The sequence below is a fragment of the Undibacterium sp. genome (genome assembly GCF_030683615.1).
GTDB lineage: Bacteria > Pseudomonadota > Gammaproteobacteria > Burkholderiales > Burkholderiaceae_D > Undibacterium > Undibacterium umbellatum.
This window is the reverse complement of the sequence record NZ_JAUXQE010000030.1, coordinates 115,344-324,525: the sequence shown is the minus strand read 5'-3', so window position 1 is coordinate 324,525 and position 209,182 is coordinate 115,344. Positions and strand designations below refer to the sequence as shown.

Annotated in this window: 197 protein-coding genes, 4 tRNA genes and 1 pseudogene (1 of these 202 running past the window's edge); 97 read left to right on the top strand and 105 right to left on the bottom strand. The window is 51.8% G+C overall.

Features of this window, described 5'->3' with window-relative positions:
* On the bottom strand, nucleotides 1-986 hold a 986-nt coding region (locus Q8K39_RS16025; RefSeq protein ID WP_305261717.1), incomplete at its 3' end, for a phage major capsid protein, P2 family.
* Between the two features lie 62 nt (nucleotides 987-1,048).
* A complete protein-coding gene (locus Q8K39_RS16020; protein ID WP_305261715.1) occupies nucleotides 1,049-1,882 on the bottom strand; it encodes a GPO family capsid scaffolding protein in 834 nt (277 codons plus the stop codon).
* Between the two features lie 161 nt (nucleotides 1,883-2,043).
* On the opposite strand from Q8K39_RS16020, the gene Q8K39_RS16015 reads away from it, so the two are divergent.
* From Q8K39_RS16015 to Q8K39_RS15995, 5 genes are all read left to right on the top strand, one after another.
* Nucleotides 2,044-3,873 carry a terminase ATPase subunit family protein gene (locus tag Q8K39_RS16015; protein ID WP_305261713.1) on the top strand — a complete coding sequence of 610 codons (1,830 nt, stop codon included), beginning with the start codon at nucleotides 2,044-2,046 and terminating at the stop codon, nucleotides 3,871-3,873.
* Complete coding sequence (locus Q8K39_RS16010) at nucleotides 3,870-4,937, top strand: phage portal protein (RefSeq protein ID WP_305261711.1); 1,068 nt, start codon at nucleotides 3,870-3,872, stop codon at nucleotides 4,935-4,937. The genes Q8K39_RS16015 and Q8K39_RS16010 overlap by 4 nt, the downstream gene beginning before the upstream one ends.
* On the top strand, nucleotides 4,934-5,155 hold the full coding sequence (locus Q8K39_RS16005; RefSeq protein WP_305261709.1) for a hypothetical protein: 222 nt from the start codon (nucleotides 4,934-4,936) through the stop codon (nucleotides 5,153-5,155). Before Q8K39_RS16010 ends, Q8K39_RS16005 begins: the two co-directional genes overlap by 4 nt.
* Nucleotides 5,156-5,255: 100 nt before the next feature.
* Nucleotides 5,256-5,819: a hypothetical protein gene (locus Q8K39_RS16000; protein WP_305261708.1), complete on the top strand. Its 564-nt coding sequence runs from the start codon at nucleotides 5,256-5,258 to the stop codon at nucleotides 5,817-5,819.
* A gap of 36 nt (nucleotides 5,820-5,855) precedes the next feature.
* Entirely contained in the window at nucleotides 5,856-6,125 is a 270-nt protein-coding gene (locus tag Q8K39_RS15995) for a hypothetical protein (protein WP_305261706.1), read from the top strand.
* Nucleotides 6,126-6,154: 29 nt separating this feature from the next.
* On the opposite strand, the gene Q8K39_RS15990 is transcribed toward Q8K39_RS15995, so the two are convergent.
* Nucleotides 6,155-6,481 carry a hypothetical protein gene (locus tag Q8K39_RS15990; RefSeq protein WP_305261704.1) on the bottom strand — a complete coding sequence of 109 codons (327 nt, stop codon included), beginning with the start codon at nucleotides 6,479-6,481 and terminating at the stop codon, nucleotides 6,155-6,157.
* 1,027 nt (nucleotides 6,482-7,508) lie between these two features.
* Here Q8K39_RS15990 and dfrB point away from each other — a divergent pair.
* The 5 genes from dfrB to nhaR all read left to right on the top strand — a co-directional run bounded on the left by dfrB (nucleotide 7,509) and on the right by nhaR (nucleotide 10,821).
* On the top strand, nucleotides 7,509-7,745 hold the full coding sequence (gene dfrB, locus Q8K39_RS15985; protein ID WP_305261703.1) for a trimethoprim-resistant dihydrofolate reductase DfrB: 237 nt from the start codon (nucleotides 7,509-7,511) through the stop codon (nucleotides 7,743-7,745).
* A gap of 582 nt (nucleotides 7,746-8,327) precedes the next feature.
* The gene (locus Q8K39_RS15980) at nucleotides 8,328-8,702 is read left to right on the top strand and encodes an HPF/RaiA family ribosome-associated protein (protein WP_305261701.1); all 375 of its coding nucleotides are present in this window, start codon (nucleotides 8,328-8,330) and stop codon (nucleotides 8,700-8,702) included.
* 41 nt (nucleotides 8,703-8,743) lie between these two features.
* A complete protein-coding gene (locus Q8K39_RS15975) occupies nucleotides 8,744-9,271 on the top strand; it encodes a TerB family tellurite resistance protein (RefSeq protein WP_305261699.1) in 528 nt (175 codons plus the stop codon).
* Nucleotides 9,272-9,288: 17 nt separating this feature from the next.
* Nucleotides 9,289-9,879, top strand: a complete 591-nt coding sequence (locus tag Q8K39_RS15970) for a DUF2062 domain-containing protein (protein WP_186953412.1) — start codon at nucleotides 9,289-9,291, stop codon at nucleotides 9,877-9,879.
* 36 nt (nucleotides 9,880-9,915) lie between these two features.
* Nucleotides 9,916-10,821, top strand: a complete 906-nt coding sequence (gene nhaR / locus Q8K39_RS15965; RefSeq protein WP_305261697.1) for a transcriptional activator NhaR — start codon at nucleotides 9,916-9,918, stop codon at nucleotides 10,819-10,821.
* Between the two features lie 206 nt (nucleotides 10,822-11,027).
* Here nhaR and Q8K39_RS15960 read toward each other — a convergent pair whose 3' ends face one another.
* The gene (locus Q8K39_RS15960; protein WP_186953410.1) at nucleotides 11,028-11,432 is read right to left on the bottom strand and encodes a RidA family protein; all 405 of its coding nucleotides are present in this window, start codon (nucleotides 11,430-11,432) and stop codon (nucleotides 11,028-11,030) included.
* 95 nt (nucleotides 11,433-11,527) lie between these two features.
* A complete protein-coding gene (locus Q8K39_RS15955) occupies nucleotides 11,528-12,421 on the bottom strand; it encodes a LysR family transcriptional regulator (RefSeq protein ID WP_305261694.1) in 894 nt (297 codons plus the stop codon).
* A gap of 362 nt (nucleotides 12,422-12,783) precedes the next feature.
* On the opposite strand from Q8K39_RS15955, the gene Q8K39_RS15950 reads away from it, so the two are divergent.
* The 3 genes from Q8K39_RS15950 (at nucleotide 12,784) to Q8K39_RS15940 (ending at nucleotide 15,742) form a co-directional block, all read left to right on the top strand.
* Nucleotides 12,784-14,781 carry a sulfatase-like hydrolase/transferase gene (locus tag Q8K39_RS15950; RefSeq protein WP_305261692.1) on the top strand — a complete coding sequence of 666 codons (1,998 nt, stop codon included), beginning with the start codon at nucleotides 12,784-12,786 and terminating at the stop codon, nucleotides 14,779-14,781.
* A 218-nt stretch (nucleotides 14,782-14,999) separates the two neighbouring features.
* Nucleotides 15,000-15,251 carry a hypothetical protein gene (locus Q8K39_RS15945; protein ID WP_305261690.1) on the top strand — a complete coding sequence of 84 codons (252 nt, stop codon included), beginning with the start codon at nucleotides 15,000-15,002 and terminating at the stop codon, nucleotides 15,249-15,251.
* Between the two features lie 209 nt (nucleotides 15,252-15,460).
* Complete coding sequence (locus tag Q8K39_RS15940) at nucleotides 15,461-15,742, top strand: hypothetical protein (protein WP_305261688.1); 282 nt, start codon at nucleotides 15,461-15,463, stop codon at nucleotides 15,740-15,742.
* A 17-nt stretch (nucleotides 15,743-15,759) separates the two neighbouring features.
* Here the strand turns inward: Q8K39_RS15940 and Q8K39_RS15935 are convergent, their stop codons facing one another.
* Nucleotides 15,760-16,797: an alpha/beta hydrolase gene (locus Q8K39_RS15935; RefSeq protein WP_305261686.1), complete on the bottom strand. Its 1,038-nt coding sequence runs from the start codon at nucleotides 16,795-16,797 to the stop codon at nucleotides 15,760-15,762.
* 131 nt (nucleotides 16,798-16,928) lie between these two features.
* Between Q8K39_RS15935 and Q8K39_RS15930 the strand changes: the two are divergent.
* Both Q8K39_RS15930 and Q8K39_RS15920 read left to right on the top strand, forming a co-directional pair.
* Nucleotides 16,929-17,096 (top strand): annotated as a pseudogene (locus tag Q8K39_RS15930) (VOC family protein); the annotation flags it as partial.
* 439 nt (nucleotides 17,097-17,535) lie between these two features.
* Nucleotides 17,536-18,246 carry a hypothetical protein gene (locus Q8K39_RS15920; protein WP_305261684.1) on the top strand — a complete coding sequence of 237 codons (711 nt, stop codon included), beginning with the start codon at nucleotides 17,536-17,538 and terminating at the stop codon, nucleotides 18,244-18,246.
* 31 nt (nucleotides 18,247-18,277) lie between these two features.
* On the opposite strand, the gene Q8K39_RS15915 is transcribed toward Q8K39_RS15920, so the two are convergent.
* Nucleotides 18,278-19,399 carry a WD40 repeat domain-containing protein gene (locus tag Q8K39_RS15915; RefSeq protein WP_305261682.1) on the bottom strand — a complete coding sequence of 374 codons (1,122 nt, stop codon included), beginning with the start codon at nucleotides 19,397-19,399 and terminating at the stop codon, nucleotides 18,278-18,280.
* Between the two features lie 207 nt (nucleotides 19,400-19,606).
* Between Q8K39_RS15915 and Q8K39_RS15910 the strand changes: the two genes are divergently transcribed.
* Nucleotides 19,607-20,023: a DUF1801 domain-containing protein gene (locus Q8K39_RS15910; protein ID WP_305261680.1), complete on the top strand. Its 417-nt coding sequence runs from the start codon at nucleotides 19,607-19,609 to the stop codon at nucleotides 20,021-20,023.
* Between the two features lie 40 nt (nucleotides 20,024-20,063).
* Here Q8K39_RS15910 and Q8K39_RS15905 read toward each other — a convergent pair whose 3' ends face one another.
* Nucleotides 20,064-20,528, bottom strand: coding sequence for a VOC family protein (locus Q8K39_RS15905; protein WP_305261677.1), 465 nt, complete (start codon nucleotides 20,526-20,528; stop codon nucleotides 20,064-20,066).
* A gap of 93 nt (nucleotides 20,529-20,621) precedes the next feature.
* Here Q8K39_RS15905 and Q8K39_RS15900 point away from each other — a divergent pair, with 93 nt between their 5' ends.
* Together Q8K39_RS15900 and Q8K39_RS15895 are read left to right on the top strand one after the other, a co-directional pair.
* A complete protein-coding gene (locus Q8K39_RS15900; protein WP_305261675.1) occupies nucleotides 20,622-21,257 on the top strand; it encodes a TetR/AcrR family transcriptional regulator in 636 nt (211 codons plus the stop codon).
* 137 nt (nucleotides 21,258-21,394) lie between these two features.
* Nucleotides 21,395-22,051 (top strand): glutathione S-transferase family protein, encoded by a 657-nt coding sequence (locus Q8K39_RS15895; protein ID WP_305261673.1) that lies wholly within the window; start codon nucleotides 21,395-21,397, stop codon nucleotides 22,049-22,051.
* A 75-nt stretch (nucleotides 22,052-22,126) separates the two neighbouring features.
* Here Q8K39_RS15895 and Q8K39_RS15890 read toward each other — a convergent pair whose 3' ends face one another.
* The 8 genes from Q8K39_RS15890 to Q8K39_RS15855 form a co-directional block, all read right to left on the bottom strand.
* Nucleotides 22,127-22,615, bottom strand: coding sequence for a rod shape-determining protein (locus Q8K39_RS15890; protein ID WP_305261671.1), 489 nt, complete (start codon nucleotides 22,613-22,615; stop codon nucleotides 22,127-22,129).
* Nucleotides 22,616-22,735: 120 nt separating this feature from the next.
* Complete coding sequence (locus Q8K39_RS15885; RefSeq protein ID WP_305261669.1) at nucleotides 22,736-23,452, bottom strand: hypothetical protein; 717 nt, start codon at nucleotides 23,450-23,452, stop codon at nucleotides 22,736-22,738.
* A 46-nt stretch (nucleotides 23,453-23,498) separates the two neighbouring features.
* Complete coding sequence (locus tag Q8K39_RS15880; protein WP_305261667.1) at nucleotides 23,499-24,662, bottom strand: hypothetical protein; 1,164 nt, start codon at nucleotides 24,660-24,662, stop codon at nucleotides 23,499-23,501.
* Nucleotides 24,663-24,705: 43 nt separating this feature from the next.
* Nucleotides 24,706-26,019, bottom strand: coding sequence for an SDR family NAD(P)-dependent oxidoreductase (locus tag Q8K39_RS15875; RefSeq protein WP_305261665.1), 1,314 nt, complete (start codon nucleotides 26,017-26,019; stop codon nucleotides 24,706-24,708).
* 53 nt (nucleotides 26,020-26,072) lie between these two features.
* A tRNA-OTHER gene (locus Q8K39_RS15870) sits at nucleotides 26,073-26,144 on the bottom strand.
* 92 nt (nucleotides 26,145-26,236) lie between these two features.
* Nucleotides 26,237-26,307 (bottom strand) — tRNA-Ala (locus Q8K39_RS15865).
* An 85-nt stretch (nucleotides 26,308-26,392) separates the two neighbouring features.
* Nucleotides 26,393-26,464: transfer RNA gene (locus Q8K39_RS15860), tRNA-Ala, on the bottom strand.
* Nucleotides 26,465-26,577: 113 nt separating this feature from the next.
* Nucleotides 26,578-26,648: transfer RNA gene (locus tag Q8K39_RS15855), tRNA-Leu, on the bottom strand.
* Nucleotides 26,649-26,819: 171 nt separating this feature from the next.
* On the opposite strand from Q8K39_RS15855, the gene Q8K39_RS15850 reads away from it, so the two are divergent.
* Nucleotides 26,820-27,464 (top strand): hypothetical protein, encoded by a 645-nt coding sequence (locus Q8K39_RS15850; RefSeq protein ID WP_305261663.1) that lies wholly within the window; start codon nucleotides 26,820-26,822, stop codon nucleotides 27,462-27,464.
* Between the two features lie 263 nt (nucleotides 27,465-27,727).
* On the opposite strand, the gene Q8K39_RS15845 is transcribed toward Q8K39_RS15850, so the two are convergent.
* Nucleotides 27,728-27,961, bottom strand: a complete 234-nt coding sequence (locus Q8K39_RS15845; RefSeq protein WP_305261662.1) for an SHOCT domain-containing protein — start codon at nucleotides 27,959-27,961, stop codon at nucleotides 27,728-27,730.
* Between the two features lie 46 nt (nucleotides 27,962-28,007).
* Here Q8K39_RS15845 and Q8K39_RS15840 point away from each other — a divergent pair, with 46 nt between their 5' ends.
* Nucleotides 28,008-28,145, top strand: a complete 138-nt coding sequence (locus Q8K39_RS15840; protein WP_305261660.1) for a hypothetical protein — start codon at nucleotides 28,008-28,010, stop codon at nucleotides 28,143-28,145.
* A gap of 78 nt (nucleotides 28,146-28,223) precedes the next feature.
* On the opposite strand, the gene Q8K39_RS15835 is transcribed toward Q8K39_RS15840, so the two are convergent.
* Entirely contained in the window at nucleotides 28,224-29,192 is a 969-nt protein-coding gene (locus tag Q8K39_RS15835; RefSeq protein ID WP_370868618.1) for a LysR family transcriptional regulator, read from the bottom strand.
* A 106-nt stretch (nucleotides 29,193-29,298) separates the two neighbouring features.
* On the opposite strand from Q8K39_RS15835, the gene Q8K39_RS15830 reads away from it, so the two are divergent.
* The 6 genes from Q8K39_RS15830 (at nucleotide 29,299) to Q8K39_RS15805 (ending at nucleotide 33,806) form a co-directional block, all read left to right on the top strand.
* A complete protein-coding gene (locus tag Q8K39_RS15830; protein WP_305261658.1) occupies nucleotides 29,299-30,558 on the top strand; it encodes an MFS transporter in 1,260 nt (419 codons plus the stop codon).
* A 178-nt stretch (nucleotides 30,559-30,736) separates the two neighbouring features.
* On the top strand, nucleotides 30,737-31,078 hold the full coding sequence (locus Q8K39_RS15825) for a PadR family transcriptional regulator (protein WP_186953394.1): 342 nt from the start codon (nucleotides 30,737-30,739) through the stop codon (nucleotides 31,076-31,078).
* Nucleotides 31,075-31,668, top strand: a complete 594-nt coding sequence (locus tag Q8K39_RS15820) for a DUF2812 domain-containing protein (protein WP_305261655.1) — start codon at nucleotides 31,075-31,077, stop codon at nucleotides 31,666-31,668. The genes Q8K39_RS15825 and Q8K39_RS15820 overlap by 4 nt, the downstream gene beginning before the upstream one ends.
* Nucleotides 31,669-31,814: 146 nt before the next feature.
* The gene (locus tag Q8K39_RS15815) at nucleotides 31,815-32,327 is read left to right on the top strand and encodes a ClbS/DfsB family four-helix bundle protein (protein ID WP_305261653.1); all 513 of its coding nucleotides are present in this window, start codon (nucleotides 31,815-31,817) and stop codon (nucleotides 32,325-32,327) included.
* Between the two features lie 178 nt (nucleotides 32,328-32,505).
* Complete coding sequence (aroQ, locus tag Q8K39_RS15810; RefSeq protein WP_305261652.1) at nucleotides 32,506-33,138, top strand: gamma subclass chorismate mutase AroQ; 633 nt, start codon at nucleotides 32,506-32,508, stop codon at nucleotides 33,136-33,138.
* 98 nt (nucleotides 33,139-33,236) lie between these two features.
* Nucleotides 33,237-33,806 carry a DUF5071 domain-containing protein gene (locus Q8K39_RS15805; RefSeq protein WP_305261650.1) on the top strand — a complete coding sequence of 190 codons (570 nt, stop codon included), beginning with the start codon at nucleotides 33,237-33,239 and terminating at the stop codon, nucleotides 33,804-33,806.
* A 264-nt stretch (nucleotides 33,807-34,070) separates the two neighbouring features.
* Here the strand turns inward: Q8K39_RS15805 and Q8K39_RS15800 are convergent, their stop codons facing one another.
* A complete protein-coding gene (locus Q8K39_RS15800; protein ID WP_305261736.1) occupies nucleotides 34,071-34,997 on the bottom strand; it encodes a LysR family transcriptional regulator in 927 nt (308 codons plus the stop codon).
* A 90-nt stretch (nucleotides 34,998-35,087) separates the two neighbouring features.
* Between Q8K39_RS15800 and Q8K39_RS15795 the strand changes: the two genes are divergently transcribed.
* The gene (locus Q8K39_RS15795) at nucleotides 35,088-35,585 is read left to right on the top strand and encodes a GNAT family N-acetyltransferase (RefSeq protein ID WP_305261648.1); all 498 of its coding nucleotides are present in this window, start codon (nucleotides 35,088-35,090) and stop codon (nucleotides 35,583-35,585) included.
* A gap of 84 nt (nucleotides 35,586-35,669) precedes the next feature.
* Here Q8K39_RS15795 and Q8K39_RS15790 read toward each other — a convergent pair whose 3' ends face one another.
* The 6 genes from Q8K39_RS15790 to Q8K39_RS15765 all read right to left on the bottom strand — a co-directional run bounded on the left by Q8K39_RS15790 (nucleotide 35,670) and on the right by Q8K39_RS15765 (nucleotide 41,406).
* On the bottom strand, nucleotides 35,670-36,920 hold the full coding sequence (locus Q8K39_RS15790) for an ectonucleotide pyrophosphatase/phosphodiesterase (protein ID WP_305261646.1): 1,251 nt from the start codon (nucleotides 36,918-36,920) through the stop codon (nucleotides 35,670-35,672).
* An 88-nt stretch (nucleotides 36,921-37,008) separates the two neighbouring features.
* Nucleotides 37,009-37,308 carry a putative quinol monooxygenase gene (locus Q8K39_RS15785; protein WP_305261644.1) on the bottom strand — a complete coding sequence of 100 codons (300 nt, stop codon included), beginning with the start codon at nucleotides 37,306-37,308 and terminating at the stop codon, nucleotides 37,009-37,011.
* Between the two features lie 95 nt (nucleotides 37,309-37,403).
* Nucleotides 37,404-38,801: a class II fumarate hydratase gene (fumC, locus tag Q8K39_RS15780; RefSeq protein ID WP_305261643.1), complete on the bottom strand. Its 1,398-nt coding sequence runs from the start codon at nucleotides 38,799-38,801 to the stop codon at nucleotides 37,404-37,406.
* 251 nt (nucleotides 38,802-39,052) lie between these two features.
* Nucleotides 39,053-39,955: an ADP-ribosylglycohydrolase family protein gene (locus tag Q8K39_RS15775; RefSeq protein WP_305261641.1), complete on the bottom strand. Its 903-nt coding sequence runs from the start codon at nucleotides 39,953-39,955 to the stop codon at nucleotides 39,053-39,055.
* A 64-nt stretch (nucleotides 39,956-40,019) separates the two neighbouring features.
* Nucleotides 40,020-40,475, bottom strand: coding sequence for a macro domain-containing protein (locus Q8K39_RS15770; RefSeq protein WP_186953384.1), 456 nt, complete (start codon nucleotides 40,473-40,475; stop codon nucleotides 40,020-40,022).
* Between the two features lie 4 nt (nucleotides 40,476-40,479).
* Nucleotides 40,480-41,406 (bottom strand): ADP-ribosylglycohydrolase family protein, encoded by a 927-nt coding sequence (locus Q8K39_RS15765; protein WP_305261637.1) that lies wholly within the window; start codon nucleotides 41,404-41,406, stop codon nucleotides 40,480-40,482.
* A 225-nt stretch (nucleotides 41,407-41,631) separates the two neighbouring features.
* On the opposite strand from Q8K39_RS15765, the gene Q8K39_RS15760 reads away from it, so the two are divergent.
* Entirely contained in the window at nucleotides 41,632-42,297 is a 666-nt protein-coding gene (locus Q8K39_RS15760) for a hypothetical protein (RefSeq protein ID WP_305261636.1), read from the top strand.
* A gap of 101 nt (nucleotides 42,298-42,398) precedes the next feature.
* Here Q8K39_RS15760 and Q8K39_RS15755 read toward each other — a convergent pair whose 3' ends face one another.
* On the bottom strand, nucleotides 42,399-43,004 hold the full coding sequence (locus Q8K39_RS15755) for a DUF938 domain-containing protein (protein ID WP_305261634.1): 606 nt from the start codon (nucleotides 43,002-43,004) through the stop codon (nucleotides 42,399-42,401).
* Nucleotides 43,001-43,318: a hypothetical protein gene (locus Q8K39_RS15750; RefSeq protein ID WP_305261632.1), complete on the bottom strand. Its 318-nt coding sequence runs from the start codon at nucleotides 43,316-43,318 to the stop codon at nucleotides 43,001-43,003. The genes Q8K39_RS15755 and Q8K39_RS15750 overlap by 4 nt, the downstream gene beginning before the upstream one ends.
* Here Q8K39_RS15750 and Q8K39_RS15745 point away from each other — a divergent pair.
* Nucleotides 43,282-44,091, top strand: a complete 810-nt coding sequence (locus tag Q8K39_RS15745; RefSeq protein WP_305261629.1) for an ABC transporter substrate-binding protein — start codon at nucleotides 43,282-43,284, stop codon at nucleotides 44,089-44,091. The genes Q8K39_RS15750 and Q8K39_RS15745 overlap by 37 nt on opposite strands.
* A 161-nt stretch (nucleotides 44,092-44,252) precedes the next feature.
* Here Q8K39_RS15745 and Q8K39_RS15740 read toward each other — a convergent pair whose 3' ends face one another.
* Both Q8K39_RS15740 and Q8K39_RS15735 read right to left on the bottom strand, forming a co-directional pair.
* Entirely contained in the window at nucleotides 44,253-45,527 is a 1,275-nt protein-coding gene (locus Q8K39_RS15740) for a S41 family peptidase (RefSeq protein WP_305261628.1), read from the bottom strand.
* Nucleotides 45,528-45,594: 67 nt separating this feature from the next.
* Complete coding sequence (locus Q8K39_RS15735; protein ID WP_305261627.1) at nucleotides 45,595-46,209, bottom strand: LysE family translocator; 615 nt, start codon at nucleotides 46,207-46,209, stop codon at nucleotides 45,595-45,597.
* Nucleotides 46,210-46,340: 131 nt separating this feature from the next.
* Between Q8K39_RS15735 and Q8K39_RS15730 the strand changes: the two genes are divergently transcribed.
* Nucleotides 46,341-46,790 (top strand): Lrp/AsnC family transcriptional regulator, encoded by a 450-nt coding sequence (locus Q8K39_RS15730; protein WP_305261626.1) that lies wholly within the window; start codon nucleotides 46,341-46,343, stop codon nucleotides 46,788-46,790.
* A 685-nt stretch (nucleotides 46,791-47,475) separates the two neighbouring features.
* Complete coding sequence (locus Q8K39_RS15725; RefSeq protein WP_305261734.1) at nucleotides 47,476-48,162, top strand: flavin reductase family protein; 687 nt, start codon at nucleotides 47,476-47,478, stop codon at nucleotides 48,160-48,162.
* On the opposite strand, the gene Q8K39_RS15720 is transcribed toward Q8K39_RS15725, so the two are convergent.
* Nucleotides 48,159-49,370: a hypothetical protein gene (locus tag Q8K39_RS15720; protein WP_305261625.1), complete on the bottom strand. Its 1,212-nt coding sequence runs from the start codon at nucleotides 49,368-49,370 to the stop codon at nucleotides 48,159-48,161. The genes Q8K39_RS15725 and Q8K39_RS15720 overlap by 4 nt on opposite strands.
* A gap of 317 nt (nucleotides 49,371-49,687) precedes the next feature.
* Here Q8K39_RS15720 and Q8K39_RS15715 point away from each other — a divergent pair, with 317 nt between their 5' ends.
* Nucleotides 49,688-51,676: an OPT family oligopeptide transporter gene (locus Q8K39_RS15715; protein WP_305261624.1), complete on the top strand. Its 1,989-nt coding sequence runs from the start codon at nucleotides 49,688-49,690 to the stop codon at nucleotides 51,674-51,676.
* Between the two features lie 78 nt (nucleotides 51,677-51,754).
* Here the strand turns inward: Q8K39_RS15715 and Q8K39_RS15710 are convergent, their stop codons facing one another.
* Nucleotides 51,755-52,378 carry a TetR/AcrR family transcriptional regulator gene (locus tag Q8K39_RS15710; RefSeq protein WP_305261622.1) on the bottom strand — a complete coding sequence of 208 codons (624 nt, stop codon included), beginning with the start codon at nucleotides 52,376-52,378 and terminating at the stop codon, nucleotides 51,755-51,757.
* An 82-nt stretch (nucleotides 52,379-52,460) separates the two neighbouring features.
* Between Q8K39_RS15710 and Q8K39_RS15705 the strand changes: the two genes are divergently transcribed.
* A complete protein-coding gene (locus Q8K39_RS15705; protein WP_305261620.1) occupies nucleotides 52,461-53,432 on the top strand; it encodes an alpha/beta fold hydrolase in 972 nt (323 codons plus the stop codon).
* Between the two features lie 18 nt (nucleotides 53,433-53,450).
* Here Q8K39_RS15705 and Q8K39_RS15700 read toward each other — a convergent pair whose 3' ends face one another.
* Together Q8K39_RS15700 and Q8K39_RS15695 are read right to left on the bottom strand one after the other, a co-directional pair.
* Nucleotides 53,451-53,831, bottom strand: a complete 381-nt coding sequence (locus Q8K39_RS15700; RefSeq protein ID WP_305261618.1) for a VOC family protein — start codon at nucleotides 53,829-53,831, stop codon at nucleotides 53,451-53,453.
* A complete protein-coding gene (locus Q8K39_RS15695) occupies nucleotides 53,828-54,418 on the bottom strand; it encodes a hypothetical protein (RefSeq protein ID WP_305261616.1) in 591 nt (196 codons plus the stop codon). The genes Q8K39_RS15700 and Q8K39_RS15695 overlap by 4 nt, the downstream gene beginning before the upstream one ends.
* Before the next feature lie 109 nt (nucleotides 54,419-54,527).
* Here Q8K39_RS15695 and Q8K39_RS15690 point away from each other — a divergent pair, with 109 nt between their 5' ends.
* The 4 genes from Q8K39_RS15690 to Q8K39_RS15675 all read left to right on the top strand — a co-directional run bounded on the left by Q8K39_RS15690 (nucleotide 54,528) and on the right by Q8K39_RS15675 (nucleotide 60,838).
* On the top strand, nucleotides 54,528-55,529 hold the full coding sequence (locus tag Q8K39_RS15690; protein ID WP_305261614.1) for a LysR substrate-binding domain-containing protein: 1,002 nt from the start codon (nucleotides 54,528-54,530) through the stop codon (nucleotides 55,527-55,529).
* A gap of 128 nt (nucleotides 55,530-55,657) precedes the next feature.
* A complete protein-coding gene (locus Q8K39_RS15685; protein ID WP_305261612.1) occupies nucleotides 55,658-58,102 on the top strand; it encodes a DUF6600 domain-containing protein in 2,445 nt (814 codons plus the stop codon).
* Between the two features lie 299 nt (nucleotides 58,103-58,401).
* Nucleotides 58,402-59,811, top strand: a complete 1,410-nt coding sequence (locus Q8K39_RS15680) for an MBL fold metallo-hydrolase (RefSeq protein WP_305261609.1) — start codon at nucleotides 58,402-58,404, stop codon at nucleotides 59,809-59,811.
* Between the two features lie 274 nt (nucleotides 59,812-60,085).
* A complete protein-coding gene (locus tag Q8K39_RS15675) occupies nucleotides 60,086-60,838 on the top strand; it encodes an ABC transporter substrate-binding protein (RefSeq protein WP_305261608.1) in 753 nt (250 codons plus the stop codon).
* Between the two features lie 8 nt (nucleotides 60,839-60,846).
* Here the strand turns inward: Q8K39_RS15675 and Q8K39_RS15670 are convergent, their stop codons facing one another.
* The 4 genes from Q8K39_RS15670 to Q8K39_RS15655 form a co-directional block, all read right to left on the bottom strand.
* On the bottom strand, nucleotides 60,847-61,464 hold the full coding sequence (locus Q8K39_RS15670; RefSeq protein ID WP_186953363.1) for a hypothetical protein: 618 nt from the start codon (nucleotides 61,462-61,464) through the stop codon (nucleotides 60,847-60,849).
* 76 nt (nucleotides 61,465-61,540) lie between these two features.
* Nucleotides 61,541-62,158 (bottom strand): hypothetical protein, encoded by a 618-nt coding sequence (locus Q8K39_RS15665; protein ID WP_305261606.1) that lies wholly within the window; start codon nucleotides 62,156-62,158, stop codon nucleotides 61,541-61,543.
* A gap of 159 nt (nucleotides 62,159-62,317) precedes the next feature.
* On the bottom strand, nucleotides 62,318-63,292 hold the full coding sequence (locus tag Q8K39_RS15660) for a hypothetical protein (RefSeq protein WP_305261604.1): 975 nt from the start codon (nucleotides 63,290-63,292) through the stop codon (nucleotides 62,318-62,320).
* A complete protein-coding gene (locus tag Q8K39_RS15655) occupies nucleotides 63,289-63,624 on the bottom strand; it encodes a PadR family transcriptional regulator (protein ID WP_305261602.1) in 336 nt (111 codons plus the stop codon). The genes Q8K39_RS15660 and Q8K39_RS15655 overlap by 4 nt, the downstream gene beginning before the upstream one ends.
* 226 nt (nucleotides 63,625-63,850) lie before the next feature.
* Here Q8K39_RS15655 and Q8K39_RS15650 point away from each other — a divergent pair, with 226 nt between their 5' ends.
* From Q8K39_RS15650 to Q8K39_RS15630, 5 genes are all read left to right on the top strand, one after another.
* On the top strand, nucleotides 63,851-65,104 hold the full coding sequence (locus Q8K39_RS15650) for a sensor histidine kinase (RefSeq protein ID WP_305261600.1): 1,254 nt from the start codon (nucleotides 63,851-63,853) through the stop codon (nucleotides 65,102-65,104).
* Complete coding sequence (locus Q8K39_RS15645; RefSeq protein ID WP_305261598.1) at nucleotides 65,097-65,867, top strand: LytTR family DNA-binding domain-containing protein; 771 nt, start codon at nucleotides 65,097-65,099, stop codon at nucleotides 65,865-65,867. Before Q8K39_RS15650 ends, Q8K39_RS15645 begins: the two co-directional genes overlap by 8 nt.
* A gap of 3 nt (nucleotides 65,868-65,870) precedes the next feature.
* Nucleotides 65,871-67,289 (top strand): DUF4407 domain-containing protein, encoded by a 1,419-nt coding sequence (locus tag Q8K39_RS15640; RefSeq protein ID WP_305261596.1) that lies wholly within the window; start codon nucleotides 65,871-65,873, stop codon nucleotides 67,287-67,289.
* Nucleotides 67,290-67,331: 42 nt separating this feature from the next.
* Nucleotides 67,332-68,366 (top strand): hypothetical protein, encoded by a 1,035-nt coding sequence (locus Q8K39_RS15635; RefSeq protein ID WP_305261594.1) that lies wholly within the window; start codon nucleotides 67,332-67,334, stop codon nucleotides 68,364-68,366.
* 232 nt (nucleotides 68,367-68,598) lie between these two features.
* Nucleotides 68,599-68,928: a hypothetical protein gene (locus Q8K39_RS15630; RefSeq protein ID WP_186953355.1), complete on the top strand. Its 330-nt coding sequence runs from the start codon at nucleotides 68,599-68,601 to the stop codon at nucleotides 68,926-68,928.
* Nucleotides 68,929-68,961: 33 nt separating this feature from the next.
* On the opposite strand, the gene pcp is transcribed toward Q8K39_RS15630, so the two are convergent.
* The 9 genes from pcp to Q8K39_RS15585 form a co-directional block, all read right to left on the bottom strand.
* Nucleotides 68,962-69,612 carry a pyroglutamyl-peptidase I gene (pcp, locus tag Q8K39_RS15625; protein ID WP_305261589.1) on the bottom strand — a complete coding sequence of 217 codons (651 nt, stop codon included), beginning with the start codon at nucleotides 69,610-69,612 and terminating at the stop codon, nucleotides 68,962-68,964.
* A gap of 135 nt (nucleotides 69,613-69,747) precedes the next feature.
* Nucleotides 69,748-71,097, bottom strand: a complete 1,350-nt coding sequence (gene pssA / locus Q8K39_RS15620) for a CDP-diacylglycerol--serine O-phosphatidyltransferase (protein ID WP_305261587.1) — start codon at nucleotides 71,095-71,097, stop codon at nucleotides 69,748-69,750.
* Nucleotides 71,098-71,156: 59 nt separating this feature from the next.
* On the bottom strand, nucleotides 71,157-72,179 hold the full coding sequence (locus Q8K39_RS15615) for a patatin-like phospholipase family protein (protein WP_305261586.1): 1,023 nt from the start codon (nucleotides 72,177-72,179) through the stop codon (nucleotides 71,157-71,159).
* Nucleotides 72,180-72,337: 158 nt separating this feature from the next.
* Complete coding sequence (locus tag Q8K39_RS15610) at nucleotides 72,338-72,946, bottom strand: methyltransferase domain-containing protein (protein WP_305261584.1); 609 nt, start codon at nucleotides 72,944-72,946, stop codon at nucleotides 72,338-72,340.
* Between the two features lie 7 nt (nucleotides 72,947-72,953).
* The gene (gene ubiB, locus Q8K39_RS15605) at nucleotides 72,954-74,522 is read right to left on the bottom strand and encodes a ubiquinone biosynthesis regulatory protein kinase UbiB (RefSeq protein WP_305261582.1); all 1,569 of its coding nucleotides are present in this window, start codon (nucleotides 74,520-74,522) and stop codon (nucleotides 72,954-72,956) included.
* Complete coding sequence (locus Q8K39_RS15600) at nucleotides 74,519-75,091, bottom strand: SCP2 domain-containing protein (protein WP_305261579.1); 573 nt, start codon at nucleotides 75,089-75,091, stop codon at nucleotides 74,519-74,521. Before Q8K39_RS15600 ends, ubiB begins: the two co-directional genes overlap by 4 nt.
* Before the next feature lie 273 nt (nucleotides 75,092-75,364).
* A complete protein-coding gene (locus Q8K39_RS15595) occupies nucleotides 75,365-76,282 on the bottom strand; it encodes a Tim44 domain-containing protein (protein ID WP_370868617.1) in 918 nt (305 codons plus the stop codon).
* Nucleotides 76,283-76,339: 57 nt separating this feature from the next.
* Nucleotides 76,340-77,074, bottom strand: coding sequence for a bifunctional demethylmenaquinone methyltransferase/2-methoxy-6-polyprenyl-1,4-benzoquinol methylase UbiE (ubiE, locus tag Q8K39_RS15590; protein ID WP_305261577.1), 735 nt, complete (start codon nucleotides 77,072-77,074; stop codon nucleotides 76,340-76,342).
* A gap of 89 nt (nucleotides 77,075-77,163) precedes the next feature.
* Nucleotides 77,164-78,087: a LysR family transcriptional regulator gene (locus Q8K39_RS15585; RefSeq protein WP_305261575.1), complete on the bottom strand. Its 924-nt coding sequence runs from the start codon at nucleotides 78,085-78,087 to the stop codon at nucleotides 77,164-77,166.
* 84 nt (nucleotides 78,088-78,171) lie between these two features.
* On the opposite strand from Q8K39_RS15585, the gene Q8K39_RS15580 reads away from it, so the two are divergent.
* On the top strand, nucleotides 78,172-79,239 hold the full coding sequence (locus Q8K39_RS15580) for an NADP-dependent oxidoreductase (RefSeq protein ID WP_305261573.1): 1,068 nt from the start codon (nucleotides 78,172-78,174) through the stop codon (nucleotides 79,237-79,239).
* 4 nt (nucleotides 79,240-79,243) lie between these two features.
* Nucleotides 79,244-79,939: a hypothetical protein gene (locus tag Q8K39_RS15575; protein ID WP_305261570.1), complete on the top strand. Its 696-nt coding sequence runs from the start codon at nucleotides 79,244-79,246 to the stop codon at nucleotides 79,937-79,939.
* 554 nt (nucleotides 79,940-80,493) lie between these two features.
* Here the strand turns inward: Q8K39_RS15575 and Q8K39_RS15570 are convergent.
* The 7 genes from Q8K39_RS15570 to Q8K39_RS15540 all read right to left on the bottom strand — a co-directional run bounded on the left by Q8K39_RS15570 (nucleotide 80,494) and on the right by Q8K39_RS15540 (nucleotide 89,549).
* Nucleotides 80,494-81,210, bottom strand: a complete 717-nt coding sequence (locus Q8K39_RS15570; protein WP_305261568.1) for a hypothetical protein — start codon at nucleotides 81,208-81,210, stop codon at nucleotides 80,494-80,496.
* A 183-nt stretch (nucleotides 81,211-81,393) separates the two neighbouring features.
* Nucleotides 81,394-81,813 (bottom strand): DUF971 domain-containing protein, encoded by a 420-nt coding sequence (locus Q8K39_RS15565; protein ID WP_305261566.1) that lies wholly within the window; start codon nucleotides 81,811-81,813, stop codon nucleotides 81,394-81,396.
* Nucleotides 81,810-82,238 carry an HIT family protein gene (locus Q8K39_RS15560; RefSeq protein WP_305261564.1) on the bottom strand — a complete coding sequence of 143 codons (429 nt, stop codon included), beginning with the start codon at nucleotides 82,236-82,238 and terminating at the stop codon, nucleotides 81,810-81,812. The genes Q8K39_RS15565 and Q8K39_RS15560 overlap by 4 nt, the downstream gene beginning before the upstream one ends.
* Nucleotides 82,238-86,209, bottom strand: coding sequence for an FAD/FMN-binding oxidoreductase (locus Q8K39_RS15555; protein WP_305261562.1), 3,972 nt, complete (start codon nucleotides 86,207-86,209; stop codon nucleotides 82,238-82,240). Before Q8K39_RS15555 ends, Q8K39_RS15560 begins: the two co-directional genes overlap by 1 nt.
* Nucleotides 86,210-86,612: 403 nt before the next feature.
* Nucleotides 86,613-87,914 carry an HAD family hydrolase gene (locus Q8K39_RS15550; protein WP_305261560.1) on the bottom strand — a complete coding sequence of 434 codons (1,302 nt, stop codon included), beginning with the start codon at nucleotides 87,912-87,914 and terminating at the stop codon, nucleotides 86,613-86,615.
* Nucleotides 87,915-88,154: 240 nt separating this feature from the next.
* Nucleotides 88,155-89,054, bottom strand: coding sequence for a metallophosphoesterase (locus Q8K39_RS15545; RefSeq protein ID WP_305261558.1), 900 nt, complete (start codon nucleotides 89,052-89,054; stop codon nucleotides 88,155-88,157).
* 3 nt (nucleotides 89,055-89,057) lie between these two features.
* Nucleotides 89,058-89,549 carry a YqaA family protein gene (locus Q8K39_RS15540; RefSeq protein ID WP_305261556.1) on the bottom strand — a complete coding sequence of 164 codons (492 nt, stop codon included), beginning with the start codon at nucleotides 89,547-89,549 and terminating at the stop codon, nucleotides 89,058-89,060.
* Between the two features lie 81 nt (nucleotides 89,550-89,630).
* On the opposite strand from Q8K39_RS15540, the gene ilvA reads away from it, so the two are divergent.
* From ilvA to Q8K39_RS15500, 8 genes are all read left to right on the top strand, one after another.
* Nucleotides 89,631-91,220 carry a threonine ammonia-lyase, biosynthetic gene (gene ilvA, locus Q8K39_RS15535; protein ID WP_305261729.1) on the top strand — a complete coding sequence of 530 codons (1,590 nt, stop codon included), beginning with the start codon at nucleotides 89,631-89,633 and terminating at the stop codon, nucleotides 91,218-91,220.
* Between the two features lie 48 nt (nucleotides 91,221-91,268).
* Nucleotides 91,269-92,114 (top strand): NADPH-dependent 7-cyano-7-deazaguanine reductase QueF, encoded by an 846-nt coding sequence (queF, locus tag Q8K39_RS15530; RefSeq protein WP_305261553.1) that lies wholly within the window; start codon nucleotides 91,269-91,271, stop codon nucleotides 92,112-92,114.
* 54 nt (nucleotides 92,115-92,168) lie between these two features.
* Nucleotides 92,169-92,759 (top strand): hypothetical protein, encoded by a 591-nt coding sequence (locus Q8K39_RS15525; RefSeq protein ID WP_305261551.1) that lies wholly within the window; start codon nucleotides 92,169-92,171, stop codon nucleotides 92,757-92,759.
* Nucleotides 92,760-92,938: 179 nt separating this feature from the next.
* Nucleotides 92,939-95,617 (top strand): EAL domain-containing protein, encoded by a 2,679-nt coding sequence (locus Q8K39_RS15520; RefSeq protein WP_305261549.1) that lies wholly within the window; start codon nucleotides 92,939-92,941, stop codon nucleotides 95,615-95,617.
* 102 nt (nucleotides 95,618-95,719) lie between these two features.
* Nucleotides 95,720-96,193 carry a PTS sugar transporter subunit IIA gene (locus Q8K39_RS15515; RefSeq protein WP_186953333.1) on the top strand — a complete coding sequence of 158 codons (474 nt, stop codon included), beginning with the start codon at nucleotides 95,720-95,722 and terminating at the stop codon, nucleotides 96,191-96,193.
* 102 nt (nucleotides 96,194-96,295) lie between these two features.
* Nucleotides 96,296-97,237, top strand: a complete 942-nt coding sequence (gene hprK, locus Q8K39_RS15510) for an HPr(Ser) kinase/phosphatase (RefSeq protein ID WP_110256126.1) — start codon at nucleotides 96,296-96,298, stop codon at nucleotides 97,235-97,237.
* Between the two features lie 17 nt (nucleotides 97,238-97,254).
* A complete protein-coding gene (gene rapZ / locus Q8K39_RS15505) occupies nucleotides 97,255-98,118 on the top strand; it encodes an RNase adapter RapZ (protein WP_305261543.1) in 864 nt (287 codons plus the stop codon).
* A gap of 227 nt (nucleotides 98,119-98,345) precedes the next feature.
* Nucleotides 98,346-99,488, top strand: coding sequence for a hypothetical protein (locus tag Q8K39_RS15500; RefSeq protein WP_305261541.1), 1,143 nt, complete (start codon nucleotides 98,346-98,348; stop codon nucleotides 99,486-99,488).
* Between the two features lie 77 nt (nucleotides 99,489-99,565).
* Here the strand turns inward: Q8K39_RS15500 and Q8K39_RS15495 are convergent, their stop codons facing one another.
* Nucleotides 99,566-100,072 carry a hypothetical protein gene (locus Q8K39_RS15495; protein ID WP_305261539.1) on the bottom strand — a complete coding sequence of 169 codons (507 nt, stop codon included), beginning with the start codon at nucleotides 100,070-100,072 and terminating at the stop codon, nucleotides 99,566-99,568.
* A 185-nt stretch (nucleotides 100,073-100,257) separates the two neighbouring features.
* Here Q8K39_RS15495 and Q8K39_RS15490 point away from each other — a divergent pair, with 185 nt between their 5' ends.
* Nucleotides 100,258-101,226 (top strand): phosphotransferase family protein, encoded by a 969-nt coding sequence (locus Q8K39_RS15490; protein WP_305261537.1) that lies wholly within the window; start codon nucleotides 100,258-100,260, stop codon nucleotides 101,224-101,226.
* 21 nt (nucleotides 101,227-101,247) lie between these two features.
* On the opposite strand, the gene Q8K39_RS15485 is transcribed toward Q8K39_RS15490, so the two are convergent.
* Nucleotides 101,248-101,586, bottom strand: coding sequence for a tetratricopeptide repeat protein (locus Q8K39_RS15485; RefSeq protein ID WP_305261727.1), 339 nt, complete (start codon nucleotides 101,584-101,586; stop codon nucleotides 101,248-101,250).
* Entirely contained in the window at nucleotides 101,520-101,771 is a 252-nt protein-coding gene (locus Q8K39_RS15480) for a hypothetical protein (RefSeq protein WP_305261536.1), read from the bottom strand. Before Q8K39_RS15480 ends, Q8K39_RS15485 begins: the two co-directional genes overlap by 67 nt.
* A gap of 746 nt (nucleotides 101,772-102,517) precedes the next feature.
* Here Q8K39_RS15480 and Q8K39_RS15475 point away from each other — a divergent pair.
* The gene (locus Q8K39_RS15475; RefSeq protein WP_305261534.1) at nucleotides 102,518-104,053 is read left to right on the top strand and encodes a slipin family protein; all 1,536 of its coding nucleotides are present in this window, start codon (nucleotides 102,518-102,520) and stop codon (nucleotides 104,051-104,053) included.
* A gap of 137 nt (nucleotides 104,054-104,190) precedes the next feature.
* Here Q8K39_RS15475 and Q8K39_RS15470 read toward each other — a convergent pair whose 3' ends face one another.
* The 3 genes from Q8K39_RS15470 to purM all read right to left on the bottom strand — a co-directional run bounded on the left by Q8K39_RS15470 (nucleotide 104,191) and on the right by purM (nucleotide 107,309).
* Nucleotides 104,191-104,601 carry a lysozyme inhibitor LprI family protein gene (locus tag Q8K39_RS15470; protein WP_305261533.1) on the bottom strand — a complete coding sequence of 137 codons (411 nt, stop codon included), beginning with the start codon at nucleotides 104,599-104,601 and terminating at the stop codon, nucleotides 104,191-104,193.
* Nucleotides 104,602-104,755: 154 nt separating this feature from the next.
* A complete protein-coding gene (locus Q8K39_RS15465) occupies nucleotides 104,756-105,868 on the bottom strand; it encodes an HAF repeat-containing protein (RefSeq protein WP_305261531.1) in 1,113 nt (370 codons plus the stop codon).
* A 397-nt stretch (nucleotides 105,869-106,265) separates the two neighbouring features.
* The gene (gene purM / locus Q8K39_RS15460) at nucleotides 106,266-107,309 is read right to left on the bottom strand and encodes a phosphoribosylformylglycinamidine cyclo-ligase (protein WP_305261529.1); all 1,044 of its coding nucleotides are present in this window, start codon (nucleotides 107,307-107,309) and stop codon (nucleotides 106,266-106,268) included.
* A gap of 153 nt (nucleotides 107,310-107,462) precedes the next feature.
* Here purM and Q8K39_RS15455 point away from each other — a divergent pair, with 153 nt between their 5' ends.
* From Q8K39_RS15455 to panB, 7 genes are all read left to right on the top strand, one after another.
* A complete protein-coding gene (locus Q8K39_RS15455) occupies nucleotides 107,463-108,548 on the top strand; it encodes an AI-2E family transporter (protein WP_186953321.1) in 1,086 nt (361 codons plus the stop codon).
* Nucleotides 108,545-109,240: a DnaA regulatory inactivator Hda gene (gene hda, locus Q8K39_RS15450; protein ID WP_186953320.1), complete on the top strand. Its 696-nt coding sequence runs from the start codon at nucleotides 108,545-108,547 to the stop codon at nucleotides 109,238-109,240. The genes Q8K39_RS15455 and hda overlap by 4 nt, the downstream gene beginning before the upstream one ends.
* Nucleotides 109,241-109,250: 10 nt before the next feature.
* Nucleotides 109,251-109,940: an HAD family phosphatase gene (locus Q8K39_RS15445; protein ID WP_305261524.1), complete on the top strand. Its 690-nt coding sequence runs from the start codon at nucleotides 109,251-109,253 to the stop codon at nucleotides 109,938-109,940.
* Nucleotides 109,937-111,292, top strand: coding sequence for a polynucleotide adenylyltransferase PcnB (gene pcnB, locus Q8K39_RS15440; RefSeq protein ID WP_305261522.1), 1,356 nt, complete (start codon nucleotides 109,937-109,939; stop codon nucleotides 111,290-111,292). Before Q8K39_RS15445 ends, pcnB begins: the two co-directional genes overlap by 4 nt.
* Before the next feature lie 2 nt (nucleotides 111,293-111,294).
* Nucleotides 111,295-111,777, top strand: coding sequence for a 2-amino-4-hydroxy-6-hydroxymethyldihydropteridine diphosphokinase (gene folK / locus Q8K39_RS15435; protein ID WP_305261520.1), 483 nt, complete (start codon nucleotides 111,295-111,297; stop codon nucleotides 111,775-111,777).
* A gap of 26 nt (nucleotides 111,778-111,803) precedes the next feature.
* Nucleotides 111,804-112,151 (top strand): DMT family protein, encoded by a 348-nt coding sequence (locus Q8K39_RS15430; protein ID WP_305261518.1) that lies wholly within the window; start codon nucleotides 111,804-111,806, stop codon nucleotides 112,149-112,151.
* 535 nt (nucleotides 112,152-112,686) lie between these two features.
* Complete coding sequence (gene panB, locus Q8K39_RS15425) at nucleotides 112,687-113,499, top strand: 3-methyl-2-oxobutanoate hydroxymethyltransferase (protein WP_305261516.1); 813 nt, start codon at nucleotides 112,687-112,689, stop codon at nucleotides 113,497-113,499.
* Between the two features lie 100 nt (nucleotides 113,500-113,599).
* Here panB and Q8K39_RS15420 read toward each other — a convergent pair whose 3' ends face one another.
* Both Q8K39_RS15420 and Q8K39_RS15415 read right to left on the bottom strand, forming a co-directional pair.
* Nucleotides 113,600-114,118, bottom strand: a complete 519-nt coding sequence (locus tag Q8K39_RS15420) for a hypothetical protein (RefSeq protein ID WP_305261514.1) — start codon at nucleotides 114,116-114,118, stop codon at nucleotides 113,600-113,602.
* 9 nt (nucleotides 114,119-114,127) lie between these two features.
* Nucleotides 114,128-115,201: an MBL fold metallo-hydrolase gene (locus tag Q8K39_RS15415; protein WP_305261512.1), complete on the bottom strand. Its 1,074-nt coding sequence runs from the start codon at nucleotides 115,199-115,201 to the stop codon at nucleotides 114,128-114,130.
* A gap of 209 nt (nucleotides 115,202-115,410) precedes the next feature.
* On the opposite strand from Q8K39_RS15415, the gene Q8K39_RS15410 reads away from it, so the two are divergent.
* Together Q8K39_RS15410 and Q8K39_RS15405 are read left to right on the top strand one after the other, a co-directional pair.
* On the top strand, nucleotides 115,411-116,022 hold the full coding sequence (locus Q8K39_RS15410; RefSeq protein WP_305261511.1) for a TetR/AcrR family transcriptional regulator: 612 nt from the start codon (nucleotides 115,411-115,413) through the stop codon (nucleotides 116,020-116,022).
* Between the two features lie 298 nt (nucleotides 116,023-116,320).
* On the top strand, nucleotides 116,321-116,959 hold the full coding sequence (locus Q8K39_RS15405) for a hypothetical protein (RefSeq protein WP_305261509.1): 639 nt from the start codon (nucleotides 116,321-116,323) through the stop codon (nucleotides 116,957-116,959).
* Nucleotides 116,960-117,196: 237 nt separating this feature from the next.
* Here Q8K39_RS15405 and Q8K39_RS15400 read toward each other — a convergent pair whose 3' ends face one another.
* From Q8K39_RS15400 to Q8K39_RS15390, 3 genes are all read right to left on the bottom strand, one after another.
* Nucleotides 117,197-117,622 (bottom strand): hypothetical protein, encoded by a 426-nt coding sequence (locus tag Q8K39_RS15400; protein WP_305261507.1) that lies wholly within the window; start codon nucleotides 117,620-117,622, stop codon nucleotides 117,197-117,199.
* Between the two features lie 131 nt (nucleotides 117,623-117,753).
* Nucleotides 117,754-118,506 carry a hypothetical protein gene (locus Q8K39_RS15395; protein WP_305261505.1) on the bottom strand — a complete coding sequence of 251 codons (753 nt, stop codon included), beginning with the start codon at nucleotides 118,504-118,506 and terminating at the stop codon, nucleotides 117,754-117,756.
* 99 nt (nucleotides 118,507-118,605) lie between these two features.
* A complete protein-coding gene (locus tag Q8K39_RS15390; RefSeq protein WP_305261503.1) occupies nucleotides 118,606-119,097 on the bottom strand; it encodes a MarR family winged helix-turn-helix transcriptional regulator in 492 nt (163 codons plus the stop codon).
* A gap of 200 nt (nucleotides 119,098-119,297) precedes the next feature.
* Here Q8K39_RS15390 and Q8K39_RS15385 point away from each other — a divergent pair, with 200 nt between their 5' ends.
* Nucleotides 119,298-120,188: an EamA family transporter gene (locus Q8K39_RS15385; protein ID WP_305261501.1), complete on the top strand. Its 891-nt coding sequence runs from the start codon at nucleotides 119,298-119,300 to the stop codon at nucleotides 120,186-120,188.
* A gap of 47 nt (nucleotides 120,189-120,235) precedes the next feature.
* On the top strand, nucleotides 120,236-120,853 hold the full coding sequence (locus Q8K39_RS15380) for a nitroreductase family protein (RefSeq protein WP_305261499.1): 618 nt from the start codon (nucleotides 120,236-120,238) through the stop codon (nucleotides 120,851-120,853).
* A gap of 4 nt (nucleotides 120,854-120,857) precedes the next feature.
* Here the strand turns inward: Q8K39_RS15380 and Q8K39_RS15375 are convergent, their stop codons facing one another.
* The 5 genes from Q8K39_RS15375 to can all read right to left on the bottom strand — a co-directional run bounded on the left by Q8K39_RS15375 (nucleotide 120,858) and on the right by can (nucleotide 124,372).
* A complete protein-coding gene (locus Q8K39_RS15375) occupies nucleotides 120,858-121,571 on the bottom strand; it encodes an SDR family NAD(P)-dependent oxidoreductase (protein ID WP_305261497.1) in 714 nt (237 codons plus the stop codon).
* Nucleotides 121,568-121,807 (bottom strand): TIGR02450 family Trp-rich protein, encoded by a 240-nt coding sequence (locus Q8K39_RS15370; RefSeq protein ID WP_305261495.1) that lies wholly within the window; start codon nucleotides 121,805-121,807, stop codon nucleotides 121,568-121,570. The genes Q8K39_RS15375 and Q8K39_RS15370 overlap by 4 nt, the downstream gene beginning before the upstream one ends.
* A gap of 39 nt (nucleotides 121,808-121,846) precedes the next feature.
* Nucleotides 121,847-123,394, bottom strand: a complete 1,548-nt coding sequence (locus tag Q8K39_RS15365; protein WP_305261493.1) for a cryptochrome/photolyase family protein — start codon at nucleotides 123,392-123,394, stop codon at nucleotides 121,847-121,849.
* 26 nt (nucleotides 123,395-123,420) lie between these two features.
* On the bottom strand, nucleotides 123,421-123,588 hold the full coding sequence (locus Q8K39_RS15360; RefSeq protein ID WP_305261491.1) for a DUF2256 domain-containing protein: 168 nt from the start codon (nucleotides 123,586-123,588) through the stop codon (nucleotides 123,421-123,423).
* Between the two features lie 106 nt (nucleotides 123,589-123,694).
* Entirely contained in the window at nucleotides 123,695-124,372 is a 678-nt protein-coding gene (gene can / locus Q8K39_RS15355) for a carbonate dehydratase (RefSeq protein ID WP_186953305.1), read from the bottom strand.
* Nucleotides 124,373-124,568: 196 nt separating this feature from the next.
* On the opposite strand from can, the gene Q8K39_RS15350 reads away from it, so the two are divergent.
* Nucleotides 124,569-124,730, top strand: a complete 162-nt coding sequence (locus tag Q8K39_RS15350; protein WP_305261488.1) for a hypothetical protein — start codon at nucleotides 124,569-124,571, stop codon at nucleotides 124,728-124,730.
* Between the two features lie 23 nt (nucleotides 124,731-124,753).
* Nucleotides 124,754-125,263, top strand: a complete 510-nt coding sequence (locus Q8K39_RS15345; RefSeq protein WP_305261487.1) for a hypothetical protein — start codon at nucleotides 124,754-124,756, stop codon at nucleotides 125,261-125,263.
* Here the strand turns inward: Q8K39_RS15345 and Q8K39_RS15340 are convergent.
* From Q8K39_RS15340 to Q8K39_RS15320, 5 genes are all read right to left on the bottom strand, one after another.
* Complete coding sequence (locus Q8K39_RS15340; RefSeq protein ID WP_305261485.1) at nucleotides 125,260-126,510, bottom strand: RNA polymerase sigma factor; 1,251 nt, start codon at nucleotides 126,508-126,510, stop codon at nucleotides 125,260-125,262. The genes Q8K39_RS15345 and Q8K39_RS15340 overlap by 4 nt on opposite strands.
* Nucleotides 126,492-126,875, bottom strand: a complete 384-nt coding sequence (locus Q8K39_RS15335; protein ID WP_186953302.1) for a YciI family protein — start codon at nucleotides 126,873-126,875, stop codon at nucleotides 126,492-126,494. The genes Q8K39_RS15340 and Q8K39_RS15335 overlap by 19 nt, the downstream gene beginning before the upstream one ends.
* A gap of 168 nt (nucleotides 126,876-127,043) precedes the next feature.
* Nucleotides 127,044-127,616, bottom strand: a complete 573-nt coding sequence (locus Q8K39_RS15330) for a hypothetical protein (protein WP_305261482.1) — start codon at nucleotides 127,614-127,616, stop codon at nucleotides 127,044-127,046.
* Between the two features lie 37 nt (nucleotides 127,617-127,653).
* Nucleotides 127,654-128,781: a hypothetical protein gene (locus tag Q8K39_RS15325; RefSeq protein WP_305261480.1), complete on the bottom strand. Its 1,128-nt coding sequence runs from the start codon at nucleotides 128,779-128,781 to the stop codon at nucleotides 127,654-127,656.
* Between the two features lie 4 nt (nucleotides 128,782-128,785).
* Nucleotides 128,786-129,493: a glutathione S-transferase N-terminal domain-containing protein gene (locus tag Q8K39_RS15320; protein ID WP_305261479.1), complete on the bottom strand. Its 708-nt coding sequence runs from the start codon at nucleotides 129,491-129,493 to the stop codon at nucleotides 128,786-128,788.
* A gap of 143 nt (nucleotides 129,494-129,636) precedes the next feature.
* Here Q8K39_RS15320 and Q8K39_RS15315 point away from each other — a divergent pair, with 143 nt between their 5' ends.
* Together Q8K39_RS15315 and Q8K39_RS15310 are read left to right on the top strand one after the other, a co-directional pair.
* Entirely contained in the window at nucleotides 129,637-131,799 is a 2,163-nt protein-coding gene (locus Q8K39_RS15315) for a gluconolaconase (RefSeq protein ID WP_305261477.1), read from the top strand.
* 74 nt (nucleotides 131,800-131,873) lie between these two features.
* Nucleotides 131,874-132,590 carry a hypothetical protein gene (locus Q8K39_RS15310; RefSeq protein ID WP_305261475.1) on the top strand — a complete coding sequence of 239 codons (717 nt, stop codon included), beginning with the start codon at nucleotides 131,874-131,876 and terminating at the stop codon, nucleotides 132,588-132,590.
* A 36-nt stretch (nucleotides 132,591-132,626) separates the two neighbouring features.
* Here the strand turns inward: Q8K39_RS15310 and Q8K39_RS15305 are convergent, their stop codons facing one another.
* From Q8K39_RS15305 to grpE, 9 genes are all read right to left on the bottom strand, one after another.
* Entirely contained in the window at nucleotides 132,627-133,439 is an 813-nt protein-coding gene (locus Q8K39_RS15305) for a TOBE domain-containing protein (RefSeq protein ID WP_186953297.1), read from the bottom strand.
* 23 nt (nucleotides 133,440-133,462) lie between these two features.
* Entirely contained in the window at nucleotides 133,463-134,146 is a 684-nt protein-coding gene (locus tag Q8K39_RS15300; protein ID WP_305261474.1) for an ABC transporter ATP-binding protein, read from the bottom strand.
* 9 nt (nucleotides 134,147-134,155) lie between these two features.
* Entirely contained in the window at nucleotides 134,156-134,830 is a 675-nt protein-coding gene (gene modB / locus Q8K39_RS15295; protein WP_305261473.1) for a molybdate ABC transporter permease subunit, read from the bottom strand.
* 17 nt (nucleotides 134,831-134,847) lie between these two features.
* The gene (gene modA / locus Q8K39_RS15290) at nucleotides 134,848-135,606 is read right to left on the bottom strand and encodes a molybdate ABC transporter substrate-binding protein (RefSeq protein ID WP_305261472.1); all 759 of its coding nucleotides are present in this window, start codon (nucleotides 135,604-135,606) and stop codon (nucleotides 134,848-134,850) included.
* Between the two features lie 220 nt (nucleotides 135,607-135,826).
* Nucleotides 135,827-136,429, bottom strand: a complete 603-nt coding sequence (locus Q8K39_RS15285) for a chalcone isomerase family protein (RefSeq protein WP_305261470.1) — start codon at nucleotides 136,427-136,429, stop codon at nucleotides 135,827-135,829.
* A 64-nt stretch (nucleotides 136,430-136,493) separates the two neighbouring features.
* On the bottom strand, nucleotides 136,494-139,472 hold the full coding sequence (locus tag Q8K39_RS15280) for an EAL domain-containing protein (protein ID WP_305261468.1): 2,979 nt from the start codon (nucleotides 139,470-139,472) through the stop codon (nucleotides 136,494-136,496).
* 258 nt (nucleotides 139,473-139,730) lie between these two features.
* Nucleotides 139,731-140,855 carry a molecular chaperone DnaJ gene (gene dnaJ / locus Q8K39_RS15275; protein WP_186953291.1) on the bottom strand — a complete coding sequence of 375 codons (1,125 nt, stop codon included), beginning with the start codon at nucleotides 140,853-140,855 and terminating at the stop codon, nucleotides 139,731-139,733.
* Nucleotides 140,856-140,988: 133 nt separating this feature from the next.
* Complete coding sequence (dnaK, locus tag Q8K39_RS15270; protein WP_186953290.1) at nucleotides 140,989-142,932, bottom strand: molecular chaperone DnaK; 1,944 nt, start codon at nucleotides 142,930-142,932, stop codon at nucleotides 140,989-140,991.
* A 156-nt stretch (nucleotides 142,933-143,088) separates the two neighbouring features.
* Nucleotides 143,089-143,691: a nucleotide exchange factor GrpE gene (gene grpE / locus Q8K39_RS15265; protein ID WP_305261465.1), complete on the bottom strand. Its 603-nt coding sequence runs from the start codon at nucleotides 143,689-143,691 to the stop codon at nucleotides 143,089-143,091.
* 556 nt (nucleotides 143,692-144,247) lie between these two features.
* On the opposite strand from grpE, the gene rfbB reads away from it, so the two are divergent.
* From rfbB to Q8K39_RS15190, 15 genes are all read left to right on the top strand, one after another.
* Nucleotides 144,248-145,315, top strand: a complete 1,068-nt coding sequence (gene rfbB / locus Q8K39_RS15260; RefSeq protein ID WP_305261463.1) for a dTDP-glucose 4,6-dehydratase — start codon at nucleotides 144,248-144,250, stop codon at nucleotides 145,313-145,315.
* A complete protein-coding gene (gene rfbA, locus Q8K39_RS15255; RefSeq protein ID WP_305261461.1) occupies nucleotides 145,312-146,217 on the top strand; it encodes a glucose-1-phosphate thymidylyltransferase RfbA in 906 nt (301 codons plus the stop codon). Before rfbB ends, rfbA begins: the two co-directional genes overlap by 4 nt.
* 3 nt (nucleotides 146,218-146,220) lie before the next feature.
* Complete coding sequence (rfbC, locus tag Q8K39_RS15250) at nucleotides 146,221-146,766, top strand: dTDP-4-dehydrorhamnose 3,5-epimerase (RefSeq protein WP_305261459.1); 546 nt, start codon at nucleotides 146,221-146,223, stop codon at nucleotides 146,764-146,766.
* Nucleotides 146,763-147,740, top strand: a complete 978-nt coding sequence (rfbD, locus tag Q8K39_RS15245; RefSeq protein WP_305261457.1) for a dTDP-4-dehydrorhamnose reductase — start codon at nucleotides 146,763-146,765, stop codon at nucleotides 147,738-147,740. The genes rfbC and rfbD overlap by 4 nt, the downstream gene beginning before the upstream one ends.
* Complete coding sequence (locus tag Q8K39_RS15240; protein WP_186953284.1) at nucleotides 147,737-148,138, top strand: FdtA/QdtA family cupin domain-containing protein; 402 nt, start codon at nucleotides 147,737-147,739, stop codon at nucleotides 148,136-148,138. Before rfbD ends, Q8K39_RS15240 begins: the two co-directional genes overlap by 4 nt.
* Before the next feature lie 186 nt (nucleotides 148,139-148,324).
* Nucleotides 148,325-149,458, top strand: a complete 1,134-nt coding sequence (locus Q8K39_RS15235; RefSeq protein WP_370868615.1) for a DegT/DnrJ/EryC1/StrS family aminotransferase — start codon at nucleotides 148,325-148,327, stop codon at nucleotides 149,456-149,458.
* Nucleotides 149,459-149,460: 2 nt separating this feature from the next.
* Nucleotides 149,461-150,708, top strand: coding sequence for an O-antigen translocase (locus Q8K39_RS15230; protein WP_305261453.1), 1,248 nt, complete (start codon nucleotides 149,461-149,463; stop codon nucleotides 150,706-150,708).
* Nucleotides 150,695-152,116, top strand: coding sequence for a hypothetical protein (locus tag Q8K39_RS15225; protein ID WP_305261451.1), 1,422 nt, complete (start codon nucleotides 150,695-150,697; stop codon nucleotides 152,114-152,116). Before Q8K39_RS15230 ends, Q8K39_RS15225 begins: the two co-directional genes overlap by 14 nt.
* Before the next feature lie 57 nt (nucleotides 152,117-152,173).
* The gene (locus Q8K39_RS15220) at nucleotides 152,174-152,965 is read left to right on the top strand and encodes a hypothetical protein (protein WP_305261449.1); all 792 of its coding nucleotides are present in this window, start codon (nucleotides 152,174-152,176) and stop codon (nucleotides 152,963-152,965) included.
* Nucleotides 152,966-152,968: 3 nt separating this feature from the next.
* Nucleotides 152,969-153,925 carry an SDR family oxidoreductase gene (locus tag Q8K39_RS15215; RefSeq protein WP_305261447.1) on the top strand — a complete coding sequence of 319 codons (957 nt, stop codon included), beginning with the start codon at nucleotides 152,969-152,971 and terminating at the stop codon, nucleotides 153,923-153,925.
* A 10-nt stretch (nucleotides 153,926-153,935) separates the two neighbouring features.
* A complete protein-coding gene (locus tag Q8K39_RS15210; RefSeq protein WP_305261445.1) occupies nucleotides 153,936-154,499 on the top strand; it encodes a sugar transferase in 564 nt (187 codons plus the stop codon).
* An 18-nt stretch (nucleotides 154,500-154,517) separates the two neighbouring features.
* On the top strand, nucleotides 154,518-156,455 hold the full coding sequence (locus tag Q8K39_RS15205) for a nucleoside-diphosphate sugar epimerase/dehydratase (protein WP_305261726.1): 1,938 nt from the start codon (nucleotides 154,518-154,520) through the stop codon (nucleotides 156,453-156,455).
* Nucleotides 156,456-156,480: 25 nt separating this feature from the next.
* Entirely contained in the window at nucleotides 156,481-157,857 is a 1,377-nt protein-coding gene (locus tag Q8K39_RS15200) for a phosphomannomutase/phosphoglucomutase (protein WP_305261443.1), read from the top strand.
* A gap of 180 nt (nucleotides 157,858-158,037) precedes the next feature.
* Nucleotides 158,038-159,033: a lipopolysaccharide heptosyltransferase I gene (gene waaC, locus Q8K39_RS15195; protein ID WP_305261441.1), complete on the top strand. Its 996-nt coding sequence runs from the start codon at nucleotides 158,038-158,040 to the stop codon at nucleotides 159,031-159,033.
* Nucleotides 159,034-159,570: 537 nt separating this feature from the next.
* Complete coding sequence (locus Q8K39_RS15190; RefSeq protein ID WP_305261439.1) at nucleotides 159,571-159,936, top strand: DUF6717 family protein; 366 nt, start codon at nucleotides 159,571-159,573, stop codon at nucleotides 159,934-159,936.
* Here the strand turns inward: Q8K39_RS15190 and Q8K39_RS15185 are convergent.
* The 4 genes from Q8K39_RS15185 to Q8K39_RS15170 are packed head-to-tail and all read right to left on the bottom strand — an operon-like array spanning nucleotide 159,933 to nucleotide 163,085.
* Nucleotides 159,933-160,382: a hypothetical protein gene (locus tag Q8K39_RS15185; protein ID WP_305261437.1), complete on the bottom strand. Its 450-nt coding sequence runs from the start codon at nucleotides 160,380-160,382 to the stop codon at nucleotides 159,933-159,935. The two genes, Q8K39_RS15190 and Q8K39_RS15185, sit on opposite strands and share 4 nt — an antisense overlap.
* A 49-nt stretch (nucleotides 160,383-160,431) precedes the next feature.
* Nucleotides 160,432-161,130 carry an energy transducer TonB gene (locus Q8K39_RS15180; RefSeq protein WP_305261435.1) on the bottom strand — a complete coding sequence of 233 codons (699 nt, stop codon included), beginning with the start codon at nucleotides 161,128-161,130 and terminating at the stop codon, nucleotides 160,432-160,434.
* Nucleotides 161,131-161,185: 55 nt separating this feature from the next.
* Complete coding sequence (gene kdsA / locus Q8K39_RS15175) at nucleotides 161,186-162,031, bottom strand: 3-deoxy-8-phosphooctulonate synthase (protein WP_305261433.1); 846 nt, start codon at nucleotides 162,029-162,031, stop codon at nucleotides 161,186-161,188.
* 55 nt (nucleotides 162,032-162,086) lie between these two features.
* Nucleotides 162,087-163,085, bottom strand: coding sequence for a hypothetical protein (locus tag Q8K39_RS15170; protein WP_305261431.1), 999 nt, complete (start codon nucleotides 163,083-163,085; stop codon nucleotides 162,087-162,089).
* Between the two features lie 407 nt (nucleotides 163,086-163,492).
* Between Q8K39_RS15170 and Q8K39_RS15165 the strand changes: the two genes are divergently transcribed.
* Nucleotides 163,493-164,395 carry a DMT family transporter gene (locus Q8K39_RS15165; protein ID WP_305261429.1) on the top strand — a complete coding sequence of 301 codons (903 nt, stop codon included), beginning with the start codon at nucleotides 163,493-163,495 and terminating at the stop codon, nucleotides 164,393-164,395.
* A 3-nt stretch (nucleotides 164,396-164,398) separates the two neighbouring features.
* Nucleotides 164,399-165,685, top strand: coding sequence for a lipid IV(A) 3-deoxy-D-manno-octulosonic acid transferase (waaA, locus tag Q8K39_RS15160; RefSeq protein WP_305261427.1), 1,287 nt, complete (start codon nucleotides 164,399-164,401; stop codon nucleotides 165,683-165,685).
* Here waaA and Q8K39_RS15155 read toward each other — a convergent pair.
* Nucleotides 165,680-170,860: a two-component regulator propeller domain-containing protein gene (locus Q8K39_RS15155; RefSeq protein WP_305261426.1), complete on the bottom strand. Its 5,181-nt coding sequence runs from the start codon at nucleotides 170,858-170,860 to the stop codon at nucleotides 165,680-165,682. The genes waaA and Q8K39_RS15155 overlap by 6 nt on opposite strands.
* A gap of 890 nt (nucleotides 170,861-171,750) precedes the next feature.
* Between Q8K39_RS15155 and Q8K39_RS15150 the strand changes: the two genes are divergently transcribed.
* Nucleotides 171,751-174,240, top strand: coding sequence for an adenosylcobalamin-dependent ribonucleoside-diphosphate reductase (locus Q8K39_RS15150; protein ID WP_305261424.1), 2,490 nt, complete (start codon nucleotides 171,751-171,753; stop codon nucleotides 174,238-174,240).
* Between the two features lie 112 nt (nucleotides 174,241-174,352).
* On the opposite strand, the gene Q8K39_RS15145 is transcribed toward Q8K39_RS15150, so the two are convergent.
* Entirely contained in the window at nucleotides 174,353-175,246 is an 894-nt protein-coding gene (locus tag Q8K39_RS15145) for a LysR family transcriptional regulator (protein WP_305261422.1), read from the bottom strand.
* Nucleotides 175,247-175,335: 89 nt separating this feature from the next.
* Between Q8K39_RS15145 and Q8K39_RS15140 the strand changes: the two genes are divergently transcribed.
* Nucleotides 175,336-176,322, top strand: coding sequence for an aldo/keto reductase (locus Q8K39_RS15140; RefSeq protein ID WP_305261420.1), 987 nt, complete (start codon nucleotides 175,336-175,338; stop codon nucleotides 176,320-176,322).
* A gap of 443 nt (nucleotides 176,323-176,765) precedes the next feature.
* Here Q8K39_RS15140 and Q8K39_RS15135 read toward each other — a convergent pair whose 3' ends face one another.
* The 11 genes from Q8K39_RS15135 to Q8K39_RS15085 all read right to left on the bottom strand — a co-directional run bounded on the left by Q8K39_RS15135 (nucleotide 176,766) and on the right by Q8K39_RS15085 (nucleotide 192,742).
* Complete coding sequence (locus Q8K39_RS15135) at nucleotides 176,766-177,323, bottom strand: lysozyme (RefSeq protein ID WP_305261418.1); 558 nt, start codon at nucleotides 177,321-177,323, stop codon at nucleotides 176,766-176,768.
* 731 nt (nucleotides 177,324-178,054) lie between these two features.
* Nucleotides 178,055-179,359: a hypothetical protein gene (locus Q8K39_RS15130; protein WP_305261416.1), complete on the bottom strand. Its 1,305-nt coding sequence runs from the start codon at nucleotides 179,357-179,359 to the stop codon at nucleotides 178,055-178,057.
* Between the two features lie 77 nt (nucleotides 179,360-179,436).
* The gene (locus Q8K39_RS15125; RefSeq protein WP_305261414.1) at nucleotides 179,437-179,739 is read right to left on the bottom strand and encodes a hypothetical protein; all 303 of its coding nucleotides are present in this window, start codon (nucleotides 179,737-179,739) and stop codon (nucleotides 179,437-179,439) included.
* A 355-nt stretch (nucleotides 179,740-180,094) separates the two neighbouring features.
* Nucleotides 180,095-181,813: a patatin-like phospholipase family protein gene (locus Q8K39_RS15120; protein WP_305261412.1), complete on the bottom strand. Its 1,719-nt coding sequence runs from the start codon at nucleotides 181,811-181,813 to the stop codon at nucleotides 180,095-180,097.
* Between the two features lie 712 nt (nucleotides 181,814-182,525).
* Complete coding sequence (locus tag Q8K39_RS15115) at nucleotides 182,526-183,878, bottom strand: phospholipase effector Tle1 domain-containing protein (protein WP_305261410.1); 1,353 nt, start codon at nucleotides 183,876-183,878, stop codon at nucleotides 182,526-182,528.
* 21 nt (nucleotides 183,879-183,899) lie between these two features.
* Complete coding sequence (locus Q8K39_RS15110) at nucleotides 183,900-184,475, bottom strand: hypothetical protein (RefSeq protein ID WP_305261408.1); 576 nt, start codon at nucleotides 184,473-184,475, stop codon at nucleotides 183,900-183,902.
* Nucleotides 184,476-184,988: 513 nt separating this feature from the next.
* On the bottom strand, nucleotides 184,989-185,570 hold the full coding sequence (locus tag Q8K39_RS15105; RefSeq protein ID WP_305261407.1) for a hypothetical protein: 582 nt from the start codon (nucleotides 185,568-185,570) through the stop codon (nucleotides 184,989-184,991).
* Nucleotides 185,571-185,805: 235 nt separating this feature from the next.
* Nucleotides 185,806-187,287, bottom strand: coding sequence for an efflux transporter outer membrane subunit (locus tag Q8K39_RS15100; RefSeq protein ID WP_370868620.1), 1,482 nt, complete (start codon nucleotides 187,285-187,287; stop codon nucleotides 185,806-185,808).
* Nucleotides 187,288-187,299: 12 nt separating this feature from the next.
* Nucleotides 187,300-190,503: an efflux RND transporter permease subunit gene (locus tag Q8K39_RS15095; protein WP_305261406.1), complete on the bottom strand. Its 3,204-nt coding sequence runs from the start codon at nucleotides 190,501-190,503 to the stop codon at nucleotides 187,300-187,302.
* Nucleotides 190,504-190,533: 30 nt separating this feature from the next.
* Complete coding sequence (locus Q8K39_RS15090) at nucleotides 190,534-191,763, bottom strand: efflux RND transporter periplasmic adaptor subunit (RefSeq protein WP_305261404.1); 1,230 nt, start codon at nucleotides 191,761-191,763, stop codon at nucleotides 190,534-190,536.
* A 67-nt stretch (nucleotides 191,764-191,830) separates the two neighbouring features.
* Complete coding sequence (locus Q8K39_RS15085; RefSeq protein WP_305261402.1) at nucleotides 191,831-192,742, bottom strand: alpha/beta hydrolase; 912 nt, start codon at nucleotides 192,740-192,742, stop codon at nucleotides 191,831-191,833.
* A 187-nt stretch (nucleotides 192,743-192,929) separates the two neighbouring features.
* Between Q8K39_RS15085 and Q8K39_RS15080 the strand changes: the two genes are divergently transcribed.
* Nucleotides 192,930-193,961 carry a LysR family transcriptional regulator gene (locus tag Q8K39_RS15080; RefSeq protein WP_305261400.1) on the top strand — a complete coding sequence of 344 codons (1,032 nt, stop codon included), beginning with the start codon at nucleotides 192,930-192,932 and terminating at the stop codon, nucleotides 193,959-193,961.
* 213 nt (nucleotides 193,962-194,174) lie between these two features.
* On the opposite strand, the gene Q8K39_RS15075 is transcribed toward Q8K39_RS15080, so the two are convergent.
* Nucleotides 194,175-195,122: a polysaccharide deacetylase family protein gene (locus Q8K39_RS15075; RefSeq protein ID WP_305261398.1), complete on the bottom strand. Its 948-nt coding sequence runs from the start codon at nucleotides 195,120-195,122 to the stop codon at nucleotides 194,175-194,177.
* Here Q8K39_RS15075 and Q8K39_RS15070 point away from each other — a divergent pair.
* From Q8K39_RS15070 to Q8K39_RS15045, 6 genes are all read left to right on the top strand, one after another.
* Nucleotides 195,121-195,303 carry a hypothetical protein gene (locus Q8K39_RS15070; protein WP_186953660.1) on the top strand — a complete coding sequence of 61 codons (183 nt, stop codon included), beginning with the start codon at nucleotides 195,121-195,123 and terminating at the stop codon, nucleotides 195,301-195,303. The genes Q8K39_RS15075 and Q8K39_RS15070 overlap by 2 nt on opposite strands.
* A gap of 238 nt (nucleotides 195,304-195,541) precedes the next feature.
* Complete coding sequence (locus Q8K39_RS15065) at nucleotides 195,542-195,757, top strand: TetR/AcrR family transcriptional regulator (protein ID WP_186953659.1); 216 nt, start codon at nucleotides 195,542-195,544, stop codon at nucleotides 195,755-195,757.
* A gap of 3 nt (nucleotides 195,758-195,760) precedes the next feature.
* Nucleotides 195,761-196,099 (top strand): hypothetical protein, encoded by a 339-nt coding sequence (locus Q8K39_RS15060; protein WP_305261394.1) that lies wholly within the window; start codon nucleotides 195,761-195,763, stop codon nucleotides 196,097-196,099.
* Between the two features lie 167 nt (nucleotides 196,100-196,266).
* A complete protein-coding gene (locus tag Q8K39_RS15055; protein WP_305261391.1) occupies nucleotides 196,267-197,016 on the top strand; it encodes a hypothetical protein in 750 nt (249 codons plus the stop codon).
* A 506-nt stretch (nucleotides 197,017-197,522) separates the two neighbouring features.
* Nucleotides 197,523-199,067, top strand: a complete 1,545-nt coding sequence (locus Q8K39_RS15050) for a hypothetical protein (protein ID WP_305261389.1) — start codon at nucleotides 197,523-197,525, stop codon at nucleotides 199,065-199,067.
* A gap of 176 nt (nucleotides 199,068-199,243) precedes the next feature.
* Nucleotides 199,244-200,695, top strand: a complete 1,452-nt coding sequence (locus Q8K39_RS15045; protein WP_305261387.1) for a DUF1254 domain-containing protein — start codon at nucleotides 199,244-199,246, stop codon at nucleotides 200,693-200,695.
* A 485-nt stretch (nucleotides 200,696-201,180) separates the two neighbouring features.
* Here the strand turns inward: Q8K39_RS15045 and Q8K39_RS24980 are convergent, their stop codons facing one another.
* A complete protein-coding gene (locus Q8K39_RS24980; RefSeq protein WP_370868619.1) occupies nucleotides 201,181-201,321 on the bottom strand; it encodes a di-heme oxidoredictase family protein in 141 nt (46 codons plus the stop codon).
* A 268-nt stretch (nucleotides 201,322-201,589) separates the two neighbouring features.
* On the opposite strand from Q8K39_RS24980, the gene Q8K39_RS15040 reads away from it, so the two are divergent.
* Nucleotides 201,590-202,819 carry a hypothetical protein gene (locus Q8K39_RS15040; RefSeq protein WP_305261386.1) on the top strand — a complete coding sequence of 410 codons (1,230 nt, stop codon included), beginning with the start codon at nucleotides 201,590-201,592 and terminating at the stop codon, nucleotides 202,817-202,819.
* Between the two features lie 53 nt (nucleotides 202,820-202,872).
* Here the strand turns inward: Q8K39_RS15040 and Q8K39_RS15035 are convergent, their stop codons facing one another.
* The 3 genes from Q8K39_RS15035 to Q8K39_RS15025 form a co-directional block, all read right to left on the bottom strand.
* Nucleotides 202,873-205,956: a di-heme oxidoredictase family protein gene (locus tag Q8K39_RS15035; RefSeq protein WP_305261721.1), complete on the bottom strand. Its 3,084-nt coding sequence runs from the start codon at nucleotides 205,954-205,956 to the stop codon at nucleotides 202,873-202,875.
* A gap of 869 nt (nucleotides 205,957-206,825) precedes the next feature.
* A complete protein-coding gene (locus Q8K39_RS15030; RefSeq protein WP_305261385.1) occupies nucleotides 206,826-207,437 on the bottom strand; it encodes a hypothetical protein in 612 nt (203 codons plus the stop codon).
* A gap of 54 nt (nucleotides 207,438-207,491) precedes the next feature.
* Nucleotides 207,492-208,697: an MFS transporter gene (locus Q8K39_RS15025; protein WP_305261384.1), complete on the bottom strand. Its 1,206-nt coding sequence runs from the start codon at nucleotides 208,695-208,697 to the stop codon at nucleotides 207,492-207,494.
* A gap of 104 nt (nucleotides 208,698-208,801) precedes the next feature.
* On the opposite strand from Q8K39_RS15025, the gene Q8K39_RS15020 reads away from it, so the two are divergent.
* Nucleotides 208,802-209,182: the start of a LysR family transcriptional regulator gene (locus Q8K39_RS15020; RefSeq protein ID WP_305261383.1), read on the top strand. The gene runs 522 nt beyond the window's last position; the window shows 381 of its 903 coding nt (coding positions 1-381); it begins with the start codon at nucleotides 208,802-208,804; its stop codon lies beyond the right edge, outside the window.

Sequence of the window (209,182 nt, the reverse complement as noted above, 5' to 3'; positions counted from 1 at the left end):
TGTTCAATGGCTGCAGCAATGCCGTAATCTTCGACGACATAGGCATCATTGGAGGATTCATAGTTTTCTATGCGGTCACGCTTTGGGTTTTCCATGACCTGGCGACGGCGCGCACCTTCTTGGAAGTAGATAGACAAATTGTCATAGCGCGTAATCAGGATGCTGTTTGCCGGGAAGTAAGGCACCGTTGCCGCTTGCAGGCCACCGATACGCTTTTGGCTGATGATGATGTCAGAGGCCAGGGTTTCGGTTGCGGCCTGATTCTTGTTCACCAGGGGGAAATACTTGTCATGCATGAGCTGGCGGCCGACGATGCAGACAAGACCGGCATCTTCGCGGAACCATGGGTCCAGCAGGTTGATGGCGTCATACACAGCGGCGTCAAGATTGGCGAAGTCGCCGCCAACACCGATTTTGATTTTGTTGGCAGTGGCACCAGATGCCAGCACGCGTTCAGGGGCATTTTCACGCATTTGCTGCAGCCAGCCTTTATTTACGTCTTGCAGCAGTGGGTAAGTGGCGATATTGGTGTTTGGTGCCACGGCTGTGCCGTTAAAGCCGATAACCATGCGGTCCAGCGCCTGGCGTTTGACGATGACGTCACGGATACGGGTCTGGAAGTCGGCAAACTTGGCCCAGGCATCGAGCTTTGCATAAGGGATATGCGTATCAAAATCGGTCTTGGCACAGCGGTAGCGGTCATTGGACAGGCTGGTCAAATCGCGTGTCTGTCTTTCTGTCTGCGTGGTATCGGTGCGGCTGGCGACCGGGCTGGTGATACCGAGGTGCAGCTTTTCGCCTTCCATCTCGGTCACGCCGATGATATTTATTTTGCTTAAGAACTCGCTGGATTCTTGTATCTTCGTTTCCAGCTTTTGTTGCACTGTGGGTGCGATGCTAAAGGTCTTGGTAGCGTCATCGACGCCGTTGATTTCGCTCAGGCGGGCCAGTAAGGAATTGAAGGCCAGGCGGGTATTGTTTCTCATGCGTGCTTACTCCGTTGTTTTGTGTGTGTTGGTGTCGTGGTGTGTTGCTGTCGCTTATAGGTTTAACAGTCGGTTTGTTCTGTGCCGTTGCCGCCTGTGGCAGTGGGCCTGGTGGTCTGGTTGCCGGGTTCTTTGTCGAGCTGGGTTTTCAGTCTGTTGAAATTGTCTGTGACGGTTTTGAGATTCTTTTCCAGCTCGGAAATGCGTTTGGTTGATTCGTTGAAGCGCGTTTCTTGCTGGCCGGTGTGTTCGAGAATGCTTTCTACTGCTTCGCCAATATCTGAAAAGCGGGCATCGTCGCCCGTTTTTTTGCTGCTGAAACTGTTGAGCAAGCCTTTGACTTTGGCGGCCAGGCTGGTGGTATCGGTGTTGATTTCTTCAAATTCAAGATCGGCTTCAATAGCAGCAGAAAACAGGTGTTCAGGGTTGGTTTTGCGGCCTGCAAATGGGTTGGCGGTGGGGTTATTGGCGGCAAAGCTCAAAACTTCGGTACCCAGGCTGGCCGGGCTGTCGGTTACGCCCAGGCCGACAAGATAGGCTTCGCCAGTGTCGGCAAACTTGTCATTGATTTCTATGCTGGTGTAAATCTTTTGCTTGGCCTTGGTCATTGCGATCAAGTCGTCAGTCGGTTCAATCTGGGCAAACAGCGCCAGTTTTTTATTGCCGTCGATGGTGACTTCTTCGGCCTTGACGGCGGTCACGTCGCCATAAGCACGGAATGGGCTATCGGCCAGCGTGCCGCGTATATGTTCCATCCAGATGCGTGCGCCATATTTTTGAGGGTCGAAGTTTTTAGCCATTTGTTGAATCCAACTGCGTTCAATCTTGCGGCCGTCAGTGGTTGCGCCTTCGACTGCCACGCGGAAGAATTTTGATTTAAATTTTTTTGTGCTCATGGTTTGATGGTGTAGGTTGTCGGTTTCAAGAATTGATTTCTGGCTGTGCAGTTGGCATAGTCTGCTTTGCTGGAATTCGCTTCAATGGTCAGCGGGTTGATAAGATTTATAACAACTTGTTGCCTGTGCCTTCGCGCCCGCGATGCCCGTAATCTGACGGCATGATTGATATTGCCGACGAAAATACGTCTGAAACCCTCCGCGAAAACGACACAGAAGCGCCTACTGACGGCGCTGTGGTCGCGCCTACCTATGACCTTAAAAAGCATGCCCAGGCCTTGTACTGGCAGGGCTGGCGTATTTCATCCATTGCCAAGCATCTGGATATCAAACGCAGCACTGTGCAGAGCTGGTGCGACCGTGAAAAATGGGACGAAACCCCATTCATTGAAAAAATCGAAGCCAGCCTTGAAACACGCCTAGTTCAACTGATTGCTAAGGAAGTCAAGACCGGCGGCGACTTTAAAGAGATTGATTTGCTGATGCGCCAGGCGGTGCAGACGGCGCGAGTGCGGCGCTATGAGGCACCGGGCGGCAATGAGGTGGATTTGAATCCTAAGCTGGCTAACCGCAATGCCGGGCCAAAGAAGAAACCCACGCGCAACGATTTTAGCGATGACCAACGCGACCAATTGTTGGAGGCCTTTCGCGATTCGCTGTTTGATTATCAGAAGGTGTGGCTGCGCAATGGGCATGAGCGCACGCGGGTGATTTTGAAGTCGCGGCAGATTGGTGCTACCTGGTACTTTGCGCGGGAGGCCTTGGCCGATGCCATGGAAACCGGGCGCAATCAGATTTTTCTATCGGCTTCCAAAGCCCAGGCGCACGTATTCAAGCAATACATTATCCAGTTTGCCAAAGAGGCGGCGGGCATCGAGCTGGCCGGTGATCCGATTGTCTTGCCGAATGGCGCACATCTTTACTTCTTGGGTACTAATGCCAGGACGGCACAGGGCTATCACGGCAATTTTTATTTTGATGAATTTTTCTGGACGCATAAGTTTCAGGAATTGAACAAGGTGGCGTCAGGGATGGCGCTGCACAAGCAATGGCGGAAGACTTACTTTTCTACGCCTTCGAGCATTACGCATGAGGCGTACCCGTTCTGGACGGGGGAGCTGTTCAATAAGCGGCGGCCTAAAAAAGACCAGGTGAACATTGATATCAGCCACAAGCGGCTTGCGTCTGGCTTTACGGGCGAAGACAAGATGTGGCGGCAGATTGTGACCATCATGGACGCCCAGGCGGGTGGCTGTGATTTGTTTGATATTGATGAGCTGCGCCTGTATGAATACAGCCCGGACCAGTTTGAAAACCTGTTGATGTGTCAGTTCATTGACGACACGGCGTCTGTCTTCCCCCTGCAGGAGCTGCAAAAGTGCATGGTGGATGCCTGGGTAGATTGGACAGACTTTAAGCCCTTTACCACGCGGCCTTATGGGGATAACCCGGTCTGGATAGGGTATGACCCGGCTTTTACGGGTGACAGTGCGGGGCTGGTGATTCTTGCGCCGCCGCGCACGCCTGGCGGCAAGTTCCGGGTGTTGGAGCGCATGCAGTTCAGGGGTATGGACTTTGCGGCCCAGGCTGAACAGATACGGCAATCCACGATTCGCTATCACGTTGCCTTTATTGGCATTGATGCCACTGGCATGGGTGAGGGTGTGCACCAGCTGGTGAAGAACTTCTATCCCAATGTGACCAAGATCAATTATGACCCGGCTGTGAAGAGCCGCATGGTCATCAAGGCCCGCGATGTGATCAGCAAGGGCCGTCTGGAATTTGACGCCGGGGCCACGGATCTGGCGCAGGCATTCATGACGATTAAAAAGACGCTGACGGCCAGCGGCCAGCATGTGACTTATGTGGCAGACCGTAGCGAGGAAACCGGACATGCAGACCTTGCCTGGGCGTGTATGCATGCTCTGGACCATGAGCCATTGGACGGCGGCATCAGCAGCAATCAATCATTTATGGAGGTGTATTCATGACGAGAAAGAAGAGGCGCGGCAGTTTCAATGCAGGGCCAAGTAGTCAGGCAGAAGCGGTACCGGCTTTGCCAGTGTCGCCCGGTGCGGAGGTGTTCAGCTTTGGCGACCCCACGCCGGTATTAGACCGGGCTGAAATTCTGGACTATATCGAGTGCTGGACGAATGGGCGCTATTACGAGCCGCCTATCAGTTGGGACGGCCTGGCTAAGTCTTTCAGGGCCAGTGTGCACCATTCAACTGCTATCTATGTAAAGCGCAACCTGTTGGCGGCCACCTTTGTGCCGCATGCCTTGCTCTCACGCGAGGCGTTTAGCCGCTTTGCGCTGGATTTTCTGGTGTTTGGTAATGCCTATCTGGAAAACCGCAAAAGCCGCACTGGCAAGTCTTTACAGCTTGAGCCGGCGCTTGCCAAATATATGCGCCGGTGCAGTGATGACTTGAACCAATACGCCTTTGTGCGTGGCTGGCAGGAAGACCATGTGTTTGAGTCTGGGGCGATTTTCCATTTGATGGAGCCAGATATTAATCAGGAGGTGTACGGCCTGCCTGAGTATTTGAGTGCCTTGCATTCTGCCTGGCTCAATGAGGCGGCGACGCTTTTCAGGCGCAAGTATTACAAGAACGGCTCACACGCCGGTTTCATCTTGTACATGACTGACCCTGCCCAGAATCAAAGTGACGTCGACAACATGCGCCAGGCGTTGCGAGACAGTAAGGGGCCGGGCAATTTCCGCAATGTGTTCATGTATGCGCCTAACGGCAAGAAAGACGGCATCCAGATATTGCCGGTGTCTGAGGTGGCGGCCAAGGATGAATTCTTCAGCATCAAGAACGTGACCCGCGACGACATGCTGGCCGCGCACCGGGTACCGCCCCAACTGCTTGGCCTGGTGCCGAACAATACGGGCGGTTTCGGGGCCGTTGAACCGGCGGCAAAGGTGTTTGCCATGAATGAGCTGGAACCGCTGCAGGCGCGTTTCAGAGAGTGCAACGAGTGGATAGGCGAGGAGGTGATTCGCTTCACGCCTTATTCATTAGGTAATGAGGGAGGTAATACGAAATGAGTGATGTTGCGGATATGTCAGATAAAAATGTCGAGACGTTTATTGCTTCGGCGATTGCGCATGTACGTCGTCAGCAAGGAATGAAAGCCACCGGTCAATGTCGATTCTGCGAGGAAATTATTACACCACGCACACTATTTTGTGATTCTGATTGCCGAGATGACTATGAAAAGCTTAAAGCAGCAGTGGCGAGGCACGGACGGCATTCATGTAGTTAATGTGTAATAGCAGCAACGCGAAACGTTATAGTTTTTAATATGAAATTTCACAATTGGAGTAGACTTTCTTATGCGATTTTTGAAGAACTCATAACAATCTATGCACTCAACACCAAAACGAGAAGAAATTCGACAGATTTATCGAGAGCTTAATCAAAATGCCCGGAGTTTATTAGTAGAGCGAATTGATTTGGCAACACTGACTCTTAAAGATATTGGCCCAGACGCAATAAGATGCGCAATGGCGTGGCGACTTGCGTATTCGGCTACAAATGCCCACAAAATGCCTGGTTGGGACTGGCATCTTGAATGGAAAAAGGCTCGTGGAAGACCCCGCCTCGTGCAACTTGCGATTTGGGATGAGCAAAAATTATATGCACTGGCCATTGGCCGTGTTAGCAAAGGCAGGATAAATGCCACATTGCATTTCATTGAAGCAGACCCTTGGAAAGATAGTAATTTGCCAAAAGCAGGGAAAATTTTTGCTCGATATCTGGAAGCTGTGGGCTATCTTGCCCGCTGTCGCGAAATTATTTTAGACCGCCCGAATAAAAATTTAATCGAGTATTATAAAGAACTAGGATTTACTGAGTTGCACAAAGCAAAGGGAGAAAAAGGCCGAGAGTATTTGAAGTGGGTCTTGAACGACAATTATGCAGCTTAATTTACATGCTATAGTTATGAAAGAAAGGGGAAGATCATGACAACTATAAATACTGCTCAACGAAAATCTAGATTAGCGAAATCAGGAAAATTTACGTTAAAAAGCATGTCTTCAGCCGAAAACGTCGATAGAGTGCGTAGAATATTGGACAACACCAGTGCAGACTTTAATCAACGGGCGGAAAGAGCTGCTACGTTGGTTAAGAATGATTTTTTCGGTGTTTGGGCTGGCCCACTACTTGAAGTTAATAAACCGGCTAGATTTGGTATATTGAATCATAGAAGAAGTAAAACTCAAAAAAAATAAAACTGAACCCGCTTATCAAGCGGGTTTTTTTATCTCCCCTCTGGCATGTCCGGTACTTGTTCTGTCAAACATAACCATGACTGTGCATATTCTACGATACCGCCCTCTGTCTTACGCCTTTGAAATCCGGTAAGCATGAACCGGCCTTCATTCATCCATAGCAGGCGTGGTTCAAATAATGTCTCTTCATAGGTGCCTCGGGTGAATCGGGCCAGATGTACAAGACGGTGCAGACCCTGGTCTGTGGACTCCGAAATCGTCAGCTCACCCAGGTTGCCATGATTGAACCTGTCGAATACCTGCTTGCGGTGCAGGGCTATACCAGCCCGTCGCATTTCTAGTAGATGTACTTTCATGATGCATGCACTGTATAAATAATCAGTATTATGCGCCATCCGCATGCACATGCAAGCCTGTCGATATGTCAATGCATTGATGGCAACGCATCCGCACGCTTGCATCCAAGCAATTTTTAGCAATCAAAACCCGTTTCATCCCCTGGCGCGCAGACATCCCCCCACCACGCCTGCCCGCTAAATAGGTCGCTTTTGACTCAAATGTGCGTCACCAGTTAGGAGCAAGCCCGGCTTACGTTTGCGGCCGCATGGATGCCCCAAAAAGATGACGCAATTTGACGCAAAATTTCATGAATTGCAGGGGCCAGGTGTCGCATCTATCGGCACATATTCACATGGGATTTTTGGGGGCAGCTAGGGAAAAAGGTAACCAAAGGAAGGCGGGACGGAACAGCAGGGCTAAGTATCTGATTTATATAGATATACTCAGTTACTTTCTAAAGTGATTTAAGGTAATTCAAAAGGTAATGAAAATCTAAGTCTTTGATAGTAAAGGATATTTTGAAAAGTGAAAAATACTATACATACAGGTAATCAGATTCCTTTTCAAATACTTTATTCTTACCTTTTGCTATTCGCTTGAAAGCCTTATGTATCAACGGTTTCCATGCTTTCTAAAAATTCCATCACCTCGGTTACCATTTTCCCGAGGGGTACTTAATTTTAGACAAACCGCATTTTAAGCCCGGTTTTATCCTCATATTCTATGCTGACGAATTTATCTACTACTGCAGCACTCAAGTAAACCGGTGCTCTGTAAAGCTGTCATTCAAGATATTATTCAAAATTGTAATCTTATTGGTAGAATGAAAATATATAACAGTGACGCTTTTCTTGATTTATTTTATGCTCTGAAAAAGTAGGACATTTTCTTGAAAGCAATGCTGTAATCGGGTTTTGAGAGGTTGCTTTCAAAGCGTTTTGCGATCCCAGTCCAGATAGGCGACGTGCCAGTTCGGACATCTAGTTAGGCCACGCTTGGAAGCATCTTGATGCGCCAGCTGAGTCTTTTCACAAAAGGTTGAATATGAAACAGAGTAGCGTTGCAGTCGAAACTTCACACGATCATCAGATTCAAACGCCATGGCCAGCGACGTTTGGATTGGGAGAACACGTTCGCAAAAAGTCGGGCGCAGCGTGGCAAGGCATTATCGTCGGCTGGTACAGCACGAAACTGACGCCAGAGGGCTACGCCGTCGAGTCCGAAGCACATCCAGGCTCGGTGCAGATTTACCCAGTCGCAGCGCTTGAGCGCGTGGCCTAACCCTTCAATCGAGAGGAAGTCACTCGGCAAGCCTGGGGCACTTCTCATCTCAAGCGTTAGGTTTTTTAGCGCGAGAGAACCTGGTCGGCCGGGAGTGTTTTCGTGAATTTCAATGGCTATAATTACGGCTCAAAATTGAAAAATAAAATCACACAAACATATTGTTTTTTGGCGGGAAATTTTTCCCGCAATTCTGTAACTAACAACGTTTCTCAGACGGGGAATTTTTAGAAAATTTCTTCTTTTGCGGGAATGAAATCCCGCTGAGAGCATTGAATTTGCTGGATTCTTCTTAAAGCTTGGGAAGCTGCCGTTCTACCATTAAACTACACCCGCGATCTGTTTATTCTACGCGGGTTTCATGGGTATTTGCAATCTGCACAAATGTCGACTGTGATCGTCGCCACTTCTTACGCGTCATCCTATACAAAGCAGATTCTCAGCTATCAGTCTTTCCGTCAGAAAAATTTCTTCAGACAATAGATCGACTTCTACGATCTATTGGTCTGATATATTCGATTTGAAAGAGCAATTGGTCGTCCCTATACTAAGTCTATCAATAACTGACAAGGGAGAATTGATATGCACATCGACATTCAGGCACGGGGTTTTGAACTCACCGACAGCTTACGTGAGCACACCAGGCGACGCCTGGGCTTTGCCACTGACTGGGCGCGCGATGAGGTGAGACGCATCAACGTCCGCTTATCAGACGTTAATGGACCACGCGGCGGTAAAGACAAGCGCTGCTTGATTCAGATCCCACTGAGCGGCAGACCGGACATTGTGATTGATGAACTGGAATCGGATCTGTATGTCTCCATCGACAAGGCAATTGGACGAGCAGAACGCGTGCTGGCCAAGCAGATAGAACGTGCACGTGAACATCCACACGATACTTTCAAAAATCTCCCTGCGGCTGACGCGCAAGAGACTGAAACCAGCAGCACACATTGAACAATATTTTAAGCAATCATTGAATACGAAGGAGTCATCTTATGAGACAGTATGCAACCAATAGTCCGGAAGCCATGGCAAGAATACTAGCACTATCAATGCTCGTTGACGGATGTCTGGATAAATCGGAATTAAATGTGATGATGCGCTTTGGCGTACTCGAACGTCTGGGTATGTCAGAGGCAGACTTTGATGATATTGTTCACCTGCTTTGCGAGGATATGTTGCAATGCGTTCCGGGGATTGCGCATGGACAAATTGAACTTGATGAAGCGAGCATTGACAGTATTTTGCTCGAAATCCAGGATACGCGACTGCGCAAGATCTTGTTGAAAATCATGCTTGCAGTGGTCTACGCGGATCAACAATTAAGTGTAGGTGAAGCGGTATTGGTATCGAGGGCAATGCAAGTGTGGGAACTGGATCTGGCTGAAATTGGCGGCCTGGTTTATTCCTTTGCGTCAGATTTGCCAGATTCGGGCGATAACTCTTACGGCTCGCGCGACAGAAAAACATTGCCATCGAATGTAAGGTCGACTATGCCATCGATTCTGCAAACACATTTCTAAAAAGTGTTTCGATATTTATGCCAAAGAAATTTCTGCGACGTGTCTTGCCAAATCAGGATAGCATCCAAAAATATTCGGTCAGCCGACGATTCGCAGGTCGGCTTGATATTCCTGACATCTGGCAAGTAGAGTGTGAAAAAATAGCTGCGGGCCTGGCTGTGGGTGTGTTTTGTGGGATGGTACCAGGACCATTGCAAATGATTTCAGCCGTCGCCTTGACGCTTTTGCTGAGAGTGAATTTGCCGATGGCGCTGATTGGTACTTTCCTGACCAATCCCCTGACCATAGTACCGATCTATATGCTTGCCTATGCGATAGGTCAGAGCATGTTAGGAAGTACAGATTGGCGCGAGCTCCCTGCCTTGCCGGTAGCAGACTGGACAGCACCAACCCAGGCGATTGAAAATTGGGTAGTATGGGTCAGTGATCTAGGCACACCATGGCTACTGGGTATGCTGGTATTGGCATCCGCTCTGGCGGCACTGTCATACTGTGCGATGCAGGTGATCTGGCGTAGCTACCAATACCTGATGATGAGACGTAGATTGCATCAGCGACAACAACGACTTAAAATCTCGGAACAAAAGTTCCCCCCTTCAGTTTTATAAAAAGCAACAGTAGTCAACAGCAAGAAAGGCGAGCAAGTGGCAGCACTGAATTTCAAGCATCTGCGTTACTACTGGATGGTCGCGAAGACGGGCAGTATCGCCAAGGCAGCTGAGCAATTGCATTTAACCCCACATGCAGTCAGTGGTCAGATCAATGAGTTCGAAGAAACCCTGGGTGTTGAGCTGTTTCGCAAAGCTGGCAGAAACATTGAACTGACAGACGCTGGACGTCGCATCCTGACTTACGCCGATACCATCTTTAACACCAGTGATCTCTTGCTCGATGAACTTCGCGAGCAAATGTCGAACCGCAGACGCATCTTGCGCATAGGCGTAGCCGACGCCGTTACCAAAGTTATTGCCTATCGACTCATACAACCGGCATTAGCACTCGACGAAGCAATCCGTATCAATTGTCGTGAAGGTCGCCTCGACTTGCTCCTGGGCGAATTGGCCCTCCACAAGCTCGATGTGATTATTGCCGATCGTCCCATGTCTCCGGGCTTGAATGTTCGCGCCTACAATCACTTGCTGGGAGAATGTGGACTGACCGTCTTTGCGACTTCTGCACTGGCTCAGCAGTTTAAGGGAAAATTTCCACAATTACTGAATCAAGCACCGTTTTTGATTCCTGGTGAGGATGTTGCCATACAAGCGAGATTGCTACTTTGGTTCGAAGAGCATCAGCTAAGACCTAGCATCGTTGGGGAATTTGATGATAGTGCATTGATGAAAGCTTTTGGCAGTGCGGGCGCTGGCTTCTTTGTTGCTCCCAGCGCTATGAAAAAAGAAATCTGCCAGCAGCATCATGTAGTTGCCATCGGCGACATTCCAACAGTTGTCGAGCAAATTTACGTGATTACCACTGAACGGCGCCTGTCTGATCCTGCAATCCTCGCCATTAGTAACACTGCGAAGAATGACATTTTTGGACGTGGATGATGACCACAAGCCTCCCATATCGCTGCAGACGACGCATGCGTTGAATCAAATGACGAATGTACTGTCAAAGTCGAAGTAGTAGCGAAAGACAGGATGTCTATGAATCGAGCAAGACACAAAGTGCAGTGTTGATGGTGCCATCACTTGCAATGCAGTCCGATCTAAAAGCACCTGACAAGTGCTCTACTTCGAATTGTTGCTGCTCGCTAAGACGTGCGTCGTTTTGCGACTGCTTCGATTTCTATCAGTGTATCAGGTGTCGCCAGTGAGGCGACGCCTATTCCGGTCAGAGCCGGACGGGATGTGCCTAGGTAGCTGAGTAGTATTGGTACGATAGTTTCCATGTGCTCTGCCAGTTCACCTCTGATATAGACGCGCAGGTGCAACAGGTTTTGAACTGAAGAATTTGCTGCTTCCAGTACGGTCAGCAGGTTTTTTATTGCGCCCTCTGCCTGTGCTGGCATGCTCTGGTTTTTTACCTGATAGTTGCTGTCCCAGTCTACCTGGCCGGATATAAATATCAGGCCACTATCTGCATCTGCCGCTGCCTGCGACATGCCGAATGGTGCGCCGTCATACAGCGTGGCGGGATTGATTTTGTTGATGCTCATGAAAACCTCTCTATGTAATAAGGAACACAGAGAAAGTGTAGTGACCGCAGCCGTGCTTGGCCATCAAGGTGGGCTTGTAGCGGATACAAGCGCGACTACGCTATTGCAGGAAATTTTTGACGTATCCTGTCGAGGAGCCAGAGCATGAAGGCATCGTCTTTTGCACTGGGGTGATAGGCGGCGACGACTTCATAGCCAGGTGGATATTTTTTAAGCGGTATTTCAAACAGGCCTGCACATGGCATCAGGCGTGATGGCAGAAAACCGACCATATCAGTTTGCTTCAGATATTCTTGCGCAATGAAAAATGAGGGTACAGAAACATGTACTTTACGCGGCAGGTTTTGCTGCTCAAACCAGCTGTCTGCTGATCCTTTAAAGCTGGCAATGCCGGGTGAGACCACGACGAAATCATGTTCGACCAGGCGCTCAAGCGGCAGATGGTCATCAAAAACAATATTCTTGTTGGCGGTCACGCAGAGATATTTTTCAGTGAACAGGGCTTCAGAAACCAGGCCCTCTGGCACATAGCCGCTGGAAGTCAGGGTAAGATCAATGTCACCCTGACGCATTTTCTGTATCAGGCTCGCACTCTCGATATTGATGACGATGACTTTGACCCCGGGTGCAGAGATTCTCAGGTCTTTCATCAACTCGCCGACGATGATTTTTTGCGTATAGTCGGTGGCGGACATGACCAGAGTTCTCGCTGTATTTTCTGGTGTGATGGTATGCGGCAGCGGTATGTCATTGAGGTGCATTAACACCTGGCGGATATGCGGCTGTATCAATTTTGCGTAAGGGGTAGCCACGACACCATGCCCGGTGCGGACAAACAACTGGTCGCTGAGTATCTCCCTGATTTTTTTCAGTTGCAGGCTGATGGCTTGCTGTGACACCGCAAGATATTCCGCTGCCGCTGACAAGTTTTCAAACTTGTATAAAGCATCCAGGGTTCTCAGATGATTGATTTCCAGCTTTTCTATCATGCGGTTTCTTATGATATTGCGGTGTTGTGATATGACGCCTGGCGGCTCAAGACCGGATTGTCTAACAATTCCCAGAATCGCCCGGATCAACAAGCATCTACAAAAAAGCACAGCCTACTGGAATATAGCCACAACGTCCAGTTGCCGGCAGGCCATGCTGTATGTGTATGCATCAGCTTTTTAAGACGACCACATTCTATTGCCTCTCTCCAATTGAAAAAAATTGTGGCCTGTACATATACGTCTTTGTATTTTCGATAAGTTGCATTAAAATTAATAGATAGCTACCCTATGCGAGGCAAAACTTAACGCCTTTGCCGGATTTCTCTCGATGCTCTACCCCTTACTGCCAAAGGATGATCATGAGTACAACAAGCCCCAACTCCAGCAACGCTGGCAACCCCACAGGCGACACCAGCACAGCACCTGCCAGACCCAATATCCTGTTCATTATGGTCGACCAGATGCGTTATCCGCCCAGGTATCCTGATGATCCTCTGGAGCCGCTGTACCAGATCTTGCGGTTTGAAGAAGGCAGCTTGCTGGATAACCCGTATGCCGAATTATTCCCCGGCTTTGTCAAACTGCGTGAGCATGGTGTGTCGCTGCAAAATCATACCTGCTCCAGCATTGCCTGCGTGCCTGGCCGTGCCACTATCATGACCGGGCAATACAGCGCTCATAGCGGGGTAACGCAGACCGAGGGCATGTTCAAGGTGGATACTGATCCTGCCTTCCCGTGGCTGCCGCAAGATGGCGTGCCGACCATGGGTGACTGGTTTCGCGCGGCGGGTTATGAAACGCATTATTTCGGGCGCTGGGATTTGTCGGACTCCCCCACGGGCAGTCTGGAAAACTGGGGCTTTAGTGACTGGGAATATTCCATTCCCTCTGACCAGCGTTTTGGCACGCCTAACCTGGGTGTGTATCGCGACAAAAGCTATACTGACCTTGTCACCACTTTCCTGCGACGCAAGGGCCTGGGGGTGCAGGCGAATATCATCAACAGCAATAATCCAACCAATGCCAGCTTCAAATTGCGGCCATGGCTGGCGGTGGCATCGTTTGTCAATCCTCATGATATTGGCGCCTACCCTTTCCCCTGGCAACCAGCAGTAGAAACACCAGCCAATCCGCCAACGCTGGGCGATATCATTGCCCCCTTTGGTGCACCAGTAAAAGGTACGATGAGCCAGCCGCCGGTATATGGCAAGGCCCCCAATCAATTCAATGCTACTTATCGCGTGCCGCTGAACCCCGGTGGTTTCAAGCTGGGTGAAGTCAAGCTGCCAGCCAACTGGCGCGGCGATTTATCAAGCAAGCCGGATTGCCAGTACGATTATTCGTACAAGTTCCAACTGGCGCTGACGACACTGCGCGGCCAGCATGCCGTGGTGCCCTCGCCCTACCCGTTCAAGATGCAGAGCAATGCCGAGGACTGGTATCGCAACTACCTGGCGTTTTACCTGTACCTGCAATATCTGGTGAATGTCGAAGTCAGTACCATACTTGAGCGCGTGTATGAAAGCGGCCTCGATCAAAACACTATCGTCGTGTTCACCTCTGACCATGGCGAGCTGGCAGGTGCCCATGGTGGCCAGATAGAAAAATGGTGTGGCGCTTATCAGGAAGCCATCCATATCCCTGCCATCATTTCTTCACCGCTGGTGAATGGCGACAAAACCATGCGCACTGTGCAATGCCATACCACACACGTAGACTGGGTGCCCACCCTGCTGGGCCTGGCTGGCTATGACAAGGACGACAGACAGGCGCTGACAAAATTCATCCAGGGCCACGATGCCAAACCCCTTGCTGGCGAAGACCTGGCACCGGTCATACGTGGCGATGCACAGGCAAGTGAACGCAAGGGCGTGCTGTTTGTCTCTGACGACAATATCACCGCGCCACTCGATACCAACTACCTGCCTGACAAATACCAGTGGTATGTCAACATCACAGAGCGTCTGACCAGCCCCACTGGCAAGCCAACAGAAAAACAACCACTGACCGCATCTGGCCCGGTGGTGCAGCCCAACCACATACAATCCTACTTTGAAAAACCCTGGAAGCTGGTGCGCTACTGGGAACCGCAAAACCCTGCCAACACGCAATGGGAATTGTATAACCTGGATGCTGATCCAAATGAAAATCACAACCTGCTGCACTGGGATAAAACGACTGGTGAACCGCTGCTGCGTTCAGGACAAATTGTAGAAATGGGCCTGAACCTGGCCCGCACCGAGTTTGACCTGCAATATCTGCGCAAGGCCCTGAACCAGGCTTTGATCAAAGCAGGTTATACACCACAGAATATGCAGCAGATGGGTATCGTGGTGGATGGGCAGATGCCGACCTAGATACATTTGCGGGTGGCGCATTCTACGAGCCCTGCCTATTTTTCATCAGCAGAAATGGCGCGCGCGGCGCACCCTGCTGTGGATGGCCTCGTTTTTTGACCAGGCATATTTCCAAGGCTGCCCGCAATGAACATCCCCCCTGATTACTTCTCAACGATTAAAATACGCATCGTAGCCAGATCAAATTTCTGGCATTCAACATTGCAATCACGAAGTAAATGAGTCCTTTCAAATTCTCTGTATCAAACAATGGAACCAACGAGCTCGTCGTCTGGGTAGAGCCATGGGCACATGATTTCACACTGGAGCCTGGTGAAAATCTGGTGCTGATTTCCAGTGACCCGGAGTCAATGGTAGATCTGCACAGAGAGAATGATTCATTACAAATTTATCTGAATTCTTCCAGCGGCTTCTTTGTTCAGCAAGCTGGCGAAACTATTCATTGCGGCCATAAGCGTAGACCGGTATGAGCATGAAAACCATCTTTGTTTATTGCAAACCCCTGCTACTGTCCTGCACATTGACAGCCCTAGGAAATGCAGTTGCAGAAATCTGTATCGCCATCTTCCTCAGGAAATTTTATCCTGAGTATGGGACCAGGGATTGATCGTTTTTGGATGCGATCCCAAAATTTGGAAGTGAATTGGCAGGTACACCTTCTGCCTTGATATTACTGACGATGGCTGGCTTCATACCGCTTGCCTTTGCATACAGAAAACACTTCAGCAAGATTTATTTTTCCTCTGCAGCCTGGGGATTTTTTATTGGCTTTTATGGGGCGAATTTGCGCTTTATTTGCACGACTAATGCTCTTGAAAGCACGCTCAGTTTTTTCTTGCCCCCACGCTGGGATTTTTCTGATGTGAATTTCTTCTTTTTTTGTCTCGCTGTTCCTCTGATGATACTGGCGATGATCATCATCTTTTTCCGCAGGAAAGCTTCGGCGAATCGAGTGCCCTGATCCTGTACATCATTGCATCAATGCTTCACCGCAAAAATCTCTTCCAAAAACTCGCTGACCGCATCGACGGTCGGCTCCAGCCAGGGATCAAATAACCAAAAGCTATGCGGCGTATCGGGTAGTTGCACGTGCTTTGTTGCAATGCCCAGAGCCTTCATTTTCCCCATCATTTCTTCCCGGCCCAGGCTAAAGCGTTTTTGTGCACTGCTGATGAACAAAAAGGGTGGTGTGTCTTTGCTGACGTGGGTGAGTGGGGACGCTTCTTTCCACACTGCAGTTTTTTCTGCATAGCTGCCGCCCAGCCAGGCACCCGCGGCTGTAGTTTTTTTGCTGGGATCGTCTTCATATCTGCGTACTTCTTCTGAAGTAAAATCCGACAAGCCGTCGATATTGATGACGGCCTGCACAGCGCTGGACACTGTGCTGCCTCCGGCGTCCATATCAAATCTTCCCATGCCATTTGTCACGCCAATCAGGGCAGCAATTTGCCCACCTGCCGAGCCGCCAGCCACGGCAATTTGATGGGGATTGATATGGTATAAGCTGGCATGGCTGCGCATCCAGCGCACTGCCGCCTTGACATCGTGTATGGCAGCCGGGTAGCGAGCCTCTGTCGATAAGCGGTAGCTGATGGCGGCACAAACATATCCACGCTCTGCCAGACGTATCGCCATTGCGCCCAGGTTGTCACGTGAGCCTGAACGCCAGCCACCGCCATGCACCAGCACAATCGCTGGCCGGACAGGGATTACTTTCAAGCCTGCCCACTTACCTTGTACAGGCAGGTATAAATCCAGTTGCAAGTCTCTATCCTCATGACGAATATAAGGCAAATCTGGTAGCAGCCTGACACTGGCTGGCAAGGTTTGGCTAGCGATCTGGATGAATGGATAGTTGCCCCTCAGTTTTTGATAAGTAGACTCTGCCGTGTAGGCAGTTTCTACAGGCACAGCCTTAGTCTTGACTGCGCAAGCGGTGAGCAAGAGGGCAGCCACCATACTGGTCATGCTGGCGACAAGAAATTTGGCAATTGAACTGCTGATACAGGCTTTCAAACTGCGCTCCTGGATTATGGGGAATTGCCCCTGTTTGTATTAACTGATCTCTGCGAGAATACAGCAGCAGAAGGGATTTGCAATACGCGCTTGCAAATCGATTTTATTCCATCACATGATAGGATATACATATGCAGCCGCGCATCACCGTCATTACTCTGGGCGTCGACAATCTGGAAACCTCCCTGCATTTTTACCGTGATGGTTTAGGGTTTTCTACCGAAGGCATCATAGGAACAGAATTTGAATATGGTGCTGTCGTCTTCATCTCGCTGCAAGCCGGGCTGCGTCTGGCCCTTTAGCCACGCAAGAGCATTGCACATGATCTTGAGGGTCTTGGCTCGCCAGGTTTTGCGATCGGCACCGTCAGCGATGCCATGCTGGTAAGGTGTTTAGCGGTCGGTGACTTCTGCAGCAGCCACGGTAACGCTCTGAGCACCCCATGTATCCACTGCAGCATTACGCTTGATGTCTGAACTCCTTTTGCCCGCGTCATGCCTCTTGTCACCAGCAGTGTCTATGTTCTTCACAATCTGCGCGCCCACCATGAGTATCGTCGCCTGTGCCTGTCGTACCAGTTTCCCATGGAGTTAGCCCAGGTTATATTTATGCTCCTGATGCCTCATCGAAATTCTCGAACACGAATGCGCTTGCAGGCCCAGTAGATGAATTGAAACTCTAGCTCACCTTATATAACTATAATAGTCCGTTGAAAGCTAACTCAGGGTCTAATGAAAAATGAAACGACGAGATATTAGTATCTATATTGGAATGGCTTTAACGGGCTCTTTGGGAGTTATGCGTAATTCAAATGCTCAATCCTGGGTGATTGATGACGCTGAAACTGAGATCATGCCTGTTTATGTAATGACGCATACGGATGGGCAAGATTTTACGTTTGTTCGGGCGGATTTTTGGTTTCCTCAGACAAAAAAATCTGTCAAGTTGTCGTCAGTGGGAGTAATTACTGTAAATGGTATTGAATTGAAAGGGGAGCGAGATTCAATGGGGACTTACTCTTACGTTGGAAACATCCCTGTAACAGAGGGAATATTGACGTTCAAGCTAGTTCGGAACCAAAATAAGACTATGGAGCATAGTTTTAAATTGCCAGCATTGGATATTTTAGATTATCCAAAAAGTTATACTCCTCATGAAACAATTAAGGTTCCATTAAAATATGCTGTACCAGCAGTTGATACAATTATTTTCAACATGCGAATACAAACACCCCAAAACGTTTTAAATCTTAATAGCAAGATTAGAAGTGATTATCTGGAATTTTCACCCATCATTAAAGTCCCTTTGCCAGTTGGTACATTTGAAGCGAGAATATATAAACAGGAGCGTACGCCGCTTAAAGACATTTCAGATGCAAGCAAAATCGGATGGGGGGTGGCGTCTAACGGACGAAATTTCAAGATAGAAATTTTGGATACAAAGCCGTAAAGGTGGACTGCAATTTACCGACTTGATGCCATTAGCCCAGCGCATACAAACTCGCACAACCATAATCTGTTTGCGCGCCCAGATATTGGCCTACCCATCCTATACTACAACGCTTGACGACATGTTCTATCCTGAAGCTTAATATGCATTCCAGGGTGGCGAAGTCGTAGATCTGCATCTTGCTGCGATTGGCAATGGCACATAGTTTGCCATCTGGCGACAGGGCTATCGAGGTTCTGCCGTCAAAGCTGGAAGCTGGCCAGCCTGCACGCAAGGACATGCTTTGCATGTCGAAGCACAAGTGGCTGACGTTACCGTAAGCAGTCTCGGCGATCAGGTAGCGGCCATCTGGTGTGTATTTGAGCAGCGTGATCATCTTGAAGTCACCAGCGATATTGGCACGCACCGTGCCTGTCGCGATATCCAGCAAGACTATCTCTCCTGCACGTGCGCAATAAGCGACGGTATCACCGTCAGGTGACAAGGCTGCCTCCATTTGCGAGGAATGGCCACCGTACAGTTCATAAGGCAAAGGGAGATTCAAAAGCTGCTGGCCAGAATTCAGATCAGTCACCATCAGATTGGGTTCAGCATACCAGACAGCAAGACTAGCTTGCGCGTCAAGGCAGCTTACCGGATGGGGATTGGGCGTACTCAAGATGGTGTAGGCAGCATCGCCTTTCGCCCAAGACAAGACCTGATGGTCAGCCTTGATCAGCAGACGCTGCATGGCTGGCAGATAAATCGTCTTCCACACCATGCGATTCAGGGGCAGGTCTGGTAACGCGGTTTTCTTGCCTGAGGCATCAAGTAGATACAAACGGTCACCAGGTCGCGCATCGTCAAAACTGTTGCATAGTAGTTGCCCTTCTACATCGGCAATCGACAGTGCCCCTGTGTATGCCTTGCTGCGCAGACAATGCATGCGCGGTTCGCCAGCTTGCGCCCCGGTTTGGTCCAGAATGAAGCCTTTCTTGATCCTGGACCATTCTTCTTTCTCTGCCCATGCCAGGGCAGCGTCGGGATTATCCTGCGGCTTGTCGCTCTCCTTCTCCTTGCCAGGAACACCAGTGCGGACACGCACTGTCGCGCCGTCACAAAAACTGCTCCAGTTTTTACCGCTTTCAGGGTCGGTTAAATGACGAATGCGCATGATATTTGAAAGTGTCAAAAAAGTTTGGAGTGGGATGGATTCAAGTCTCCTCCCCTTTGAATGAATTCTAACGCCGCCAGGAAAGAGGCATTAAATTCTGTTGTACATTGTATAGACACTTTTGTTTCCCGCCGTTACACTAAAATCTGCCGCTTCGAAAAATTGACACAGCTGGCATACTCAAGAAAAATTTTCGTGAGATCAAACATGGCTGAAAACAAAACCAAAGCAACGGACAATAGCGTAGACGACTACATCGCTGCCATCGCCGATGAGACACGGCGACAAGACTGTGAAGTCTTGATACAACTCATGTCCAAGGCCACTAAGCAGCCTGCCGTCATGTGGGGTGACAGCATCGTCGGCTTTGGCAACTTTCACTACCGCTATGAAAGCGGGCGCGAGGGTGACATCTGCCTGATCGGTTTTTCTTCACGCAAGGGAGATATCAGCCTCTACGGCTTGTTCGCAGCACCCAGGCACTTGGAACTGGTGGCAAGTCTGGGCAAGTCAAAATCTGGCAAGGGCTGCCTTTATATACGCAAGCTCAGTGAGATTGACTTGATGGTGCTGGAGACACTCATCAATGAGGCAGCCGACAGTAAAGATAGATTGGGTTGTTAAGACCTGAGATGCATGCCTGCCTTCCGCCAGCCAATTGCATTCACTCATTGCCGTCCCTGCCGCCCATATAGGCATCCCAAAAGCCCGCTGCCGGTTCAGCTTGCTCCACGACGTCGAGCACCAGGCCGGATGGGTCGCGTACCTGGAAGCGAACCTGACCCCATGCTTCGTGTTTGACCGGGTAGACAATTTCCACACCTGCGGCCCGCATCAGGGCTTCTTCCTTGCGGGCATCGTCTACCTGCAGCGTCAGCAGCAAGCCCTGGCCATTGAATGCCTCCGGGCCTGGCGGACGGGAAGGATGGTCTGGTGTCATGAAGGCAATCGCCGTCATGCCAGCTTCGGCCGTGCCGCGCGACAACCATACAAACCAGGATGCCTCAAACCCCACTTCAAAGCCCAGGTGCTGCACAAAAAAATCACGTGAAGCCTGAATGTTGGGTGTGGTGACCAGAGGATAAGCAGAGGTCAGTTGTGATAGTGTGGCGGGCGAGAGAGTCGGCATGATTGCTCCTGTTGCGTTGAAGATGAAGTTTAGTACATACTGTCTGTATGTATAATTAATTATGGATACATACAGTCTGTATGTCAACAAGAAATGGCAAAAAATAATCTCGTCCCCGAAACGCCAATTGCAAACCGCCGGCTGGCGCAAGGTGCACAGTCCCGCGCGCGGCTGATCGCTGCTGCGCGCGCCCTGTTCGAAAAAAATGGTTACGCCAACACCTCGACCGAAGCACTGTTACTAGCCACTGGACTGACCCGCGGTGCGCTCTACCATCACTTTCGTGACAAGAAAGACTTGTTCGTGGCAGTTTGCGAAGCCGTGCACAGCGACCTGAGCGCGGCCATCGAACAGGCAGCCAACACCCAGGAAACGCCCGCAGAGCAATTACTGGCAGGTGCCATGGCCTGGGTTGATGCCATCTCGCAAGCTGGCCCGCGCCAGGTATTGCTGACAGATGGCCCCTCGGTGCTGGGTGCTGAAACCTGGGTAGTACTGGATGAGCGCCATGGTTATCAGCAATTGCGCGCCGTGCTGGGCGAGATTCTCAGCCCCAGGGGTGAAATGAGTGCGCTGGAAATCGATGCCTGCGCCTCTGCCATCAATGGTGCCATCAACGAACTGGCCCAGTGGCTGGCACGCCATCCCACCGAGGCTTACCCGGATGCCCGGGGGGCGGCTATGGCGGCGCTCAGGCGAGTGTGCGGCAATGTGTTGGCGGCAATATGAAGACATAGTGGGTGCTTGGCTGGCAAACGCGTTACCTCTGATTTGTGAAACAGGGCGGTCAAACTATTGGCTACTTATCAATAAAAATCGGTGCTAGAATCATTAGATCTTATTGATTTGCAAATACGGAGTTCGCGATGATCACACTCTATGGATTTGGACGTGTCTTTCCACCAGTGATAGGCGAAACCCGCGATCTGCGGATTGAGTGGGCACTGGAAGAAATCGGCCTGCCTTATCGCGTCCACGGTCTTGATCATACTGGTGGTGAGCATCAGGGTGAGGTCTACAGCAAGATCAGCCCTTTCAAACTGGTGCCTGCGATTGATGATGACGGCTTCATCATTGCAGAATCAGGGGCCATCCTGCTTTACCTGGCTGAAAAAACTGGCAAGCTGATACCTACGGATTTTGAAGGACGCATGCGTGTCGTTCAATGGTGTTTTGCGACACTCAACACGGTCGAACGCCCCATGCTGGAAATCCTGCTGATCGACAAGTTTGGTGGTGAACATACAGAAGGCCGCAGGGCCGAGATGGTCAAGCAGGCTCAGCGCTGGCTGGCAGGGCTTGAGCATCAACTGGAAGACCGGGTATGGATCGCCGGCACAGATTTTAGCGTGGCCGATATTCTCCTCACCTCGGTGTTGCGGGATATACGCAAGACTGATCTTATTGCTGCCTATCCCAGGCTCAAGGACTACCTTGAACGTGCGCAGGCACGTCCTGCCTGGCAGCGTACGCTCAGCTCCTATGCCCAACGCTTAGGCGTGACGGTGGCCGACATCCGGTAAGAATTTTGTAGCTTGCGAAGGCAGCGACAGGTGCGATTGGCGCGGCGTAATCGCACCACACTGTCAGTCTAAGCTTCAATCACAGACCCTGCCACGCGACGAAAACTGGCCTGACTGTATCTCTTGATCTGTCAGGTCATCACCTTGCCAGAGTATGACTTTTGCTGCCCCGGCACCCAGGCCCAGTTCGCGGAATGCGCGGTTCTCGACCTGGGTAAAACCTCCATCCGGGCTGCCCTGGGGATGGATGACGATCTCTGGTGACATCTTAAAAATTGATCCGCCCATCAGACGCGACAAGAATGCTTTGATAAGCTGTTCTGCCACGGTAAAGTCAGAAACCAGAGAACGCGGATGAGCGAAAGGGTTGACAACGATGGCACCACTTTGACTCGCTGCCGCAGAACGCGCCTCTGCACCTGTGCCTAGTATTTTCTGGTTTGGTGACGCACTGATCGCCAGTTCAGGTACTTCTGAAATGGACTGACCGGATTTCACATCCCGCATGCTCAAGCGATCAGGAGAAATCTGGACATAGATAGTTGACTGGAAAAAACTGAGCATAAAAGTCTTATTTTTTTGGATGATGATGGTTCATTTTAAGGATACATTCATTCTTTAGCGCATGGGCAAAGTGCGATCGCATCTGTGCATACTAATCCTGCTCGCTCGTTGACGGATAACTCAAATGCGCTTATCCATCCAAGGTGCTCTGACATACACGGTTTTCGATTCGTAGTCCAAATCCTTTACCCAATAACGATCTCTGCAACCCAGCTTCCACAGTTTGGCACCTGCATCCATGCAGGAATCCGGGAGTGTCAACTTATGTTTTAAGCAGGGCCATAAAAGATAGCAGGCGACTTCGTCACACTTGGTCAAATAAATTGCCCAATTTCGCAATACTGCATAATGAGGTATATCGTAAGGATAATGTTCAATCAGATAATCGCTTATCGCTTCATACAGAACACCAAATAGTTCATTGTCCGAAACATCAGGAATTTCAACTGACGGTGGCGCTATTTCTATCGAAAATCCGCGGTCTATGAAAGAAGTAATTTCATCATTGTAGTCTTCCTCCAAAAGCAATGGCCTGAGCATGGAAATGTGTGAGGAAACTAAGGCCAGGAGTTCATCTTCGCTGCACCCCACCTGATCAAGCTGCGGAACGAGATAGCCCCAACCCGGAATTTCCCTGGTATTGCTTTCCAGGTTCAGCAGTCTGCTACGAATTTCTTTATGCTCATCAAAGAGTGCCCACGCCGCCTCCAGGTCATCTGTGTTTGAAATCGACTGAAAGAAAAAATAGTGATCAACTTCATTTTCCATATCGATAGAATCTGGATCATCACTATTTCTCTTGAGAATTTCAGCCAGCATGTTGAGTTTATGATCCATAAAAATTCCAGGAAATATAGATGTGTGCGAAACCTGACGCGGCGAACTAACGATAAACACTCCTGATCATGGCCTGATCCAGTGAAACAACTTCCTCGCACAGAGATAGATTCCGCTGCAAATGCTGGCTCAGTTCATCAGGCAAGCGACTATCGGTACTCAAGTGTGTCAATTGCCCGCTGCGCAGCGCGGCATCAAACAATACCGCGTGACCGTGCTTGCTGATGTTACTGCGGGTGACGTTGAGTTTGCGCAATGTGGGTGATGCGCAGATCAAGTGTGCGGCCTGCGCGGCAGCTTCATCGTCCATGCAATTGGCTTGTGCACCCAGGACTCTGGTAGAGGGCGCATAGCCGAGATTGAGGCTTTGCAAAGAAGAATACGTGGCTGCGTCCAACAGCGCACTGGCTCCTTGCTGGCTGATGCCATTGCTTGCCAGTTCCAGGGTGTGCAATGTGCGGTTGTGGCGCAAGGCTTCTGCCAGCACCAAAGCCCCTTCATCCCCCAGGCGATTGACGCTCAGGTACAGTGCCTTGATATGCGGTGCTTGGCGCAGCAGGCGTGCCAGGTCGGTGGCGCTGGCTGCTTCCAGGCCGTTACCGCTCAGGTAAAGGCTTTGCAGGCTATGGTTGTCGCTGCACAGGGCATCAACGATGGCTTGTACTCCTGATGCACGCAAATCCGTATTGACCAGGTCCAGCACGCGCAACTGCTGATTGCTGCGCAACATGTGGGCGATATTCGCTGCACCTTCAGGGCCTAAGGGATTCCGCTTCAGCCACAGGCCGGTGATGTTTTGCGCACTGCCCGCCAGAGTGTTGTCTAGCGCCAGCGCACCTGCTGGCCCGATGTTGTTGCAGCCGAGAAAAAGCACCTCAAGGTGAGGATTGGCACTGGCCAGCCCGGCCACCGCCGCCGCTCCGGCGTCACCTATCGCGTCTGTCCCCAGCATGAGGCTGCGCACCTGGGTATTGTGCTCCAGCGCTTTGGTGACGCTCAGGCAGTGATCCGTACCCAGGCTTTGCTTGCATAAATCCAGGCGGCCATCGTCGGTCAAAGTCCCACGCGGAAATTGCTGATTGCCTTGCGCACTGAGGTCGACACCGAGGTTGGCCCTGAGATGATTGAGCAAGGGGTCGAGCTCTGCCGCATCGCATGGGGTGATGCTGACGCGATGCACCGGGCATTGCACATTGCTGTGTTCTTTCATGGCATCGTCGCCAGGGGTAAGCATGGCTATAAATTGTGATGGGTCACCAGGCATAAGGCTCGTAGTCTTTGAGGAAGTGGCCGGACAGGGGTGTCTCCGTTTCATTGACACCGCGCACGATCGGGTCTATCAGGCGCGCCATACCATCAATGATATCCAGTGGCGTATAAAAATCCTGCGTTTGCCGCACATGCATGGCTTGCAGATAAGGTTTTTCATCCGTGATCCAGCCGGTATCCACCGCATTCATATAAATACCATCGCGCGCCCATTCCTGGGCGCTGGTGCGTACCATCATATTCAGCGCAGCCTTGGCCATATTGGTGTGCGGATGAAATTCAGTTTTACCGCTGCGATTGAATTGCCCTTCCATGGCAGAAGCCTGGATCACAAAGCGGCGCAGATGGGGTGAGCGCAGCAGTGCCGGTTTGAGGCGGGCCGTCAGCAAGAATGGGGCGACGGCATTCACCAGTTGCACTTCCAGCAGCTCCAGCGTGGACACTTCATGCAGTTGCTGCGACCATGAATTGCTGGGGCGCTTGTCCAGCGCCTGGCCGTAGATATCGATCTCCTGTTGCGGGAAATAATCCGCATAACTGGGTAATTGCCCCAGGTATTGCGTCTTCGCTTCCAGCAACCACGGTGTTGGTTCGGCAGCCATCAGGGCAGCATAAAACTCGCGTGGGCGCTTGATGGTTTGTGCTGCATTATTGATGAGCATGTCGAGGTGAGGTAATTCCTGGCCCAGCTTGTCGGCAAACTCTTCTACATCGGGAATGCAGCGCAGGTCCAGGGCCTTGATCTTCAGGCGTTCGGCCCACTCGCCAGAATCTGGCATTTCCAGAAAGCGCCGTTCTGCATCTTGCGGGAACCGGGTCGTCACGATGACGCAGGCACCATCACGCAACAAGCGCAAGGCAGTCTCAAAACCTATCTTGATGCGCCCACCAGTGACCAATGCATAACGCCCGTGCAAATCGGCGCGCTGATGACGCTTGTTCCAGTTTTTTTCAGCACATAGAGGGCACAGGGAATGGTAGAAATGATGGAGTTGCTGGAAACCCTGTTTGCAGACATAGCAGCGTTGTGACCATAGAGCACTGCCATGTGCCTCATTTGACAGCACTGGCAAGGCTGCAGTTTGTTGCGAGCGTACCAGTCCGGTTTGCAAGCGTGCATTGCGCAATCGTTCTTTTGCTGCATCGGCACGCGTCTGCCGGTGTCCGCGCTTGGCGCCTTTTTGTATCTTGGCAATCAGGGTCTTGAAACGCGGATGATCATCCATCTGCGAAGGTTCATCGGCAATCAACTGCAGCACCTTCAAGGCGGTGTTCAGTTCTTCATCGGTAAATGCCACAGCGGATATCCTCGTCTGTCCATTAGTACACGCAGGTGTGTGCGCTGAGTGGTGGGAACGGGTTGGGCTTGAACCAACACCTCCCTCATGCATATGTTGACGCGCTTCCATTACGCTACCGTTCCCGGCGACGATTATAGCGGAGCAGGTTTGCAAAGGTCAAAATTTCTCGACTACATCCTCATTACGGCATGAGGCGTTCACCTTATAAATTGAAGGGAAAGAATTGGGTTTGAACCAACGCCTTCTGCATGCAATGCAGATGTGCTTCCATTACACCATCTTTCCCGGCGCGGATTATAGCGGAGTAATTTGGAAAGCTAAAAAATATTTCGAATATCATTTCGAGGATATACAAGCTATCGAATTGGCTGGGAACGAGTTGGGTTTGAACCAACGCCTTCTCCCTTGCTGTGGAGCTATGCTTCCATTACATCATCGTTCCCGATACGGATTATAGCCGGGCGCGGATGACATGATGTACATTCAGCGATGTGGGTTGTGACGCAAGGCACTCTGGTCTAAGAGAATATCCGTGCTGTATAGCTCGAATAGATTGGGAACGAGTCGGGTTTGAACCGACACCATCTCCTCTTGGTTGAGGTGTGCTTCCATTACACCATCGTTCCCGCTATGGATTATAACCGAGCGTCTTTGGCGTGAGCGAAAGCTGACCAATATGCAAGGTGCATGATGTGCTTACTCAATCTGATTTGCATCACTTCAGTTGAAGCGATACCATCACTTTTTTAACGCTGTGTACACATACCCCGTATGCAGCATATATTCGGGAGAGAAAAATGGGTTTGGGTATCAGTGTTGGCATACTGTCAGGAGCGGACAATAATGATGCAGATCGTGATGAAGGGCTGGACCCTGGCTGGACCGCCATCAACTACGTACTCAATGCATCTGGCTTGCCTGCGCATGCAGAGCCACGCTCGCTTCCGCAACTGGATTCACGCTCTGAACTTGATAGCTGCCCCTATTCCTTTATACACTATTTGCGCCGTGCTTATGCCCACCGCAGGGCAGACCCGACATGGCTTGCAACGCCCTTGCCAGAAGGAGAGGACCCAAGCCAGGATGAAGTACTGCAGGCGGAATATGACTACCTGAGCAGTCATTTGATCTGCCATTCAGACGCCGAAGGTTATTATGTGCCAGTGGACTTTGAAGAAGTCTTGTTCGCCAAAAACGAGGATATTGGCCTGCCAGGCGGCATGCTGGGTTCTTCCTATCGCCTGATGGAAGAATTGATACTGGTGGCACCTGCACTCGGCATCCAGCTCAACAATGGACAATTATCAGATGCCGAAGCCACACGCATCTGCGAAGAGGCAGCGCAGAAAGCCAGTTGTTATCGAGAACTGGACTCATGGATAATCTTATTTGAAAGCGCCCGTCTGAGCCTGACACACAAGACAGCCATAGTGTTTTGCTGAAAGCTCCCCCCTGCGCGCCCTGCATGTCAAAACTGCTGACAGGATGAGCGAATTGTCGGTAAGTTCACTGTGCAAGATGCGCACAACACAGCTTGCACAAAAGCGCCAAGCCTAAAACGAACTAGGCGAATTCTGGTAGGCCTGCCACTGCGCACCTCCCTCTGATGGGCGGTAGCCGGATACCTGAAAAAACAGATGACGAAGCGTGCCCTCCTCTAAATCTGCCTGTACAGAGACAGTAAAGGCACCCTGTCGTATTCTACTTACATGGACTTGAGAATTTCCTGTCTCTTTGCCTCATGTTCAGGCTTGCTGATCAAGCCGTCTTTGAGAAGAGCGTCGAGTTCTTTCAGCCTGTCAGCTGCGGCCCCTTGCGCTGGCTTGGCTTTTACAAGACTTGCTGCTTCGGACTGGCTTGGACATGACTGCGCACAAGTTTCCATTGCTGTCTTGCATGCTGACTCATTCGCCAGAGTAAACAATTTAAAACCACTCATGCAACTGGTATGGTTAGCTGACCATTGCTGAGCACAGGCACTGTCTATGTTGGCAAAATCAACTTTGGGTGCACCAGCACAGCCGGACAGCAAGAAAGCCAGTGCAGAAATAAGTGGAGTGATTTTTTTTATAGGTATTCGTATCTTCAATCAGGGTAAAAAATGGGCAGCGCAAGCGGGATAAAATTGAGCTCTTCAATGATGAAATTGTATTGCATTTTTTTAAGTTCCCGAAACCTTTATCTCTCACAATGACTAGCCATCAACCCTGCAAAGTTGTCGGCACCGCAGCCCTGATCACTTCGATGAACTTGCGCAACCTGGCCGGATAAAAACGCGCATATGGATATACCAGATGCACAGGCAAGGGGGTGGCCTGCCATTGCGGTACCAGTTGTACCAGACGTCCGGTGGCGATGTCGTCTTTCAGTATCCAGCCTGAACCTATGGCTACGCCCAGGCCTTCCAGCGTGGCAGTGCGCAGGGCGTAGAGGTTGTCGGTACTGATGCGCGGGGTAAAGGCCAGGCGCTGGATTTCGCCGGTGTGCATCTGGCGCAGGAATACTTCGTTGCGGTAAAAAGTGCGCAGCGACAGCCAGGGGAAGCCTGCCAGGTCTATGGCTTGCTGCGGCATGGGCCTGCCCGCCAGTATCGATGGTGCGGCAACGACGATGCGCGGCACTTCGGCCAGTTTGATGGCAACCAGGTTGGTGTCGGTCAGCTCACCTATCTGTATCGCGCAGTCTATGCCGGCAGAAATAAAATCCTGCAGCGTGGTTTCATCATGCAGCAGCCACTCTACATTCACGCGCGGATATAGCCTGAGATAGTCGGCCAGTGGCTTGACCAGTCTTTGCTGGCCAAACGCATGGGGAGCGACGACACGCAGCAAGCCTTCCGGCTCTTCTGTCACGCCGCGCAAGTCGGACTCAAAGGCAGCCCAGTTGACCAGCAAGTTCCTGGCATGTTCATAACAGCGCTCGCCATCGGCAGTCAGGCGCATGCTGTGGGTGGAGCGGTTCAATAGCCTTACACCCAGGAACTGTTCCAGCGATTGTAGACGACGGCTGACTGTCGGCTGGGTCGTCCCCAGTTGCACTGCTGCGGCTGACAAATTACCCGCCTCGACGATGCGCACAAAGGTTTGCATGAGCTCTATACGGTCACCTGCGCCCGCCATCAGGGATGCGGTGGCAGTCTGGTCAGGATGCATGGGTTTTGACTTGATCATACGTCTAATGTATAACAAATCTGCGTTGACTGCTGCTACCACTTAACTGTGCTGCCCACTACACTGTGCAGCACAGCATAAGATGCGTCAAAAGAGGAAATCAAGCATGACCCCCATTCACCAATCGCATGACCAAAGTGCTGCAGTGCAGCCTGACCTGGCTGCCATCAATCTCGCGCCCGTCCATCAACTACCCTCACCACCACTGGTATTATTGCTGGCCACTGGGGCTGGCTTGTCGGTGGCTTCTCTGTATTATAGCCAGCCCATGCTCGGGATACTGGCCGCCGATATAGGAGTCAGCAATCTGGACGCAGGCTTTATCCCTACGCTGACGCAACTTGGCTATGCCCTGGGTATCTTGTTGCTGGCCCCGCTGGGCGACAGGCATGACCGCCGCAATATCATCCTCATCAAGGCTGGCTTGCTGGTCGCTGCCCTGATTGCTGCAGGTCTGGCAAACAGCCTGAGCGTTTTATTGATTGCCAGCCTGGCGATAGGCTTGACGGCCACCATGGCCCAAGACATCGTCCCTGCTGCTGCCACGCTGGCGCATGAATCACGCCGTGGCAAAGTGGTGGGCACGGTCATGACGGGCTTGTTGATGGGCATCTTGCTGTCACGCGTGGTCAGTGGCTTTGTGGCAGAGCACTTTGGCTGGCGCAGCATGTTCATGCTGGCAGCGGTAGGGGTATCGCTGATTGCCGTTGCCATCTGGCGTGGCCTGCCCCATTTTGTGCCGACGACCACCCTGAGTTACCGCGCCTTACTGGCGTCGTTGCTGGATCTCATGCGCCGCCACGGCACGCTGCGCCGTGCAGCACTGGCCCAGGGTTTGCTGGCGATGGGCTTTAGCGGCTTTTGGTCTACGCTGGCAGTGATGTTGCATGCCGAGCCTTTTCATATGGGCAGCGCCGTGGCCGGTGCCTTTGGTCTTGCCGGGGCAGCAGGCGCACTGGCGGCACCACTGGCGGGCCACCTGGCCGATAAACGCGGGCCAGAGCTGGTCACCAAACTGGGCGCCGGACTGACAGCTGCTTCGTTTGCCATCATGAACCTCAGCCCCCTGCTCCCGCCAACAGCACAATTGTGGTTACTGGGCATAGGCACGCTAGGTTTTGACCTGGGTGTACAAAGCACGCTGATCGCCCACCAGACTATCGTCTATGGCATAGACAATGGCGCCCGTAGCCGCCTCAATGCCGTGCTGTTTGTCGGCATGTTCATCGGCATGGCAGCCGGTGCCACCCTGGGTAGCGCCCTGCTGGCGCAATGGGGCTGGACAGGCGTGACCGGCATGGCCACAGTCACGGCGCTGGCAGCGCTGGCGGTAAGATACTGGAAAGTGCCGGCAGACGAGGCTTGATAAAACAAAAAGCCGGGCTCGCCAGAGCCAAACTTGTCAGAGCAAGGCCGATTGAGGATACATCTCAATCGGCCTTTTTTAATCTGAGATGTTGCATTGTCATCATAAGTTCTTTGATACTATATCGACAACAGATATATCATCTCTCGATATAAGCACCAACAAACCCAGGGCATCAATGAGCGACATCAACTATTCAAAGTATCTGCCTCTTTCAGAAGCCACTTTCTATGTGCTGGTGGTGCTGACCGAGCCTTTGCATGGTTATGCCATCATGCAAAAAGTGGAAGACATCAGCGAAGGCAATGTCGTCATCGGCCCTGGCACTCTGTATGGCGCATTTGCCACGCTGGAAAAACAGGGCTTGATCGCCAAGGTCAAGGAAGAAGAGCGGCGCAAATACTATGAACTCAGCGACAAAGGCAGACTTGTGCTCGCCGAACATATACGGCGCATGGAAATCATGTTTCGTAACGCTAAATTGGCATTACCAAAATTAAAAATGGAGGAGGCCAAGTGAGTGCAAATCCAGGTACAAAAGTCAGTGAGATATTGGTCAAGAAATTCAAATGTTTCCACTCGTGGGAGGATGAGCAAGAACAGCTTTGGTTGCAGCAAATGGCAAGCCAGGGTTTGCATTTAAAGACACGCAATGTCCTCGGTGTCTATACCTTCGCTCAAGGCACACCTGCACAAATTGCCTATCGCCTCGACTACGTGCCGAACGCAAAATGGAATGTCGCCAATGTCATCGAACCAGATGACAGCTATCAGCAGTTGCTGATAGATACGGGCTGGGAGCATGTACTCAAGGGAAATGGCTGGCACTACTGGCGCATGCCAGTGACGAATACCCGCCACGCAGGAAAAGCAGAAATTTATTCTGACGACGCATCGAAACAAATGAAATACAAGAGACGCCTGCCGGGTTTACTATTTTGGTTTTGCATTTTGACAGTTCATCTCAGTCTCCCCCAATCCAGCTTGCATACTTTGGGTGATGGCAAGCTGGCATATATGATCGTTTATGGGATAGCCATGCCCATCACCATCTACCTGGGGTATTCCATGATACGTATTTACTTGCGTATCAGGGAGTTGCGTCAATAGCTGGACGCAGCACTTTCGTTATCAGTATCCTCCTTGGTAGCGAAGCTGGCAGGCACATTCCAGGACTAGCTCCCTCAAGATGCCAAGGACAAGGATAATGCACGATTTAGGCTGCCAATTGGCAGCAACTTGGGAATAACTCGACTATGGCCGTACCGAAAAACCGACGGGAATTACTGGACGCTATCAGCACCACCTATGAAAAGCTCGCTGCCGACCTTGCCAGCGTGCCGGCAGAGCGTGCCAACGAAATGACGCTGGAAGGCCATGCACAAGGTACGCATATGAGCGTTGCCAATCTGCTGGCTTACCTGATAGGCTGGAACCTGCTTGTGCTGAAGTGGTCCGAAGCCAGGCCATGCGGCATGCCAGTGGACTTTCCGGAAACTGGATTTAAATGGAACGAACTGGGACGCCTGGCGCAAAAATTCTATGCCGACCATGCCGGAGTGGACTACGCCGAACTGCTGCGGCTGTTTGCCAAGGTGCACGATCAGATCCTGGCCCTGGTCGAAAGTGAAAGCGATGCATCCCTTTACGGTTTGCCGTGGTACGAACAATACACCCACGGCAGGATGATACAGTTCAATACCTCGTCTCCCTATGCAAATGCCCGAGTGCGCTTGCGCAAATGGAAGAAGGCTAACGGCGTCTTGTGATTGCCAGGTTCCAGCAGGCTGACACGGCGATGGGCGATACGGGCGTGGAGCAACTTTTTTAGTTGAACCAATAAGGCGCGGCTGCGCAAAACCCATCAGAAATTTGCCTATTCGCCTCAAAAACGTATGGCACAATACAATGCCGACATGTCCCTTCACTCATAGAGCCACTACACAGATGCCCCCCAATTCATGTAATCCGGCACCTCTGCACCTAGCCCGCAAAACCTTACCGCCATGGCTGATCTATTTTGTTTGTCTGTGTGCTGCCTTGATGCTGGCATCTCCGGCAAAAGCACAAAATGCCAGTGATTCAAGACTCTTGCGCCTGCTTGGACTGATGCAGCAACGCCTGGATGTGGCACAAGATGTGGCCATGTACAAGTGGAATGCCAAAGCCGCCATTGATGATCCTGTGCGCGAGCAACAGATACTGGATGCCCTTGTGAAACAGGCTCCACAATATGGTCTTGAGCCCAAACTGGCTCAGGATTTTTTTGCTGCGCAGATTATCGCTGGCAAGATGATACAGACGGCCTTGTTCAAGGAATGGACGAGCAAGACGCAAGCGCCGTTTAGTGATCCGCCTGATCTCAAAACGCAAATACGCCCAGCGCTGGATAGACTTACGATAGAGCTGCTGACGGCACTGGCTGCTGCCCAGCCTGTGTTGCAGAATAAAGATAGTCAGCAGGAACTTGAGTTGGCCGCAACGAATTCCAGTGTGCGAGCTGAAGTGTCGCAAACAGTACCAGGGTACGCGACGGCCTGGCAACATGCTTTTGGGGTGTTGGTTAGGCGAGAAAAGTGAAGCTTGGCGACCAACTTTGCGTAGTCGCCCGCTAGTTTGAAGATATAGGAATGCCAAACCGAGCTCCAGACATTGCAAGTTTCAAGAAAGCCGTTACCATGACTACTGAAAATCTATGCCCGAGAAACAGACACGACCATGAACGATTACAGGCTGTAATTGTTGCCGGCCCAGTGGCAGCAGAACCCGTACTCGAAGGCCTGTTTATTTGGCTGCAGGATATGAATTATCCCATCGCCATTCCAGTTGCGGACTTCCTGATCACGGTTGGAGACCCACTCATCCCGCATCTCAAGAAAATATTGTGCTCGAACGATTACATATGGATAGGTGGAGTCCTTGACTATGTCGTGGCAAGACTGGCACCAGAACAAATACATATGCTTAAGCCTGAATTGGATCAACTGGTGAAGGTGCCTGGGATTGCGATAGACGTGATATCTATTGGAACCTCTGCCGGAATTTGGGATCAAAAAACATTAAGCCTCATACTTAATACCAGTATTCAAACATGTGAAGATCGTTTGCCTGAACTCAATGAATTGAAAGCAAAGACACCTCCAGACTGGATGCTCAATCGTAGCATCGCCGGAACTGAAGAAAATTTACCTGGGCTGAAAGCAATGAGAACCAAGTTCTTTCCTGAAAGTGAACATAGTAAGGATTAGCTGCTGATAGGTGCAAAGCCTACTTGCCAGCATATCTATCATGCGCCAGCAATCTGGTTTGTAAAATGGCGAAACGGCATTGATTGAATTTCTCCCGAAAAATACCTCCGCCCTGGTAAAACTGCACGTCCATGTATAGCGATGGGATTGAGATTTTTCTCTTTTAAAAGCATGGCACACTCGCGACTATGCTGGGCTAGACTCAGCCATGTCTGTCTGAATGGTGCGTTGTAACGCACCCTACACACGGCCAATCCAGAGGCACTAAGCACTCGCATCTTCTGCCACCTCCATCATCAATCTACGCAACCACAAATGCGCATCGCTACGCGCATACTTGCTATGGCTATACACTTTCAGGGTGTAGGGTGGTATGGCAAAAGGTGCAGGATAAATTGCTATACCTGCCGCCTGTGCCAGCGTCGTAGCAGCATGGCGTGGCAGAGTCATGATGAGTTCGCTGCTGGCGATGATGAAGGGTGCTACCAGCACATTGGGTAATTGTACGGCCACCTGTCTTTGCAGGGACATGCCATCAAGCACATAGTCGATGACGCCACGGCTCTCGTTCCAGGGGGTGACGACGACATGGCGGGCTTGCAGATAAGTCTTGAGTGTCAGCTTGCGCTTGATCTGTGGATGGTGCTGGCAGGCGATGGCGACATAGTCATCTTGCAGCCAGTCAAATTCTTCCATGCCTGCAGGCAGTGGCGTGCGTTCTTCATCGTAGCCCAGGGCAAAGTCGATATGACCCGCCGCCAGTTCATCGAGTGCCAGTTTTTGGCTGGTGTTGATAATGCGCAGGGTGATTTGTGGTGAGACTTGTTGCAGCCTGCTGATGAGGCGCGGCAGAATGGCAAAGGCGGTATAGTCACTGGCTGAGATGACAAAATTGCGCTTACTGCTTGCGGGATCGAAACGCTGGTTCAGACTCAACCCAGCAGACAATTGCGCCAGTGCCGTGCTGACTGTGCTGGCAATTTGCTCTGCCCGCAAGGTTGGCTGCATCTGGTTGTCCAAGCGCACGAACAATTCATCGCCCAGTGCCTGGCGCAGTCTTGCCAGTGCGTGGCTAAGGGCAGACGGGCTTAGCGCCAGTTCATGTGCAGCAGCAGTGACTGAACGCTGGTGATACAGGGCATTGAATACCAACAAGAGATTGAGATCAAGCCTGCGCAGATCAAGATGCATATGCTGCATGATAGTGTGAAGTAATTGCACTTGCCGCATTGTAGGCAGGCTTGTTAGGATGTGGCAAGTAAAGTGTTTTTAAGGAATTCCATGACTATCGACATCCGCCCCGCCCTGCCAGATGATGCAGCGCTGATTCACGCCTATATCACAGAGCTGGCAATCTATGAACGAGCCGAGCATGAAGTCATTGCCAGCGTCGATGATGTCAGGCAAAGCCTGTTCACCGCCGACAGCCCGGCGCGCGGCCTGATCTGCGCCATCGATGGCCAGCCAGTTGGCTATGCGATTTACTTCCTCAGTTATTCAACCTGGCTGGGTCGCAAGGGGATGTACCTGGAAGACTTGTATATCTCACCCAGCCACCGTGGCAGCGGCGCGGGCAAAGCCTTGTTAAGGCATCTGGCGCAGGTCGCCGTCAAAAGTGGCTGTGGCAGGCTGGAATGGAGTGTGCTGGACTGGAATGAACCGGCGATACAGTTTTATCTATCCATCGGTGCCAGGCCGCAGGATGAATGGGTACGCTACCGCCTGGCAGGTGAAGGTTTGCAGGCGTTTGCTGCGGGCTCAGTGACTGAGGCGGTTTGATATCTGGCTCAGTTGGCAGGGTGCGCGTGGCGCACCCTGCCTGTACCGAGAATGCCTGATCTTTAATAGGTCAGACATCAAGAATCACTGCACCAAAGCCGGTTGAATAGCGTCAATCTTGCCGTCCGATGGCAGGGCTGGTACACCTATCAATTTCATCAATAGCGGATACACATCAACATTATCAAAGGCTGGCAAGACCGAGGCTTTCTTGAAGGCCGGGCCATTAGCAATGAACAGGGCCTGCATTTCTTTGGAGAGATTATCGTAACCATGCGAACCCTTGTTCGCCTTGCTGACAGCCTTGGAATCTGGCATCACCAGCCAGCCTACATCAGCCGAGCATATGATGCTTGGCACTCGTGGATTTTTTCCAAACTGCAAACGTGCTGGTATGTTTTCTTTTTTCCAGCATTGCATATGTTCATGGGATTTCAGCAGCGCGGTGGCTACTAGTTTTTCTTGTCCGGCTTTAGGTTCTATGCCTGCATAGCTGCCATACGTCACAACTTCGTACGTGGCAGGATTGGCGATCTGGTCCAGTTGTATGCTGCGTTCAGAGCTGGTCGCAGCCATGCCATGATCAGAGACAATGACAACATTGGCCTTGATCTGACGTACTCGCAAGCCATCCATCAGGCGGGCGATGGCAACGTCAGCACTGGCCACGGCTTCGGTCACCTCTGCGGTATCCGGGCCAAAATCATGGCCTGCATGATCGACCTGATCAAAATACACAGTCAGGAATTGTGGACGCTCGCCAGCGGGCTTGTCCAGCCAACTAAGCATGGTGTCAACCCGCACTGCGGGTGCCAGCTTGCCATCGAAGGTGCGATATTCTGAGGGGCGCACGCCATGGATGGCGGCTTCGGATCCCGGCCAGAACATGATAGCTGTGTTGACCTTATGTTTTTCTGCGGTCACCCAGACCGGCTCGGCCTGATCCCACCAACGCCTGTCCAACACGGCTTCCTTGTTACCGAGCCTGAACCGCACACCTGGAATTTGCTGATCTTCCATGGTGTTACCAACAATTCCATGCCGGTCTGGCCGCAGACCCGTTACCAGGGTGTAGTGATTGGGAAAAGTAATCGATGGATAGGAGGGACGCATGGCCTCGGCACGCACACCATCAGTTGCCAAGGCGTTGAGCGTAGGAGTCACGCCACGCTGCAGGTATTCTGGTTTGAAGCCATCAATGGAAACCAGGATGGTGGGCTGGTAATTGCCACTCGCTTTGGGAACAACCGTTGGCTGTTCAGGTAGACCGGCGCAACCAGCCATGCCCAGGACTAGCAGGCTATACGCAAACGCTTTCAGGTAAAATTTTTTCATGGTGTGCTGTGTTTGAATCGTGGTTGGTACGTTAATCGCAGTTTACAACACAGCCTACCGCAAACATATTACAAGGCTGTGTATGCCATTACGCGATCACTGGCCCCAAAAACAGTACCGTGGCAGGCCCCGTGCGAAAGCTGGGGCTGAGTGCATCTGCCTCTACCATATATGGCATGGCATCGTGTGCAGCTAGGGCAGCTTTGGATGTCCATTTTTCTACCAGTACAAATTTATCTTCATCATCGTCAACGGCATGCATATCGTATTGCAGGCAGCCTGCTTCAGCTCGCACCAGCGGCGCCAGCCTGGTGTATACAGCGATTTGCTCCTTGCTTTGGCCAGGTTTGGTCTGTATCAGGATGACCATCATGAATGCTTCTGACATAAAAATAAATCCAGGTGATATTGAGATGCAAGCTTGCGCAAGCGATTCGCAGAGTGCGCGAAGCGCACTCTGCCTGTGCTATGGAGTACAACAAATCAAACCATATCTTCAGGCCTGACCCAGCCATCAAACTCTTCTGCGGTGACATAACCCAGGGCCAACGCTGCTTCACGCAGGGTCGTGCCCTTGCTGTGCGCTTGCTTGGCAATCGCGGCGGCGCGGTCATAACCGATATAGGGGTTGAGTGCGGTCACAAGCATGAGGGAATTGGCTAGCAATTCCTTGATGCGTGCCCGGTTGGCTTGCATGCCCTGAACGCAATGCTCGTCCAGGCTGGCCATGCCATCCGCCAGCAGGCGGCAGCTTTGCAGGAAGTTGTGGACGATCAGGGGTTTGAAGACATTCAATTCAAAATTGCCGGACGCGCCGCCTATGCTGAGTGCCACATCATTGCCCATCACCTGGCAACATAGCATGGTTACGGCTTCGCACTGGGTAGGATTGACCTTGCCAGGCATGATGGAGGAACCAGGCTCATTTTCTGGTATCTGCAATTCGCCCAGGCCCGAACGCGGGCCGGATGCCAGCCAGCGTATGTCGTTGGCGATTTTCATCAGGGCAGTGGCCAGGGTCTTAAGTGCGCCATGGCTGCTGACCATGGCATCATGGCCAGCCAGTGCCGCAAAACGATTCGGGGCCGCGCTAAAGGCGACACCAGTATCCAGTGTCAGACTAGCGGCAACCAGCTCACCAAAATCTGCATGGGTATTGAGACCAGTACCAACTGCCGTGCCACCTATCGCCAGTTCCTGCAAGGCTGGCAGGGTGTGGCGCAGTGCTTTGTCGGCATAATCGAGTTGTGCCACCCAGCCTGAAATTTCCTGGCCCAGGGTCAGTGGTGTGGCATCTTGCAAATGGGTACGGCCTATCTTGATGATATCGGCAAACTCCTTAGCTTTGATATCGAGACTAGTGCGCAGTTTTTTCAAAGATGGCAAAACTTGTTCTATGACAGCCGCAGCAGCAGCGACATGCATGGCTGTGGGGAAGACATCATTCGATGACTGGCCCATATTCACATGGTCATTCGGATGCACTACCCGGCTCATGCCGCGTGTGCCACCTAAAAATTCAGAAGCGCGGTTGGCCAGCACTTCATTCATGTTCATATTGCTTTGCGTGCCAGAGCCAGTTTGCCAGACCGATAGCGGGAATTCAGCAGCATGTGTACCTGCCAACACTTCCTCCACCGCCTGGGCTATCGCCCCTGCCACTTTGCCATCCAGCAGGCCCAGATCACTATTCACCTGCGCGCAACTGCGTTTGACGCGGGCCAGTGCCAATACCAGTTCTGGTGGCATGGTTTCTGTGGAAATGGCAAAGTGATGCAAGGAACGCTGGGTCTGCGCGCCCCATAATGCATCTGCGGGGACGGCAATTTCGCCAAAAGTATCGCGCTCATTGCGCTGCGCGCCGGAATACTTGGTTTTCATTTGCAACAACTCCTGGGATGAGAGTGGAACTTCATGATAAAAAATCTTGAAAGAATGCTCTCATTCTAGCGGTGATTGCAATAGTCTGCCTGATCGCGGTCTGATATTTTTTTGCTTGCAGTGTTCGTCATCAATACAATCAGCGGCGGAGCAGATATAGCCAAGAACAGACGATACAAAACTCAAATTTTCGCATATTCATGCCGCCACCAATTCGGGGTTGAAGTTGCTCCTCCAGCCAAGTTACGCATTTATGCCTGATGTAGCGTCAACAATTGCTTCAACAATGGCCGCAGGATTGCCTGTCCACGAAGTTGCTCTTTCCAACGCGATGGAATGCCCCCTATGCCGTCGCGGATGCCAGCTATGCCACCAGCAATACAAGCTGTCGTATCGGTATCATTGCCCAGGCGAATTGCAGCACGAACTGCTGCTTCGTAGTTTCCGGCTTGCAGCACCATACGGGCAGAGCGCAAGCTATCGACCACGTAGCCGGAACCATAACCTATTGGCTCATCATCCGGCCGTATCGACCATTCCAGCTCCTCAAGCTCCTGGGGCTTATTGGTATAAATCGTCCGCAGTACTCGCGCAGCCTCATTCCAAGGATCAACAACATCATTCAATACTCTGCGTGCCCAAAGGCAATAGAGTGCACAACAAACTTGTGAACGCAGATGCGCATGGGTAAGTTGCGATTGCAATTGTGCGATGCTGACCAAATCAGAATCTGAGCCACGATGAAATAAAACCAGTGGCAATACGCGCATCAATGAACCATTGCCATTATCATGATCACCGCGCGCACCTGCTTCCAGCGCAGGGGAATTCTGTCGCAGCGCACGAATTGCTTTGCCTGTCGTGATACCTATATCAAAGACAATTCCATCAACCGCCATATAGCCCTGGTCATACCAGAGAACTAGCTTGCGACCTAAGTCATCTGCATCAAATTGCCCACATTCCAGTAACGAGGCAAGCAGGCAAAGTGCTTGTGCGCCATCATCCGACCATGTTCCGGGTGGTACAAGTCGATGTGAACGGTCAAACCCAGAAGGCGGCTGGAACTCTATCAGCTCCGCTGCAGGAATTGCTGATGCATCACGAAACTCGTAGGGGACACCAAGCGCATCACCAATCAGCAAGCCTATCAATGCACCTTCGATGCGTTCTATTTTTGTTGGTTTTTTATCATCAGTAAATGTCCAGTTCCCTTATTCACGCACCAAACCGCACCAGCATATGATCCGTACCCGCCAGCTCTTCTTCGATGATAGCGGCAATCTGATTCCAGTCACCTCTGGCCAGCCCTGCTCCTATCAAGGGATAAGCGATTCGCAGGCCAGAAAATTCCTGCCGCAGGCGGGCAAACACAGTACGAATAGCTGCATACTCTGCCTTGACACCTTTGCCACGCCAGTCATACTGGGTATAGGCATTGACGATGACAAAGCGTGTGTCGCCTCTGACTATGCTGGCGTAGCTGTAACTGCCCAGCTTGGCATGATCTGCAGGCAGGGTTTCCTGGTCGGCTGCATAAGCTTCTGGAAATTGCTTTTTGATGGTCTTGGCGATGCCAGCACCCATGGTGCAAAAGCAATTGCAGCCGTGGACGATGACATCGAACTGACCTTGCAAGGCCAGTGCCAGTAAATCCCCTGTTATCTCTTTCATTGTCTCAACTCTCTGTCAATTGCCTGCTACCAAAGCGCGTATACAAGTCTTCTGCTATGCGTAAAATATCTTCGCGCATGGCAAGCCGTTCCAGCCACTCGGGAGGTATGCCTTCCACGCCGTAGTAAGCACCGGCAAGCTGGCCGGTGATGGCGGCCGTGGTATCAGCATCATCGCCCAGGTTGGTGGCAGTGAGGATGGCGTCCTTGAAGTTATCTGTATGCATGAAGCACCATAATGAAGCTTCCAGCGATTCCACTGAATAGCCGCTGCCGCGTATCTCATCCCTGCTTTTGGTGATGAAGCCGGCCTGGCTGATGGCCAGCACCTTGGGTCCAGTTGGTGTAAATGGCACATCAACAAACAAGTCTGCCTTGCTGCAACCGGCAAACAGGCGGCACAACAACGCCGACAATAACTGGCAGCATTGCATTGCTTCGGGCGCGGCATGGGTGGTACGTGAACTTTCTGCGGCGTAGTGAACGGCGGCAGCAACATCAGGATAGCCAAACATGGCCACTGGTGCCAGGCGCATGAGCGAGCCATTGCCTGCGGTATGGGGATCATCCAGGCCGCAATACGGCTCGCCACTGCTGGCATAGCGCGACAAGGCTGCACGTACAGTATTGCCTATGTCAAAACACAGACCGGTAGAGCTCAGATAGCCCCATTTCCACCAGTTGAGATAACGCCCCATCTGGTCTTTGGCATCGAAGCCATCTTTAGTGAGCAGACTCTCTGCCAGACACAGGGCCATGGAAGTGTCGTCCGTCCATTCTCCAGGCATTAATCCAAACGGCCCGCGACCCACCATGTCGGTGACAGGCGTGAAACTACCACGCGCAGAAAATTCCACAGTCGTACCGACAGCATCACCACAGGCCAGGCCTGCCAATGCGCCAAGATAGCGTTTCCGCAATGAGATTTGCATGTCTTTTTCCTTCCTTAGCGACCAATATGGTCAGTCATTTTTCTGTAATACTTAGAGAATAACCATCTTAGTTTAAATTTGCAACTATCTTAGTTTTAATTTGCAAAAAACATTCAATGCAATTTAATGACCCGAAGGCATTTATAATTCAGAAAACTCGGCCATCGCTGTATTTACTTTTCTCATATGTACCCAAAAAAAAATTTTATCAAGCAGTTTTCAGAGATGGACAGCGAGCATTTACTCGTCAAGCTATCGAGTGAAGACCTGGCCGACAATGCCAGCGATGCGATCCGCGATATTTTGACGGCGCGCGGCATGTCCGTGACCGAGATAGACAGCATCAGCAAGAAAGTCCACAAGGCGCAATATCGGCTAGCGCGCAGGACGATAGAGTGCGATTTTTGCGGCAACTCTGCCCGCCATCATCCAGTGCTGAACGAAGGCCAGCGGTTTTGCTCGAAGAACTGCCTGCACCGTGCCAGGGTCAGCGAGGCTGCGGTTGATCTTACCGAAGCAATGATATTGCAAGGCGCTGGAAAAATTCGTTCTGGCGCATGCCCCATGTGCAGCAGCATGGCCAGCCCCGTCGAGATGCGCTATTCGTACACTGCGATTTCGTACATCATCAAGAGCACATACAATACCAGGACGCGCTTATGCTGTGTCCAGTGTGGCAGGAAAGAAAATCGCCAAGGCATGTTAGTCAGTTTTTTTGCTGGCTGGTGGAGTATTCCATCGGGGCCCATCTATACTATCGCAGCTTTGATTGGCAACCTGAAAGCCATGTTTGAAATGCGTGGTGACGGATTACCCTCAGATGAATTGATAAGCCAGGCCAAATATCAACTGGCGCTAAGTGCTCTCGAAAATCAAGCACAGATGCATTAAGATTGTGCGGGACACGGTTACAAAATGAATCCCAGACCGCCAGCCCCTCCTCTACGCCCTATTCAAAAACTTTCAGGGTTAGGCTCGCGCAAAAAAATTCTCTATTCCTGTCCACCCTTGCTCAACACCAGCAAGCGGTTATTGGCTGGCATGGCGATATCATCCTGCAAGTGCATGCCATGCTGGCTTGCCAGGATCAGAATGTTTTCTATATCGCGTATGCCCATATGTGCGGCTTGTTGTTTGAGTGACGCGTCGAAGTGTTGGTTGCTGGCACTGGTAAATTCACCAGCGTAATTGAAGGGGCCATAAATGAGAAACAAGCCTCTGTTACTCAGCAAGGCTGCGACACCGGCAAACATGAGCTCTACTTCCTGCCACGCCATGATGTGGCAGGTATTGGCGGTGTACACAGCATCAAACTGCGCTTGCGGCCAGGAGCTGATCCCGATATTCAATTCAAATGGTGGCAAGAGATTGGGCAGTGCGGCCTCTGCCATCCAGGCAATGATGCTGGGATGATATTCCTGCCTGTCGCTGGTCTGCCATTGCAGATGGGTCAGTTGCCTGGCGAAGCTCACAGCATGCTGACCGGTGCCGCTACCTATCTCAAGCAGACTGTGACAATCAACCAGGAGAGGCTCTATTGTTTGCAGGATTGGTGTGCTGTTTCTTTCGCAGGCGGCGGAAAACAATTTACTCATCATTCTACTTTCATGTGGCGGTGGTTTGTTGCGACAGCTTGTTGCAATCCTAGCAGCATATGGTGTGTCATTGATGCACGTTCCAGGATATTTTTAGACAATGTCAAGCAGCCGCCATCCCAGCAAATGCATGAAAGTGTATTTTTCTCAGCCATTTTTTTCAAATCTTGACATTTCAAAAGCTTGAGCTTCACACGCAAGTGGTATGCTAAAAATACACTGTGACAGACCCGCAATTCATTTTGCTGCCAGTGCTGACAGGTATTTCTGATGGTGAAAAATGTTGAATCGCTACTTCCCTGCTTGCCTGCTGCCATTTTGTTTTGCATATAATATAGCGTCGGCAGCCCCCAAGTGCCCGTCGCAACCAATCAAGCTGGATCTTCTTGAGCTGGGCATTTACTTCAAATCCGAGCGAGGCAAAGCTGCCGGCAATGGTATAGACCGGGATCTGGTCGATGAACTCAGCAAACGCAGCGGTTGTGCTTTCGATGCCAAAGTGCAGCCACGCGCCCGAACCTGGATAGAAATAAAAGCTGGTCGCATCGACATGATGACGGCAACTCTCAGCACACCTGAGCGCGAAGAATTTCTCTGGTTATTTCCTTACGTACGTGCCCACCATATCATTTTGCTGGGTCCATCTGCACCAAGCACTCTGCATACCCTGGCACAATTCCAGAAAGCCAGTTCGCTTAAATTTGGTGTCATCAGAGGTTTCGCGCACAGCGCCTTTTATGACCCACTCATCGCGGCCTGGATGCAGGAAGACAGGGTCAGGGTGTATCCGGATGAGGCGCATCTGATCAATGCGTTGATACAGGGCGAAGTTGCCGCTGTCACCTCATATCCTGGAGTCTTTCAGTTTTACATTAATGCCAAAGTCAATCCTAACTCTGTACGCATGGTGGATTGGGACAAGGGTAATTTGCAAGTCCTGGGAAATTTCGGGATCAGCAAGGCGCGCTTCAGCGAGGCCGAAGCGCATGAATGGGGCATGCTGATCAAGGCAATACAGTTGGACGGCACTCTACTCAAAATCTACCGCAAATATGTAGGGGCGCGTGAGGCGCACAATATGCTGCCCTGAAATTTTCTCGCTACGCGAACCAAGCTCGCACAGCTATCGTTAATTGTTGATTAGTCACCAGAACAAGATAGCCAGTAATGGTGTAACAAAGAATAAGACAAGCAGATGCCTGCCACATTCTTTTTCTGCTCACTGATGTGTATATTGCATATCGAACGCGCCTATTTTTTCTTTACTGCCAATTGCTTGTGCAGTAAATCAACAGCGACATCCAGAGCCGCATCATTGCCAGGCTCTTGCTTGCCGGGGTCCACGACTATACCGGGGACAAAGTTCTCACGCGGTGTTCCGTTCAGATGGAATAATTTTTCATTCGGGATGCGGACGATGAAACCCGCGTGTGGCAACTTCACTTCACCCAAGGCCCCCAGCAATCCGGCCATGCGGGTGCCGACAATTTTGGCTCTTTGCATGCCATCCAGAGCGATGGTCATGCCCTCACCCATGCTGCCAGTCCAGTGACCTGCCAGTACGACAACAGGTTGTTTGTAGATGAATTTGCCACGCGGGCTGACGTATTCAGCCCAGCTACGCCTGATGCCTGATTCGCGCATCTCTGCCACCAGCTCATGCTTTTGATAAGCCTGGTCCTGGCTGATCAGGCGGCCCATCATGCCACGTGCGACTGTGGTGTTGCCACCACTGGGCGTGTCGCGCAAATCCAGTATCAGTGCCTTGCTGTTTTCCAGCTTGTCCATTGCTTCATCAAAGGCGGCAATCAGGGCGCTATCGCCAAGACTGTTATTGATGCGGATATAGCCTATCTCACCCAGGCTGCGGCTCGATAATGTTGTAGCCGGGCGTTCTACGCCTGGGGTGAATGTCATTTCCTGTACCTGCCCCTGCGCGCTGGCAACCTTGATTTTCACAGCCTGGTTACGCGGACCTGCGAGTGCTACGCGCAAGGCCCAGTCACGCGCTACCGGGTCGGCAGTTGCCAGACTGGACGGGCCAAATTGGGTGACGGCTTGTGCCACCGGCTGCCCGTGCACTTCCAGCACTTTCATACCCACCCGCACGCCCGCACGCTCTGCTGCCGAATTTGCCCTGACATCGGTGATGACGGCATCCTTGCCCTGCCATTCTGCCCACAGGTCTGTGCCAGTCGGCACCAGGCGCGGCGTGGCTGGCAGGCTGGTGGCCAGGTGCGCGTGGGAATCGTATAACTCAGCCACCGCCGCTTCCATCATGGCGACAAAATCCCGCTTGCTGGTGATGGATTTGACTTGCTTGCCATATTTTTCATGCACGGCTTTCCAGTCGGTTTTCCTGGCGTCAAAATAGGCATAGTTTTCATCGACGTACTGCCAAAAGATTTCAAAATCCTGGCTGAAACTGGCGGGCGCGGGTGCTGGGGCGTCGGCAAAAGCAGGCGTGCTCATGCCAAGCACACTGGCAACAGCCAGGACGGACAATAGACGTGGAAATGGGCGCATGAAACTTAATATATTAATGAAGTGAAGGCAGAATTCTAACCGAAAGTGCTGCCTTCTTGCGCCTGGCTCAAAAGACTTGCCATAACTGCCAGAGTGCGAAACCAAAAAGCAGCAAGCCGCCAACCCGATTGATGGTGCCCAGCAAACCCGGCCCGACTTGCCTGCTCAGCAAGGCAACACCGGCACTGAGCATGAACCACCAGATTGCCGACCCCAGGAATACACCCAGCACCATCAGGCCTGCCGCTGCGGTATCAAGTACCTTGGGCCCGGCGATAGTGGCAAACACGGCGATGAACGAGATGATGGTCATGGGGTTGGCCAGGGTCAGTGCAAACACTGAGACAAATACCTTGCCTGAGCGTTGCTGACTCACGCTGGCCGCCTGCCCTGCTTCGCCGCTTTCCAGCAGCAGCTTCACGCCCATCCAGCCGAGGAACAAGGCCCCGCCTATTGCCAGTGGTGTACTCAAGGACACAAAATAATCCGTCACTGCCAACATGCCAAATGCCCCAATCGCACCGTACACAGCATCAGCACAGGCTGCCCCCATGCCGCTGACAAAACCAGTACGCATGCCATGCGCCAGGGTGCGCTGTATGCACAACAAACCTATGGGGCCGACCGGTGCGGCTATCGACAGACCGATCAGCATGGCTTTGAAAAATAGACCTGCTTCCATGAATACACCCACATCAAAAAGAACATGCATCCAGTATGAAGAGTTGCAGCAGGCATTAACATGGAAAAATTAAGGTAAAACTGCTACATTGCCTTCACTATTCTTGTGCATCTACCTGTAAACTTAATATCATGGATATCGACACCAAAGCCTGGAAAATCCTGGCAGCCCTGCAACGCGACGCCCGCATCTCATTGAAAGCACTCGCCGACGAAACCGGCCTGTCACTGCCTGCCACATCCGAAAGAGTCAAACGCCTGGAAGAAGCCGGTGTCATCAAGGGCTACCGGGCAGAGGTAAATGCCGAAGCCATAGGTCTGCAAGTCCAGGCCGTGATCGGCATCACCGTCCCCCAGCCACAAAAATCCAGTCTCATCGCCCACCTCAAATCCTTGCCTGAAGTGCTGGAATGCCTGCATGTGACGGGGCAAGATTCTTTTCTGTTACGCGTTGCAACAAGAGATTTGCGGCACCTGGAAAGCTTTGTCGGGAATATCAACCACTATGGTGAGACGCGAACGTCCATCATCATGTCGGCGCCTATACCTTTGCGGGCTTTGATGCCAGTGGAGGTTAAGTGAATGGTGTGAACTGATAGCAAGACGGTTACTGGTCGTGTTGACGTCGCTGTTGGGTTTGACTCTGGGGTTGCCGGTTGTTTTTGACGTTCGAAGTTCCCATGTGTAGCCGCCGTTTGGGCTGTACAGAAAATGGATCAAGAAGAGCCGCTGTCTGAGCGTAGCGAGTTTCGGATCTTCCCATTTTTTGTACTGCACAAACGGGAACCCCGCAGGGGCGGCTATGCCTGGGTCGCCTTTTTGGCCCACCTTTTTTGGCGAGACAAAAAGGTGGGTAGCTGCCGGTCTACCACCGGCCAGCAATCTTAAATTACGTGTGCAGGTAGTTAAAAACGAACTCAGAAATATCGCTTCGTTTTTTAAGAATACGTTGATCGTAGGGCGAGTGTTGGGCTGATGAAGCGTAGCCCAACCTACTGATTAAACAACTACCGATCAAAAATTTATATCATTCGCAGCATGCAAAGAATGTCACTGGATTCCAGCTAACCCCACGCTGGAGCGCCACCCCGGTGGAATGACGTCTTTAGGATTGAGGTTTATTGAAGAATAGTCAGCTTGGTTAATGTCTTCAAATCTGCAAACCTTCAAATCACGCCTACCAAAATCCCCTGTCCGTTTCCAGCCAGCCCAAACCAACAACACCCCGCATACTCTCTCCATCATTCAACCAACACGCGAGGACACCATGCACATCAGCAGCGAATCCGCCATACTCTATTTCGGCACCCCCGTCATCCTGGTGAGCACTGTCAATGAAGATGGCAGTTTTAACCTGGCCCCTATCTCCTCTATCTTCTGGTTAGGCTGGCGCGCCGTCATCGGTGTAGGGTCGAGTTCACAAACCGCCCGCAACCTGAAAAGAAACGGCCAGTGCGTACTCAACCTGGCATCAGTCAATGAAGTAGCAGCCGTCAACAAACTGGCATTGACGACAGGCTCGGATGCCATGTCGCCATGGAAGGCCGCACGCGGCTACCGGCTGGAGAGAAATAAATTTGAACTGGCAGGACTGACGCCGCAAAAATCAGAAACCGTTGCGGCAGCGCGGGTGGAGGAATGCCTGGTACAACAAGAATGCACGGTCGCTGCCATGCACGGCATAGCCGAAGATGAAGCCATGCTGAAGGGTGGCATACTGACATTCGAGTTGAGGATACAACGCCTGCATGTGGATGCATCGTTACTGCAGGATGGCAATCCTGACCGTATAGACCCGGACAAATGGAAGCCGCTGATCATGAGTTTCCAGAAATTTTATGGTCTCGATAATCAGCAAGTACATGCATCGACCTTATCGACCATACCTGAAAAGGCTTACCGTAGTCCGGATGTCGATAAGGCCCGACAAATACCTGCTTTGTCAGCGTCTTAAATCTTCATCATCGACGCTGTCCTGGGCTTGGACAAAAGTTCAGCGAAGACTTGCCACCGGCTTTGTTCATCGCCGGGCTTGGCGAGTTTTTCTACATAGGCCTTGGTCATATCCTGGCCAAGGTTGTAGTTGATGACGTAGGATCTATGCTTTTCCATGAAGCGCAGACGTTGCCGCGATCGCGCTTCGTCAGACAGGGCGTATTTCATCAGCATGGCGACGGCAGCTTCGGTGGCTATGTCGCCATCGAGATACTGCTTGGCGACCATATTGCCAGCGTAAGTCAGTTTTTGCAGTACTTCCTGCACCTGGTAATAATGTTCGACCTTGGCCGGGTCTATGCCAGCCAGCGGGAACAGGATTTCTTTTTCAAAGGCCAGGCGTTCTGCATGCGGGAAGGCGACTTCTATGCCGTAGTTGGCACTGCCCTCGGCCAGGAAAGACATCGGTGAATACAGGGGATAGACGCTGTATTCTACCCAGGCATTTTCATTGACCAAGTGTTTTTCTATCAGCAGATTGAAGACATGGTGGCCGGGGTAGCCTTCATGGCTGGCCAGGTCGATGGCGCGGCTGATGAACATGGGGAAGTCGGTATTGACCTGTATCAGGCTATAGCTATTGCCCTTGTACCAGTTGTAGGCACTCCAGACCTGGTCCTTGACATATTCAATCTCAAAATTTTCTTCTTCAGGCAGGCTGATATATTTTCTGGTGCGTGCGCGGGATTCATTGATGGCGGCCTTGAACACGACATCGAGCTTGTCTTGCGGGATTTCAAATTGTTTGGCATAGGCACTCAAACGGGTGTTCAAATCACCTGCGCCGGGCAAGAGCTCGCTCAGTTCGGCCAGGATGGGGTCGAAATCTGCCGGGCTTAAATCGGGTGAGCGGGCATCGTACAAGGCGACTGACTCATCATCGAAAGAGAGTTTATTGCCTGCCAGATGGGCGATGTAAGTGCGCACTGCGGCGACATGCAGGCGTAGAAAATCCTGGCGCAGTTCTTGTCCGGTCTCTGCTGCTGGCAGGGACTGTGCCTGTTTCGTCAATTCTTGCGCTTGCTGCAACAAGTCTGCCAGGGGCAGTTTTTGGGATGCTGCCTGCCATTCAGGCGGGCCGTAATAGGCGTCGACATAGCCGGGGTCATGCTGGCCTGTTGCCAGGACGAGTTTTACATAAGCTTCTGCAATCTGGTTCAGTGTCATCAGCGTTCTCCGCATGTATTGATAGAAATATTGTTGCCTGCATTTTACTGCTGTTGGACGCCTGGAGCTTGCTCAAGTTCAGGCTGCTTCGCTCAGTGCCATGTACAAGAATTGACATGCTGTTCAGCTAACACTATATTGCGCTACCGCCCAAGCTCATATATTTACAAAAACTGAAGCAGGGCGTGATATGGCGGAAAATTTGCAGCCTACAAGGATGCACTCACTATCGGGACTTACGCAAAACTGTTATTGCTGGCCCTTGCTATGCATTGGGGCGGTTTTGCGTAGATCCTCATTATAAAAATGGAGGATACATGGCTTTACAACAGCTGGATGATGAACAGATACGCACCTGGACCAGAAGAGAAAAGGATCAATGGTGGTTTGATAATGTCTATCGCAAGGACATGGCGCAACTGACCTTGCGCTCGGCGGTGACGGGCTTCTTGCTGGGCGGCATACTGGCCGCCACTGCACTGTATATCGGTGCCAAGACGGGTATTGGTATTGGTGTTGGTCTGACTTCGGTGATTTTGTCGTTTGCAATTTTCAAGATTTTGCATAGCCTGGGCGTCACAGCCGACTACAGCATCCTGGAAAACAATTGCACGCAATCCATCGCCACTGCTGCCGGTTATATGATCAACCCCATGATTTCCAGCCTGGCAGCGTATATGCTGATCACCGGCAAGATTATCCCCTGGTGGCAGATGCTGGTGTGGGTCATGGTGGTCGCCTTGATAGGCGTGCTGGTGGCTTTCCCACTGAAACGCCGTTTTGTCAATGAAGACCAGCTCCCTTTCCCCGAGGGCCGCGCCTGCGGCGTAGTGCTCGATTCTTTGTATACTGATGGCGCTGGCGGCGGTATGTACAAGGCCAAGCTGTTGGGCTATACCAGTCTGTTCGCTGGCTTGTACCAGATGATAGTCAGCGATGGCTGGATGCGTCTGATCCAGTTCAAGATTTTGCGCATGGATAAATGGGCAGGCATGGTAGAACCATGGTATCTGCACGAACGCCTGGACACTTATTACTATAACGCTGCAATCAAGCTCAACTGGTGGATACCCAAGATCATGGGGACGGATATCCGTCAACTGGGCTTACGTCTGACTGCCGACGTTGCCATGCTCGGTGTTGGCGGCCTGATGGGCATAAGGGTTGCCAGCAGCGTCATGCTGGGTGCCTTCATCAACTTCGTTATCCTGGCACCATGGATGATACAAAACGGTGATATCGCTGCGCGTACCCTGCCAAATGGCACGGTGGTGGCAATTTCCCGTACCGAGATTGTCAATCAGTGGGGCTTGTGGTGGGCAGTGACCATGATGGTGGTTGGCTCCATGGTGGGCTTGCTGGCCAAACCTGAGTTGTTCAAGGCAGCCTTCAAATCCATGACGGGTGGCAGCAAGAAAGAAAAAGATATAGGCCCGGACCCGCTGAAAGACATAGAAGTGCCACTGTGGATTTCTTATGTTGGCGTGCCTATCCTGTGTGCGATTGCTGCCTGGCTGGTCAATACCCTGTTTGGTGTGCCTTACATCATGGCGCTGATCGCCTTCCCGCTGATCTTTGTATTGACCATTATCTGTATCAATGCGATGGCGCTGACATCCTGGGCACCTATCGGTGCGCTGGCCAAGATCACGCAATTCAGCATGGGTGCGATAGACCGCAGCAATCCGGCCAATAACCTGTTGCCAGCCGGCATGACGGCAGATATCGCCTTCAATGCATCATCATTGCTGTCTGATATCAAGCCTGGCTATATGCTGGGTGGCAAGCCGCGTCACCAGGTTATCGGCCATATCATCGGCATTGTCTCTGGTGCACTGGCTTGCGTACCGCTGTTCTTCCTGTTGTTCTTGCCACCAGATGCCAACGGCTTGCGCAGCACGGCGACTATCGTCAGCGAACAATTCGCCTTCCCGTCTGCCTTGCAGTGGAAAGGCGTGGCTGAGATCATTGCCAAGGGCGTGAGCGGCTTGCCAACTTCCGCCATCATCGCGATGGCAGTGGCTGGCCTGTGCGCAGTGTTCATTGAGGTGACCAATGTCATCACTCGTGGCCGCTTGCCGCTGTCTGCTGTCTCCATCGGTCTGGGCGTAGTCTTGCCACCAGAATCCTGCTTCGCCATGTGGATAGGTGCCTTGATATTCTGGTATATGGGCAAGAAAAATTCTGAAAAAGGCACGAAAGGCCATACCTTCTGGGTAGAGGGTTGTGAAGCTATCAGTGCTGGTTTGATCTCGGGTGCGGCTATCCTGGGTATTGGTAATGCCATTATCAATGTGTTGATGTAAGTGCACAGATGAATTGTAGGTTGGGCCGGGCCTCGCTAGGCTGCGGTTTACCAGCCCAACCTACATCGTCTTCCAAGTCTATGCCTGCAAATACCGCAACAACATACTGACCAATTCATTTTTTCCACGCAACTGAAACTCCACCGGTGCCTGGTCTATTACCAGCCTGTGGGTGAAATGTTCTATCGCGTGTACCACAAAATAAGCCTGCATCTGACGGTCAGCAACATCGGCAACGTCATGGCGCTGGCTCAGGCAGCGGGCCACTTCTTCGATCAAAAACTGTTCTGCCTGTTTGGCGGTTTGCCGCAACTGTGCAGGCAGCAAGCCTTCTTCATACAGCAATCTGTGTAAGCCAGGATTACTCTCATGCAGGCTAATCATATGGCCAACGATGTCACGTAATACAAGTTCAAGCGCTTGAGTGCTCGTGCGCAGGGTTTCCAGCAGGCGCACGCTGAGTGCCACGCCCTCGGCCAGATGCTGTTCTGCCAACGCCGTCAGTATCGAGTCCTTGTTGGGGAAGTATTGATAGAGCGAACCTATCGAGACTCCAGCCCGGCTGGCGATACGTGAGGTCGTGCCTGCTGCATAGCCAAATTCGTCGAAAATATGAATAGCTGCTTCCAGGATGGCCTGTACCGTGATCCTGGAACGCTGCTGCGATGGCTGTTTTAAAGGCTGACCGCTTGATTTTTCCATGACAAAAACCAGCTCCCGAATGCGAATAGACAATATGAATGATTATTCATATTATAGTCCGGCACGATTACCGGACTTCACCATGAATATAGACAAAGCACATTCGGACCAGACTTACTGGCATTGCTACCATGACCCTGCCTTGCTGGCACGCGTGCTGGCTGTGGTGCAAACCCGCCATCTGCCATCTACAGGGGTGGAATTGCATATAGACCTGTATCAGCAAACTGACCCGGCAGCGCCGGTACTGATCCTGAACCATGGCGGCGGTGGCTATGGCGGTTTGTTTGTCGGCCTGGCACTGGCGTTTTATGAACAGGGTTATACCGTCATCGTGCCAGACCAGAAAGGCCAGGGTCGCTCTGGCGGTGCCATGGGCGATTTTACGGTGGCCGAGGCCGTGCAAAACATCGTCGACGTAGCCGCCTGGGCCATGCAGGAATTCGCTGGCCCCTTGTATCTGTGCGGTGGCAGCATAGGTGGCGGCCTGACTTATGCAGCAGCAGCCGCAATGGCGAGCCAGGGCAAACCGCCCCTTGCCGCTGTCTGCCTTAACCTGTTTGACTTTGGCGACCCGGTCACCGGCCTGGCCTTTACCCGTTTTGCTGCGCTGGCAAAAATCCCTGGCCTGGCCAGGGCGTGCAGGGCCATGAGCGGCTTGCTGGCAAAACTGGCACCACACCTGCGTCTGCCCTACCGCCCGCTGGCACGTTTTGAAAACATGATGGATGAGCGTGATCTTGCACTAGGCTTTTATGCCAAATGGCAAGCTGATCCGCTGACTTTGCGTACGGTCACGGCACGTTATTTTGCCAGCATGCTTGATACGGCTTTTGCGATACCGCTGGAAGCCAATACTGATGTGCCTGTGCTGGTCATCAACCAGAAGCGCGACAAGATGGTCCAGCCGCAACTGACGCTGGATTGTTACCAGCGCCTGTCAGGTAGGAAAGCTTATGTAGAAATTGACTGGGGGCATTTCTCCTTGCTGCCAGAGTTCAATGCTGAACTGATCACTCAGGGAAAACAATGGCTGGACAAGATAAGCAAATAAGATAGCCACATAAATTAGCTAATCCACCACCGCCGCCCCGGGCGCATAGTAAGTGATTTCAAAACGGATGCCGTCTGCATCTTTCATGAACAAGGCCAGTGAACCACCCAGGTTTTTCAGGTCTGGCACTTCAAATCCGGCTGTTTGCATCGTGTGGCGGATTTGCATGACCTGTTCTGCCGATGTTGCGCCAAAGCCCAGGTGATTCATGCCTGCACCATAGCGCTCGTAGGGGCGGGTATCAGGATGTGCCTGCAAGAACTGGAAAAAGAAACCCTCACCATCAGTCCAGACCTGCGGCTTGCTCTCGACAAAACCCAGTTGCGGCAACAGGCATTCATAATAGGGCATGCTGGTTTCCAGTGAACTCACCAGCAAACTGATATGGTTTATCTTCATTTGCTCACCCCGTTTTTTGTTGGCAGGGGATTGCGCGGGCTTTCGCTGTCCCAGGTTTCTGACAATATCCAGTAGCGCTGGCCATCGAAGTACAACTGGATATTATTGATGCCGCGACTCGTCACTTCGCCATCAGGTGTCTGCCGTGTTTCATAGGTGCTCCAGATGTGGGTGGAGCTGCCAAAGCTTTTCACTTCGCGTGCGATTTCGCGCTCATAAAAACCAGTGTCATAGACAGGCTTGCTCCAGACATGGAATTCTTGGACAGAAAAAACCAGCAGGCGCGGATCGCCATTCTTTTCATGTACCGTGGGAAAAATTTGTGCACGGGGATGATGTAATGAGATATCCCTGGCAATATTGCGCGGCGTATTGGGCGGACCGGAGACAACCTCATAATAGGCGTGCATAATGCCATCGATACTGCTGACATCTGCCGCCAGCGGATAGGTTGTTGCTGGTGCTACTGCGGCGGCAGCATCAGCTCGCATTGGAAATACAGTGATCAACAGCATCAGGCTGGCCAATAACATCACCAGTATCTGTTTGCCAGTTGAGCTGGCGGGGATGGTAAATTGCGCTTGCATACAAACTCCTTTTCAAAGAAGCGCCAGTATCCAGTGCCTGCATATTTGCCACTAGCGACAAATATGCACCAGGGTATAGAGAAAAACTAGTCAGGTAAAAAACATCGTCATGCAAAAAATTCCAGGTTTGAATGATTTACGTATTTTTGAAGCTGCGGGTCGCCTGCAGAATTTTCGCCTGGCAGGAAAAGAACTCAGTCTCACGCATAGTGCGGTCAGCCATCGCATACGCTCACTGGAAGAGCAACTGAGGCTGGAATTATTCGAGCGCCAAAATGGTGTCAGGCTGACCGATGCCGGGCGGGAATTGCATGCGGCAGTCACGCTCTCGCTGGATCAACTGGGCGCGGCAATCGACCGCATCAGCCAGCATCATCGTAGCCCGCGCCAGGTGGTGCGGATTGCCAGCCTGCCCGCTTTTGCTGCATACTGGCTGCTCCCCAGGCTACATGACTTTTATCTCACTCATCCCGATATCTCCCTACAAATACAGGCTAGCATAGAGCTGGCCGAGCTGGGTGAAAACGGGGTTGACCTGGCCCTGCGTTTTCTTGGTAAAAATCCTGGTGCTGGCAACGCAGCCAATGTGCAGGTGCACAAACTGCTGGACGATTATTATTACCCGGTAGCATCACCAGACTTCATCGCCAGACATCAGCCTGCACTGGTCGAAGATTTGCTGACCTTGCCCTTGTTGGTGCATGCCAATACCATAGGTGTAGGTTCGTCCTGGTCAGCCTATTTCAAGGCCCTGGGTTTGCCCGCACAACAGGTTTTGCGCAGTATCAGCTTTGATGATGGCAATCTGGTTTTGCAAGCTGCCGAACATGGCCATGGCATTGCCTTTGAACGTCACAGCCATGTCTGTGGCAGGATCAGGCAAGGGTATTTGCAAAGAGTTTTTGACAGTGGCTTGCATAGCCAGAAGCATTACTATTTACTTTCCACCAGGCAGGGCTTGAACATCACCGCAGTCAAATGCGTGCACGACTGGCTCATCAGCCAGGCGCAGGAGTTCGTGCAGCAAAGCGGGCCCGAGCTGGCACAGGTGCAATGCTTGAATTTATCTGTTGAAGATGAAGTCATGCCATCATCTGTAACGCCGGGCTAAGCAAGTTGCTACAAAAATATACAAACATTGTCAAATATCCTGACATCCAAATGAGCAGCTCGCGCGTTAAGGATAGAACTAGACATGTTACTAGTCATTTTGTTTAACCCAATGCCGGGAAGAAATTCATGCCTGTCTTACATCGCCCCACCCTGCTCGCCAGAGTACGCCGTGCTCCCTTGTTGAAATTCGCGGCGCTGGCCGTGGCCAGCCTGTTTGTACTTACCCCCGTGCATGCCCAGGATGAGCCACCGGGCCGCGTTGCCAGGGTCAGTTACTCCCACGGCAATATCAGCTTTGCCGATGCGGGCAGCAATGACTGGACTGCGCTGATGCTCAATCGTCCCATTTCTACTGGTGACAGCTTGCAAGTGCCCTATGCTGGCAAGGCAGAATTGCGTGTGGGTCCGAATGTCTTGCGCATGCAGGAAAACACCCGCATCAGCTTCAACCTGCTGGACGATGACAATACGCAAATCGACTTGAATCAGGGCGGCATGGTGGTACGTGTGCGCGAGCTCAGCAGCAAAGAAAATTTTGATATACGTACACCAAACATGGTGTTCTCGCTGCAAGAACCTGGCGAATACAAGATCACCGTCAACCCTGACAACAGCACCACGGTACAGGTAAGACGCGGCACCGCGATTGCTCACGGTGAACGCGATACCATCACCATCAGGCAGGGAGAGCAAACTCGCTTCATGGGTAGCAATCTGCAACACAATTCCATAGGCACAGTCTCGCCACACGATGCTTTTGATCTTTGGGCGGCTGACCGTGACCGCGCTGAAGAAAACCTGGAAACCGTGCGCTATGTCTCGCGTGAAGTGATAGGCTACGAACAGCTTGATCAATACGGAGTATGGGAAACAAGCACCAATTATGGCGCAGTCTGGTATCCGCGCCAGGTCAGTGCCAGTTGGGCACCTTACCGTGATGGCAACTGGGTCTACGTCGCGCCATGGGGATGGACCTGGGTAGACCGTGCGCCCTGGGGTTTTGCGCCTTACCACTATGGCCGCTGGGCGTATGTTGGTACTCGCTGGGCCTGGGTGCCGGGTCCGCGACATCACCATCACCGCCCTGTCTATGCACCTGCCCTGGTGGCCTTTGTAGGTGGCGCTCATTATATCCCTCACAAACACGGCTCCAAGCCTTCGGTCGCCTGGTTCCCCCTGGGGCCAGGAGAGGTCTACCGGCCAGGCTATACCCGCAACACCCAGTACATACAACGCCTGAACCAAAGCCTGGTCGTCAACAATAGCGCGACCAGCGGCCGTTACGTCAATCAGGGTGTGCAACATGCCATCACTGTTGTGCCAACTACCACCTTCACGCGTGGTGAACATGTCATGCCAGTCTCGAGCAGCAGGCTGGTGACATCTGGCAGGCAAACCCCGGTTGCGCTGACTGAGGCACCGAGTATCGCGCCAGGCAGCAATAATCGTTTTGGTGAGGCAAGACAGCAAAACTGGCGTGATGGTGACCAGTACCGCCAGAGAAACCTGGTGCTGCCTGCCACCCGCACTGAGCAACGCCTGAATGGGATAAACAATTTGAGTCCAAATGAAGGCCTGCCTGTCTCACGTCCGGCGGAAGTCAACAGCAATCCTACACAAGGCATGCGTCCAGTTGGCGCGGGCCTGATCACGCCGAATACTGGCGTACAAAGCAATAATGTGTATGCACCTCGCCAACCAGCGAATATCGCGCCACAGCCAGGCAATGCTGCCAGCATCAATATTGCGCCTGCGGTGAATGCGCCAACAAATAACAATGCGGCAGCGCCTAACCAGATCAGGCCTGTGGAGAATGGCGATCGAGCACCACGCCCAGGCAGCAACTGGAACAATGAGCCTGCCAACAACCCTGCGAATAACCAGCCTCGCCAGTATGGTAATGGCATGCCAAACAATGGCAATACCATGCCGGGCAATGCCAATGTCTACAATCCACGCACGGCGCAGCCTGCCACAATCAATGTGGTGCCAGCTGTGAATCAACCGGCAACTCAGCATGTAAATCCACCAGTGAACCAGCAGCCGCAGCATACACCATCAACGAATACGCCAGTCAACAATGCCATCATGGGGACACCAAACCCCGGCAGACCGGTAGAAAACAATGACAGGGGAAACCGTCCTGGCAGCACCTGGAATAATAATGGCCAGCAAGAATTGCGTGGGGAAAGACAGCCAGAGCGCAATGTCGACCGTGGCAATGACAGGTCCATAGAACGCCGTCCTTCCATTACTCAGATGGAAAGACCCGTACAACAAGCGCCATTGATACAACCTCCACCTCAGCCGCAACCTATACAGCAAGCACCGCAGATCCAGCAACCTGCCCGCATGGAAAGCAGGCCGGCACCCATGCCCATGCCATCGGCGATGCCAGCGCCTGCGCCACGGGCAATGCCAGCCCCTGCGCCTATGCCCATGCCTGCAGCAGCGCCAGTCCCGAGAGCCATGCCGGCACCGACACCTGCGCCTGCACCAGCGCCCGCAGAAAGATCGAAAGAAAAGGATGATGCACGCAATGCAAAAATGCGTGGCTTGAGTGAACGCTAAAATGTGAACGCAAATAAGTGAACACAATTAAGTGAACGCAAATTTATAAAGCCAGCCAGCCCTTGGGCTGGCTTTTTCATTAGCGGCCTCTCTATCTTCCCTGCCTTGCCCTCGCTACCTTTTACTACATGCTCCTGTCAATCAGTAGCTTGATGATCTGATGCATCGCGGTTTGCGTTGTGACGAATACATGCTGCAGAGGTTTGAATTTTTTGAACTGCATCACAAGTCCCTTGCCCAAACAGGCGTGCCATTCACGGCATGCAAGTTCACTTCGCTCAACGATAAGGAAGACCAGGATGGTTACATCAGACGCTTTACCGCCACTAAGGCAAAGCCCGCAATGCTCAGGATTACCACTGCCAGCTATCCTCGCCAGCATCTGTATTTTTCTTGCCGGTGGCAATGCAAAGGCGCAGACCATACCGCCTGTCTTTGCCGTCACACTTGAGATGCAAGGCATACGCCTGGTATCGCACCAGGCGGCCACGCCACAAAACGCCGTGCAGGAAATCAAACTCCAGCAGCAATTAATCTTGCAACAAGATGGACAGTTCCGCTCTGTCAGTGAATCTGTCTGGCCGGGCAATATCAAGTTTCACTTCCTGTCCACTGGTAACAAGGATGGGTTTGCCACTGTCGATTTGCTGCAATGGCGACAAGGACTGGAAATTGACAGGCGACCTGCCAAGGACGCCCGCAACGCTTATGCCGATTTTCTATTTTTGAGCCCGGCACTGTTGCTTGAGCAAGCCAGCAAACGCACGCCGCTGAATGGGCCAGGTACTGAAAATGATAAATACCAGGAAGTGAGTTTCGATGATGCCGCAGGCCGCCCTGCCAGCATGATCATCGAGCGCATCAGCGGTCAGGTGCAAAGCGCAAAAACTGCAAGCGCGACCTATGAATATGCCGATTACAGCATGCAAGGCGATTTTCTACAACCCCGAAAAATCACCGTAAAAAGTGGCGGCAAGCAGGTAATGCAATGGCATCTCAAGGCACAAGTGGCTGAGCATATCGATGCCCATAGCTTTGACCTGCCTGCTGGCTACATTGAACTACAAGACAAGGGCATCTTGCGCGCCACCTTGATCGCCCCTGGCACCTATAGGGTAGATGGCAGCGAATCCGGTTATCACACCGGTTTCTCTGTCGGTACGCATAGTGTGGCGATCTATGATGCCCCCATCAGCCCGGCAGAAGCTGCCAAAGTCAGGGCGCTCATAGAAAAAACTGCGCCTGGTCGCAAACTGGCCTACATCGTGCTCTCACATACCCATCGCGATCATATTGCCGGTACACCTTCCTATGTGCAGGATGGAGTGCAGATTTTGACGGGCAAGGATGGCACACTGGCGGTGGAGAGGCAGCTAGGCCAGGACGTCGCCAGCAAGGTGCGGGAAATCACAGCCCGGCAAGAGCTGGACCTGGGTGACCGCAGCATACACATTTATCCGCTGGCCAGCAGCCACGCTTCCGACATGCTGGTGGCATATGATAAAGCCAGCCAGACCCTGTTCCAGGGCGACCTGTTTTATCTGCCTGAAGTCGGCCCCATCCCGCCGGTTTTTGATGGAGGGCTGGAACTGGATAGCCTGATGAAACAGCAACAACTCCAGGTACAGCAACTGGTAGGTGTGCATGGCCGTAGCGGTAGCTTGCAAGAATTCCAAAAGGCGCTGGCATTGAGGCGAGCAGAAAAATAAACCCGGGAGGACTTGCGTCCTCCCATTTGTAGAAAACTGTGTCTGCGTGCGTCATATGCAACGCAGTTTGCGTATACTGCTATCGCTCCTGCGGCAATTATTGTAAATTTCAGTAAAGCAAATACCTCGCAATTACCTCACCATTAACTTCCAGCGCCCAGGCAATACACTTTGCACAACAGGATAGTGGTTCAAGATGCACGCGTACAAATCCCTCTTATTCAATATACATATATTGCTGAGAAACTTGCTGACCAGGGTTGTGGTTTGCGTATTGACTCTGTTGGTTGTGCTTGCGCATGCGCAAGCACAAGAATTGCAAATCTTCACAGAAGACTGGCCACCCATCAGTTTTGGCAACGGTACCAAAGCCGAGGGCATGGCAGTCGAAGTGGTGCAAGCCATGCAGGCACATATAGGTAGCAATCAACCCATACAAGTCGTGCCCTGGGCACGCGGCTACAAGGCCTTGCTGGACGAACCGAATACCCTGCTATTCACCGTCGGCAGGTCCGAGGAGCGGGAAAAACTCATGGTCTTGCTAGGTCCCATCGCCATCTCCACCACTTCACTGTACACGCGCAAGGGCAATGCCCTTCGCATACACAGCATGGGGGAGGAGATACAAAAACTCAAGGTCGGTGCTTACCGTTCCAGCATCTTTGCAGACACGGCACGCAAAAAGGGTTTTCAAAATATAGAACAGGCACCAACGCCACAAATCATTGCCAATATGTTGCTGGCCAAACGTTTTGATTTATGGGTGGAAGGCAGCCTGGTAGTTTCTTCTGTGCTCAAGGAAATTGGTCATTCTGCCGATGATGTGGAAAAGGTTAAAGTCCTCGACAGCCTGGAACTGTACCTGGCTTTTTCCACCTCCACGCCACCAGCCACCATCAAGGTCTGGGAAGAAGCCTTGCGCTGGCTGAAGAAAGAAGGTCACTTTGCTCGCATCCATCAAAAATGGCTACCAAACGAGCCGCCACCAATGGCAGTGATCAGGCTGGACCCGCCTGGCAAGCCCTGAATATGGCCTCAGGCCATGACGACATTGTCCAGAGTAAAAGAAAAAGGCGTGGAGTTAGGGCCAGGGCCACCACCGGTCATGACGATATCTGCACTCGCTATACCCAGCAGTGACAATTCGGTGTTGATATTGTATGTAATGGCCGAGTTCATGACTTCACCTTGCATGATCTGAGAAGCTACGCCTATCCAGATTGTTGGCTTGAATTCAAACACGGCTGGCCGATCCCGAGTGATGGAAGTTTTGGTTGCCAGCAATTTCCCACTTTTATAAATGGATGCATTGATAACACCTTTCATCAAATCATTACGGACTTGTACTGCCTTGGCACTGGTGCCATTGCCAGCAGCAACCAGCCTGTCACCGGAAGTCGTTAGCTGCATACTATACAGTTTTCCAAATTCCGCCTCTAATTGCGGGGTAGGGTTACCATAGGAATCACTCGCGCCGACAGTCATGCTCATGGGAAAAGTAAAGGGGTGGTTGTCGCCAAAACCACAGTATTTGATGACCATCCAGGCAACGGACAATTCGTCAAAATCTGTTGCCTCATTTTTTTGGAAGATGATGACATCAGAATTATTGACGTCATTCGAATTATTGATGAAGTTCAGTTGAACATCCATGTCAGGCCCTTTGAATTTAAGGTAAGGTTTTGGCGTACGTATCAGTTATCGTGAAAGACAAACCACGAGCATGACTTCAGACATGTTGAATATTATCCAGAACAAAAGAAAAAGGTGTGGAGTTGGCACCTGGGCCACCGCCGGTCATGATGATGTCTGCACTGGCTACGCCCAACAGAGAAAGTTCAGTATTAACATTCGATAGGATAGCCGAGTTCATGACTTGCCCCTGTTCTACCTGGCTTTCCACACCTATCCAGATGGTGGGCTTGAACTCGAACACCGCTTTTTGTCCCGGTGCAATCGAAGTCAGGGTTGCCAGCAGGGTGCCATCCCGAAAAACAGAGGCATTCACTGCACCTTGCGACAAGGCATTGGCGACATGTATCTGTGTAGGATTTGTTGCGCAACCAGCCTGAGTTAGTTGCGCACCCGAGTTTGTTTGCTCCATCTGCAATAACGCGCCATTTTTTGCAGCAAGTTGAGGCGTGTAATTACCCCAGGAATCACTGGCAGAGACAAAGGTTGCCACTGGAAAGCTAAAGTGGCGACTATCACCAACGCCGAGATTTTGTATCACCTTCCAGGCAACCGCCAATTCATTGAAATTGCTCGCGGCATTTTTTTGAAAAATCACTACGCTGGAGTTATTGCTATCATTCGATCGGTTGATGAGGTTAAGCTTGATATCCATATGCAGCCTTTACTTTCTATAATGGGTGACTCATTTCGTGGATGAAATAAATACTTTTGGACTGCACATCCATGCCATATTATCCATGCCATATGTCAGTCCGGCGACGCACGATAAAGATAACATATTTTCAACTATCAACGATAGAGGACCAGCAACTCAGGCTGGTATTTTCTTGCCCACCTGTTGCTGACTGAGCAGCCTGTAGCGCCGTGCATCGCGCCAGCACTCGTACACCAGATACAGTGCATAAGCCAGGCAGCCTAACTGTATGCCCTTATCCAGACCTTGCAAATCCAGTATCGTCGGCGTACCCGTGCTGACGATGAGAGCATCCAGCTGGCTGAAGAAGAGAAACAGGATCACGTACAAGCTGTTTTGCAGGATGTTCAATTGCAGCTTCAACTTGCTCCAGACCGGCTGGCTGGCACACCAGATACCAAACACGACTGAAGCGATCAGCAACAAACTCATCCATGGCAGATACGCTGTGATGGCAGGCGAAAAATCCACCCGCAATTGTTGCAAGCTGGCTTCCGACATCCAGTACTTATGCCAGATCAGCAGCAGGATAAAACCGCAGCCAGACAAATCAGTGATGATGTCGCTACCGCGTATCTGTTGCCAGTCATGTTCCTGCTCAGGCAAGTCTTGCACCCGCCAGCCCTTGTTGCTGGCCCAGTTGGGCAACATCCCGCTTTTCGCCGCCAGATAAAACACCAGCGTCACCGAGGTAAACACCAGTGCCCCCTGCTCTATAAAGCCAGCCAGCAATTGCATCAGGGCCTGCCATACCTTGTAATGGGTTGCTGCCAAAAACACGGTGCCACTTTTCAGTGTCTGTAACAGCAGGGTAATGCCCAGGGCATAGCTCATGACCAGCTTGTAGGCGGGCATCAATTCACTGCTGACCAGCGGGGTGACAGGGGCATAGCGGGCAGCTACCTGGGCCGGATGGCCGAGTTTTTCCAACACGGCAGCCACGTCATCCTGGCTGGCTTCCCTGCCGGTTTGTTCATGGATAGCATCGAGTTGATCCAGGATGTTGGCCTGCAGTTCGCGGCCTATGTCTTCTCTTTGCGCCTGCGGCAATTCCAGCTTGACCGCATGTATGTATTTTTGCAGCAGATTCATCGTCCAGTCTCCAAAATAGTAGTCAGCGTGCCATTCAAGGCTTGCCATTCCTGCGTGAGTTTTTCCAGTAATTCCACACCTTCTTGCGACAGGGTGTAATAGCGTCTTTCACGGCCTTCACCCTGTTGCCATTCACTGTCGAGCAAACCCTGGTCAGCCAGCCGCCTGACCAGGGGATACAAAGTACCTTCATCGATATCCAGTCCATGATCGAGCAAGGCTTTGCGCAGGGAATAGCCATACTGCGCCTGTCGCAAGGAGCCGAGCACGGCCAGCACCAGCGCGCCGCGCCTTAGCTCCAGGCGCATTTTGTCCAACCGGTCTTCTGACATGTCTTAGATTCCTTTCTTTTTCACCTATACTGTGTCGTGCACAGCATAATACTATGCGCCACACAGTAAAGATGCAAGTTCTTTTTTAATGGCTTGTATCAAGGCTGGCTTTGCTCCCCTATTTCCTTAATTCATCAGATTTTTTTTGCTTTCGTCGGAAAATGCGAGACGAAAGCCGTGCAGGCAATTATTCTTGGCAGCAATCGCAAATAAGAAGGAAATAACAATGTTCACGACTATCTGGTTTATCTTACGTGCCAGTTTTGGCTGGAGTGCGCTGATCCTGTTCATGACGATATTCATTGCTAACGGGATATTCGGAAGCCATATGCCGGGTGAATTCATCCTCCTCCCTTTAAGCCTGGTCGTGTTGGTCATGGGTATCAGCTTTTCGCATGTGCGCAGGGTAAGGCTGATTTCCAGCAATGTGACGGCCTCGACGCTGGCGAACCGCCAGCGCCGCCAGATAGAAATCCCGCTGGAAGCCAGTGAGGCCTTTGAACTGGTCGATGCTGCGATACGTGAATTGCCAGGTGCCGAAGATGCCGAGAGTGCCAGGGACAGCCTGCAAGTACGCGCCAAGATCAAGCGCATAGATCCTTATCAGGCAAACTTTATTGATGATTTGAAAGTCCTCGATTTTTTGGCCACCAAGCGCAACCAGATCCTGGCGACCATCACACCCGGCGATGGCATCGGCAGCCTGACCCTGATTTGCGAACCGGAGCGCCCGGCCTGGACTGATTTTTTCCTGGTCGACAATGGGACAAACCTGGAAAATGCCGAAGCCATCACCCGCGCCATTACCCGCCGCATTGCAGAACGCAGGCGCAAGGAAAAAGCCAGCGCTGCGCAATCCGTCACTGAAAAAGAATTGACGGTCGCCAAGCTGAATTTGTTGCACGCCCAGGTGGAACCGCACTTCCTGTACAACACCCTGGCCAGTGCGCAGTTGCTGACGCGGGCTGATCCGGCCGCGGCTGACCAGATGCTGGGCAACCTGATTACTTACTTGCGCCACTCCCTGCCACGCACTGAAGATACAGCTTCCACCATAGGCGAAGAACTGGAACGCTCCATTGCCTATCTGGACATCATGAAGATACGCATGGGCGCACGGCTGAATATACAAATACAAGTACCAGCAGAATTGAAAACCCTGCCCTTCCCCATGATGATGTTGCAAACTCTGGTAGAAAATGCCATCAAGCATGGCCTGGAACCCAAGACTGACGGCGGCACGATCTGGATCATTGCCAGGCAGCATGAAGGCAATGTCGCCGTCACTGTCGCCGATGATGGAAACGGCCTGGGCACCGAAATTGGCGGCACTGGCATAGGCTTGAAGAATGTGCGTGAACGCTTGCGTCTGGCGCATGGCAATGCAGCTGGTTTCGTGCTGGTTGGTAACTTCCCCAGCGGTGTTGCTGCCACTATCACAGTCCCCGTCATTAAAGCGAAGGGAGAGCAACATGCCTAGATGTGTCATCGCCGAAGATGAAAGCCTGTTGCGTGAAGCCTTGTTGCAGCAACTCAGCCTGGCCTGGCCAGAGCTGGAAATTGCAGCGGCCTGTGATGATGGTGGCAGCGCGCTGGAAGCCATCGCCATGCATCAGCCAGATGTGGTGTTCCTCGATATCCGCATGCCAGGTTTGAGTGGCCTGGAAGTAGCAGCCGCCATGACTGAAGTCAGCCCGCGCAGCCAGATCGTGTTCGTCACTGCCTATAACCAGTATGCCATCGATGCCTTTGAAAAAGGTGCCGTCGATTATCTGTTGAAACCGATTACCCAAGACAGGTTGCTGGCCACCGTCAAGCGCCTGCAAATGCGTGCGCTGACTGGCGCGATAGATTTGCAGGCTGTCAGCGCCCTGGTGCGCCAGCTTAGCGGCGGCCCGGCAGATGTGCCCAAACCGGCACCGCTGGTGTGGATCACCGCCAGCGTAGGCGCTGAGACCCGGCTCATCATGGTTGATGATATTGCCTACTTCCAGGCTGACAGCAAATACACCGTGGTCATGACCGCCGAGGGTGAATCCCTGTTGCGCAAACCCGTACGTGATTTGTTGCAGGTGCTGGATAACAGCATGTTCAAACAGATACACAGATCGACTATCGTCAACCTGCGCGCGATTGCCTCCGTCAGCCGCGACGATACGGGTAAAGGCCTGGTCAAACTAAAGACACGGCCAGAGACGCTGAGTGTCAGCCAGCCCTTCATGGTCTTGTTCAGGAATATGTAAAGCATGCGCTATTACAATCATCACGCTTTTATGCAGGCCCTGATTCACGCCAGCAAGTCCCTGCTGGCCCTGTCGGCGGCGGTCAGCCTCAAGGTACTGGACGCCCAGGACAGCGATGGTAATTACCTGTATGCACGTGGCCGCCACAAGTATTTTGGCATAGGCGCACTGGTGATTTTCTTTGCCGTGTTTGCCGGTTATGGCATGGCGCATATGCTGGCGACCATGGTCAATGTCAGCAGCACGGGTGCCATCATTGCCGGTTGCCTGTGGGCAGTATTCCAGTGGTGCCTGGAGCGACAGATGATCATGTCGATACAGTCAGATGCCAGTTGGGGTGCGAAGAGCATGGGCCTGTTCTGGCGCAGTCTGCTGGCCCTGCTGTCGGCGATTACCATGGTCTACCCTTTTTATGTCGACAGCAACCGCGCTGAAATCACGGTAAAAACCGGCGAACTGGAACGTAGCCGCCTGATACACAACCTGCAAAGTGCGCAACAGGCAACGGGCTTGCCAGCCCTGCAGCAAGATGTAGTAGCAATGGATGACAAGCTGAAAAAGGCAGAAGAAAAACTGTATGGCGAACCGCCACAAATGGCAGAAATGCGCCAGCAGTTACAGACCCTGCGTGAGCTGGCAAAAACCGAAGAGCGCCGCAGCAATGGCCAGATCGCCAACTGGCGCAAAGCCATGACGGTAGCCTTGCCTGCAGAAGCTGTCTTGCTGGAACAAAAAATCAGCGCCGCACAAAATCGCATCACCGCCGCCAGGGTCAGATGCCTGCGACAAGAACAGGACATCAACCAGACCCTGATCGCCTGGCGCAAAGAAAAACTGGCTGAGAAAGCGCAACTGGCAGAAGAGCGTCATCAAGCCAATACGATAGTCAACAAAGCCAGGTCCGATGCACAGGCACTGGAAAAAACCCAGTCAGCACATATACAGGCCGCATCGCACGCCGGTTTCGCCGCCGACTTTGCCGCCACCTGGGACATGCTGCAAAACGATGTACACAGACGCCTGCAATTCATCTGGTGGCTGTTGTGGTTTTTAACGATAGAACTGGTCGCCATCATCGTCAAGTTCACCAGCCACACTGATGTCGATGCCAGGTTGAATGCCGACGAATACCTGCTGAAACTGGGCATAGCCAGCAACAGCCGCGTGCGCCAGGCGCAAATTGAAGTCGCGCAATTACGCGAACTGACTGCCCTCAAGGGCGAGCACGCTGCCTTGCAAGCGGACGATGGCATCAGCGCCGCAGCGCTCGCCACCATACGGCAAATGCAGCAACTGGAGCAGCAAGCCAATTTTAGTTCCAGTATCAGCTCCGGCAATGCGTCTTCGGGCTTGCGGTCTCTATTGCAAGAAACCCTGAACACCATGAATGCGAATTTTTTGCGCTTGCTGGCACCCAAATAAAGGGGTCTAATAGCGCCACGATTATTTCCAGTCCATCAGCCCATGAAACTCGCCGTCATCGCTTTTGCAGCCTTGTCCAGCACGATGTATTCTGCGTCAGCCGCAGAAGCCTGGATAACACAAAACAGCGGCACCGAAGTTGAGTTGCGCGGCTTGTCCGTGGTTAGCAACAAAGTCGCCTGGGCCAGCGGTGCCAGGGCCACCATCTTGCGTACCATTGATGGTGAACACTGGCAGAGCATGCAGGTAGCAGGTGCAGATGGCCTGGATTTTCGTGACATCCATGGCTTTAATGCCCAGCATGCCATCGCCATGAGTGCCGGGCCAGGCGCTTTGTCACGTCTCTACGAAACCAGCGATGGTGGTGCCAGCTGGAAATTGCTGAAGACCAATGAAGCCAGTACAGGGTTCTGGGATGCGATCTCTTTTGTTGATGGCAAGCAAGGGATGATATTTGGTGATGCTGTCGATGGCCAGTTCCAGGTCTTGTTGACGTCTGACGGTGGCCAGAACTGGCAAGAACGCCGCCATGTCGGCTTGACTGCCCTGGCCAACGAAGGTGCTTTTGCCGCCAGTGGCACTTGCCTGGCCACTTATGGCAGCAAGCATGCCTGGCTGGTCAGCGGCAGTGCTGAACAGGCACGTGTGTTTGCCAGTACCGATGCAGGCATGAGCTGGTCAGTCGCGACCCTGCCTCTGGCTGCTGCAGTCGCCAGCAAGGGTGCATTCTCGGTAGCTTTCCTGGATGAAAAACATGGCATGGTAGTCGGTGGTGACTACAAACTCCCGCAACTCGATAGACTGAATGGGGCGCGTACGGAAGATGGCGGCAAGACCTGGTTGCCAGCACCGGTATCGCCGCAGGGCTTTATGTCCGTCATCGCTACCGTACCTGGTGCCAGCAGCACTTATGTGGCGGCGGGCCTGGCCGGTTCCGGCATTTCGCATGATGCAGGCAAGACCTGGCAAGTGCTGGATAAAACACCTGTGAATACGGTGGCTTTCACCAATCCACAAACTGGCTGGGCAGTTGGTCCCAAAGGTTTACTCATGAAGTTCAATTATGTGTCAAAATAGTATTGCTGAGTAAAATCCTGACAAGTAGATGCTGGTACTAAAAAGTGTCCGGCCTGTCCGCAGTGTCCGCTAAAGATGTGCATAAGCGGACAGTCTGCCGCTGAATTTGCAGCAGCCTACATACTTAAGTATGTGCTTTTGCTCAGTTTCATGTCTGGCACGCTCTTTGCATTTATCATAGCAAGACTGCCATTCTGCAAAAGCCCTGCGGTAGACAATAAGGAATATAAAAATGAAAACGAGACTGAATTTACTGGTGAAGCTGGGACTTGCAAGCACCCTGCTGGGTGCCATGCTGGTTGGCAATGCTGCGCCTTTGGCAGTATCCAATCTGGATGCCCAGCTGATTTCCTACTTCCGCCCTTATGCCCCTGCGGCAGAAGTGCTGGTTAAAAAAGTGGAAAAGAACCTGCCTGCCGAAAAAATCGAAGCAGCAGCCAAGGCTGCAGAGAAAAGCAAAGCGGTGAATGACACCCAGATTTGCGAAGACACTGAGGCAAATAAAAATCTAGACGCCGAAGGTTTTCAAGGCAGGCAGTCTGGCATGACCAAGCTGCGCTAAAGATTCAAGCGGCATCAGCCAGTATCCAGCACTTTAGTGAGTAGCCCCACCGGCAATGCGCAAGTCTTTGTCGGTTTTTAATACACTTTCCAATACTTTCAAGATCGCTGTCTTCAGCATCTCCAGCGGCATGCTGGCCGCACCAGTATGAGCAACCGCCTGTTCCGGCAAATAAGGGATGTGGATAAAACCTGCCCTTTGTATGCAATCCATGCTGCTTGCCATGTGCATCAGGCCATAGAACACATGGTTGCAGACAAAAGTGCCTGCGGTTTGTGATATGGAGGCCGGTATCCCGCTCAGATGCAATTCCTGTGCTATTGCCTTGATGGGCAAGCTGCTGAAATAGGCAGCCGGGCCACCTGACACCACCGGCACATCGACAGGTTGTGCACCGGCATTGTCAGACATGCGGGCGTCATCGACATTGATGGCGATGCGCTCCAGGCTGATATCCGCCCGCCCCCCAGCCTGACCCAGGCAAATCACGATAGCTGGCTGATGCTGCCTGAGCGCAACATCCAGTATCAACAATGAATTCACGAATTCACAAGGCAGGCGGGCGCTGACGATCTGGTGGCTGTCGCCTATCAGCAAACCATCCAGCCTGCGCACGACTTCCCACGAGGGATTGCTTTGCTCGCCGCCAAAGGGATCAAATCCCGTCAGTAAGATGCGCTTCATGCCAGCCCCCTTGTACAATTATGAAAATACCAAGAAGTGTATCAACAGGATAGTACAACCTCGGGCCAGCGATGCGGTGAATATTTAGTAACTTAGAGACTATTTAACTTTAGCAGGAAAATTGCAAAATTCAGGCTACAACACCCGATACGCCAGTCGGTCCAGCCGCGTGCCACTAAGCCGCCCCAGCAATTTGCGTACAGGATCAGGGTAATCAGTGTTTTTTTCCAGCTCACGATAGTGTGTGATGACCGCCGTTTTTTCCATGATGCTGTTCAACTCATCTTGTCTTTGCTGCCGCAATTCATGCTGCGGATCATGGATCAGCAAGGCGTTTTCCAGGTCGAGGCGAAAGGCGCGCGGGTTGAGGTTATTGCCGGTCATGAGGGCATAATCCTGGTCTATCCACATGCCTTTGAGATGGTAGGTATTATCATCATCCTTCCACAGGCGCAGTTGCAATTGCCCGCTGCTGATGTCTGCCTGATGGGATTTGGCAAAGCGACGCAGATTGACCTCATACAGATACGGCAAGGCCGCAATGACCTTGAAAGGCTGCTCTGGCGGGATGAAGAAGTCATTGGCTGTCTTGTCGCCAACGATGACGCAAATGCGCACTCCGCGCTTCAGGGCGCGGTTGATTTCACGGGTGACCGCCAGCGGGAAATTGAAGTAAGGCGTGCAGATGGTGATCTGCGTCTTGCTGGCAGACAGCAACTGGCAAATGACTTTGTTGAGCGGATTATTTTTGCCGACGCCCACCAGCGGCGTCACACTCAGGCGATGTCTGTCGTATTCTTGTTCGGCCATGCTGCAGTCATAACGGGCGCTTTTCAGCTTACTCCTGAACTGCTTGATTTCGCGGCGTATGCTACGCGTAGCGGGTATCTCAGGCATATCCAGCCTGTGCACGGCAGCGGCAGATAACAAGTGTTCACGGATGAATTGCACCATGCAGTTGGCCAGCACTTTGTTATGGATCAGCAGGTAACGGTCATGACGGTATTTGTCTTGTTTGTGCAGATACACATTGTTCAGGCTGGCACCGCTATAGATGACTTCATCATCAATGACGAAGCCTTTCAAATGCAGCACACCAAATAATTCGCGGGTTTGTACCGGTATTCCATACAGCGGCACAGCATAGGCATTTGCCTTGCTGGTCTCTTGATACCAGGCTGCATTGCCGCCACTTTTTGCAGCACCAATCAAACCCCGTTGCGCCCGGTGCCAGTCGACCAGGACATCAATATCGAGCTCAGGGCGGGCAGCCTTGGCGGCATATAGTGCCTGCAAGATCTCAGCGCCTGCTTCATCATTTTGCAGGTACAGGCTGCATAAATATATCCTGTGCCTGGCAGCGGCAATTTTTGCCAGCAAAGTGTTGCGGTAGTCTGCTGCACTAAGCAGCGTCTGGACGGTATCTGCCTGTAACGGGATGCCGTTTAAATGCGTAAGGTCGGAAGCGGACTTGAAGAGGCGCATGTCTATCTATGGATACCAGTGAAAACCTGATGATGGTAACACCAGCGCGGCCTCAGGTGCTAGCGAAACAGATGCGCCATCCTGAAGCTGGAATATTGCCCCAGTTGCTGGAAATGCTGATCCAGCCAGACTTGCGCCCTTGCCCTGCCCTCTGCGTGCAGGCTGTGCAAAAAAGCCGCCTGTGCATTCATTTTGCTGTGGCTGCTTAACTGGCTCATGAGTTCAGGTGCAGCAATCACATGCAGGTTCAATTTGCGCAGACGACGTTCCAGCCTGCCCCAGGTCAGCCAGCCACGATCTGCTTCGCGCTTTGCCAGTAACAAACCCTGCAATTCAGTGTGAAAGGTAGAACTGAAACTCATCTCAGTCAGCCGCTGCCAGATTTCGTTGACTGTGGAAGGCACCTCCCCCCTGGGCTGGGCATGTAGGAGAATAGCGATAATGTCGGGCGCCTTGCATTTATGTACTAGCGGGAATAATGGAGGGTTGGCAGTCAGGCCGCCGTCCCAGTGTGCCTCGCCGTCTATCTCGACCGCCCTGTGTATCATGGGCAGGCAGGCTGAAGCCAGCAAGACATCCAGGCTCATCTGGCGGTTGCGAAACAGTTTCAAGCTACCAGTACTGACCTGTGTCGTGGCGATGAAGAGCTCAATGCCAGGTTGCTGACGCAAGCGTTCAAAGTCTATCTGCGCCGCCAGGATATCTCGCAAGGGGTTGATGTCGAAGGGATTGAGCTGGCTAGGTGAAAAGAAACGCGCCCAGGAAAACAAATGCTTGATGGCGGCTGGCAATTCAGATTGTGTCGCAATATCAGCCGTCAACGCATGTTCATCCATGACTGAGCTAAAGGGGGAACTGCTGGCGACGCTATCCCAGAAATTTTTCAGTGACTCTCTGGCACCATCTGCCCCGCCCTGCAGATAACCATGTGCCAGCGCCACCGCATTCATGGCCCCCGCACTGGAACCGCTGATCGCCTCTATGCTGATGCGCCCATCTTCGAGCAAACGGTCCAGAACGCCCCAAGTCAGTGCGCCATGTGATCCGCCGCCTTGCAATGCCAGTGTGACTGCCTTATTCATTCTATTCCCTTTCAAGAGGCGTATGCCATGAGGGAGAGTGAATCATGGAGGTGACCGGCTTATGACCTGGTCAGTGTGAGGGAATGGCAAGCAAGTGATGTGCCTGTGGGGGATGGTAGATTGGGCCAGGCCTAATTAACCTAACCCAAGCTTCGATGTTACAAGCGTTTCCACACCTGCCACCACTCCCTGCCCGCAAACACGGGTATGGAGTCACTGACAGCCCGCTCTTCAAGCAAGGCAAAATACGGCGACATCAATCCCGTAAATGCTGCGCTGTGTATGATGAACGGAGGCCCTTTCAGCGACGCATCTTCAGCATCATCAAAAAAGAAATACCCTGCCAGCAAGGCACCTGAGGGCAAAAGTGTCGCCCAGCGCTTGACGATATCTGCCCGCATCGCAGGAGGTAGTGCGCAAAAGAAGGCGCGTTCATAAATCAAGTCCAGCGGTTGTGCGGGAGTGTAGGCAAAAAAATCTGCCTCGATGACATGCTTGCCCCACTCACCTATCGCCGCTTGCGCGCTGCGCACGGCAGCAGGGGAAAAATCGATAGCCACCACCGGCCAGCCTGCCTGTGCCAGAAAAGCCGCTTCGTAACCATTGCCGCAACCGGGGATCAGAACATTCATTGGCCCGGCAGCAGTCTGCATGAAGGCTTGTAAATCCGCCGGAACATTACCCTTGTCCCAGGGCGTGAAGTTTTTTTCAAAACGTTCATCCCAGAATTGCGGGTTACGCGGATCGCGGTTCAGGAATTCAGCCATGCTGCATCTATCCAATTTTGAAATAGAAATGCAGCAGCAATTGTGCCACCACAACGCCAGAAAACAGGCCCGCACCGAAATACACGATAGTGCGCAACAGGCGATTGGTGCGTCTTTGCTCTGTCAACAAAGCCATCAGCATTTCATCGCTATGCCCAGGTTCGGCAGCACGTGTCAGAGCCTGGTGTGCCAGGCGTGGCAATTGCGGAAAGATGTGGCTATAGCGCGGTGCTTCGTCCTTGAGTTTTTCTATCAGGCCGCGCCAGCCTACCTGTTCGCTCATCCAGCGTTCCAGATAAGGTTTGGCGGTTTTCCATAAATCCAGGTCAGGGTCGAGCTGACGCCCCAGGCCCTCGATATTGAGCAGGGTTTTTTGCAGCAGCACCAGTTGCGGTTGCACTTCTACATTGAAACGGCGTGAAGTCTGGAACAGACGCAGCAAGACCTGGCCAAAAGAAATGTCTTTCAAAGGGCGGTCAAAAATAGGTTCGCAACAGGCGCGCACTGCCGCTTCAAGTTCATCTACCCGGGTATCCTTGGGCGCCCAGCCTGACTCTATATGTGCTTCTGCCACGCGCTTGTAATCGCGGCGGAAGAAGGCCAGAAAGTTTTGCGACAGATAATCCTTGTCGAAATCATTGAGAGTGCCAACGATGCCAAAATCCAGGGCAATATAACGGCCCAGGGTAGCAGGTGCCGTCGATACCAGGATATTACCGGGATGCATATCTGCATGAAAAAAACCATCGCGAAACACCTGGGTAAAGAAGATGGTGACGCCATCACGCGAGAGTTTGCCCAGATCAACGCCAGCTTCGCGCAATTTATCCAGTTGTGAAATCGGTATGCCCTGCATGCGCTCCATGACGATGACGGAAGACGAACAATAATCCCAGTGCATCTCTGGTACCATCAGCAAATCCGAGTCGGCAAAATTGCGGCGCAACTGGCTGCCATTGGCCGCCTCTCGCATGAGATCGAGTTCATCGTGCAGGTATTTGTCAAACTCGCCGACCACTTCTTTGGCTTTCAGACGCTTGCCATCGGCCCATAAAGCTTCCAGCCAGCCGGCAGCAATTTGCATGAGGGCGACGTCATCATCAATAACCTCTTTCATGCCTGGCCGCAGTACCTTGACGGCAACTTCGCGGCCATCTTTCAATGTCGCGAAATGCACCTGGGCAATGGATGCCGAAGCCACTGGAACGCGCTCAAAACTGGCGAACAACTGATCAGGATGCGCGCCCAAAGATTTTTTGATTTGCGCTATCGCCAGATCAGGGTCAAAGGAGGGTACGCGGTCTTGCAAGTGTGCCAGCTCTTCGGCAATATCAAATGGCATGAGGTCACGCCGGGTTGACAATACCTGGCCAAATTTGACGAAGATGGGGCCGAGTTCTTCCAGAGCCTTGCGCAGGCGCTCGCCACGCGGGGCCGAGATGTCCCGCCAAAATATCAATATGTCTATCAGGCGCGCGGTGCGTGGCACCGATAAACCGGAAATTGCGATTTCATCTATGCCATATTTGATGGCGATACGTATAATTTTTGCCAGCCTCAGAAACTTCAATATCATCCGCGCAACCTTTCCAGTTTTTCGATGCGCTTGATAAGACGCTCGACATCATCCCGCGTCTTGTTGACTTCGGTACTAAAGCCCTGCACGGCCTTGGGCCGCACCAGCATGGGGTTTTCTTCCAAAAAATATTCTGCCAAATTCTCCTGGATTTTCTGATGGGTTTCCAGCGCAGTCTGGTGCAGGGATTTGGCCAAGCCCACCATGCGGACTGCTGCCACGTCACCAAACAGTTTGCTCAGATCTTCTTCCGCTTCCCAGCGCAAATTCTGGCTGAGATTGGAAATAGTGTTGGCAAAGTCCGCATCACCTTCAATTTTGACATAAGAAAAAGCACGCTCACGGTTTTGCGCTATCAGCGGCAAGTCACTTAGTTTGACGTAGATGGTCACTTGCACCTGATCACCGGCAGCGGCGCTTTCCAGCAGGCCATCTGGCGCGACTTTGAGGCGTAATTGCATGGTTTGCATGTCTATGCAGGCAATCTTGCCAGCGTGTGGCAAGAGCTTGTTCCTGGCCCAGCTTTCTTGTGCCAAAAGATGATTGATAAAGGGTGCAATGGAGATCATGTTCAAATCAGGGCAATTACAAAATACCTGGCCAGCATGGAATGCTCAGCCGGAAATATCATGCAAAAAAAATCGTGCAAATAAAAAACCGCCCGGCAATTTGCGGGGCGGCTTCCAGTTTAACAGCTAATCGCAGCGAGCATCGCTGCGTAGCATCAAACTCTTTCAAGGACTCTCGCAAAATTATTCCAGCAAGACTGCAGCGACGACGAAAGTACGATAAGTACGGCTAGGCGCTGAACGCCGCTGGGGTGGTTTTGCGTGAGTCCTTGCTTACATTTGCTGAATACCGGCTAATACCCAACCACCCTGGCCATTGACCGATTTGGACAAATTCCAGACTTCAGTAAAGGCCTCTGATGGTGCGCTTGCTGATTCCTTGATCATGCCGCTGAACTTGACGCTGGCCAGATACTCTGTAGCCGTGGTTTCCACGCCCAGCATATCTGCATTCAGGGTGACGACATCGGTCACATTGGAAGATGCACCACGTTCCTGGATTTGCAATTTCAGTTCTGCATACATTTCTGCCGTGGTGAACTCGCGCAAATCATTGATGTCAGCCTTATCCCATGCCGCTTGCAGGCGGATGAAATAAGTCTTGGCATTACGCAGGAAGCCAGGCACATCAAAGTCTGCCGGGATAGTCCAGTTAGCGTTACTAACATTACCACTCAGATTGCTGCCTGAAGAACCTGGCGCGTTGTTTTGGAATGCCATAGGTTCAGGTGCCGCTGACGGCATAGATGGGGCTCCGGCAAAAGCTGGCTGGTTAAAGGCATTACCCGCACCCTGGCGGTTCCGATTGCGGAAGAAACGCACGACAAAGAATATTGCCAGACCAATCAGGGCGAAAGTCAGAAAACTACCCAGCATGCTGGCGAGCGCACCACCCAGACCCAAATGAGACAAGGCTGCAGCCAGCAAGGCGCCTCCGATCAAACCACCGGCAATACCCTTCCATGGGATGCCAGGCTTGGGCGGTGCTACAGCAGGCGTAGCAGCAGGTGTTGCCGCTGGCGCAGCGGCATTATGTGTAGGTGCCGCTGCCGGCGTTGCCTGGCGTGACACATTATTCGATTGCTTGCCTATCGAGCTGCCGCTACCAAGTCGCTTGGCTTCTGCGTCAAAGGATGACATAGTCATCGTGCTTGCAACGACCAGCATGGCGATCAGAAATTTTTTCATCATTCGACTCCTGTTTGTTTCCAGATTATTTCAAAGCGTATTTGCTTCAAATCTATTACTTCAATACTTGATACCTGTGTGCAATGCAGCCACACCTGCCGTCAAATTAAAATATTGCACACTTTCCAAACCTGCTGTTTCCATCATCGTTTTCAGGGTTTCCTGATCGGGATGCATGCGTATCGATTCAGCAAGGTACTTATAGCTGTCAGCATCGCCAGCGATCTTTTGCCCCATCCAGGGCAAGACCTTGAAAGAATACAGGTCATAAGGTTTTTGCAGAATTTCCGGTACTTTGGAGAATTCCAGCACCAGCAATTTGCCACCCGGCTTCAAGACACGCTGCATTTCTGCCAGTGCCTGATCCTTGTGTGTCATATTCCGCAAACCAAATGCCACAGTGACCCTGTCAAAGTAATTATCCTGAAAAGGTAATTTTTCTGCGTCGCACAGTAAAGTGGGGGTGATCAGGCCCTTATTCAAGAGGCGGTCACGCCCTACCCTGAGCATGGATTCGTTGATATCGGTATGCCAGACTTCACCAGTCTTGCCCGCCTGACGCACAAATTCCTTGGTCAGGTCACCCGTACCACCAGCAATATCGAGCACCTTGAAGCCAGGGCGCACGCCAGCCTGGGCGACGGTGAATATCTTCCATACCCTGTGCAAGCCAGCCGACATCATGTCATTCATGACATCATATTTGGCGGCGACGGAGTGAAAAACTTCCGCAACCTTGTGGACTTTTTGATCTTCTTCTACGGTGGTATAACCAAAATGGGTGGTATTGCTCATTTTCTTAACCTCATGCATGCATAGCTATTGGTATCATCAGGGAGAATTGTAGCCTATCCCCAGGCCAAAGCCTTGCCTTATCGCCAAAATCAGGCCTTGCTGGACTGATCTTTGAGAGCGGCCACCAGCTCCAGTTGCCATTGCGCAGCCGTCCTGGTATTCCAGACCAGATGCACTTCTTCGCTACAGCTAAAACCGCAATCTACCACTTCCAGCCGGACCAGTTCAGTATCAGCCAGAGCAAAATCGGGCAGATAGGCCAGCGCCTTGCCTGATTTGAGCATGGAAAGCAGTAACTGCAAATCATCCATCCAGTAAGCAATCTTGCGCGGCAACTGGTCATCCCGCCAGCCATCTGAACGCTTGCCGCGCTGCTTGCCACAAAACAATGAGCGGGTGGGACTGACAAAGTCATGTGCCAGCACCTGGCTACTGCTGACTTGCAATGCACCAGCCTGCTCAGGCGTAGACAGCACCAACGGATGTTGCAAACCAGCCAGTAACTGCAAGTTCATTGCCCCCAGCGGCAGGCTTTGCCATTCTGGCGACCAGTAAGCCGCCCGACCATCCAGCACTTCTGCCGTGACCAATGCCGTATTGGCCTCGCCACGGGACAGTGCAGCCAGGGCATCTTCTTCATACATGCTGCTCATATGCAAGTCAGCAGCCGGGTAGTCCGCCATGGCCCCGGCTAGTTGCCCGGCATGCCGCCACAGCAAAATCGCCGGGCCAGCCACGCGACAACTGAAGGTGGCTTGTTCACCGCCCACATCAGCTCTGGCCTGCTCAGCCATGGCCAGCATATTACGGGCAAATTCCAGCATGCGCCGGCCACTGGCATTCAGGCTGAGTTGCTTGGCAGAACGATCAAACAGCACCGTATCCAGGTCCCCTTCCAGTCTGCGCAAGGCTTTCGACACTGCCGACGGTGTCAAATGCAACTCCTGCGCCGCTGCCCCCTGTGATGGATGTCTTGCCACGCAGGCAAAGATTTTCAGGTCTATCAAGTTCATTTTGCTTGATCTCCGTCTAAATTTCCAATTTGGACTTTAAAAGTGAATTTATATTGCTTTACGAGACATTTTAACAGACCTACCATGTCACCATCTCTTACTCAACTTGATCCCGCCATGACCAGCACTGAAAACGTCGTACACCAGCAATGGATATACAGCCGCCATCCAACTGGCATCGTCAGCAATGAACACTATGAATTGCACAGCCAGCCCCTGGATACCTCCCTCGACCGCGACGAGGTATTGATTGCCGCCCGCTATATCAGCGTAGACCCCTACATGCGCATCAACCAGTCTGCCAAGCCTACCTATAACCCGGAACCACACCCGCTCAATACCGTGCAGGCGGCGGGCGTGGTCGGCCAGGTGCTGGACTCGAATGCCACCAGCCTCAAGGCCGGTGACTGGGTATTTGGCATGACAGGCTGGCAAAGCCATGCGCGCGTGCATGTCAGCGCATTGAGCAAAATCGACCCGACGATTGCCCCCGTCTCCACTGCGCTGGGCGTACTCGGCATGCCGGGCCGCACCGCCTGGTTTGGTTTGACGGAGGCAGGCAAGCCACATGCCGGTGAAGTAGTCGTGATATCTGGAGCAGCAGGAGCAGTTGGCTCACTGGTGGTGCAATTCGCAAAACGCCATGGCGCAAAAGTTCTGGGCATCGCCGGTGGCGCAGAAAAATGTGCCTGGCTGAAGGACAAACTGGGAGCAGACTGGGCACTTGATTACAAGGCATACAGCAATGACGAAACATTGAGCCAGGAGATACTCAAGCTCACAGGCGGTGTCGATGTGTATTTCGACAATGTAGGCGGCATGGTCACCGACGCCATCATCCCCATCATCAAGCGCCGCGCCCGCATCATCATCTGCGGCCAGATCAGCCAGTACAACGGCGGCCTTGATGTGCCAGAAATGGGCCCCCGTCTGCTGCAGCACATGCTCTACCAGCGCGCCACCATACAGGGCATACTGGCCCGCGATTACCTCCACCGCATGGATGAAATGCTGGCCATCGTCTCGCCCTGGGTCAAGGCTGGTGAGCTGGTGTTTGAAGAGACCATCATTGATGGCTTTGAACAATTGCCGAGCGCCTTGAATTCTTTATTCACCGGCGAGCATCGCGGTAAATTGCTGGTGAAGGTGTGAAGACATGAAACGCTTATTAACTTTATTCCTGCTCAGCTTTTGTTTCATCTTCAACGTCAACGCCGAAATCAAACACGGCCCCACCGGGGGCGTACACGGCATGCTCCTGTTTGGCAATAGCGAAGGCATGTATGTCTCGCACCTGCCCATGTTCCATGCGCCGCATGATTACCAGGTCGTCTTGCAAATACGCTGCCTCGATCAACAACTGGATGCAACAATCAAAACCAGGCTGGAACAAAAACTGGTCTTGTGGACCATGGAACCAGAACAATTCGAGATCGCCAGGTTGGCAGCAGACAGCAAGCTGCCCTTGAAACAATTCAAGGCCAATATCGTACTCGGCCATTTTGAACAGGGTGGCAAAGTCGAATACAGGGATGTGATTGTATTCGTGGAAAAAACCCTGATCTTCCGTCAGCTATCGCCACAAATGCGCGAGAGCAAGCAGGCCGTTTATCATCAGATAGGCAGTGGTTCGCATCGTTTCCTGCTGAAGGAAATTGATAGCAGGCCCGACTTTGATCATGTGCTGGCGATCACTGTGCCTGCGGCTGCGGCGATGGCTGATGTGATGGTGAAGAAGACGGGATTGCAGGCTGCGACTGATGCGGAGTTTTTGCGGGTGTTGCAGGGTCAGGTGGATAAACGGGCTGGTGTTAAGGGGAGGATTTATCTTGATCGGGCGGATTTGGAGTAAGCTGACAAGCTGGACACGCGTCACTCACCAGCGCACATATTAGCGTCGGTTTTGAAGTTGGGTTGCTTTTGACTTTCAGCAGTTCCCATGTGTCGACGCCGTTTGTGCTGTACAGAAAATGGATTAAGAAATGCCCGTGTTTGAGCGCAGCGAGTTTCGGGCATTTCCCATTTTTTGTACTGCACAAACGGGAACCCCCGTCAGGGGGCGACGACGCCTGGGTCGCCTTTTTGGCATACCTTTTTGGCGAAGCAAAAAGGTATGTAGCCGCCGGTCTACCACCGGCCTGCAATTTTAAATAACGTATGCACGTAGTTAAAAAACGAACTCAGAAATATCGCGTCGTTTTTTCAGAATACGTTGATCGTAGGCCGAGTGTTGGGCTGGTGAAGCATAGCCCAACCTACATTCGGCGATATGGCTTGGTTACAGATGAAATTCTTGCTGGACGGCTGTTCGCGGCAGAGGCAGCCCCTACAAAGATACGGCTATGGCGTAGTCCCCGGTGTCACAACTGCTGCCAAAGGTGTAGATACACTCAGCATTTCAATGCATCACCAGAACTTCCACCAGGGCTTTGCCTGTGCCGCAACAGGAGTGCGCGGAATTGGATGCAATGGCTCACCATAACTGAATTTGATGGTGAAGTCTTTGCCTTCGTATTGCAAGACAGCTTCACGCCATTGATTTCCATTTTTCCACATGAGCACGGCAATTTCTTCGCACAAATCTCTGAGAGGACCAGAGATAATCGCAGCATTCGGAGACAGGGCATTCTTTAATTGATAACCAAGCCAGTTGCCGTCACACTGTATCGTCAGTTTTCCTGCCTGCCAGTCTGAAGGCGCACATGCCATGCATTCCGACAAGAGCATTTGTATCATGTCATCTGTCATTTGCCGCACCAAGGTTTCCCTGGCTGGCAAGTCTGGCATAAGGTTTTCCGTACTGCCATCATGGACCAGGATGGCACCGGCGGGTACACTCAAACTCTTGAGCAGTTCAATGAGCTTGGGGAGTGACTTTTCAAGTTCAACAACCCCGATCAACAAAACATCATCAGCGGCCCCGTCTTCACGCTCCAGCACGTCCAGGTCGAGCACCATGCCTTCATGCGCTGGCTTTAGCAGATGATCAATTGCTGCTTTGACCGCCCAGCGATCTGCAGGGCAAGGCTTTCCATAGTCTCTGTCCAGCAAGATAAGTTTTAGTACCGGACAGTCGTCAAGCAATGCCCGCAGGGCGGCGTCAGTAGGGGGTTGCGGCATCATACTTGAAAGAGTAAATTTTCATCTCGAACGTTAGTTCACTGTAATAGTGAAAAGCGAAGCTCCTGCCTTGTGCCTGACGCAGACAGCATGAGCACACATCAGTGGTATCAACTGCGGCGGTAAACATGCATTTTTTCAACGAAGGACAAAGCATGCTGCACAACTTGCAGGAGCGACTATGTATTAATGCTTGGTGCCGCAACTGCCGCCAGACTTGGGCAGCATGGGCGCATCCCGCCCAGTATCCCCCGCAAACCCTGCCGCCTGCAATTTCCCCAAATATTCCTGCCAGACCTGGGCCTGGTTTTCACCTAGCCAATACAAATAATCCCATGTAAAAATCCCCGAGCTATGCTGATCAGAAAAAATAGGTTTGATCGCATAATTACCAACCGGCTCTATGCCAACAATACCAACATCGCGTTTGCCAGTTTGCAGCGTCTCCTGACCTGGCCCATGTCCACGTACTTCGGCAGATGGCGAATACACGCGCAGTAATTCAAAGGGCAGAGAAAACTCCTTGCCATCATCAAAAGCCACTTCCAGCACACGCGATTGGGTGCGGGCATTCAGAGAAGTTGGTTGTGGTTTGCCTATGCTCATGATGAAAAATTCGAAATAATGGTTTGCTGTAATTGCGGAATGCGGGCGCGGCGTATGTCCAGACCAAACTGGTCTTGCTTATCGCTACGCGCAGCAGCCCAGATGGGATTGGGGAAATGCGCGTCATCGGTGTAACGCGGTATCAAATGCCAGTGCAAATGCGGCACCATATTACCCAGGCTGGCGACATTCATCTTGTGCGGCTGCATGACTGCACGTATCGCGGCTTCCACCTTCCAGACGGCTTGCATGAAAGTATTCTTGTCTGAATCAGACAGATCAGTCATTTCCTTCACGTGCGCATTCCAGATGACGCGGCAAAAGCCGGGGTAATTTGCATCATCAACAAGGATGACGCGTAACTGCTCAGTGCTGACGATGACATCACCAGCATTGGCATCACATAATTCACAAGTAACTGACATTACACCAGTACCCTTTCTATACCACCGTTATTGGCTTTGGCAACATACTCCGGCATCCAGTCTGGTCCCAGGATATGCTTGGCCATTTCGACGACGATGTAGTCTGCAGTCGTGCCAGAATCTTCATCGTAACGCGTCAAACCTTGCAGACAGGCCGGGCAGGATGTCAGGATTTTGACGTTGCCGGTAAACCCATCAGCGCGCAGTTTGTCTGCGCCCTTGTTCATTTCCTGCTCCTTGCGGAAACGTATCTGGGTGGAGATATCAGGCCGCGATACCGCCAGCGTGCCTGCTTCACCACAGCAGCGGTCATTCTTTTCGATTTTTACATCATCGACCGTAGTGATCAGTGCATTGACCGTTTTCAGCGGGTCTTGCAATTTCATCGGTGTATGGCAGGGGTCATGATACATATAACGCGTGCCATTCACTGCCGCCAGCTTGACATCTTTTTCGAGCAGGAACTCATGGATATCGATGATGCGGCAGCCTGGGAAAATCTTGTCGAATTCATAGCCCTGTATCTGGTCGTAGCAGGTGCCGCAAGAAACCACGACGGTCTTGATATCCAGATAGTTCAGGGTATTCGCCATGCGATGGAACAGCACGCGGTTATCGGTGATCATTTTCTCGGCCTTGTCGAACTGACCGGCACTGCGTTGCGGGTAACCGCAGCACAGATAACCTGGTGGCAGCACGGTTTGCACGCCGACATTCCACAGCATCGCCTGGGTTGCCAGACCAACTTGTGAGAACAGCCTTTCTGAACCGCAGCCGGGGAAGTAAAACACGGCTTCAGTATCAGCTGTCGTGGTTTGCGGGTTGCGGATGATGGGGACCATCTTGTCATCTTCAATATCGAGCAAGGCACGCGCGGTTTTCTTGGGCAGATTGCCTGGCATTTTCTTGTTGATGAAGTGAATCACCTGCTCACGTATGACAGGCTTGCCCAGGCTGGCCGGTGGTGCCTTGGTCTGCTTCTTGGCGAGCTTTTTCAATACGGTATTACCGAGGCGCTGTGCCGCCACACCCCAGCCAAATATGACCTGACGTGCGGCCTTGATGGTGGCCGGGTCTTTGGCATTCAAGAAGAACATGGCGGATGCGGTGCCAGGGTTGAACGACTTCTTGTCCATCTTGCGCAAGAGATTGCGCATGTTCATCGACACATCACCAAAGTCGATATCGACCGGACAGGGCGTCACGCATTTATGGCAGACCGTACAGTGGTCGGCCACATCCTCGAATTCTTCCCAGTGCTTGATGGAGATACCACGACGCGTTTGTTCTTCATACAAAAAGGCTTCGACCAGCAGCGAGGTTGCCAGTATCTTGTTACGTGGCGAATACAGCAAATTGGCGCGTGGCACATGGGTCGCGCAGACAGGTTTGCACTTGCCGCAACGCAGGCAGTCCTTGACGCTGTTCGCAATCGCACCGATATCGCTTTGCTGCATGATCAGCGACTCATGCCCCATCAGGCCAAATGAAGGCGTGTAGGCATTGCGCAGGTCGGCAGCAAAGTCTGGCAGGTTCAGCAGCTTGCCCTTGTTGAAGCGGCCTTCTGGATCTATGCGTAATTTATACGAGCGGAAATCCTTGATTTCATCTTCAGTCAAAAACTCCAGCTTGGTGATACCTATGCCATGCTCGCCAGAGATGACGCCATTCAGTGAACGGGCCAGCACCATGATGCGGGCAACAGCATGGTGCGCCACTTGCAGCATTTCATAATCGTCAGAATTGACAGGCAAGTTGGTATGCACATTGCCGTCACCGGCATGCATGTGCAGGGCCACGAAGACGCGGCTGCGCAAGACTTTTTTATGTATGGCCACGCATTCATCGAGTATCAGCTTGAAGGCAGAGCCATTGAAAATCTGGCGCAGTTGCGCACGGATTTCTGTCTTCCAGGATACCCGTACTGTCCGGTCCTGGACGATGGAAAATACCGTCACATCAGGCTGTATTTTTAATCTCTCGTCGAAGACAAATTCCAGCTTGTCCAGACCCAGTTCCAGCAATTCTGTTTTTGCTTCACTCAGTGGTTTGTCGAGATTATTCAGCAAATAAGTCCAGCGTGCTTCTGCTGCCTGCAACAAGGCATTGGCTTCATTGACGCGGTCCTCAAGCAATTCAGATGCAGGGATATCATCGCCAGCGGCATCTTCACTTTTGCCCAGCGGCAGATTGCGCTTGGCGAAAAAGCCCTTCAGGCCATCCAGCAAGGCCAGCTTGTTTTGTATCGATAATTCTATGTTGATACGCTCTATGCCATCGGTATATTCACCCATGCGGTTAAGCGGAATTACCACGTCTTCATTGATCTTGAAGGCATTGGTATGTTTGGAAATCGCTGCCGTCTTGGCGCGATCCAGCCAGAATTTCTTGCGTGCTTCAGGGCTGACGGCAACAAAGCCTTCACCGACGCGGGTATTGGCAATGCGTATGACTTCAGACGCGGCCTGGGCCACGGCGTTTTCATCATCGCCGACAATATCACCGAATAGTGCCATCTTGGGCAAGACGCCACGCTTGGATTTGGTTGTATAACCGACAGCGCGCAGATAGCGTTCATCCAGATGTTCGAGACCAGCCAATATCGCGCCGCCCTTGCGGGTTTCGTTATCGAGGTAATCCTTGATTTCAACAATGCTAGGTATGGCATCACGTGCCTGGCCAAAAAATTCCAGGCAAACGGTGCGGGCAAACTTCGGCATCTTGTGTAAGATCCAGCGGGCCGAGGTGATCAGGCCATCGCAACCTTCTTTTTGCACACCAGGCAAACCCGCCAGGAATTTGTCGGTCACATCCTTGCCCAAACCTTCTTTGCGAAATACGCGGCCCTTGATATCAAGTTGCTCGGTCTTGAATGGCTGCTTCTCGCTTGGGTGTGTCCACTCAAGCTTGAACTTGGCCACTTCCACATCATGGATTTTGCCAAGATTATGCTCAAGCCTTGTCACTTCCAGCCAGTCACCATTCGGGTCTACCATGCGCCACGAAGCCAGATTGTCCAGTGCCGTGCCCCACAATACCGCCTTCTTGCCACCTGCATTCATGGCGACATTGCCGCCTATGCATGAGGCTTCGGCAGAGGTTGGGTCCACGGCAAATACAAAACCGGCTTTTTCAGCCGCATCCGAGACGCGTTTGGTGACAACACCTGCGCCTGAGTAGATGACCGCATAATCGCGATCAACGCCAGGCAGGCGTGTCATTTCGACCTCGCCCAATTGTTCGAGTTTTTCTGTATTGATGACCGCCGACAAAGGCGTCAGCGGGATAGCGCCACCGGTATAACCCGTGCCACCGCCGCGCGGGATGATAGTCAAGCCCAGCTCTATACAGCTTTTGACGAGGCCAGCCATTTCATCTTCAGTGTCTGGCGTCAGCACGACGAAGGGGTATTCCACGCGCCAGTCAGTCGCGTCAGTGACATGCGATACACGGCTCAGGCCATCGAACTTGATATTGTCTTTTGCCGTGAAACGCGCCAGCAGCCTGTTGGCTTTCTTGCGCAAATCATAGGTGTCACGAAAATCCTTGGAAAATGCCGCCACCGCCTTGCGGGCGGCCTGCACCAGCGTCTCCACGCTATTGCTGCGTTCGGCATCATCGTTGACCGTGCTCAGGCGGCGCTTCTCGACTTCAGCCAGCCTGTGGTTCAGCGCATCGATCAAATCCTGGCGACGGCGCGGATTGTCCAGCATGTCGTCTTGCAGATAGGGATTGCGCTGCACGACCCAGATATCACCCAGCACTTCATACAGCATGCGCGCAGATCGCCCGGTCTGGCGTTTGCCGCGCAATTGATCAAGCAATTGCCATGCATCTTCACCTAACAGACGGATGACGATTTCGCGGTCAGAGAACGACGTATAGTTATAGGGAATTTCCCGCACGCGGGTCGGTGTTGCGCCTTGGGGTGCATCTGCGAGCAAGGCCTGGATCTGGGCTGGAGCATTCATCAGTGACTTGGTTGGACGGATATATAAAAGTCCATTCTAACTTATTGCGATGCACCACGCGCCAACAGCCTTGAAGTTTATACGGTAATGAATGGTGATTGTGGCAATTTTCCAAATGGAATTTGGCGAAAGTCGTCAAAAATGACGCAAAAGTGGCTGGCTTTGCAAATTCATCACAATTACGGCTGCACAAAAGTCAGGCAGGCAAATTTGATTTACATCGTTTGTCGTATTTTACACCTGACTGCAAGCTGAGCTGCGATCGTTTGGACACGAAATAAAACGAATGCTATGCAAGCCAATATTTATAGCCTCTTACGACCCAATAAACCATTAAATTTATTGCAACAAATAGTATAAAAAAACGGGCAGCCTCCGCCGCCCGTTCTTCATGCAGAAAAAATCAACCCAGCAAAGCAGGCGCAGTTTTGCCCAGTTTCAGGGTAGTTTCCACTGGCAACCAGTTACCTGTGGATTCCTGGCGGCCTTGCAGCAAGAAGCGTGGGTTGGCTTCTTTGGCGGCATCAGAAGCGGCTTTGGACAATTCACCGATCTTGCCTTTTTTCAGGCGGTTCACGACCAGGCCGATTTCTGTTTCTTTGAAATCGCGCAGCATGTCGTAGTCACCATCGCTGTCACCAGCAACAAATACCGGGCCGTAGCCTTTTTTGGCAACCAGTTCGCGTTTGATGACGACAGTTTTGCCTGGGCCCCAGTTCAAAGGCCAGTCTTTGCGGTAGGCGTTTTTGTAAACATCGCCGTTTTGTTCCAGGCGCAGGCCCAGAACGTTTTCACGTTTGACGTGGTAACCGTATTTAGGATTGGTCGCGAATACGGCAACCACATCTTCCAGCGAAGCGGTGCTGACATAAACGTCGATACCGTTTTGGCGGAAAGTGTCCATCAGTGTCGCCACTTCTGTACACAGGCGTATGCCCTGGAAGTGGGAAGTCGTGATCACGCCAGCCACGCCAGGCAGGGATGTCGGGCTGGTGAATTTGATCTTGCTCAGGCCCATGCCCAGGTTGGCATCATTCGATGCTTCTGCCAGTGCGCTGACTTCAGCAACGGTCATGTTGGCGAAGAAGTAGATGACCCATGGGTAACCGACATTCACGCCATGCGTGTCATTGACGGCTTCGTACAGGAAGTAGAGCTTGGCGCGGAAGTCCTGGAACTGTGGCGTTTCCATGATTTCTTCCAGGCTGCGGCTACCGGCCAGGCCTTTGTAATTGGCGTGCAGATAGGCATAATCGCTGTCGAGGTCGGTACAAACGCTTTCCAGATCCAATACCTTGCCAGCTGCATTTTTGTAGTCAGCAGTGAAGTTACCAACCGGTACGTTTTGACGGATAACCGCAGAGAATTCTGCAGGGGTCAGTTTGAACGCCAGGTGGTTGATTTGATAGATCAACAAGGCTTCTTCGCAATCATTCATGATGCTGGTGTTGTCCCAGTCAAACACGGCGTAAGGCTTGCGCTTGGCTGAATAATTTTTGCTGGCGCTACCATTGCGGGCGATCATTGCAGCGACCATCTCGCGGTTGCGTGGCGACCATTTGGCAGCATCCAGATGCACAGTCGCTGCACTTGTTGCCGGTTTTGCCATTGCTGGCGCGGCCAGAGTGACACCAGCTGCAGTGGCCACCAGGCCTTGCAAAAATCCACGACGTGGTTGTTTATTTGTTGATTTGCTATCTTGCATTTGATTTCCTTGTAATACGCATGCCTGAGCCGCATGCGAGGGCGGGTATTCTGGTCAAAAAAATACGTAAAAACCAAGCATTGTTAGTGCTGTTCGTACCACTCTTGCTGATCCTGCTATCTGGATAACTGTGCTATACGTGCCATAAGTGCCATACCTGCTTGTAAGCAAGCATTATAGTCAAACATTCTGGCATGTCTGCATAAAGCATAAAAAATTCAGGGGGATTTGTATATACCTTTAAGCTGGCTTAATTCCAGCGTCAACATGCTGCCCCTCATGCTCTACTATATCAAGAGCAGAATGCAAATGGCATAAATGCACTTCTGATGTGGCAAACAGGCGTATGGGTAAATCACTCATGCCTATGCCGCGACTGGTCAGCAAAGTGCGACCGCCTGGCAAGGCAAATAAACCCCGTGCATAACGGCGCTCACCCGAACCGGGCGGCAAGACCAGGGGCGTGCCGCCAGGCGTAGCAATTTGCCCGCCGTGGGTATGGCCGCAAAAAGCAAGCTGGAAATCATGCCCTGCCACATGCTTGAGGCCCAATGGCGAATGCATGAGTAGCAAGCGTAACTCCCCGGCCCCGGCAAAGGTCTGCTCTGCATCCGGCATGCCAACCCCAGGTTCATCCATGCCGCAGATGGAAATGGCATCAAAGGGGGCGGGCAAGCGCCTGTTTTGATTAACCAGGACTTGCACCCCGGCATCCTGCAGGCATTTGCTAATGTGCTCGTCGTCCAGCCACAGGTCATGATTCCCCATGACGGCAAACTTGGGCGTAGCGGGATCAAGCAAGCGCAGCGGTTTAATCAGATGCTGCATATGCCTGGCATGCAGGGAGACATAATCTCCACCAAACAGGATGACATCCGGCTCAAAAACAGCAATGGCGGCAAATGCCTGTTCCAGCAAGCGTGAATCGGTCAGCGGGCCTGCATGCAAGTCTGAGATAAACGCCAGCTTGCATTGGTAGCCCTTGGGCACAGGCAGATAAAGGTCGCGCCTGTCCTGATGGAGCTGGCCTTGCAGTCGCATGGCATAGGCGATGCGCGCCGCCCAGTTTTCTTGATAGAAAGCAGCTTCCAGCCCCTCGCCGGCTTGTCGCCACTTACCGTAATACTTGCCTCTGCCCATGGCCTAGAATATGAGGTTGGCCAGCCTGGCCCAGAAACCTTCTGGCACTTTGAGCAATAACCAGGTAATGAGGACATAGCGTAAAAATTTACCGATCGCCATGTAGAACACGCTGGGCCAGAACGGCAGGCGTAACCAGCCCGCAAGAGTACAGATGGGGTCACCGATGCCAGGTAGCCAGGCCATCAGCATGGTCTTGGCACCAAAATGCTGTAGCCAGCGGTACCAATAGCTTTCCCGTTCACGGTCAAAAGCCTGCTTGGCGGCATAACCCATACCGTAGTTGAGCATGCCACCCAGGGTATTGCCTACGGTGGCGATCATGATGACTTGCCAGAAGATTGCCGGATTGCTCTTGATGACGGCAAACACTGCCGGTTCTGAGCCCATGGGCAATAAGGTGGCGGAGATAAAACTGATGATAAAGACTGAACTGAGACCAATTTCAGGCAGGGCCAGCATGCTTAATATCCAATGGACTGCGGCTTCTATCATCGTGGTTTGATATGGCTGTAAAAAGCATACATTATAATGGCGCCTGCAATTTCAAATCAGTATGCAGTGACTTAGGGCTAAATTAGCTCTAGATCACTAGTAGATCAGCCATTTTTAACTAACAATAAGACATCCATGAGCACCGATTATCTGAAAAAGATCCTGACAGCGCGCGTCTATGACGTCGCATTTGAAACCCCGCTGGAATACGCCACCAGCCTGTCGGCTCGCATGGATAACCGAATTTATTTCAAACGCGAAGACATGCAAAGCGTGTTCAGCTTCAAGCTGCGCGGTGCTTATAACAAGATTGCACACCTGACGCCTGCGCAACTCAAGCGTGGTGTTATCTGCGCCTCCGCAGGCAACCATGCCCAGGGCGTGGCCCTGAGCGCCCGCAAGAAGGGTTGCAAGGCCGTCATCGTCATGCCAACGACAACGCCGCCCGTCAAAATCGATGCAGTGCGCGCCCATGGTGGCGACCTGGTTGAAATCATCCTGTTCGGCGATTCCTATACCGATGCCTATGGCCATGCGCTGGAACTGGAAAAGAAACGCAAGCTGACCTTTGTCCATCCCTTTGATGACCCTGATGTTATCGCAGGCCAGGGTACGGTGGGCATGGAGATATTGCGCCAGCATTCTGAACCTATACATGCGATTTTCGTTGCCATAGGTGGCGGTGGCCTGATCTCTGGCGTGGCAGCTTATGTCAAGGCGGTGCGCCCTGATATCAAGATCATCGGCGTCCAAACTACTGATTCTGATGCCATGGCGCGCAGCCTCAAGGCTGGCAAGCGCGTTACCCTGACTGATGTTGGCCTGTTCTCGGATGGCACAGCCGTCAAGCTGGTGGGTGAAGAAACCTTCCGCCTGGCCAAGCTGTATGTGGATGAAGTGATTACCGTTGATACCGACGCTGTCTGTGCCGCCATCAAGGATGTCTTTCAAGACACCCGCAGCATCCTGGAACCCGCCGGGGCATTGGCCGTAGCTGGTTGCAAAGCCTACATTGAACGCGCCAAGGCCGACAAGAAACCGCTGAAGAATGAAGCTCTGGTGACGATCGCCTGCGGTGCCAACATGAATTTTGACCGTCTGCGCTTTGTGGCCGAACGTGCCGAAGTGGGTGAGGCGCGTGAGGCGGTTTTCGCCGTGACCATACCAGAAGAGCGCGGCAGCTTCCGCCGTTTCTGTGAACTGATAGGCGCGCGCAATGTCACAGAATTCAATTACCGCATCAGCGATGAAAAGGCGGCGCATATTTTTGTGGGCATACAAGTACACGATAAGCTGGAATCTGGCAAAATTGCCAAGAATTTTGAAAAGCATGGTTTTGCCACGCTGGACCTGACGCATGATGAGCTGGCGAAATTGCATATCCGTCATCTGGTCGGCGGCAAGAGCAGCCTGGCCAAGGATGAATTGCTGTACCGTTTTGAATTCCCTGAGCGCCCCGGTGCATTGGGACGTTTCCTGAACAGCATGGCACCGAACTGGAACATCAGTTTGTTCCACTATCGTAACCATGGAGCCGATTACGGCAGAACTTTAGTTGGTTTGCAGGTTCCAAAGAAGGAAATGAAGGCTTTCCGCGAATTCTTGGCGACCCTGGGTTACCGTTACTGGGATGAAAGCAAGAATCCCGTTTATCAATTATTTTTGGGCTGATACAGCCCATCGACTTAAGTAATACAAACATTAAGCAATACAAATAACATGACAGATTCCGCACCAAATACGCCTGAGCATTCCTTACTGGGCAAACCGGCGACCTACAAGTCCGAATACGATGCCAGCCTGCTGTTCCCCATTTCCCGTAGCGGTAAAAGGGAAGAGATTGGCCTGGGCAGCAGCCTGCCCTTCTTTGGTGTGGATATCTGGAATGCCTATGAGATCTCCTGGCTGAACATGCGCGGCAAACCGCAGGTGGCAATTGCTGCCATTACAGTACCGGCAGATTCACCCAATATCATTGAATCCAAGTCTTTCAAGCTTTATCTGAACTCGTTTAATCAAACCCGTCTGGCAGGGGCAGATGCCCTGATCAGCCTGTTGCAGGCAGATTTGTCTGCCGGTTTTGGTGCTCCTGTACAGGTAAAGCTGACTACGCCAGACCAGTTCGACAAACTGGCCATGCATGAGTTGCAAGGCCAGTTGCTCGACAGGCTGGACATAGAAGTCGATAGCTACACCCCTAATCCTGCACTGCTGACTGCCAACTTTGATGAGTCGCCAGTAGAAGAAACCCTGATCTCGCATTTGCTGAAATCCAATTGCCTGGTCACTGGCCAGCCAGACTGGGGTAGCGTACAAATCCACTATGTAGGCCCACAAATCAACCAGGAAAGCCTGTTGCAGTATTTGATAGGCTTCCGCGACCACAATGAATTCCACGAGCAATGTGTGGAACGCATTTTTGTCGATATCATGCGCCACTGCAAACCGCAGAAATTGTCAGTCTATGCACGGTATACCCGTCGCGGCGGGCTGGACATCAACCCCTGGCGCAGCAATTTCAGTACGGGCCAGGGCCCGGACAACCGCCGGAACGCACGCCAGTAGGACAGGCAGCATCCCAATTATTCCTATTTTTTGTATCCATTTGTAACCAATATTATGTCGACGTTCATTCATTTATCCCTGCGCGCTGCCTTGTGCATCTCCAGTTTCATGCTGTGCACCGTGTCCCGGGCGCAGACCACGACTCCCCCGGCTCAAGAAATAGGCTGGTGGGATAGTGCCAAAGCCAAGGCCAATAAAATCCTTGATGAAGGCGATTTGTCACTGATGGTTGCCGGCCACACTCACCATGGCCGCAATACTTACACCAAGGAAAGAATTGCCGAACTGAATGAGCACACCTGGGGCATGGGCTTTAGTAAAGCCATACGCACCAAGGACGATAATGAAGAATCCCTGTACTCCATGGTGATCTCGGATTCGCACTTCCGCCCGCAACCCATGGTGGGCTATGCGTATCAATGGACAAAAACCCTGGGCGAGAAAGTCGAAGTTGGTGGTGGTTTGACTGCTGTGATGATCAGCCGTACTGACTACTTTGGCGGTTTCCCCTTCCCTGCCGTATTGCCAATTGCCTCGATAGGCACACGCAATAGCAAACTGATGGCAACTTATGTCCCACGTTTTTCCAAGAACAAGGGCAATGGCGATGTATTGTTTCTGTTCGTGCGTTTTGATCTGAAATAAAACCCGGGGCAGATCAGTGTCTGATGACCTTATTTGCCCGTTGTCTGTCCTTAAAATTCAGGCAAATTTGCCCCGCACTGTATTCATATGTTTTTAGTATGCTAGCTAATTACCATCATTGTCCTAAGAACTTGCATGATGTAAAGTAGACAGACTTATTCGTTTTATAGATTGTCGTCGTGATAATTCCGGTCCCGTTTTCAAGCACTAGCACACACGAGCCTGTCGCCAGTCAAGACTGGCATATGGCCTTGCTGGAGCATAACCCGGACGCGATGTACGTGCTGATCGACGACAACCTGATCTATGCCAATCCAGCTGGTGTAGAACTGATGCACGCCGGGGACGCCAAGCAATTAATAGGCTTGAAACCTGAAGCCTTTTTGCATGGCAGGCATCATGAAGGCGCCAGGACCATACTGCAAAAACTGCGGCTGGATGGTGCCCAAAGCAAACATACCTGTCAGTGCATACGGCTTGATGGGCAATTGCTTGACATAGAGGTGCGGGGCACGCAATTCACTTTTAATGAACAAGCCGCCATTTTGCTGACGGCGCGCGAAATCACTCCCCGCAGCAGTTCACGTTCCAGCGCTACTGTCACCGCACTGCCCCTCATCGATCAAGTCCGTTACAAATCCAGCCGCGTCCATGAAGCCCTGCATCACGAGAAAGAAATTCTCGAGATGATAGCGCTCGACAAACCCTTGAGCGATATCCTGGAAGACGTTTGTGACCGCATGGAAAGGCTGCTCGACAATGGTGCCCTGTGTGCCATCACTCTGTATGATGCCAGCACCCAGCAGCTGAGTTTTGGTGCAGGCCCTTCGCTGCCCGATGGCTTTTGCGCTCTGCTGGGCAACATGCCGGTAGATACCAGCTCAGGCTCTGCCTCGGCCGCGATCTATTACCAGCGCACCACGATAGTCCAGGACATTGCCGTCAGCCCGCTGTGGAAAAACCTGCGTGAACCGGCCTTGCGCTATGGCTTGCGTTCTTGCTGGTCACTGCCTATCACGACGGCCTTCAATACCCTGCTGGGTACGGTTGATGTGTATCACCAGATGGTGCACAGCCCGAATGAAGACGAGCAAGCCATGATGATGGATGCCTGTGACCTCATCGGCCTGGCTATCGACAAAAAGAACATGGAGCAAAGCCTGGAGGAAAGCGAAGAACGCTATCGCTCCGTGGTCACCAATCTTAGCGAAGGCATCATGGTGATAGGCCCCAGCGGCCAGATCCTGACGTGCAATCCCAGCGCCCAGCGCATCCTCAAAATCGACGATATCAGTGCTGTCGGCAGACGCCATCGCTATTTCAAGAACATACTCGGCGATGAAGGACAATGCATACGCATGGGCGATGACCCGGCATCAGTCGTGTTCCGCAGCAAGACCCCGATTTTGAATTTATCCATGGGTGTGGAATTACGTGATGGCTCCATCGTCTGGTTGCTGGTGAATGTACTGCCCATCAACAAGAAAAGCAGCGCCTCTGTATCTGCCGTGTTGATTTCATTTACGGATACGACGGAAGTACGCGAAACACAAAGGCAATTGCATTTCATGGCATCTTATGATGCCCTGACTGGCTTGCCTAACCGCCACCAGCTCAATCAGCGCCTGACCAAAGCCCTGGCGGGTGCCAAGCGCACCCAGCACCGCCTGGCCTTGCTGTTCCTTGACCTGGACAGGTTCAAGAACGTCAATGATACGGCTGGCCATGCGGCTGGTGATACGCTCTTGCGGGATGTGTCTTCGCGCCTGAGCTCTTGCATACGTACTACCGACATGCTGGCACGCCTGGGAGGTGATGAGTTCGTCATCGTGGCCGAAGCCTTTGAAGACGCCATGCAACTCAAGGACCTGGCGGAACGCGTGCTGGCACGTATGCGCGATCCTTTCGTGATTGATGGCAATGAATATCACCTCGGCACGTCCATTGGTATCAGCGTCTACCCGCATGATGGTGAAGATGGCCCCACGCTCATGCGCTGTGCCGATTCTGCCATGTACCATGCCAAGGAATCTGGCCGCAATAATTACCAGTTCTTTACGACTGAACTAAATGTCCGCGCCCAGCACCGTTATGCGCTGGAAACCAATCTGCGCCGCGCCCTGACCGACAATGAATTCCTGGTGTATTACCAGCCCAAGATTTGCCTCAGCACCTCACGTATCGTCGGTGCCGAAGCCCTGATACGGTGGCAAATGCCGGATGTGGGCCTGGTGCCCCCCAATGAATTCATCCCTATCTCGGAAGAAATCGGCCTCATCCTGCCATTGGGCCGCTGGATTTTGCGCCAGGCCTGCCTGCAAACCCATTTATGGCGTGAACAGTATTCGCCCGACCTGGTCATCAGCGTGAATATCTCGCCCAAGCAATTCCAGGACCCCGGCTTGCCCAAGTACATAGAACAAGTCTTGCATGAAGTCGGATTACCGGCATCTGCCCTGCAACTGGAGATTACCGAAGGCTTGTTGATGGGCGACGCCGACTTGCTGTTACCGGTTTTTGATGCCATCAAGAAATTGGGCATCAGTATTTCACTGGACGATTTCGGCACAGGCTTTTCATCTTTGTCGTATTTACAACGTTTTCCTATCGACAATCTAAAGATAGACCGCTCTTTCATTCGGGATATACCGGGCAACCCGGATTCCGTGGTCCTGACGCACGCCATTATTGCCATGGCAAAGGCGCTGGGCATGAGCGTCACAGCCGAAGGTGTAGAAAAAGCCGACCAAATGTTCTTCCTGGCCGACTCTGGTTGTCAGGAGATGCAGGGCTTTTATTTCAGCCAGCCACTACCTGTAGAAAAATTTGAAAAATTACTGAGAGACAACGTTCGCTAAAAGTGTTGTCAAGTTTTGCGCATATCAGTCAAAAGAAGCCTATAATTTGTCAAAACCTAATTTTGTGCATCGCACCATTTCGCTGTAAAACGATCTTGCACCATGACGAATATTGCAAAAATCCTGCCTCTTAACAACGTACTTCTGGATCTGGAAGTCTCCAGCAAAAAAAGAGCATTTGAACAGGCCGGGCTGTTATTCGAAAATAATTGCAGCATAGCGCGCTCAGTTGTCTCCGATAACCTGTTTGCCCGTGAGCGCCTTGGCTCTACTGGCCTTGGCCATGGCGTCGCCATCCCGCATGGCCGCATCAAGGGTTTGAAGGCTCCGATTGCTGCCCTGGTCCGGTTAAAAGAGGCTATCCCTTTTGAATCGCCAGACAGCCAGCCTGTCAGCCTGCTGATTTTCTTGCTCATGCCTGACAATGTCACGCAACAGCATCTGGAAATCCTGTCTGAAGTGGCCGAGATGCTGTCGAATGAAACTTTCCGCGACAGCCTCAACACTGAAGCCAGTGCCGCTGCGATTTATGAAAAAATCATGGCATGGCGTCCCAATTTGCCGGGTCATGCCTGATGACCGGTCCGGTGCAGCCATGTCAAAGCATGGCTCCTGGACACAACCAGCAGTTCCTTCCAGCCACCCTGTAGCATATCGTCAGATTCAGCCCAACTAGCCATGCCATCATTGACAGAACTCACGGTACAAAAAATCTACGACGATAACCGCGACACCATGCAACTGGGCTGGTTTGCCGGTTTTGCTGGTGCAGACAAGCAAATCACAGGCGATGCAGCTTCTTCTGCCGACCAGGTCGGCCATTTGAACCTGATCCACCCTGGCCGCATACAAGTGCTGGGCCATCAGGAACTCTCGTATTACAACCGTCTGTCGAATGCTTCGCGCAATAATCTCATGCGTGAACTGGTCGCCGGTGCGCCGCCTGCCCTCATCGTGGCACAGGGCCTGGAATCGCCACCGGCATTTTTGACGACTTGCGACGACAATAATATCCCGCTGTTTTCTACCCCTTATCCATCGGCGCAAGTCATCGATTATCTGCGCGTGTATCTGTCGAAAAAACTCGCACAAAAAATCACCATGCATGGCGTTTTCATGGATGTGCTGGGCGTGGGTGTCTTGATCACCGGTGAATCCGGCCTGGGCAAGAGCGAACTGGGGCTGGAACTGATTTCACGCAGCCATGGCCTGGTGGCCGATGATGCCGTCGAATTTTCACGCATCGCCCCGAACATGATAGAAGGCCGTTGCCACGAGCTGCTGCAAAACCTGCTGGAAGTGCGCGGCCTGGGCTTGCTCGATATCAAGACCATCTTTGGTGAAACCGCAGTGCGCCGCAAGATGCGTTTGAAACTCATTGTGCATCTGGTACGCCGCAGTACCCTGGAAGAAAATTACGAACGCCTGCCCATTGATTCGCAAACCGAAGAAGTGCTGGGCCTGCAGATCAGAAAAGTCGTCATCCCGGTGGCTGCTGGCCGCAATATCGCGGTCTTGCTGGAAGCAGCGGTGCGCAATACCATATTACAATTACGTGGTATTAATACTCTGGAAGATTTCATGGAACGGCAACGACGCGCCATGGAAAACGGTGACTAACCCCTACGGCATCTGCTATGGACATCCTGCTTATCTCCGGTATCTCCGGCTCCGGTAAATCGGTAGCCCTGAATGTAGTTGAAGATGCAGGTTATTATTGCGTCGATAATCTGCCGCCCAGCCTGCTGGCAGACCTGATCAATACCCTGACGCGCGAAGGCATACCCGCCGCCGCCATTGCCATTGATACCCGGAGCGCAAACTTATTGACGGGTTTGCCTGACTCCATCAACACCCTGCGTGACCAAGGCCATCATGTCAAAGTCCTGTTCCTGACGGCCAGCACAGAATCCCTGGTCGCCCGTTTTTCAGAAACCCGCCGCAGCCACCCGCTGTCGCACCGCCTTGGCCTCGACAAAGAACCCGGCGACAGGCTCAGCCTGACTGAATGCATACAGGAAGAACGCGAGATACTCTCAGGCATACAAGTCGTGGCCCATGTCATCGACACCAGCGACCTGTCCGCCAACAAGCTGCGCGCCTGGGTTAAGGATGTCATACAGGTAGGCTATACCCCACTGACCCTGATGTTTGAATCCTTCGCTTTCAAGATAGGTGTGCCGCTGGATGCCGACTTTGTATTCGACGTCCGCATGCTGCCCAACCCGCATTACGACCCCGTGCTGCGCCCGCTGACCGGCCGCGATGAGCCCGTCATCCAGTACCTCAAGGAACAAGCCATGGTGGACGAGATGTATAGCGACATCAGCCAGTTCATCAGCAAATGGCTACCCGCCTTCAAACGCGACAACCGCAGCTACCTCACTGTCGCGATAGGCTGCACTGGCGGCCAGCACCGCTCTGTCTACATGGTGGAAAAACTCGCTGCGCATTTCAAGGCGCAGGAGCAGGTGTTGGTCAGGCACAGGCGGTTGAGCTAAGGTACAACTGATAGATCAAAATTGGGCAATGCCTCGTAAGGTTAGGCACAGCCCAAGACTATATTTTTGATTGACGCATCTCTGACAAAAGGCTGTTTAAGCTGCATCGTCACATACGCAATACCCCATCAAACATTTCCCCAGGCACTAAACAGTTCAAGAAACTTCCGCCATCCCGACATGTCCAAGCGTTTCCATCACTTCCATCACTTCCATCAAGAATAAAAATGAAAACCAAACCACAAAAGATCTGGACGGCGACAATAGTCATTGGCTTGTTGTGCATGGGCCTGGCGGCATGCAGCACGGCACCACAGGCCACCACACCGCGTTATCAACTGAGCGCTGATGCGGCCTGGAGCAAACTCAATACTGTTGCCTATAAGGGCAAGCAGGATGATATTTTCTTTGTCCAGCCTGACTTGGGCTGGTATGTGAATGGTGCAGGCAAGATTTACAAAACCACGGATGGTGGCCAGGGCTGGCAAGAACAGTTATCCAAACCTGGCACCTTCTTTCGCACAGTAGGATTCGTCGATGCCAGGCACGGCTATGCTGGCAACATCGGTACGGATTATTTTCCTGGTGTTACCGATACCACGCCGCTGTATGAAACCCGTGACGGCGGCATCAGCTGGCAAGTTGCCAGGGGCCTGGAAGGTATACAGATCAAGGGCCTGTGCGCCATCGATATACTGCACAATAAATTCATCAATTCTGGCGTCCTCGACAACCGGACCATCATCCATGCCGGTGGCCGCGTCGGTGGCCCGGCGACTTTGCTGCGCTCACTCGATGGCGGCTCCAGTTGGAAAAGCATAGACATGACGCCTTATACGGGCATGATACTCGATGTCAAATTCTTTGATGCGATGACAGGTTTTGTATTTGGCGCATCCAGCAGCGACACGGAAAAATCCCGTGCCCGCATCATCATGACCAGAGATGGTGGCGTAAGCTGGAAGACAGTCTACGAATCCACCCGCCCGTATGAACTAACCTGGAAAGCCAGCTTCCCGACCCGCGATACCGGCTATGTAACCATACAAAGCTACAACCCTGACCCAGCCACCAGCCAGCGCTATGTTGCCAAGACGGTAGATGGTGGCCTGAGCTGGAAAGAAATTCCCCTGGTCAACGACCTCAAGGTAAGAGAATTTGGCGTCGGCTTCATTGATGCCAACACCGGCTGGGTAGGTGCCATCGACGGTGGCTATCAAACCACCGATGGCGGCCAAAGCTGGAAACACGTCCCCATGGGCCGCGCTGTCAACAAGATACGCCTGCTACCAACGGACAAGGGCTTTGTCGGCTATGCGATAGGGGCGGAGGTCTTCAAACTCAAGCAGGATAATGCGCGTTTGCCTTGAAAAGGCTTGCTGACTTTTAATTTGATTATGTGCGGGTCCTTGGTGGTCCCGCTATTCTTAAAATTCACAATAAACACCTATGTGCCATCCTTTAATGCCGAAAATTTTTCCTTGAGCTTTAAAATATTTTCTGCTGTGATTTTATAGTCTCGGTAAGTTAATTCACACATCTTCTTTTCATTCGGTGGCAATGGCTTAGCTTCTTCAAGATAAGGGCTAAATTGATCTATATCTCGTATCTCGCTGTAATCTGAAGATAAGCTTTGCAACACTTGTTTCCGCGCTCCAGCATGAATGATCAAAAATCGCGTTACTTGATAAATTGCGATGCCCCGCCTCTGTGACAATTGATATAAATGTCTGTACTCATCAAGCGGCATTTTGAGTAAATACGGCAAGCCGCATAGAAAAAATGCTTCAAAAACAGTACTAGTCAAACGATCAGACAATTCAGCCAAAAGCACTATCTTGTTTTCTTGCTCAAAAATGTCCCGCATCAGACCTAAAAGCTCTGAATATTCTCTCCTCTTTACTACCCCGGTTATAGTCTTCGAGTAGAAATCAAGTTGTGTTTCTGCTTGCATAAACATGCTCCAAAATCTTAGACAACGCGGCCAACGCTTTTAAGAAATCATCATAAAGGAATTCATGAAATTGCATAAGATATGCAAGCAGGTTATATTGCTGAAAGGTGAAAGCATGATCTTCAACGACACATACGTTTCACATCAGCATCTCTACCGTTCAATCTTCCTTCACATGAAGTTCAATGACAACAATCCTCAACTGCCTGCCACAAAATCTCAGCAATCCAGCCTGCAATGACTACATCGCCAACACGCCTTTGGAAGACTGGATGCCGGTACTGGAACATCTCCAACAGGCATTCGATCTGCCACCCGGCACCTGGGAAAAAATCCCGCTGGGGGCGAATGCCTTGTTCGGGCTGGGTGATGAAGTGATCGTCAAGCTCGTGCCGCCCAACTGGCGGCGTCAGGGGGATAAGGAAATCCTGGTTGCGCCGCTGCTTGACGGCAAACTCTCAGTGCAGACACCGAGCCTGATCGCCAGCGGTGAAATTGATCACTGGGTATTCGTCATCTTCAGCCGTTTGCAGGGTACTTTGCTGGCCGACATATGGCCGGCACTGGATCTGGAACAAAAGCAAGCCATCATGGTACAGACTGGCCAGCTCTTGCGTGAATTGCGTCACGTACAGTTTGATGCAGACATCGCCATCCGGGTGGACTGGCCAGCGTATATACAAGAGCTAATCGCCGCATGCATGACCCGGCATCAGCGCAGGAAAATGCCTGAAGGCTTGCTTGCACAAGTCATGCCGTATCTAGAAACTGCCGGAGACTTTGCCAGCGCAGGTGATCCGCGCTTTATCCACATGGACATACACCCCTGGAATTTAATGGCGAAGCAGGAACAAGACGTTTGGAAGTTAAGCGGCTTGCTCGACTTTGGTGATGCCATCGTCGGCAATAGCGACAGACTGGAAATCTTGACGCCCATGATATTCATGGCGCAAGGTAACCATTTGCTGCTCAAGTCCCTGTTACAGGCTTACGGTGAGATTGGAGATATCAACGCAACAGATTTGCAACGCCAGTTGACCGCTTATATGCTGATCAGGCCGGATTCTGATGTCATGTTTTGCATGCAGCAAGTGCCTGCCATCGGGCAGCGTGACACTTGGGAACGGGTTGCTGAGCAGATGTTTCCGGTGTAAAGTCAGACTAGCTTATCACACCTACCCGCGAACATCGCACGCGCCTGTCCGCCAATGCACTTCCTTTACCAGTCCCTGCGCATACCTCGCCAGCGAACGGTTGTAGCGTGGCAAGCAGGTCGACAAGGAGGTCAGGCTGATTGCAAGGGCCTCGCGTTCGCGTCCAAGGTCAGCCAGTGCCAGGGCAAGAAAGCCGCGTACTGCCGCATCAAGCTCATCACCGCCCATTTGCATTTCTGCAAACAGCAAATCAGCTGCAGTTTGCGGCTCGCCCAGGTAACGGATTGAACTGGTCATCTGTATGTTTGCCCTTCGACGCCGCAAACCCGACACACCAGTTGTGAGTGCTGTCTCGTGCAGGTGAATGGCAAGCTGGGGGAAGTCGCAAGAGTCTCGCGCAGCGCCACACTCAAACAGGCCAGTGCAGCACCTTGCGGTAGTTCGGCAGCCATTGCATCAATGCGGGCGATGAAGTCTTGCGCTTCCATATCATAGAGTGCTGTCCATAAGGCTGCCAGCCGTTTTCCCCAGATTTCGTTCAGCATAGTCACGGTCTTTATTGATAAAGTAAGCCTGATCGCGTATTCAATATAAATCCTTGCGGTGTCTGCTTAAATGGAAAGGAAAAAATATATAAAACCCTGACGTGTATCAGGCATAAATTTTTTCATTTTTCAAATCTCAGAGCAATCAACTCAGGCTATACTCACTTTGCGTTTCCTCGGTGGGAACTAAGTTGTCTGATTGCAGAGGTTCTGACTCATGGGTTCAGGCTGGCACAGCGTATTTTATGCGTTTGTGTACCGCACCAGGCAACTGTTAATAGGTTCGATTCCTATACTACGCAACCAAGCTCAAAGATGAGCCTCAGACTCATAATCTGATTGAAGTAAAAATGTGTAATACATCAGTAGTAATCCTCAAGGGAACTGCTTTCCTGTTCTTGAACATGCAAACTCAAGTATTCAGTTTGTATGCGCCTGGACAACGCGGCATCGCTTCGCATGATTGTTACCATGTATGTGTCCCGGTTCTTAATTCAAACTATCAAGGCCAGGAAAATGGAAGCAGTGCTTTTGCTGCCGTTTCTCTGGCGAGCGTACGAGAAGCAAGATTGCGGCACCTTACATGCACGGTCATCCGCCATGCTGCGGGGATAGTTCTCTTGAGGCTGTTCTGCTCAAAGCTGATGTGCGTCAGTGTGTTTTCGCCTGACTGACTTACATAGTTTTTTCTTGCCCCGGCTTCTTGAGTTCGTCCGACGAAATATTTATCTTCATTGAGAATGTCTATGTTCCTCCGAAAAATAATTCAAGACCACCAGATTGGTCTTTTATATGGCCGTAGCGGTTTTGAAAAAATTCTTGCCAAGGGCAGTTATTTCTTACCCAGATCCAAGCGTGTAGAGCTTGGCAATCTGACTGATTTCCCGGCAAACATTGCTGACCTTGAGTGGATCAGCTCACATCATGGGGCTGCACTGGCAACAGATCTGGAAATTGTCCGCACGGGCCATGATGAAGTGGCGCTGGTATGCAGTGGCCAGCAATTTCTGTGCGTGACACCAAATTCCCTGCGCGCTTTCTGGAAGCAGGGTCTGGGCATCAAAGTATTCAGGGCAAATATAACGCCTGACTTGAAGGTACCTGTCGAGTGGCTAAAGCAAATTCCCATCGGCGTGTCAGTTGGCTGCGTCAAGCAGGTGACCATACCGGCAGGAGCGTATGGTTTGTTGTTTGCAGAAGAAAGCTTCAGCGATTTTCTACTGCCTGGCAGACATGCTTATTTTGATGTTTTGCCCAAGACAAAGTTGACGATTTGCCGGCAGTCGCAAGTGATAGATGCCAAAGATGTCGTGCATGCCATCGTCGCCAGCGCGCATCCGGTCTTGTCGACGCAACTGAACAAGATAGAAACCAGTGACCAGCAACTGGCGGTCTGGTGGGACAAGAATGAGTTGGTGCATGTCACCGGCCAGGCGACACCTGCGCTCGCCAGTAGCGACCTGAAGCTGGAATTGATTTCACTGGCACAGGCACCACGTGCCATTGAAGACCACATCGTACTGGCTATGCGCAGCAATGCCAATAATGCGAAATTACTGGCACCACACAACACAAGTTACGAAGTGCCTTCAGAACATGTGGGCATGTTGTACATTGACGGCGTTTTCCATGCCAGCTTAAAACCAGGTTTTTATGCCTACTGGCACGGTGGAAACCGTTTGAGCCTGACAGTCATTGATACGCGTCTCACAACGCTGGAAATTACCGGCCAGGAAATGCTGACACAAGACAAGGTGCCTTTACGCGTCAATGTCACGGCAGGATATAAAATCACAGACGCGCCCCTGATGCTGGCCAGCCTGAATGATTACAAGGACTTCATCTACAAGGAAATCCAGTTTGCACTAAGGGCCGCCGTTGGTGGTAAGACCCTCGATGGTCTGCTGGAAAACAAGAATGAAACCGATGAACAGATATTGCACTATGTTGCTCAAAAAGCGCAGGTCCAGGGCATAGAAATAGTCAGCCTGGGTATCAAGGATCTGATCTTGCCGGGTGAGATAAAAACCATGCTGGGCAAAGTAGTGGAAGCAGAAAAAGCCGCGCAAGCGAATGTGATACGGCGTCGCGAAGAAACCGCAGCCACCAGATCACTCATGAATACCTCAAGAGTGATGGAAGATAATCCGGTTGCCTTGCGTCTCAAAGAACTGGAGACACTGGAAAAAATGACTGAGAAGATCGATAAGATCAGTGTCTATGGCGGGCTGGAGAGCCTGCTTAAACAGGTTGCAGCCTTTAAACCGGCAATCGACAAATAAAAACATCGACATGGTGCGGAATAAGCCTGTCATCTGACATGCTATCCGCGCCATAATGATCAGAGCAGGCGGTCTGTTGTGCTTACTCTGCAGTCTGTGCTAGTCCGTCACTGGCAGGATGTAATAATTCACTGAATTCACTGGCGTGGAGTGAGAGACTCAAGCTCTTCTGCTCTCAATATTCTGACTGTTACGCTGCATTCATTCGCGTTCAATCTGGCAGATGTGCCGCCGTCGGGATCATAATAAAATTGACAATTGGCATCTGTAAATTTCAGCCATAGACGCTGCGCTTCCTGCAATTCCTTTTTCCGCTCTGCACTGAGTTTAGCCATCAGTTTTTTATAGGCATTATTCAGGCGTTTGTCGACACGGGTGTATTCAGCTGAAATGCAATCAAGCATGACCGGGTCAACCCCCTCTGATTTGTCCATGCACTTGTTATATTCGGCACTGCGCGCTGGTTCAGCCTTGCCATATGCGGGTAATGAAAGGGTAGTGCTCAGAGCTGCGGTCAAGATAAAGATGAGTTTGTATCTGGCTTGCATGGTTTATGGATAGATAGGATGTTCGTAAAATTTGCCGGGCTTTTTACACTTCTTTGCTGCGATTTCTTTGCCGCTATGCATCGCCCAGGCGGTAATACAAATACTTGCAATAAGTGTCTTGCATATCTTGCCTGGGTTCAGCAATTAAAGTGCATCAAGTCCTGAAAAACAGCCTGCTCTCGAAAAACAAGCCCTTGATACGTTTGCGGAAAATGGCGATGGCAGCAGCAATCAATACGGTGACAATATTAAAACCAAGTATCTTGTCGCCCCCTACATCAACAAAGGGGATGGCATTGGAAGGCATGGTGGCGGCGTTCAGGCCGCGGTCGTAGCTTGCGCCTATGACCTGGCCTACGTTATTGATGGCATTGGTCAGGTACAAACTTTTGCCAGCCGGATGCAAGGTCATTTTATTGTCGCGCCAGACGAAGGATAAACGCAGGTCCTGGGTATCAATTACGCCGACGACGTGGCCGTCGTTATTGATGCCCGTCGCGAAGCTGTCGCCAAAACCTATCTTGGCACCGAGGTCTACCATCTGTTTGCCATCATGGACAAAGGCATGCCAGCGACGGTCTTTCATCTCTGAAGTACCGACCACAGCGCCCTGGTCATTGATGGCCGTGCCAGCGCTATAGCGGCCACCCAGCGTGCCAAGATCGACCATGCCGGTGTCTTTCTTGTACAGGAAAGCATGGCGTGAACCGTCGGTAATCATGGAGGTACCCGTCACCTCGCCAGCATTATTAATGCCGCTGGCATAACTGACCCTGCCGCCCAGTGTGCCCAGGTCTTGCAGTGCTTCGCCGGGCTGATACAGAAAGGCATGCCAGTCACGATCAGGGGTGTCAGAAAACCCTGCGACCATGCCGGCATTGTTGATGGCAGCACCATAGCTATGCGGGCCACCCAGGGTGCCGAGATCTTTTACTTCACGATCGCGATTGCGGATGAATGCCCTCCAGATATCGCCCTTCTTGGAAGACCCGACGATGTCGCCCTTGTCATTGATGCGCTTGGCTTCGCTTTCAGTTTCGCCAGGCATTTCCAGCTTGATCAGCTTGCCGTTCTGAACAAACACGGCATGTGGCGTACCGTCCTTTTCCTTAATGACGGCTGCTACCTGCCCCGCAGCATTCATGTCATAGGCAATCGACTCGCCATATTGCTTGCGCTCTATACCCAGGGAATGACTCGTCGAGGCAGCAGCCTCGCCACCAGTCAAAGCCAGCAGAAACAAAGAACTACGCAATGCATGGTGCATACATGTATCCTTTCTGGAGGGGAGTCATACGGGGAATGTGCTATTGAATATACAGGATTATTATTTGACAATAAAGATAAATGATTACTATTTATTATTGTCGATTGATGAATGGGATGGATGCAGTTTTCAAATTCAGGCAAGTCCATAAAGCCAGGTACTGGTTATCGGATGCAAAGGTAAGTGTGCATGCACTGCTGCAATACTACTAAGACAGTTTTGTAGGGTACGCCTTGCGCACCTGCTTTCCATGCAGTGTGAGGCAGGATTACGGTTAAAAAAACTGGTGCGCACGGCGCACCCTGCTCACAGATATTTAGATCTAAATGTTAGTTTGATTAAAACAAAAACGGGGCCTTCACGGCCCCGTTGACAATTCAGATGGTCTATCAAGCCATCACACCACAATCGTCTGATGCTCATCACCTTCACGTGCGCGGATTTCACCGATCTTGTAGACGGATTCACCAGCCGCGGTCAGTTGTGCCAGGGCTGCATCAGCCAGTTCAGCAGCAACAATAACGACCATGCCTATGCCGCAGTTGAAGACGCGGTGCATTTCTGCGTCAGCCACGCCGCCGTGTTGTTGCAGCCAGGTGAACAGGGGTGGCAGTGTCCAGGCGTCTTTATGCAGAACAGCCGTCAGTTTGTCGCCCAGTACGCGTGGGACGTTTTCTACTAGGCCGCCACCGGTGATGTGGGCCATGCCTTTGACTTCCAGGGATTCCATCAATGCCAGCAAAGGTTTGACGTAGATGCGGGTTGGTGCCATCAAGGCGTCACCGAGGCTGCGGCCATGAAAATCGGCATTCAGATCTGGCTTGGCGACTTCAATGATCTTGCGCACCAGTGAGAAACCGTTTGAATGGATGCCGGAAGATGCCAGGCCCAGAATGACGTCGCCTGGTTGTATCTTGCTGCCATCGATGATCTTGGATTTTTCGACAGCGCCAACTGCAAAGCCAGCCAGATCGTATTCGCCATTTGGGTACATGGATGGCATTTCAGCTGTTTCACCACCGATCAGGGCGCAACCAGCTTGTTCGCAACCAAAGGCCACGCCCTTGATGACGTCGGTGGCAGTTGCCACATCGAGCTTGCCGCAGGCAAAATAGTCGAGGAAGAACAGTGGCTCGGCGCCTTGTACCAGGATGTCATTGACACTCATGGCCACCAGGTCGATACCAACGGTGTCATGCTTGTTGAGGTGGAAAGCCAGTTTCAGCTTGGTGCCCACGCCGTCAGTACCGGAGACCAGGACAGGTTCCTTGTATTTTTTGCTGACTTCAAACATGGCGCCAAAACCGCCTATGCCAGCCATGACACCTTCGCGCATGGTGCGTTTTGCAAAGGGTTTGATGGCATCAACCAGCGCGTCGCCGGCAACCATATCGACACCAGCGTCGGCGTAAGAGAGAGAAACAGGGGTAGAAGTGCTCATGATATTCGGCAATAGGGGCAGGAGGCGGTAAAATAGAGAAATTGCCAGAAAAGTCCGGCAAAAGCGCTATTTTAACAAATTGACCGCGAAAACCCCGTATTTTTGGGACAGACGGTAATTTTGATGACAAATGACTACTAACCAACTCTAAAAATGCCATTTTCTTTTACGTCGGAGCAAAAACAATCCATGCTGTGGCTGGCCCTGGCATTTGCCTTGTTGCTACTGCTGTCTTTGCTGGGTCCAGTGCTGATGCCCTTCATCGTCGCCAGCATATTGTCCTACGTACTGACGCCATGGGTAGACAAGCTGTGCGCCCTGCGCGTGCGCAAGATAGGTTTGCCACGCTCTGTGGCGGCTACCCTGGTCATCGTGATTTTGATTGCTGCAGTGCTGGCCATGGTGCTGGTCATGATCCCCATTCTGCAAAAAGAAATACCACAATTGCAAGATCAGATCCCGCGCTTCTTTGACAAGCTCGATGAAATGCTGGCACCCATGCTGTCTGAATTTGGTATCAAGGTGCGTCTGGATAGTACTGGCATTAAGGCTTTACTGACTGAGCAAATGGCAAATAGTGGTGATGTCATCGGTAAGGCCGTCCTGAATTCGATCCGGGTTGGCGGCACTGCTGTGCTGGGCATGGTGGCTAACTTGCTGCTGATCCCTATCGTGCTGTTCTATCTGTTGATGGACTGGCATTCCCTGATCAGGCGTCTGAGTCATTTCATCCCGCGCCGCTATGTCAGCGTCACCGCGAACGCTGTGCTGGAAGTGGATGATATTCTGGCGCAATACCTGCGTGGGCAAATTCTTGTCATGATCGTGCTGGCAGTGTATTACTCTGTGGCGCTCAGCATTGCCCGTTTTGACCTGGCTTTGCCGGTGGGCATTATCACTGGCTTCCTGGTGTTCATTCCCTACTTGGGCTATGGCCTGGGGCTGGTATTGGCGGTGATTGGTGCTATCCTGCAATTTGATGGCTTTAGTGGCCTTGTGTGGGTAGCTGCCATCTATGGCATAGGCCAGGTTGTAGAATCGTTTTACCTGACACCACGCCTGGTGGGTGAGCGCATAGGCCTGCATCCTTTGACCGTGATTTTTGCCTTGATGGCATTCGGACAATTGTTTGGCTTTATCGGCATTCTGATTGCCTTGCCAGCCTCTGCCGTGATCTCGGTTGCCGTCAAGCATTTGCGTGTGTCTTACTTGAACAGTCCATTTTATAGTCAGACATGAGGCAATTATTACTCGACCTGGACGCGCAAAAGCTGCCGTCCCTTGCCACCTTTGTGGTGGGGCAAAATGCTGAGCTGGCACAATTGCTGGGCATGTTTGACCAGCGTATCACTAGCCAATATGGCGAACGCTCGGTCTATATTTGGGGTGAGCCGGGTGCTGGCAAGACCCATTTGCTGCATGCCCTGGCGGCTGATGCTACGGCCCGCTATATCCCGGCAGATGCGCCGGAAAGCGCCTTTGACTTTACCGAAGGTGTCAGCCTCTACCTGCTGGACGATTGCGACCAGTTGCCGCCGTTGAACCAGATCGCTGCCTTTAATCTGTTTAACGAGGCACGCGCTCGTGGCGGTTTCTTGATCGGTGCGGGTAATCGCCCGCCCATGATTCTAAATGTGCGTGACGACTTGCGCACCCGTTTTGGCTGGGGCCTGATTTATCAGGTACATGGCCTGACCGATGAAGAGAAGATCGATGCCTTAGAGCGTGCCGCCCATGCGCGGGGCATACAACTTTCACCCGGCGTGTTACCCTATCTGATAACCCATTACCGCCGTGACATGAGTTCGCTGACCGATGTTCTGGATCAACTTGACCATTATTCACTAGAAACCAAACGTCCCATCACCCTGCCATTGTTGCGCGAACTAATGTTGCAGCAACAGCCGGGCCTCGACACTACGAACGATTAGCAGACCTAGCATGCGCAATATCGCCCTCTTTGATCTTGACCACACCCTGATCCCCATCGATTCTGATTTTGAATGGGGCCAGTTCCTGTGCCGCGTCGGTGCTGTCGATGCTGATGAATTTGCCCGCAGCAATGCAGAGTTTTTCGCGCAATACCAGGCCGGCACACTGGACCCGGTGGAATATCTGGAATTTGCACTGGGCACACTGGCGCAATTCCCACGCGCCAGACTGGATGAAATGCATGGTCAATTCATGCAGGAAGTCATACAGCCAGCCCTGTTGCCTGCTGCCTATGACCTGATCAAGAAGCATCAAGACCAGGATGACCTGATCGCCATCATCACGGCCACCAACCGTTTTGTGACTGCACCCATCGCTACTGCACTGGGTGTGCAACACTTGATGGCAGCAGAACCTGAGCTTGATGCCAATGGCAATATCACTGGCAAACTGCTGGGCGTGCCAAGTTCAGGCACGGGCAAGGTTGTGCATTTGCAAGACTGGCTGGCAAAGCAAAAAGTGACGCCGCTGAGGCAACTCAGCGACTTTCACCATAGTTATTTTTACAGCGATTCGCAAAACGATATACCGCTGCTGGAACGCGTCAGCCATCCTGTCGCAACCAATCCCAATGCCAAATTAAGTGCCCATGCACAGGCAAAAGGTTGGCCTCAACTTCACCTGTTTGACAAGCAATGATCAAGAAATTTATTCGCAAAATACTGGGCGTAAAAAATAAGAGCGATGACGCCAGCGCCAACAAAAAGCCAACCGTGCTGAGTCATAAAGACCACGGTATAGACCCGCAACTGGTGTCTGCGAATGCCATACGCATCACCCAGACCCTGCAAGAAAATGGCTTCAAGGCCTTTGTTGTTGGTGGTGCAGTGCGCGACTTGCTGACCGGTGTCAAACCCAAGGACTTTGACATTGCCACCAATGCCACGCCTGAGCAGGTCAAACGCCTGTTCCGCCGCGCCTTTATCATAGGACGCCGCTTCCAGATAGTGCACGTCATGTTTGGGCAGGATCTGCTTGAAGTGACCACCTTCCGTGGCGCTGCCACCGATGGCGCGCCCAAGGATGAACATGGCCGCGTGCTGCGCGACAATACCTTTGGCGAACAATATGAAGATGCCGCCCGCCGAGACTTCACCGTGAATGCCATGTACTACGACCCGGCATCCCAGATCGTGCTCGACTATCACGGCGGCATGAAAGACATTAAAAAGAAAACCCTGCGCATCATCGGCGTGCCAGAAGCCCGTTACCGCGAAGACCCGGTACGCATGCTGCGCGTGGTGCGCTTTGCTGCAAAACTGGGCTTTACGATCGATGCATCCACCCGTGCACCTATCGCCGTGATGGCTCCACTGATCAACAATGTACCCGCCGCCCGCGTCTTTGATGAAACCCTGAAGCTACTAACCAGCGGCCATGCCATGGCCTGCCTGCAGCAACTGCGCAAAGAAGGCTTGCATCACGGCCTGATGCCATTGCTGGACGTGGTTCTGGAGCAACCCCTGGGTGAAAAATTCGTCACTCTGGCGCTGGCCAATACTGATGAACGCGTACAACAAGGCAAACCAGTCTCACCAGGCTTTTTGTTTGCCTCCCTGCTGTGGCACCAGGTTGTGGAAAAATGGGAGGCCTATAAGGCCGCTGGCGAATTCCCCATACCTGCCCTGCACCTGGCTGCAGATGATGTCTTAAATACCCAAACCGACGCCCTGGCAATCCAGCGCAAGATCGGCTCGGACATGCGCGACATCTGGGCCATGCAGCCACGCTTTGAAAAACGCGTAGGCAAAACCCCGTACAAAGTATTGGAGCACCCACGCCTGCGTGCCGGTTATGACTTCTTGCTGCTGCGTTGCGCCTCCGGTGAAATCGATGAAGAAATCGGCGAATGGTGGACTGACTTCATGGAAGGCGACAGTGTAGAGCGTGACCGCCTCATCAACACCAAACCCAAGGCAACCGAAGCCGGCCCCAAAAAACGCAAACCCCGCCGCCGCGCCCCACGCAAGGCAGCCGCTGCAGCAGAATGAGCATGCGAATTTTTGTAGGCATAGGTGCCAACCTCGGTGACGCTAAAGTCACTGTAGGCAAAGCCATAGACGCGCTGGCGCAATTGCCGGACACTACCCTCGTGGCGCAGTCCGCCATGTTTGGCAGCGCGCCCATAGATTCGACTGGTGATGATTATGTCAATGCAGTGGCTGAACTGGCAAGCAGCCTGAGCGCCACCGACATTCTGCAACACCTGCAAGCCATAGAACTGGCGCATGGCCGCGAACGCCCCTACCGCAATGCCCCACGTACCCTGGACCTGGATTTGCTCATGTACGGTATAGAAGAAATCAGTACCATTGACCTGCAAGTCCCCCATCCACGCATGACAGAACGCGCTTTCGTCTTGCTGCCACTACTGCAACTCGCAGCAAATATCAGCATCCCTGGCAAAGGCCGCGCGCAAGACTATGTCGCCTCCGTGGCTGATCAGCGCATACAAGAATTACCCACTACCAGATAGCCAGACAAGGCAATAAGCGAAGCACCATGCAAATCCCTATCATTTTGCAAACCACAGGCTTGCTGATACTCTCCAACGTCTTCATGACGGTCGCATGGTACGGTCATCTGAAAAGCCTGTCCAGCAAAGCCTGGTGGGTGGCCGCCTTCATCAGTTGGGGCATCGCCCTGTTCGAATACCTGTTGCAGGTGCCCGCCAACAGAATAGGCTACACTGCCTACAGCCTGGCTCAGCTAAAGATATTACAAGAAGCCCTGACCCTGATCGTCTTCGTGCCCTTCGCCATGTTTTACATGGGGCAGCCGTTCAAGCTGGATTATGTGTGGGCAGGATTATGTCTTGTTGGCGCAGTTTATTTTATTTTCAGGAACTGAAAGAATAGATAGATCAAAACTGGACAAAAGATAAATCAATCAATGTTCTGATTTTGATGTTGCTTTTGAATTTGTAGTTGATTTTGACGTTGCGGTTGCTTTTGACCTTCATCCGCTTGGGACGAAGCCGTTTGTGTGCTGCAGAAAATGGATCAAGAAGTGTCCGTTGTTTGAGGTGTAGCAGGGGTTTCGAGGTGCAAGCACCTCGCCTGCGTAACAGCAATCGCTTGCAAGCGATTGTGCGCCCTGCAAGGGTAGCGAGTTGCGGACACTTCCCATTTTTTGCTTCGCACAAACGGGCACTCCCGTAGGGAGCGAGTCTGCGGTCGCCTTTCTTTGAATACTTTCTTTGGCGAAGCAAGGAAAGTATTTCGGCCGCCGGGCCGAAACCTGGCCTGGTCGATCAACAGCAATAGAATTCAAGGAACAAGAAAAATAAAGATAAAGAATATAAAAATAAAGTTGAGGATGTAGGTGGAGACAAAATCGCTGTCAAACAAAAAACCAATGACAGCATCACCTTTGGAGAAAAAGAATGGCTGAATATTTGCAAGACCGTAAAGCAGTAAGCATTCCTGGCTTGATCGCACTGCGTGAAAAAGGTGAAAAAATCACCATGCTCACCTGCTATGATTCCAGCTTTGCATCCCTGATGGACCGTTGCGGCGTAGAAATTTTGCTCATCGGTGATTCCCTCGGCATGGTATGCCAGGGACATGATTCCACCCTGCCAGTAACACTGCAAGACGTGGCTTACCACACCGCTGCTGTCGCCCGTGGAAATCAAAAAGCCCTGGTTATTGCCGACATGCCTTTTGGCAGCTATGCCACACCAGAAGCGGCTTTCAACAATGCTGTGCAACTAGTGCAAGCTGGTGCGCAAATGGTCAAACTCGAAGGTGGTACCTGGCTGCTGCCCACTATCAAGTTCCTGACTGAACGCGCCATCCCCGTCTGCGCCCATCTGGGTCTGACACCGCAATCCGTGCATCAGTTGGGTGGCTACAAGGTGCAAGGCAAAACAAATGCATCCGCCAACCTGCTGAAAGCCGAAGCGCTGGCCGTGCAGGAGGCCGGTGCTACCCTGCTGGTGCTCGAAGCCATCCCCGCCAGCCTGGGCAAGGAAGTCACTGACTCTTTGCACATCCCCACCATAGGCATAGGTGCAGGCGTTGATTGCTCAGGTCAGGTACTCGTCATGCACGACCTGCTGGGTGTATTCCCGGGCCGCAAAGCCCGCTTCGTGAAAAACTTCATGGAAGGCCAGACCAGCATCGATGCTGCGGTTTTGGCTTATGTGGCAGCAGTAAAAGATAAATCTTTCCCGACGCTGGAACATAGTTTCTAAAGTTGGCAATCAGTTGGTAAACTCGTCGACATGGCTTTGCTCTGTCGACGAATATCCCTCTGATCAGTGCCACTGCGCAGTATCTCAGGTCCCAAAAAAACTAAGCATGCATCCAGCAAAACCAGCGCAATGTCGCCTGCGAATCTGGTAATTCAGGATCATCATGTTCGAATCCAACTTCTATGCCCGCCGCAGTAGTGGCAATCATGGCATACGGCGGTGCGTGCTCGCGCACATCGGTAATTTCCAACCCGGCTTGCCTTGCCATTTTTAAAAATTCTGACAAAGGCAAACCTTGGCGCAAAAATTTCCGGTCTTGCAAAAGCAGAGGCCCGCCATCAGCTTGTTGCGCTACACCAGAAAATGTATCGACGAACACTGTAGCCAATTCATTTTCGCCAGCAAAATGAAACTCCAGATCACCATAGGCGACTACGAGGGGAAAGCAGGCCGCACTACCCGGCTGGTAAGGCAAGTCCAGGTCATCTGGCGTATATACTTCATCCGCTGATCCCAGGCAGGCAAACACATCAACCGGGCTACAATGTTTACGCGGAATGAAAGCACCCAGGCTGCCATCCCGCAAGAAGCCAAGCAAAGAAATTTCTGTCCTCATCATTATCTGATTTTATTCCGCCAAAGCGGATTGTAAAGATACAGACTTGCCAGCTTGCGCCAGCGGGAACAGCCACCAGCGCTTACCGGTTTGCGGTTCGGCGATATCAACTTCCTCCCCCATTTGCGGTGTGCTTATCCTTGCACCCTGTTGCTTGGCCAGCGCGACAATGCGCTCAAAAGGTTCGAACCAGCTATGCATGGATAAATCAAAAGTACCATTATGAATAGGCAGCATGGTTTTGCCACGCAAATCAATATGCGCTTGCAGCGATTGCTCTGGCTGCATGTGCACGTCAGGCCACATCTTGTTATAGGCACCGGTTTCTATCAGGGTCAGATCGAAGGGGCCGTATTTGTCGCCTATCTCTTTAAAGCCTTTGAAGTAACCAGTGTCACCGCTAAAGAAAATTTTCAGCTCAGGCGTGAGTATGCTCCAGGATGACCACAGGGTCTGGTCACGGTCATGCAAGCCACGGCCAGAAAAGTGCTGGGCAGGTGTCGCGACAAACTGCGTGCCATTGATCCAGGTGCTTTGCCACCAGCCCAGTTGCTGCACTTTGCTTGCATCTATACCCCATTTGATGAGGCGATCACCCACACCAGTCGGTGTCAGGATGTGCTCAGTTTTTTTCGCCAGTTGCAGGATAGCGGCATAATCCAGGTGATCATAATGATCATGCGACAAGATGATGCCCTTGATGGGTGGCAGGTCAGCAATACTGATCGGTGGCTGGTGAAAACGCTTTGGCCCCATCCACTGGAAAGGTGAGGCCCGCTCAGAAAACACCGGGTCAGTCAGCCAGAATTCACCCTGCAATTTCATCAGCATGGTCGAATGACCTAGACGGTACAAACTATAGTCTGGTGCAGCCAATAACTGTTCTTTCGTCAATTCAAACACAGGGATACTGCCACCTGGCACCGTATCCTTGGGTTTGTCGAAGAAAAATTTCCACATAATTTTCATGTTGCCCAACAAACTGGGTTCACGGGTAGGTGCCTGGTTGACAAAACCTGCACTGGCAGGCTGCGGTGGCACAGTGGGTAACTGCTGGGCATTACTGGGAGAAGAAACATAGGCCATGGTGATCAACACTCCTGTCATAAAGAGACTGAATACAAATCGCGAAAATTTGGGCATAAAATGAAAAACTGGCTCACAAATTAATTACTGCATCGAATTATTACACTACACAGTGTAGTTTCTAAATTTAGAGAAGTAAACTACTTAGTGTAAAATTCTTTATATTCGCAGCCTCTCGCTGCAAACCAGTCAAGATTGCTTAACACAACATGTCCGCACCCGTACGCCAGACCGACCGCAAACGCGAAGCCATCTTGCAGGCAGCGATTCATGAATTTCGCCTCCATGGTTTCGATGCAACCAGCATGGACAAGATCGCCGCCACGGCCGTCGTCTCAAAACGCACGGTGTACAACCACTTCCCTAGTAAAGACGATTTGTTCGCCGCAATATTGTTAAAATTGTGGCAAAGCGCTGTTTCTCAGGATGATTTTAGCTATCAGGCTGATAAAAACCTGCGAGAACAGCTGGAAACTTTCCTTGGTAACAAGATGCGCCTGATGAGCGACACCAACTTCATCGACCTGGTACGCGTCGCCGTCGCCGCCACCATCCACACCCCGGACCGCGCCCGCGACATGGTAGAGCGCATGAGCAAACGCGAAGAAGGCATCGTCGCCTGGATCAGGGCAGCGCAGGCCGATGGCAAGCTGAAAGCTGGCGACCCCTACTTCATGGGCGACATGCTGCAAGGCCAGCTCAAGTCCCTGGCCTTCTGGCCGCAGGTGGCAATGGGACAGCCCATGCTGGAAGAGCTGCAGCAAAAGGTCTTGATAGAACTGACGGCGGGGATGTTTTTGGGGTATTACGGGGTAGGTTGATGTGGGCAGTATCTGCCTGTAGGTCCGATTAATCCCTGCGAAATCGGACGCATGCCAAACCTCAGAAGATGACAGAAACATATCAAACTGATTTGTAATATTATGCCTTGGGCGCTCAATGCAGGGTCATGTTAAGTGAGAGGATGCTTGAGTGATATCAATACAGCAATCATCACATGGAGCTACAGCTATCCGTATATGGCCTCTGATTGCCATCCTGGTGATGCACATCCTGCTACTCCTGATGTTCTCTCAACACAAACCTCGCCAGACAGATAATGCCACTCAAGGAACAGACGTGACTTTCTTGACGTCTGTGACGACGCAAACCTATCCATTGATACCAAAAACTGAACAAGAAAAACCTGCGCATCAAAAGCCGCCGCTTAATCCTCAAAGAGAAACTCCGCATCCAGCAAAGAAATCAGCAGCAACAAATCCTACATCATTTGATGAATTGCCTGCGCCCCAGGCAACAGAAAAATCAAGGACTGATATCACTACTGGTATCGAAGCAGATGCATCTGCAAAGAATACTATCAATCTTGCGCAACTGCGTTCACAAGCAACTTTGCTAGCCAGAGAATCGGCACAGAGCGGGTCCAGTGAATCTGGTACCCAGGGCATACTTGGCGATTATTACGGTAGTTATCAAGGCGCCGATACAGGTACGTTTTATATCCACGTTGACCATAAAGGCAATATCCTAGGCTCTGCCGACTCGCGCACTGCCCGCAGCAGTTTTACAATTACTGGCAAGGTATCGACCGAGGGTATCGTACAAATGACAGGAAAAGGCCTTGCCGGTTCAGCCAACTTCAATGGCAAGATCAACCTTGCAACAGACGCAGTGTCTGGTCACTGGAATTTGACAGGTTTTGGAAAAGGGCAATTTAGCGGGCAACGTGCCAAAGCTATCGGTACCAGGGCGTATTGATGCAATAAACCAAGGCCGTAGTAAAAGGGATTGACAGAACTTTGGAGTGCTACGTGAATAGCCATAGGTAAGATAAGCCAAGTAGGTTCGATTAGCCTGCGTAATCGGACGCATGTAATTCACTGCTAACAACTCCGATAAACATAAATACTGCACATCATTCAAAAAAATTCATTTCTCTGACAGCTTTAGCATGATGATTTGAGATGCCTATTTTGATGCACAACATGCGTACGATTAAGCTCTGCTAATCGTATCTACTGGCTGGAAGAAAGCGTGAAAATCTACATTATTTATTCCACCATACGAGTTGTCAACGCATTCGGCGACACTTCCATCGGCATAAAAGAGCAAACATGCATCTTGTTGACCAGCCGCTTCTGCTCTGAAATCGCCGATCACAATTTCTGTTTTGAAGAAAATTGCAGCGTGAGCAGCCAATTGAAGTAACTGAATATCTTTCAAACGTGCATTGACCAAGCATTGCACCAATGTTTGAAACCCATCATCCAGAGTGTGGACTGTCAGGCCGATAAAAATTTCCGACTTGATTTTTTCTTTGTCGAAGAAATTATCTTTTTCAATAACATGAATACGAGAAATCTCAAAATGAGAGGCAAGAAACTCAATGATGTCTTGCTTCCCGATTTTTTCTTTCAACATGAATTCGAGAACGTCGCAATACATATAGTCATTCTGCTTCTGGTAGAGAAACATCAAAAATTGTTAAAGATCAAAGAACTGCGCGCTGAGGTCATGAATTGCTTAAGGCATGCGCGTAACGTATTTTTGAATTACATTCTTAATAAATGTAATTCGCCATTATTTGCATCAAAACGGAAATGCATCTGCTGTTCCGGAGTAACTGAAAAATAAAGCGTCTCCGATTCCTTCCTGTCTTTTTTCTTGCAATCAGATTCGCGCACCACGATTCTATGATTGCCTTGCTTGACACGCTTCATAAGAGTATTTTCATCTGCAACATCTTTGCTATGAGTAGCGGCAATATTGCCATCAACATAGACCGTATATTGGCTCTGGATTGCCGGTGCATCCAAGCCAAAATCGATCACGACAAAGCAATTATGCTCTTCAAGGAATTTAGCTTCTGCCTCTTCAGTCCATGAGTTCCTGGTGCGACCAGTATTTTCTATTATCCACAATGATTCATCAGTCACAACCAAGCCATTTTTAAAGGGCACATAAGTTCTGTCGATATAAAAGCCTTTCGAAAAAACGAGATAAAAATCTCCTGTCAATTTTTCATGGACGATATCGCAATACTCGACTCGCTGATTAGGATATTCAAATCCCTGCAAATACAGGTGGCCGTGCTCGTCAAGTAAATAGTGTGATATGCAGCCACGCCAAAGTGCCGAAGATACTATCTCCACAGGTCTTGGCAGCGTCGAGAATTCGTATGCGCAATATCCACCTTGGATGACTGGATTTCCTGTAGTCACGAAATCCAAAAAGTAGCCTTCGAGTTTGACGTGCTTATGTCGGCAAATAAATCCTTCCGGTCTCTGCACTGTCATCGCTTGCAATCTCTCACATATCCCCCCGATTAATAAAATCGTTGTTCGTTTGTGCTGCCCGAATACAATTTCTGCTTCAATGATCGTTTTCAGCGCACGCCAACTCTTCTATTCAGCCTTCTCCAACACCGCCAACATCGCCCTCAACCCCTCATTCAAACGCTTCAAATCCGCAGCACTTAAACCTGCCATGATGCGCCTCTCATTTTCCACATGAGCAGCCAATGCACGGTCTACCAGATCTTTGCCGGTATCTGTCAATTGCACCAGCATGCTGCGGGCATCGTCGGGGTTTTGCAGGCGTAGTATCCAGCCGCTGGCTTCGAGTTTTTGCAGCCTGTGGGTCATGGTGCCGGAGGTGACCATGAGTTTGGAGAACAGGTCGGTTGGGCTCATGCAGAACGTGTCACTGGAGCGTCGAAGCGTGGCCAGCATGTCGAATTCCCAGGCGCTCATACCAAAGCTGCTGAAGGTGGCTTCCAGTTCGCGCCCCAGCAGGTCACTGCAACGGCGCAGGCGGCCTATGTTTTCCATGGGGCTGCAATCAAGGTCTGGCCTGGCATTGCGCCACTGCTCCATGATCTTATCGACTGCGTCCATCTTCTTTTCCCCCATCTTTTGCTCCCTGGCCGTTTATCTTTTATGTGCTTGCCATTATATGCGCCGCCAATGCGATTCAGCTCTTTGGAACATCCAGGTCCCTGTTGATGCTTCCAAAGACCACACAATACATGTGGAATTTATCTTGATATCAAGATAGTTTGTGCTACCATTATTTATCTTGAACTCAAGACATTATCATGAAAACTGCAATTAGCACTCCCAACCTCGCCCGCCTTGGTTTCTGGTTCGATACCTTGCTGACCGCGCTGGCACCTGCCATCTGGGGTTCGACTTATATCGTCACGACACAATTCTTGCCACCAGACCGGCCATTTACTGCTGCCTTGCTACGATGTCTGCCCAGCGGGATTTTGCTGGTGCTGTTTTGTAAGCGCCTGCCCTTGTCGCGCGAATGGGGCCGCTTGCTGATACTGGCCGCGCTGAACATAGGTTTCTTCCAGGCGCTGTTATTCATTGCCGCTTACCGCTTGCCTGGTGGTATGGCAGCCGTGATTGGCTCCATACAACCCTTACTGATCATGGCCATGGTCTGGTTAATGGACAGGCGCAGGCCGGCCGCGCTGGCGATCATGGCCAGTGTCTGTGCTGTGCTGGGCATGGCAGCTTTGTTGTTGTCAGCTACTGCAACCATGGATGCCGTGGGCCTGGCTGCCGCTGCGGCAGGGGCGATTTGCATGGCGGGTGGCACATATTTGTCGCGACGCTGGCAAAGCAGTTTGCCGGTATTGGCTTTCACTGGCTGGCAGCTCTTGCTGGGTGGTTTGATCTTGCTGCCTTTAAGCCTGCTGGTGGATGCGCCACTGCCTGCCCTGAACCTGACGCAGATACTGGGTTATGCCTACTTGTCCATCGTCGGTGCCTTGCTGGCCTACAGCCTGTGGTTTCGCGGCATAGCGCGCTTGTCACCGGTTGCTGTGTCTTCACTGGGTTTGTTAAGCCCTATCACAGCCGTCATCCTGGGTTGGGTCGTGCTTGATCAAAGCATGCGCGGGATGTCACTGGCAGGTTTATTGATCGTTCTTGCCAGCGTCATCGTCGTGCAAAAAAGCATGCGTAGTCAGGCCTGAATTTTTTATCGCCTTCCCCCTCACCTTCACCTTCATCAAGGAAAAAAATGCACCTATCCATACAAGAAATTATCGAGTCCCGCGTCTCTGCCAATAATTATGACCCCAGCCGCAAGCTCAGCCATGCCGAGATCAGCGAACTGGTGCGCCTGGCGACGCTGGCACCCTCAGCCTATAACTTCCAGAACTGGAAATTTTTGGCGGTTGTCAGTGATGAAGCCAAACAGCGTTTGCAGGCAGCAGCGTTTAATCAGCAAAAGGTCAGCGATGCTGCAGTGACTTTCATTATCTGCGGCACCTTGAATGCACACACTCAACTGGAACCAGCCTTACGCCCCGCTGTTAATGCAGGGATCATCGACGACAAAATGTTGGCAACATGGGTAGGCATGGCAGAGCAAAGCCATACGGATAATGCAGTGCTGCAAAGGGATGAGGCCTTGCGCTCAGCTTCACTGGCGGCCATGACGCTGATGCTGGCAGCACAAGGCAAGGGGCTGGCATCTTGCGCCCTGAGTGGCTTTGATACAGATGCGGTGACACGTGAGTTTGATTTGCATGAAACAGAAATCCCGGTCATGCTGATCACTGTGGGTTATGCGGCGGCAGGCAACTGGCCGCAAAAACCACGCAAGCAGTTGCATGAAGTTATGCAACTGCTTTGAGAATTTACCAGGGCAGCGTCTCTCCAGCATAGGTATAAAACTCGCCCGATTGTGCAGGCTGCATGCTGTCGATCACAGCCAGCATTTCACTGGCTGCCTGTGTGACAGGGCGGCCTATGCTGGCACCGCGAAAGGGTTGTGACAATGCAGTGTTGACCGTGCCGGGGTGCAAGGCAAATAAAACTGCGTTTGGCTGGGTGCGTTTGAGTTCTATGGCTGCGGTCTTGATCATCATGTTCAATGCGGCCTTGGAGGCGCGATAGCTATACCAGCCGCCAAGCCGGTTATCTTCTATGCTGCCGACCTTGGCGGACAACATGGCCATGACGCCTCTTTGCTTGTCGAGCAGAGGTGCGAAGTGACGCAGGAGCAAGGCGGGGCCAAAGGTATTGACGAGGAAGGTCGCCTGCATTTGTGCATACTGCAAATCGGCCAGTTTTTTCTCAGGCATGAAGTCAGCAGTATGCAATACACCAGTCGCATTGATGATGAGATGAAAAGGGCCGAGTTCTTTCATCACTTCAGCTGCTTGGGCGATGCTGTCTTCAAGGGCGAAGTCCAGTGGCGGCTGGCTTTGGCGATGCAGGCATACAACCTGGCCGCAATGTTCTTGCGCACCCAATAATTCTACAAATGCCGCGCCTATGCCGCCAGATGCACCGATGACTAACGCCCTGAAGCCCTGCGGGAAGGAGCTTAGTAAACTATCCGCCATCATACCCATCCTTGTTTCCACATGGTCGTGTCAGTCAGTTCCCGCCAGGCGATCTTACGCTTGGCCTTGGTATAGACAGCTTCAAGCTCAACAAATTCTACCTGGGCATTCATGACAAGCTGCCCTTCTTGTTGCTCAGGCAAATAGACTTTACTGACCAGAAAGTGCTTTTGTTTGGCAACGACTTCTACCGCAGTCCATTTGGAGAGCATGAGCTTGTTTGGCTGTATGGGGTTCATTCTCTGGCTTTCAAATGCGAGGTGCTGCAAACAATGTACTCAAAGATCGTCGAGGCTGGCGCGTATATCTGTTGCCCTGTCGCGTAGCCCCTGCAAGACTTCTTTATCCATTTTCCTGAGTTGCGGGTACACCATGCCTATGCGCGGGTAGCTGGATAACTTGTCTTCGTTACGCGCAAAAAAATCCCAGTAGAGGGCATTGTAGGGGCAGGCACTTTCACCAGTGCGTTGCTTTTTATCATAATGACAGCCCTTGCAATAATCACTCATTTTGTCAATATAGGCTGCGGCTGACACATAGGGTTTGGTAGCAAGCATACCACCATCAGCAAACTGGCTCATGCCCAGAGTATTGGGTAATTCCACCCACTCAAACGCATCAATATAAATACCGAGATACCAGCGATGTACCTGCTGTGGCTGCAAGCCCGCCAGCAAGGCAAAATTACCAATGACCATCAGTCTTTGTATATGGTGGGCGTGGGCATGTTCCAGCGACTGGCTGATGGCGCTGGAGAGACAACGCATTTTTGTTTTTCCAGTCCAGAACCATGATGGTAATTCTGCTTCATGGGCAAAGAAATTATGCTCATCATAGCCGGGCATTTGCGCCCAGTAGATACCACGCACATATTCGCGCCAGCCCAGTATCTGTCGTATATACCCCTCTACCGCAGGCAAGGCGGCATGACCTGACCACAAAGCAGCTTCGACCTTGCTGACCACTTCTTGTGGATGCAGCATGTTGACATTCAGGGCAAAGGAAATCAGCGAATGGAACAATCGCCATGACTTGCTGCTCATGGCATCCTGAAACTCACCAAAATGCGGCAGGGCATGCTGGATAAAAGCGTCGAGTTGCGCCAGTGCTTCTGCGCGGTTCAGTGGCCATGCGAAGTTGCTTGCGTTTGCGTCGCCAAAGCTATTGATCCCTGCCTGCTGTATGGTTGCCCATAAAGCTGAATGATCATGCCGTGGCCGGAAATCTGCCGGCTCCCAGGGTATGCCTGGCCAGGCTTTGCGATTGTCGTGATCATAATTCCACTGACCGCCTACTGGCTTGTTCGCCTCTTCCAGCAAGACCTGGTGCTTGACGCGCATGTGGCGATAGAAATTTTCCATCAGCCATTTCTTGCGACCTTCAAACAGGATGGCGGCTTCATCACGGCGGGTAAAAAAATGTTCGCTACTGCACATGCGGCAATTGATCTCGCTGGCGTCGCTGTAGGCAGCAAGTTGCGCATCGAGCCTGAATTCATCAGGCTCCTGGTATTCAAACTGGCTGCACTGATAATGCGCCTGCAGCCAGTCAAGATTGGCTGTCAGTGATTGTGTATTGTCTGCATCATCGATAGTCAGATAGTGCAGGCGATGTCCGGCAGCTTGCAGTTGCGTAGCCAGATCGCGCATGGCAGCAAAGATGGCGATGATTTTTTGGGCGTGGTGCAGGACGTAATCCGTTTCTTGCCGGATTTCCATCATGACATAAACGACATCGTCGGAAGTTTGGCTAAACCAGCTATGCACAGGATTGATCTGGTCACCCAGAATAAGGCGCAATGTGGTTGCGGGTGCAGCAGTTTGCATGGCGCTTTCCGATTTGATAACGGCTCTCAAGCCTGTGACTTGCCACTGCTATTGCCGTGATTGTTGTTGCGACAGCGCTGGGAACAATATTTGGCTTCGTCCCAGTTTTTTTCCCATTTCTTGCGCCAGTTAAATGGCAAACCGCAAGTCTGGCAAAGTTTGCTGGGCAAATCTGATTTTTTTCGCATTTTCATTTGGATAATTCCATTGCGAAGATGCATAGTCGTTGCAAATGTAGCGATGGCTGCTTAATGCAGCCATCTATCCAGTCTACAACTTAATTGTCACTGATTTAGCCACTTATTTCGCCACTTCATCATAACGCGCCAAACTGGCTTCGAGGTGCGGGGCCAGTTCATCGGCTGAGCTGACGGTCATGCCCAACTCACTGAGCAAGCCATCACGCAAGCCGTACACCCAACCATGCACGGTTAATGGCTGTCCACGGTCCCATGCATCTTGCACGATGGTGGTCTGACACAGGTTGACGACTTGTTCGATGACATTCAATTCGCACAGTCGTTCGCTTTGCTGTTGCAAGGACAATGCCTCGCCCAGGTATTTTTCATGCTTTTGATGCACATCCTGTACGTGACGCAGCCAGTTGTCTGCCAGCCCAACACGGCGTTTGGTCAACGCGGCATGCACGCCTGAGCAACCATAGTGACCGCAGATGATAATGTGTTTGACGCCAAGCACGTCAATCGCGAATTGCAGTACCGACAGGCAATTCAAATCAGAATGGACGACGACGTTGGCAATATTGCGGTGGACGAATAATTCGCCAGGCAAAAGACCCAGCAATTCATTCGCTGGAACGCGGCTGTCAGAGCAGCCTATCCATAAGTATTCAGGGCTTTGTTGTGCTGCCAGCTTCTTAAAAAAATCAGCATCTTTTGCCGTGATCGCAGCAGCCCAATTGCGGTTGTTTTCAAATAATTGCTGTGGAGTCAATCCAGTGTTGCTTGTTGCGTTCATGCTCTCGCCCATTTATTTTAGACAGGCGAGATTCTAACCGCATTGGCGTTTGGCTGCATAATATATCCTGGCATGCTAATCTACCATGGTCCATCTGACATGATCTATTTGACATGAGCAAAAAAATTGCCAGGCGTATCTGCCTTGGCAATTCTTGAGGAAAACACGCATCCAGTGATGGAGATGGAGTTCAGACATGATCTCAGGCAAGTATGGCAAGACAATAGCGACTTGGCTTTATGCATTCGGCTTTTTTTTCCTCAGCACCACTGGGCCGGCCCAGGCGCAGCAAGAAAACTTGCGCATTGCCACGTTCGGCCAGGGTGGTCCCATGGAAAAAATGCTGCTGCCTATCTGACTGAGCATTATAAAAAGCTGGGCGTGCAGATTGAGTTTGTCAACCTGCCTGGCAATCGCGCCCTGCAAGAATCCAATAGCGGTCGCCTGGACGGTGAACTCATGCGTAAGGCAGGCCTGAGTATGGAATATCCTAATCTCCTGCAAATTTCAGTGCCTCTGGCAAGCACCAATACCGTAGCTTTTGCCCTGGATAAAAACATAGATGTTGATAAAGGCTGGGACAGTTTGCGCAAGCACACTTTTTCATATGAAATGGGCACCAAGCTCATAGAACAAAATACCCTGGGTTTCAGTACCGGCCATGCCGAACAAAATATCAAGGCAGCCTTCCGGCAAATGCTGCACCGGCGGGTAGAACTGATCATCATTGATGAACAGGCTGGCTTGCAACTGGTGAGAGAAATGGGACTGGAAGGCACCGTGCATATGTTGAAACCTGCAATCAGCACCACTCAGCTCTACCACTATGTGCATACAAAACATGCTGCCCTGGCAAACAAGCTGGAAATCTTGTTACTCAAAAATTATTAATCCAGACTGACGCGCTGCTTTTGCAAGAAACGCCGCACGGTTATATCCGGCTCCAGCCCTATGGCAACATCATAAGCCTGGCGTGCTAGTACCAACTCACCGGCACTTCTCAATAAGTGCGCCCGCGCTGCCCAGTAAGCCTGGTAATTTTGCAGGCGCGGCTGTGCCTGTACAGTAGGCAGCATATGCAAAGCCACTTGTGGGCCTGCGGTTTCTGCCACTGCAATAGCATGGTTGATGGCGACTACGGGGGAATCGGTAATGTGCATCAACTGCGCATACAGTTGCGCTATGGCTGGCCAGTCAGTCTGGCCGCTGATGCGCCTTGCTACATGGGCAGATTGTATGGCCGCTTCCAGTTGATAACGCCCGGTTTGTTGCAATGCACTAGCGCGTCTGAGGATTTTTTCAGCAGCATGGATAAGCTGACCATCCCACAAACTGGTGTCTTGCTGTGCCAGCGGCACATACTCACCGCTAACATCTCGGCGCGCTGGCCGGCGCGATTCTGTGTACAGCATGAGTGCCAGCAAACCCAGCGACTCTGCTTCATCAGGTTTCAAGGCAGCCAACAAATCTGCCAGCCAGATGGCTTCATCAGTCAGATTAGCTTGCCCTTCTGCACCAGTAACATCAGCCCAGCCTGCGGTATAAATGGCATAGATGGCGTCGGTGATGGCATCCAGCCTTTCACCGATGACGCTCTGGTCCGGCACTAACAAAGGAATGCCGGAATCACGTATCTTGGCCTTGGCCCGTACCAGCCTTTGCGCCATGGTGGCTGGAGAAACCAGAAAGGCCGAGGCAATTGCTGCCGCATCCAGGCCAAGGATAGTTTGCAAAATCAACGGCGCCCGCATGCTGGCATCTATGGCAGGATGGGCGCAGGCAAACATCAGCGCCAGACGCTGGTCCGGGATTGCAGCGCTGTCTACCTCCTCCATCAATTCATCGCTGAGCAAGAGCAAATCAGGCAGAGCCGCCGCCTGAGTTTGCCGCTGGCGTACGACATCGATCATGACGCGCCTGGCCACGGTCAATAACCAGGCTTCAGGCTTTGCCGGTATGCCAGTCTGCGGCCAGTGCTGCAAGGCACTTTCAAAAGCCGTGGACAAAGCATCTTCTGCCCAGGCCACGTCATGCGAACGTGCCGACAAAATGGCAAGCAGCCGCCCATAGCTATTACGGACGGCGGCCTCTGCTACCCTCGCTGCTTCGGAACTTGCAACTAGGCTGCTGCCGTGCATTCGTCACCAGGCATATTTTCTGAAGGCCAGACAGGTCTGACTTCGATAGAGCCATAGGCTGCACCGGGGCAACGTGCTGCCCAGTGCATGGCGGCATCAAGGTCGGCCACATCGATAATGTAGAAACCACCGAGTTGCTCCTTGGCTTCGGCATAAGGGCCATCCAGCACCATCGTCTTTCCTTCGCGCACGCGCACCGTGGTTGCGCTGGTCGACTCACGCAAACGCTCGCCAGATACCAACACACCAGCCTGCATTAACGCTTCGGAATAGGCACCGTAGGCAGCTATAACTTGCATCATCTCTGCATCCGGAATTTGTTGCTCTTCGGCTTCATTTGCAGCGATCAATAACATGTATTGCATGATTTTTCTCCTTTTCAATTGTAACGGGCAGGATGCGCCGTCATGACAATGACGTTTGGGATACAGGCAAATCGACAAAGTGGCGAAGAATATTTTTACTCTGGAATTGCTCCGTTGCTTTTCAGCATATATCAAATACCTGTGTCTTCTGGAAGCATAATTGAAAAGTCAGTGGCAGAATTCCTTCATTATTTCATTCAGCCTCAAAGGAAGACCGGCATCCAGTCTTTGCTCATCTGTTATTTGGGGGTTGATAACACAAGCCTTAAAAGGTGTTCTTGATACCAGTTCCAGTCCATAATCTCTGGGTATGCCTCTGGCCTTCAGATAGCGTTCAATACGACTAACCATACTCCCGGCCTCCTCCAATTTACCCAGCCTGGCTGCCTTGCGCGAAAGAAAGAAACCCAGCAGATGATTTTCCTGCGAACGCCAATTCTCATTTTCTTCTGATTCAGCCCCCGTATTGGTATGTTGGAAAACACGCGAGACCAAAGCAAAATCCCTGGCTGTCCAGGGCAGATCATCGGCCATCATTTCAAACAGGCGCATGCGGTTGGCAGCGTCAGACTTCAACTCAGTCGGTCTGTCATAGACATCACCGCGCTTAAATAGTGTACGGGTTTTCTGATCTTGCTCATAAATCTTGTCAATTTCGGCAGACCTGTTCATGCTTTCAGCACTGGCAGCAGCATTGAAAGTAAGTGCAAGCAATAACAGTGCCGTTTTCAACATCTTCATTGTGTGTTTTTCATTAATATCAGTAACTGCACAGAACTCAAGGTGCGGCCTCGAAAGTCAGTGTCTTGCCTGCGCCGCGCCAGTGCCCCAGTAACTTATTACCATCCCTTCGATAACTGATGGTTGCGCTTGGTTTGCCCTTGCTGTCAAATTCAGTCAGTTCAGTGAGGTCTTGCTTGTGCTCAACCTTGAGTTCTATGGCCTTACGATGTTTGTCATAAAAATAGCGCGAACTTGGGTAATAGACTCCTTCAGCATTGCTTGTCAGCATCAATGTAATGGGCGTGTTGCCATTGATCTTGCCACGAAAAACCTGTGCATAGGGATTGATGTCAGCGATTGCTCCATCCCCCTCTCCCAGCAAAATATATTTTCCATAATTGCTAAGGTAAGCATTCAACTGTGGTGCTTTAAGTGTCACTATCAGATTACCCAGGTCATCAATGGCACGGTTGACATGCGCTGAACATGTGCCGCTATCAAAACTGAGGGCACCATCAAGTATATTTATCTGCCCGGGATACTTCAGATACAAATCATAGAGGCTGCCAGATTTGGTGTAACGCTCTTCCAGGCAGCGCTCATATAGCTCTATCTGCTCAGCTATCGTTTCTTTGTCGCGTTCTTTCGTGCCCTTGTTACGCAATTTTTCCAGACGGGCTATTTCAGTACGCAGGCGCCTGGCATTGGTCTTCTGTGCCAGTGCAGCCAGGGCCTTTTTACCAGACTCACTTAATAACTCCAAAGGAGTGATGGCACGCCCCGTTCTCGTATCAAAGTCGAAGCGAATTTCGCCTAGGCTGCAATATGCACCACAACCCTCAGTACTGACAACGATGGCATATTGTCGCTTGCCATTCACCAGGCCAGAAGATGCTGGCTCCATGGACTCCAGAGGAAGTTCCAGCTCTATAAGTGCTGTCTTTGTGGCAGCGTCTTCTTTTCCAGGTGGCAAAGTATTCAGTAGCTGTATATGCAGAAAGTTATTGATACGATCTGCCACTTGCTGATTCTCAGTTGAGATAAAAGGGATAGTGAGCTCTACCTTCTCCCCCATGTGGTTCTTGCTCGCATACTTGACAGGTTTATCGCTGAAAGTAGCGCCCAGGCAAGTGCCAGACAATAACAAGGCACCGCTGAGCAGGCTGATATTTTTAGCGAACATGCTATCAGCGCCCTGGTATCAACAAGCCCCTTTGCACTGCCGGACGCCTCACAAACTCGGCCAGGGCGCGTTGTACATGCGGAAAGTCATTGATACCTACCAGGTCACCGGCTTCGTAAAAACCGATCAGGTTACGTATCCATGGAAAAATCGCGATATCGGCAATGGTATAGGTATCGCCCATGATCCATTTCCGGTCTGCCAGGCGCTGGTTGACTACGCCCAGCAGGCGTTTGGATTCTGCCACATAACGGTCACGCGGGCGTTTGTCTTCATAGGTTTTGCCAGCGAACTTATTGAAGAAGCCAAGCTGGCCAAACATGGGGCCTATGCCACCCATCTGGAACATCAGCCATTGTATGCATTCATAACGCTCTGCCGCATCGGTGGGGATACATTTCCCGGTCTTGTCTGCCAGATACAGCAGGATGGCACCGGATTCAAACAAGGCCAGCGGTTTATCACCTGGGCCTTGCGGATCGATGATGGCGGGGATTTTATTGTTTGGGTTCAGTGACAAGAATTCTGGCGAGGTCTGGTCATTGGTCTCAAAATTGACCAGATGTGGTTCATACGGCAGGCCAATTTCTTCGAGCATGATGGAAACTTTCACGCCATTTGGAGTGGGCAGTGAATACAGTTGCAGGCGTTCAGGATGTTGTGCTGGCCATTTTTGATTGATGGGAAAATTGCTTAATGCGGTGCTGGACATGGTATTTCCTTCCTGATGTGTACTTGCCCTTGGGCATAAAATAGTGATGCTAATCTATTTAGGAAATTTCTGCGCACGATGGCAAGTCTCTGTTATTTGGGCTAAGCTGCACGACTTGTATTTTGCTTGGTCCAATTTTTCTCATGCACCGAACCCTCGTCATCCGCCTGCTGTTTGTCATTGCCATGCTCGCCATCATACTGGGGCTATTGCGCTATCTGCCCAAGGATATGCCAGCCACCATGCCTGAAAACTTGCTGGCTAAAGTCGGTGTGATTAAAAAGCCATCCGGCACTTCGTTTGAATGGCAAGCCGAACTGGATGTGTATGCTGGCCTGCCGGATGTCGATGCCAGCTATTTTTCTGACCCCTATGCAGTGGCGATAGACAAGCAGGGCAATATTTTTGTCAGCGATGCGGGCGAACATAACCAGATCAAAAAGATCGGCAATGATGGGGCGGTTACACCCTATGCCGGTTCTGTCGAAGGTTTTGCTGATGGCATGACAGATCAGGCAGCGTTCAATACGCCGTCTGGCATTGCGCTGGATGGCAAGGGCAATTTGTTGGTAGCAGATACTGGCAATCATGCCATACGCAGTATCAGTCCTGAAGGCATGGTGACTACCCTGGCAGGCAATGGCAAACCCGGTTACCACGATGGCATAGGTACGCAAACACAATTCAATGGCCCGATAGGAATTGCAGTTGATGTAGCGGGCAATGTCTATGTGGCGGATACCTACAACGACCGCATACGCAAGATCAGCACGGATGGCCAGGTCAGCACGCTTGCTGGTGGCAATGGGTCGGGTTATCAGGATGGCCCGGCAGCGACTGCCCTATTTGATACCCCTACAGGTGTGGCAATCAATAGCAAGGGGGAGCTACTCATCGCCGACAGCAAGAATGACGCCGTACGCAGACTGGGCATGGATGGGCAAGTCACAACCGTGGCGCGTGCCCTGGATGACGAAGAAAAACCCCTGATGCGCCGTCCTCTGAGTATAGTCGCCACCCATGATGATCACCTTTATATAGGCGAGGCTGGCAAGGGCCGCATTATACAAATTTCGCCCACAGGTGAAATGCGTGGCGTAACAGGTGTCGGTATTAATTTTGAACCTGGAGATGAGACAACCCCACGCTTCCAGCACCCTACAGGCATAGCGCTGAACAACAAAGGCGCTTTGTTTGTCAGCGACTCAGTACGCCTGCAATTGCTGAGGATACGCGCCCGCGGCGCTGCTGATACCGCAACTGACACGAAACCTCCAGCACCAGCACCCGTGCACAAAATCAAGAACACCCGCCTGGACGATGAAATCAAATCCTACCCCTGGCCCATCAAGCCACAACAGTCACCACATGAAGTCGTCGGCACCATGGGTGAAGTGCGCGGCAATTATGAGGGCGAAAGTCGCGATCATTTCCATGGCGGTCTGGATGTGCAGGCAAATATGGGCACGACTGTGTACGCCATCGCCAGTGAAAAAGTGCGCGGCACCAGCGGTAGCTGGGGCTACGGTGGCCTCAGCGAAGGCATCAAGCTCGACAGCATGGCTTACATCCACATGAAGGTGGGGCGCACAGCTAAAGATACGCTGATCGATGACGATAAATTCCAGCTGCAGACGCTGGCAGATGGCAAACCCTATGCAGTGCGTGTCAGGCGCGGCACCCGCTTCAAGACAGGCGAAGCACTGGGCAGTATCAACCGCATGTTCCATGTGCATCTGGAACATAATCACGCGGGCCTCAAAATCAATCCGCTGCAACTGAACTTCCCCGGCCTGGTAGATACCGTCGCACCTGAGATAGAAGACATCACGATCATCGATGGCAGCGGCAAAGAGATCAAGGACAAACAGCAAGGCCGCCTGCTATTGTCCAGCCAGGTCAAGGATTACGGCCTTGTCGTTGATGCCTATGACCAGGTGGACGGTAATGCCAAACGCCGCCGTCTGGGCTTGTACCAATTGGGTTATCAGCTCTTGTACACCGATGGCAGCCCAGTGCCGGGCTATGAAAACCCGCGCATGACCATGGAATTCAATGCCCTGCCACCTGACCGCGAAATGGTCAAATTATTGTATGCAGAAGAAAGCGGAATCACGGTACACGGAGCGAAGAAAACCCGCTTTTTGTACTTGGCCAGCAATTCGGTCAAGGATGGGATTGCTAAAAAAGGTAGCTGGGACGTCAGTAGGTTAGCACCTGGCAACTATGTCTTGCGTATCCATGCGGCGGACTTTGCGGGGAATGTGGCGAAAGATAATCGGGACCTGAGATTCACTTTGGAATAATGCTTTTGGAAGAGCAAAGTAGCTACCATCTGACCAATCATCTGCTACATTAAAGACACTAAAAACTCTTCACGATGATACATATTCACATAGCACGGTTACTTTTCCTCGCTGCTTTGACTCCTCCAACTTGCCCTGCATTTGCAGAAATTGTTCCAGAGTCAGTTGGGCATGGCCTGGTTTCGTTCGGTGGCTACCAGACGAAACAAACAAAATCCCTGGCAGATATCCCACAAGCCGTAGTAGCACGACTTGACGTACATCTTAAAAAACGCCTTGGAGAAACACAATACGCTCATTTGAAATTTTCCGGTGCTCAGTTGTTAGACGCACACTCCAAAAATGACGAGAGCAATGTCCCCGCCTATATATTGCAGTTCGATTTTGAATTGCCTGGAACACCCAGAATCATTTTCCCTGCTGAGATCTGGCTCAAGTCTGACGCGAGTGTGATCAAGGAGATTAACCTACCTGCTTATGCGAATTCAACAAACAAGCAAGTGTTTCATAATTTCAAGGAATTTACAGAGCTCATAGCCAGGAGAGGTTTTCTCGAAAAGAACATGGCTTATGTGCTTGAACACAATGAAGATGGCGTCATCGTCAAGAAAGGCTTGTTCGAGAGAAACATGACCGTCAGGCTCGAATGCTATGAAAAACTTGATACCCTCGCCTGGGTCTATACCAAAATATTATCGGACAACAGTTACACCACAGAGATGAAATCCATTGTGATCAATGCATATTCAGGAAAAATTATACGTACCCTAAAATCCCGCGCTATTCGTTGAAATGCGGTGCCAAGTCCGGCACATTTTGTACCAAAATCAGCCAGCCACACCCAATATCACACTGGAAGCCTTGAACAAGCCTGTCACTGCACCACCCACAGCCATGCCCATGCTGGTCGCGCTTTCATTGGTGATGATGGCGGCCAGGGTCGCACCACCGGGCAGTTCGACTACCACTTCAGTATTGACTGCACCGGGCAGGATACGGCTAATACTGCCTGTGAGCTGGTTGCGGGCTGACAGCTTGGCATTGCTATCATCTGTCATCAGGATGATGGAAGAAGATTTTACTAATGCAAATGCTTCTGCTCCTATTTGCAAACCCAGTTCCTGCGCACTCTCATGGGTGATGATGGCGACGATCTTCTGGCCACCGGCGATTTCCAGTTCCATCTCATCATTGATGGCGCCGTGCTTGACCTGGCTGACTTTGCCGAGGAACTGGTTGCGTGCGCTGGTTTTCATATTCATATTCCTGATCAATAAAAAATCGTCAGCAATGCCTACTGCCTGCCTGTCTAGCTGTGCGATGAAGTCGCGGTGTTCTTTTTCTATGATCTTGAAATTACTGACCAGTTGCTCACCGCGCTTCGTCAGCCGTGTGCCACCACCTCCCTTGCCACCGGTCAGGCGTTCTACCAGAGGTTCGCCTGCGAGATTATTCATGGTGTCTATGGCATCCCAGGCAGCTTTATAGCTCATCTTGACAGCCTTGGCAGCCTGAGTAATCGAGCCGCTTTCGGCAAGCTGGGCCAATAAGGCAATGCGGCTTTGGCCGCCAAGGTTTTCTCCATCAACAGTCATCCAGACTGAGCCTTGCAGTGCGATGGATTTATTTTTTGTGTTCATTGCTTTGCCGTCTCCTTGCCCTTTCATGCTGCATCCTTAACGATGTTAATGAGTCTGCCATCCTGCAAATTCAGCACATGTTCACCAAACACCTGGGCATCTTCTGCATCATGTGTGATGAGCATCATGGGGATATTCAATTGCTTTTGCAGGCTGTCGAGTTCTTTTCGCATGCTGATGCGCAGGGGCTGGTCGAGGGCCGCAAAGGGTTCATCGAGCAAGAGTGCACGTGGTTCGGCGATCAGGGCGCGGGCAAGGGCTGTTCTCTGTTTTTGTCCGCCTGACAATTCATGCGGCATTTGCCTGGCCAAAGCTTTTATGTGCAAGGCTTCGAGCCAGTAATCGACCTTCTCATCCTGCACTTTCGCGGAAGGATTACGCCAGCCATGAGCCAGGCCAAAGGCGATGTTCTGTGCAACGTTAAGATGTGGGAACAGGGCATAGTCCTGGAATAAATAAGCCAGCTGGCGACGCTGTGGTGGCGAGTTGATGCTGGCAGTATGGTCGAACAGGGTATTGCCAGCGACATGGATGTAGCCAGTATCGGGAGTCATCAAACCGGCGATGGCTTTCAGTACCAAACTCTTGCCAGCGCCGGATGGGCCAAGTATGACGAGACGATGGCAATCGCTGCGAACCACAACATCGAGTTCAAAACGACGCTGGCCAGATTGCAGGGTCTTGTGTATGTGCAGGTCAAATTGCATCGTGTCCTTTCACATGCGGTTGGCAATGCGGCCAGGTGCCAGCTTGCCTGCCAGCAGTAACACCGCAATACAGACTGCCGAAGTCAGCAGTACCAAGGTATTGGCAACATCGTCCTGCCCTGCCTGTACTGCTTCATAAACGGCAATCGACAAAGTCTGGGTCTTGCCTGGTATGCTGCCAGCCACCATCAGGGTGGCACCAAATTCACCCAGGGCACGGGCGAAGGCCAGCAAGACGCCAGCCAAGATACCGCGCCATGCCAGCGGCAAAGTCACGCGAAAAAAGATCGCCATTTCAGATATTCCCAGAACCCGTGCAGCCTGTTCCAGTTGCCCGTCTACCGCTTCAAAAGCCGCCCGCGCCGGTTTGAATACCAGCGGAAAGGCAACGATGGCTGCTGCGATGACTGCACCTTGCCAGGTAAAAATGAAGCTGAAGCCAAAATGATCCTGCAACCATGCCCCCAGCGCGCTACGCCGCCCCAGCAAGACCAGCAGGTAATAACCGAGTACGGTGGGCGGCATGACCATGGGAAGAGTCAACAGGGTATCGAGCAAGTCACGGCCAGGGAAACGCTTGCGCGCCAGCAAATAACCCACGCCTATGCCAAAAATCAGATTCAGCAGCGTGGCCCAGCCAGCAACTTTCAATGACAATATCAGGGCTGTCCATGCTGGATTCATTCGTAACCTTAAGGTTTTTACGGTTTCTGAAAGCCGTATTTAGTCAGGATAACCTGGCTTTGAGGTAAGAACAAAAAGGCGATGAAGCGCTTGGCTTCTTCTGCATTCGTGCTGGCCTTGATTTTGGCAACGGGGTAATTGATAGGCATGTCCAGTGGCACTTCCATGGCGACCTTCACCTTATGTTTCATGATGGCGGCATCTGTAGCATACACAAAGCCACTCTCGACCTCACCACGGGCCACATAGTCGAGCGACTGGCGCACATTCTGAGTGTAGATAGCCTTGGCTTCCAGCGCGGGCCAGAGCTTGGCTGCGGTCAGCGCATACTGGGTATAACGCCCTACCGGCACGCTGCCAGGGTTGCCAATGGCAACGCGCTTGACGCCAGCCTGGCTCAAATCCTCCAGGCGCTTGATAGATAAAATGCTATCTATGGGCGCAATCAGCACCAAAGTGTTTTTAACGAAATCACGGCGGTCGCCAGCGACGACCAGGCCCTGCTTTTGCGCTTCATCCATGCTCTCCTGATCTGCCGAGGCAAACACATCGACCGGTGCACCTTTGGCAATTTGCTGCAGCAGTGCGCCAGACGCGCCAAAGTTCAGAGATACCTTGGCTTCAGGATACTGCGCCTGATAATTTTGGGCGATTTCCTTGAAGGCATTGGTCAGGCTGGCAGCGGCGGAGACTGTGACTTCGGCGGCAAGGCTCGTGGCAGAGTTGGTGCAGAAAGCAATACTAACAATGAGTTTGCCCAAGGTCTTGATTTGCATGAGGTGTCCAGACAATAAGTGTCAAACAAGAAGCGTAATATACACTTATATATAGCGGATGAGAAATAGCTTCATTTGAATACTTGATATGCATCATGGAAATAATTATTCCTGTCTATCCGTAACTAGCGCTCAATAACAAAGAAACACCTGAACTGAAGCAGGCAATAAAAAAGCGCAAGGATTTGCATCCCTGCGCCTCTCATCTGATTCTGAAGGATTAGCGCATACGCGTATCCTCTTCTGCCAGCATAGCTTTTTTGAGGCTGCGGTCTACCGGGGATTCACCCAGCCAGATGCGCAGCAAGGCGTTGTAGAAAGCGATGTCCGGATAAGGATCGCCCATCTTTTTGCCGTTCAGCGCCACGACTGTGCCGACACCGGGTATCCAGTCATTGGTCATGACATCGCCCTTTTTGAGTTCCGGCACGGAGGCAAACAATTCACCGAAACGGATAAATTGCATCGTCATTTTGGACTTTTCTGCCTTGTCGGTGTTTTGCTGAATACCGGTCATGAAGCCACGCCCGAATTCTTCATTGCTGAGGTCACGCAACATGACGATAGTCACACGGCGTGGCCCGGGTGATGCCAGTACTTCTGGTACTGTGGTCTTTTTCTCTTTCAGATACAGACCCGCTGCATAGACTTTGAAAATGGCCTTGTAACGTATACCAGCACCGTTGAGGCTCAGTTCTGTGCCGCCTACTTGTACACTTTCATCAAATTTAACACCAGCAACCTCTGCGGCACTAGCCTGTACACTCATACACATAGCCAGCGCCAGTCCTGCTAAGCGCATTCCTGTTTTATTCAATTGCATTTGTCTCCCCTTTTATTGTGCGTCCGTTTTAGCCGTCACGCTTTGGGTTGCAATAACGGTTACTCTAGCTTACCTGAATTTCAACTCTAGGGCTGTCGGCTTTTTTCAGGTATTGCCGGCTCGAAATAAACTCGTCAAAATCCTCTATGGGGATGGGCTTGCAGAATAGATAACCCTGATACGCCAGACAACCTGCTTGCAGCAAAAACTCACGCTGCTGTTCGGTTTCTACGCCCTCGGCAATTACATTCAAATCCAGGCTGCCGCCCAGGCTAATGATGGTGCGGACAATATTCGCATTGTTCACATCGTCCGGCAGATTGTGTACAAAGCTGCGATCTATCTTGAGTTGGGTCAGGGGAAGGCGCTGCAGATAAGACAGGGATGAATAACCCGTTCCAAAATCGTCCATGGAAAAGCCAACGCCCAGCTTTTTAATGGCATGCATTTTTTCGATGACGCTGGTGACATCTTCCAAGACCACACTTTCTGTCAATTCCAGTTTCAGCAAGACTGGGTTGGCACCCGTTTCATGCAAGATGCGCGTCACATCACCTACAAAGCCGATATGGCGGAACTGGCGGGCGCTGACATTCACAGCCAGTTGCATGCCGGATTTTACGGGGTCACTGGCCCAGGTAGTGATTTGTCTGCAAGCAGTTTCAAGTACCCATAAACCTATGGGCAGGATCAGGCCGGTTTCTTCTGCCAGTGGAATGAAATCCAGCGGCGACACCAGGCCACGGACAGGATGCTTCCAGCGCAGCAAGACTTCTGCACCTATCGGGTCACCCAAAGCACTGACCTGCAACTGATAATGCAAAATAAATTGATGATGCATCAGGGCATGACGCAAATCGGTTTCCATGGCCGTGCGGAATTCCAGTGCAGCCTGCATGCTTGGGTCGAAAAAGCGGACATTATTCTTACCCATACCCTTTGCCTGGTACATGGCCATGTCAGCGCGGCGCAATAATTCGTCTATCCCTACCGCTTCCACGCCAAACATGGTGATGCCTATACTGCCCGAGCTTTCATAGTCGATATGGCCAAGATTGATGGTCTGGCTCAGCGTCAGGCGAATTTTTTCAGCGACGTGTTCTGCCAGGCTGGCCGCATGCTGAACTTCTTCATGCAGGCCTTCCAGCAAAACCACGAATTCATCACCACCTGTGCGTGATACTGTATCGTCAGCCCGTACACAGGCGTGGATGCGCTTGCCTATCTGAGTCAGCAGCATGTCACCCATATTGTGGCCCTGGGTATCATTCAGGGTTTTGAAATTGTCCAGGTCTATCATCAGGATGGCGCCATAACGCTGGTGTCTGCGACTCAAGGCCAGGGCGCGTGCCAGCCTGTCGAGCAAGAGACGGCGATTCGGCAAACCCGTCAGCGGATCGAAAAAAGCTAGTTGATGAATTTTTTCTTCGGAGACCTTGTACTCGGTAATATCGTTGAAGGAGCCGACATAATTGGTCACGCTGCCATCTTTACCCAGGACGGCAGAGATCACCAGACGTTCCGAATAAATTTCACCATTCTTGCGGCGATTCCATAACTCACCCTGCCAGCGATGATTGAGGCGTATTTCTTCCCACATCTGAGTATAAAAAACTTCGTCATGGCGGCCTGATTGCAATAGCCGGGTGCTCTGGCCTACGGCTTCAGTGGCCTCGTAACCAGTGATACGGGTAAAGGCTTTGTTGACACGCAAGATTTGCAGTTTGTCATCAGTGATGAGTATGCCCTCTTCCGTCTCAAACGCCATGGCCGCAATTTCCAGCTCTTTGTCGGCCAGTTTTTTGTCAGTGATATCCCTTAACAAGGCCACATATTGCTCTAAATGTCCGTGCTGATCATGCACTGGCGTCAGTAATAGTTCCAACCAGAGTTGCTGTCCAGGATCGCTTTGCCTGCTGTATTCCAAAGTGAGCGGCTTTTTTTCTCCACTGCCTTCAGCCAGCATGGCAGCCACCTCGGGCGCAAACAAATCAGCCAGTTTTTTTTGATACAAGGCGTCCTGTTCATAGCCACTCAAATGGCAGGCAGCCTGATTGACGTAATTGATATGACCATCATTGCCAGCTATCATCACCCCTTGCGAAGTTGCGCTCAAGGCTTCGTTGCGCAAACGTAGCAATGCTTCACTTTCGCGCAAACTTCGGGCATTCAAGTCACGCTGTCTGTGTCTGATAATGGACTGGTAACTGAGCATCCAGACCATCAGGCAAACCACCAGGCCAAAGACTTCGATGAATCTCGACAATCTGGTGGCACCCTGCCAACCACCTAGCGGCAAAGCTGCCAGTTCCCAGCTACCGCCCGGCAAAATGATGCTCTGGGTAACGGCGTCGCTGCCAAACAGGCTACTCTCACCTAAAAAGACCTCTCCCTTGCTGCCCTTGGCATCGCGCCCGCGTATTGCCAGCTGGATCTCCTTTTGCATCTGGGCGATACCTGCCTGTTCCAGCAATCCGTCGTAATTGACCACCATGGCAATCGAACCAAGAAATTCATCGCGGTTTTCATGTTGATATACAGGTATGCGCACTACCAGTCCAGTCCCACCTTGCACCAGGTTTAGTGGTCCGGCAATTTGTATATTGCGCTCTTCCATCATGCGCTGATAGACAGGCCATTGCTGTGGCAGCTTGCGATAATCGGCACCCAGGACTTTTTCATTGCCCTGATAAGGGTAGACATAATTGACGATGGTCCCTTTGACAAGCACCAGATTACGGATACTGGGATTGGCATTCGCCACTTCTGCCGCCAGTACCTTGAACTCCTGTTCTGGTAAATCAGGCTTGGTGGCAAAGGTGACGGCCAGCACTCTGGCGGCTGAAATATTCGAGGTCAGACCCGCACCCAGTTTGGCGCGCAAGACCACCAGTTTTTCTATGAGTTCGACCTTTTGTTTCTGGATAGCCAGCTCACGCTCATTATTGTCGACTGCCCAAAAACCAAAAAATACAATCAGTGCCGCTCCCAGCGCAAATAATCTGGGATATCTGGATGACATGCCTATGTATGAATTATCCATCAAGGCCTTAGTATGCTGAAATATGTCCTGAAAAATGTCCCGACAGCGGGTTTCAATACGGGGCTTGTTTGTGGCTTGATACCATCCTGCACTCAGCGAGATTCAGTAGCTGCTTTATCTCACAATAGTATCAGAATGCTACCTTAATCTATTGCAAAATTCAGGACTTGATAAATAAGAGAGTACATTCTATCCCCAGCGGCAACAAAAAAGCCTGCCAAGAGATACTGGCAGGCTTTCATGTTGGATTAAACAGACTTATTCAAAAAATTTCTTGACCTTGTCCATCCAGGTTTTGCTTTGCGGGTTGTGCTTGGGGCCACCTTCTACCGTCAACTTTTCGAAGTCACGCAAGAGTTCTTTTTGCTTTTCTGTCAGCTTCACCGGTGTTTCGATGACAACATGGCAGAACAAGTCACCAGCATAACCAGAACGCACACCCTTCACACCCTTGCTGCGCAGGCGGAAAGTCTTGCCAGACTGCGTGCCTTCAGGCACGGTGAACGATGCCTTGCCGCTCAGGGTCGGAACTTCGATATCGCCACCTAGAGCTGCCTTGACAAAGGAAATCGGGATTTCGCAATGCAGGTCATCGCCTTCGCGCTGAAATACCGGATGTTGCTTGATATGGATTTCCACATACAAATCACCCGGAGGGCCACCATTCACACCTGGTTCACCATTACCGGATGAACGGATGCGCATGCCATCGTCTATACCTGCTGGTATTTTGACTTCCAGTGTTTTGTTACGCTTGATGCGGCCTACACCAGAGCAAGCAGTGCAAGGATCAGGAATCATCTTGCCTGTGCCATGACATTTGGGGCAAGTCTGCTGTATGCTGAACAAGCCTTGTTGCATGCGTACCTGACCATGGCCAGCGCAAGTGGTACAGGTAACAGGTGAAGTGCCTGGCTTGGCGCCGGAACCATGGCAGGTATCGCAAGAATCCCAGCTAGGTACGCGGATCGTGGTATCAAAACCATTGGCAGCCTGTTCCAGCGAGATTTCCAGGTTATAACGCAAATCAGCACCGCGATACACCTGCGGGCCGGCGTTACGGCGACCACCACCGCCACCAAAAATATCACCAAAAATATCACCAAAGGCATCGGCAAAACCACCAGCACCGCCGCCACCGCCGCCGCCCATATTGGGATCGACACCGGCGTGACCATAACGGTCATAGGCATCGCGCTTCTGGCTGTCGGAAAGCATCTCGTAAGCCTCTTTGGCTTCCTTGAATTTTTCTTCCGCGACCTTGCTATCCGGATTACGGTCCGGATGGTACTTCATCGCCATTTTGCGATAAGCTTTTTTGATCTCGTCTTCGGTGGCGTTTTTGCCTAGCCCAAGAATCTCGTAAAAATCACGCTTCGCCATCTCTTGTTAACCTCAGTATTGTTCTTGAACTTAAGCCAAAACTTAAGCATCAAACTTAAGCGCAAACGCCGGGCAGGCACCGCAAAGCGAGCCACCCGGCGCGTCATGACGGGCACGCCCGTCACAGTGTGTATTACTTGCTGTCTTTGACTTCTTTGAAGTCAGCGTCAACTACATCATCATCTTTAGGTTTGGCATCTGCACCGGCAGCGCCTGCACCACCAGCAGCTGCACCTGCAGCGGCCTGTTGCGCCTGCATGTCGGCGTAGACTTTTTCACCCAGCTTTTGAGATGCTGTGGACAATGCGCCCAGCTTGGTGTCGATCTCAGCCTTGTCACCGGATTTCAATACATCTTCCAACTCCTTGATAGCGGCTTCGATTTTCTCTTTTTCGCCAGCTTCCAGTTTCTCGCCATGTTCAGCCAGCGCTTTTTTGGTGGAGTGCACCAAAGCGTCGCCCTGATTGCGGGACTCGGCCAATTCCTTGACCTTTTTGTCTTCTTCCGCGTTCAGTTCAGCATCTTTCACCATTTTCTGGATTTCATCTTCAGTCAAACCAGAGTTTGCCTTGATGGTGATCTTGTTTTCTTTGCCTGTGGCTTTGTCTTTCGCACCTACGTGCAAAATACCATTGGCGTCGATGTCAAAAGTCACTTCAATCTGAGGCGTGCCACGGGCTGATGGTGGAATACCTTCGAGGTTGAATTCGCCCAGGCCTTTATTGCCAGCAGCGATTTCACGTTCACCCTGGTAGACCTTGATGGTTACCGCAGGCTGGTTGTCGTCTGCAGTAGAGAATACCTGGCTGAACTTGGTCGGGATAGTCGTGTTCTTCTGGATCATCTTGGTCATGACGCCACCCAGGGTTTCGATACCCAGGGACAAAGGTGTCACGTCCAGCAACAACAGATCTTTACGGTCACCAGACAAAACGGAACCTTGAATCGCTGCACCAACGGCAACGGCTTCATCAGGGTTCACATCTTTACGCGGTTCCTTGCCGAAGAATTCTTTAACAATCTCCTGCACCTTAGGCATACGTGTCATACCACCGACGAGGATGATGTCGTCAATATCTGTAGTTTTCACGCCTGCATCCTTGATCGCCATGCGGCAAGGATCGATCGTTTTCTGGATCAGCTCTTCTACCAGGGCTTCCAGCTTGGCACGTGTGATTTTCAAATTCAAATGCACAGGTGCGCCGTTTGCCATGGCGATGTAAGGCTCGTTTATCTCTGTCTGTTGCGAGCTCGACAATTCGATTTTTGCACGTTCGGCAGATGCCTTGATACGTTGCAAAGCGATAGGATCTTTGGACAAGTCCAGGCCATTGATCTTCTTGAATTCGTCGATGATGTAATCAATGATGCGTTGATCGAAATCTTCACCGCCGAGGAAAGTATCGCCATTCGTGGACAACACTTCAAACTGCATCTCGCCATCTACGTCAGCGATTTCAATGATGGATACGTCGAAAGTACCGCCACCCAGGTCATATACTGCAATCTTGCGATCGCCTTTTTCTTTTTTGTCCAGGCCAAAGGCCAGCGCAGCGGCTGTTGGCTCGTTGATGATGCGTTTGACATCCAGACCGGCGATACGGCCAGCATCTTTGGTTGCCTGACGTTGTGCATCATTGAAGTAAGCAGGAACAGTGATCACTGCTTCTGTCACTTCTTCACCGAGGTAATCCTCAGCAGTTTTTTTCATTTTACGCAAAACTTCAGCAGAAATTTGCGGTGGTGCCAGACGCTTGTCGCGCACGGACACCCATGCATCGCCATTGTCAGCTTTGGAAATGGTGTAAGGCATCAGACCGATGTCTTTTTGCACTTCTTTTTCTTCGAACTTACGACCGATCAAGCGCTTGACCGCGAACAGTGTGTTCTTAGGATTTGTAACCGCCTGGCGTTTGGCGGATGCGCCAACCAGAATTTCGCCGTCTTCCTGATACGCAATGATGGAAGGCGTAGTACGCGCACCTTCTGCATTTTCGATCACTTTTGGCTGACCGCCTTCCATGATAGCAACGCAAGAATTGGTTGTACCCAAATCAATACCAATCATTTTTCCCATGATAATTCCCTCAGAATGTAGATTTTTTTGTCAATGTTGGTGAATCGGTCTGCTTTATCAATTTCAATTGAATCAGCAGAATCTGACTCGTCTGTTTCGGATATATGGTAAAAAACACGCTTTTCAAGCCATTTCTGCGTGTTTTTTACGCTTTTCTTACTTTCCTTGCGCTACTGTCACTAAAGCCGGACGCAATAAACGGTCGGCAATGGTATAACCTTTTTGCAATACAGTGACGACAGTATTGGCATCTTGCTCAGCAGGTACCATGGAGATAGCCTGATGCTTCATAGGATCCAACTTATCACCCTGTACAGGATTGATTTCGGTCAAACGATTCTTTTCAAATGCAGCACTGAGTTGCTTCAGCGTCATTTCCACGCCTTCTTTCAGCGCCTCGATTGATGGAGTATCAATCTTCAGGGCCATTTCCAGACTGTCCTTGACTGGCACCATGGCTTCAGCAAAGCCTTCGATTGCAAATTTGTGCGCCTTGCTGATATCTTCCTGAGCGCGGCGGCGGATGTTTTCACCCTCAGCCTTGGCGCGCATAAAGGAATCTTGCAATTCTTGCACCTTGGCTTCAAGCTTGGCAATCACTTGCTCGGCAGTTTCTGTTGCAGGTGCGGCAGGCTGTGTGGCTTCCGGCGCGGATGTCTGCACAGTTTCACCTTGAATTACACTTTCCTGTTGAACTTCCGGAGCGGCGGCTTCTTTTATTTCCACCTTTTCCGCGTGCTGGTTTTCTTGCTCTTGCATACTTACTCTCCCAATCAAAAACATACATTGCCCCTGCAATTGGGGATATACCCTTACGATTTCAAGGCTTTATCTAAAAAAATCCTCAACTTCCATGATTCACGGCAATCTCAGGCCACACAAGTCCCCTATTTCCCATGTACAAATAGACACATCTCGTCACAAAACCAAGACAATCCATTACTGGAGTCCGGCGTGGGGCGTCCTAAAATAGTGTCAGGGACACCATCATTCGAGGTTACCATCATGAAACTCTCTGTTATATCTCTGCTATTAATTACTTATACCATCGCCACCGTCGCCTGGATATGCTTATCCCAGAGCAATGTCATGGCGTCATGATCTTTGCCCCAAGCCTGGCATCATTGATTACAAAATTGCAAGTTCACATCACGCGTCGAACGGCCAAGTCTGCCCGCAGATAAAACAATTGCTAAAAGGCATTAAATAAACACATAGATTAAGCAGCCTCATCAACGAAACTGGCCGCATCTCAAGTAAAATCGCCTGTTGCGAACAATTCAGCGCAAATCAGAGTTTTTTACAGGAGTGAGGCATGATTTTTGTCACAGGGGGCGCGGGTTTCATTGGTGCCAATTTTGTTCTGGACTGGCTGGCCCAGTCGGATGAGTCTGTCCTCAATTACGACAAACTGACCTATGCTGGCAATTTGAACAATCTGGCCAGCCTGAATAATGATGCACGCCATGTATTTGTCAAGGGTGACATCATTGACAGTGCACATCTGTGCGGCTTGTTTTTTGAATATCAACCCAGAGCCATTATCCATTTTGCGGCAGAAAGCCATGTCGACAGGTCAATTGTTGGCCCGGCCGCTTTTGTTACGACCAATGTGAACGGCACCTTCGGCCTCCTCGAAGCGGCACGCACCTACTGGCAAAGTCTGGAAGGCGAAGACAAAGACAACTTCCGCTTCCTGCATATCTCTACCGATGAAGTCTATGGCACGCTGGCCGCAGAAGATGCGGCATTTAGCGAAACCACGGCCTATGCGCCGAACAGCCCTTACTCTGCAACCAAGGCAGCCTCTGACCACCTGGTGCGGGCTTACCACCATACCTATGGCTTGCCTGTGCTGACGACCAATTGTTCGAATAATTATGGTCCTTACCATTTCCCTGAAAAACTCATCCCGCTGATGATCACCAATGCCCGCGCCGGCAAGGACTTGCCTGTGTATGGTGATGGCCTGCAAGTACGCGACTGGCTGTATGTCAAGGACCATTGCTCGGCAATACGCCGGGTACTGGAAGCAGGCAGGCTGGGGGAAACCTATAATGTTGGTGGCTGGAATGAGCAAACCAATCTGAGTGTCGTGCATACCCTGTGTGAATTACTGGATGAATTACAACCCAAGGCGCACGGCAGTTACAAGGACCAGATCAAACATATCGCTGACAGACCAGGCCACGACCGCCGCTATGCCATCGATGCCCGCAAGATAGAGAGAGAACTGGGCTGGAAACCGCAAGAGACTTTCAGCACCGGTCTCAGAAAGACTGTGGAATGGTATCTGGCCAACGACGACTGGACCAAACAGGTACAGTCAGGCGAATACCTGAAATGGGTAGCACTGCAATATGAAGATGAAGAGCAAGCATGAGCAATAGTGTGAATAGTACCTCGGCCCGCAAGGGCATCATCCTGGCGGGCGGCTCGGGCACCCGCCTGTATCCAGTGACGCAGGCAATTTCCAAACAATTGCTGCCTGTCTATGACAAGCCCATGATTTATTACCCGCTGACATCACTGATGCTGGCGGGCATACGCGACATACTCATCATTTCTACGCCACAGGATACGCCGCGTTTTGCCGAACTGCTGGGCAATGGCAATCAGTGGGGCATACAAATCACGTATGCGGTGCAGCCATCGCCAGATGGCCTGGCCCAGGCTTTCATCATAGGCAAGGAGTTTGTCGGCAACGCCAATACTGCCCTGATACTCGGTGACAACATTTATTATGGCAATGATTTTGAATCACAATTGCGCCAGGCCGATGCCCAGCAACAGGGCGCAACGGTTTTTGCCTATCACGTGCAAGATCCTGAACGCTATGGTGTCGTCGAATTTGATGAAAATCGCCATGCCATCAGCATAGAAGAAAAACCGCAACAACCGAAATCCAATTATGCCGTCACTGGCCTGTATTTCTATGACAGTCATGTCTGCGACATTGCTGCCAATATCCGGCCATCGGCACGCGGTGAACTGGAAATCACCGATGTCAATAACGAATACCTGAAACAAGGTAAGCTGAATGTGCAATTGATGGGCAGGGGCATGGCCTGGCTGGATACCGGCACCCATGAATCCCTGCTGGAAGCAGGCCAGTTCATCGCCACTATCGAAAAACGCCAGGGCCTGAAAGTTGCCTGCCCTGAAGAAATTGCCTACCGCCGCCATTACATCAACGATGCCGAGCTGGAAAAACTGGCGCAGCCACTCAAGAAAAACGAGTATGGCCAGTATCTGCTGCAACTTTTGAACAAGAAAGCGTATTGAAACATGAAAGTAATAGAAACCGGATTGCCCGATGTCCTGCTGCTGGAGCCCAGGGTCTTCGGTGATGACCGCGGATTTTTTTATGAAAGCTTCAATGCCAAGACCTTTGCTGAGCTGACTGGTGTCACCACGGCTTTTGTGCAGGACAATCATTCCAAGTCGGCCAGGAATGTCTTGCGCGGCTTGCATTACCAGATACGTCAGAGCCAGGGCAAACTGGTACGTGTCACTGCAGGTGAAGTGTTTGACGTGGTGGTGGATTTGCGCAAGTCTTCGCCCAGTTTTGGCAAGGTTACGGCTGAAATCTTGTCGGCAGAAAACAAGCGTCAGTTGTGGATACCGCCGGGGTTTGCCCACGGTTTCCTGGTCATGAGCGAGAGTGCAGAATTTCTGTACAAGACCACCGACTACTGGGCGCCAGAACATGAGCGTTGCCTGCTGTGGAATGACCCCGCGCTGAGCATAGAATGGCCTTTGACGGATGCACCTTTACTGTCCGCAAAAGACGCACAGGGCAAACCCCTGGCCGAAGCTGAGGTTTTTGCATGAGGATATTATTGACAGGCACGAGTGGACAACTGGGCAATGCCCTCCTGTCACACTTGCCACGCTTGCCTGCAACAGCAGTAGTGCATGCTCCGCAAAGAGCAAAACTGGATTTGAGCAATGCCACGCAATTGCGCCAGTGCATCACGGACTTCAAGCCTGACCTGATCATCAATCCGGCTGCTTATACAGCAGTAGATCTGGCCGAGAGCGAGGCAGAAAAAGCCCATGCCATCAATGCGATTGCACCCGCCATCATGGCAGAAGAAGCACGCAAGCTTGGCGCTGGCCTGATCCATTATTCAACGGATTATGTCTTCTCAGGTGACAAGTCAGATGCTGAAGGCAACTGGCAAGCCTATACAGAAGCTGATGCGACGGGTCCCTTGAATGTATATGGTCAAACCAAGCTGGCTGGCGAACAGGCCATTGTTGCCAGTGGCTGTCAGCATCTGATCTTGCGCACCAGTTGGGTGTACTCAAACTTTGGCAAGAATTTTTTCCTGACCATGCTGAAGCTGGCGCGTGAACGCGATCAGTTGCGCGTCGTCAATGACCAGTGGGGTACGCCCAATTCGGCCGACTGGCTGGCTGCGGCTACCTGCGAGATACTGGCACAATTGCAGCAAGCCAATGATGCTGTGACCTGGTGGCAAGAGTTTGGTGGTGTGTATCACCTGAGTGCCTCAGGCAAGACCAACTGGTTTGCCTTTGCCACGGCCATCATAGAATTAGCGGACCAGCAAAACAAACTGGGCAAAGCCGCTCCGCAGATCAGTGGGATACCGGCCAGTGAATACCCTGTGCCTGCACGTCGCCCTCATAACTCTTTATTGAGTACAGAAAAATTGCAGACGGCTTTTGGTTTGTCCATACCAGACTGGCGCATCACCCTGGATGCCTGCATGCAAGGCGTGCAACTGTCTGTCTCTGAACCACTCTACTTAACAACTCAAGCTCAAGGTCAGGCCAAGTGAAATTGCAAATGATACCCATGCGCGTGCTCGGTGATGAGCGCGGCAGCCTGGTCGCCGTCGAGGCTAATCAGGACATCCCCTTTTCCATCGCCAGGGTTTACTATATTTTTGGCACACTGGAAGGCGTAGAGCGCGGCTTTCATGCGCACAAGACCTTGCAGCAAGTGGCTGTTGCCGTACGCGGCTCCTGCACCATGGTGTTTGATGACGGCAAAGAACGCGTCGAACTGGAACTTGATTCCCCGGCCAAGGGCGTCTACATAGGCACGCGCATCTGGCATGAAATGAAAAATTTCACGGAAGATTGTGTCTTGCTGGTGTTTGCTGACCAGCACTATGACGAGGCAGATTATTTGCGCAAGTATGATGAGTTTTTGAAGTTCATAGAAACCACCTGAATTAGTAAATCACAAAAAAACCTCTCACCACAGAGACACAGAGGAAGGAATAAACTTTTGCAAAAGTTTATCGTTGCGCAAGCAAGCGACATGTCGCTTGAATTCCTCGCTTCACCACAGAGAAATTCATGAGAGAAAATCCATGCAAACTCTCTGTGTCTCCATTCTTTTGAACGAATGAATAACATGAAATCTTTACCTTATCTGGAACTCAAGCCTCAGCATCAGGATTTGCGTGCGGAGCTGAACCAGGCTTTTAATGAAGTGCTGGATAGCGGCTGGTTTATCCAGGGCAAGCAGCTGGAAGCCTTTGAAGCTGAATATGCTGCGTATTGTGGCAGCCAGTATTGCGTTGGTGTCGGTAATGGCATGGATGCGCTGCACCTGATCTTGCGTGCTTATGGCATAGGTGAAGGCGATGAAGTGATCGTGCCTTCCAACACTTACATCGCCAGTTGGCTGGCGGTGTCGTATGCGGGAGCAACGCCGGTTGCGGTAGAGCCTGACCTGGCTACTTACAATATCGATCCTGCAAAAATCGCCGCCGCCATTACTCCCAGGAGCAAGGCCATCATGGTCGTGCATCTGTATGGGCAAATCGCGGATATGGACCCAATTCTCGCCATCGCCCATGAGCATGGTTTGAAGGTCATCGAAGATGCGGCGCAATCGCATGGTGCAACATATAAAGGGCGCGTCTCTGGTGGCCTGGGTGATGCTGCTGCGCATAGTTTTTATCCCGGCAAGAACCTGGGTGCGCTGGGGGATGCTGGTGGTGTCACCACCAATGATGCAGAATTAGCCAAGCAATTAAAAGTCTTGCGCAATTATGGTTCGCAAATCAAATATCATAACCAAGTCAAAGGCTATAACTCTCGCCTTGATGAATTACAGGCAGCTTTGCTGCGGGTAAAACTGCATAGGCTCGATGGCTGGAATATACAGCGTCGCGCACTGGCGCAGCAATATCACGAAGGTTTGAAAGACTTGCCTGGCCTGGTGATACCATTTGTTCCTGAGTGGTCTGAACCGGTATGGCATATCTATGCCGTGCGCCATGCCAAACGTGATGCCCTGCAAAAACACTTGCAGGATGCTGGCATAGGCAGCCTGGTGCACTACCCTATCCCGCCACATCTCCAACCAGCATATGCTGAATTGCAACTGGGTGTGGGCAGTTTCCCGATGTCTGAACAAATCCATGCAGAAGAACTGAGCCTGCCGCTAGACCCATATCTTGCACCGGAAGATGTCAACCGCGTCATCGCTGCCGTGCGCGATTTCGTCCTGCAAGCTGCTTCAACTGCAACAACTCGCTGACAATGACACTGGTACGCACCAGCCTGTTAAATGCGATTGCAGTCATGGTCAGGATGCTGACCATGCTGGGCCTGAACAAATTGCTGGCCGTGTATGTGGGGCCAGGCGGTTATGCTGTCATAGGCCAGTTCCAGAATGCCGTAACCATGATCTTGTCATTTGCCAGTGGCGCAATTTCCACAGGCGTGACCAAGTACACGGCTGAACATGGCGACGATGCAACAGCCCAACAAAGAGTATGGGCCAGCTCGGCACGTATCTCTTTATATTGCTCACTGGTGGCGTCTGCTGTCGTTGCCGTGTTTCACCAGCAACTGGCGGTATTACTATTAAAAGATGCGCAGTATGGCAGCGTGTTTTTATGGCTGGCTGCCAGTTTGGTGCTGTTTGTACTGAATACGCTATTGCTGGCAATCCTGAATGGCAAAAAAGCAGTCGCCGCCTATGTCGCTGCCAATATTGCCACCAGCATCGTCAGCTTGATAATCACCTGGTTGCTGGCCAGCGTCTGGGGCTTGTATGGTGCGCTGGTAGCACTGGCGGTGAATCAATCTTTCGTCGCCATCATCACGTTGGCGCTATGCCTGCGCAGCGAGTGGTTCAGCTTTGGCATGCTGTTTGCAAAGGCAGACAAGGACATGCTGCGTAAGTTGGGCGCGTATGCCCTGATGGCCATCGTCACTGCCACCGTCGTGCCGCTCAGCCAGATGCTGATACGCAATCATCTGGTGCAGGATTTTGGCTGGCAAGAGGCCGGTTATTGGCAGGCTGTGACACGCATCAGCGATATCTACCTGATGCTGATCACCAGCACGCTGACCGTGTATTACCTGCCACGCCTGGCAGAAATCAAGGCAGCGGCGGAATTGAAAAAAGAAATTGCACGCGTATATCGTTTTGTCTTGCCTTTGACTGCGCTGGGTGCGGTCATGGTCTATCTCTTGCGTGACCTCATGTTATGGCTGGTCTTCACTGAAGAATTCCGCCCCATGTTGCAGCTCCTGGCCTGGCAACTGGTGGGCGACTTTATCAAGATAGGCAGCTGGGTGCTGGGCTTTGTCATGCTGGGCCGGGCGCTGACTAAGCCTTATGTGATTACTGAAATAGTCTTCAGCCTGTCGCTGGTAGTGCTGACCTATCTGTTGACCCCGGCATTTGGTTTGCAGGGTACAGTGATTGCTTTTTGTATTAACTATGTCTTGTATTGGGCATGTATCGCCTGGATTTTGAAAAAATATGCCTACCGCTGAACACGCTCTCAAGCTCGCCAACTTCATTCAGGATTGCACAAACCGTGTGCTGGCGGCTGGCGGGCTGGATGCCTGCGTGCGGCGCACCCGCGCCCTGGGTGAGTTGTTGTGGAAAAACGATCTGGGCCAATACGCCTTGCCTGCACTGGAACTGGCGCTACTGCAACGCTACCAGCACTTGTTCAAGGCCCCTGCACAGCAGGAAATCAAGGCAACTTATCTGCACGTGCTGAGCCAGGCTTACACCGCCAGCGGCCATACCCGCGTGGTAGAACACCTGATTGCCAGCCAGGCTTTGCAGGATTCTGCGGTACTGGTGACGGAAAAAGCACCGCCAGCTACCTGGGCGAAACTCAGTACACCGGACCACCCCTGTATCTGCCTGCCCAAATCCAGCGACAGGCAAGAAAAGCTACAGGCGCTGCTAAATCATTTTGCACAGTACAAAATTGTGGTATTGCATATCCACCCCTATGACATTGATGCTGTCATCGCTGCTGGATTAGCCAGGCAATTGTGCGGCACCCGTATTTACATGTACAACCATGCCGACCATGTGTTTTCTTATGGGCACGGCATGGCCGATGTGGTGCTGGAACTCAGCTATTATGGCTGGGAACTCAGCAAGCTGCGTGGCAGCCATGACAAATGCGTGTTTGCCGGTATCCCGCTAAAGTTGCCTGATGCCACTACCGCACGGCCAGAAAATGCCGCAGGTCATATCGCCAGTGCTGGCTCTGCCTATAAATTCAAGCCAGGTGGGGACTATTCCTTCCCTGACTTTGCAGTACGCCTGCAAGCCAGGACGGGGCGTAAGCTGATGCTCATAGGCCCCAACCTGAAAACCAACTGGTGGTGGTGGAAACCTGCTCGACAAATGGGTGCACAGGCGATTTTCCATCAACGCATGGCCTATCAAGACTATTTGATTTGCATGCGCGACGCCAGCGTTTACGTGGACAGCTTCCCACTGACCGGTGGCACGGCCTTCCCGGAGATGGCGGTCAAGGGTTTGCCCAGCTTTGGCATCTTGACCGGCGCGCATGGTTATTCACCGGCGGACCTGTTCAAATCCAGCAGTCAACAAGCCTTGCTGGACGATATGGACGATTACCTGCGCCACCAGCAACGCCAAGGTATAGAGCAGACTGTGATACTGCAAAAGATCAGGGAAGTGCACGATATAGAGCAAGTCGCAAGGCGCATCAGCCAGGCCGAAATGGTGAATGCACAAGAAAAACAACCTCCCTGGCATAATCCTGCACCTATAAACTGTGATTTCTATGAGAAAATCTGGTACACAAGGAAATTGTTCACGCCGCCCATCCATAACTTCCCTGACTGGAAATTGGGCGTATTATTTTTAAAGTATTGGATACAAAGTCGCCAGCTTAGTCACCAGGCTTAATTGCTAGCTCATTGCTAGCTGAGTTGCCAGACCTTATGCAGCATCACTTAGCAAACTATGATACATGTCGCAATCGTCAGTCACGGCCATGAAAATCTGCTTATTGCAAGCGGTATGGGTGGCTTGCGCGATGCCGCCGCAGGCATGCATGTATGGATCAAGGATAACCAGCCATCCCCGGCGTTGAAGGCCTATTGCCTGCAACACGGCGTTTCTTACGTAGACGATAAGCCAGGCCTGGGCTTTGGCGAAAACAATAATTACCTGTTTGACCTGATCAGCAATAGCGTAGGTTTTGCCGAGGGTGACAGCTTCATCGTCATGAACCCGGACATTACCATCAGCGCCACCACCATCACTACCCTGGTAGAGAATATGCAGCGCGATGCCTTCCCGGTCGCCACCATCAATCTTTACCGTGACGAACAACACTTGCATGTAGATGCGAATGTACGCCGCTTCCCGAATGCGATTTCCTTGCTGCGCATGGTTGCGGTGCGTTCCCTGTCTGAGCCATATGACAAGAAAAGCATGACAGAAGCCTGCCATGTGGATTGGGCCTCTGGTGCCTTCCTGGCTTTTGACGCGCAACATTATCAGGCACTGCAAGGTTTTGATACCCGCTATTTCATGTATTTTGAAGATGTGGATATTTGCTACCGTTCCCAGCAATTGCTGGGCAAGGGTATACGTTTTTATCCGCAACTGCATGCCACACATACTGCTGCCCACAAAAACCGCAACCTGGTGTCCCGCCATGCCAGCTGGTTTTTCCGCAGCTTTTTAAAATTTCTGTCGCGTCGCTATTTTGTCTATGACAGGCGGTCCAACCTGTCGGCCCCTAAATAAAGTATGAAGCAAGCAATCTTGTTGACCGGTGTCAGCGGCTTTGTCGGCCAGGCTCTTGCCCGCGCCTGTCTGGCTGCTGATGCTAGCCTGATTTGCCCTACCCGCCGCCCGCTGGGCTGGCAGGATACAGAAATGCGCAATCCCCTGATTGGCGACATGAGCGCAGACACTGACTGGTCAGCACATCTGCAAGGCGTGGACATCGTCATCCATTGCGCAGCGCGGGTACATGTCATGCACGAAACAGCCAGCGACCCTTTGGTGCAATTCCGCGTCGTGAATGTCGCTGCCAGCCTGCAACTGGCGCGCCAGGCTGCCACTGCTGGCGTGAAGCAATTTATTTACCTGAGTTCAGTCAAGGTGAATGGCGAAGCCACCTCCCCTGGTCATCCCTTTGGCGCCGATGATGCCCCGCTGCCGCAAGATGCCTATGGCATTTCCAAGCAGGAAGCCGAGCAGGCGTTGCTGCAACTAGCTGCAGAAACTGGCATGGCAGTCACCATCATACGCCCGCCCCTGGTCTATGGGCCAGGCGTCAAAGCCAATTTCCTGAGCATGTTGCGCGGTGTACGCCGTGGCCTGCCCTTGCCACTGGGTAGTATCCATAACCAGCGCAGCCTGGTGTACCTGGGTAACCTGGTCGATCTCATCCTGCATTGCCGTTTGCATCCGGCAGCACGCAACCAGATTTTTTTGGCATCGGATGGCAGGGATTTATCGACCACGGAAATGTTTCGCCTGTGCGCGCAAGCCTTGCAAGTGAAATCCCGGCTGTTTCCTTTTCCGGCCAGCTTATTGACACTTGCCGCCAGCATGCTGGGCAAGAGAAGTGTCGCTGAGCGTTTATGCCAGTCATTGCAAGTCGATATCAGCAAGACCAGGGAATTGCTGGCCTGGTCGCCGCCCTATACCGTAGAACAAGGTTTGCAGGCTACTGCTGCAGCACTACCCTCTGAATGAATATGTGATTATGTTAAAGCGTCTTTTCGATCTTCTCCTTGCCCTGACAGCCAGCCTGTTTTTGTTACTGCCTTTGATCATCGTTGCCATCTGCGTCAAGCTGACCTCACGCGGCCCTGTGGTCTACTGGTCTGACCGGGTCGGGCGCAATAATGTCATCTTCAAGATGCCCAAGTTTCGCAGCATGCTCATCGATACACCAGCAGTTGCCACCCACCTGCTGAGCAATCCTGATCAATACCTGACACCGATAGGTTCTTTCCTGCGCAAGTCCAGCCTCGATGAATTGCCGCAATTGTGGAGCATACTCTGTGGCGACATGAGTTTTGTGGGGCCACGCCCTGCCCTGTACAATCAGGATGATCTGATTGCCCTACGCACTGAAAAGCAAGTACATACTATCCCGCCAGGCTTGACAGGCTGGGCGCAAATCAATGGCAGGGATGAACTACCGATTCCTGTCAAAGTGGACCTGGATGCATATTACCTGCAGCATCAATCCTTCATGCTGGATATCCGTATTTTGTTCCTGACCTTCTACAAAGTGGTGCGTCGTGATGGTGTTACACATTAATAAGGACTGGCAAATATGATGCAATCCCTGCTCAATCTGCCGCGTCTGCAAAAGCAGGCAGTTGCTGCTGTTGCAGATGCAATTTGTCTGCCGCTGACCTTTATCCTGGCGATCTGGCTGCGCTATGAAACTTTTAATGGCAGCCTCTTCAATCATTACCTCTGGCTCATCGTTTCTGTACCTTTGATTGCCATACCGGTCTTCATACGCATAGGTTTATACCGCGCTGTCATCCGTTTCATCGACCAGAAAATCATTAGCGTGGTGATGATAGGTGTCAGCCTGTCGGTCTTGTTCCTGGCTTTTGTTGCAGTCATGCTGCACATCACACCGCTGTCGCGCGCGGTGTTTGGTTTCTTCTGGGCAGGGTCCATCCTGTATGTCGGTGCCAGCCGCTTTTTGGCCAGGGCCTGGTTGCTGCAAGCTGACATGACGGAAAACGCCACCCGCATCGCCATCTATGGCGCTGGCAAGGCGGGCGCGCAACTGGCCACGGCCTTGCGTGCCGGTGGTGAATATGTCTGCGTGGCCTTTATCGATGACAGCAAATCAGTACAAGGCTCTACCATAGGCGGCGTCAAGGTTTTCGCACCCGAGCAATTAAAAGATTTGGCCGAACGTCATGACATACGCGAGATCTTGCTGGCCATGCCCAGCATCAGCAAGACGCGGCAAAAGCAGGTGCTCGACCAGCTCGAACCTCTTAAGTTGAAGATCAAGGTCACGCCATCAATACAAAGCCTGGTGAATGGCGAATTGCGCTTGCAGGACATACGCGAAGTCGAGATAGAAGATTTGCTGGGCCGCGACCAGGTAGAACCCGATGCCCGCCTGCTGAGCATCTGCATCACCGGCAAGCGCGTCATGGTCACCGGGGCTGGCGGCTCTATAGGTTCTGAACTATGCCGCCAGATCTTGCGCCAGCGCCCCACCAAGCTGGTCTTGCTGGAAATGTCGGAATACGCCCTGTATGCCATAGAACAGGAATTGACTGGCCTGCGCCAGCAACTGAAGCTGGATGTGGAAATCCTGCCGTTTTTGGGTTCCATACTCGACAGCGCCAAGCTCGATCGCATCTTCACCACCTGCGAAGTAGAAACCCTGTACCACGCCGCTGCCTACAAGCACGTGCCGCTGGTAGAGCATAATCCGGCAGAGGGCATACGCAATAATGTGTTTGGCACACTGTCCGTCGCACAAGCCGCCATGGCCGCCAGGGTCAAGAATTTTGTCTTGATCTCGACTGACAAGGCAGTGCGCCCGACCAATGTCATGGGTGCCACCAAGCGCCTGGCTGAATTGATACTGCAAGCCTGCTCGCGTCGCCAGCAACATACCCGTTTTTGCATGGTGCGCTTTGGCAATGTGCTGGGATCATCCGGCTCGGTCGTCCCCTTGTTCCGCAAGCAAATCATGGCCGGTGGCCCCATCACCCTGACCCATCCAGAAATCACCCGCTATTTCATGACCATCCCAGAAGCCGCCCAACTAGTCTTGCAAGCCGGGGCGATGGGCGAAGGCGGCGATGTGTTTGTGCTCGACATGGGTGAGCCTGTACGTATCATCGACTTGGCACGCCGCATGGTGCACCTGAGTGGCCTGGAAGTGAAGAGTGAAGCAACACCAGATGGCACCATAGAAATCCAGCATGTAGGCTTGCGCCCTGGCGAAAAACTCTACGAAGAACTGCTGATAGGCGACAATGTCGAAGGCACTTCTCATCCGCTGATCATGCGGGCGCAAGAGAATGAATTGCCGTGGGATCAACTGAATACCCTGTTGCAGGAATTGAATACAGCCTGCATCGCCTTTGATTATGCGCAAATCCGCGCCCTGTTGCTGCAAATAGTGGCAGAATACGAGCCACAATGCGGTATTGAAGACCTGATCTGGCAAGCCCAGCAGCTTGGCTCTGATGAGCAGGCCAAAAAGGCCAGCACTGGTCTGCTCCACTGATACTTTTTAATAAAGAAAAATAATCATGTCCCTACTCTCCCCCAGCATATTCAAAGCCTACGACATCCGTGGCATCATCGACAAAACCCTGGATGCAGAAGTTGCCCACCTGATAGGCCAGGCCTTTGGCAGCGCTGCCATCGCCAAAGGTGAAAAAACCGTGGTCATAGGCCGCGATGGCCGTTTGTCCGGCCCTGACCTGATCACCGCGCTGGCCAAGGGTTTGCAATCGACTGGCGTCGATGTCATCGACCTGGGCGTGGTGGTCACACCCATGGTGTACTTTGGCACCAATGTGCTGGGTGCTGCCTCCGGCATCATGGTCACCGGCAGCCACAACCCGCCTGACTACAATGGTTTCAAAATGGTGCTGGCAGGCGAAGCGATTTATGGCGATGCCATACAAGCGCTGTACCAAACGATTCTGAACAAAGACTTCAAACAAGGCAGCGGCAACTACCGCACGCATGATATCAAGGCGACTTACCTTGAGCGCATCATTGGCGACGTCAAACTTGCCCGCCCTTTGAAAATTGCCGTCGATTGCGGCAATGGCGTGGCTGGCGCGTTTGCAGGTGAGTTGTATCGCGGCATGGGTTGTGAAGTCATAGAACTGTTTTGCGAAGTTGATGGCACTTTCCCTAACCACCATCCTGACCCTGCCCATCCAGAAAACCTGCAAGACCTGATACGTTGCCTGCAAACCACTGATGCAGAAATAGGCCTGGCATTTGATGGTGATGGCGACCGTCTTGGTGTCGTCACCAAGGATGGCCAGATCATCTACCCTGACCGCCAGCTCATGCTGTTTGCCGAAGATGTATTGACACGCAACCCCGGCGCGCAGATTTTGTATGACGTCAAATGCACACGCCACATCGCTCCGTGGGTCAAGGCACGCGGTGGTGTGCCGCTGATGTGGAAAACCGGTCATTCCCTGGTCAAGGCCAAGTTGCGCGAAACCGGCTCACCGCTTGGTGGCGAAATGAGTGGTCACATCTTCTTCAAAGACCGCTGGTATGGTTTTGATGATGGCTTGTATGCAGGTGCCCGCTTGCTGGAACTGCTCAGCCGCGTGGCTGACATGACAGCCACACTGAACAACTTGCCGCAATCCACCTCGACACCAGAACTGCAATTGCAACTGGCCGAAGGTGAAAACTTCAAAATCATCGCCGCCATGCAGGCGAATGCCGACTTCCCTGGCTCAGACGAAATCATCACCATCGATGGCTTGCGCGTTGAATACCCGGACGGCTTCGGCCTGGCCCGCTCATCTAATACTACCCCTGTCATCGTCATGCGCTTCGAAGCCGAAAGTCCCGAAGCACTGGCACGCATACAAGGTGCGATGAAACAGGCTGTGCTGGCTGTGAAGCCGGATGCTGTCTTGCCATATTAATTTCCAAGACCGAAAAGATCACCACAGAGACACCGAGACACAGAGAAAGGCAGGAGAAAATCTTTTGAGATAAGGGTGTTTAGTAAGAACTCTTCACATCTTTAGTTTTTCTCTGTGCTCCTCTGTGTCTCAGTGTCTCTGTGGTGAGCAGTTAGGTCTTCACCCGTATCTACTATCCAAGTGAAAATCCTTCTTGTTCGTGTCTCGTCCCTGGGCGATGTTTTGCATAATATGCCCATCGTGGATGACTTGTGTCGCCAGTTCCCGCAAGCGCGTATAGACTGGGTGGTTGAAGAAGCCTATGTGCAACTGGTGCGGCTCAATCCTGGGGTCGATCAGGTCTTCCCGTTTGCGCTGCGGCGCTGGCGCAAGAGTCTGGGGAAGGCGGCAACGCGGCAAGAGATCAAGAATTTCTTTCGCCAGTTACGGCAAGAGCAATATGATCTGGTACTCGATACCCAGGGCTTGCTGAAAACCGGCATCATCATGGGCCTGGCCAGGACCGTTAAAGGTGGCAAAAAAGTCGGATTAGCAAATGGTACTGAGGGTTCAGGTTATGAAGGCATTTCCAGAATTTTCCACGACGTCAGCGTACCGGTAGACAAGCGCACCCACGCCGTCTTGCGCGGCCGCCTCGTCGCCGCTGCTGCTGGTGGCTATACCGTCAATACACCTGCCAGCTTCAGCTTGCAGGCGCCAGAGATACCCGCTGACCAGCGTGCATGGCTGCCAACTACACCATATGCGGTGTTCTTCCACGGCACTGCAGGTGCGTCAAAAAAATGGCCGCGTGAAAACTGGCAAGCGATTGCCCCCGAATTAAAAAACTACGATTTACCGATATTGCTACCCTGGGGCAGTGCTGCAGAAAAAGTTGAGGCTGAAGCCATGGCGGCCGTCATGCCTAATGCGACTGTCCTGCCTGCACTATCCATGCAGGCAGCAACCCTGCTGGCGCAAAAGGCACGCCTTGCCATTGGTGTAGATACCGGCTTGACGCATATCGCTGCAGCTTACGAAACCCCAACCATAGAAATCTATTGCGCTTCACCGCGCTGGAAGACTGAGGGTAACTGGTCGGACAGGATTATTAATCTTGGGGATAATGGGGAGCCTGCGACTGTTGACAAGGTTCGAGGCGCGATTGGCATATTGCTAGGATCAACAAACAAGTAGTAATTTCCATGATGGTTCAATAATCCGCCAACCTCAGCCACGTCATTCCAGCGTGGTTTTAGCTGGAATCCAGCGACGTTCGTGGCATACTGTGAAATTGATAAATTTCAGACTTGTGAATTTCACGAACTAGATTTTCAAATATCTTCGTAAGTCATTTAAGATCGCCAGCCGGGGGTAGCCCGGCAGCTACTCACCTTTTTTGCTTCGCCAAAAAAGGTAAGCGAAAAAAGGCGACCGAGGCGTCGCTGCCCCTTCGGGGTCCACTTTGCTGCAAGTCAAAAAATGGGAAAGTCCGAAAACTCGCTACGCTCAAACATCGGCCTTTCTTTTTCCATTTTCTGCCTCGCATCAAAGGCATCGACACATCGGAACGGCAAAAGTCAAAAACAACGTCATCGCAACCGACATTCATGTTTTTTAGTTGATCAGATAACTACTTCATTAAAAAATAAATGCGACAGATCTAAATCATTGTCACCCAAAGCGAATTAATTTACTCTTCCGTAAATAACTCAAATTTAGTAAGCAAAAAAAATGAATGCCATCAACGTAATCGCTCCCTATAAATACCTCGACATGTGGGTATTTGATGATGAACGCGTAGGCCTGCTGCAAGAACCTTTCGTCAGTGGTGCTGACACCATGATAGATCAGGTAGTTGCCACGATTCCTGATCCGGAATCAGGTTTCATCATGTTGTTCTCTGCAAACGCGTTCCCCGGTCATCAGATAAAACTTTCGTGGCGCAGGGAAGACTGCGACGGCAACTGGTATTTTTCAGAAGAACTGGATATGGAAGGGTGGTTGTGCCCAGCCTTGCTCAAATATTTTGATCAGGCATCGCAAGAAATTTACGTGCAGGTCAAAGCAAAAAGCAATTCGCTTATCAAGCCAGTTTAAGTAAACTCAATGGGCGAACCAATGGTTGAAAATTTTTCCTGATGCCTCAAAAGAATAGGGCGAATGAATGGGGTAATCGACCAAGCGTCACTCAAATCGTCGAGATCGGTGCATGACCAATACCAGACAATATGAATATGAATTTGAATGTCTAGTTCAAGCACGTCCAGAAAATGCTTCCAGTTCTCACTGTATAAAAACTTCCTGTCTTTATCTATGGCGTCACAAGATGACTGCAAGAGCATAGACATCAGCGTGAATTTTTCGTCTTCGCTCAACTCGCCACTATCATAGGCGGCAAGAAATTCATCTATCCTGCTTGCATCAGCAACTTCATACTCCCAATCCTGCATATTTTTAGTATTGGGTAGATTGAAACGTAGTGCTAGTGCATCGATAGCGGCCCGAGTGGGAAAGCGGTAAAGATGATCAAGGTTTGCAAACATAGATCTTTAAACACCTTTACCGTAAAGCATTTACGGATAATGCCCGCACCTACTTAGATCGCAGGGGCAAGAGTCGCAGTGAAATGACCGAAGCCAGATTTCCTACTGCATCGAATGCAGGCTTGAATTTGCAAGAACTGGCAAGTTTGACACTTTCCTGATTCAAATTTGGTGCAAGCGACCACTCAAGACTGGTTTTCTCAATACCACCATCCTTATTCAACCAGACGCCAACGACAATGCCACGCCCTGGCTCATTATTTTTTGCTAGGCTGACAAACTCGGACTTGTTACATGTTGCAGTCAACACCTCAGCCGGCTTGTATGAACTACCTTCAGCCTCAAGTCGCCAGAAATATGCTGCTCTGCCAAAAGTCTTTTCTGCTTTGGGGTTGTCAAAAATTTGACATCCCATCATTGTAGTTACAATAGCGTCGTCCAAGATACGCCAGCCACTACTGCGTGCGACTTCTGCGATTATCACTTTCCCATCCGCATCTGCGATTAAATCCATCTCTGTCCTTCCCACCAATTCATCACGTAATGCAGATCGTGGGTATTCTGGCTTCTTGCAACGATCAAATGAGACTATTCCCAGAGGAAGTGCAACCGGTTTTATGTTTGGGCCAATTGAGCTGCTTAAGTCACTTTTGGTAGCACTTTGCGCCACTGCATCGGATATTCCCCAACTCAAACTTAGCAGAGTAAATGAAAGAACAGGAAAAATGGAAATTTTATTTTTAAGCATTTTTATATAAGAACGAATGCGGAGCGAGAAAATATTTCAGAACAGGAAGTTGATATCAAATCTCCAACTTCCCAAACGACTTCACCAAATCATCCAGCAATTTCAACTGCGCCAGGAAAGGTTCCAGCTTATCTAGCGGCAGAGCGCTAGGACCATCACACTTGGCTTGCGCCGGATCAGGATGTGCTTCCAGGAACAAGCCTGCCAGACCAGTCGCCATGCCTGCACGCGCCAGTTCGACGATTTGCTCGCGGCGGCCACCAGAGGCTGCTGCGCCAGCTTCGCGTTGTTGCAGAGCGTGGGTAACGTCGAAGATGACAGGGAGGTTGTTCGTCACTTTTTTCATGACGGCAAAACCCAGCATGTCGACTACCAGGTTATCGTAGCCAAAGCAGGTGCCGCGGTCGCAGAGTATCAGTTGGTCGTTGCCTGCTTCCCTGAATTTTTCGACGATGTTTTGTACTTGGGAAGGACTGAGGAATTGTGGTTTCTTGATGTTGATGACGCGGCCGGTTTTGGCCAGCGCCACAACAAGGTCAGTCTGGCGTGCCAGGAAGGCTGGCAGTTGCAGGACATCGACCACTTCTGCCACTTGTGCAGCTTGCCATGGCTCGTGCACGTCTGTGATCAGAGGTACACCAAATTCTGCCTTAATGGCTTCAAATATTTTCAAGCCTTCTTCCAGGCCGGGGCCGCGGTAAGAATGGATGGAAGAGCGGTTGGCCTTGTCAAAGCTGGCCTTGAAAACATAGGGTATGCCCAGCTTGCTGGTGACACGCACGTATTCTTCGGCAACGCGCAGAGCCATGTCTTTGGATTCCAGCACATTCATGCCGCCGAACAGGACGAAGGGGCTTTGGTTGCTGGCTTGAATTTGTGGTGTGATGGCTACGGTAGTCAAGATGGTTCCAGTTCTTAAAAATAGTTTGTTCAGGTTGCTATCAGGCGATATCTTTTCAGGAAACCCAGCGCAGATAGTCTTGCCACTGCGGGTCAAATTCGCTGCTGATATCAAATTCCAGCGGGGCAAAGTTTTGTGCCAGTTTATGTGCCTTGGCCAGGGCAGTTTCCACGTCGCTGACATGCCAGTTCATGCTGCGTACATTGCCATGCAGGGTGATCTGACTGGTGATGCCTTCCTGTGTTTGGGTCAGCAGGGTTTCCAGCTGGTCTTCAAATTCGCGCGCGGTTTCCAGATCATCTTTATGATCTAGTACAACATCGACTTGCACACGCCATAGCATATCTGCCCGGCCGACCAGCGCCATGGCGGAGTCATTACGCTGTACCAGCAGTTTGTCATCAGGGTCGGTGTTGCTGACCAGCTCAAAGCCTGTCCATTCATTTTCACCTGTGGGGAACAAGGCGGTATGGCCAAGCTCATCACGCCAGTAGCTGTCCAGCACTGCCGGGAAAGCAGCCAGGCTGACGGTTTCTCGAGCGGCCTCGCCTTCCATGAATTCCACCGGGCCTATCTTGATGGCAAAATCATATTCACCCAGGGCATGATCAAGCAGGATGAAGGACATATGCCTGGCATGATCGACCATGTCTTGCGGTATGGGCTTGGCAAACCACAATTGCAAACCCACCCTGCCTGCATCTGCATAATGGCTGACCAGTATATCTGCCGGGTTGAGGCTGAAATTATCCATGTTGATGCCAAACTCACCCATTTCGGCACGAGCCCTGAAGGCAATCACATTGGGGAACATGGCCAGTTTGGGTGCTGATCGCGTGAGCGTCATGACATCCTGAAAATGCTCTGTTGCGCCGTGAGCGGTGATGATCAGATCATATACGCCGTCTTCATCCCTGCCTTGCAACTCAGCAGCCAGCTTGGGAAAGCGGGGTTCAAGCAGTGTATTGATGGTTTCCATCACATCGCGGATTTCCATTTTCTGCAATTGTGGCTGAGCATTTGCCAGTGCCTGCCAAAAGAGTTCTGTGCTCATCTGTTCATTTCCAGGATGGTGGGTGGTTCAACATGTCCTTACATGTTGTTTAAGAGGCATAGGATATCATTTTATGGGAGTGGCTTTGTAGAAACGCAAAGTAGCTTGTTCAGCTTTCTCTTTTTTCAAGCTGCATGTGTAGAGGCAATCGCCACAGGAGGGCAAGCCCAGTTGCCTCTTGCCAGTGCAGGAGCGACTGTTTCGCGTTTTTGCCTTATCAAAAGTGCAGTCTGCAGGGGCATAAATGCTACTTATCAGAAAATTAATCATCTGGTTTATTGGCGTTGGTTTCTTATTAAATTGCAAAAATACATGCTCATCGCTGCATTTAGTCCAGGCAAGACATGCACCCTTGTGTACCGTTTTCAGGTATATTCCCCCCTCTTCGCCAACACTCCCCAAGCTTGATGTCTGCTCATCGTAAAAATCTGGATGGTTTTGCCATTTCGCTTATGCTTTTGCTCTGCATGTGCTGGGGTCTGCAGCAGGTGGCTGTCAAGCTGGCGGCCCCGGTAATAAGTGCCAGCATGCAATTGGGACTGCGTTCTGGCCTGGCGGCGGCGATGGTGCTGCTATTGATAATTATCAAAAAGATTCCATTTTCTTTGCGTGACAAGCATGTCTGGCCTGGTATCGCTGCGGGTGTCTTGTTTGCCATAGAATTTTTATGCATATCGCTGGGCTTGAAGTACACCACGGCTTCGCATATGTCGGTGTTCTTATATACAGCCCCTATTTTTACAGTGCTGGGCCTGCACTGGCTGATCCCGGCGGAACGTTTGCAATCAACTCAATGGATAGGTATCTTGTCTGCCTTTGCCGGGGTTGCAATTGCTTTCTCTGGGGCCTTCAGCAGCAGCCAGCGTGATGTGGCTGGCATGCTCATCGGTGACAGCTTTGGCGTTGCGGCAGCAGTGCTGTGGGCAGCGACCACAATTACCATACGCAAATCCAGCTTGTCTGAAGCTGAGCCGACCACCACCCTGTTTTACCAGTTAGCGGTAGGTGCCGTGATCTTGCTGGCTTTTGTATTGCTGCGTGGCGAGAGTCTGCCTGCGCAATGGGATATGACCAGCATCATCAGCCTAGCCTTCCAGACGGTGGTGATTGCTTTTGCCAGTTACCTGACCTGGTTCTGGCTGATGCGGCGTTATCTGGCATCACGTCTTTCTGTATTTTCTTTCCTGACACCCTTGTTCGGCGTGGCCGCTGGTGTCATTCTTATGCACGATCCCATTAGCCCGCGTTTTGCGCTGGGCGCAGTACTGGTGTGTGCTGGTATTGTATTGGTGAATTTCCGTCGGACATAAAGCATGCGTCTTCTTTACTCCCTGGTATGGGGCTTTTCCCTGCCGTTTGCCCTGTTCCGCCTCTGGTGGCGTGGCCGTCTTGAGCCTGGCTATCGCCAGCATATAGGCGAGCGCCTGGGCTTTTATCCAGCGAATACCACACTTGCCAGCATGCCGACAATCTGGGTACATGCCGTCTCCGCCGGTGAAACCCGTGCGGCAGAGCCGCTGATACGCGCCCTGCTGGCACGTTGCCCTGAACACCGCATCTTGTTGACGCACATGACAGCCACCGGACGTGAGACCGGTGGCAAGCTGTTTGCCGATGTAGGCCAGCGCCTGCAACAGGCGTTCTTGCCGTACGACATTAACTGGATGATCCTGCGCTTCTTGCGTCATTTTTCGCCGCAATTATGCATCTTGATAGAAACAGAAGTCTGGCCCAACCTGATCGCCCAGTGTGAGGCGAAGTCCATACCGGTGACGCTGGTGAATGCCCGCCTTTCAGAAAAGTCTTTGCGCAAGGCACAGCGACTGGCTTCATTGATTTTACCTGCGGCGCGTGCCATCAGTTGCGTGGCAGCGCAATCAAATCCTGATGCGCTACGCCTGCATGAGCTGGGTATAGAACAGCCCGGTGTGACTGGCAATATGAAGTTTGATGTGACGCCTCCGCCTTTGATGGGTGAGCGCGGTGCCGCCCTGCGCCGCAGTTTTGGCGAGCGCCAGGTGATATTGTGCGCCAGTACTCGTGATGGCGAAGAGGAATTGATCTTGCAAGCCTTTGTAGAGCAAGTGCCTTTACTGCAAACCAACCCGCTGCTGATCATCACCCCGCGCCACCCGCAACGCTTTGATCATGTAGCCAGCCTGCTGGAATCACATGGTATCAAATACCTGCGCCGCTCCAGCCTGAACCATGAGGAAATCGCTCCTATAGGCGAAGATATACGGGTCGTGCTGGGTGACAGCATGGGTGAAATGTATATGTACTATGCCGCTTGCGACATTGCCTTTGTCGGCGGTAGCCTGGTGCCAATGGGAGGGCACAACCTCATCGAGGCCTGCGCCATGGGCAAGCCTGTGCTGACGGGCACGCATACCTTCAATTTTTCTGAAATCACGGAGCAGGCTATTGCCAGCGGCGCGGCCTTCCGTGTTGATGGCGCGCTCAGTCTTTTCCAGCAAGCGCATTCTTTGCTGGCAGACAAAAAACAATGCCAGCGCATGGGTGAAGCGGCTTATAACTTCTTCCTCCAGCATCAGGGGGCGACTGCGCGTACCATGCAGATGCTGGAGAAATATCTATAAGGCCGGACTATCTGCAGGAGCAATACTGTCAAGTATCTGCAAGGCGATTTCAAAATCAAACACTTGCAGTGACTGTACAAATTCTTCAGTCTGCGTCCCCAACGCCTGGCGCAGGCTGCGCTGATGGGTATTGAAATAGTCCAGCGCTTCACTGTCTGACTCTTCCAGATACTGGCGCAGCGTGGCAAATAGACGGGCGCATTCTGTCACATCAGCATCTTTGGTTGCCAACTCACTTTCTTGTTCTTGCCTGGCTGCTTCTTTTGCAGCTCGTTCTTGCAATGCCTGCTTCAATGCATGGATCAACCCGGCACTGACGGCTGTGAATTTTTGTATCAGTGCCTCATTTTCCTGCGACTTTTCTATCGCCAGCTCCAACTCGGTTGATACTTCTGCCAACTCGGTCGCACCAATATTGCCAGCAGCGCCGCGCATGGTATGGGCCTCGCGCTCGGCAGTGACACGATCCCCCTTCTCCAGCGCCAGCCTGATTTTGTCTGGCGTGGCTGCGGCGCTGTCGACAAAAATTTGCAACAGACGCAAGTACAGGTCGAGGTTTTGTCCACAGCGGCGTAAGGCTGGTGCTACATCAACGCCGGGTATAGCCAGATCATGATCCGGCACTTCCATTTTTACTGGTTTGGCTGTGCTTGCTAGTGCTGCCACTGAGGTAATCGGTTTGCTGCTGGCGCTGACAGGTATATCGACCTGATAGCCCGGCATGCGGCGCCCACACCAGCGGCTCAGGGTAGCAAAGAAATCGTCCGGGTCTATCGGTTTGGCGATATGGTCATTCATACCGGTGTCCAGACAGCGTTGCCGTTCTTCATTCATGGCATGGGCAGTCATGGCGATAATCGGCAAATCCAGCCATTCGGGATAAGAGCGGATAACGGTGGTGGCGGCATAACCATCCATCTCCGGCATTTGCAAATCCATGAGGACGATGTCATAAGGATTGCCAAGATTGAGTTTGTCGATGGCGATGCGGCCATTGTCAGCCACGTCTACAATGATGCCGGCCTCAATCATCAGTTCCGCCGCGATTTGCTGGTTGATGTGATTGTCTTCCACCAGCAAGATGCGCAAGCCTTCAAAGCGGCTGTCGCTTTGCGTCACTGTTGCATTGCTGTCCGGTGCTTCACGCGAAGTTGCACTGATGCGTAGCAAGATTTCCAGCAATCCAGCCATGCCTATCGGCTTGGACAAATAAGCGACTGGCGCATAAGCCCTGGCCTGTAAGGTGCTTTCATCAAAATTCATGGTGGTCAGCATGACCACTTGCGGGGCTTCCTTGTCCATGCTGACGGCAATGGCATTCATGGTAGCAACACCATCCATGTCGGGCATATGGGCATCCAGCAAGAGCATGTCATAGGGCTGACCAAGGACGCTGGCCTCGCTGAGCATATGCAAGGCCAGCTTGCCACTGTTGGCGGCATTCACTGTCAGACCCAGTTGCTGTCCCAGTTTTTGCAAATGCTGGCGCGCCACATCATGGTCGTCCACCACCAGCAGTTTAAGATCGTGCATATGTGGCGGCAACAGGGTTTGCGTGGCAGCATTGGCAAAGGCAAACCAGCAATTGAAGTGGAAAGTGCTGCCCACCCCGACCTGGCTTTCCACCCAGATAACACCGCCCATGAGTTCCACCAGATGCCGTGATATGGTCAGCCCCAGGCCAGTGCCGCCATACTTGCGCGTGGTTGAACTATCTGCCTGGGTGAAAGCCTGGAACAGGTTTTCCTGCTGCTGCTCTGTCATGCCAACACCGGTATCCTGCACACTGAATTGCAATTGCACCTTGTCGATCTCTGCCTGCACCTGCTTGACCAGGATAATGACCGAACCCTGGTCGGTAAACTTGATGGCATTGTTAACCAGATTGGTAATGATCTGGCCCAGGCGCAAGGGGTCACCGCGCATGCTGGAAGGCACATGGGTGTCGATATCAAATACCAGTTCTATGTCTTTTTCTGCCACTTTGTGGCTGACTATGGTGGCAACATCGTCGATGACATCAGCCAGCACGAATTCGGCAGATTCTATATCCAGCTTGCCCGCTTCTATCTTGGAAAAATCCAGTATGTCATTCACTACGCCAAGCAGGGATGTACCGGCGCTGTGGATTTTATCGATGTAGTCGCGCTGCTTTAAAGTCAGGCGGGTTTTCTTGGCCAGGTGCGAGAGACCGATGATGGCATTCATGGGAGTGCGGATTTCATGGCTCATATTCGCCAGGAAATACGACTTGGCGACCGTGGCCTGCTCGGCCTGCTCCTTGGCTTCACGCAACTCGTCTTTTTGCAGATAGGTTTCAGTTTCATCGATCCAGAAACCATTCCATATCCAGTCCCCATTGACACGCTTGGGAGCCACGGTTTGCGAACGCAGCCAGCGAACCTGTCCATCCACCAGGACACGCTGGTGGAAATTGCTGGAACTGCGGCCATCCACTGCCCGCTTCAGGCTGGCTTCTGCCGCTTCCCTGTCTTCAGGCAGCGTGGTACGCCAGCGTGCAGTCTTGTCGGCCAGGATATCGGCAGCCGGGACGCCCATGACGTTTTTGACGTTCTCGCTGACATAGGCATATTCTCTCTGACCATCCGCCCTTTCACGGAACTGGTATACCGATAAGGGTAAGACATCGGTCAGGTCGGTCAGGCGTTTGCGTTCACGGTCAGCATCTGCGGTTCTTTGTTTGACCAGTTCTTCCAGCAAGCCTTGCTGGTTGGAAAAACGCCTGACCCGCCAACGATAAATCACGTACACAACAGCCAGCAAGAGCAGGCTGACGATGCTCCGGAACCACCATTCCATCCAGAACGGTGGCGTGATGGTGATGAGCAGGCTGGCACCTTCATCATTCCACTCACCATCCTTGGTGGCAGCTCGTGTCCTGAAGATATATTCACCCGGCACCAGATTGGTGTAATTGGCAGCGCGATGGGCTCCATCTATTTGCACCCAATCTTCGTCAAAGCCATCCAGCTTGTATGCATAGCGATAATGCAGGGGATCTGAATAATTCAGTGCTGCAAATTCTATCGAAACCACACTATGTTTATAAGACAGGGTAATCGACCTGGCATCAGAAATATTGCCATCGACCTGCACCCCTAGCGGCAATTTACCTCCGCGCACCGACTGATTGAAAATCAGGAAGTCAGTAATCGTCGTCACCAACTTACTGGAGTTGTCGCGTATGGCAGCGGGATAAAACCAGGTCATCCCCTGGAAGCCACCAAAGTACAGTGCACCATCAATATCCCGGTAGCTGGCACCCACAGTGAAGGTACCGTTGATAAGGCCATCATCGGCAGTGTATTTTTTCAATGCCTTGCGATCAGGTCCCAGTTTGTACAAGCCGCCATCGGTGCTGATCCACAGATTGCCGGCATCATCTTCAGCGAAACCGGCCGTCGCATCGTTGCCCAATGCCCCACCAAAACGGATGAAGCTGATCTTGCCATCTGCCCCTTGTACCATCTGGTTCAAACCGCTGGCTGTTCCTACCCAGATTACGCCGGCTTTGTCTTCAAACACTGCATAGACGCGGCTATGGCTGAGGCTGTTGGGATTATCCGGCTCGTGGCGGTAATGTTCAAAGCGACCAGTGTTGCGGTCCAGTTTATCGAGACCACCAAAGGTGCCTACCCACAAACGATCACGGCGATCAAACAATAAGGACACCACGCGGCCATGACTGAGGCTGTCGCTGTCCCTGGGGTTGGTCATATAGCGACGGAATTTGCCATCCTGCATGAGATTGAGCCCATCATCACTGGCCACCCACAGATTTCCCCCCTTGTCATAAGCCAGTGTATGCACAATGCTTGAGCTGAGGCTGTCAGGTTTTTTGGAATCATGCTGGAAATGCGTGGCACGTTCTGTCACTGGATCAAACAGGTTCAGGCCATTTTGTGTGCCCACCCAAAGCTTGCCATCCGGTGCCAGCTTCACGGCCCTGATCTTGCTGTTACTGAGACTGCCTGCCTGGTTCAACTGGTGATGAAAGGCCCGTATCTGACCGGTTGTTTTGTCCAGCCTGTTGAGGCCATTGCCCGTACCTATCCAGATCACTTCTTCCGTGCTGGTAATGGCAGATACTGTGTTGCTGCTCAGGGTCTTGGCTTCGCCCGGCAAATGCAGCAAGCGCTCAAAGCCACCGCTGGCCAGGTTGGTGCGACTTGCCCCACCCAGCCAGGTGCCTACCCATAAAGTGCCAGAGCGGTCTTGCAACAAGCGGGTAACGCGGTTATCAGCCAGGCTATGCCTGTCGCTGGCATGATGACGGTAAGATGAGAATTTTTTGTCTTCCGGGTTCCTGCGCTTGAGACCATCATCTGTCCCTATCCAGATTACACCATCGCGGTCTTCCAGCAAGGATGTGACTGGACCTGGGTCCAGTCCATCCGCCAAGCCCATACGGTTTTTTTGTGTGCGCTCACCGCTCCACACTTCCAGACCTGAAGCCGTGGCTATCCACAAATTGCCGTACCTGTCGTTGAGCAGGCTTTGCACATTATTGTGGCGCGGGTCAGGCCTGACATCGCTGTCGAGACGAAAATTTTCAAAGGCAGTCTTGCCACGGTACATGACGCTCAGACCAGCGTTTGTACCTACCCATAAATTGCCATCTTTATCGAGGCTGAGTGCATTCACCTGGTCACTGGCAATACTACTGGCGTCTTTGTCGTCATGGCGCAAGATCTGAAAACGCCCGCTCTCGGGATCAAAATGTGCCAGGCCATCGCCAGTCGCAAGCCATAGTCCGCCAGCACTGTCGCTGATGATGGCTTGTATCTGATTTCCACCAGAACTGCGGATATCTGACAGATTAGGCTTATACCTGACCATGGTTTCGGTCGCCATGTCATAGCGATGCAGGCCACCATTGCGCGTGCCTACCCAAATCCTGCCCTTGTCATCCTGATGCAAGGCCCAGACCCAGTTATCTGCCAGGCTGTCAGGGCGATTGGGATCATGCCGAAAAAAAGCGACCTTGGCACCATCATAGCGATGCAAACCACCCTGAGTGCCGAACCACATATAACCCTGGCGGTCTTGCAGCATGGATTGCACGGATTCATGCTGGAAGCCCTGCTCACGACCTACTTGCTCAAAGCGCAGGCTTTGCACACCGGCAGCAAAGACTGCTGAACTGGAGAGCAAGGAAAGCAGACTCAGCAGGCAGAAAAAAGCGAACAAAAACCGGGGAGATAGGTATCGCTTAGCCAAACTGTCCTGCCTCATTATCTGTCCTCAGAAATATGCGTGTTTTTATCATGGAAGTTTTAAGCAAGTATATGTTATTCAGACATCAAGAAAACATAGATATATCGATCTGGCCCCCAGATTTTTTGAGTTTGTAGGGAAATCGCGAAAATGCAGTAAAAATGGCAAGGGATAGCGATGCCGCATTTGCCAGAAAAATAGTAAAGTACCTATTTCTTTGTAAAAGCACATATCTGCCTGGCAACTCTGTTGACGAAATTTTTTGTACTTAAAAATCTGCTCATGACATCAACGTACAATGCCCGATCAGATCAACTTCAGGCATTTCTCTGCATATTCCGGCAAAAACTGAGCAGCTTCCTTTAACCAAAAAACCCGTATGTTTTTAAGGCAATTTTAGCGTGATTGTTTTGCTATTCCCGGCCTGGTAATTTGGTTTTAACTTGAAGCGGGTCAAGAAAAAATCCGGCAGCGAGGTTTATAATGGAGGCATCCGACGTCAGGATGGCAGGCACTACAGTGTCCGATTTTCAATAAAGCAATGTTTGTATCGCATGTGTTTTGCATTTTTTTGATAAATAGGACTTACACTAAATTGTCCCAGCAAGGCGTAGCGACGAAGACAGTACTTTAGTACGGCTAGGAGCTGTAACGCAGCTGGGGCTGTTTTGCGTAAGTCCCAATAAAGATGATGCCACCCTGTTTCACCAAATTGTATAGCCCCAGAGCCTAAGCCTGGTAGCCACTTTCCCTTGTTGAAATTGCTGGTCCAGACTGGCGGGCTTTAAGTTTCTCTCTGCAACAAGTAACAACGAAAACCTCTTCATATGAACGCAAATGAAAAAATTTTAGGATTGACAGAAATGTCTCCTCAGGAAATCTCCCTCGATGTTTTGCTGGAAAAATATGCCAAAGGCGATGAAGTCACTATCCACGATGTGCAGTCGCGCGTTGCCAAAGCACTTGCGAGTGTAGAACAACCAGACTTCCAGGCTTACTACGAAGAAAAATTCTTGTGGGCGCAAAAGAATGGTTTTGTACCAGCAGGCCGCATCAATTCTGCCGCTGGCATGGATTTGCATGCGACCCTCATCAATTGCTTCGTACAACCGGTAGGTGACTCTGTTTCCAGCGCCACCGATGGCAAACCCGGCATTTATACAGCACTGGCAGATGCCGCAGAAACCATGCGTCGCGGTGGTGGTGTCGGCTATGATTTTTCTACGATTCGTCCCAAGGATGCACTAGTACGCGGTACACGTTCACGCGCATCCGGCCCTGTATCTTTCATGCAGGTCTTCAATGCCTCCTGCTCGACAGTTGAATCTGCCGGTGCGCGTCGTGGTGCGCAGATGGGAGTCTTGCGTGGTGACCATCCTGATATCCTTGAATTCATACGCTCCAAGGATCAGGGGGGGTTGACGAATTTCAATATCTCCATCGGTGTTACCGATGAATTCATGGAAGCAGTCGCCAAGGACACGGATTACTGTCTGGTCCACAAAGCTGAACCCGGCGAAGACAAAAAAGAAGCCGGTGCTTATCAGCGCGAAGATGGCCTGTGGGTCTATCAAACCGTGCGTGCGCGTGACTTGTGGGATGAGGTCATGAAATCGACCTACGACCACGCAGAACCAGGTATCCTGTTTTTGTCGCGCATGAATGCAGAGAATAATCTCTACTATTGCGAAAAGATTGAAGCCACCAATCCATGTGCAGAACAACCACTACCTGACTATGGTTGCTGCTGCCTGGGCTCGATCAACCTGACGCGTTTCATCAAAGGTGCATTCACTGATGCTGCCGAATTTGATTTCACCGCCTTTGAAGCCGTGGTGACTGTAGCGACACGCATGCTCGACAATGTACTGGATGCTACAGCCTGGCCTTTGCCTCAGCAAAAAGCGGAAGCCATGTCCAAGCGCCGCGTCGGCCTGGGCTTCCTGGGTCTGGGCAGCAGTCTGGTCATGCTGGGCCAGCGTTATGATTCCGACGCTGGTCGCGCTTTCGCGCAAAAAGTATCTGAAGTCATGCGCGATGCTGCTTATCTGGCATCAGCAGAACTGGCGAAGGAAAAAGGCCAGTTTCCATTGTTCGACAGCACAAAATATCTGTCCGGTGCTTTCGCCAAACGCCTGCCAAAAAATGTACGCAATGCGATTTCCAAACACGGTTTGCGCAATTCCCATTTGCTGTCCATCGCCCCTACCGGCACCATCACCCTGGCCTTTGCCGACAATGCATCGAACGGCATAGAACCGGCTTTTTCCTGGGTGTATAACCGCAAGAAACGCATGGCCGTAGGCGATGCCAAAGTCTATGAAGTGGCTGACCATGCATGGCGTTTGTACCGCCATCAGGGCAATGATGTGTCTGACGACAGCAAACTGCCAAAACAGTTTGTCACCGCCCTCAATATGTCTGCCAGCGACCACATGAAGATGTTGCAGGTCGTGCAGCCATACATTGACTCTGCGATTTCCAAAACCGTCAACGTTCCGGCAGATTATCCTTACGAAGATTTCCAGAACCTGTACATGGATGCCTGGCGCGCTGGTCTCAAAGGCCTGGCAACTTACCGCCCAAATAGCATCCTGGGCAGCGTCCTGTCGGTCTCTACTGAGCCAGCACCGGAAGTCAAGCATATTCCTGATGACGACCTGCTGCGCAAGCAATTCGATGGCCGCCCGTTTGGCGATCTCGAATCGGTCACCTCCAAAGTGCAGTACATGACTTACGAAGGCAAGAAGACTGTCTACCTGACCGTCAGCTTCATTCACATAGATGGCATGGTCGGTGGCGAGCGCGCGACGATAGAGCGCCCGTTTGAATTCTTCATGCCTGCGGGCCAGAAGAATGATGGCCAGCAATGGATATCAGCCAGCATGCGCTTGCTGTCCATGGCAGCGCGCTCAGGTGGTTCTATCGCCAAGGCACTGGCAGACATGCGTGAAGTAGTGTGGGACAAGGGCACAGTACGCTGCGGCATGATCACAAAGGACGATGGCTCACAAGCACCTTTGTTTCATGAATCCGAAGTCGCTGCCATCGGTTACTCGCTACAACGCATACTGATGAAACGCGGCTTCCTCGACGCCGCAGGCAACCAGATCCCTATCACCGTACTGGCAGAAAAGTTCAAGCAAAGAAGCCACCACTATGGCATGGACGACCTGGCCTATGAAGGCGAAAACGCAGCACCGATCAGCTATATCCCTACCGGCAAAAAATGCCCGGATTGCGGCGCACATGCCTTACAAAAAATAGATGGCTGCAGCCGTTGTGTTTCTTGTGGCTATGTTGGTGCTTGCGGATAAATATGCCTGTGCTACTTGTTGGGCGACCATAAGCCGTAAGTAATCAACATTATCTGCACTAAGCCGTTCAGCCTGAAAGCTGGACGGCTTTTTTATTCAATTTCTTATGGCATTAAGCTGGCGAATGCAGGTATTCCTTAGCCATATCGAATAGCAAATTTGTTTCAGGATGCGCGCTTATCCCCGTGATCAGCGCTAGCCTCAGTGCCAGTTCATCTCCCTCTTTCAGCTTGCGGTATGACACGCCATTTAAGCGTAGCGCCTTGAATGATGATGGCAACAAAGCGATGCCTTTTCCGGCAGCAATGTCACTTAAAAGGACATGATGGTCATTCGGTTCCAGCAAGAAGCAGGGAGCAAAATGATGTTGCCGGAAAACCTCGTGGCAATAATCAAAAAACGCAGGTTGGCGTGCCCGGTCGAAACAATAGACAGGGTATTTTGCAATATCTGCCAGTGACAGCTGCCGGCGCTGGGCCAGGGCATGTTTGCTGGAGAGTGCCACCATCATGGCTTGCTGCCCCAGAGGACGTACAGGGAAATCAAATGTCCTGGTGGGCATGGCAATCACTGCTGCATCGAGGCGTCCGGCCTTGATGCCGGCCACCAGCTTTGGTGAAGTATCAAATGAAATTTCTACAGACATGCCTGGCAAAGCTGCTTCCACTGCCTCCGTCAACAAACTGAAGCTGCCCGTTTCAACCGAGGTGGTCAGACCTAAACGCAGTTGCGATGGCTCAGTAAAACGCGCCATCACTTCCTCAGTTTCATCCAGCATCGCCAATATGGCTAAGGCACGCGGCAGCAAGAGTTTGCCTGCACTCGTCAGTTGCACGCTTTGCGTGTCGCGCAAGAATAATTTAACGCCCAGGCGTAATTCCAGATTTTGTATCGCACGCGATAGAGGTGGTTGCGTGATATGCAATTGCTCGGCTGCCAGACGGAAATTCAGTGTCTGCGCTGTGACTACAAACATGTGCAACAGGTGGGTGCTTATTTTACTCATACCGAAAAGGTATCACGCATTTGGTATTTCCACAAAGCTCATCTGTTGCCTATGCTGGCGCTTTCACTCAAGCAAACAGGGAAAGCATCATGAAACAAAGGAAAATAGGAAACAGTGGCATGGCGACTTCCGCCATGGGACTCGGTTGTATGGGCATGTCTGAATTTTACGGCAATGCTGACGATGCCGGTTCACTGGCGACCCTGGAAGCTGCCTTTGAAGCTGGTGTCACCTTATTTGATACCGCCGACGCCTATGGCATGGGGAAAAATGAAGAGCTGCTCGGTCGCTTTATCAAGGGCAAGAATGACAAGCTGCGCATCGCCAGCAAGTTTGGCCTGATTCGCAAGGAAGGCAGTTATGAACGACGGGTCGATAATAGCCCGGCCTATATACGCACTGCAGTCGAAGCTTCGTTGCGCCGACTGGGCATTGAAGCTATCGATCTTTACTACATCCACAGGCTGAATCTGGACACTCCGCTGGAAGTATCCATAGGCACTCTGAGCGATCTGGTTGCTGAAGGAAAAATACGGGCGATCGGCTTATGTGAGGTGTCGCCAGAAACCTTGCGTCAAGCCTCCACCATTCACCCTGTCGCGGCAGTGCAAAGCGAATATTCCTTGTGGACCAGAGATCCTGAAGCGGGTGTGCTGCAAGCTTGCCGTGAAGTCGGTGCCAGCTTCATTGCGTACAGCCCACTGGGACGTGGGTTTTTAACAGGGGCAATTCAGGATAGAACCAGTCTGTCCGAAGGAGATTTTCGTAGTTTCAATCCACGCTTCTCGGATGAAAACCTGGTACGCAACCTGGCGATAGTCGAGGTCATCAAACAATTCTCGCTGGACATGGGTTGCACTCCCGCTCAACTGGCGTTGGCCTGGTTGTTGGCTCAAGGCGAAGACATCATCCCCATCCCCGGCACCAAACGTATCAGCTACCTGCATGAAAACCTGACAGCTATCCAGATTTCTCTCAGCAAGTCGGACCTGGATAAAATCTCTCAGGCATTGCCTGCAGGTATGGCTGCAGGAGAACGTTATACCGAAGAAGGCATGAAAGGCATGAATGCATGATATTGAATGTGCAAGCCAGAGCTTTTGTAAAGTATGAATCTATAAGTCTTTTCCTTGACGTTGGTGTAGGCTTTTCAATACATGCAGCATCCTTGCCGGATATGCTATTGTCTTGAAAAGCCGTAAAGGACAGGGATTTTTCCTGGAACTCATTTCATAAATAGGGATGAATACTAGAACTCACTTCATAAATAGGATGAGTGCGAACAAGGCGATTTGGGATGCAGTGCAAGGCGTGTCCCGCTGCTAAGGCTCCTGCCTTAGCGAGGGGCACTACGCTGCAATGCGCCCAAATCGTCAGTTCCCGAAGGGTTTGCCTCATAACGCGCGCTGGACTGCGTTGGACTCGTTGTCAATAGCACCGCTATTGACTGCCTCGTCCGTCTTGCCAGCCCACGTTATGAGGCAAACGCATCTCACCCTATTTATGAAATGAGTTCTAGTCAAGCATTGGGGAAATCGGGCCAGTCGTCGAGCGAATCGATGTTTTTCCAGGCAAGCACGCAAGCATTGATGGGATCGATGCCGCTGAAGATGGCGGCCTCGGCCCAGCGCCGGCGCAACAAGCCGACCAAGGGCTTGCCTTCTTGGTTAATCCATTTACGCATCTCGGCCGGCACGCCAGATTTCTGATGGGAGTTCAACTTGACTAGCATGTTCGACTTGGACAGATTGCCGCCACCCAAGTTGTAGGTCCAGGAGATCAGAGCAGCCGCTTCATTTTCGGTCAATTCCACGTTGACGCGCTGGGCGACATCTCGCGCCGCGCCGCCCATGTCACGTCGAAGTAATTCTTGCGCCTGGGCTTCGGTGATCGCAGCCGTTCGCGGCGTCACCGCCTTGCCGTCAGCATCGACGATGGTGCCGTAACCAATTGTCCAGGTGCCGCCAGGTAAGGCTCCGTTATCGTCGTATGGGTTGCTGAAGAAACCTTCGATTCGTTTAACTACCACGGTGGCAGTGGACGGGACGCTTTTGCGATCCCAGAGCAGGGCAGGCATATCGACACTCCTTTATGAAATGGTGATGGGGACAGAAGCAATTGAGCCGCCGTCAGCTCTTGCATTGTGCACCGATTCATGTAATTTGTGATAACTATTGATAATTTTTTTGCCAAAGAAAGACACCACAAAACATGTGTCGCAAAAGCCGGGGCCACCCATTTCCCCACGTTAGTCAAGTAGGCGAACAACATACTCGCAACACACCGCGATCATATTTACTGAGTCACCACACACTTGTTTCAAAATGCGGTCGTGCCTTTCGCTTCAACGTGTGCTTGCGTGAATCGCAGCTTCTCCCATGTGGATTCAGCGAAACATCATCCTGGATTTCGCCCAAGTATCATAGCTATTCCAGAAACATCTGAGTACCGTGTTGTGTCTAAGGGATGGGCAGATCATCATCCAGCTGCCTTGTGTACAATACTTTGTCGGATTTGACTTAAATAGTCACAGCGCAATTGTTCGAATGCAGGTCTATCCCGCAAAATAACATACAGTCCTCCTCGTTAAAGTGTCGTTCGCACATTAACTTTACTCCTTTGGCTAACGCCAGAGGAGGGGGAAGGCTAGATGATACCCAGGACTTTCATTCATGCAGTTTATTAGCTTTGAATTGTCGTCCCACATTGTAAGCAAGCTGGGCCATGCCAGCGACTGAGCCGGACGAGGAGGAATGAGGGTGCTGTTTGCGGTAGGAAAACCTGCATGTTTTGCTGGCCCGGCGCTTGTCAATGCATCGGGGGGCAATGACCTTTGATGGTGCATTCCAGGCCACTGGAGTTGATTTTGGATTTTTCGTTCTTTGACAGGTTGATGAGTTCTTTGCTAAGGCTGGAGAGAATCTTGAGGTTTTCTTCCTGTGCATGGGACAAGCGAGTAATGGCGGAGCTGATACCGGCGGAATCTAGTGCAATGGTGGGAGCGGGCTTGTTCAATAGAACGATCAGGCGCGTGTTAAGTTCATCTTGAATTCGAAAATTGTTTTCCAGTTTGGCTTCCAGCGTGGGCAGGGCGACGTTGACCTGATGTTGTAAGGTGGTTTCAGTTTTTGCGTCTCCATTGACATTGACGTCGATGCTGACAGGCGCGGCAATTGGTTTGAGGGTGATGGGCAGGGAGGCGCTGACGGGGTCGACATCAAACTTGACTGGAATGTTGATGGGTTTACCGTCACCGCCGATATGGATGTCTCTGTTGGTGCCACAAGTTCCAATCTTGCCACTTGCTTTCATGGATATGTTGAGTGGCTCAGTATGGATGGCCATGAAGCCGCCCATTGTTGCGGGGCCGACAAACAAGGCGGTGGCAAGCAGGCCGGGTAGGGCGGATTTGTTCTTGTCTTTGTCATCGCTCTTGCTCCCCATCCAGCTTTTGCGCTTGTCAATGATGTCATTGCTGTCATGGTGAATCAGTCCTTGCGATTCTATGATGGCGATAAGGATGAGTGAGGCGCACAGGATGATGATGGCATACAAGGCAGCCAGACCAATTTTATAGACGAAGTTGCCCGCGCCACCCGGCGAGAAGAAGAATCGTTCCAGCAATTTTGCTTTGCTTGCTTCTTCAACGTCTTTGCCAGCAGTAAGTTTGTCCGCATAGCCTGAAAAATCAGGGTTGTCGTACAGGCTTTTTTCGCATTGTTTGAGAACTTCTTTGGTTACCCTGATGTGTGAATTGTCGCTGCTGGTCTTGAGCTGGGCTTGCAGGTTTTTCTCCAGGGAGAGGCAGAGGATTTGCTTTTGTATGAGCTGATTTTTATCGTGGGCGCTGTTGTAGTGGTGTTCAGTGGCGGTGATGACATACAGCAAACTGATCGCGAGCAGTAGCACGACGATAATGCTGCTGGCGGGTTTGCGCGACGGCGGTGTGGGAGCGTCTGCTGTTCCTGGTACGTTGGGAGGTGGGCTGACGTTGGCTGCGATGGACTCGTTGCTGGGGGTATTGCCGGTGGTACTGTTCGTACTTGTTATGCCAGCATGCGTGGCAGTGTTTGCTTCTGGTGCCGTGGTCGGTGTCGCGTCGATTGCTGGCATGCTTGCTCCTCTTGCTGATATGCCTGGGTTGCTGATCTGCTGATCTGCTACACGGCAGTGTTTGAATGGCCGTTGTGTTATTCCGATTTTTTATCTTCGGGTTTGTCAGCCGTATTTTTTTTGACAGCATCGGCCGCAAACAGGTTGACTGTGTACACCTTGCCGCCCTGGGATTTGATCACGACGTAATCTTCGCCCTGGATGATGTAGATGCGTTTTTTATCGCTATCAGACATCGCCTTGATTAACTCTACTGTAAGCTCGGATTTGACTAGAGGCGTTTTTGTATTACCTGAAAGGCCTTGGGCGCATGCGTGCCCGTCAAGCATCAATAAGGCAATACTGATAAGCAGTGTTGTCGTCAGACTGATGTTGTGCATGTTGTCCTCCCTGTGTCTTGGTCTGCGCCAGATGGCTGGCTTATTGCTGTTTTTTGAGTGGCAACCGGTGCGAACATCACCGACACTTCGCTTTGCTTGCCAGGCGTGCCAGTGTTTGGAAATCTGCCTTATATCAAGGGATGTTTCCAATTTTTTTGCGGAAAATCACGTTCAACTAATGCATATTAGGCTAGCATTTTTCATAATTAAAATAAGCAAAAAATCAATATATTTTGCAGATTGTTGCAAATTTATCTAATTTTCTTGTTGTGGGGAAAACTTTGCGGTGGTGGCTCTACCAGAGGCTCGCCATGCCAGCACATGGCATGGCTGGCATTGCTACTACTGGGCTAGCTTATGTCATGATGCCTGCCTTTTTCAATTCAGCGCTGATATAGGCGCATGCTTTGTCGAGGATTTCTGGCTTCTTTCTGAAGACGACGAATTGGGCTATCCAGCGGGTGATCAGCCATTGTTTGCTCAGGTAATGCTGGATCAGATGGTCCACCACGTTGTCGAGGCGGTTTTTGATCTGGCTGCGCAGTTGTTCAAGTTCGTCCTGGCTATAGCTGGGCCATGCAGGTTTGTAGCATCCTTCGATGAGGCTGTCGTTGACCAGGGGGATGATGGGTAGCTGGCGCAGGCCGTTGTTGAGATTGGGCTGGTCTAGTTCGTTTTTCACGCAATGCTGGGCGCGCATTGCTTCTGGCCAGTGTTCGAACAGGGGGTTGTTTTCTGGCAGGACGAAGTGGTCTTTGAGGAATTTCTGCATATTGCGACGACCCAGGAAAAAGTCGTGGGCGCGGAAATCCTGCTTGAGGAAGCCGCCAAAACCACCGAGGGTGCCACAGGCGATGGGGGTGGCGGAATTGTCGCGGCTGGGGGCGACCATAAAGCGGGAATAGACGTTTTCATCTGCGGCCAGCAAGAGTTCATCGGGTTTGAAGCGAGCCTGGTTGGTGAGGGCAGAGAACAGGGCCATGCCGGTGCTGATGATGTCGGGCACTTCCGGGCTGGCCGGGTATTGCTGGGTAAATTCGCTGTTATTGGGGAAGGGGTCGATCAGCAGCAGACCCTTGGTGGCTTTGTTGCCTTCGCGCGGATTGTGCTGGCCATCGGTGAGCAGGGTTTTGCGTGCCAGTTCCAGCGGTTCATTGTTCATGACGCCGCCATCGACGCAATAATAGGCGTAGTGGTAGTCTGGCGGCAACTGGCCAAAACTGGCAGGGATGTTGCGGTAGCTGGTGCATTGGTGGGGAACAGCGTCGGGCGTGGGTACGGGCCAGCTACGGGCGCCATACAGGTCAGTTGCCGGGGCGCTGACGATGGAGTTGTCGAGCAGGCGTGGTGCCAGGCCGAAGGGGAAGGCACCGGAGGCCAGCGCGGCCAGCTTGAGTTTGTCTTTGATGGGGGAGTCGGTCTGGAAGTCGACCCAGCGCATGCTGTGGCGGTCTGGCAGGGCTTGGTCGCCGTTCTGGTTGATGCGAAAATGAACATAGTCGGCATGCAGGGACATATTGTAGCTACCTTGCTGGCTGCCAACGAGGTTGAAGCCATAGGGGATGCCGCGCAGGTTTGTGACGGTGAGGATGAGTTCAAAGTTGCTGGCCAGGTAGGCGCGCGGTGTGGGTCGCAGGCTGACATTGACGCCGCTGTTGGCGATGTCGCTGAGGATGCTGGAGTCCAGCAGAGAGGTGACGGGGGCGTTGTCATGTGCCAGGTCTTTGCTCTCTAGCAGGTGGCTGATGTCGATGCGTTCTACCCAACTGTCATAGAGTTTGTTTTGGCCTGCCTTGTTGCGGGCATCGTCGGGGCTGGTAATAGGTGGCTGTTCTGAGGCCAGATAGGCGGTGGCGATGGCGGCGGTCATGGCACCTGCAGAAGCACCGGAAAACACCGACAGTTTGACATCATGCGGAGGCACAGTGGTGTTGCTGTTTTGCTGGTCTTGCTCCTTGGCGGCATACCAGGCATCGAGTGCCTGCACCATGAAATCGACGACGCCGCTGGTATAGGCACCTGCCGAGATAGCGCCGGCGCCCACTAATCCTATTTCATACGTCTGTTCTGACATTGCTGCTCCTGTTGTGATTTTATGCGAGTGAGGCTAGCTTTTTTACCGCCGGTAGTGCTTACTGAGGTGTTGCGAGCAGCTTTATGAACTTACTTGGGCTTACTTGCGCTTGCTTGGTGCTGCCAGGTGATGATGTGGGTTGGTGATGACGTGCATATGAATTTATTAAGTAAGATAACATATTCATAAGTAAAAAATGCCAAAATAGCATGATTCTGATCATTTGTTCAGTATGCATACTTGGCAAGACAATTTGTGAAACCAGATGACTTGGTAAGGATAGAAGGCGCAGGACATGGTGGCGGGCGCGCAGCGGGGTGAAAATCGCTTATTCGGCGATGGTCGTGGCAAATGCATTCATCGAGTGCTCGCTCGAGGGAGGGCTTAACAATCTGAAGCCGATGAAGCTGCAAAAAAAGATTTTTTATGCACAGTCCTGGCATTTGGCCCTGAAGAAAGATCCGCTGGTTTGATGACTTTTTTTGCAGCTGGCAATACGGGCCAGTGATCTTTTAGCTCTACCACGAGTTCAAGGAATATTGCGTGCAGCCGATTTCTGCCTATGGCGGTTTTGCACAGAAGGAGGGGCTGGTCTTTCATTCATACATTTTCTTAATTTAGAATTGCTGTAACGCAAGACCTGATCAAGGCATTGTCGCCTGGACGGCATCATTGGCGATACTAGCTCTACCCATAAGCTATTCCGGTGTGCTTATAGTTTGGCCTGTGCCGTTGCCCGTGGCGTCTCTTTGAATTGCGACATCAAACGGCTGGACGGGCTGGCATGCATCGTCAGCAAACCGGTATCGGCTACCGGTTTGGCATCTGCCTCAACATCCACTGGCGCTGCTTGCCTGGATTGTTGATCATCCTTGCCATCGAGTTTGATGGCGGTTGCTGACGAGGCCGGGGCTGGCACAGTTGCGGCAGCAGGCGTCGTAGCAGAACCAGTAGCAGCCAGTTTGCTCTCTTCCTGCGGCGCACCCAGGGCTTTGGCGTTTTTTGTATAGATCTCCATCGCCGGGTTCATGGGTTCTGTGCTTCTGCCCAAAATATCCAGCCTGTCAATGGTAAGACGATCCCCCGGTTTTTTTATCCAATACATTTTATGCTGCGATGAATCGTGAATCGCACTCATGGCTGGGTCTGCAGGTATCTCCAGTTTCTTGACCAGATTGTCCCCCAGCGAGCCATTGATAAACTGCGACATCATATTGAAATTGCGATTCGACAAGCCATTTTTTTCGTAAGCGCCGCCAATATCGCAATGCGCCCCGGCCACTGTCACTCTCAAAAAACGGCCATCAGCAGACGTGCCTTCGGGCCAATAATTTGTTCCGGGAAATTGCACCCGTTGCTCATCCTTGGCGCTAAATTGCAAGCCCGACACAACCGACGGCGCAGGTCTTCTGTCACCTAGCCAGGGCACGCCTGTGCCGACGGGGTCAAACAAAGCCAGGGTTTGCGGCATGCTGTCGCCTGAGCGCAGCGGCGGCGCAGTATAAGAGACAATAGGCGGGCCTGATCCATCTAGTGGCGCCTCTACGATTTTGGATTGCAAGTCGCGCACCCCGCGTTCAGCGACGAGACGAGAAAATGTCGCAGCCTCTTCAGCGCCGCGACTAAAACCGATGTTGATGACGCTGATCTTGGCATCCGGGTCGTCCCTTAGCCATTGATTTGCTTGTCTCTCAAAATCTTCATATATCTCCTCAACGCGAGCATGATGCGTCAAGCCAAGCGCGCCATCGGCCGTGCCCATGACGCCACCTTGCGTTCCTGGACCTGCGATGTAACGACCAGCTATATTGCGATTTTCACGACTGATTTCTTCAATTTGCCCCTTCAAAATGCCAATATTCGTCAAGTGCTTAGGGTCATTAATGGCATCATTGCCTGTGCCATCAAAATTTGCAATAAATACCCTGGCATGTGGGTCGTGGGAATCATAAATCGCCGGTACCTTAAATGCATCGACCTGGGCTTGCGCCCTGTTGTAAGTGGCGAGATCGTCGGGCGTTGCCACTTTGACGTCCACGCCATCATTGCCTGCGGTTACAGCCATCATCTGTCCTGTCAAAGAGCCTTACAAGGTTTTTGAATACGCCAGCACACAATTGTCGTGGGCTTCGCGGCGGGTGGCATTTGGGTCTTCAGGGATGATCTGTACGGTAGTAAACATATACACGTTCACGGTGCGATCATTTGCTTCGATAACGATGTCGGGGAGCCCAGAGATCGGGTAGGGTTTATAGATGCGCGCCGGGTCTTCGTTGTGGAGAATTTTTCTGTCTTTAAAAATACTGTCGAGGTCTACCGTGTGCTTGAGCAGGCTACCTTCTTTGGAGCGCCATTCCATCTCTGCTGGTCCTGCAAAGGCTGTATAGTATGAACTAAACCCTGGCGCACGCTTTGCATCGTACTCGGTCTTCTCCCCGGCCATTTTACCTATGGCAAGGGCATGCGGTGAATTGGCATAGACCAGACGAAAGTCACCGCCGTTAAAAACCCGGACACTAAGATTATACGAACTGAACTTCAAGAAATCATCATCTGCTGCCATGGCGATATGTCCTATTTGTGTTTGTAAAGTGACTGCCAGAAAAGACGCCGCCAATTGCAGCACTCTTCGTCGGGGGCGGATGTCCAATGTGACTGTCATGATTCTCGCTAGATGAATGCGATGCCATTGCTGTTGTGGTATGGTGACTCCATCAACATGACAGAAGCACGCACGGAATTGAAGTAGATATTTTTATGAGACTAATAGTGCTAAATTATAGTCAGATTCAAGTTCGACCTGCAAGCCAATATTTGCGTTCTTCGGACAAAAGCCGGGAAACTGCCACGCAGCCTGCGTGATCTTGATAGTGATCACCCATGGTGGGTAGCACAGACAAGAAGCAATCACACGCTCAAGGCCATTGATTGCAGTAATGCGACGAGCGGCATCATCATTGCCATGCCGCCGCCCCAGCCAAGAGGGGAGAAGTTGTAGCAAGAGTGTGAAAGCCTTTCACGAAAGAATACGCGGTCCGTTCGTTTACGACGCCACGACGAGGCAAGCGCAGGTTCAAATCCTGCCTACCTGTTCATCACAAAAGCGCGGGCTCAGTTTTTATTTTCCGGCCATCGTTGCCTGGGTTACAGCCATCATCTGTCCTGTCAAAGAGGCTTACAAGGTTTTTGAATACGCCAGCACACAATTTCTATGGGCTTCACGGAGGGTGACATTGGGGTCTTCAGAGATGATCTGTAGGGTAGTAAACATATACACGTTCACAGTGCGGTCATTTGCTTCGATAATGATGATGGGTAAAACACCTGAAATTGGCATGGGTTTATAAATGCGCGCCGGGTCTTCCTTATGAAGGATTTTTCTGTCTTTAAAAATACTGTCGAGGTCTAGTGTATGCTTAAACTGGGTACCGTCTTTGGAGCGCCATTCCATTTCTACTGAGCTTGCAAAGGTCGGATATTCACCTGAAGTAAATCCTGGCATTCGTGTTGCATCCGCCTCAGTCTTCTCTCTGGCCATTTCACCTATGGCAAGGGCATGCGGCGAGTTGGCATAGACCAGGCGAAGGTCACTGGCGCTAAAAACCTGGACACTAAGGTCATGTGAACTGAACTTCAAGAAATCATCATCTGCTGCCATGGCGACATGTCCTATTTGTGTTTGTAAAATGACTGCCAGAAAAGACGCCGCCAATTGCAGCACTCTTCGTCGGGGGCGGTTGTCGAATGTGACTGTCATGATTCTCGCTAGATGAATGCGATGCCATTGCTGTCGTGGTCTGGTGACTCCATCAACTTTACACAAACTCGCATGAAAGTGAAGTTTATCTTTTTTATGATATGCGGATTCGAATTCGACGTGCAAGCCTGCGTTAGCGTTCTTCGGACAAAAAGAGGGGAATCGTACTTCCAGCAAGGAAGTACGCTGCAAAAGCCATAACAACGCTGGTCTGGGGAAATCAAGACGCCAGAATTTACTCTGCGTTTGCCACCTGTACATGCTTGATAGTGGCTACTGCCGGGCTGCGACTATCCCAACCACCACCCAGTGCACGTATCAAACTCACTGCTGACCTGGCGCGCGCACCATCGAGTTGTGCAGCGATGCGCTGTTGCTGCAATACGGTGCGGTCAGCATCGATCACGTTTAGGTAACTGACCGAGCCTTCGCGGTATTGCACATGCGAGAGTTTCGCTGCCCGTTCCGCGGCCTGCACCGCATTGTCTTGCGCCTGAGTCTGGTCACGCAGTATGCGCAAGTCGGCCAGGTTGTCTTCTACCTCCCTGAAGGCATTCAGCACGGTCTGGCGGTAATTGGCCACTTCTTCTTCATAGACTGCGCCTGCCCTGTCCACACTGGCCTGGCGGCGACCACCATCAAACAGGGGCATGGACAACAAAGGCCCAAGCAGGAAAGTGCGGCTGCTCCAGTTCAGCAAGTCACCCAGGCTGGCTGATTCATAGCCGGCAGAGCCTGTGATATCCAGTCTTGGGAAAAATGCAGACCGGGCCACGCCTATGCGGGCATTGGCGGCGGCCATGTTGCGCTCTGCTGCGGCGATATCTGGCCTGCGTTCCAGCAAGGCCGATGGCAAACCTGCCGGGATATTGACAACGATGCGTGACAAGGGTCGTGGCAGGAAATTGAATTCTGCCGGTGTCTTGCCCAGCAAGACTGCCAGTGCATGCTCTGCCAACGCACGGCTGCGCGCCAGGCCCAGTGATTCTGACTGCGCCGTTGCCAGTTCTGCCTTGGCGCGTGCCAGATCGAGTTCGCTGATGTCGCCTTCATTAAAGCGGGTTTGCACCAGCTTCAGGGTCTTCGAGCGCAGTTCTACCGTGGCTGCATACAAGGCCTGTTCTGCATCCAGTTCGCGCAACAGGAAATAGGCTTGCGCTACATCGGCTTGCAAGGCCAGTTGCACAGACTGGAACAGGGCCTCGTTCTTTTGCGTATCTGCCGTTGCGGCATCTATGCTGGAGGCGACACGACCAAACAGATCCAGCTCATACGATGCGCCTAGCTGGGCATTGTAAGTGGTGCTGGTCGGCATCCTGGCATTGTCAGGCAAACCCTGGGATGCGGGTGCAGCACGCCCACGGTTGGCACCCAGCCCCGCATTAATTTGCGGGAACAGGCCAGCACGCGCATCCTGCCGCAAGGCGCGGGATTGCTTCAGGCGTGCGGCAGCGGCTTTCAGGTTCTGGTTGGCCGCCATGGCCTGCGCTTCCATCTCGTTCAGGCTATCGTCTGCAAAGATTTTCCACCAGTCGCCACGTGCGACTTCTTCTGAAGGCTGGGCTTCTTTCCAGTTACTGTTTGCTTGCGCTTCTTTATATGCAGCGGGTGTTGTCACTTCCGCTTTCTGATAAGTCGGTGCAACTGAACAACCAGCCAGCACCAGCAATAACATCAACAGGGATGAAGCAGATTTCAGGGGTTTGATTGTATTCATCATCATGCTCTCTCAAACTTTTACTGCGTTGTGATCATGGCCATGGGCCACGGCTGGCGCTTCATGCACCACCGCAGAATGCAGCTTGCGGCTACCTGCAAGAGTACGCAGCAATACATAAAACACCGGCGTCAGGAACAGGCCAAACAGGGTCACACCCAGCATGCCGAAGAACACCGCAACACCCATCGCTTGACGCATCTCAGAACCAGGGCCGCTGGAAATCACCAGTGGCACCACACCCATGATGAAGGCGATGGAAGTCATCAGGATAGGGCGCAAGCGCAAACGGCTGGCATCTATCGCTGCCTGCAAAGGCGTGCTGCCCTGCAGTTCAAGCTCCCGCGCAAATTCCACAATGAGGATGGCATTCTTGGCCGATAGTCCCACCAGCACCATCAGACCTATCTGGGTGAAGATATTGTTATCACCACCTGTGAGCCAGACGCCCGTCAAAGCCGCCAGCAAACTCATGGGCACGATCATGATGACAGCCAGTGGCAAGGTCAGGCTTTCATACTGCGCCGCCAATACCAGGAACACCAGCAAGACACTGATAGGAAATACCCAGACACCGGCATTACCTGCAAGGATTTGCTGGTAAGTCAGATCAGTCCATTCAAACTTGATACCAGCAGGCAGGGTCTTTGCAGCGATACGTTCTGCCGCAGCCTGCGCCTGGTTGGATGAATAACCGGGTGCCGGGCCGCCATTGATATCGGCCGCGGTGTAGCCGTTATAGCGCACCACCATTTCCGGGCCAAAGCTCGGTGTTACCTTGACCAGGGAAGACAGCGGCACCATTTCACCGGCGATATTGCGGGTTTTCAGTTGCAGGATATCTTCAGGTTTGGCACGGTAAGGTGCATCTGCCTGGGCACGCACCTGATACACACGGCCAAAGCGGTTGAAGTCATTTACATACAAGGAACCAAGATAGATTTGCATGGTGTCAAACACATCGGTGACAGGCACGCCCAGTTGCTTGGCCTTAACGCGGTCAAGGTTGACATCCAGTTGCGGCACATTGATCTGGTAGCTTGAGAACATAGGCCCCAGTTCGGGCGCAGTTTTGGCAGCGGCAATAAAGGCTTGTGCTGCGGCATCCAGTTCGGCATAACCCAGTGCACCCTTGTCTTCTATCTGCATCTTGAAGCCACCGACTGTGCCCAGACCCATGACAGGTGGCGGCGGGAAGACGGCGATGAAACCATCCTTGATCGCTGAATACTTCTGGTTCAGCTTGCCTGCAATCGCATCGGCTGCCAGCTCCTTGCTGCGGCGTTCTTCAAACGGTTTCAGCGTCACAAAAACAATACCGGCGCTGGAGCTATTGGTAAAGCCGTTGATGGACAAACCCGGGAAGGCAACTGCACTCTCCACACCCGGTTCTTTCAGGGCGATGGCCGACATGTCACGGATGACTTTTTCAGTACGGTCCAGCGTCGCACCATTCGGCAATTGTGTGAAGCTGATCAGGTATTGCTTGTCTTGCCCCGGCACAAAGCCGCCCGGCACGATATACGAAACACCCACGGCTGCCGCCAGCAACACCACATACACCACCATGCTGGAAGCCTTGCGGGAAATAACACCGGCCACACCTTTGGAATACTGTTCAGAACCGCGATTGAACATGCGGTTGAAGGCATTGAAGAAGCGACCAAACAGACGGTTCATCACCTTCGTCAGCCAGTCCGGTTTTTCGTCATGGCCTTTCAACAAGATGGCTGCCAGTGCTGGTGACAAGGTCAGCGAGTTGAAAGCAGAAATCACAGTCGATATCGCTATCGTCATCGCAAACTGTTTGTAGAATTGCCCGGTCAAACCGGTCATGAAGGCCAGTGGTACGAATACAGCTACCAGCGTCAAAGCGATAGCGATAATGGGGCCGCTGACTTCACGCATGGCTTTATACGTTGCTTCTTTCGGCGTCAGGCCAGCCGAAATATTTCTTTCCACATTCTCCACCACCACAATCGCATCATCGACCACAATACCGATGGCCAGTACCATGCCGAACAGAGACAAGGCATTGATGGAATACCCAAAACCCAGCATCAACGAAAAAGTACCGACGATGGATACCGGCACGGCCAGCAAGGGGATCAGCGATGCACGCCAGGTTTGCAAAAACACGATGACCACCAGCACCACCAGCGCAATCGCTTCCAGCAACGTCTCGACCACCGCATGGATACTGGAACGTACGAATTGCGTAGGGTCATACACGATCTTGTATTGCACTGAACTTGGGAAGTCTGCCGACAATTCTTTCATCGCCGCGCGTACCTGGTCAGACACGTCCAGCGCATTGGCACCAGGTGCCTGGAAGATAGGTATCGCGACGGCTGGTTTATTGTCGAGCAAAGAACGCAAGCCATATTCAGAGGCATCCAGTTCTATGCGCGCCACGTCCGCTAGGCGGGTGACTGCCCCATCGGCAGAAGTCTTGAGTATGATCTCGGCAAATTCTGCTTCTGATTTCAAACGGCCTTGCGCATTCACATTGAATTGCAAAGGCGTACCCGGCACATTCGGTGATGCACCGATGACACCAGCCGCAACCTGCACGTTTTGCTCGCGGATAGCATTCACCACGTCAGATGCCGTCATGCCACGCTGTGCCACTTTTTGCGGGTCCATCCATACACGCATGGCGTAATTGCCAGAGCCAAACAAGCCCACTTCACCCACACCCTTGATACGCGCCAGACGGTCTTTGACATTCAGCACAGCATAGTTGCGCAGATAAGTCATGTCATAGCGGTCATCTGGTGAAATCAGATGCACCACCATGGTCAATGCGGGTGAACTCTTGATGGTCGTCACACCCAGGCGTTGCACATCAGCAGGCAGGCGTGGCAAGGCTTGCGAGACACGGTTTTGCACCAGTTGCTGCGCCTTGTCAGGATCGACACCAAGCTTGAAGTTGACGGTCACAGTCAGGTTGCCGTCACTATTTGCCTGTGACTGCATGTACAACATGTTTTCCACGCCGTTGATGGATTCTTCGAGTGGGGAAGCCACCGTCTCTGCAATCACCTTGGGATTGGCACCGGGATATTGCGCCCGCACCACGACGGAAGGCGGCACCACCTCGGGATATTCCGAGATGGGTAGCTGAAACATGGATAGCGCACCGGCCAGCAAGATAATTACCGATAACACCCCGGCGAAGATGGGGCGGTCGATAAAGAATTTTGAGATATTCATGATATTTTTTTCTATCTAAGTCTGTGATGATTAAGACTTGTTGGCAGCAACAGTCTTGTCTTCAGCACCTGCAACTGGGGTCGCTGGCACAGCAGCCACTTTGCTCATCGGCACCATATTCGGTGTGATGGTGTCGCCGGGCCGTGTGCGTTGCAGGCCATTGACGACAATGCGTTCACCGGCTTTCAAGCCAGATTCCACGATCAACAAATCTTCCTGCCTGCTACCCAGACGCACCTCACGGTAAGCCGTGTGATTGTCCTTGTCGACTGCCAGCACAAAACGCTTGCTCTGGTCTGTGCCCACGGCTTTTTCATCGATCATCAGGGCCGCATGTGGTGCACCGCCACCCAGGCGTACACGGGCATACAGGCCGGGCAGGAGCAAGCCATCCTGGTTTTCAAACACGGCACGCACGCGTATGGTTCCTGATGAAGTATCGACGCGGTTGTCGATGGACACCACCTTGCCCTGGCGCGAATAACCTTCTTCATTCGCCAGACCCAGGAAGACCGGCACCTGGGCATTCTTTGCCTGCGCCGGGTTGACGTATTTCAAGAAGCTTTGTTCATCCACATCAAACGATGCATACACTTGCGATACCGATACCAGCGTGCTCAAAGCTGGCGAACTGGCACCGACTGCAATGACATTACCCACAGTGACTTCGGCACGCGAGATGCGGCCAGCAACCGGTGCGGTGATCTGGGTATATTCAAGATTGAGTTTGGCTGTCTTCAAAGTTGCCTGTGCTGCCAGTACATTGGCGGCGGCTTCACGCGATGCATTTTGTTTTTCTTCAAAATCACGGCGGGCAATGGCGTTTTCACCCAGCAGTCTTTCGCCACGGGCAAGGTCAGAACCTGTATAGGCAGCACGTGCCTCGGCGGCTGCCAGTTGCGCCTGGAAGCGCGCCACTTCAGCCGCATACGGGCGTGGGTCTATGGTGAACAGCAAATCACCTTTCTTGACCAGACTGCCATCCTTGAAATGCACGGCAGTCAAGGTACCGCCAACCAGTGGGCGTATCTCGACGCGGTCTACCGCTTCTAGCTTTCCTGAATAATTTTGCCAATCGACGATATTACGGCTGACGACTTCTGCCACGTCGACTGTGGTTGCCGGTGGAGCGGCTTTGGGTGCGGCATCGCTGGCTTCAACATTGATGGCACCTATGGTGCCTGCGGCAGCGATCAACAGGACAATGGCCGCGCTGATGGCGATGGATTTGCGGCTTGGTGCAGTAGTGGATTCAGACATGATATTCCTCGTGGATGTTGGATGTAAATTACTGAGTTCTTGAGAATTTTTTGTTTCGTCAGACATATTATTTTTCCTCCAGGGATACGAAAGCAGATGTAGTCAATTCCATAGGTAAGGCCAGACGGCGGCGCAAAAAATCTGCCACTTCCACCAGCACAGGCTGATGCTCAGGCAGTGATGCATGCTTGATCCCGGCAAAGCGGGCAACTTGCACAGGCACACCAACGGTGATCAGGGCAGCCGCATATTTTTCTGCCTCCACATGCAGGACATCATGTTCGGCAGTGGCGATAAAGGCAGGGGACAAACCACCCAGGCGGCTGGATTCCAGCGGTGCGGCATAGGGGTGCAGGCGCTGCAATGAGCGCGGCAGGTATTGGCCGTAACAATGCGCGCATTCTTGCGGGGTCAGGTCGGATTCCAGTTTCTTGGCGTCACCCAGACGTGTCATGCTGGGGTCCAGCATCGGGCCTATCAGAGCCTGCGCCAAGATTGGCGGGGCATTGCGGTCACGTGCGATCAGCGTCAGGCAAGTCGCCAGGTTGCCACCTGCATCGTCGCCCGCTACTGCCAGGCGGCTGGCGTCGGCCCTGATGCTGGCGGCATTCTTGATAGCCCACAGCATGGCGGTGTAGGCGTCTTCCGGCGCAGCAGGAAAAGGCTTGGCCGGAGCCAGTGAATAGCCTACGGACAAGACGATGACATTGCTGTTCCGCGCAATGAAGCGCGCTGGCACATCGGCATCATTCAAGGAACCGCTGATGAAACCACCACCGTGGAAATACAGCACCAGCGGCAAAACCGCATTGCCCTGTGGGCGATACAGACGCACAGGAATGCCCCCCAGCGGGCCGGGGATAAGGAAATTGTCTATCTGCAAAGATGGCTCAGCCGTCTTTGTGGTCTTTTTTCTTTTCTTGACGGTGTTGCCAGAAACGCTAGGGTTGCCAAGAATTATTGCTGTTTCGTCCATCATATTGTCGCCAATCGCGTCAGAGCTTAGTGAATGGACCGAATAGTAGGCACTATGCGCTGCCGGATAAACGCCTATAATCGAACATGACTATTCCGCCAGGCCGACTAATCAGACATCAAATTAGGTTTATACTTCGTTCAGACGAATAGTCCTTGACTATGCCAACCAGTTATTCAGGAGTACCGCGATGGACCGTTTCCAGGCAATGCAAGTCTTTACCCGCGTGGTGGACAGCAATAGTTTTACCCGCGCCGCCGACAACCTCGGCTTGCCGCGTACCACCGTCACGACTGTCATCCAGAATCTGGAAAGCCTGTTACAGGTGCGCCTGCTGAACCGCACCACGCGCCGCCTGAGCCTGACGCCAGATGGCGCGGCTTACTATGAGCGCTGTGTGCGTATTCTGGCGGATGTGGACGAGACCGAATCCTCGTTCCAGAACGTGGCGCGCGGCCCCAAGGGGTCTTTGCGCATCGATGTGCCGACCTCGATAGGCCGCCTGGTCTTGCTGCCGCAAGTCTGCGAGTTTTATGATCGCTATCCCGATATCAAGCTGGTCATGGGCATGGGTGACCGCATGGTCGACATGGTGCAAGAGGCAGTTGATTGCGTGATCAGGGTGGGTGAGTTGCAAGACTCCAGCATGGTTGCCCGCCGCATAGGCACTTTCCAGAGCATCACTTGTGCCGCGCCTGACTATCTGGATTTGCATGGTGAACCGCAAGCGCTGGAAGATTTGCAGCACCATCAGGCCGTGCATTATTTTTCCAGCCGCACTGGCCGTAACCGTGACTGGGATTTCATCGTCGATGGCAAGAACATAGCCCTCACCGTGAATGGCAAAATCTCCGTGAATGACTCGGAAGCCTATCTGGCATGTGCGCTCAAGGGCTTTGGCCTGATACAGGCACCGCGCTTCATGCTGATGCCACATCTGCAGTCGGGTGCCTTGCGCGAAGTCTTGCCGCAATGGGCACCGGCCCCCATGCCCATCTCGGTGGTGTATCTGGCCAATCGCCATCTGTCACCCAAGGTGCGCGCCTTTGTTGACTGGGTGGCCGAGCTATTCCCGCGCTGCCCCTTGTTCAGCGGCCGCGATGCCGAGTTCCTGAATGGCATGACCGAATGCGGCTTCGCTGGCAAACCAGAACAAGGCACCATGGGCAACACCCTGCGCGCCGTGCTGGAGCATCAGAATGTGGCGGAAACGGCGTATTGAGGTGTTTAATTGCGTATTTTAAAAAGACCAAACTTCTCACCACAGAGACACAGAGGGATCACTGAGATTTTAAAGGGGGAAGCGACGTACTCGAATACTATGCTCTCTCAAAAATCTCTCTCTGTGCTGACTCTGTGTCTCTGTGCCTCTGTGATGAGTGGTCTTGAAGCTAGCAGGTTGGGCCCGGTTCAACCTGCGGCCTGGCAAAAAACCTCAACGCTGCAACTCCTGATCCCACTTCATGATCCATTCCTCAGGATCAGGCTGGCCATACACTGACAGGCGTTTTTTTGCCATGCGTGCCCAGCGTGCCAGCCATGACATGCCATATTGACGGCTGGGCCCTGCTGGCAGTAGGTAAGCCGGGTCTTGCAATGCCTCTTCCAGGGTGATGAACTGATAGCCGCGTTGTTCAAGCTTGCTCAGCATCTTGTCCAGCATGTCGGCATTCAATAGCGAAGCATGGATGTTGAGGATGTGGGAAACCTGCCGCCCAAACATTTCATCACTCATGGTTTCGAAGGTGTTGACGGCGCGGTCAAGATTGGCAAGATAAGCCTTGCGCAGGTGCTCTGCATCCTCCTTGCGGTTTTTCAGAACGGCATCCTCGTACACGCGGGCATAGGTGAAGTCATCATGCTCTATCGTGAAAGGCGCGATCTTGTAGCCATGCTGCTGCAGGAAGTCTTCAAACTGCTTTTGCACTTCAGGGTTATCGCCAGTCTGGTTGTGTGGGTAGCGGTAATAGCGCGGCACTTGTTTGCGTTCTTGCAGCAGCCAGCGTGTGAAGGTGTCACCACGCAAGACGGCTTCCTGATACTTTGCCAGGCTGCTGCCATGAAAACCCAGATGACCAAAATTATGATTGCCCAATTCCATGCCCGCATCCAGCCATGACTCCAGCAAGCCTATGCGGGCATCGACCTCGCCCTTGACCAGCAAACGGTCTTCGTTGACAAAGCCCAAAGCCTTGACCTTGTGGGCCTGCAAAGTCGCCAGTATCGCCTTGGTCGCACGTTGTTCATCGGCGAGTCTCAAACGCCGGGTTTCAAATGGCAAGTCGTCGATGGTGATGGCAATGCGACGCACGGCAGTCGCAGCACTTTTTGAATCGGCCTTTACTTCAGATGTGGCTTGCGCCTGCGCGCTAACAGGCAGCATGACAAAGGCCAGCGCGGCAGATGCCAGCAAATGCCTGCCGCAGGAAGACAGGTTTTTATACACAGAATTCATTGAATACCATTATCGTTACATCGTCTCAGGCAAGCCGGGTTTCAAGCTGCCTTTAGCGAAAATGAAAAAAATCAAATCAAAAAATGCCAATATTGAATTGATGGGTTGATATAAACACAAAAATGATAATGTTATCAAGCGATTCGGCAAAGTTTGCTCAGGTTGGGCCTCAATAAGCGTATTCTTCATTTTGCCAATCACCCAGGCACAGGCTCCGCATCATTTCCAAATACATCCCACACACGGTCCTCAGGCGCTGATGTAGCAGCGGTCACCATGGCGTCTGCAAGGTCGGCCCTCGTGAAAGCCCCACGCAAGCTCGTTCTGTCGCCACCGTAGATGCCATCTTGCAAGCTGCTGCTCACATTCTCGAATCTGAAGGTCTGAGTGCCTGCTCCACCAACGCAGTAGCAAGAAAGGCTGGCGTCAGCATAGGCTCGCTCTACCAATACTTCCCCTCAAAAGACGCCATCAGCAGGGCGCTGATATTGGAGCAAACCACGGCACTCGTCGAAGATGCCGAGAAAATAGACCTGGAGCAGGGCGGCCGCAAGGCACTCTAAGACTTGATAGCTGTTGCCGTCACCCACCAGCTAAAAAGACCAGCGCTGGCAAAAATACTCGACGCCGAAGAGCTACGCCTGCCCCTAGCAGCAGACCTCAAACGCCAGTCCACCCGCCTGCGCAAAACCATACGCGACATACTCTCTCAGGCCGATATGCCAGAAGGTGCCAGCGATACAGAAGTCATGGTTGATTTAATGGGCATCATCAAGGGTATGGTTGATGCAGCGGGCGCGCGCAAATACGAGTGCCGCCAATTTCCGCAAGCGGGTGAGGAGGGCGGTGTTTGGGTATCTGGATGCGGGGGGAGTAGAACTACGGAAGGTGCTGGTCTTACATGAAGATAGTGTCACGCGACTGAAATAGGCGAAGGTAAGACTCTGTTATTTTGTGTTTTTGCAATGATTTCCAACTGCTGGACAATAGCTCATGGATATAATGCCAACACTGATTATGCAGGCATGATGCTGATATCAAACAAGATAAAAAAACTGAAGGGGGAAAATCCGTGTTCATCGTCTGGGGAAAAAAACATGTACGCAAAAATATTGGTTATGCAGCCGATTTTTGCCCTATCTGCCGTGCGCCGCAGGCATTCAGGCTGGTCCGCGTCGGCCTGGCTGGCCATGTATATTACATTACCTCCGGTGACGGGGAGTTGCTTAGCCATGAGCGTGAATGCCTGCAATGCAATACGCTGTTCAATGCCGATCCTGCCTGGTATCACACACTGTCCCAGAAGTGGCAATCGCTTGCTGAGCTGATAAAGACGACTTTCCCAAACCTGTCGGAAGTGTATAAAGACAGGCTGGAACTCGCAGAAAAAATCATAAAAACGCCAGCCCTGCTGACGCCACAAGAACGCGCTTCCATGATCAGGATACCCTTTCATCTCTTGTCGCCCCTGGTAGAACGGCGCATGGCGCAGACTCACATAGACCTGGGTATCAGTCTGGCGCTGGTGGGTTCGATTTTTTTCATCAGCATCGTCCCCGCACTGCTAATGAAAATCCTGCCCTTTGACGAAGGCCTGATCTTTCTTGCCTGCGCCATCACCGCCTTGCTGGGAATAGGCTGGCAAGTGCTCACAGCAGGCAACCGCTATGTCAAACGCCGCATCATCCCTGTCCTCGGCCCCAGTCTGAAACCCTTGAGACCGACGGAAAGCGAATTGAAAACAGCTCTGGCAGAATTGAAGGCAGACCGGCAAAAAATGGCGACCAGATTGAGTATCGCTGATCTGCAAAAATATTTATGAAGGGCTGCTTTTTCTCAAAACCTGGGTGACGTTGATGGCAGAAAATCTGGCAAGACCAAGTGGCTACGATTAGCCCAGCGTAATCGTACACAACCGTGTCGCCAAAAAAGGTAAAGACCTCAAGCATATCGCAAGATACTCGCTACGCTATCTCAGTATGAACATGGTTTATTTTCGACTGAAAACCGTAATGTAGCCATGGTGCAGAAGAGAGTTGGAACAGGTAGCATGCGTACGATTACGCTTGCGCTAATCGTATCTACGGCCCTGAAAAAAGCGATAGAAAAAACACAGTCACAGTTGTTGTATTTTGACTAATTAATGTGGTAATTGCATTAATTAAAGATGTTTTTATGTTAATCTCAATTTTGTCAGCGATTTTCCAGGCATCCTTGTAGCGTTCGTCGCTTTCATCCTGTTGTTGATCGACAGCCTTCACTTTAACAATCTTCGTCAGCCTGACGTTTTTAGCAGCTTGTGCGAATACTATCCTGGGATTACATCACATGAAAATTCAGCGTTTGATCGGTAGTGGGTCGTCCCTGCTGGCGGCTCTATTCTTTGCGCCGCAAGTCGCGCATGCTTATTTTGAAGATATTTGTGTCTCAAAGAAAGACCGCAAGATCGTGGCCTGCGTGGAGCCGCGTGCGGCGTGTGCAAAGACGCCGTCTGCAGGTAAAGCTTGTCCGGCGCAGCTTGCGCAGGCGGTGAAGCAAATTGCCGCGCCTGTTCCCGCCAGAAGCATGATCCATTCAGATGCCACCTACTTTTTGGCGCAGGCACTGGGCTATAGGGCCGATGTGGCGTATTGGATTGTTGCTTACAATGAAGTGGCAGACTACACGCAATATGCACCCATTGACCAGTGCGGCGTGCAAGCGTCTGCCAGCAACTCTGGCCAGTCTTATATCACGGCCAAATTTAATGGTTTTCAGCGCACCAATGCAACAACCGATGGCCCGCTGTATCACTACGTGCTGCCGTTTTCTCCTAACGGTGCAGGCACGGACGTGCATGGTGCCAGTGGTATCCAGGCCGTGTACCCGTTTCACTTCCCTGTACCCGGCTATCCGCTCGTGATTGACGATGTTTATGAGGGTTCGCTCTCCAATATGCGGCAATGGGCCATGCAGCCAGATGAAGAACCTGGCTTGCTGTGCGCTGCAGGTTTGACAGTGCCCAATGGCGCTTCCAATTTCAGTGGCCCGGCGTGCAGGACCGGCGTCACTGTGCAGGGAAATGTGCCAGTGATTACGCGCTCCCAGAAGGGTGTTCAGGTCAGCTTCAATTCGGGTGATAAAATTCTCGACAACAGCAGTGGCGACGTCAGCTACCGCGAACTTGGCTCCTGGTTGAAGGACAAGTCACGCACCACCGGTGTCTTGTGGAAAGACCCAGCCTCGCCGCCGGTTCCGGTGCAGCTTGCCCGCATCGGTTTGTACATACATAGCATGCAGGACACGGCTTCGCATTCGACTTACTGCGGTGACGATGCGCCTTCTCCTCCTGGCGGCACCGATGTCGGCAGCTATATGAAACTCGACGGCAATAAGTTGCAACTCATCTTTGGTGCGACCTGTGCCACGGCGCCGCACATCGCCGGGCATACAGAAGAAACCGCGACTGGCGATTCTCCCTTGCCCCTGCGCAATTACACAGCACTCAATATGACCTTGAACGAGCTGATTATTTTTGGCAATACGGTGGCCAAGGCCAAGGGATGGATCGTCAACCCTGAACTGCTGCCGCCTGATGTTGTTGGCGGTAAAAACGCAATGGGGCAAAGTGCCGCTGATCTGCAGGCCAGGCTGGTCGGTACCATCACCCAGGGTAAGAAATGGACGCGCGGCGAAGTCTACCAGTCCAGCCTGGTGACATTACCACTACAGCAGCTTTCCACTTTGAACCGGCTGCATGCGATGAACGCCGCCCTGGTGTCGTACTCTGACTACGTGCAAAAGCAATACACAGCACCTGGCCGCTTCACGCCATTCGAGCTGATGCCTGGCAATGCGAAAAACCCGCAAGATACCAGCGCCTGTTTTAAATAGGATAGGGCTTGCAAAAAATTGCACCAACAAGGCTATCGCTGTAGGGAACCCTCTCTTGCCAGAGAGGGTTTCAAGCTTGGCAAACACGAGCTAGTCTGAAAACACTGACTACGCTTCCAAGATAGAGAACGTGTTTAGCTTCAGTCCCCAGCATTCCACCCCTGACAGGAGTCATCATGAGCAATGCAGCGTCAACACCGGACGCCAGCCAGTTCAGCCTGCTATTGCCGCAACTCAGTCTGCCTGACGCAGACAATGCCGAAGAAGAGTATACGTATTCGCTGGGCATTCAAGCCTACATCTATGGTTTCCCCTGGATTTACAATGCGCAATTGCGCTGGTTGTGGGCCAGCGAAGCAGGCAAGCATTTTTCAGAAAAGCATGGGCTGCCTGACCTGTATGCGCCTATCAATACCTTTCATCACGCAGCCGTACTGGCTACTCCGGCAGCACAAACGGGTGGTGCGCCCAATACCGATACGCTGTACTCCACTGCCTGGCTCGACATCGCCGAAGACCCCATCGTTATCTCGGTTCCAGCAGTCACCGACCGGTATTTCGTGATCGAAATGGTGTGCATGGATGCCGACAACTTTGCCTATGTGGGAACGTATGCCACAGGTACAGAAGCAGGCAACTACCTGATCGCACCACACCACTGGAACGGCACGGTGCCAGATGGCGTGGCGGATATCTTGCCGCGCTCGCGCACTGATACCGTATTCCTGCTGGGACGCACCGGAGTCAACAACAGCAGCACGGCCGAAGTTCAAGCCGCCAATGAGGTCCAGCAGCAATACCTCTTAACGCCGCTGGCCGACTGGCCCAATGCGCCTACGCCGTATAAAAAAACGGTGATGATACCCTGGGGTGTGGACTACAACCATACCGCAGGAGCATGGCACACCATGAACGAAGCCATGACACAAAACCCGCCCGGTTTGCCACCGGGGATCAATCAGCAGCAATTGCTAAACCTCTTTGCCACGATCAACATCGGCCCGAACCAGCATGTAGAGCAGCAATCCGAAGCTGCCCGCATCGGTCTTCAGCGGGCGGCGAAAGATGGGCTGGACTTGCTGAAAAAATTCAGCAAATCTCGCGGGAAAACGGTGAATAACTGGACGTATCCACCACAAGACGTGGGCCGCGCCGGGCAGCACAGCGACTTTATCACCCGCGCAGCGGTGCAATCCCTGTCGGGCATCTGCGCCAATGACCCGGACGAAGCGGTGTATATCAACACCAGCATCGACAGCAAGGGCAATGAATTGAATGGTTCCAATTGCTATCGCATGACTTTTTCGGCTGGCAATTTCCCGCCCTTCAACGCTGACATGCACGGCTTCTGGTCGGTCACCTTGTATAACTCGACTTACAATCTCTGCCCCGGCTCCAGCAATTATTCCATCAATGGCTACTACCCGGAATTCTCAACCACCGATGCCGAGGGCGGCATCACCATCGTGATCCAAAGCGACAAGCCCGACACCTTACCTGCCGGAAGTTACTGGTTACAGTCCCCCAGCGACGAAAGTTTCTTTTTGATTTTAAGAGTCTACGTTCCCGGCCCCACTGTCAGCTTCACGCAAACCTATAGCCCACCAGCGATTATTGTTGAAAGTTGATTGCACCAAGTAGAAGAGCGACACTGCCGCTATAAAGGCCCCGTTGATGAGCGCAGAAGCGAAATCCGGGGCTATGTCTTTCATGCATACATTTCCTTGGCTTGGAAATGTCGCGATGTCTTGATGATGTGCCAGCCTTCGTGATTGCTACGCATCCACCACCAATCCCGTGCTATGGTATTGATTTTAGAGCTCATTCGCATGAAAACACTGACTGGTATCGTTCTGGCGAATAGGAAGGCATTTGGATGAACAATACGTTTAAAGTCGGGTTCAGATCGTCACCGAAAATCATGCTTGAGCAAATAGTTGAATGTGCGCATAGAAAATCAATGAATTAGAAAGTTTGCTTAAGCGACCTTTCCCCTTCGTTGCATCAGTCTTGCCGGGCATGCAGAATGCCTAGATGTAGTGAAGAACGGCTGCTGAACATGTATCTGTTCAGCAGCCGTTTTACTAAGCAATGCTAGCGAATTACACCAGCTTTACAATGACTTCAAGAAAGCCAGCACCGCATCACGATCAGCCTTGGACAGGTTCTCGAAACGCTGGCGGGATTTGTCTGCTTCGCCGCCGTGCCAGAGTATGGCTTCTGTCTGAATAAGGGCACGGCCATCACGTAGTATTGTCTATGCTCCTTTACACATTCAATGTCATCACAGTCGTGAGTTTATGAAGCTGCATATGGGGCAGTGACGGATTCTTCAAATATAAAAACCTTTCTCGTCGCCCTTGATAAAAATTGATGCACGATTGAGTAAAGGTAATTTCACTTTTTGCAATATAATTAACTCGAAGAAAAGCTTTTTAAACTAAAAGAAAAAATTAAGGCTTTCTAAAAAATTAAAGCATCTGAATGTTAAAAAAATTAATTAATTCACGACAACTAAGCTTATGCCTATCCAATGGAAATCTCGGAATCGTTTCAAACCTGAGCTTGTATTAGAGCGAATTGATGGCGTTAGAACAGTGGGAGATGATGGAGGAGTGTCATACACAGGATTCGAAGTTTATGAGTCCATGTTCACACTTCAATCCATGCTTCAATTTCCCACAGTTGCCGCAGAAATTGAGAAGGAAACCTTAATCTGGCGTGCACTATCTATAACTGGTAAGAGTCTAACGCCTGATGCTTTCTTAAAAGCACTCAACTGTGCGCTTGATGAAAAACTCAAAGGTCGCGAGACCGAATATATCGCCCTTACTTCGATGTCACTTGATCCTGAGGGACTACCAAAAAAAATCAAAATACTTAACTGCGATATAGAATTTCTAACGAATGGATATCCGAAGAAATTTAGCTCTCGCGATCAACTAATAAAAGAGCATAGAATTTCTGTTGAGGATACACCAAAAAACTATTGCAAGATATTGGTAAAAATTAAAGCCAAATCAGACAGTGTTGCTTTTCATAAGGCAATGCGAGCAATTGATCTTTTAAGGGCCATACTATGTCTAATGGCAAATCCAACAATGCAACTTGCGTTTAAATCGCAAAATCAAGACCCAATCAATGTCATCAGATTAGGCTGTCGCCACACAGTTCATCTTAGTGATGGGACAAGTTCACGAAATGGTCTTTGGTATGAACCCAATTTTATGCCAACACGGCTACATAAATTCGAGAATGCAAAAATTGTAGTTTCTAATTTTCGATGGATACTCCGTCTCATCAATAAATCAAACTTCCAAGAATCATTGATCACAGCGCTACTTCTGTTTGTTCGAGCGTTGGATCATAGCAGCCCTGATACAGCTTTCTTACGACTGTGGAGCGCGCTTGAGACGCTTACAAGTCCAGGCGTGGCAGACTATGACAAGTTAATTCACAGAAGTGCCTTTCTATTCAAAGAACATGCATATCATAGACAGGTTCTTGAGCATTTGCGAGTTTATAGGAATGCGAACGTGCATGCTGGAGAAGAATCACAGAATGCCAGAATTCATTGCTTTCAACTTCAACTGTATTTTACGGAAATTGCATGGTTTTGCATTCGAAATTCAACCAAGTTCTCGACCTTAGATGAGGCGGGTCAATTTTTGGATTTATCACCAGATCCTGTCGAGCTTCAGCGGTGTTTAGCGAAAATCAAGCGAGCGATCAAATTTACATCTCCAAAATAGTGGCTGCTAAACTAGTCTCAGTTCAGCAGCCGCTTATCAGTTAAAACTAAAGATCACAAAGACTTCAAGAAAGCCAGTACCGCATCACGATCAGCCTTGGACAGGTTCTCGAAACGCTGGCGGGATTTATCTGCTTCGCCGCCGTGCCAGAGTATGGCTTCGGTCAGGTTACGGGCGCGGCCGTCGTGCAGGTAGCCTACCTTGCTGTTATTGCCCATGACTTTGTCGGTATAGCCTATGCCCCACAGCGGCGCGGTACGCCACATATTGCCTAGTGCCTGGCCTTCTACCAGTTTATCTGCCAGGCCAGCTCCCATGTCATGCAGCAGCATGTCTGTGTATGGCCTGATGGTCTGGTTGCGCAGTTCTGCCAGCAAATGGCCGTTGCCAGTTTTCATCTCTACCGTGTGGCATGCAGAGCAACGCATGGCCTGGAACACCTTGGCACCGGCACTGACTTGCTGCGGATTGACGACATGCTCATCCATAGGTGCCACACCTTTGGGGAAGCCGCTGGCAATGCTGCGCTGGGCAGGCACGGCGACCAGACCAAGGTAGCGGGTGATGGATTGCAGGTCAGCTTCAGTGATACCTTTTTGCGCAGGTGCGGCAGCACAGCTTGCCGGGTCTGTTGTACAACTGCGGTTAGGGTAGCTTGGTGACGTGACAGCCATGTCCTGCAAGAGTGCGGCAGCAGTCTGGTGACGCAGAGTGGCCTTGGATGCTTTCCAGCCAAAGCGGCCTACGCGCACTGCACCGGTTTCTGGTTCATACACATAGTTGGCCAGGCCGACGACACCATCAGCATCTGGCGATGTGCGGGCACGTGCCAGGATGTCGGCTTCAGGTATGGCTTCGAGCAAGCCCATGCCTATCATCGGCTGGGCAGCGCGCAGCGAATACACGCTTGGTACTGCCCCCTCAAATGCCAGCGTGGGTTTGCGCAGTTCTACGCTGCTGCCATCGGCCAGTTTTGTTGTGCGGGTTTCAAATCCGGCGACGTTGACATTGGTGCCCCAGTTTTGCGGCATGCCGCTGCTTGAGTAGGCATTCATCTGCACCACGGTGCCATATTGCGGATGCGGCAATTGCTGGCCCGCTGCATTGGTAGCTGCCACCCGTACCGACATGCTGTCGAGACGCTGGTTGATGGCGACGGGTGCAGGGCTGCGACCATTATTGACGTGGCAGGCAATACAGGCAGACTGGTTGAAACGCGGCCCCTGCAAACCCACGGCTTGCTGGTAACGGTCATTGCCATTCTCATTATGGTCACCCGTGGTGAAATTGGTATGCACCAGGCGACGGCCTTCGACGAAGCGCTGTATGTTTTGCATGCCCGCATTATTATGCGGCTGCTGGAACATGAACAAGCCATTGTCAGAATAATTGTAGGAAACCGAACCCTGGCCACCTGACAAAGTCTCATCAGGCAAAGGCACCGAGTTCAAACGCGGTTGCACGCCATACCAGGGCTTGAGGCCAGCGCCGACCACATATATCCATTCAGACGAGTAATAACGCACACCACCGCTATCACCCTTGGCAGCCATGCCCTCAGGCGTAGAAAACATGGATGGCGACACTTCGATAATGTCACCTACCACTAGCGGGCGTGCCGGAATGTTTTTGCCATTCGGGAAGCCGTTTGCATCCAGGTCGCTATGTCCGGGATAATTCTTGACCCGCAAGGTACAGGCACCATTGATGCCGTCAGCACTGCTGAGTTTGTTATTGGCAGGGTAGGGCACGGGTTTGCAGATGGCGACATTGCGGTCTACCAGTTCACCCGGATTCATCCAGCCATAACCAGTGACACCCACGCGGTCAAAGCCACGGAAGAAAGCCACGCCACCCGGCAAAAAGTCCACGGTATTGTATTGGTTGACGGTCAGTGTAGGCTTGGTCACGCCAGCCACACGGCTATTGTCGATGATCTCAAAACCCCATGTGCGGTTCTTGAAATATTGCGCCACAAAGGTCAGGTAATTGCCCGGGCCTTTATCGACTGGCAAGCCAGTTGCTGCATCAATGGTTTCATTCGGGCCATAGCCGATTTCATTCCATTCTTCTCCGCGTTCACGGCCATGACGTGCCAGGCCGCGTGCACCAAAGCGTGTGACCAGCGTGCCATCAGGTAAAGTGAATTGCAGGCTTTCCAGCGGTTCTGCCGCAGCAGGCAAGGGCGCCCAGCCGCTGCCACTGGCAGGGAACTTCAAGACAGATGTCGTCGCATCCGGCAGGGTGTTGTCGCTGCCGGGCGATTTGAATTCAACCTCAAACAAAGAGTAACCATACTGGGTGGCGCGGGCCACACCTTGCAGGCGTAGGTAGCGGGCATTCGCACCCAGGTTGAAGAATTCTTCAGTGCCGCCCTTGCCACCGCTGACATAGCGCAGTTGTGTCCAGGTCTGGCCATCGTCGGATACGCGCAGGGCATATTCCTTGCCGTAGGCGTTTTCCCATGCCAGTTTCATATAACCGACTGGTGTCTTGGCACCAAAGTCAAACTGTATCCAGGCACCGTCTTCAGACTTGCTGCCCCAGCGGGTATTGGCTTTGCCATCGATCGCCATGGCGGCGGACATGGCCTGGTTTTCTACTGCGGATGAAGTCGCGGCGACAGGCTTGACAGCGACGCCAGGTTTGCTCAAGTCTATCGTTCCAGGGTTGCCGGGCTGGCTGGGCTGGGTTGGATCTGTGCCAGGTTGTGTTACTGGCGTGCCTGTGAATGCCTGTATCTCGATGATGGAATAACCATACTGGGTAGAACGCTTGATACCCTTCACGCGCAGGTAACGGCCTTTGCCATTCAGCTCTGTCAGGTCTTCAATGCCACCCTTGCTATTGTCTACCGTCTTGATCGTGGTCCAGTCACTATTATTGTCCGAGACTTGCAGCAGGTATTGCGTGGCATGGGCATTTTCCCATTGTATGCGCACGCGGGTGATGGTTTCAGACTTGCCAAAATCCAGCGTCAGGTACTGGTCATCGGTAAAAGCACTGCCCCAGCGGGTGTTCTCATTGTGGTCGATGGCTGCAACTGCCGACAGGTCACCACGTTCAACTGAGCTGGCGGTAGCGCTGACAGGTGTCAGCGCAGTTTCTGCAGGTGGGCCTTGCGGTGGCGCAGCCATGGGGCTTGTGCTTGTTGTACCTGAATCGGCAGTGCTTGAACCACCGCATCCTGCCAGTTGCAGGCAAAGTAGCGATGAGGCCAGGCAGATGGCCGTCATGCGATTGGATAGTTTTTTCACGTAGGAACTCCTGGTTTTTACGTTGGCGCATATGGATGCGTGGATGTGTGCACGGCATCTGTCTATATTGCATGGCACATGCTTGTGGATATGCCAGTGAAGCCTGGTCTGTACCATGCCTTCACAAAAGAGAATCAGGTAAAACTGGTCTGTGTTACTGGTCGAGGCTTGACAGTATCCAATTGCCAGGCATGTTGCAAGGTCGCGCAAATGGGCTGATGTCTGCCCTGAAATGGGGCGTGGCCCATCTCAAATTTTGTCATTGGGGTTGACAGATTTGGTCAGTCTGGAAAGCATCCCAATACTGACTGGAAAATTTGTCCTGCAAAAATTGGAAACTTTTCCATTTTTGTGGCAATTCCCGTGGTAATACCACATGCACAAACCCTCTGCAGACCCAGATGCGCCGCTGACAAAAAATGGCCATGGAATATCAAAATTAACTTTGTTATTGACAAAATTTTCCTGAAAATGAAAGTGGTATTACCGCTCCTTTGTTTATGACAAAATTGTAAGAAACAAATTGATTTCCCTGTTACAGAAAACTTACAATTGGCCCGCGGGAAAAGCAGTTGCCAACCCTGTTTTGCAACAGCATCAGACTGGGCGAATCTTGTTTGTGAGGAGGCAGGTAGTAGTGGCTACCGTCGCGAACATAACGAGTGACATGCACAGGCTGTTCGCGGCCAAAGCCGTTTATAAGGGTTAATGCAGGAAAGCTGCTAGCACGAGGTAGTGGGAGCCAGGATTTATTCAACGATCAGTGTATACGTCACAGCTTGCGACATATTATTGCCACGTCCGCCAAAGTTGATCGTATGCTTGCCAGGGCTTAAGGGTTTGAGCATGACATAGTAGCCATCGGCAGCAGTAGGGGCGAGTTTGACACGGCCACCGGTCAGTGCTCCTGCATCAAAACACCCTGGGCTGATCTGTCTGTGTGCTTCAAGTTTGGTGGCGCGCACGTCGTCAATTTCCAGTACCAGCATATGGATGCCATCTATGGCTTCCCTGACAGCTTCAGTGACGCCCTTGCAACTGACATTGCCTGCTACAGACGAATTGACCATGTAATTAATCATCGGGAAGTAAAGGTATTTGCCTTTGGGGACGGTGCAAGTCCTGATGGTTCTTTGCGTGCCATATGTGCCAGCCAAAAACCAGACCGGGCCTTCCTGTTTCAAATGACAAGAATCCCCGGTTTTGTCTGCAACCGGGCTATTGTTCTCGCCGTCAAATGAACGCGCCCATTGCCACCAGGCGCTGGACCATTCTCCCTGGGTTTTACCAGCCACCACTTGTTTTGGCGCGATCAGGCTGGCGGGATTTGCGGGGCCTGCAGCAAGGCTAGTGGCAGGCAACTGGCTGCCGACAGACAATAAAATAATCAGGGATAGTTAGTCTCACTGTACAGGTCAATGCATGGCAACTGCCCTTGCTTGTCCAGGAGAGACGGAAATCCCATCCGCCTTGTCCAGCCGCCCCGCCAGCGTTGTCAAGCCCCAGGCACCCACTACCACCAGCGCACCTATCCATGGTGTATGCATCAAGCCGATATGGCTGACTATCAAGCCACCAGCCCAGGCACCGAAGGCGATGCCAACATTGAAGGCCGCGATATTCAAACCTGATGCTACGTCAATCGCTTGCGGCGCATCTTGTTCAGCCCGCTGGACGACGTAGACTTGCAAGCCCGGCACATTGCCAAAAGCCACTGCCCCCCAGGCCAGCACGGTCAGCAAGGCCAGCCATTTGTTATGCGCAGTAAAAGTCAGCACCAGCAAGACCAGGGCCAATAAGGCAAATACGATTTGCAATGCCGCGACAGGGCCTTTTCTATCTGCCAGCTTGCCACCCCAGATATTGCCAACCGTGACTGAGACACCATACACCAGCATCACCAGCCCCACCGCACTGGCGCTAAAGCCGCTGATGTCTTGCAGTATCGGTGCCAGGTAAGTGAAGGCGATAAAGCTGCCGCCATAACCAAGAGCGGTCATCGCATACACCAATAACAGGCGCGGTTTTTTCAGCACTGCCATTTGCGTCAACAAAGAGGCAGGCTTGCTGCTGGCGATGGTGGAGGGGATCAATATCGCACAACCGATGAAAGCAATCACACCCAGCGCCGACACCGCCAAAAACGTCGCCTGCCAGCCCAGATGCTGGCCGATGAAAGTACCCAGCGGCACACCTGTGACCAGTGCCACCGTCAGGCCGCTGAACATTAGCGCAATCGCACTGGCGGCCTTGTCTTTGGCGACCAGGCCAGTGGCTATCGTCGACCCTATGGAAAAGAACACCCCATGCGCCAGGCCAGTCAGCACCCTTGCCGCCATCAGCGAGGCATAGTTGGGCGCCATCCAGGCCACCAGATTACCGATCGTGAACAAGGCCATCAGGCCCAGCAATAATTGCTTGCGTGGCACGCGGCCAGTCAGTGCAGTCAGCACGGGCGCACCAACGGCCACGCCCAGCGCATACAGGCTGACCAGCAAGCCGGCAGAAGGAACAGACACCGCCAGGCTGCTGGCGATGGTGGGAATAAGGCCGACAATCACAAATTCTGTCGTACCGATGGCAAAGGCGCTGAGTGTCAGCGCCCAGAGAGCAAGTGGCATGTTTGACTCCAGATAATGAAAATAGAACGAATACGGAGTCTGATCCCATGCAAGGTAAAGAAAAATAGCTTAAGCTACACTTAACTTATGACTCGGAGTCAACAATGCTTAGCCTGGAAACCATGAAAGCCCTGGTCGCAGTGGCCGATACCGGCTCGTTTTCAGCCGCTGCCGAGCGCCTGGGGCAAACGCCGTCCGGCATCAGCCGCAGCATTTCCCGCCTAGAAGCACAACTGGGCATGACGCTGATGACGCGCACCACCCGCAAGCTGGAACTGAGCGAGGAAGGTCACTGGCTTTTGCAAAGGGCAAAGAAGATACTCTGTGACATTGATGACACTGAAGAACAACTGACAGCACGCCTGTCGCAACCATCCGGCCTGGTACGGGTGAACGCCGCCACTCCCGCACTTGATCACCTGATCGCGCCATTGGTGGCGGAGTTTCTGGATACCTATCCCCTCATCAAGCTCGAACTGGTCAGT

Excerpts from the sequence above, each read along its gene's own strand:
- Q8K39_RS16020 (WP_305261715.1), bottom strand. The coding sequence starts at position 1,882 with ATGAGCACAAAAAAATTTAAATCAAAATTCTTCCGCGTGGCAGTCGAA.
- Q8K39_RS16015 (WP_305261713.1), top strand. The coding sequence starts at position 2,044 with ATGATTGATATTGCCGACGAAAATACGTCTGAAACCCTCCGCGAAAAC.
- Q8K39_RS16010 (WP_305261711.1), top strand. The coding sequence starts at position 3,870 with ATGACGAGAAAGAAGAGGCGCGGCAGTTTCAATGCAGGGCCAAGTAGT.
- Q8K39_RS16005 (WP_305261709.1), top strand. The coding sequence starts at position 4,934 with ATGAGTGATGTTGCGGATATGTCAGATAAAAATGTCGAGACGTTTATT.
- Q8K39_RS16000 (WP_305261708.1), top strand. The coding sequence starts at position 5,256 with ATGCACTCAACACCAAAACGAGAAGAAATTCGACAGATTTATCGAGAG.
- Q8K39_RS15995 (WP_305261706.1), top strand. The coding sequence starts at position 5,856 with ATGACAACTATAAATACTGCTCAACGAAAATCTAGATTAGCGAAATCA.
- Q8K39_RS15990 (WP_305261704.1), bottom strand. The coding sequence starts at position 6,481 with ATGAAAGTACATCTACTAGAAATGCGACGGGCTGGTATAGCCCTGCAC.
- dfrB (WP_305261703.1), top strand. The coding sequence starts at position 7,509 with ATGAAACAGAGTAGCGTTGCAGTCGAAACTTCACACGATCATCAGATT.
- Q8K39_RS15980 (WP_305261701.1), top strand. The coding sequence starts at position 8,328 with ATGCACATCGACATTCAGGCACGGGGTTTTGAACTCACCGACAGCTTA.
- Q8K39_RS15975 (WP_305261699.1), top strand. The coding sequence starts at position 8,744 with ATGAGACAGTATGCAACCAATAGTCCGGAAGCCATGGCAAGAATACTA.
- Q8K39_RS15970 (WP_186953412.1), top strand. The coding sequence starts at position 9,289 with ATGCCAAAGAAATTTCTGCGACGTGTCTTGCCAAATCAGGATAGCATC.
- Q8K39_RS15960 (WP_186953410.1), bottom strand. The coding sequence starts at position 11,432 with ATGAGCATCAACAAAATCAATCCCGCCACGCTGTATGACGGCGCACCA.
- Q8K39_RS15955 (WP_305261694.1), bottom strand. The coding sequence starts at position 12,421 with ATGATAGAAAAGCTGGAAATCAATCATCTGAGAACCCTGGATGCTTTA.
- Q8K39_RS15950 (WP_305261692.1), top strand. The coding sequence starts at position 12,784 with ATGAGTACAACAAGCCCCAACTCCAGCAACGCTGGCAACCCCACAGGC.
- Q8K39_RS15945 (WP_305261690.1), top strand. The coding sequence starts at position 15,000 with ATGAGTCCTTTCAAATTCTCTGTATCAAACAATGGAACCAACGAGCTC.
- Q8K39_RS15940 (WP_305261688.1), top strand. The coding sequence starts at position 15,461 with ATGGCTGGCTTCATACCGCTTGCCTTTGCATACAGAAAACACTTCAGC.
- Q8K39_RS15920 (WP_305261684.1), top strand. The coding sequence starts at position 17,536 with ATGAAACGACGAGATATTAGTATCTATATTGGAATGGCTTTAACGGGC.
- Q8K39_RS15915 (WP_305261682.1), bottom strand. The coding sequence starts at position 19,399 with ATGCGCATTCGTCATTTAACCGACCCTGAAAGCGGTAAAAACTGGAGC.
- Q8K39_RS15910 (WP_305261680.1), top strand. The coding sequence starts at position 19,607 with ATGGCTGAAAACAAAACCAAAGCAACGGACAATAGCGTAGACGACTAC.
- Q8K39_RS15905 (WP_305261677.1), bottom strand. The coding sequence starts at position 20,528 with ATGCCGACTCTCTCGCCCGCCACACTATCACAACTGACCTCTGCTTAT.
- Q8K39_RS15900 (WP_305261675.1), top strand. The coding sequence starts at position 20,622 with ATGGCAAAAAATAATCTCGTCCCCGAAACGCCAATTGCAAACCGCCGG.
- Q8K39_RS15895 (WP_305261673.1), top strand. The coding sequence starts at position 21,395 with ATGATCACACTCTATGGATTTGGACGTGTCTTTCCACCAGTGATAGGC.
- Q8K39_RS15890 (WP_305261671.1), bottom strand. The coding sequence starts at position 22,615 with ATGCTCAGTTTTTTCCAGTCAACTATCTATGTCCAGATTTCTCCTGAT.
- Q8K39_RS15885 (WP_305261669.1), bottom strand. The coding sequence starts at position 23,452 with ATGGATCATAAACTCAACATGCTGGCTGAAATTCTCAAGAGAAATAGT.
- Q8K39_RS15880 (WP_305261667.1), bottom strand. The coding sequence starts at position 24,662 with ATGAAAGAACACAGCAATGTGCAATGCCCGGTGCATCGCGTCAGCATC.
- Q8K39_RS15850 (WP_305261663.1), top strand. The coding sequence starts at position 26,820 with ATGGGTTTGGGTATCAGTGTTGGCATACTGTCAGGAGCGGACAATAAT.
- Q8K39_RS15845 (WP_305261662.1), bottom strand. The coding sequence starts at position 27,961 with ATGAGTGGTTTTAAATTGTTTACTCTGGCGAATGAGTCAGCATGCAAG.
- Q8K39_RS15840 (WP_305261660.1), top strand. The coding sequence starts at position 28,008 with ATGTTGGCAAAATCAACTTTGGGTGCACCAGCACAGCCGGACAGCAAG.
- Q8K39_RS15835 (WP_370868618.1), bottom strand. The coding sequence starts at position 29,192 with ATGATCAAGTCAAAACCCATGCATCCTGACCAGACTGCCACCGCATCC.
- Q8K39_RS15830 (WP_305261658.1), top strand. The coding sequence starts at position 29,299 with ATGACCCCCATTCACCAATCGCATGACCAAAGTGCTGCAGTGCAGCCT.
- Q8K39_RS15825 (WP_186953394.1), top strand. The coding sequence starts at position 30,737 with ATGAGCGACATCAACTATTCAAAGTATCTGCCTCTTTCAGAAGCCACT.
- Q8K39_RS15815 (WP_305261653.1), top strand. The coding sequence starts at position 31,815 with ATGGCCGTACCGAAAAACCGACGGGAATTACTGGACGCTATCAGCACC.
- aroQ (WP_305261652.1), top strand. The coding sequence starts at position 32,506 with ATGCCCCCCAATTCATGTAATCCGGCACCTCTGCACCTAGCCCGCAAA.
- Q8K39_RS15805 (WP_305261650.1), top strand. The coding sequence starts at position 33,237 with ATGACTACTGAAAATCTATGCCCGAGAAACAGACACGACCATGAACGA.
- Q8K39_RS15800 (WP_305261736.1), bottom strand. The coding sequence starts at position 34,997 with ATGCATCTTGATCTGCGCAGGCTTGATCTCAATCTCTTGTTGGTATTC.
- Q8K39_RS15795 (WP_305261648.1), top strand. The coding sequence starts at position 35,088 with ATGACTATCGACATCCGCCCCGCCCTGCCAGATGATGCAGCGCTGATT.
- Q8K39_RS15790 (WP_305261646.1), bottom strand. The coding sequence starts at position 36,920 with ATGAAAAAATTTTACCTGAAAGCGTTTGCGTATAGCCTGCTAGTCCTG.
- Q8K39_RS15785 (WP_305261644.1), bottom strand. The coding sequence starts at position 37,308 with ATGTCAGAAGCATTCATGATGGTCATCCTGATACAGACCAAACCTGGC.
- fumC (WP_305261643.1), bottom strand. The coding sequence starts at position 38,801 with ATGAAAACCAAGTATTCCGGCGCGCAGCGCAATGAGCGCGATACTTTT.
- Q8K39_RS15770 (WP_186953384.1), bottom strand. The coding sequence starts at position 40,475 with ATGAAAGAGATAACAGGGGATTTACTGGCACTGGCCTTGCAAGGTCAG.
- Q8K39_RS15765 (WP_305261637.1), bottom strand. The coding sequence starts at position 41,406 with ATGCAAATCTCATTGCGGAAACGCTATCTTGGCGCATTGGCAGGCCTG.
- Q8K39_RS15760 (WP_305261636.1), top strand. The coding sequence starts at position 41,632 with ATGGACAGCGAGCATTTACTCGTCAAGCTATCGAGTGAAGACCTGGCC.
- Q8K39_RS15755 (WP_305261634.1), bottom strand. The coding sequence starts at position 43,004 with ATGATGAGTAAATTGTTTTCCGCCGCCTGCGAAAGAAACAGCACACCA.
- Q8K39_RS15745 (WP_305261629.1), top strand. The coding sequence starts at position 43,282 with ATGTTGAATCGCTACTTCCCTGCTTGCCTGCTGCCATTTTGTTTTGCA.
- Q8K39_RS15750 (WP_305261632.1), bottom strand. The coding sequence starts at position 43,318 with ATGGCAGCAGGCAAGCAGGGAAGTAGCGATTCAACATTTTTCACCATC.
- Q8K39_RS15740 (WP_305261628.1), bottom strand. The coding sequence starts at position 45,527 with ATGCGCCCATTTCCACGTCTATTGTCCGTCCTGGCTGTTGCCAGTGTG.
- Q8K39_RS15735 (WP_305261627.1), bottom strand. The coding sequence starts at position 46,209 with ATGGAAGCAGGTCTATTTTTCAAAGCCATGCTGATCGGTCTGTCGATA.
- Q8K39_RS15730 (WP_305261626.1), top strand. The coding sequence starts at position 46,341 with ATGGATATCGACACCAAAGCCTGGAAAATCCTGGCAGCCCTGCAACGC.
- Q8K39_RS15725 (WP_305261734.1), top strand. The coding sequence starts at position 47,476 with ATGCACATCAGCAGCGAATCCGCCATACTCTATTTCGGCACCCCCGTC.
- Q8K39_RS15720 (WP_305261625.1), bottom strand. The coding sequence starts at position 49,370 with ATGACACTGAACCAGATTGCAGAAGCTTATGTAAAACTCGTCCTGGCA.
- Q8K39_RS15715 (WP_305261624.1), top strand. The coding sequence starts at position 49,688 with ATGGCTTTACAACAGCTGGATGATGAACAGATACGCACCTGGACCAGA.
- Q8K39_RS15710 (WP_305261622.1), bottom strand. The coding sequence starts at position 52,378 with ATGGAAAAATCAAGCGGTCAGCCTTTAAAACAGCCATCGCAGCAGCGT.
- Q8K39_RS15705 (WP_305261620.1), top strand. The coding sequence starts at position 52,461 with ATGAATATAGACAAAGCACATTCGGACCAGACTTACTGGCATTGCTAC.
- Q8K39_RS15700 (WP_305261618.1), bottom strand. The coding sequence starts at position 53,831 with ATGAAGATAAACCATATCAGTTTGCTGGTGAGTTCACTGGAAACCAGC.
- Q8K39_RS15695 (WP_305261616.1), bottom strand. The coding sequence starts at position 54,418 with ATGCAAGCGCAATTTACCATCCCCGCCAGCTCAACTGGCAAACAGATA.
- Q8K39_RS15690 (WP_305261614.1), top strand. The coding sequence starts at position 54,528 with ATGCAAAAAATTCCAGGTTTGAATGATTTACGTATTTTTGAAGCTGCG.
- Q8K39_RS15685 (WP_305261612.1), top strand. The coding sequence starts at position 55,658 with ATGCCTGTCTTACATCGCCCCACCCTGCTCGCCAGAGTACGCCGTGCT.
- Q8K39_RS15680 (WP_305261609.1), top strand. The coding sequence starts at position 58,402 with ATGGTTACATCAGACGCTTTACCGCCACTAAGGCAAAGCCCGCAATGC.
- Q8K39_RS15670 (WP_186953363.1), bottom strand. The coding sequence starts at position 61,464 with ATGGATGTTCAACTGAACTTCATCAATAATTCGAATGACGTCAATAAT.
- Q8K39_RS15665 (WP_305261606.1), bottom strand. The coding sequence starts at position 62,158 with ATGGATATCAAGCTTAACCTCATCAACCGATCGAATGATAGCAATAAC.
- Q8K39_RS15660 (WP_305261604.1), bottom strand. The coding sequence starts at position 63,292 with ATGAATCTGCTGCAAAAATACATACATGCGGTCAAGCTGGAATTGCCG.
- Q8K39_RS15655 (WP_305261602.1), bottom strand. The coding sequence starts at position 63,624 with ATGTCAGAAGACCGGTTGGACAAAATGCGCCTGGAGCTAAGGCGCGGC.
- Q8K39_RS15650 (WP_305261600.1), top strand. The coding sequence starts at position 63,851 with ATGTTCACGACTATCTGGTTTATCTTACGTGCCAGTTTTGGCTGGAGT.
- Q8K39_RS15645 (WP_305261598.1), top strand. The coding sequence starts at position 65,097 with ATGCCTAGATGTGTCATCGCCGAAGATGAAAGCCTGTTGCGTGAAGCC.
- Q8K39_RS15640 (WP_305261596.1), top strand. The coding sequence starts at position 65,871 with ATGCGCTATTACAATCATCACGCTTTTATGCAGGCCCTGATTCACGCC.
- Q8K39_RS15635 (WP_305261594.1), top strand. The coding sequence starts at position 67,332 with ATGAAACTCGCCGTCATCGCTTTTGCAGCCTTGTCCAGCACGATGTAT.
- Q8K39_RS15630 (WP_186953355.1), top strand. The coding sequence starts at position 68,599 with ATGAAAACGAGACTGAATTTACTGGTGAAGCTGGGACTTGCAAGCACC.
- pcp (WP_305261589.1), bottom strand. The coding sequence starts at position 69,612 with ATGAAGCGCATCTTACTGACGGGATTTGATCCCTTTGGCGGCGAGCAA.
- pssA (WP_305261587.1), bottom strand. The coding sequence starts at position 71,097 with ATGCGCCTCTTCAAGTCCGCTTCCGACCTTACGCATTTAAACGGCATC.
- Q8K39_RS15615 (WP_305261586.1), bottom strand. The coding sequence starts at position 72,179 with ATGAATAAGGCAGTCACACTGGCATTGCAAGGCGGCGGATCACATGGC.
- Q8K39_RS15610 (WP_305261584.1), bottom strand. The coding sequence starts at position 72,946 with ATGGCTGAATTCCTGAACCGCGATCCGCGTAACCCGCAATTCTGGGAT.
- ubiB (WP_305261582.1), bottom strand. The coding sequence starts at position 74,522 with ATGATATTGAAGTTTCTGAGGCTGGCAAAAATTATACGTATCGCCATC.
- Q8K39_RS15600 (WP_305261579.1), bottom strand. The coding sequence starts at position 75,091 with ATGATCTCCATTGCACCCTTTATCAATCATCTTTTGGCACAAGAAAGC.
- Q8K39_RS15595 (WP_370868617.1), bottom strand. The coding sequence starts at position 76,282 with ATGATGAAAAAATTTCTGATCGCCATGCTGGTCGTTGCAAGCACGATG.
- ubiE (WP_305261577.1), bottom strand. The coding sequence starts at position 77,074 with ATGAGCAATACCACCCATTTTGGTTATACCACCGTAGAAGAAGATCAA.
- Q8K39_RS15585 (WP_305261575.1), bottom strand. The coding sequence starts at position 78,087 with ATGAACTTGATAGACCTGAAAATCTTTGCCTGCGTGGCAAGACATCCA.
- Q8K39_RS15580 (WP_305261573.1), top strand. The coding sequence starts at position 78,172 with ATGTCACCATCTCTTACTCAACTTGATCCCGCCATGACCAGCACTGAA.
- Q8K39_RS15575 (WP_305261570.1), top strand. The coding sequence starts at position 79,244 with ATGAAACGCTTATTAACTTTATTCCTGCTCAGCTTTTGTTTCATCTTC.
- Q8K39_RS15570 (WP_305261568.1), bottom strand. The coding sequence starts at position 81,210 with ATGATGCCGCAACCCCCTACTGACGCCGCCCTGCGGGCATTGCTTGAC.
- Q8K39_RS15565 (WP_305261566.1), bottom strand. The coding sequence starts at position 81,813 with ATGAGCATAGGCAAACCACAACCAACTTCTCTGAATGCCCGCACCCAA.
- Q8K39_RS15560 (WP_305261564.1), bottom strand. The coding sequence starts at position 82,238 with ATGTCAGTTACTTGTGAATTATGTGATGCCAATGCTGGTGATGTCATC.
- Q8K39_RS15555 (WP_305261562.1), bottom strand. The coding sequence starts at position 86,209 with ATGAATGCTCCAGCCCAGATCCAGGCCTTGCTCGCAGATGCACCCCAA.
- Q8K39_RS15550 (WP_305261560.1), bottom strand. The coding sequence starts at position 87,914 with ATGCAAGATAGCAAATCAACAAATAAACAACCACGTCGTGGATTTTTG.
- Q8K39_RS15545 (WP_305261558.1), bottom strand. The coding sequence starts at position 89,054 with ATGGGCAGAGGCAAGTATTACGGTAAGTGGCGACAAGCCGGCGAGGGG.
- Q8K39_RS15540 (WP_305261556.1), bottom strand. The coding sequence starts at position 89,549 with ATGATAGAAGCCGCAGTCCATTGGATATTAAGCATGCTGGCCCTGCCT.
- queF (WP_305261553.1), top strand. The coding sequence starts at position 91,269 with ATGACAGATTCCGCACCAAATACGCCTGAGCATTCCTTACTGGGCAAA.
- Q8K39_RS15525 (WP_305261551.1), top strand. The coding sequence starts at position 92,169 with ATGTCGACGTTCATTCATTTATCCCTGCGCGCTGCCTTGTGCATCTCC.
- Q8K39_RS15515 (WP_186953333.1), top strand. The coding sequence starts at position 95,720 with ATGACGAATATTGCAAAAATCCTGCCTCTTAACAACGTACTTCTGGAT.
- hprK (WP_110256126.1), top strand. The coding sequence starts at position 96,296 with ATGCCATCATTGACAGAACTCACGGTACAAAAAATCTACGACGATAAC.
- rapZ (WP_305261543.1), top strand. The coding sequence starts at position 97,255 with ATGGACATCCTGCTTATCTCCGGTATCTCCGGCTCCGGTAAATCGGTA.
- Q8K39_RS15500 (WP_305261541.1), top strand. The coding sequence starts at position 98,346 with ATGAAAACCAAACCACAAAAGATCTGGACGGCGACAATAGTCATTGGC.
- Q8K39_RS15495 (WP_305261539.1), bottom strand. The coding sequence starts at position 100,072 with ATGCAAGCAGAAACACAACTTGATTTCTACTCGAAGACTATAACCGGG.
- Q8K39_RS15490 (WP_305261537.1), top strand. The coding sequence starts at position 100,258 with ATGACAACAATCCTCAACTGCCTGCCACAAAATCTCAGCAATCCAGCC.
- Q8K39_RS15480 (WP_305261536.1), bottom strand. The coding sequence starts at position 101,771 with ATGCTGAACGAAATCTGGGGAAAACGGCTGGCAGCCTTATGGACAGCA.
- Q8K39_RS15475 (WP_305261534.1), top strand. The coding sequence starts at position 102,518 with ATGTTCCTCCGAAAAATAATTCAAGACCACCAGATTGGTCTTTTATAT.
- Q8K39_RS15470 (WP_305261533.1), bottom strand. The coding sequence starts at position 104,601 with ATGCAAGCCAGATACAAACTCATCTTTATCTTGACCGCAGCTCTGAGC.
- Q8K39_RS15465 (WP_305261531.1), bottom strand. The coding sequence starts at position 105,868 with ATGCACCATGCATTGCGTAGTTCTTTGTTTCTGCTGGCTTTGACTGGT.
- purM (WP_305261529.1), bottom strand. The coding sequence starts at position 107,309 with ATGAGCACTTCTACCCCTGTTTCTCTCTCTTACGCCGACGCTGGTGTC.
- Q8K39_RS15455 (WP_186953321.1), top strand. The coding sequence starts at position 107,463 with ATGCCATTTTCTTTTACGTCGGAGCAAAAACAATCCATGCTGTGGCTG.
- hda (WP_186953320.1), top strand. The coding sequence starts at position 108,545 with ATGAGGCAATTATTACTCGACCTGGACGCGCAAAAGCTGCCGTCCCTT.
- Q8K39_RS15445 (WP_305261524.1), top strand. The coding sequence starts at position 109,251 with ATGCGCAATATCGCCCTCTTTGATCTTGACCACACCCTGATCCCCATC.
- pcnB (WP_305261522.1), top strand. The coding sequence starts at position 109,937 with ATGATCAAGAAATTTATTCGCAAAATACTGGGCGTAAAAAATAAGAGC.
- folK (WP_305261520.1), top strand. The coding sequence starts at position 111,295 with ATGCGAATTTTTGTAGGCATAGGTGCCAACCTCGGTGACGCTAAAGTC.
- Q8K39_RS15430 (WP_305261518.1), top strand. The coding sequence starts at position 111,804 with ATGCAAATCCCTATCATTTTGCAAACCACAGGCTTGCTGATACTCTCC.
- panB (WP_305261516.1), top strand. The coding sequence starts at position 112,687 with ATGGCTGAATATTTGCAAGACCGTAAAGCAGTAAGCATTCCTGGCTTG.
- Q8K39_RS15420 (WP_305261514.1), bottom strand. The coding sequence starts at position 114,118 with ATGATGAGGACAGAAATTTCTTTGCTTGGCTTCTTGCGGGATGGCAGC.
- Q8K39_RS15415 (WP_305261512.1), bottom strand. The coding sequence starts at position 115,201 with ATGGCCTATGTTTCTTCTCCCAGTAATGCCCAGCAGTTACCCACTGTG.
- Q8K39_RS15410 (WP_305261511.1), top strand. The coding sequence starts at position 115,411 with ATGTCCGCACCCGTACGCCAGACCGACCGCAAACGCGAAGCCATCTTG.
- Q8K39_RS15400 (WP_305261507.1), bottom strand. The coding sequence starts at position 117,622 with ATGTTGAAAGAAAAAATCGGGAAGCAAGACATCATTGAGTTTCTTGCC.
- Q8K39_RS15390 (WP_305261503.1), bottom strand. The coding sequence starts at position 119,097 with ATGGACGCAGTCGATAAGATCATGGAGCAGTGGCGCAATGCCAGGCCA.
- Q8K39_RS15385 (WP_305261501.1), top strand. The coding sequence starts at position 119,298 with ATGAAAACTGCAATTAGCACTCCCAACCTCGCCCGCCTTGGTTTCTGG.
- Q8K39_RS15380 (WP_305261499.1), top strand. The coding sequence starts at position 120,236 with ATGCACCTATCCATACAAGAAATTATCGAGTCCCGCGTCTCTGCCAAT.
- Q8K39_RS15375 (WP_305261497.1), bottom strand. The coding sequence starts at position 121,571 with ATGATGGCGGATAGTTTACTAAGCTCCTTCCCGCAGGGCTTCAGGGCG.
- Q8K39_RS15370 (WP_305261495.1), bottom strand. The coding sequence starts at position 121,807 with ATGAACCCCATACAGCCAAACAAGCTCATGCTCTCCAAATGGACTGCG.
- Q8K39_RS15365 (WP_305261493.1), bottom strand. The coding sequence starts at position 123,394 with ATGCAAACTGCTGCACCCGCAACCACATTGCGCCTTATTCTGGGTGAC.
- Q8K39_RS15360 (WP_305261491.1), bottom strand. The coding sequence starts at position 123,588 with ATGAAAATGCGAAAAAAATCAGATTTGCCCAGCAAACTTTGCCAGACT.
- can (WP_186953305.1), bottom strand. The coding sequence starts at position 124,372 with ATGAACGCAACAAGCAACACTGGATTGACTCCACAGCAATTATTTGAA.
- Q8K39_RS15350 (WP_305261488.1), top strand. The coding sequence starts at position 124,569 with ATGATCTCAGGCAAGTATGGCAAGACAATAGCGACTTGGCTTTATGCA.
- Q8K39_RS15340 (WP_305261485.1), bottom strand. The coding sequence starts at position 126,510 with ATGCACGGCAGCAGCCTAGTTGCAAGTTCCGAAGCAGCGAGGGTAGCA.
- Q8K39_RS15335 (WP_186953302.1), bottom strand. The coding sequence starts at position 126,875 with ATGCAATACATGTTATTGATCGCTGCAAATGAAGCCGAAGAGCAACAA.
- Q8K39_RS15330 (WP_305261482.1), bottom strand. The coding sequence starts at position 127,616 with ATGAAGATGTTGAAAACGGCACTGTTATTGCTTGCACTTACTTTCAAT.
- Q8K39_RS15325 (WP_305261480.1), bottom strand. The coding sequence starts at position 128,781 with ATGTTCGCTAAAAATATCAGCCTGCTCAGCGGTGCCTTGTTATTGTCT.
- Q8K39_RS15320 (WP_305261479.1), bottom strand. The coding sequence starts at position 129,493 with ATGTCCAGCACCGCATTAAGCAATTTTCCCATCAATCAAAAATGGCCA.
- Q8K39_RS15315 (WP_305261477.1), top strand. The coding sequence starts at position 129,637 with ATGCACCGAACCCTCGTCATCCGCCTGCTGTTTGTCATTGCCATGCTC.
- Q8K39_RS15310 (WP_305261475.1), top strand. The coding sequence starts at position 131,874 with ATGATACATATTCACATAGCACGGTTACTTTTCCTCGCTGCTTTGACT.
- Q8K39_RS15305 (WP_186953297.1), bottom strand. The coding sequence starts at position 133,439 with ATGAACACAAAAAATAAATCCATCGCACTGCAAGGCTCAGTCTGGATG.
- Q8K39_RS15300 (WP_305261474.1), bottom strand. The coding sequence starts at position 134,146 with ATGCAATTTGACCTGCACATACACAAGACCCTGCAATCTGGCCAGCGT.
- modB (WP_305261473.1), bottom strand. The coding sequence starts at position 134,830 with ATGAATCCAGCATGGACAGCCCTGATATTGTCATTGAAAGTTGCTGGC.
- modA (WP_305261472.1), bottom strand. The coding sequence starts at position 135,606 with ATGCAAATCAAGACCTTGGGCAAACTCATTGTTAGTATTGCTTTCTGC.
- Q8K39_RS15285 (WP_305261470.1), bottom strand. The coding sequence starts at position 136,429 with ATGCAATTGAATAAAACAGGAATGCGCTTAGCAGGACTGGCGCTGGCT.
- Q8K39_RS15280 (WP_305261468.1), bottom strand. The coding sequence starts at position 139,472 with ATGGATAATTCATACATAGGCATGTCATCCAGATATCCCAGATTATTT.
- dnaJ (WP_186953291.1), bottom strand. The coding sequence starts at position 140,855 with ATGGCGAAGCGTGATTTTTACGAGATTCTTGGGCTAGGCAAAAACGCC.
- dnaK (WP_186953290.1), bottom strand. The coding sequence starts at position 142,932 with ATGGGAAAAATGATTGGTATTGATTTGGGTACAACCAATTCTTGCGTT.
- grpE (WP_305261465.1), bottom strand. The coding sequence starts at position 143,691 with ATGCAAGAGCAAGAAAACCAGCACGCGGAAAAGGTGGAAATAAAAGAA.
- rfbB (WP_305261463.1), top strand. The coding sequence starts at position 144,248 with ATGATTTTTGTCACAGGGGGCGCGGGTTTCATTGGTGCCAATTTTGTT.
- rfbA (WP_305261461.1), top strand. The coding sequence starts at position 145,312 with ATGAGCAATAGTGTGAATAGTACCTCGGCCCGCAAGGGCATCATCCTG.
- rfbC (WP_305261459.1), top strand. The coding sequence starts at position 146,221 with ATGAAAGTAATAGAAACCGGATTGCCCGATGTCCTGCTGCTGGAGCCC.
- rfbD (WP_305261457.1), top strand. The coding sequence starts at position 146,763 with ATGAGGATATTATTGACAGGCACGAGTGGACAACTGGGCAATGCCCTC.
- Q8K39_RS15235 (WP_370868615.1), top strand. The coding sequence starts at position 148,325 with ATGAAATCTTTACCTTATCTGGAACTCAAGCCTCAGCATCAGGATTTG.
- Q8K39_RS15230 (WP_305261453.1), top strand. The coding sequence starts at position 149,461 with ATGACACTGGTACGCACCAGCCTGTTAAATGCGATTGCAGTCATGGTC.
- Q8K39_RS15225 (WP_305261451.1), top strand. The coding sequence starts at position 150,695 with ATGCCTACCGCTGAACACGCTCTCAAGCTCGCCAACTTCATTCAGGAT.
- Q8K39_RS15220 (WP_305261449.1), top strand. The coding sequence starts at position 152,174 with ATGATACATGTCGCAATCGTCAGTCACGGCCATGAAAATCTGCTTATT.
- Q8K39_RS15215 (WP_305261447.1), top strand. The coding sequence starts at position 152,969 with ATGAAGCAAGCAATCTTGTTGACCGGTGTCAGCGGCTTTGTCGGCCAG.
- Q8K39_RS15210 (WP_305261445.1), top strand. The coding sequence starts at position 153,936 with ATGTTAAAGCGTCTTTTCGATCTTCTCCTTGCCCTGACAGCCAGCCTG.
- Q8K39_RS15205 (WP_305261726.1), top strand. The coding sequence starts at position 154,518 with ATGCAATCCCTGCTCAATCTGCCGCGTCTGCAAAAGCAGGCAGTTGCT.
- Q8K39_RS15200 (WP_305261443.1), top strand. The coding sequence starts at position 156,481 with ATGTCCCTACTCTCCCCCAGCATATTCAAAGCCTACGACATCCGTGGC.
- Q8K39_RS15190 (WP_305261439.1), top strand. The coding sequence starts at position 159,571 with ATGAATGCCATCAACGTAATCGCTCCCTATAAATACCTCGACATGTGG.
- Q8K39_RS15185 (WP_305261437.1), bottom strand. The coding sequence starts at position 160,382 with ATGTTTGCAAACCTTGATCATCTTTACCGCTTTCCCACTCGGGCCGCT.
- Q8K39_RS15180 (WP_305261435.1), bottom strand. The coding sequence starts at position 161,130 with ATGCTTAAAAATAAAATTTCCATTTTTCCTGTTCTTTCATTTACTCTG.
- Q8K39_RS15170 (WP_305261431.1), bottom strand. The coding sequence starts at position 163,085 with ATGAGCACAGAACTCTTTTGGCAGGCACTGGCAAATGCTCAGCCACAA.
- Q8K39_RS15165 (WP_305261429.1), top strand. The coding sequence starts at position 163,493 with ATGTCTGCTCATCGTAAAAATCTGGATGGTTTTGCCATTTCGCTTATG.
- waaA (WP_305261427.1), top strand. The coding sequence starts at position 164,399 with ATGCGTCTTCTTTACTCCCTGGTATGGGGCTTTTCCCTGCCGTTTGCC.
- Q8K39_RS15150 (WP_305261424.1), top strand. The coding sequence starts at position 171,751 with ATGAACGCAAATGAAAAAATTTTAGGATTGACAGAAATGTCTCCTCAG.
- Q8K39_RS15145 (WP_305261422.1), bottom strand. The coding sequence starts at position 175,246 with ATGAGTAAAATAAGCACCCACCTGTTGCACATGTTTGTAGTCACAGCG.
- Q8K39_RS15140 (WP_305261420.1), top strand. The coding sequence starts at position 175,336 with ATGAAACAAAGGAAAATAGGAAACAGTGGCATGGCGACTTCCGCCATG.
- Q8K39_RS15135 (WP_305261418.1), bottom strand. The coding sequence starts at position 177,323 with ATGCCTGCCCTGCTCTGGGATCGCAAAAGCGTCCCGTCCACTGCCACC.
- Q8K39_RS15130 (WP_305261416.1), bottom strand. The coding sequence starts at position 179,359 with ATGCCAGCAATCGACGCGACACCGACCACGGCACCAGAAGCAAACACT.
- Q8K39_RS15125 (WP_305261414.1), bottom strand. The coding sequence starts at position 179,739 with ATGCACAACATCAGTCTGACGACAACACTGCTTATCAGTATTGCCTTA.
- Q8K39_RS15120 (WP_305261412.1), bottom strand. The coding sequence starts at position 181,813 with ATGTCAGAACAGACGTATGAAATAGGATTAGTGGGCGCCGGCGCTATC.
- Q8K39_RS15115 (WP_305261410.1), bottom strand. The coding sequence starts at position 183,878 with ATGGCTGTAACCGCAGGCAATGATGGCGTGGACGTCAAAGTGGCAACG.
- Q8K39_RS15110 (WP_305261408.1), bottom strand. The coding sequence starts at position 184,475 with ATGACAGTCACATTGGACATCCGCCCCCGACGAAGAGTGCTGCAATTG.
- Q8K39_RS15105 (WP_305261407.1), bottom strand. The coding sequence starts at position 185,570 with ATGACAGTCACATTCGACAACCGCCCCCGACGAAGAGTGCTGCAATTG.
- Q8K39_RS15100 (WP_370868620.1), bottom strand. The coding sequence starts at position 187,287 with ATGAATACAATCAAACCCCTGAAATCTGCTTCATCCCTGTTGATGTTA.
- Q8K39_RS15095 (WP_305261406.1), bottom strand. The coding sequence starts at position 190,503 with ATGAATATCTCAAAATTCTTTATCGACCGCCCCATCTTCGCCGGGGTG.
- Q8K39_RS15090 (WP_305261404.1), bottom strand. The coding sequence starts at position 191,763 with ATGTCTGAATCCACTACTGCACCAAGCCGCAAATCCATCGCCATCAGC.
- Q8K39_RS15085 (WP_305261402.1), bottom strand. The coding sequence starts at position 192,742 with ATGATGGACGAAACAGCAATAATTCTTGGCAACCCTAGCGTTTCTGGC.
- Q8K39_RS15080 (WP_305261400.1), top strand. The coding sequence starts at position 192,930 with ATGGACCGTTTCCAGGCAATGCAAGTCTTTACCCGCGTGGTGGACAGC.
- Q8K39_RS15070 (WP_186953660.1), top strand. The coding sequence starts at position 195,121 with ATGACAAAGGCCAGCGCGGCAGATGCCAGCAAATGCCTGCCGCAGGAA.
- Q8K39_RS15075 (WP_305261398.1), bottom strand. The coding sequence starts at position 195,122 with ATGCTGCCTGTTAGCGCGCAGGCGCAAGCCACATCTGAAGTAAAGGCC.
- Q8K39_RS15050 (WP_305261389.1), top strand. The coding sequence starts at position 197,523 with ATGAAAATTCAGCGTTTGATCGGTAGTGGGTCGTCCCTGCTGGCGGCT.
- Q8K39_RS15045 (WP_305261387.1), top strand. The coding sequence starts at position 199,244 with ATGAGCAATGCAGCGTCAACACCGGACGCCAGCCAGTTCAGCCTGCTA.
- Q8K39_RS15040 (WP_305261386.1), top strand. The coding sequence starts at position 201,590 with ATGCCTATCCAATGGAAATCTCGGAATCGTTTCAAACCTGAGCTTGTA.
- Q8K39_RS15035 (WP_305261721.1), bottom strand. The coding sequence starts at position 205,956 with ATGGCTGCGCCACCGCAAGGCCCACCTGCAGAAACTGCGCTGACACCT.
- Q8K39_RS15025 (WP_305261384.1), bottom strand. The coding sequence starts at position 208,697 with ATGCCACTTGCTCTCTGGGCGCTGACACTCAGCGCCTTTGCCATCGGT.